This is a genomic window from Agromyces sp. Y575 (assembly GCF_059445445.1).
Genome location: NZ_JCAIUI010000003.1, coordinates 221247 through 450269, shown reverse-complemented (window position 1 = coordinate 450269; position 229023 = coordinate 221247). Strand labels below are relative to the sequence as shown.

Genomic DNA, 229023 nt, shown 5'->3' with positions numbered 1-229023 from the left:
CAGCCGCGATGATCGACGCGTTCCGCGATCGCGACTCCCGCGCAGTGGAGCGCGTGGCGGAGTGGACGCGCATCAATGCATCACAGTCCGCACGGGCCGCCGAGGCGGCCATGGTCGTGCGCGAGGCAGGTTCGCGGTGAGCGGTGCTCGCGAACGGCGTGCCTCACGGGTCCGGGCGCCCGGCGGTCGCTGATCGGCCCCGTCCACGATGGCGCAGCATCTTGCCGTTCGTCTCTGACCTCCGGGGACTCCAGTGTTCAGAGTTCTCGCGATCGTGCCGGATAGAATCGGTGGATGCCCACCACAGCGGTGCAATGTCCTATCGGTTGGAAGGTGAGGGGTGCGTGACCAGCCCTACTGAGGCGCGCGTCGCGCTGGTCCTCTCCTACTCCGACATCGAGTCCGACCCTCGGGTTCGGCGCCAGATCGACTGGCTCGCCGGCGACGGCTGGACCATCGACACGGTCGGGCTGGGGAGCCGTCCATCTCCACGCGTGCGAGACCACTTCTCCCTCTCTGCCGCATCGCGATGGGCCACCACCCGTGCGGGAGTACTTCTCGCCCACTTCTCTCTCACCCCGCGGCATCGGTTCCGATTGCAATTCACGAACCGCGTCGACGATGAAGCGCTCGCGCGACTTCGCACCGGCGAGTACGGCCTCGTCGTCTTCAACGAAACGGAGTTCCTGCCGTGGGTGTCCGATCGGCGAATCTTCACGCCCGAGGCCATGCGCGCCAAGATCCATCTCGACCTGCACGAGTACCACAACCCGCTGGTGCGACGACAGACTCTCGGCGCCCGCCTCACGGGCAGCCACTACCGATGGGTGCGACGGCACATCGGCCATTCGGCGTTCACAAGTCGTTCGGTGGTCAATGAGCCCATCGGGCAGTTGTATGTTGAGGAGTTCGGCATCCAAGCGCCCGTTCCGAGCCGCAACATACCGCCCTATGAGCAGCTGACACCCAGCCCCGTGGATTCGGGAGAGATCCGGCTGCTCTTCCACGGCCTCGCCGCGTGGCAGCGTGGGTTCACCGAGATCCTTGAGGCGATGCGCGCCCTGCCGGAACGATTCACCATGACGTTCATGCTCGTGCCGAATCTCCGTGTCGTCGAGGAACTGCAAGCGTTGATCGACGCGCATCCGGCTCGGGATCGCATACGAATTGTGCCCCCCGCGCCTATGCGCGAGATCGCCCGTTCGATCAATGATTTCGATCTGGAGATCATCTTCTATCGGCCGCTGGCCCCGAACCTCGAGTTCGCGCTTCCGAACAAGTTCTTCGAGGCTGTGCAAGGTCGACTCGGTGTTGTCGTGGGCGAGAGCCCCGCGATGGCCGCGGTCGTCCGCGAGTTCGGCAACGGAGTCGTCGTGTCCGGGTTCGAGGCATCGGACCTAGCCGAAACCCTGGTTGCGCTCACTAGCGACGACATCGCAGGCTTCAAGACAGAAGCGAATAACGCTGCGCGCGACCTCAACTCCGAATCAGAGGGCCGCGCGTTCCTCACTGCGGTCGGCATGGACGCTGTCGAGGAGCTGTCGTGAAGACGAACTTGCAGCTGTACCGCGAGGTCCTTTCGATCCTTCCGTCGAAGGCGCGGAAGTTTCTACTCGTCTACGCGATTCTCCAGGGCGCGCTCGCAATCATCGACGCCGCCGCACTCGGACTGCTCGCGCTGGTGCTCTCGCCCCTCATCAGCGGAAGTCCCGTCGAGCTCCCAGTATTCGGCAGCGTTTCGGGCAGCGGCGCGTTCGTTCCGATCATCGTCGTTTGCGCCCTCATCGTGCTCAAGGGAGTGCTCGCGCTCATCCTCTATTGGGTCGCCACTCGACGTTTCTCGGCATACGAACTGGAGCTCGGATCTCGAGTGTTCGCCGGATTCGTCAGCTCACCATGGATCGATCGGCTCAAGCGCAATTCTTCCGATCTCGTCCGGATAACCGACTCCAGCGTATCCACGACGATCTCCGGATTCACGCTTCCCGGAGCCTCGCTCATCGGCGAGGCGTTGAACTTCCTTACGCTTCTTGCAGTGTTGGCAATCGCGCAGCCCGCCATCGGTGTGATCACACTCGTCTATCTCGGTCTCATCGGTATCTTCCTCAACTTCCAGATCTCACGTCGCACCAGGCAAGCGGGGCTGGTTGCCCTCCGCTACTCGCTGCGCTCATCGCGGCTCATCACGGAGATGATCGGTGCGCTCAAAGAGGTGACGCTGCGTGGGAAGACGGAGGATGTCGCGAAGGTCGTGCGCGAGAACAGGCGGCACTCAACCCACGCGCGCGCCAACGCCCAGTTCCTCGGCCAGGTGCCCCGATACGTTCTCGAGACGGCGATCATCGGGGGAATCGTGTTGGTGGGAGTCGTCGGCTTTGCGACGGGTGGTATCGGCGGAGCCACCGCGGCAGTGGCACTGTTCGGTCTCGCTGGCTTTCGCATGGCGCCATCGATCGTTCGATTCCAGGGTGTCCTCTCACAACTGAACGTCAGCGCACCACACGCTCAGGCGGTCGTCGACGAGGTTCGGAGGTCGGACACCGTGAATGCGCTGCTCAGCGGCCGCGATTCGCGACCGTTGCCCGAGAATCCGTCTGTCATCCGCTTCGATCGAGTGAGCTTCGAGTACGACGCTGGTGCCGAACCCGCCGTGCATGAAATCAGCATCGAGATCCCCTTCGGCTCCAGCGTGGCGTTCGTGGGTGCTTCGGGTTCGGGCAAGTCGACCATGGTGGATCTGATCCTGGGACTGATCGAACCGACTTCGGGCGGCGTGTTCGTCGACGACATCTCGCTCACGTCGCTGACTTCGGCGTGGCGCTCCCGCGTTGCGTACGTGCCGCAGGAGGTGTCGCTGTTCGACGCCACGGTTGCACAGAACGTCGCATTGACCTGGTCGTCAGACTTCGACGAGCAGCGCGTGCGTCAAGCACTGAGCCGTGCACACATGCTCGAGACGATCAACGCACGGGTCGGCGGGATCAGCGGGTCGATCGGAGAGCGCGGCCTTGCGCTCTCCGGTGGGCAGCGTCAGCGGATCGGCATCGCACGGGCGCTGTACGTCGACCCCCTCGTGCTGGTATTGGATGAGGCCACCAGCGCCCTCGACACCGCGACCGAGGCCGCCGTTACTCGGTCGATCGCGGAATTGCGCGGTTCAACGACGACCATCACCGTCGCCCACCGCCTTGCAACGATCAAGGCAGCGGATCGGATCTTCTTCATGAGCGGTGGCCGGGTCGCGGCACAGGGCACGTTCGCGGAGTTGGTGGCGAACGTCCCGGAGTTCGCACTCCAGGCAACGCTGGCCGGCCTCGCCGTAGTTCGAGAGTGAATTCCGGTCAGCCGAGACCGCCGGCACGAGAAGTTATACCGATGCGATAAGCGACTCGATGTTGGCGATCACGCTGGTTCTGCCCCAGAAGTCCTGAAGCACGCGTCGATTGCCCTCCAGCTGTTCGCCCGCCACCCGGCTGCTGGGAAGCCCCTCGGCAACGAGCTCTTCCAGCGTCCCGACCGCTGCACCGCGGTTCCGGAGAAACGACATCAACGTGTTCCGTTCATCGAGGAACACGTGCGCACCGCTCCAGAGTGCGCTGGCGACGTTCCCGATGCCCTGCTGGCGCCGATGCCCCATGATGACGATGCTGCATCGCGCGACGATCTCTTGGTACTCCTCGAGCGGGAGGAACTCTCGCATCGGCACGAAGTCCGACCCCAACAGCTCAGTGCCTCGCGCTACGACCGCGTCCGCATATGCGGGGTCTCCGTAGCTCAATGGTGTGATCACTCGTCGTCCGGACACACCCAACCGCGCGAGCAGGTCGAGGACCTCGAAATGGTTGTTCGTCAGCGTCGCAGAATTGCCGATCAGAATGTCGTCGCCCGTCACCGGACGAGTTGCCGCGAAGGTATCTTCGACACTCGCGTAGTTCAACTGCGCGTACCGCCCCCGAAAGCCGGCGAAGCGACCCCTGAACACCAATAGATCGTCGGGAATCGGCGCGGAGAAGACATCTGCAGCACGCGCCGCCGCGCCGACGGGCAGACTGGAGCGAAGGTTTCGGTAGGTCCGCACGACTTTGCCCGGGAGCGAGAGCCGAGAGCGACTGTAGCGAGCCGTCATCGGCCCGAGCAACCCAGCCGTCGTGGAGAGGTTCGAACCGTAATAGTCGCCGCCCCACCCGCTCCATACTTTCAGCGTATCGCGAGGTGTCGCGGCCAGTGCGCGCGCCGCGAACGCGCCCACACTGTGGAAGATGGCGATGTCGCTCTCCTGCAGCAGGTGGGACGCGCGCGCGGCACCAGCGGCGTCCATATGCACGGCCTCGACAGTCGCGCTCTTGGGAAGTACGTGTCGCGCGATGTCCCCCTTGAGCGCGTATACGACGAACGCGTTCGCACCGGGGGCGACGTCCTCGAAGACGTCGGCGGTGAACGGTAGGAACGGTGAGTCGGGAAAGAGGTGAACAATCCGGCGGGTCATCGCAGCCCAGCCGCTCGGAGCGGGCGGGCAGGGACACCGCCGACGACGGCGCCGCTGTCGACGTCACGGACCACCGTGGCACCGGCGGCCACGAACGCGTTCGCACCGATGACGAGCGGCGTCATGGATGTCCCGTTGATGACGCTCGCGCCGATCCCGAGGAATGCCCCGTCTTCGATGATGACGTTCCCCGCGACGTGCACTCCCGGCGAAAGAATGGCGAAGTCAGCAACGCTGACGTCGTGCGAGAGTGTGCAGCCGACGTTCACAACCGCGTGCGCTCCGACGCGCACCTGGTCCGTGAGTACGCTCCCTGCACACACGACGGAGCCTTCGCCGATCCGGACGTTCGGGGCGAGCTCTGCCCTCGGATGGATCAGGGCGACCGGACGCAGGCCCATCGCCGTGAGCGCTGACGCCGCCCGTCGTCGCACTCGCGAGTCGCCGACGGCAACGACGAACCGGGCATCTGGAGGCGGACACATCTCGGTGATCACGATCACCGGGATCCCGTTGATCGGATCGCCCGCGAAACGCTCGTCATCGACGATGTGCTTCAGCTCGGCCCCCGGGAACACCTCGCGCGCGAGCCAAGCGATCTCCCGACCGTGTCCCCCGGCACCGAACAGGTATAGCCGGCTGATGTCCGTGCTCCCCGTCATGACTGCCCGATCGCAGCACGTACGATTCCCGCGACGATGCGAATCGCTTCTTCGTCGACACTGGTCCCGGTCGGAAGCACGATGACCCGCTCCGCCACGCGCTCGGTCTCGGGCAGGTTCAGGGCTGCCCCGGGATAAAGCGTGCGATACGGCTCCATGCGGTGGCATCCTGGCCAGAAATAGCGTCGCGCCAACACGTTGTTCTCGCGTAGACGTGCCAGCACGTCGCGGCGCGAGGTCGGGCACGTCTCATCGATGAGCATGACGACGTACTGGTAGTTGCTCTTGTTCTCGTTGTCGATCGCGAGCACCGAGACGCCAGGAACGCCCCGAAGCTCGCGCGTGTACGCCTCGTGGTTGCGTTTGTTCACGGCGATGACCTCGTCGATCGCGCCGAAGTTTGCGAGCCCCATCGCGGCACAGATCTCCGTCATCTTGCCGTTCGTCCCATCGGAGACGACGTCGTCCTCGCCCGCGAACCCGAAGTTCCGCATGAGCCGCGCTGTCTGCGCCACGTCGTCGTCGTCGGTGACGATCGCACCACCCTCGACGGAGTTGAAGAACTTGGTCGCGTGGAAGCTGAGCACCTCTGCGCGACCGAAGGTGCCCACCATCCGACCACCGAGAGAGACTCCGAAGGCGTGTGCGGCATCGAAGAGCAGCTCCAAGCCGAACTCATCGGCGATCGCCTCGAGCTCGACGATCGGTGCAGGGCGACCCCAGAGGTGAACGCCGATGATCCCCGTCGTCCTGGGCGTGATCAGCCGACGAACCGATTCGGGATCGAGGCAGTGAGTTTCCGGATCGACATCCGCGAACACTGGGGTGATGCCCTGCCAGTGGAGAGAGTGGGGCGTGGCGACGAACGTGAACGATGGCACGATCACCTCGCCCGACATCCCGAGTGCACGTATCGCGATCTCGAGAGCGATCGTGCCGTTGGTGATGGCGACGCAGTGCTTCACACCGAGATACGCCGCGATCCGCGACTCCAGTTCACGCACGAGAGGTCCGTCGTTCGACAGCCATTGACGTTCGAGAGCGCCCTCAACAAGCCGGAGGAAGGTCTGGGGGTCACCGATGTTCGGTCGGCCCACGTGCAAGGGCTGTGCGAAAGTGGGGTCAACGCGACTCATGCTCTCATTCAAGCACCCGCAAACCGGCAATCACGTAGCGCCCTGCCTTCGCCAGGCTGGGAACACCTCCTGCTGGGGCCGCCGCGCCGTCGTTGCTCGTGCCGATGGTCGGTGGAAGGGTGTGACCGGCTAGTATCGAACCGCGATGGACGAGACACCCGACGGCGCGGCCGCGACACATTCGTCACGAGGTCCTCGCGTCGAGGCCGTTGTCTGCGTCCACAATACGTCGCGTCCAGTCGAGCGGGCCGTGGCGTCAGCATTGAAGAACACCGTCGCGACGCGAGTGACAGTGGTCGTCCACAACACAGATGTCGGCGGCGTGCGTGCACGTCTTGACAGACTCGCGGATGACACCCGCCTGCGCGTCCTGGAGTTGCACGACGGGGTGCGTTCTCCTGCGAACGCGTTCAACTTCGCCCTCGATAACGCGACAGGTGAGTTCATGAGCCTCATCGGATCCGACGATGAACTCGCACCCCATGCCCTCGATGCCTGGGTCGAACTCGCAGATCGTGTCGAGGCCGACGTTGTCGTCGCTCCCATCCGCCGTATGGGCGGCGGTGCGGTGCCGTCGCCCCGAGTCAGACCGCACCGCACGTCTGGTCTCGACGGAGACCGCGACCGTCTCTTCGAGCGAGTCGCACCGCTCGGTCTCGTCCGCCTTGATCGATTCCCCGGTCTCCGGTTCGCAGAGGGACTACCTCGAGGGGTCGACCAGGTCTTCGGCCTCCACCTCTGGTTTTCGGGGGCGGAGATCGCATTTGATCCGACGACGCCTGCATATCTTGAATGGGACGATCAGTCAGACCGGGTGACGCAGCGCGGCGGGCCGTTGGCCGACGATGTGGCGTATCTGGAAGGCATGGAAGCCGACACGGTCTTCCAATCGATGTCGCCGGCTGCACGTCGAGCGGTCGCCGCCAAGATCGTTCGCGTCCACGTCATTTCCGCAATCGCTACACGCATCTCCGATGCGGGACTCCCACACGCCGACCGGGAGGCAGTCGCGGAAACGTTACAGATATTGCGGGGCTGGGCACCGGGAGTCGACGGTCTACTGGCGGTGCGCGATCGTCGCGCGCTCAATGCGGCTCTCGACCCGACTTCGTCGGCCGACCGCCTTCGGAAGGCTATCGGCGACCGCTCGCGCTATCTCAGCCCCGGGGCCCTGATCACCGTCGATCCGCTGCGCCTGTTTCACCGCCACGCACCGCTACGATCGCTCGCGGCCGGCCGTCGAGTCGCGACGGCCATCGAAGCGGCGGCGGCTCCTGAACTCCTGCAGAGCACACCTCACGAGAAGCCGGGCGATGGACGAGACGACTGAGCCGGCCCCACGGCCGCGGATTGAAGTGGTCGTCGGCGTCCACACCGACTCTCGTCCGATCGAGCGGGTCGCGGCATCCGCCCTTCGTACCGCAGCACCGGTCACCGTTACGGTGATCGCGCACAACACCGATCCGGCAGGAATTCGCAGGCGTCTCGGGATCCTCGCCGATGATCCGCGAGTTCGCGTGATCGCACTCGCCGACGGTGTGCCCTCACCGGCCAATGCCTTCAATGCCGGTCTCGACGTGGCCATCGGCGAGTTCGTGAGCATCGTAGGGTCGGACGACGAGTTCGCGCCAGGTGCTCTCGACGCCTGGCTCGAGCTCGCGGACGCCACTCGTGCCGACGTGGTGGTGGCCCCGATCTCACGGACGAGCGGCCGTCATGGCACCGCGCCCCGTCCTCGTCCCCGACGTGTGAGCAAGCTCGACGGCGACCGCGATCGGCTCTTCGAGCGCGCGGCGCCCCTTGGCCTTCTGCGTCGCGATCGCTTCATGGATCTTCGCTTGACGCCGGGCCTCCCGCGCGGCGAGGACCAAGCGTTCACCTTGCGCCTGTGGTTCTCCGGAGCAAATGTGGCGTTCGACCCGCGACTACCGCCGTACATCGAGCACGACGATCAGAACGACCGGGTGACAAGGGCCACCGGCTCGCTGAAGAACGACCTCCTCTTCTTCGACGCGATCGAGGCCGATCCCGTCTTCGCGACCATGAGCAGGGCGGCCCGACGCGCGTTTGCAGCGAAGACGATTCGGGTCTTCGTGATTGACGCCATCGCTGCCCGCCTCGGCGACGAGGGCGTTAATGCGATGACCGGCGAGTCGCTGCGGCTCGCCCTGTCGCGCGTCGAGGGATGGGCACCGAGACCTCAGGGATTGCTCTCGCGGCGGGATCGCGCCATCATCGCCGCCGCCCTGAGTGGGCCGGGAGCATCGCAGCTGCTTCGCGGCCTGTTGGCCGGCCGCGACCGGTTCCGATCATTCGACGCGATCGTGCCGGCGAATCCCACGCTCATCTTCCACCGTCATGCGCCGCTTCGATCGCTCTTCGCACAGAGGCGGATCTCGCGGGCGCAGGTGAGCATCAGCGACGGATCGTCGTCAGCGTCGCACTGGCGATAACGCCTCGACTGCGGCTGTCCAGACTGGGAGCTGACGCTCCGCCGACAGCGCCCGCGCTGCGTCGTCTGCGGCGGACTTCCAGCCCGAGACCAGCTCTCGCGTGAGGCCGTCGAGTACAACTCGGATGTCAGCCTCTTCGAAGCCTCCCGTCGTGGCACCGAACCTATGGGCCTCGACGAGCTCCCCCATACCGGGCGTCGGGCCTACGACGATGCCAACTCGGGCCTGGACGAAGTCGAAGAACTTGTTCGGCAGCGCGAGGGCGTTGTTGGTGACGGTGGGCGGAAGAACATGGATTCCGACGTCGTGCGTATTGATGAGGCCCAACAGTTCGGCGTGCGGCACAGCATCGTGCACCGTCACCCGATCCCCGAGCTGCGTTGCAAGCTCGCGCAGTTCGTCGACGTAGGCGGGATCGTTCTGGGCCAGAAATACCGACAGCGTCACATCGGCACTCGTCTCCGCCGCGGCGCGCATCATGTTCTCGATACGACGGCTGCGCAGCGCCGCGCCGGGGTGGATCAGGCGGATGGTCCGGCCGACGGGGACCGGGGCGAGCTCACGGTACGTCGGGGAGTTGGTCACGACCGCAGCACGGATGCCGTGACTGACATATGCCTCAGCGACCGCGCCACCGACTGTCGTCACGGACGCAACCCGCGTCGCGTAACGACGAATGAGCCATTCGTAGTACGGCTTGCGCAACCGCACCCATCGGGGGTTGTCGTCGTGCAGGCCGGGGTAGTACTCGTGGAGGTCTGCATGAATGCTCTCGGGGGGTGCCAATGAGAGCGCGAGCGGCACTGTCTCGATGTCGTTCGCGAGTACGCGCGACGGCTTTGTGCGCCGTAGTGCGCGGCGTGCGGAACGCACGGCCGGATCAGTCCAGTACAGGAGGCGGTACAGGTGGAGGCGCAAGAGTGCCGCCTCAATGTAGAACCGGACCCGGCGCCGACGACCGCTCGAGTCAGGCATCGGGAGCTGGATGTGGTCGACTCCCGGTACCGCGGGACCCCATCCTGCCGTCACGATGCGACCTCGAGGCGAGAAGAGCGAGATCTCACGCAACAGCCGAGCATCGGACTGGAGGTTGGAGAACGACAAGATGAGGAGCGTCTCGGTCATCTCGTCCTTCCTAGGTTGATCACCCATGCTGCCTCGATAGGTTATCGCGATCGAGCCGACCGGCGGCACTCGCTTGCGACCCGAACGATTCCGATCCAAGCGTCGCAAAGCACATTTGCGCTCAGAGTGCCGTCGTGCACGACCTCGACGACGATCGACCGTTATCAGCCAGGCGTCGTCTCGCCTGGGAGTTGATCACGAGAGCGACCACCGCAGGTTCGAGCGTGCCCGAGGTTGCCTCGGTGGGACGTGTCGGGGAGGTCGAGGGTGGAGACGAATATGGGCTGTTCGGAGCGCGCCAACCTGTCGAGGTGGCTGATGGCGAGTGGCTCGGCTCGACGCGTCATATGGTCGTCAGCGAACGGCGAGATCGACGCGCGGTCGGGCAATTTCGGCGCCTCACTACCCATATTGTGACCCTCGAGGCGGGGATGGCACGAATCGATTCAGCCGTAGGTCGATCAACGGACTCGAATCCGTGGAGATTCATCAGACCGTAGTTCGCCGCGACGCGCGCGCCAGCGCGTACGCTTCGTGGTACGCCTCCAAGACATGCGACTCCTGGAACCGGTCACCGATCGTCGCCGCGACGCGCTCCGGGGGGAGCTCGGCCCGGCGTTGCCACAAGCTCACGACGGCATCGGCATACGCCGCCGGAGTGCGTGGCTCGACGAGGACGCCATTGTCGGCGACGATGTAGTCACGTTGCCCGCCTCGAGCCCCGATCACGACCGGTCGTCCATGAGTGATGGCCTCCAGTGCGCTGAGGCACAGCGTCTCGCCCTTCGTCGGGAGTATGAAAATGTCGGCCGCATCGAGAGCGGCCGACACCCCGGCTCCATCCACAGCACCCAGAAGAGTGAGATTGTCGTTTGCACCGGCGGCTTGCTGAAGGGACTCGCGCAAAGCACCGTCGCCGACCCACGTGAGGCTCGCGGGAAAACCGCGACGATCGAGTTCTCGCAGCGTCTCGAGGGCGAGGAGCGGGTCCTTTCCGCTCACGAGCCCACCGACTGCCACAAGGCGGATGAGGGCCGCATCGTGCGGCGGCAGGACCATAGACGCCGCCGGGACGACAGACGGCACGACCGAGATCGGGCCTGGACGATGCCGTCGCACCTGGTCTGCCAGGTACGTGCTCACAGTCGTCACGACGTCTGGTCGCCGAAGCAAGGGCGCGGTGGCCCGCAACACCGCGCGACCCCGCGGTGTCAGGGACGATGGATCGGCTACACCGGACCAGTGCTCCGAGTGCACCCATGGCAATCTCACGCGCCGACCTGCGAAAGGAAACAGAGTGGTGAACGCCTGCGTGTGGAGCACATCGGCGCCCCGGATCCTCGCCTCGAGCGGCGCCCACGCCCGGCGCAGATCGAGCGGATTGGCGCGAGAAAGCGCAATCCGGGTGACTGGGAGTCCTCTTTCGCGATCCGCGGCGATGTCGTCCGGTGAGATCAGTTCAGGCGATGCGAGATGAACGATCTCGACATCGTTCGCAGTAGCGATCAGCTCGGCGTCCCTGTGCACGAACACCCCCGACACTGGGGAGGCGATGCTCGGGTACCACGCCGTCACCATGATCACTCGCACGCGGACACTCTAGCGAAGTGCATTGGACGCTACCCTCGCGACCATGTCGTCCACGGTGATCCGTAGACTGGACTCTCGTGAAGATCGTCAGCGTTGTGGGCGCGCGCCCGCAGTTCGTCAAGCTCGCCCCCATCGCGAAGGCTGCATCCGCTGCATCCGTGGATCATGTCATCGTGCACACGGGGCAGCACTACGACCCGATGCTCTCTGACGTCTTCTTCGATGACCTCGGCATTCCCGCGCCCGACGTGCATCTGGGTGTCGGTTCGGGTTCGCACGGCGTGCAGACGGGCGCCATGCTCGGCGCGCTCGATGCCGTCTTCGACGAGCACCGGCCCGACTGGGTGCTCGTCTACGGCGACACGAACTCCACGCTCGCTGCGGCCGTCTCTGCGGTGAAGCTGCACATCCCGGTCGCGCACCTCGAGGCCGGCCTTCGCTCGTTCAACCGCCGCATGCCTGAAGAGCACAACCGTGTTCTCACCGACCACGCGGCCGACCTGCTGCTCGCGCCGACGCAGGTCGCGGTCGATCATCTGGCCGCCGAGGGGCTCGCAGCGCGGACGATGCTCGTCGGCGATGTCATGACCGACGTGCTGTTCGAGGTGCGCGATGCGATCGCCCAGCGCCCGTCGCAGCTCGTGAACGAGCTCGACCTCGCGCCCGGAGGCTTCTACGTCTCGACGATCCACCGCGCGGAGAACACCGACAACCCTGTCAGGCTGGCCGAGATCGCCGAGGCACTCGCCGGGCTCGACAAGCCCGTCATCCTGCTGGCGCACCCGCGGGTCGTCGCCAAGGCCGCGGCACATGGCATCTCCCTCACGCAGGGGTCGCTGCTGGAACATCCGCCAGTGGCGTATCCCGACCTCATCGCGGCGGCGATTGCGAGCGCAGGTGTCGTGACCGACTCGGGCGGACTGCAGAAGGAGGCGTTCCTACTGCGCGTTCCCTGCACGACCGTGCGCACGGAGACCGAGTGGGTCGAGACGGTCGACCTCGGATGGAACGTCCTCGCGAACACGCCGACAGAGATCGCCGCCGGGGTGACTCGACCGGCGGCCGCGCCGACTGATGCCGCACCCTATGGTGACGGGCACGCTGCAGGGCGCGTCATCGCTGCGCTCGACGAGCATCGTGCAGCTGTCTCCTGACCGCACGGTGGTCGCATGGCAGTGACGCAATTCGCCCCTCCCCGCTTCCGGCCCGACATCCAGGGTCTCAGGGCAGTCGCCGTCGCCCTCGTGCTGCTGTACCACGCTGGGGTTCCCGGAGTGCCGGGCGGCTACGTGGGCGTGGATGTCTTCTTCGTCATCTCTGGATTTCTCATCTCGAGCCACCTGCTCGAAATGATCGAGCGCGACGGCCGCGTCTCCTTCGCCAAGTTCTACGCCCGGCGCGCCCGGCGAATCCTTCCAGCCTCGTTCGTCGTCGCGGGGTTGACTGCCGTCGCCGTCGTGGCACTCCTCCCTCCGTTGAGCATCGAACGGATCCTGCGCGATGCCCTCGCCACGGTGCTGTACGTGCCCAATATCTGGTTCGCCGCGCAGAACACGGACTATCTCGCAGATCACGCACCCTCGCCCTACCAGCACTACTGGTCGCTCGGCGTCGAAGAGCAGTTCTATCTGCTGTGGCCGGTGCTGCTACTGCTCCTGGCGCTGCTCGTCCGCCGGCGTCGTGCGCTCGTCGCCGCGGGGATAGCCGGGCTCGCCGCGGTGAGCCTCGTCGCATGCATCCTGATGACTCAGACTCAGCAGCCCCTGGCGTTCTTCACGCTGCCGACCCGAGCCTGGGAACTACTCGCCGGCGCGCTCGTGGGTGCCGCGGTGCTCGGACGCGTGCCGCGGATGAAACCCTGGATCACAGCGGTCGGGGGTTGGATCGGCGTGGCGATGATCCTGGCATCGGCCGTGCTCTTCGACGATGCGACGCCGTTCCCGGGCTTCGCTGCCGTGCTGCCCGTGGCGGGCACCGCAGCGGTCATCTACTTCGGCACAGCCAGACCCGTCGGCGGACCGGCGATGGCTCTGTCCGTTCGGCCGATGCAGTTCATCGGGCTCATCTCGTATTCGTTGTACCTGGTCCACTGGCCACTCCTCGTTGTGCCGCAGGCCGCGGTCGGTTACGACCGCCCCCTCGGGCTCTGGATCACCGTGCTCCTCGGAATCGTCGTAGCCCTTCCGCTCGCGTATCTGCTTTACCGATTCGTCGAAGCACCGCTTCGCTCGCCCTCCGTGCTCGCCGGGCGGCGTCCGCGAGTGACGCTGCTGGGGACCGCAGCTGTGACGGGTGTGCTCGCGCTCGCGCTCGGCACGGGAGCGGCCTGGGCAGCAACGAGGGAGCTGCCAGGAGGAGCAGCGGTCGCGGCTGCCCCGTCGTTCCCCACGTCGCCGCCCCCTGCGACATCCCATGTACCGTCGAATCTCACGCCGACGCTGGAGACTGCCGGCGACGATGTGGCCTCCGTGTATGCCGACGGCTGCCACAACGACGTCGCGACTGAGACCGTGCAGGATTGCGTGTACGGCGCTCCCGCCGGATCCTTCAGGGTCGCCCTCTTCGGTGACTCGCATTCCGCGCAGTGGCTGCCTGCACTCGAGCAGCTCGCAACCGCCGACACAGAGATGGCCATTCACGCGTACACCAAGGCGTCGTGCCCGGCTGTCGACGTCACGGTGCTCGACAAGAACGTCCCTTATCTCTCGTGCGATCGATGGCGAGCCGCCGTCATGGCCGAACTCACTGCGGACCCGCCGGACCTCGTCGTGTTCTCGAGCTATGCGGCCTACCCGTTGGAAGGCGCCCCAGATACGGAAGACCGACTCCGCGCGTGGGAGGACGGCGTCGAGCGATCGGTGGCTGCCTTGAACCAGGCGGGCAGCCGGGTCGTGGTCATCGCCGACACGCCACGCTTCACTGCGGCACCCGCGCTCTGCATCTCGACTCACCTCGAGGATGTGCTGCCCTGCGCAGGCGCACGATCGGACGTGCTCGACGCCGACCAAGCGGCGGCTGAGCACCGAGGTACTGACGCCGGCGGCGGCACGTTCGCCGATCTCACGGCGTACGTCTGCGACGAAGAGATCTGCCCGGTCGTCGTCGACAACCTGCTCGTCTATCGAGACGTGAACCACCTCACGGCGGCCTACGTGCGCTATCTGGCGCCCGCGCTTTCCGACTACCTCCGGCCGGCCGCTTCCTCTGAGAGCTCGTCCGGCTGACTCGACCTCAGCCTGCGACGTACCTGCCCCGCTGCTCGCCGAGGTCGACTTCGTTCGTCCCGCGCTGGAGCCGCGCCGTCGCGTGGATCACGAGCCCCACCATGACCACGTAGAAGACGAGACCGGGGATCGCGTAGCGGAACGCGGTCGGCGTACCGTTCGTGATGTTGTACAAGGCGATCGCGAGGATCGCCCCGACGAGCAGGTGAGCCTCCGAGCGGCGCCAGAACAGCACGATACCGAGCAACGAGATCACGATGAATACGAACAGGATCGGATCGTTGGCGAGGTAGTTGTAGACATCCGTCGACACGATCTTGACCACCATGCGAGGGATCGCGAGGATCGCTTCGCCGAGGCTGTCAGTGCCCGTGGCTCTGAGGAATTGGTCGGCCTGCGAGAACGAAGGGAAAATGAGCGCCTGGAGCAGCTGACTCCCGAGACTCGCACTGACGACGACGACGGCCGGCCACATCCATACGTTTCGCCGAGAACGGCTCACGAGCATGCCGAAGAGCCACGCGCCCAGGAACGCGCCGGCGACCACCAGCGTCGACTGACGAGTGAAGGCCGAGGTAACCGTGAGGGCCGCCATCACGATGAGCAGCCATCCACGTGCGTCGCGGACGTAACGCCACGCGGCTACGAGCGTGAACGCCGTCAGCAGCGCCGAGAGTGACTCCGTGAGCATCGCCCCGTTGTAGAACACGAGGTACGCACTCGTGTTGACCATCAGCATGACGGCGACAGTTGGGACATTGCCGAAACGTCGCATGAGGATGAGTGTCATCACGATCATCAGCGCAAGCGAGATCAGGAATGTCGTCACGGCGAGGCCGATCGGGCCGAACATGGCCACGAACGGTGTCGCCAGCGCCGAGAGCACAACCCTCGGCTGGACGAGGCCCCACCCGAACATGAGGTCGACACCGGGGATCTCGGTAATCCCGTACCCGGCGGCGAATTCGGCGACTCGGTCGTGGGCCTCTTGTGGACTCGCGCCGAGGAACCAGAACGCTTTCGCGAGGTAGTGGGCGGAGTCAGGAGCATACAGCGGTTGGGTTCGCACCATCGAGACGTAGCCGATGACGAAACTGAGGCCGACGATCGCCCAAGTGAGAATCGCGGCGAAGCTGGCGCGCCACCAGGCTGCGAATGCGGAGGTCATGGTCGGGAGTCACCTTTCGGCACCGCAGTGAACGGCATCATGTTGGGTGTCGATGGGCTCGCTTGGATGTCGAGCTGCAATGCGCTGAGGAGCATCTGCGTGCCGATCATCAGTGGCAGGGCCGCGAGCATGACCGTCGCCGCCGTGGCGACCACTGAGGCGGCGACTTGGAAGCACACCCAGATCGCCACACTGAGGCCGGACACGAACAGGACGAGTCCGAGCACGAGCAGGAGCGCGATCGGCGAGAACGACCACAGCACATATCGGTACCAGATGCGTCGCCAGAATCCTTTGGTCAGCAGGCCTAGGAGCTCGGGTACAACCGTGCTGAGCCGCATGCTCGACACCTCGGCGCCGTAGATGGCCGGGATCGGCACGTCGACGGCCGGCACCTGCAGGATGTTGAGGTGGATGAGCAGGTCGTTCTCGAAACTGTAGCGCCGTGCAACGCGATCGAGGTCGATGCGCTTGAGTACCTCCGTGCGGATGGCCGTGTAGCCGTTCTGTGGATCGAAAAGGTTCCAATATCCACTGGCGAGTTTCGTCATGAACGAGAGCACGATGTTGCCGAAGACTCGGTGCTTCGGCATCCCGTGGAACGACTCAGGTGAGAAGAACCGGTTCGCCTTCGCGAATCCGTAACCCTGGGTGGTCACTCGCTCGAGCAGCGCCGGCAGGTAAGACGGATCCATCTGCGCGTCGCCGGCCATGACGACATTGACATCCGAGCCCGCCGCCAGCGCCGCACGATGACCGGTGATGATAGCGCCGCCGACTCCGGTGTTCACGTCGTGGCGGATGAGCTCGACGCGGGGGTCCGTCGAAGCTCCGACGATCTCGCTCGTGGCGTCATTGCTGCAGTCGTCGACGATGACGATGTGATCCACGAAGGCCGGCATCGTCTCGATGACGGCGGCGATCATCTTCTCTTCATTGAATGCCGGGACGACCGCGGCGATGCGGGCACCTTCGAATACCATCAGGGCTCCTGGCTTGTTGCTTCATGCGATCGCGGACTCTCGGCGAACACCCACCAGCGGTAGGCGAAGTAGCCCCAGATAGTCGTCGCCGCGGTGGCGACCACCTTGCCGACCGCCCATCCTGCCGCCGTCTGGTCCAAGAGGGTCACAATGGCGGCGGTCGCGACCGTGTTGATCGCGACGAGGATCGTGTACCGGACGAGCGCGCGCCCGTGAGGTGCGCGTGACATGAAGCCGAGCGTGCGTTGAATCGTGTACGTGAACGCGAAGCTCATGAGAAACGCGACGGTCGCGGCAAGGGCGGTCGGCCAGCCGAACACCTCACGGAACAGGGCGAGCAGTCCGAAGTCCACGAGGAACGCCAAGAAGCCGGCGCCAAGGTATCGGAGGATGCCCGTGATCACGCGATCTCCTCGGATGGCTGCTTTCGAAGCCAGCGCAGCATGACGAAGATCGCACCTGCGAACGCGAGCGAACCGATCGCCCAGACCACCATCGGCGAGATGGGGATGTCCCACCACCACTCGACATGGTGATTGAGGTTCCAGTCAGTGACGTCGAGGCCGGAGATGTAGCGTCGGATGTTCGTGTGGAGCGCCACAGCATTGGCAACGACGAGCGCGCCCCCGACCAGCCATATCTGCGTCGTTGTGAAGTCGATCCTCCGACCGGCGACCTGCACGAGTGCCACGCCGCCGAGCATCACCATCAACGGCAGGATGTAGCGAGGCTGAACTTCCGAGCCGACGACGACGCGGCTTTGGACGAGGACCCAGACAGGGACAAGCACCAAAGCGGCGGTTACGACGCCGAGAGCGGCCGCCTTCCGCCACGACATCGAGCGAAGTCCGGCGAAGACCACGGCCGCGAACACTCCGAGCGCACCCACCCAGACGACCGCGGGCATCGGCGTATCCAGCCAGCCCAGGTTCCAGGTCCCGAACACACCCGCCCAGAGAGATGGGACGTTGACGAGATTCTGGAACACGAGCTCTGAGATCGGTAGCGACGAACGATCGGACTGTCCGGTCAAGCCTGCCGACAGCACGCCCGATTGCCCCGTGACGATGAAGAAGAGAGCGGCCATCAACAGGGCGGCGATGAACGGCGCGACGGCGACGAGGAAGCGCTTCGATCGCTCGGCAGACAGGATGGAGGCGACCACCACCCCGATGCCCGCGTACGCAGCAGCATCGGCCCGTGCTCCGGCACCCATGAGTGTCGCGACGACGGCAAGCGCGAACAGGGCCCACTTTCGCCAGCCGCTCGAGGAGAAGTACCCGAGCGTGGCGAGCCAGACGCTTCCGCCGCTGATCACCGCCCACGCACTCGGATTGTTGGAGGCGATGAGGAACAGGCCAAGTGGTACCAGCCCGATCATCCACATCCACATCGACGTCGAGCGCAGTCGTCTGGGAAGCAGGAGGTGGAGTGCGACGGCGACGACAAGGAAGATCGCGATGTTGAGCACGCGCAACAGGATCATGGTCAGGTCGCTGAAGGCCTGACCCGCGAAGACCCCCATGGCGGTGTAGTAGATCGGAGGGTAGCTTCCTGCGAAGTTGCCGCGGTTCGTCTCGACCAGAGGATCCGCCCCATCGGCGCGTTCAACGCAGCCTGCACTCACCGACGACTGGAACTTGAAGCACTCCCCCGCGTCGGCAAGATCGGTCGTCACCGCGCGCAGCTTCGGCTCACCCTCGACGTTCTCGCATGTGCCCGACTTCTCGCCGGTCGCGCACCAGATGCTCGTCAGATGGAATTCGTCATCCGGGCTCGAGCCGGCAGGCGACGACATTGCCCAACAGGCGAGAGCGATGAGGGCGAGAAGCGGTGCAAATGCGAGGAGGCGGAGTCGCCGGGACGTCGACGCTGCTTCGCTTCTCTCAGTCACCCGACGATCTTAGCCGTGGAGCGCGCGGCCCCAACGCGTCACGCGTTGGGGCCCGTCGGGATGAGCGCCGCGAACTGCGGTACGACATCGAGCCAACCGGTGCCCTTGTTGAGTTCGGTGAGACGGGCCATCGAGGTGATCGGCCGCTTGGTTCCCTCCACCAACTGGTACACGGTTCCATTCGGCACCCGGATGAAGTCGTTCGCATCGCGCCCCTTCTTCAGGAGTGCGCAGGTGAACGAGTCGAGCGGCATGTAGCTGAACGGATACAGAGCGGCGAACGCCGGATCGACGCGATGCACACTGCCGGCCGCGGCGACGTAGTTCACATCGCCACAGGAAAGACCGAACCCGAGCAAACCCGCGGAGCGCGGGTAGGCGTCCATGCGCACCTGGGTCGTGTAGGAGAATTTCGTGAAACCCGCCTCGACGGGGAACACGAAGTTCGAGAACGCGATCTTGTTCGTGACGCCGTTCACGAGGTACACGGTCGCATCTCCGGGTGATCGCACCATCGTGCCGGTGATCAGTGCCACCGGCCCCTTCGGGAGCGCCGCGATGAGCGAGTCGGGTACGACGTCGATACGGGGGGTCTTCCCGGCCGACAGCGCCATCAGGGCCTCCCACGACCCGATCGGCAGGATCTTGTCGGCCATCACCATGTAGACGGTCGCCGAGGCGGCGGTCTTGATCATCGCGCCCGCCGCAATGCTCCCCTTCGACGGGTAGCCGTCGAGGAACGCCTGCGAGACATCGGTGAACCCGAGTTTGGCACCGAGGTCGCCGGCGGCCCACTCATACCGGCCGCCACCCGCCAGCACGTGGTTCACCGCCGAGCCCGCGACCCTCACGACGCCCGTGAACGGGGGCTTGGCCGGCAGGAATCCGAAGCTCTCAGCGCGCAGGGAACCGGCCGCGCGAGCGGGCAGGCCGGACGAGGCGACCGCCGAGGCCTCGACGGGGTGTTTGCCACCCGCACTGAGGAAGAAATACGCCGACGCGCCACGCTGCCGAGCGAACGCCGACTCACGCACCACCGGCGTCGCGAACGACAACGCCGAGACTGCGCCTTCGGTGAGCACGTTGTACCCGGCAGGAATCCTCGCAGCGGTCTGCGACTGATTGTCGAGGATCTCGCGTTTCGTTCCGTCGTTGATGAAGTAGCGGGCGCCGTCGGTCGTACCGAGCACGGGTCGCAAGGCCGGCCCGTTCACGAATGCCGCGATCTGCGAGTCTGTCAATTGGACGTAGCCGTCAGCGCCGCACGACCCGCCGTAGTCGACCACCTGGTCGCACGAGCCGAACGGGAGTTTGATTCCGGCGTCGAAGAAGTAGATCGTGCCATCGCCCGAGCGGATCACCCGGCCGACGGTGTGGCTCGTCTCATACCGATCGAGTTGGCTCTGCGAGACGAATCCCACGTTGCCGAGCGGGAACAGGGCAGCGAGGATCGCGAGACTCGGAACCGGGTACTTGTACGCTCCGGAGATCAGGTAGACCGTCGCGTTCGCCGAGGTGCGCAACAGACTCGAACCTGCCGTCGTCGAACCGAACCAATCCGTGAAAATGCGCCAGAAGTTCCGATTGCCGTACGCGCTGCAACCGTCGCCGCTGCCGTAGAGGTTCGCCAGGGCGGCGGCGTTCGGCTGGTACGGCGTGTAGTTGTAGAGTCCTGCGGTCGCCTGGTTCTGGATGAACACGTTGCCGCTGCCACAGGCCGCGTTCGGATGGAAGCGGATCGCGTTGACCCTTCCCGCGATGTGGTTCCACCCCGTCGGGTTGGCGGCATATCGCTTGAATTGGAGTGCCGCCATGTACACCTGGTTGAAGAATCCGTAGTAGTTGGTGTCGCACGCCGCCGTGTCGGGGCATCCGTACCCCGTCGCCGACCGATACTGCCGATCAGTCGGCCAGGTGTCCGAGACGAGCCCCTGCTCCTTCTCGAGCAGCACGAGCAGCGCCTTCTGGCTGACACCGCAGATGACGCCGACGCGATAGATGATGGTCGCCGCGCTCTCGTTCGACGCGCCCGAATAGGCGCCGCAGCGCCCGGCTTCCGCGGCGCGGTTCGGAGTGTTCTGTCGGTAGTCCTTCACGCAGGTGTAGCCCGCCCGACATGTCGGGACGCGCGCGTTCAGAAAGGACTGAACCGCGGAGGCAGACATCGCAGCACCGTCGAAGAAGAGCGCGTCGCTGATGATATTGCCCGCGTTGAAGTCGCCGGCGACCGCCGCTTCGGCCGGTGGAACCTCGGACTCGACGACGGTCAGAAGACCGACCGCGAGAATACCGCCGATCGCCATCGCCAGCATGCGTCTGATGTTCATGGCACCTCCACGATCATTTCGTTCGAGACGACCTCGGCGCGGTCGGACTGGTAGTCGAGGGTGACCGACCACGTGCCCTTCGCCAACTGCTCGATGGGAATGCTCACGGCGCCGCACGACGTCGTCGCGCGGTCGGCGGCACCCGTCGACTCCGCCGAGACCTCCCCAGCGTCGCCCTTGAACACGAACGTGCACGCGCCACCGTCTTCGATCACCCCGCTGACGTATCCCGATGCAGTTGCGTGGGCACCATCGACATCGACGTTCGCAACGACGATGACAGCCTCGATCGAGGGCGGAGGCTCGCTCTCGATCGGCTTCGACGTGGCATCCGGAATCGCCGTGGAATCGGGGCTCGCCGTGGCGGGGGAACTCGGGCCGGTCGAATCGGCGTCATCAACCGTGCATGCGGTCAGCGCCAGGGCAGCGACACAGAGAAGCACCAACGTTCCCCAACGTTCGATCTTCATCGTCTCGATCCCACCCACGCCGCTCCCCGAATGCGGCGTACTCCGCCAAGGTTAGCCGTCACGCCGTGGATACGACAGGAGCAACACGTCGAGAATCATCGCCTAGACTCGATGCGGTTCCGATTACCCGACTATGGAACCGCCCGTCTGCACGCCCTCGAGGCGACGACGGACCACCAAGAGAAGAGAGCACGATGGAGGCAGACGCCCTCGCACGCGCCGAACGCATCGCTTCGGAGCCGTTCCACGAGGTGGGCGCGCACACCGACGGCTTCGGCGGTACCGCGCGCTCGATCCGCGAGATCTGGCAAAGCCGGGAGCTGCTCGTTCTCCTCGTCCGACGCGAGGTCAAGGCACGCTACAAGAACAGCTCCCTCGGCATTGTGTGGAGTCTCTTCCGCCCGCTCGTCCAATTGCTCATCTACTACTTCGCCATCGGGCAGATTCTCGGCGCGGCGCGCCTCATCCCCGACTTCGCGATCTTCGTCTTCATCGGGCTCACGGTGTGGGGCCTCTTCAGTGAAATCGTTTCGGGCTCGACGAGCGCATTGATCACCAACGCAGGCCTTGTGAAGAAGGTCTACCTGCCACGCGAGATCTTCCCGCTCAGCTCGGTCGGCGGCGCACTCTTCAATTTCGCGGTGCAGCTCGTGGTGCTGATCGCCGCAATCGCCATCCTGTCGACCTTCCCGCTCGATGCACGTCTGCTGCTCGCACCGCTCGCTCTCGTGTTGCTCATCGTGTTCTCGGTAGCAGTAGGGCTCGTGCTCTCAGCCGTGAACGTCTATCTGCGCGACACCGAGCATCTCGTCGAGATCGCGCTCGTGGTGCTCTTCTGGCTCTCGCCGATCGTGTATTCGTACAAGTTCGTGCACGACGCGCTGAATGGCAATTGGCTCGAACAGCTCTATCTCGCCAACCCCATCACGCTCGCGATCATTGCGATGCAGAAGGCCTTGTGGAACGCCGGTTCGACGGCTACCGGCGCTTTGCAGCAAGACTGGCCCGACTTTCTCGAACTCCGGCTCGTGATCGCACTGCTGGTCAGTATCGTCCTGCTGTGGATCGCACAGCGGGTCTTCTCACGTCTGCAGGGCAATTTCGCCCAGGAGCTCTGAATGACCAACCCGACCATCATCAGCGTCAAGGACGTCTCGAAGCGATTCGTCCTCCACAAAGACAAGTCGCTCAAAGAGCGGATCGTGAACTTTCGCACGTCGCGACGTCATCGCGACGACTTCTGGGCGCTCCGTGACATCAACCTCGACATCGAGCTCGGTTCGACTGTCGGGCTCGTCGGCCACAACGGATCCGGCAAGAGCACCCTTCTGAAAGTCATCGGCGGCATCTTGGACCCGTCGAGCGGCACGGTCACGCGTCGCGGGCGTCTGGCAGCCCTCCTCGAGCTCGGAGCCGGTTTCCACCAAGACCTCACCGGCCGTGAGAACGTCTACCTCAACGCCGCGATTCTCGGGATGAGCCGCAAGGAGACCGACGACCGGTTCGACGCGATCGTCGACTTCTCGGGCATCGAGGCGTTCATCGACACCCAGGTGAAGTTCTACAGCTCGGGAATGTACGTGCGGCTCGCATTCTCCGTCGCCGTGCACTCCGAACCCGACCTCCTGCTCGTCGACGAGGTGCTGGCGGTCGGCGACGAGCCGTTCCAACGCAAGTGCATGGAGAAGATCAGCCAGTTCCAGTCGGAGGGCCGCACGATCGTGCTCGTGAGCCACTCCGCCGATCAGGTCGGCAGTCTCTGCGATCGAGTCGTCGTGCTGAACTCCGGAGAGATGATCTACGACGGTGAGCCGGCGCAGGGCATCCGCATTCTCCGCGACGGCTACCAGGCCGACCGACTGATCGACCTCGACCGCCGCGGCCAGGAGCACTTCGCCCTGGAGGTGGCAGACTTCCGCGCGGTCACGCAGGTCGAAGGCGACGCTGTGGACCTCACTGCATACCTCGACGTCGACGTCAACGAGTCCACCCCCGACTGGGGCGTCGGGTTCTCGATCGAGAACACGCTCGGACTCCGTCTGTTCAACATGACGACGTTCGACGAGATCGAGCTCCCGACCACCGTCGGCCGACACCGGCTGAAGTTCGAGATCCCCGACGTGCACCTCGGCCCGGGAAAGTACCTCATCAACATCGGTCTCGGAGACGTGCACGGCCGGAACTACGACCTGGCCACGCCGGCCGGCACGTTCGACGTGCCGGGCCGCGACTACGGCAACGGCCTCCTCAGGCTTCGGCCGACGGTGTCGGTGGCACCTTAGACGTCGCCGCCCCCTCGTGGTGCCGCTTGCGCTTGTGCTCGAGCGACCCAGCCGCGACGGCCGCAGGGTCGCGCACGTCGACCAGCGTTGAGGCGCGGTAACTCGACCATTTGCGCACGTGGAATGCCGGGTTCACGACGAGCCAGTACGCCTTGCTAGGCAGACTGTAGGCCCTATCACGGGCGATGCGAACCGAATCCCCGACGACGCCACGGGCGGAGTGGGTCACCACCGCGACCCGTGAGATGGGCGGGATGTCGTACCCGATCTGGCGGAGCCCCACCGTCTCGTCGAAGATGCGGTGTCCGTATTCCGAAAGGGTCAGATCGTTGGAGTGCATGACAGCGGCCCGCGGTGCGTAGGCCTTGATGTAGCCGTTGTCGATCACGTCGCGCCCGAAGAGCTGGTCTTCGGCGTAACGAACGTCGCGATAGGGCAGCACGTCGACGAGGAACGAACGTCGCGCGGCCGAGTTGACGTCGGAGTAGAACGCCATCGCATCCCGAATAGCCACCTCGTCGGCGAATGGAGCGTCGTAGAACAGCGTGACGCCATAGTCGGGCCCGAGGTTGCGGAACATGTTGTGGATCTCGTACTTCTGCAGCGGGAACGCGCGGGATCGCGCGACCTGCTTGCCGAGCACTGCGACGACGTCGGGGAACCGCTCCATCGGGTCGATCAACTCGCTCAGCCAGTGCTTCGTACTCGGGACGGCGTCGTGCGTGAGGAAGGCGACGTACTCGCCCGAGGCCTCACGTGCCGCGAGATTCCGCGTGCGTCCGTGGCCGAACTCGTTGTTCGGGATCTCGATGAGACGCACCTCGGGGTGACGCGCGATGATCTCGAGCGTCGAGTCGGTGGATCCGGAGTCGATGACGAGCACCTCGAACTCGCCGTCGAACTTCTGCTTGCGGAGCATTCGGAGAATCTTCTCGAGGTAGTGCTCGCCGTTGTAGGTCAGGATGGTGACGGTCGCCCGTATGTTCTCAGCCACGGAACTCAGCCTTCATGTCGTCGTACGTGCGCCGGATGCCCTCGTCGAGCGAAGTCATCGGTGTGACGCCGAACTCATCACGGAATCGGCTCGTGTCGAGCACGACGCGGTCGACGAAGGTCGGCGGGATCTCGCGCGCGACGATGTCGAAATCGACACCGGTCACGCGGCGGAGCGCATCGAGCACGTCGTTCACACTGTGCCCCACCCCGCTGCCGAGGTTGTACACGTCGTGGGGGGCGGCACTGCCCACCACGGGAAGGATCATTTCGATGAGGTCCTCGACGTAGACGTAGTCGCGCACCATCGACCCTGACCCGAATCGCACGATCGGCTCCCCCTGGAGGATCTGGCGAAGGGCGATCGGGATGAAACCCTGCTTGCGGTTGGGGTGCTGTCGGGGGCCGTACGGGTTCGAGATCCGGAACGCTGTGGAGCGCAAACCGTGCGTCGCATGGAAATATCGCAGGTACCGCTCGATCGCCAGCTTGCCGATGGCATACGGGGATACAGGCAGCGCCGGATCGGATTCGGCGTACTCGCCCTTGCCCTGCTGGCCGTAGATCGCCCCACCTGTCGATGCGAAGTACACGTGCTGTACGCCGGCTGCGACGCAGGACTCCAGTAGTTCCACGGTCTGCGCGAGGTTGGTCCGGATGTCGAGCGTCGGATCCGCTTCGGCCGTCGCCGGCGTCGTCGTCGAGAGGAAATGGAAGACGTAGTCCTGCCCGGCGACCGCGGACTCGAGGTCCGACCGGCTGAGGAATTCCCCCGCCACGACCTCGACACCGTCGGCGGTGAACGTCGGCTCCCGCGCGCTGTACCGATCGAATCCCCGTACCTCGTGGCCCGCGCGGGCGAGGCCGTCGACGAGGTGGGAGCCGATGAAGCCGTTCGCGCCGATGACGAGCGCCCTAGCCACGGAGCGCCCCCTCGAGAGCTTTGAGGAAGACCTGGCCGGACGCAGCCCAGTCGACCCCCCTCACGGACTCCGACATCGCGCGCGACCGCTCGATCGCGTCGGGCCGCTCGACGACATCAACGAGCTTGCGAGCGATCGCGAGCGGTGAAGCGGGGACGTACTCGATAAAGGGGTTGTCCGAGACCATGCGATTGTTGGGCCCGTCGTTGACGACCGGTGTGACGCCGCTGGACATCAGCTCCAGCGGCAACAGCGACATATTCGACAGCGACATGACGAGGCCGGCTGCGCAACGGTTGTACACCTCGTTGAGCTCCGAGAGTTGGAGGCTGGCGAGGTTGCGGTGCTCGAACGGGATGCGCCAGTTCGCGACATCCCATCCGGCGAGGTTGATCGTGACGTCGGGTCGGAGCTTGGCGAAGTCGTTCAGCACGAGCAGGCCGAACTCGAACGCGCGCCGGGGTGTGACCGGCCTCGCGTAGAAGAAGATCTCGTTGCGAGGACCGTCATTCGTGATGCGATAGTGCCGCTTGTCGACGGCGAAGTCGAAGTGCTCGGCGGCCATGCCGTACTCAGTGCTGAGCTTGTGAGCGAGCCATCCGCCGGCCGTGATCGCGTGGAATCCGAAGTGGTAGGTGTTCTCGGCCAGGACCGCCTCGGTACCGAGCGGGTAGAAGCTCGGTTCGAAGTCCTGCACGAAGTAGAGCCGCTTCGCCTGCGAGCGGTCGAGGAACGACGGGTACGCGGTCTCCCAGCCGGTCGCGAAGATGGCCTGCGTATCGTCGGCCACCCCACGCTCGCGGTCCCACACCTCGATCGAGGCGTCGAGCGTCGGATACGCTTCGCTCTTCTCGAGCATGGCCCGAACACCGACAATGTCGACGGGCCGATCCTCGGCCTGGTACAGGTAGATGCGGCAGTCGTGGCCCCCGCGTTCGGCGAATTCGATGAATCGGAACAGGTTCTGGTGTCCGCCGCTCTCGCGGCCGGGAGGCGACATGATCCACGCGATGCGTGCGGGGCCCGACTCGACCGTGATCGACTCGCGGATCCGATCTGGGATGACGGTCCAGTCCACGGCGGCGGCGTCCTCCATGGAGACCAGCAGCGTCGGGACCTGAGGGGCGGCAACCTTCGCGAGTTTCGTCCGCGCATACCGGAACGTCGATCCGACACCCTGCGCGCGCGCGAGCGCTGTCGCAGTCCGGATCTTGCGAGCGATGAGCCGAGGGCCCCCCTGCACTGCCTTGGTCACAAGCCTGCCGATCGAACCCACCACATACCTTTGCTGTCGGAATGCCCCGCCGGTCGGCGGCAGAGCCACCCGAGTCTAGCAAGGCACCCCTGAACGCCCTGTGCGCGGACGACGCAGAGCGGATTCCCGGGTCGACGGCAATAGGATCGGATACCGTGCCAACCCCTGCCGAAGATCGAGTCGCCGTCGTCACGGTGTCCTACAACTCGAGCACGCAGCTGCCCGGATTCCTCGACTCGATCGCAGCGCTGAACTTTCGCCCCCGCCACGTCTTCATCGTCGACAACGCGTCGCTCGACACCGCAGCTTCGCAGGTGGTCGCGGCGACGTACGGCGCGACCGTGCTGCCGCTGGACCGCAACCTGGGTTACGGCGGCGCGGTCAACGAGGGCGTGCGCGCCCTCCCCGTCGATGTCGAGTACGTCCTCGTCTCCAACCCCGACGTCGCGCTCGCGCCGAACTCCGTCGGCACCCTGGTCGCTGCGCTGAGCGGCGCCGACGGCACCGGCGCTGTTGGGCCCCGCATCCTCAACCCGGATGGCAGCACGTACCCTTCCGCGCGGAACCTTCCCTCGCTGCGTACCGGAGTCGGCCACGCACTGTTCAGCCGACCGTGGCCGTCGAACCCGTGGACTCGTTCATATCGCGCCGAAACCCGTTCGCCGCTCAAGTCCCGCTCGGTCGGATGGCTCTCCGGTGCGTGCCTGCTCGTGCGCCGCGGCGCATTCGAGGAGATCGGCGGGTTCGATACGGGCTACTTCATGTACTTCGAGGATGTCGACCTCGGATTTCGGCTGGGCGGCGCAGGTTGGCAGAACTCGTACGTGCCCACAGCGGTCGTCACGCACATCGGTGGCCTCTCGACCAAGAGCGAGTCGAAGCGCATGCTCCGTGCCCATCATGAGAGCGCAGAGCGGTTCATCCGCCGGAAGTACGCCGCACCCGTGCTCGCGCCGATTCGCTGGGTCCTCACGGCTGGACTCAGGATCCGATCCTGGGTCGTCACGCGAGGCGTCGACTGACCCTCAGCGGCTCCCGAGGAGCCGGCGCAGATACGCGCCGTATCCGCTCTTCACCAGAGGTTCGGCGAGCGCAGCGAGGCGCCCGTCGTCGATCCAGCCGGCGCGCCAGGCGATCTCCTCGATGCATCCGATCTTGAAGCCCTGTCGGTCTTCGATGACACGCACGTATTCGGACGCCTGCATCATCGATTCGAAAGTTCCGGTGTCGAGCCAGGCCGTGCCACGGTCGAGCACTTGAACCTTGAGCCTGCCCTGGTCGAGGTACCGCTCATTGACGGTGGAGATCTCGAGCTCGCCGCGCGCGCTGGGCTGAATCGTCTTCGCGATCTCGACGACCGAGTTGTCGTAGAAGTAGAGTCCGGGCACAGCGAAGCTGCTCTTCGGCTCCGATGGTTTCTCCTCGATGGAGACGGCACGGAACGCGTCGTCGAATTCGACCACACCGTAGGCGGTCGGGTCGCTGACCTCGTACGCGAAGATGACCGCACCTTCGACCTGGGTGTGCGTGCGCAGTGCGGAACCAAGACCGGAGCCGTGGAAGATGTTGTCGCCGAGCACGAGCGCGACACTCTCGTCGCCGATGAAGTCCTCGCCGATGATGAAGGCCTGCGCGAGACCATCGGGCGATGGCTGCACTGCATATTCGAGACGGATGCCGAGTTGAGTCCCGTCGCCGAGGAGAGCGCGGAACTGGTCGTTGTACTCGGGGGTCGTGATGACGAGGATCTCATCGATGCCCGCCATCATCAGGGTCGACAACGGGTAGTAGATCATCGGCTTGTCGTAGATCGGCATCAGCTGCTTCGAGATGCCCTTGGTGATGGGCCACAGCCGACTGCCCGAGCCGCCGGCCAGGATGATTCCACGCATGCGCTCAGTTTCCTTTGTCGTTCAATGAGGCGTAGTAGTCGCGCGCTGCTTCCCAGGTCGGGAGGAGACCGGATGCCGCAGCTTCGGCGAGGCTCGGCGCATCCGTGTCTTTCGGTGACAGCAGGAGCTGACCGGCCGCCTCGGGGAAGGCCAGCGCGATCTCCGCGTCGAGCGGGTTGATGCCGTGCTCGCGTTCGGCGTTGAACGTCGAAGTGACGAGATAGCTCACCGTCGCGTCGTCGGTGAGTGCGACGAAGCAGTGACCGAGGCCCTCAGCGATGTAGATGCCCCGACGGTCGACGTCATCGAGGAGCACGCTGTCCCATCGCCCGAAGGTCGGCGACCCCACGCGGATGTCGACGACGAAGTCGAGAACGGCACCGTGAGTCGCCGTCACGTACTTCGCCTGGCTCGGCGGGACGTCGGCGAAATGGATGCCGCGGACGACGCCGCGCTTCGACACCGAGGTGTTCGCCTGAGCGAGTTCGAGTCGGTGGCCGATCGCCTCCTCGAGGCGGTCGAATCGGTACCATTCGAGGAATGTTCCCCGATCATCGCCGAATTGTTTCGGCGTCACCTCGAAGGCGTCGGGAATCGAGAGTTCGCGGATCTGCACCGCTGAAGTCTAGCAATCGCGACATCCGGCTCGGGTGTGGCCGGTCAGGCCGCGGCCGTAGGATCGGAACCATGCGCTACCTCATCACCGGAGCAGCCGGAATGCTCGGAATCGACCTTCAGGCCGCGCTGGCCGGACGCCCGGTCACCGCCCTCCGACGCGCCGAACTCGACGTGACTGACCTCGGATCGGTGCGCGAAGCGGTCGCCGGGCACGACGTCGTCGTGAATGCAGCTGCGTTCACCGGGGTCGACGACGCGGAGACCCATGAAGACGAGGCGTTCGCCGTGAACGCGACGGGCGCCCGGAATCTCGCGATCGCGGCGCGCGAGTCCGGCGCGAAGCTCGTCCAGGTGTCGACCGACTACGTCTTCGACGGCCGATCGACGACACCGTATCCCGAGGATGCGGCACGGAACCCGATCTCGGCGTACGGCCGCACGAAGGCCGCAGGCGAGGAGCTCGCACTCGCCGAGCACCCCGACGGCGTGTTCGTCGTGCGCACGGCTTGGCTCTACGGCCAGCACGGACCGAACTTCGCGGCCACGATGCTTCGACTCGCCGGCACCAATCCGACGGTGAGCGTCGTGACCGACCAACTCGGCCAGCCGACGTGGACGTCCGACCTGGCGCGACAGATCAAGCTCCTCGTCGAGTCGGACGCCCCGCCCGGCAACTACCACGGCACGAACTCCGGCGAGTGCTCGTGGTTCGACTTCGCACGGGCGATCTACTCCGAAGTCGGACTCGACCCCGAGCGGATCCTCCCGACGGATGCCGCGAGCTTCGTCCGGCCGGCACCCCGCCCCGCGTACTCGGTTCTCGGTCACGAGCGGTGGGGCGCCGTCGGCATTCCCGAGATGCGTGGATGGCGCGAGTCGCTCCACGCCGCAGTCGAGGCGGGCGCGGTCGCGCTCCCCCGAACCTGAACGACTGTCGACGGCTCACAGAAGCCGGCTCGGCCTCTTGGCTAGGATGAAGCGCGTGTCAAGACTCCTCGTGACCGGCGGTGCCGGCTTCATCGGCTCGAATTTCGTCCATTACGTGCTCGAGCACACCGATCACACGGTGACCGTGCTCGACAAGCTGACGTACGCGGGCAACCTCACCTCGCTCGAGGGCCTGCCCGCCGAGCGGTTCCGTTTCGTGCTCGGCGACATCGCAGATGCCGGACTCGTCGACGAGTTGTTCGCCGAGCACGATGCGGTCGTCCACTACGCGGCCGAGAGCCACAACGACAACTCGCTCGATGACCCGCACCCGTTCCTCGAGACGAACATCGTCGGCACGTACACGCTGCTCGAAGCCGCCCGCAAGCACGACATCCGCTTCCATCACATCTCGACCGACGAGGTCTACGGCGACCTCGAGCTCGACGACCCTGCGAAGTTCACCGAGCAGACGCCCTACAACCCGTCGAGCCCGTACTCCTCGACGAAGGCCGGCAGCGACCTGCTCGTTCGTGCTTGGGTGCGTTCGTTCGGTGTGAAGGCCACGATCTCGAACTGCTCGAACAACTACGGCCCCTACCAGCACGTCGAGAAGTTCATTCCCCGCCAGATCACCAACGTGCTGCGCGGCGAGCGCCCCAAGCTCTACGGCAAGGGCGAGAACGTCCGCGACTGGATCCATGCCGACGACCACTCGTCAGCGGTGCTCACCATCCTCGAGAAGGGCGAGATCGGAGAGACCTACCTGATCGGCGCCGACGGCGAGAAGAACAACAAGGAGGTCGTCGAGCTGATCCTGACGACCCTCGGCCAGCCGGCCGATGCCTACGACCACGTGGTCGACCGCCCCGGTCACGACCTCCGCTACGCGATCGATTCGACCCGCCTGCACACCGAGCTCGGCTGGCGACCGCAGTTCTCGGACTTCGAAGCCGGACTCGCCGATACCGTCGAGTGGTACCGCGACAACGAAGCATGGTGGGCGCCGCAGAAGGATGCGGCCGAGGCCCGCTACACAGCCCAGGGCCGATAGCCGCCCTCGCGTTCGTCGACACTCGCCCCCAGCACCCAGTAGGGTCACAGGATCCCCATCGAAGCTCGGCGAAGGAAGCCACGTGACGACCACCCTCCGCGTCATCGTCGACCAGATCATCGCACCGGTACCGGGCGCGCTCGGCAGGTACACCCTCGACCTCGCGCGCGCGATCGTCGCGGCGACTCCGCGCGACTGCGCCGTCGAGGGGATAATCTCCTCGTCGCCACCCGATGATTACGACCGTGTGCTCGCGGAGATTCCCGGCCTCGCCGGACTGTACAAGACGACCCTCGCACGGCGCGAACTCGCCGGCGCCTGGCAGCTCGGACTGACGACATCACCCGGGCCGGGCATGATCCACGCTCCGAGCCTGTTCGCACCGCTGCGCAAGCACGACCACCGCGACGGCGGCCAAGTGGTCGTCACCGTTCACGAGGTGCTCCCGTGGACGCACCCCGAAGCGCTCAGCGCGACCTCCGTGACCTGGCAGAAGGGCATGCTCAAGCGTGCCCGCCGCCACGCCGACGCGGTCGTCGTGCCCACGCACGCGCTTGCCGAGCGGCTCGGTGAGATCGCCGATTTCGGCGACCGCATCCGGGTCATCGGAACGGCACCACGAACCGGCCTGACGATCGGCGCCGATGCTCCCGTTCGCGCGGCACGGATGGGACTTCCGTCCGAGTACCTCGTGGTGCCCGGCACTCTCGAGCCGCGCAAGGGCCTCGTCGACGTGCTCGCCGCACTCGGGCGGCGAGGCGTACCCGAGATCCCGATCGTCGTGCTCGGGCCCGAGAGCTGGGGTGACCAGCACCTGATCGCCGTCGCCGAGGAGGAGGGCATCTCACCGGCACGCATCACGCACCTCGACGAACTCGATGCCGGCGACCTCGCCGTTGTGCTCGCCGGCGCAACCGCCTTCATTGCGCCGAGTCACGATGATGGCTCCGGCACAGCACTGATCGAGGCGTTCAGCCTCGCGACCCCGGTCATCCATTCGGATGCACCGGCGTACCTCGAAGTCTCGGCAGGCGCGGGACTCGCCGTGCCGGTCGGCGTCGGCGACGGGTACGGCGACCGGCTCGCAGCCGCCATCACCTCGGTCGTCACCGATCCGGCCCTCGCCGAACGCCTGGCCATCGCGGGGAGCGACCGCAGCCGAGCGTTCAGCTGGCACGATTCGGCCGAACGAGTCTGGCAGCTGCACGCCGACCTGTAGCCGAAGAGGCTACCCCTCGGTCGGCTCGGCCGTCGGCGGGTGCACCGCCTGTTGCACGAGCTGTCGGATGTACTCGTAGTCGGGCTCTTCGGGGTCCACGTCGTTCGCGGGCACCAGTTCGACATCGATGATCGGCAGTTGCTTCGCCTTGCCGGCGAGTTCGACGAAGTAGCCCAGGCTGCCCTGCGGGACATCCGTCTTCACGACCTGCGAGCCCGCCGCCGCGATCTCTTGGAACTTCGACAGCACGTTCGCGGGGTTGAACTGGGCGAGCACGGCCTCTTGGATCTGCCGCTGGCGTGCCATCCGGTCGTAGTCGCTCGTGCCGTGGCGAGAACGCGCGTACCAGAGCGCGTGGTATCCGTCGAGGTGCTGCTCCCCCGCCGGAATCCACTCGGCGACGGTCGTGAACGTCTCGTCGGCATGGATCGGCACGTCTTCAGGCACGTTCACCGTGACGCCGCCGAGGGCGTCGATCATCTGCTGGAACCCGGCCATGTCGATGAGCGCGTAGTACTGGATCTCGAGCCCGGTGATCGCCTCGGCGGCATCGCGCATCGCCTCGATGCCGGGCTCGCTGCCCTGGGCGACGGCGTCGGGGTACATCTCGGGGCTCACGAGCTCGACCTCGGTGTAGATCGAGTTGAGCATGCAGACGTCGACCTCGCAGCCGTCGATCGCCCCGTACCCCTCTGGGTAGAGCTCGACGAGCGGACTGTCATCGGGGAACGGCACGTCCACCATGTTGCGCGGCAGGCCGATCGTCACGGCCTGACCGGTCTCGGCGTCGACGCTGACGACGGTGATGCTGTCGGGCCGGAGCCCGTCACGGTCGGGCCCGGCGTCGCCGCCGAGGAGGAGGAAGTTGTACTTGCCGTCGACGGGTTCCTTCGAAGGACCGGCCACGAAGACCGAGGAGATGAATCCGCTCGCCGCCGTCGCGAAGTACGCACCATAGGCGGCTGTGCCCGAGACGCCTGCCATGAGGAGCACCGAGAACGCGGCCACCCAGGCGCGAGCCGACGGCGCGGTCTTCACGAGCCGTACGAGCCGCAGCGTGTCGAAGGTCAGGATTACCCAGAGCACCGCATAGAAGACGAGCAGGGCGGCGACGACCCACAGGGTGATCGTGGTGGAGAAGATCGTGTACAGCGTCGCGGGCCAGAACAGCCACACGACGAGCGCCAGAATCGCGAGCGTCCACAGCACGAGCGTCGCACCGAGCCCGAACCGGCCGAGACGCCGACTGCCGGCCAGCACCTGCGGCGCGCCCGGAATCAGGAAGTTGAGCGCGACGAGCCACCACGCACGGCGGGTCATGACCGTGCGCGAGGCGATGTCCGGGTAGCGGATCGGGCTGGCGGCGAGCGTCATCGGTTCTGCTTGAGCCGTTCGTTCTTCGCCTCGACGAGCGCTGCGAGGTCGGTGGCGTAGTCGGCGAGCGCGGTCGACAGAGCGGGGTCGGCCGTCGCGAGGATCTTCACCGCGATGAGGCCGGCGTTCTTCGCGCCGCCGATGGAGACGGTCGCGACCGGCACACCGGCGGGCATCTGCACGATGGAGAGCAGCGAGTCGAGACCGTCGAGGCGCGAGAGCGGCACGGGCACTCCGACGACGGGCAGCGTCGTGACCGAGGCGAGCATGCCCGGCAGGTGGGCCGCTCCCCCGGCACCCGCGATGATGACCTTGAGGCCGCGAGCAGCCGCCTGTTTGCCATAGGCGATCATCTTCTCGGGCGTACGGTGCGCGGAGACGACCTCGACTTCGTGCGCGACGCGGAATTCGTCGAGCAGGGCGGATGCCTCGCGCATCACGTTCCAGTCGGAGTCGGATCCCATCACGACGCCGACCAGCGGGGCGGGCGAGTTCGTCTCAGTCACTTGATCGAGTGTAGGGGCGGGTGCTGGGAGATGACCGCAGGGCACGCGGCTGTCGCTCCCTGAGCTCGTCGACGTTCCCTGAGCTCGTTTCGTTCCCTGAGCTCGCATTGTTCCCTGAGCCCGCTTCGCTCCCTGAGCTCGTCGAAGGGACGCCCCCGCTTCGACAAGCTCAGCGAGCGGAGCTGGCGTCAGTCCTGGAGGATCGCCGCGGCAGCCCGCGCCTCGTAGACGACCGCGTCGAGTTCATCGCCGATCGCCGTGACGTGACCGATCTTGCGACCCGGCCGCGGCGCCTTGCCGTAGTTGTGGATCTTCACGGTCGGATGCCCCGCGAGCGCCTCGGGGTACCGGTCGGCGAGCGACCCCTCAGCCGGGCCGCCGAGCACGTTCACCATGACCGACCACTCGTCGTGGCTGCCGGTGGCGCCGAGCGGCAGGTCGAGCACGGCACGCAGGTGTTGCTCGAACTGCCCGGTGGTCGAGCCGTCCATCGACCAGTGCCCGCTGTTGTGGGGGCGCATCGCCAGCTCGTTGATGAGAATACGGTCGTCGGTGGTCTCGAAGAGCTCGACGGCCAGCACGCCCGTGACCCCGAGCCCCTCGGCGATCGTGATCGCGACGTCTGCCGCGACATCCGCGAGCCTGCCCGCCGAGTGGGGCGCAGGCGCGATGACCTCGCTGCAGATACCGCCCACCTGCACGGTCTCGACGAGCGGCCACACCGCGACGTCACCGGAGGGCCGGCGGGCGACGAGCTGCGCGAGTTCGCGACGGAAGTCGACGAGTTCCTCGACGAGGAGCGCCCCATCGCGCCCGTCTTCGGCGATCGTGACGAACCACTCTGCGACCTCTGCTGCGCTGCGCACGAAACGCACGCCCTTGCCGTCGTACCCGCCACGAGGCGTCTTCACGACGGCGATGCCGTCATGGGCTGCGATGAAGTCGTCGAGCTCGGCGACGGTCTCGACACGGGCCCAGTCGGGCACCGGCAGGCCGAGTTCCGAGAGGCGCTCGCGCATGAGCAGCTTGTCTTGAGCGAAGCGCAGCGCATCGGGGCCGGGATGCACCGGCACACCCGCGTCGACGAGGGCGTGCAGCACGTCTTGCGGCACGTGTTCGTGGTCGAACGTCACGACGTCGACGTCGCGTGCGAACGCGAGCACCGCTGCGGCATCGGTGTAGTCGCCGATGCGATCGGCCGCGATCGCCGCGGACATGCCGTCGGCCTCGGCGAACACTCGAATATCGACGCCGAGCTCGATCGCCGCGGGAATCATCATCCGGGCCAACTGCCCCCCACCGATCACTCCGACTCGCACGCCATGCACTCCGTTCGCCGCCGTCATCGGCGCCCGCGCGGGCGCCCTCTTCAGTCTAGGCCGCGGCCGACGGCATAGGATGTGCCGGTGTCCACCCGCCTCGCGAGCGCCATCGCACGCCTCTGGAACGGCCTGCTCGCCTATGCGGTGAAGTTCGGCGTCGTCGGGCTGATCGGCCTCGTGATCGATGTCACGCTCTTCAACCTGCTGCGCCTCGGCGTCTTCGGTGACGACCACTGGGCGCAGTCGGCGATCGGCGCCAAGACCATCTCCACGAGCGTCGCCATCATCTTCAACTGGTTGGGCAACCGCTACTGGACGTTCCGCAACCACCGCCGCCGCAACTACGTTCGCGAGTTCGCCGAGTACGTCATCGTCTCGCTCGGTGGCATGGCCATCGCGCTCGGATGCCTCTGGGTCAGCCACCATTGGCTCGGCTACACGAGTCTCGTGGCCGACAACATCGCCACGAACGTCGTCGGCCTCGCGCTCGGCACCGCGTTCCGGTTCGTGCTCTACCGCTACTGGGTGTTCGGACACCACCGCTCCGACGGGCTCTCGACCCTCGCCCGCGTCGAGGAGGCGCAGCGCACGCTCTTCGAAGAGCCCGACGGCGCACCCGCTCCCTGAGCCCGTCGAAGGGAGCTAGCCCGCTTCGACAGGCTCAGCGAGCAGAGGAAGCCCGCTTCGACAGGCCCACGAGCAGAGGTTCTGCTATTCCACCGCGTCAGCAGTGGGCTGGAACCACGGCGGATACACCGCGACCCGCGCACGCACGCCTGCGCCGGCGAGCGCGGCACGCACCCGGTCGCGCACCGGATCGTTGGCCACCGCGATGAGCGCGACGCTGTCGAGCGGCAGGCACTCGCGCACGAGCAGTTCGGCGCCGTCGAGGCCGGCTCCCTCCTCGTCGCGATGCAGTCTCTGCAGGAGGCGCTGCGCGTCGGACCACTCGGATGCGACGGCCGCACCGGCGACCGCGGCATCCGCTTCGCTCACGACGATCGCACCGGGCACATCTGCGTTGTCCGCCTGCACGCTCGCCAGTGAGCTCACGAAGATGACGAAATCGGCGGGAGCACGCTTCACGGCCTCTGCACCGAGCCGCGGATCGGGGGTGGCGGTTCGCACCGCGTTCCACACATGGGCGTCGGTCGTGAGCAGGAACGGCACGTAGTCGGCGACCACCGTGTCGGTGTCGCCGATCGCGGCGCTGCGTCGGTACTCGCGGGCATCGGGCGCAGCGAGGTCGACGATCGGCACCGCGCCGGCGGTATCCGCCAGCAGTGCCCCTGCGTCGAGGATCGGCGGGAGGTTGTCGATGTGCGTCACGTGGTAGATGCGCATCGCCTTCAGGTCGAGGCGCGGTGCGTCGGAGGCGATCGCCGGGCGCGAGGCACCGGGTACCCGGGCCGGCGGGCGGCCGTTCCGGGTCGTCGTGGAGCGTGCGGATCGAGCCACCGGCGCGGGCGCGGGCTTGGGCTCCGGTTCCGGCGGCGGGAAGCAGATGGCGCAGAGGCCGTCATCGAAACCGTGTTTGCATTCGTCGGCCAAGAGGAACCCTTCATCGTGAGGCTCGCACTCGGGGGCGCACGAGACCACCTGTCAACGTTACGTCCTTTGGAGAGGTACCGTGGCATCGAGTTCCACTGCCCGGCAGAACGAGCGCCGTCAGCGGCCGCCCCAGGCGACCGTATCGCCGTCGATCATCGACTGTTCGGCACGACGACGATCGGCGATTCGGGAGTGTTCCTCACCCTGGAGTTCCTGCAGCGCACCGAGCACGAGCTCGGGCTTCGGCAGGTCTTTCAACACGAAGGGCTGCTCATGACCTGTGTTGATGCGCACATCACCGGACCCGAACGAGCTCTGCACCCAGTTGCGGCGCACCGTCACGTCGTACCCTCTGCTATGCAACAGCTCCTGTCGCACGCGCACGAAGATGCCGCTGCGCACGATGATGCGGCGGGTGGTGATGGTCGTCCGTCTCGTCAGCCATCCGAGGAACGGCAGGAACGAGCCGAGCAGCACGACGAGTACCGCCCCGCCCACGATCGCGAGATCCTGCCAGAGCTCGGGCGCGAGGCCGAGGCCGAAGGCGGTCGCGCCGGCGACCGCGGCGAGCAGTATCGCGGGAATGGTCAGCACCCGTGCGTGCCGCCGCACCCGCGCCACGACGCGCTCGGGTGGCTGCGCCGGCGCCGCAGCAGCCGTGTCGGGTATCCCGGCATGCCTCATACGCCATTAATACCGCAGGTGGGTCACGTCTCCGGCGGCGACAGACCAAGGCTCACCGTTCTCACGGTCGATCACGACGAGTCGACCGTCGCCATCGAGGCGCTCGGCGCACCCGAGCAACTCACGGTCGCCGGGCAGTTCGACCCGGACTTCGCTGCCGAGTGTGCCGCAGAGCGCACTGACCCGGTCGGCGATGCCGCTCGCCGAGGCATCCGCCCCCGAGGCGGCGAATGCGGCGAACATCTCAAGGAACGTCGCCAGGTAATCGGCCAGGACGGCGTCGGCATCGGGCTGCTCGCCGGTGACGAGCAACAAAGACGTCGAGGTGAGCGTCGGCAGGTCGTGCTCGTCGAGCGTCAGGTTGAGACCGGCGCCGACGATCACGGCTCCCGCGGTTTCTGAGCCCGTCGAAGGGGGCAGCAGTTCCGAGAGGATGCCGCAGATCTTGTAGCCCGAGACGAGCACGTCGTTGGGCCATTTGAGCTCGACTTCGACACCGCCCGTGCGGCCTTCGATCGCTTGCTCGCTGAGCTTGTCGAAGCGAGCGGGTGACGCGGGGGTGGTCCCTTCGACAAGCTCAGGGAGCGCGACGGGCTCAGGGAGCGCGACGGGCTCAGGGAGCGCGACGGGCTCAGGAAGCGAAACGGACACGGCGCGGCGCACCGCTTCGGTCATCGCCGCCCCGGCGATGAGCGGAATCCAGCCGTAGGCATCGGCCGGAAACGGCACGCCGCTCTCGAGCTCCGGCCGCAGCAGCACCGAGATCGCCAGCGTCTTTCCCGTCGGCGCGAGCCACACACGCCCGAGGCGGCCCCGCCCGCGCGTCTGGTTGTCGGTGACGAGCACGGCGCCGTGACCCCACTGCGCGGCATCCGCCCCGCTTGCAGCCTCGCGCAGCTCGTCGTTCGTCGACCCCGCCTCGGCGAGAAACTCGAACCGCGGCACGGCCGCGCGCGATCGCTCCCAATCCATGGCATCACCCTATCGACCAGCGAGTTGCCCGAATCTCGCCATATTCGGGCACTCGGCATGGACGGCGACGGGGCGCGGCCTGGAAGGTGGGCGGGGCGGGGCCCGGCGGCATGGCGATAGCCACCAGTGCCGACCCGGTATTTGTAGGATTCCGTCAACGAAGTCGGCCTGATGTTCGCCGGTAGAGTGAACGGCGTGACCGAAGCGACTGACGGCCCCGACCTCTCCACGACCGCCGGCAAGCTCGCCGACCTCAAGCTGCGTTACCACGAGGCCGTGACGGCTTCGGGTGAAGCGGCCATCGAGAAGCAGCACGCCAAGGGCAAGATGACGGCGCGCGAGCGCATCGCCGAGCTGCTCGATCCCGGCTCGTTCGTCGAGCTCGACGAGTTCGTGCGGCACCGCACGCACTCGTTCGGCATGGAGGCCAAGCGCCCGTACGGTGACGCCGTCGTCACTGGCACCGGCACCATCCACGGCCGGCAGATCGCGGTGTACTCGCAGGACTTCACCATCTTCGGCGGCTCGCTCGGCGAGGTCGCGGGCGAGAAGATCATCAAGGTCATGGAGCTCGCCCTGAAGACCGGCGTGCCCATCATCGGCATCCTCGATTCAGGCGGCGCGCGCATCCAGGAGGGCGTGGTCGCGCTCGGCAAGTACGGCGAGATCTTCCGACGCAACACGCAGGCCTCCGGCGTCATCCCGCAGATCTCGATCGTGTGCGGCCCGGCGGCAGGCGGCGCGGTCTACTCCCCCGCGCTCACCGACTTCGTCATCATGGTCGACAAGACGAGCCAGATGTTCGTCACCGGCCCCGACGTGATCAAGACCGTCACCGGCGAAGACGTCGGCATGGAGGAGCTCGGTGGCGCGCTCACGCACAACACGGTGTCAGGCGTCGCGCACTACCTCGCGAGCGACGAGTCCGACGCACTCGACTACGCGCGCACCCTCATCTCGTTCCTGCCGGACAACAACATGACGGATGCCCCCGTCTACGACGCCGAAGCCGAACTCGAGATCACCGACGATGACCGGCGGCTGAACGCCGTCATCCCCGACTCGCCGAACCAGCCCTACGACATGCACTCGGTCATCGAGGGCATCGTCGACCACGGCGACTTCCTCGAGGTGCAGCCGCTGTTCGCTCCCAACATCCTGATCGGCTTCGCCCGGGTCGAGGGGCGATCGGTCGGCATCATCGCCAACCAGCCGAGCCAGATGGCCGGCACCCTGAACATCGCCGCCGGAGAAAAGGCCTCGCGCTTCGTACGTTTCTGCGATGCGTTCTCGATTCCGATCCTCACGCTCGTCGACGTGCCGGGCTACCTGCCCGGCACCGAACAGGAGTGGACCGGAGTCATCCGCCGCGGGGCGAAGCTGCTCTACGCCTATGCCGAGGCGACCGTGCCGCTCATCACCGTCATCACCCGCAAGGCCTACGGCGGCGCCTACATCGTCATGGGCTCCAAGCAGCTCGGTGCCGACATCAACCTCGCCTGGCCGACCGCAGAGATCGCGGTCATGGGCGGGCAGGGTGCCGTCAACATCCTCTACCGCGCCGAGATCAAGGCGGCGGAGAGTGCCGGTGAAGACGTCGCGGCCGTGCGCACGAAGCTCGCGAACGAGTACACCTACAACGTGGCTTCGCCGTTCCTCGCCGCAGAACGCGGCGAGCTCGACGGCGTCATCGAGCCGGCGGCGACCCGCGTATCCGTCGTGAAGGCGCTTCGCGCGCTCCGCACGAAGCGGGCCAGCCTGCCATCGAAGAAGCACGGGAACATCCCCCTGTAGGGAGCGAAATGGACGACGACATCGACGACCGCACCTCCGCGCTGCGATTCACGAGCCATGACGTCACCCCCGACGATGCCGCGGCCGTCACCGCCGTGCTCCTCGCGGCATTCGACGAGGAGTCGTCAGCCGCGGCATCCGTCGCCGACGACGGGCGCAGCGCCTGGGTGCGCAGCGGCGGGGCGATGCGCCGGCCGCTCGAGGTCGGCGCCGGCCGCTGGGCGCGCGCGTCTCGCTGAAGGCCGTGTCCTCATCGTGTCCCCCGAAATGACGACTTTGCCCCTGTGCGCCCGTGCACCAGTATTGGATGTGCAGGCTCCATAGGAGTCGCCACCGTCATCGGTCGGGTAACCGATGACAGTTGGGGGCGAGTCAGGGCGATATTCGGGTTATCGCCGTGACTCGGACTTGATGGGGGGCCGATCTCAGATCGGTCCCCCACTTTCTTGTCCGGACGCTCTTGTTCGGACACTTCGCGCCGACCACGGATGCTGCGTGCGAATCCATCACGAATGCCGCGGGATCTCCAGCCACAGTTCGACCTCGGCCTCATCCGTGTCCGAATCCGAGGTCGAGCCGTCGCCTTCGGCTTCGCACAGGCCCACGACGGTGACTGCCACGGGCGATCCCTCCGCCGCGGTGCGGGCGATGATTCGGTCGGCCTTCGAACCGGCGACCGCCTCGGCCAAGCGGGACAGCACCCGGTCGCGCATCGCTTCGTCGAGGTCGTCGATGCCGCCCTCGTCGAGCAGCGTGACGGTGATGCCCCGAGCGCGAGCGCGCTGCACTTCGACGCGAACGGCATCGGTGAGCAGCATCCGGCCCCGGATCTCATCGCGGATCGCCGCCTCGAGCATGCGGCATTCGGCACGCTGAGCCTCGGTGAGCTGACCATTCCGATCGGCGATGCGCCGCAGCATCGGCGACGCGAGCCGGTTGGTGTGCGCGAGTCGCATGCGACCCTCGAACAGGTGCGCATCTTGGGCGGCCTGCCACGCCGCCGCCTCACGCTCGGCCTGCGCGTAGCGCCTCGTCTCCCGTGCCGCACCCGTGAGCGCCTTCGTCAGCATGTGTGCGATGCCGACCCACACGATGCTGCCGATCACGCCCAGGCTGCCGAGTGCCAGCGGCCCCGCCCACACCACGGTCTGCACGGCGAGCGCGATGACGCCCAGCCATGCTGCAGTCAGCTGGCGGCGGGCGGCGGTGATCGTCATGAGCGTGCCGACCGCGGCGACGTACCAGGTGGCGTAGCCGTTCTCGGCATCGGGATCGAGTTGACTCGTCACGAGCAGCGGCAGCACGATCGAGACCGCGAGGCAGAAGGCCGCGAGCCAGTCGGGCATCCTCACGCGCCTCGTCGGCCACAGGCTCAGGGCGGTGGCCGCCGAATACAGCAGCAGGGCCACGATCGCGGGCCACGGTGACGCGGGCACATCGAGCGAGTAGATGCCGAGCACGACGTGATAGGTCGAGAACAGCGCCCCGAGCACGAGGAGGAGCCAGCGGGGAATGGAGATCATGCGCTGCCTCCTGCACCGACGGGCCAGGCGATCGTCACTGTCGTGCCGTGTCCGAGCTGCGATTCGATCTCGGCGGCGCCACCGGCGTTCACCATGCGTTCCTCGATCGACACCCGCAACCCGAGTCGCTCCGAGGGCACTCGATCGACCTCGAACCCCCGCCCGTTGTCGGCGATCTCGATGNGCGTTCACCATGCGTTCCTCGAACGTCACCCGCAACCCGAGTCGCTCCGAGGGCACTCGATCGACCTCGAACCCCCGCCCGTTGTCGGCGATCTCGATGACGCACCCGCCCGCTCGCACCCCGCGGATGCGCAACTCACGTCTCGTCGAGAGTCCGGGCTCGTCCGCGTGCTGCAAGCTGTTGACCATCGCCTGTACCGCCGCCGTGTAGAGCGCCTCCATCGCCTCCACGGGCAGTTCGACCCCACCGGCGTTGATGACGCGCACCGTGAACGGCGTGTTGAACGTGGTGAGCGCGGCGCGCAGCCGACGCACCAGCACCGGCAGTCCGACGCGGTCGAGTGCACGCGGGCCCGTCGCACCCGCTTCATCGAGGCGGTGCACGGCGTCGCGGGCCATCCGGGCCGCGAGCAATTGCTGCTCGGGCGACGTCGCCGCGGCGGCGGAGAGCAGCGTCGTCAGCACGCTGTCGTGCACCAGGGCGTCGATCTTCACGCGCTCGATCTCGTTGGCGTGCTGCCGTGCGGCGACGTCGTACCGCTGCAACGCCGCCTCCTGTGCGGAGTCGACCGATTCGGCGGCCTGACGCAGCATCGTGATGATCACGAGCACGACGACGCCGAGCACGACCGCGTAGAGCGCATCGAGCACCGCCAGCAGCGGGCCGGCGTCACCACCGCCCGGCATCAGCCGGATGACGCCGTACACGGCCGGGATGACGAGCGTGTAGGCAGCAGCCCAGATCGGCAGCACCGCGATCACCGCCGCCGTCGTCGCGACCGTGCAGAGGTAGTAGAGCCAGGGCGTGCTGCCCTCCAGTGCCGCCGGATCGGCGACGAGGAACGGCCACGCCACGAGCGCCAACGCGTACAGGGCCGCGAAGCCGAGACAGGCGGCGCGCACCGCGACCTTGGTCACCGTCGCGACGGCGAGCGCGACGATCGCACCGTACATCACGGCCATGAGGGCAGCGCCCGCGCCATCGACGAGCGCGTCGGCCTGATCGAGGGCCACAGGTACCGTCTGCGCTCCGAACACGAGCCCGAAGAGTCCGAGGGCGCGACCGGCGACCGTCTCGACCTGGGCACGGGTCACCGTGGACCGGCGACGCGCGAGGCGCGTCACCCGCCAATCAACGGCGGCCATCTCCACCGTCGTCGAGTCCGGGAAGAATTCCGTCCTCCACGGCCCGGCGGAGCAGGTCGACCTTCGTCGGGGCCGGGCGGCCGACTTCGACGTACTTGGCGCGGATCCGGTCGAGGTACTCGCGCGCGGTCGAGTGCGCGATGCCGAGCTGCGCCGCAACGAGCTTCAGCGGCAGGCCCGAGGCGTAGAGGTGCAGCACGTCGTGCTCACGGCGCCCGAGCTGTGCCTTCGCGAAATCTCGGTCGGCCTCGATCGCGCTGGCCCACTCCACGTTGTTGAGCACCTCACCTCGGGCGACCGTGGCGATCGCACCGATCACCGCCGACATCGGAGACGCCTTCGGGATGACACCGGCAGCCCCGGCGGCGAGCGACTCCCGCACCGCCCCGACCCGATCGGCGATGCTGTGCACGAGCACCGCGCTGCCGGTCGCCAGAACGGCACGCACGTTCTCGGTCACGGATGATCCGTCGCCGAGCGAGAGGTCGAGCACCACCACGTCGCAGCCCCGACCCGAGAGCCCGGCGAGAAGTTCGGGCACACTCGCCGCATCGATGACGACGTCGTACCCGGCGTCGCCGCACGCGGCCCGAAGCCCCAGCCGAACGGCTTCATGGTCGTCGACGATCGCGACGGTCGCCGCAACCCCTGTTGTTCCGGCCGTTGCTGCGGTCACGACTTCCTCTGTTCCACGTTCACACGATAGCGCGGAGCCGTGCGACCGCTTCGACGTGGTGGGTATTCGGGAACAGGTCGTACGCGCGCAGCTCGTCGAGTTCGTAGCCGAGCCCGCGGAAGAGTCCGACGTCTCGGGCGAAAGCCACCGGGTCGCACGCCACGTAGACGAGTTGGCGCGGACGAAGCTCGGCGAGCCGTTCGACGACCGCGCGGCCCGCGCCGGAGCGCGGCGGATCGAGCACGATCGTGGCGTCGCGCAAGCGCCCGCGTTCGGCTGCCCCCGACTCCGCCGCGAGTTCGTCGAGGTAGCGGTCGACGCGCGCGGTCACCGCGCGGGCGCCGATCCACTCGGCGAGGTTCGCGCCGGCGTGCTCGGTCGCGCGCGCATCGGACTCGACGGTCGTGATGCGCACCGTCTCACCGAAACGGTCGCCGACGGCGGCCGCGAGCAGCCCGACACCGCCGTAGAGGTCGTGGTTGGCCGCACGCGGGTCGAACAGGTCACCGTCGATGAGCTCCTGCACCGCGCGAGTGAGGGTCGCCGCGGCACCTCGGTGCACCTGCCAGAAGCCGTCGCGATCGAGCTGGAAGGCGCGATCGCCCACGCGCTCCTCGATCGTGGTGCGCGGGCCACGAGACATCCGCTCCCCCTCGACCAGGACGATCGCCGGGTCGCCGGCGCTCGGCGCGACGAGGTCGATCGCGCTCGCACCCGGGAATCGGTCTTCGAGTGGCGCCAGCGCCTCGAGCTCGGGTACTGCGAGAGGCACGGATGCCACGGGCACGACCGAGTGGCTTCGGGCGGCGTACGGCCCCACACGACCGTCTGGCCCGACGTGGAGGCGCATCCTGGTGCGCCAGCCCGTTCCGGTCTCGACAGAGGCCCCTGGCGCGAGCAGCGGGTCGACGGGTCGAACCTCGACGTCGGTGTCGACGCCCGCCATTCGCGAGAGCGCCTCGCGCAGCACCTCGCCCTTCAGCGCACGCTGCCGCGGCATCAGGATGTGACCGAACTCGGCGCCCCCTGCCCGCAGCTCGGGCGCGCGGTCGACGGATGCCTCGGCCCAGACGTGCGCTCGCCGGTCGGGCGACGCGTCGAGCACCGACACGGTCTCGGCTCGCCAGAACCGCTCACGCCCCTGGTCGCTGACCAGTGCTGCGACGCGCTCACCGGGGATCGCATCGGCGACGAACACCACGCGCCCCTCGTGATGGGCGACGAACACTCCCCCGTGCGCGACCCGCTCGATGTCGACCTCGATCACGGGGCCGTCGGTGGCGGGCGGTTTCGGGGCGGGGCGGGGCGACCGCGTCTGCCTGCGCGCGCCTGGACGACGGGGACGTCGGTTCTCTGCCATGCAACGAGCATTCCACAGCGCCGGCGCCCCGGGGCAGGATGGACGCATGCGCCTCTACCTCGCCTCGACCTCGCCCGCCAGGTTGCAGACCCTCCGTGCCGCCGGCATCGAGCCGATCGCGGCGCCGCCCGGCGTCGACGAGGAGGCCGTCGTCGCCGCGCGCGAGGCCGAGTCGGGGCCGCTGGCCGCGCGCGAGATGGTGCAGCTCTTGGCTCAGGCGAAGGCTGAGGCACTCGTCGGTACCGAGCCGGGCGGTGAGCCGATCGACGGGCTCATCCTCGGCGGCGACTCGGCGTTCCTCACGGGCGGCGCGATCCACGGCAAGCCGCACCGGCCCGAGGTGGCGAGGCAGCGCTGGCTCGCCCAGAACGGCGGGCACGGCGAGCTGTGGTCCGGACACTGGCTGATCGATCACCGCGGCGGCCGGGTGCACGGCGCGGTCGGGCGGGCGGATGTCGCGACGGTGCGCTTCGCGGCGCTCGACGAGGCCGAGATCGATGCGTACATCGCCTCGGGCGAGCCGCTTCTCGTAGCGGGCGCGTTCACGATCGACAGTCTCGGCGGTCCGTTCATCCGGCGCGTCGAGGGCGACCCGTCGACGGTCGTCGGCCTCTCCCTGTCGACGCTGCGCGACCTCGTGCGGGAGCTCGGCGTGGCGTGGCCCTCGCTCTGGAACCGCACGGGCTGAGTGCGACAACGGATCCCTTCGACAGGCTCAGGGAACAACGACCGCTCGCTCAGGGAACAACGACCGCTCGCTCAGGGAACAACGGCCGCTCGCTGAGGAGCAACGACCGCTCGCTGAGTTTGTCGAAGCGACGCGATTGTCGACGTCCGCAAGAGACATCCGCTCTTTTTGTGGAAGGCACCCAAAGGACGACTCGCCCCGAGCCATAGGCTTGAGCATTATGCCGCGAATCACCAAGGTCCTCATCGCCAACCGTGGCGAGATCGCCGTCCGCGTCATCCGGGCCGCCCGTGACGCCGGCCTCGAAGCCGTCGCCGTCTACGCCGATCAAGACCGCGACGCGCGGCACGTCAAGCTCGCCGATGAGGCCTACGCCCTCGACGGCACCACGAGCGCCGAGACCTACCTCGTGATCGAGAAGATCCTCTCGGTCGCCCGCCGTTCGGGTGCCGACGCCGTGCACCCCGGCTACGGCTTCCTGGCCGAGAACCCCGATTTCGCCCGCGCCGTCATCGACGCCGGCATCGTCTGGATCGGCCCGTCGCCCGAGGCCATCGAACGCCTCGGCGACAAGGTCTCCGCACGGCACGTGGCCGAGAAGGTCGGCGCGCCGCTCGCACCCGGCACGCTCAACCCCGTGGCGGATGCCTCCGAAGTGCTCGATTTCGTCGACGTGCACGGCCTCCCTGTGGCCATCAAGGCCGCCTTCGGCGGCGGCGGGCGAGGCCTCAAGGTCGCCCGCACCCGCGAAGAGGTGCCCGAGCTCTTCGAGTCGGCCACCCGCGAGGCCGTCGCGGCGTTCGGCCGTGGCGAGTGCTTCGTCGAGAAGTACCTCGACAGGCCCCGCCACGTCGAGACGCAGTGCCTCGCCGACGCGCACGGCAACGTCGTCGTCGTCTCGACCCGCGACTGCTCGCTGCAGCGCCGCCACCAGAAGCTCGTCGAAGAGGCCCCGGCGCCCTTCCTCACCGAGGCCCAGACCACGCTGCTCTACGAGTCCTCGAAGGCGATCCTCCGCGAAGTCGGCTACGTGGGCGCCGGCACCTGCGAGTTCCTCATCGGCCAAGACGGCACCGTCTCGTTCCTCGAGGTGAACACGCGCCTCCAGGTCGAGCACCCGGTTTCCGAAGAGGTCACGGGCATCGACCTCGTGCGCGAGCAGTTCCGCCTCGCCGAGGGCGGCGTGCTCGACTACGCCGATCCCATCGCGACCGGTCATTCGATCGAATTCCGCATCAACGGCGAAGACCCGGGTCGCGGCTTCCTGCCCGCACCCGGTCCCGTGCACGTGCTGCGCTTCCCCGGCGGCCCCGGTGTGCGCGTCGACTCGGGGGTCACCACCGGCGACGAGATCTCCGGCGCCTTCGACTCGCTGCTCGCGAAGCTCATCGTCACAGGCTCGAGCCGCCGCGATGCGCTCGAGCGGGCCCGTCGTGCCCTCGACGAGTTCGAGGTCGCCGGGCTGCCGACCGTGCTGCCCTTCCACCGCGACATCGTGAACGACCCGGCGTTCGCGCCCGAGGGCGATGAGCCCTTCTCGATCTACACGCGCTGGATCGAGACCGAGTACGACAACCAGCTCGAGCCCTGGTCGGGCGAACTCGCCGAGACGAGCGGCCCCGCCGCGCGCACGAGCGTCGTCGTCGAGGTTGCAGGTCGCCGGGTCGAGGTCACTCTGCCGAAGCGACTCGCCGGCGGGGCATCCGCAGTGCACACCGCCGGCCCTGCCCCTCGCCGCCGCACCGCCGCGCACTCGGTCGCCACCTCGACCGGCGACGCCGTGAAGGCGCCGATGCAGGCGACCATCGTGAAAGTCGCGGTCGTCGAAGGCGACCATGTCGTGAAGGGCGATCTCGTGCTCGTACTCGAAGCCATGAAGATGGAGCAGCCGATCCTCGCCCACAAAGACGGTGTCGTCGGCCTCGTGAACGCCGAGGCCGGAGCCACCGTCTCGAGCGGGCACCTGTTGCTCGCGATCAACGACGCCTGACGCACCTCGTTCTCAGGAGTTTTTCGCTCCGGGGAGCGTCTTTCGTGCTGTTTCTCCTGAGAAGCGGACGAGTCCGGGGCGTCGTTCCTGAGAAGCGCGGTCCTCACGTGGGCGGACAGCCGCGGTTCAGGTTGTGTACGGCGAAGGGGCTGCGCGCGGTTCAGGTTGTACGGCGAAGGGGCTGCGGCTCAGGCGGCGAGCGCGGCGAGCGCGTCGGCGACGAGGCGCGCCGCGGCGAAGCGATCAGCGATGACCAGCTCAGCTGGGATCCGCAACGTCGGTATTCCTCGACCGAGCATCGCACCATCACGTCGACGATCACGTCGGAACGCTTCGCGACCCTCGTGGTACCGGTAGCCGTCGACTTCGACGATCAGCCGCCCATCGACGAGGAAGTCGACGAAGCCCACGCCGTCGAACGGCACCTGTTGGGCGAACGTCACGTCGAGCTCGCGAAACGTCTCGGCAAGATAGGTCTCAGCTCCGGAGCCGTCCAGCCCGCAGAGCACGGGAGCGCCGAGCCGGTCAGGTGCAGTCGCGTCGAGCAAGTGTTGGGCTGCTGCAAGCCCGAGCTGTCGGGTCTGCACCGCCGACTCGAATGCAGCGACGACATCGACGCGCGCGGCGCACCTCGCGATCTGTCCGAGCGCCGTTTCCAGCGGCACCCGCCATGACGACTCTTCAGGAGCGCGACGAGAGACCGCGACATCCGACCAGTGCAGTTCGACCTTGACTTCGCTTCGATCCGCGGTCAGCGGCTCGTCGCACGGAACGAGCACGCGGTTCGTGCGGAGTCGCGCAGCGTTCATCGGCAGCGAGACATGCACCACATCGTCATCGTTCACCCAGACGCCGTAGCTCCGTGCCGCGGCCATGCATCCGACTCGACCGCCGATTCGAACTGCTGCGGTCGCACCGGCCGGCGCCGTCGGCAGTGCGTAGTGCGCCCGGCGGATGCGCCGGACCTCCCCAGCGCGCACAGCGAATGATATCTCGGGTCCACGAACACCCGCCGCGATCAGCTGTCCCCGCGCCGCGATGCCGCCGAGCGATGCGAGAACCTGCGTGATCCGAGACATGCCACGAGCATGTTCGCGACTCGCACCACGGCCGGATCGCGGCATCCGAATTGTGGACTCCCGCCGTCGGCGCCGTCCTCGGGAGGACGACTCGGCCTTCGTCCGGCCAAGTTGCCTTTCTCAGGAGCACCCTGCCGAAACCGCTCGCTTCTCAGGAAGAATGCGTGCGAGATCCGGCGATCGTCCGAAGAACTCCTGAGAAAAGTGTCTCGAGTGCGGCGCTACGGCGCGCCCTGAGCCGTCGGCAGCTCGACCTCGCTGACACCCTCGAGGCCGACCCTCGACCGACGCCGTCCGTAGATCAGGTAGATCACGATGCCGATCGCGAGCCACACCAGGAAGCGCACCCAGGTGAGCGTGGTCAGGTTCAGCATGAGCCAAAGGCAGAGGACCGCCGACAGGATCGGGAGCACGGGCGACCACGGCACCCGGAACCCGCGTGGCAGGTCGGGGCGGGTGCGGCGCAGCACGACGATGCCGAGGCTCACGAGCACGAATGCCGAGAGCGTGCCGATGTTGATCATCTCCTCGAGGAGGCCGACGTCGGTGAACGCCGCGACGAGTGCGACGACGGTGCCGCTGATGATCTGGATACGCGCAGGCGTCTTGGTGTGCTCGGTGGTCTTCGACAGCCATCGCGGAAGCAGCCCGTCGCGACTGAGCGCGAAGACGATGCGCGACAGGCCGAGGAGCAACACCATGATCACGGTCGTGAGTCCCACGAGCGCACCGAGTGAGATCACCGCAGAAGCCCAGTCCTGGCCGACGAGGCGGAACGCAGTGGCGAGCGAAGGGGTCTCCTCTGCGGCGAGGTCCGTGTACGAGACCATTCCGGTCATGACGATCGAGACGAGCACGTAGAGCGCGGTGACGATGCCGAGGCCGAGGAAGATGCCCCGCGGCAGACGCCGCTGCGGGTCGCGCACCTCCTCCGCGCTCGTGGCGACGACGTCGAATCCGATGAATGCGAAGAACACGAGCGACGCGGCCGAGAGCAAGCCGAAGATGCCGTACTGCGCGGGCGCCGCGCCAGTCGCCCACGAGAAGAGCGACTGCGTCCAGACATCCTGGGCGCCCCCCTCGGTCGGGACGGCCTCGGGGATGAACGGCACGTAGTTCGCCGCGTTGATGAAGAAGAACCCCACCACGATCACGAACAGCACGATCGCGACCTTGATGATCGTGAACACCGACCCCACACGAGCGGTGAGCTTCGTGCCGGCCACGAGCAGCGCGGTGAACACGGCGACGATGAGGAACGCCGGCCAGCTCACCTCGAGCCCCGCGATCTCGAACGTGGCCGGGAACGGGAGGCCGAAGGCGATCAGCGCCTCGCCGAGGTAGACGCCCCAGTACTTCGCGATGACGGCCGCGCCGGTGAACATCTCGAGGATCAGGTCCCAGCCGATGATCCACGCGAGGAGCTCGCCCATGGTCGCGTACGTGAAGGTGTAGGCGCTGCCGGCCACGGGCACCGTCGAGGCGAACTCGGCGTAGCACATGATCGCGAGCCCGCACGTGACGGCGGCGAGGAGGAACGAGATGGTGACGCTCGGACCAGCGAAGTTCGCGGCCGCCTGCGCCCCGACCGAGAAGATGCCTGCACCGACGGCGACGGCGATGCCCATGAGCGCGAGGTCCCAAGTGCCGAGCGAACGTTTCAGACTCCGCTCGGCGTCGGCGGCGTCGGCCATCGACGCCTCGACGGATTTCACACGCAGATTCATGTGCACCCCCGGTTGTCGGCACCGACCCCCGCGGCGCTGCGACACCTCAGCGTACGATGTGCATCGCCCTCGCCGCATCCGTCAGCGAACCGCTCAGCGACGGGTAGACCGGGAACGCCTCGGCGAACTGGTCGACAGTGAGCCGGTGCTCGATCGCGAGCGTCATGGGGAAGACGAGCTCGGAGGCCTTCGGCGCGACGATGACGCCGCCGATGATCGCGCCGGACCCGTTCGAAGCGAAGAGCTTCACGAATCCGTCGCGGATGCCCATCATCTTCGCGCGCGGGTTCGACGAGAGCGGCAGCTTGTAGACGACTCCTGGCACGACGCCCTCTTCGATCTCCTTCTCGGTCCAGCCGACGGTGGCGATCTCGGGCTGCGTGAAGATGTTCGAGGTGATGTTGCGCAGCTCGGGCGGGTTCACGATGTCGCCCATGGCGTGGAACACCGCAGTGCGACCCTGCATCGAGGCGACCGAGGCGAGCGGCAGGAACGTCGTGCAGTCGCCGGCGGCGTAGATGTTCGGCATCGAGGTGCGCGCCACCCGATTGACACGGATGTGACCGCTCTCGGACATCTGCACACCGGCCTCTTCGAGCCCGATGTCGGTCGTGTTCGGCACCGAGCCGACCGCCATCAGGCAGTGGCTGCCACGCACCTCGCGCCCGTCGGTGAGCGTGGCCACGACGCTGTCGCCGTCGCGCACGACCGACTCGGCACGCGACTTGTTCATGACCTTCATGCCGTTGCGCTTGAAGACCTTCTCGATGACGGATGCCGCGTCGGCATCTTCGCCCGGAAGCACTTGGTCGCGGCTCGAGATGAGCGTGACCTTCGCTCCGAGCGCTCGATAGGCGGACGCGAACTCGGCACCCGTGACGCCCGAGCCCACGACGATGAGATGCTCGGGCACCTGCTGCAGGTGGTAGAGCTGGGTCCACGTGAGGATGCGCTCGCCGTCGGGCACCGCGGTCGGCAGTACGCGCGGCGAGGCGCCCACCGAGATGACGAGCGTGTCGGCCTCGATGCGGTCGAAGTCGGTGCCGCCCCTGGCTGTGGAGACGATGACCGCATTCGGTCCGTCGAGGCGCCCTTCGCCCTGAACGAGCTTCACGCCGGCCTCGATGAGGTTGCCGCGCATGTCTTCGGACTGCTGAGCGGCGAGCCCGAGCAGTCGCTTGTTGACGGCCGCGAGGTTGATCGCCACCTCGGGCTTCACCGCCTTGTCGGAGGACCCCTTCGCGAAGAACTGCACGCCGAGGTCGGCCGCCTCCTTCACGGCATTCGACGCTTCTGCGGTGGCGATGAGCGACTTCGACGGCACGACATCGGTGAGCACGGCGGAGCCGCCGACGCCCGTCCGCTCGATGAGCGTGACCTCCGCCCCGAGCTGTGCGCCCGCGAGGGCCGCCTCGAATCCCCCGGGTCCTCCTCCGAGGATGGCAATGCGTTGCGTGCGCTCGAACTCGTAGGCCATGCTCACATTCTGGCAGCTGCGGCCACTCGGTCAGTAAACGAGCAGCGGATGCCGCGGCATCCGTCGCTCATTTAGAGTGGGATGATGCACGCTGCCAACCCGCTCGACGACCCGACCGCCGACCCGTTCGCGATCGCCGCCCTCGCGGCCGAGCGCATCGCGGAGCTCACGGGCGTCGAACGCCACGACATCGCCCTCACCCTCGGCAGCGGCTGGGGGCGGGCCGCCGAATTCATCGGCGAGACGACGCACACCATCGCCGCGACCGACGTGCCCGGGTTCTCCAAGCCCGCGCTCGAAGGCCACGTCGGCACGCTGCGGTCGGTACTGCTGCCGAGCGGCAAGCGCGCCCTCGTCATCGGGGCACGCACGCACTACTACGAAGACCACGGGGTGCGCCGAGTCGTGCACTCGGTGCGCACGGCCGCTGCAACCGGCGTGACGACGATGATCCTCACGAACGGTGCCGGCGGCATCAAAGAGCATTGGACACCCGGCACCCCCGTGCTGATCAGCGATCACATCAACCTCACGGCCGATTCGCCGCTCGAGGGCGCCACATTCATCGACCTCACCGACCTCTACTCGAAGCGACTCCGCGACCTCGCTCGCACCATCTCGCCCGAACTCGACGAGGGCGTGTACTGCCAGTTCCGCGGGCCGCACTACGAGACGCCCGCCGAGGTCCAGATGGCGAAGATCATCGGTGGCCACATCGTCGGCATGTCGACGGCCCTCGAAGCCATCGCCGCCCGCCAGTCGGGCATGGAGGTGCTCGGCATGTCGCTCATCACCAACCTCGCCGCCGGCATCCAGCAATCGCCGCTGAGCCACGAAGAGGTCCTCGAAGCCGGGCGCTCGGCCGAACCGGTGATCTCGAGCCTGCTCGCCAAAATCGTCGCCGAACTCTAGGCAACTCGTTCCCCGAGCCGGTCGAGGGAGCACCCACAACTCGCTTCGACCGGCTCAGCGAGCGACTCAGTACACGACTCGCTTCGACAGGCTCGGCGAGCGACTCAGTAAAGGAGCAGCGGATGTTGCAGACCGACGCCGACCAGCAGCGCATCGCCCGTGCCGAGGCGTGGCTCCGTCAAGATCCAGACCCCGAGACGCGGGCTGAGCTCGCCGCGATCATCGACGCTGCGCGGGGCGGCGACCCTGCGGCATCCGCCGATCTCGCCGATCGCTTCGACGAGCGGCTCGCGTTCGGCACGGCCGGCCTGCGCGGCGAGATCGCGGCAGGCCCGAACCGCATGAACCGGGTGCTCGTCTCCCAAGCGGCCGCAGGGCTCGCGGCGTACGTCATCGATCGTGCCGAGCTCGGCCAGACGCCGTCGGTCATCGTGGGCTACGACGGTCGGAAGAACTCGGCCGTGTTCGCGCGCGACACGGCCGAGATCATGGCGGGCGCGGGCGTGCGCGCGATCCTCATGCCGCGACTGCTGCCGACCCCGGTGCTCGCCTTCGCGGTGCGTCACCTCGATGTTTCAACAGGCGTGATGGTGACGGCCTCGCACAACCCGCCGAACGACAACGGCTACAAGGTGTACCTCGGTGGCGACGATCGGGGCTCGCAGATCGTGCCGCCCGCCGACGCCGAGATCGCCGCGCGCATCCTCGAGGTCGCCGACACGGTCAACGTGCTCGAACTGCCTCGCGGCGTCATCGAGACGGCCGCAGAGTCGGTGATCGACGAGTACGTGCGACAGACGGCCGCGGTCGCACCCACGCCGACGGCGCAACCGCGAGTCGTCTACACGGCGATGCACGGCGTCGGGTGGCAGACCATGTCGAGCGTGCTGGATGCCTCCGGCTTCGAGACTCCCGCGCTCGTCGAAGAGCAGATCGCACCCGACCCGGCGTTCCCGACGGTGGCGTTCCCGAACCCTGAAGAGCCCGGCGCGATGGACCTCTCCTTCGCCCGCGCCCGCGAGGTCGGTGCCGAACTGATCGTCGCCAACGACCCCGACGCAGATCGGCTCGCCATCGCGATTCCCGACGACTCCGCCGAAGCGGGCTACCGGCGCCTCACCGGCAACGAGGTCGGGCTGATCCTCGGCTGGCAGGCCGCCGAGCGCGCCGCGGCCGCGCCGGGCGACTCCGGACCGAACGGTGCGCTCGCGTGCTCGATCGTCTCCTCCCCCGGCCTCGAGGCCATCGCCCGCGCGTACGACCTCGACTTCGAGGCGACGCTCACGGGCTTCAAGTGGATCTCCCGCGCGCCCAACCTCGTCTTCGGCTTCGAGGAGGCGCTCGGCTACCTCGTCAACCCCGGCACGGTGCGCGACAAAGACGGCATCTCGGCCGGCATCGCGTTCCTCTCCCTCGCGGCGGCACTCAAGGCCGAGGGTCGAACGGTCGCCGATCACCTCGACGCGTTCGTCGAGCGGTTCGGATGCCACGACTCGGCCCAGATCTCGATCCGGGTCACCGAACTCGACCGCATCGGCGAGATCATGGCGAGGCTCCGCGCAGAGCCCCCTGCGTCGGTCGGCGGCATCAGAGTCGAGCGCATCGAAGACCTGGCCGACGGATTCGGCGGGCTGCCTCCGTCCGACGTGCTGCGCATCGTGCTCGATGGTGGTGCTCGTGTGATGGTGCGCCCGAGCGGCACCGAACCGAAGCTCAAGGTCTACATCGACGCCGTCGCCGAGACCGGTTCGGTCGTCGAGCGTCGCGCTGCGGCATCCGCCACCGTCGCAGCCCTCGAAAGCGGCATGCGGCAACTGACCGCGTAGCGAGCGCTCGCCGGGGCTCCCTTCCCTGAGCTCCCTTCGACGAGCTCAGGGAGCGAGAGCTCAGAGAGCGAGAGCTCAGGGAGCGAGAGCTCAGAGAGCGAGAGCTCAGGGAGCGAGAGATCAGCCGAGGGATGTCTCGAGCTTCGCGCCGATCTCATCGACGTCGAAGTAGTTCGACACCTCGATGATCTCGGCGAAGCTGCGTCCGACCGCGGTGCGCACCGCCTCTGACAGCTCAGTGGAGGTCAGGATCACCTGCGCGTCCGCGGCCGCAGCCGCGATGCCCGCCAGATCGCTCGCGTCGACGTCGGCAGAGAGGCCCAAGCGGTCGAGCGCGCGCTCGGCGTTGACCTTCAGGATGGCGGACGTGCCGATGCCCAACCCGCACACAGCGATGATCTTCATGCGCCGGCCTCACTGTCGAAGCCGAGCAGCGCTCGCACCTCGTCGGCCGTGGTCGCCCGCGCGATGCGCCCGACGATGCCACTGTCGTTGAACGCGTTGGCGAGCTTGGCGACGGATGCCACGTGCTCTTCGGCGTTCGACACGGCGAGTCCGACGACCACTCGCACCGGGTCGTTGTGCGGATGCCCGAACGGCACCGGTTCGGCGAGCGTCACGACTGCGAGCCCTTCGCGGCGCACATCGGAGCCGGGTCGGGCGTGCGCGAGTGCAAGGCCCGGGGCGACGACCACGTAGGCACCGAACTCCTCGATCACCGCGATCATTCGCTCGGCGTACTCCGAACGGGTCGACCCGGAGCGCACGAGGGCGCGGCCCGCCTCGCGGACGGCGGCGCGCCAGTCGTCGACATGCGCGCCGAGCACGATCGCATCGTCTGGAAGCGGCGGAAGGGTCATGGGGGTCCGTTCAGGGTGATGCAGGTGGGCGCGCGGTGCGTCGCGGCAAACGCCGCGTCAGGCTTCGTCGAAGCCATCTTGAATCTGTTCGGCGAGCTGTTCGCGATCGTCGAGCGGCAGGAAGGCCGATGACGCGGCGTTCAACTGGAACGTCTCGAAGTCGTCGAGGTCGTAGCCGAAGGCGTCGCTGAGGAGCGCGAGCTCACGCGTGAGGCTCGTGCCCGACTGCAGGCGGTTGTCGGTGTTGACCGTCACACGGAAGCCCAGCTGGTACAGCAGGTCGAACGGGTGGTCGACGAGTTCGTCGCCCCACGCCGCGATTGCGCCGGTCTGCAGGTTCGACGACGGGCTCAGCTCGAGCGCGATCTCACGGTCTCGCACCCACTGGGCGATCGGACCGAGCGACACGTAGGTGTTCTCGTCGTCTTGACGATCGATGATGAGGTCTTCGGCGATGCGCACACCGTGGCCGAGGCGCAGGGCACGACCATCGAACAGCGCGCTGCGGATGGATTCGAGCCCATCGGCCTCGCCGGCGTGCACGGTGACGGGCAGGTACTGGCTCGCGAGGTAGTCGAACGCCGTACGATGGCGACTTGGCAGGAACCCGGCCTCTGCGCCCGCGATGTCGAAGCCCACCACGCCCCGGTCACGGTGACGCACGGCGAGCTCGGCGATCTCGAGGCCGCGCTCGGCGTGACGCATGGCGGTGACGAGCTGGCCGGCGAGAATGCCGTGGCCCTGGCTCCGGGCGTCGTCGATGCCCTGCTCGATGCCCGCCTGTACGGCTTCGACGGTCTCGTCGAGACTGAGGCCGCGCGTCAGGTGCTGCTCGGGCGCCCAGCGGATCTCGCCGTAGATCACGCCGTCGGCCGCGAGATCTTGCACGAACTCGCGCGCGACCCGGCTGAGACCCGCCCGGGTCTGCATCACGGCCGTCGTGAGGTCGAACGTCTTCAGGTATTCGACGAGCGAACCGGAGTTCGACTGCTCCGTGAACCACTGGCCGAGCGCCTCAGCGTCGGCCGCCGGTACGTCGAGCCCGATCTCATCGGCGAGCTCGATGAGCGTCTGCGGACGCAAGCCGCCATCGAGATGATCGTGCAGTGAGATCTTCGGCAGGGACTGGATGTTCGTGCCGTCGCCTTCGAGGCGGTACTCCGTCGGAATCGTGTTCACGAGTCAACGATACCGACAGGTCGCCCCTGAAGTCTCGGCAATCTCGAAGCAAGCCGATTCCCGCGTGAACCGCTGTCGTCAGCGACCGATGCGGTCGGCGATCAGCGGGCCGCCGTCGTCGATCGGGTCGCCGGCGTCGCCGATGCGCCACGCACCCTCGACCGCGTCGAGCGCGCGCGCGAAACGGGCGGGCTCGTCGGCGTGCAGCGTGAACAGCGGTTCACCCTTTCGCACCGCGTCGCCGGGCTTGGCGTGCAGCTCGATGCCGGCAGCGTGCTGCACCGGGTCCTGCTTGCGTGCCCGGCCGGCGCCGAGACGCCACGCGGCGATGCCGAACGGCAGCGCCTGCTGCGCGACGAGCACACCGTCACGCTCGGCGGTCACGACGTGCTGCTCTCGTGCGACCGGCAGTGCGGCGTCGGGGTCTCCGCCCTGAGCGCGGATGGCGCGGCGCCACGTGTCCATGGCACGGCCGTCGTCGAGGGCCGCCTCGACGTCGGCATCGGGCTGGCCCGCGAGCGCGAGCATCTCGCGTGCCAGTGCGACGGTGAGTGCACGCACATCGGAAGGTCCGCCGCCGGCGAGGACCTCGACCGATTCGCGCACCTCGTTGGCGTTGCCGATGGTGAGACCGAGCGGCACATTCATGTTCGTGATGAGTGCGGAAGTCGCTACCCCCGCGTCTTCGCCGAGTTCGACCATCGTGCGGGCGAGTTCTCGCGACCGCTCGATATCGGTGAGGAATGCACCGGAGCCGAACTTCACGTCGAGCACGAGTGCGCCCGTGCCCTCTGCGATCTTCTTCGACATGATCGAGGACGCGATGAGCGGGATCGCCTCGACGGTGCCCGTGATGTCGCGCAGGGCGTAGAGCTTCTTGTCGGCTGGGGCGAGTCCGGCACCGGCGGCGCAGATCACGCCGCCGACATCATGCAATTGGGCGAACATCTCGTCGTTCGTGAGGTCTGCGCGCCAGCCCGGAATCGACTCGAGCTTGTCGAGCGTGCCGCCGGTGTGGCCGAGACCGCGGCCCGAGAGTTGCGGCACCGCGACACCGAACGTCGCGACGAGCGGCATGAGCGGCAGCGTGATCTTGTCGCCGACACCGCCCGTGGAGTGCTTGTCGCTCGTGGGCTTGCCGAGGCCCGAGAAGTCCATGCGCTCGCCGCTCGCGATCATCGCCATCGTGAGGTCGCGGATCTCACGGCGGGTCATGCCGTTCAGGAAGATCGCCATGGTCATCGCCGACATCTGCTCGTCGGCGACGTAGCCGCGCGTGTACGCATCGACGAGCCAGTCGATCTCGGGCGTCTCGAGCTCGTGACCGTCGCGCTTCGCTCGGATCAGGTCGACGGCGTCGAACGGTTCGACCGTGCTCATGCATTCACTCCCTTGTATTCGGCGAGCTGCCGCGGCCCGAACGCGTCGGGCAGCACCTCGTCGATCGTCTTGATTCCCGAAACGGTGTCGAGCAGCATCCCCTCGGCTGAGTGCTCGTAGAGCAATTGCCGGCAGCGCCCGCACGGCATCAGTGCGGCGCCGTGACCGTCGACGCAGGCGAATGCGACGAGCTTGCCGCCGCCCGACATGACGAGCGCCGAGACGAGCGAGCACTCGGCGCAGAGGGTCACGCCGTACGAGGCGTTCTCGACGTTGCAGCCGCTCACGACCCGGCCGTCGTCGACGATCGCCGCGGCGCCGACCGGGTACTCCGAGTACGGCGCGTACGCCTTCGCCATCGCCTCGCGGGCGCGCCCGCGGAGCTCGTTCCAGTCGATCGCATCCGTTGCGGTCATGGTGCTCCCCCGTTCCAGGATTAGTGGTGACGGGCGCCCCCGCGGGGCGCCCGTCTCAAGATTTGATGTATGGCTTGCCGGATGCCGCTGGGCCTCGGGATTGTCCGACGAGACCTGCGACCGCGAAGATCGTCACCAGGTACGGCAGCATCAGCATGAACTCGCTCGGCACGGGCGACCCGATGATGCTCAGTACGTTCTGCAGGTTCGACGCGAACCCGAACAGCAGCGCTGCGAGCGTCGCGCGGATCGGGTCCCATCGGCCGAAGATCACCGCTGCGAGCGCAATGAAGCCCGCACCCGCCGTCATCTCTTTGCCGAAGGCGCCGACCGAACCGAGCGTGAAGTACGCGCCTCCGAGGCCCGCGATCGCGCCGGCCAGCGAGACATTCCAGAAGCGCGTGCCAGTCACGTTGATGCCGACCGTGTCGGCCGCCTGGGGGTGCTCGCCCACTGCGCGCAGGCGAAGACCCCACCGGGTGTGGAAGATGCCGAAGTACACCGCCGCGACGCCGATGTACATGAGGTACACGATGAGCGTCTGGCGGAACAGCACCGGCCCGAGGATCGGGATCTCGGAGAGGAACGGGATGTCGATGCGCTCGAATCGCGGCGGCGCATTCAGGGTCGCGGCGTTGGGCGCCAGCAACTGGGAGAAGAGGAACCCGGTCAGGCCCGTGACGAGCACGTTGAGCACGACACCCACGATGACCTGGTCGACGAAGTACTTGATCGAGAACGCCGCGAGCACGAAGGAGACGAGCATGCCGGCCACCATCGCCGCCAGCAGACCGAGCACCGCCTGCCCGGTGATCGAGGCGACCAGCGCCGACGTGAAGGCGCCCGCGAGCAGCTGTCCCTCGATCGCGACGTTCACGACGCCGACTCGCTCGGAGATGACGCCGCCGAGTGCGCCGAAGATGAGCGGCACGGCGAGGCTGAGCGAGCCGAACAGCAGGCCGGGCACGGGAATCGTCGCGCCGGCCGCTGCCCAGGCGAGGAAGCCGACGAGCGCGAGCACCGCGAAGATCGAGATGAGCCAGAGCGGCGTCTTGCGTCGTTGCACGACGAGCCAGATGCTGATGGCGGTGATCACGAAGAGCAGGATCGTGATGACGATGCCGGTCTCACGGGTGGGCAGGTGCACGTCTGGCAGTTGGATCAGGTCGCGGCCGGTCGAGAGCCGCATGGTGCTGATGCCATCTCGCCCGAAGACGACGAACAACAGCAGGGCGAGCACGCTGAAGATGCCGAGCGCGACGGGAGTCTTCCAGTTGCGGATGAGGGCCACGGCAGGGCCGGGCGCCGGCTGGTGCGGCTCAGTGGGCCGGCTCACAGGGGCGACGGTGCTCACTTGGCCTCCACCTCCTTCGTGACGGACGGGGTCGCTTGTCGAACCGTCTCTGGCGACGGAAGTCGGAAGATCGCCCGCACGAGCGGCGGTGCCGCGATGAACAGCACGATGAGGGACTGCACCACGAGCACGATGTCGATCGGCACGCCTTCGGCAGCCTGCATCGAGAATCCGCCGGCTTTGAAGGCTCCGAAGAGTATTCCGGCGACGAAGACGCCCCACGGGCGTGATCGACCGAGCAGCGCGACCGTGATCGCATCGAAGCCGATGCTCGAGTCGATGCCCGCGCCGAATCCGCTCGTCGTCTGGCCGAGCACCTGGTTGATTCCGGCGAGACCGACGAGCCCGCCCGAGAGGAGCATCGCGTAGACGTACATGCGCTTGACGCTGATGCCCGCGACACGAGCGGCGTTCGGATTGGCACCGACCGCCCGGAACTTGAATCCGAGGTTCGATTTCGAGAGCAGCCACCAGGTGAAGACGGTCGCCGCGATGACGAGGATGAATCCGAAGTGCAGGTTGTAGTTCGGCCCGAGCAGATCGGGGAACACCGCCGTCTCCCTCGTCGCGGGGCTCTTCGGGTTGTTCGATCCTGGCGTCTTGAGGAAGCCCTCGCGCAGCCAGAAACTCACGAGGTAGAACGCGACGTAGTTGAGCATGATCGTCGTGATGACCTCGTGGGCCCCGGTGCGTGCCTTCAACAACCCGACGATGCCGCCCCAGAGCGCACCACCGATGATGCCGACCACGAGCGCGGCGACCATGTGCAGCACGGGCGGCAGTTCGAGTGCGAACCCGACCCAACCGCCGAGCGCCGCGGCGATGAGCATCTGACCGCGTCCGCCGATGTTGAAGAGGCCGACGCGGAACCCGAGCGCCACGCCGAGACCTGCGGCGATGAGGGGCGTCGCGAACGTGAGGGTCTCGGTGAACGGCTTGATTCCGTCGGCGAAGCCCGGGCGCCGGAAGTTGTAGATCGAGCCCTGGAAGAGCGCCGAGTATGCGCCGGCGACGGAGTCCCAGATGGCGACGAGCAGGTCTCCGGGCCGCGCGAAGAAGTAGACGGATGCCGCCTGCACGTCTTTGTTCGTGAAGGCGATCATGACCGCACCCACGATGAGCGCGAGCACGACGGCGAGCACCGAGATGATCGCGTTGCCGGTGGTGATCTCGCGGAAGGCCATGTGCCAGCGCGACGGCTCCTGCGGCTCGGAAGGCTCCGGTGTCGTCGCTGCGTCGGGTGCTGCGGCCTCGTCGGGCGGCGACATGGGTCGATCGGCGCTCATGCGGCGGCTCCTTCTCCGGTAGGTGCGTTCGGGCCGCCGGTGCCTGCGGAGGCGCCGGCCATCATGAGTCCGAGCTCGGCTCGAGGGGTGTCTCCGGGCACGATGCCGACGACACGACCGCGGTACATGACCATGATGCGATCGGCGAGCGCGGCGACTTCGTCGAGCTCGGTCGAGACGACGATGACGGGTGTGCCCGCGTCGCGGGTGGCGACGATGCGCTTGTGGATGAACTCGATCGAACCGACGTCGACACCGCGCGTCGGCTGGGCAGCGACGAAGAGCCTGAGATCGCGGCTGAGTTCGCGCGCGAGCACGACCTTCTGCTGGTTGCCACCGGAGAGCCGGCGCACCGGTTCGTCGATGCCTTGCGTTCGCACGTCGAACTCCGTGACCTTCTCGCGGGCGAAAGCCTCGAGCTGCGCGGTCTGGATGTTGCCGAACCGCACGAACGGTACACCGTCGGATCGATCGAGCATGAGGTTCTCAGCGACGGTGAACTCGCCGACGAGTCCGTCTTCGTTGCGGTCTTCGGGTATGAAGCCGACCCCGGCGTCGAGGATCTTGCGCACTGAACGGCCTCGGAGCGGCTTGCCATCGAGGCTGATCTCGCCGAGCACTCGAGGCTGCAGGCCGAGGAGCGCTTCGGTGAGCTCGGTCTGACCGTTGCCCTGCACACCCGCGATGGCGAGGATCTCACCCTCGGCCACACTGAAGCTCACGTCGTCGACGACGATATGCCCGAGCGGGTCGAGCACCGTGAGATTCTGCACGACGAGAGCCGGCTTGCCTGGCTCGGCCGGCGCCTTGTCGACCGTCAGGTCGACGGCACGACCGACCATGAGCGTCGCGAGCTCTTCGTTGGAGGCGGTCGGCGAGGCCTCACCGACGACCTTGCCCAGCCGGATGACCGTGATGCGGTCGGCGACCTCGCGCACCTCGCGCAGCTTGTGCGTGATGAAGACGATGGAGGTGCCGCTCTCTTTGAGCTGTCGCATGATCGACATGAGCTCGTCGGTCTCTTGTGGTGTGAGCACCGCCGTCGGCTCGTCGAAGACGAGCACGCGCGCGTCGCGCGAGAGTGCCTTGATGATCTCGACGCGCTGCTGAACGCCGACGGGCAGCTCTTCGATGAGAGCGTCGGGATCGACGTCGAACCCGAAACGGTCGGAGATCTCGCGCACCTTCGCGCGTGCGGTCTGCAGGTCGAGCACGCCGCCGGCCTTGGTCGACTCGTGGCCGAGCATGACGTTCTCGGCGACGGTGAAGACGGGGATCAGCATGAAGTGCTGGTGCACCATTCCGATGCCGGCCTTCATCGCATCGCCTGGGCCGGCGAAATGCTGCACGACGTCGTCGAGCAGGATCTCTCCGCCATCGGCCTGGTAGAGGCCGTACAGCACGTTCATGAGTGTGGACTTGCCCGCGCCGTTCTCACCGAGCAGGGCGTGGATCTCGCCCGCCTCGACGACGAGGTCGATGTGGTCGTTGGCGACCAGGGCACCGAATCGCTTCGTGATGCCGCGAAGTTCGAGCTTCATGCTTCCAGATTCTATTGAGCGTTGTACAGTCGCGCGATGCCCTGCTCCGATGAGCAGTCGACCGATCGCTCGTCACGCGGGTTGCGTGCGGCCGCAGGAGCATGCGAGAGGGAGGCCGGCTCGTGCCGACCTCCCTCCGGTGCAGGTGCTGCAGGGTCGTGCGGGACCTTACTGCGGGGTCGAGGGCGACTCGACCGTGATGGTGCCGCTGATGATGTCGGCCTTGAGCTGCTCGATCTCGTCGAGCAGCGCCGGGTCGACCTTCGACTCCCAGTCGTGCAGCGGGGCCAGGCCCACACCCTCGTTCTCGAGGGTGCCGATGTAGGGGTCGGCCGAGAACTCGTCGTTGCCGGCGTCGACGATGATCTCACGCGTGGCATCCGTCATCTGCTTCATCACGGAGGTGAGGTACATCTCGCCGAACTCGGGAGCGGTCAGGAACAGGTCGCTGTCGACGCCGATGATGGCGACGTCTTTGCCCGAGTCCTGGATGGCCTGAGCCGAGCCCTGGAAGAGCGGGCCTGCGACCGGGAGGATGATGTCGGCACCCTGGTCGATGAAGCCCTGGGTCAGGGTCTTGCCCTGGTTGATGTCATCGAAGCTGCCGGCCATGGTGCCGTCTTGCGCGGCCTTGTCCCAGCCGAGCACCTTGACGTCGGTGCCCTTGACCTCGTTGTACTTCGCGACGCCGTCGACGAAGCCGTCCATGAAGATCGTCACCGACGGGAACGGCAGGCCGCCGAACGTCGCGACGGTGCCGGTCTTGGTCGTGCCGGCGGCGAGGTAGCCCGCGAGGTATGCGGCCTGCGCGGTGTCGTAGAGCACCGGCTTCACGTTGTCGAGCGTCAACGGCGAGAAGTCGTCGTTCGAGAGCGCCGAGTCGATGAGGGCGAACTCGGTGTCGGTGCTCTCCTGCGCCGCGTCGCGGGTGGCGTTCGCGAGAGCGAAGCCGACCGTCAGGATGAAGTCGCAGCCCTGGTCGACCATGCTCGAGACGTTGCTCTCGTACTGGTCTTCGGACTTCGACTCGGCCTGCTTGAATTCGACGCCGAGCTCTTCTGCCGCCTCGGTGATGCCATCGAAGCTCGACTCGTTGAACGAGTGGTCGTCGAAGCCACCAAAGTCCGAGACGATGCAGGGCAGGAAGTCGGGGGCGCCGGCGTCGCCGGAACCGCCTTCTTCGGGTGCGGCTGCACAGCCGGCGAGCAGCACAGCTGCGCCGAACAGTGCGAGGCCGCCCATGGCGGCCTTCTTGATCGTGACCTTCACTGTGTCCTCCAAAGACTGCGCCCCGACCGTTCCGAGGCTCGTGCAGTCACGTTACCGAATGTTGCGTCGCGCGCCGCGGCCTGAGGGGCACGCGGCATCCAATGGTTATCAAGACGCGATGTTCTGCTCATATGAGCAGGGTGGAGACCTCGTGAACGGGGGTGCTCAGCCACGTTCAGGGGCGCTCGGCGACTCGACGACGATCTCACCGGCGATGATCGCCTGCCGGAGTCCCTCGAGCTCACCGTCGAGCGCGGGCGGCACGAGCGACTCGAGGTCGTGATACGGCGCGATCTCCACCCCGCCGTTCTCGAGTGTGCCGATGAACGGCTCGTTGTCGAACGCCCCGTCGAGCACGTCGCCGACGATCTCGACCATCGCGTCCTGGGTGTTCTTCAGCACGCTCGTGAGCACGAGACCGTGGAACTCGGCGGGCAGCACGTCGTAGCCGTCGCTGTCGACCCAGATCACCGAGACGCCGGCATTCTCGCTCGCGGCCGCCGCCGCCCCCTCGCCCACCTGCCCGGCCACGGGCAGGATGACGTCGGCACCCTGGTCGATGAATGCTTGCGTGAGTGTCTTGCCCTTCGAGATGTCCTCGAAGTCGCCGGTGAAGGTGCCGTCTTGCGCGGCCTTGTCCCAGCCGAGGGCGCGCACCTGTGCGCCGTGCACCTCGTTGTACTTCGCGACGCCGTCGACGAAGCCGTCCATGAAGAGGGTGACCGGCGGCTGGTTGCCGCCGCCGAACGTCGCGACGACACCCGTCTTCGAGACGCCCGCCGCGAGATAGCCGGCGAGGTACGCCGCCTGCGCGGTGTCGAAGACGACCGGCTTCACGTTGTCGGCCTCGACCGTCTCGTCGACGATCGCGAAGGCGACGTCGGGGTTCTTGCCCGCCTGGTCGAGCGTCGACTCGGCGAGCTCCCATCCGACGGTGACGATGAGCTCGCAGCCCGAGTCGACCGCCTGCTGCACGTTCGGTGCCAGGTCGGTCTCCCCTGTGGAGACGATCGCCTCGGTGGTGACGTCGTACACGTCTTCAGCCGCCTGCAGCCCCTCCCAGCTCGACTGGTTGAAGGAGCGGTCTTCGAGGCCGCCCGAGTTCGTGACCATCCGCACGCACGATTCACTCGCCTCGCCGCCGTCACCGCCTTCTGGCGCAGGGGCGCACGAGACGAGGGCGACGGATGCCGCGACCAACGTCGCACCCGCGATGATGCTTCGACCCAGAGACATCCGGAACCCGCTCTCTCGCGCTCGCTAGAGCACGTCGCTCGAACCGCCGAGGCGAAGGGCGTCGACGACCGCTTTGACCCGCTGCGCATGCTCGCTCGTGGTGACGAGAAGCGCATCCGGCGTGTCAACGACGACGATATCGTGCACGCCGATCAAGCTGATGACCCGCTTCGAGCGGCTGATGACGATGCCGCTGGACGCGTCGGAGAGCACGCGGGCGTTCTCTCCCAGGATCGCGAGCTCGCCGGAGCGGCCCGCGGTGTTGAGCTTGGCGAGCGAGGCGAAGTCGCCCACGTCGTCCCACGCGAAGTGACCGCGGATGACCGCGAGGCGACCCTCGGCAGCGGCAGGCTCTGCGACCGAGTAGTCGATCGCGATCTTCTCGAGCCGCGGCCAGATGCGATCGACGGCGGGGCCGCGCTTGTCGGGGTCGTCCCACGCCGCTGCGAGTTCGACGAGCCCCGCGTGCAGTTCGGGCTTGTTGCGCGCGATCTCGGCGAGGAGCGCGTCGGCCCGGGCGATGAACATGCCCGCGTTCCAGAGGTGCTTGCCGCCCGCGAGGTAGCGCTTGGCCGTTGCGAGATCGGGCTTCTCGACGAAGCTCGCGACCGCCTCGACGTGCGCGGCTCCTTCGACGTCGACGGTTGCGCCGCACTCGATGTAGCCGAAGCCGACGGCGGGCTCGGTCGGCGTGATGCCGATCGTGGCGATGTAACCCGCCCGGGCGGCCGCGACGGCGTCGACGACGGCGGCCCGGAAGAGGGCCGTTCCCGAGATCACGTGGTCGGCTGCGAACGAGCCGACGATGACACCCGGCTCGCGTCGTTCGAGGATCGCGGCGGCGAGCCCGATCGCGGCCGTGGAGTCGCGGGGCTCGCTCTCGAGCACGATGTTGTGGTCGGCCAGACCCGGCAGCTGCGCTTCGACCGCGGCGCGATGCGCGCGACCAGTGACGACCATGATGCGGTCGGCGCCCGAGAGCGGCACGAGGCGATCCCAGGTGTCTTTGAGGAGCGTCTGGCCGGAGCCGGTGAGGTCATGCAGGAACTTCGGCGCGTCGGCGCGGGAGAGCGGCCAGAGCCGCGATCCGACACCGCCGGCGGGAATGACGCTGTAGAAGCCGTCGATGGGGGTTGCGTCCATCAGCACAGCGTAACCGGGGGCGGTCACGGGCGCTTCGTCAGGCTCAGCGAGCGGAGACAGACTCAGCGAGCGCAGACAGGCTCCGCGGCATCCGTTATCTCGATGTCGAGAGAGTAAGGCTGGCCTAAGCGGCGGCCCGACTGGGTGCGGGTCTACACTCGAATCGGGTCGTGTGCCCAAATCAGCCCGCGTTCGGGGCGATGCACACAGCCAAGGAGGGTTGTTCATGCCAGAGACTTCGGCGGGAACCCTGACCGCACCCGCGAAGCCCGCGAAACAGAGGCCCGGCGGCACCCTGTACCGCGGAAACGAGGGCATGTGGTCGTGGGTACTGCACCGCATCACCGGTGTCGCGATCTTCTTCTTCCTCCTCGTGCACATCCTCGACACGGCGCTCGTGCGAGTGAGCCCCGAGGCCTACAACGCGGTCATCGGCACGTACCAGACGCCCATCATGGGCCTCGGCGAGGTCGCCCTCGTCGGCGCGATCGTCTTCCACGCCTTCAACGGCTTGCGCATCATCCTCGTCGACTTCTGGTCGTGGGCGACCCGGCATCAGAAGCTGCTGTTCTACATCGTCGTCGGCCTCTGGGTCGTGACGATGCTGGCGTTCGTGCCGCGCCACCTCATCAACGTCTTCAGCCACTAGGGAGCCGCGGGACATGACTGCCATGGAATTCTCCGATAGGCCGCGCCGCCGCGGCGTCAACTGGGAGAAGTGGGGCTGGATCTACATGCGCGCGTCGGGCGTCGTGCTGATCGTGCTCATCTTCGGCCACCTCTTCGTGAACCTCATGGTCGGCGACGGCGTGAAGGCCATCGACTTCGGCTTCGTCGGCGGCAAGTGGGCCGACCCGTTCTGGCAGTGGTGGGACGTGCTGATGCTCTGGCTCGCGCTCATCCACGGCGCCAACGGCATGCGTACGCTCGTCAACGACTACACGAACCCGGGTGTCGTGCAAAAGGTGCTGAAGGGCGCCCTGTTCGCCGCCGCCGCTGTGCTCATCATCCTCGGCACGCTCGTCGTCTTCACCTTCGAGCCGTGCCCGGTGGGCGCGCCTGCCGACCTGCTTCCCTCGTTCTGCGCTGCATAGGAGATCCGTGAACACCCAGAACGCCGACGCCGAGACCCAGGTCATCGACGGCGTCCACTACCACCAGTTCGACATCGTCATCGTGGGCGCCGGCGGCGCCGGCATGCGTGCGGCGATCGAGGCCGGCCCGGGCGCCAAGACCGCGGTCATCTCCAAGCTCTATCCCACCCGTTCGCACACGGGCGCTGCGCAGGGCGGCATGGCCGCGGCGCTCGCGAACGTCGAAGAAGACAACTGGGAGTGGCACACCTTCGACACCGTCAAGGGCGGCGACTACCTCGTCGACCAAGACGCGGCCGAGATCCTCGCGAAAGAGGCGATCGACGCGGTCATCGACCTCGAGAACATGGGCTTGCCGTTCAACCGCACGCCCGAGGGCAAGATCGACCAGCGACGCTTCGGCGGCCACACTCGCGATCACGGCAAAGCGCCCGTGCGTCGCGCCTGTTACGCGGCAGACCGCACGGGTCACATGATCCTGCAGACGCTCTTCCAGAACTGCGTGCGGCTCGGCATCAACTTCTTCAACGAGTACTACGTGCTCGACCTCGTCATGACCGAGGTCGACGGGCCCGATGGATCGAAGACGAAGCAGCCGTCGGGCGTCGTCGCCTACGACCTCGCCTCGGGTGAGCTGCACGTCTTCCAGGCCAAGGCCGTGATCTTCGCGACCGGCGGGTTCGGCAAGATCTACAAGACCACTTCGAATGCCCACACCCTCACGGGCGACGGCGTCGGCATCATCTGGCGCAAGGGCCTGCCGCTCGAAGACATGGAGTTCTTCCAATTCCACCCGACCGGCCTCGCCGGTCTCGGAATCCTGCTCACCGAGGGTGCCCGCGGTGAGGGTGCAATCCTTCGAAACGCGTCGGGCGAGCGCTTCATGGAGCGCTACGCCCCCACGATCAAAGACCTCGCACCCCGTGACATCGTCGCGCGCTGCATGGTGCAGGAGGTCGCAGAGGGGCGCGGCGCCGGCCCCCACAAAGACTATGTACTGCTCGACTGCACCCACCTCGGTGCAGAGGTGCTCGAGACGAAGCTGCCCGACATCACCGAGTTCGCCCGTACGTACCTCGGCGTCGACCCCGTGTACGAGCCCGTGCCCGTGATGCCGACCGCGCACTACGCGATGGGCGGCATCCCCACGAACGTGGCCGCAGAGGTGCTCTCCGACAACGACACCGTCGTGCCGGGGCTCTACGCCGCAGGCGAGTGCGCGTGCGTCTCGGTGCACGGTTCGAACCGCCTCGGTACGAACTCGCTGCTCGACATCAACGTGTTCGGAAAGAGGGCAGGCAACAACGCCGTCGCCTACGTGCAGAACGTCGACTTCACCCCGCTCCCGGATGACCCGGCCGCCGCGGTACGCGGCATGCTCGAACAGCTCCGCGACTCGAACGGCACCGAGCGCATCGCCGCGATCCGCAAAGATCTGCAAGACGAGATGGACAAGAACGCCCAGGTGTTCCGCACCGACGAGTCACTCGAGCACGTGACGACGGTCATCGCCGCGCTCCGCGAGCGGTACAAGAACGTCGCGGTGCACGACAAGGGCCGGCGCTTCAACACCGACCTGCTCGAGGCCGTCGAACTCGGCTTCCTGCTCGACCTCGCTGAGGTCGTCGTCTACTCCGCCCGCAATCGCAAAGAGAGCCGCGGCGGGCACATGCGCGACGACTTCCCGAAGCGCGACGACGAGAACTACATGCAGCACACGATGGCGTACCTGTCGGGCGACGCGCATTCGTCCGACGCGGCCGACCACATCCGGCTCGACTGGAAACCGGTCACGATCACCCGCTACCAGCCCATGGAGAGGAAGTACTGACGTGAGCACTGCAACGCTCGAGAACCCGCCGACGGATGCGATCCAGTCATTCACGGTCACCTTCCTGATCCGCCGCTTCGACCCCGAAGTCGACACCGAGCCGCGCTGGCAGGACTTCGACGTCGAGATGTTCGCGACCGACCGCGTGCTCGACGCCCTCCACAAGATCAAGTGGGAGCAAGACGGCTCGCTCACGTTCCGCCGCTCCTGCGCCCACGGCATCTGCGGCTCCGACGCGATGCGCATCAACGGCCGCAATCGCCTCGCGTGCAAGACGCTCATCAAAGACCTCGACATCTCCAAGCCCATCTACGTGGAGGCCATCAAGGGCCTGCCGCTCGAGAAGGACCTGATCGTCGACATGGAGCCGTTCTTCGCGAGCTACCGCGAGGTGCAGCCGTTCCTGATCGCGGGCGCAGCACCCGTGGCAGGCAAAGAACGGGTGCAATCGGTCGCCGAGCGAGCCATCTTCGACGACACCACGAAGTGCATCCTCTGTGCGGCGTGCACCTCGTCGTGCCCCGTCTTCTGGACCGACGGCCAGTACTTCGGCCCGGCTGCGATCGTGAACGCGCACCGCTTCATCTTCGACTCTCGCGACGAAGGCGCCCAGACCCGACTCGACATCCTCAACGACAAAGAGGGTGTGTGGCGCTGCCGCACGACCTTCAACTGCACCGAGGCGTGCCCCCGCGGCATCGAGGTGACGAAGGCGATCGCCGAGGTCAAGCAGGCCATCATGCGCGGCAAGCCGTAATCCGACGTAGGCGCCACGCAGACACGACGAACGGGCTCGCCCACGGCGGGCGAGCGCTGAGACGCGGTCAGTGCTGGCACTGGAATTCAGATGCCCGTCGATAGGGTTGGAGCGTGACCGAGCGTGATGCCACCGACCGCCGGCGCGGCGGGCGGAGTGATGACGGCACGCGTGATGCGCCTCCTGCTGAGGATCCGCTCGACCTGAACGGCACCTCCCGGTCGGCGAAGAATCGGTTCGACGAGTTCAGCCAGCCGATCCGCGAGCGCCTCGAAGAGCCGATCAGCAAGGTCAGCACGATCACCCAGAAGACGATGGAGCTCTTCCCGGTTCGGGTCTGGCGCCACTTCCTGAGCCGAAACGGCTTCATCCTCTCGTCGGGCATGAGCTACCAGGCGCTCTTCGCGATCTTCGCGGCGACCTACGTCGTCTTCGCCGTCGCCGGCATCTGGCTGACGGGGAACGACGACACGCTCGACGCGTTCGTGAGCCTGTTGAACACGTATGCCCCCGGACTCATCGGTGACGAGGGCGTCATTCACCCCGACGAACTCACCAAGATCGCCTCCTCGAGCACGAGCCTCTTCGGCTGGACGGGCGCGGTCGCCCTCGCGGGCCTCATCTGGACGGCCATCGGGTGGATCACCTACGCGCGCATGGCCGTGCGCAGCATCTTCGGGCTGCCGAAGGACACACGCGCCTACGCGCTGCTGAAGGCCCGCGATTTTCTCGCGGGGTTCGCGTTCGGTGCGATCCTGATGCTCGCGGCCGTGCTCTCGGTGGCGGCGACATCGTTGCTCGGCTGGGTGTTCAGCCTCATGGGCCTGCCGAGCGAGACCGGTTGGTCGGGGTTCTTCGTGCAGCTCGGTGCGATCGTCGTCGTGTTCGTGATCGACACGCTCGCCCTCGCCGTGATGTTCCGCTTCCTCTCGGGTGCAGCGATGCCGTGGCGGCGCATGTGGGTCGGTTCACTGCTCGGCTCCGCGGCGCTGTCGGTGCTGCAGTTCCTCGGCGGCTGGCTCGTCTCGAGCGTGACGACCAACCCGCTCCTCGCCACCTTCACGGTGTTCATCGGACTTCTCCTCTGGTTCCGGCTGACGAGCATCGTGATTCTCGTCGCCGCGAGCTGGATCGCCGTCGAGGCATCCGACGCTCACGAATCCCTGCGCAAGGTGACACCCGAGCAGCTCGCGGCGGAACAGCTCGCACAGGAGCACCGGGCCCTCGTCACCGCCGCGCGAGTGCGGTTGCGCGAGGCGCAACGGGAACTCGACACCGCCAACTGGATCGAGCGCTTCCCTGCACGACGCCGTCTCGCGAAGGCCGAGCAGGAGCTCTCCGAGCTCGAGGCATCCGCTGCACCTCTCGGCCCGCGATCCGACGTCGGAGGCCTCCCGTAGGATCGATCCATGCCTTCTGCGAAGCCCCTCCGTCTCGCCAGCGTCAACGTCAACGGAGTGCGTGCCGCGTTCCGAAAGGGCATGGGCGAGTGGCTCGCCGCGCGCGACGTCGACATCCTCGCGATGCAGGAGGTTCGCGCCTCGACCGAAGATCTGCAGGGGCTCCTCGGCGAAGAGTGGGACATCCTGCACGACCCCGCCACAGCCAAGGGCCGCGCCGGTGTCGCGATCGCGAGCCGCAACCGGGCGAGTATCCATCGCGTCGAACTCGGCGCGACCGACTTCGACAGCGCCGGCCGCTGGCTCGAGGCCGACTACGAGGTCGGTGACCGCATCGTCACCGTGGTCTCGGCCTACGTGCACTCCGGTGTGGTCGACACCCCGAAGCAGGTCGAGAAGTACAAATTCCTCGACGCGATGGTCGAGCGGATGCCGCGGCTCGCCGAGCACTCGGCGCTCGCCGTGATCGTGGGCGACCTGAATGTCGGGCACCGCACACTCGACATCAAGAACTGGAAGGGCAACGTCAAGCACGCAGGCTTCCTGCCCGAAGAGCGCGCCTACTTCGACCGCTTCGTCGGCGCCGAGGGTGACGAGTCGTACAACGCGGGCGCCGGGTTCGGCTGGGTCGACCTCGGCCGCCGCTTCGCCGGGGAGGTCGACGGCCCGTACACCTGGTGGTCGCAGCGCGGCAAGGCGTTCGACACCGACACCGGTTGGCGTATCGACTACCAGCTCGCGACCCCGGCGCTCGCCGAGACCGCGGTCTCGTACGTGATCGATCGTGCCGACGCCTGGGACACGCGATGGTCCGACCACGCTCCCGTGGTCGTCGACTACGCCATCTGACCTGCCGCAACGCGGCCGCACTCTCGAAGGATCTCCCATGACACGTAAACCCCGCCTCTACTCGGGCATGCAACCCTCCGCCGACTCGCTGCACGCCGGCAACTACATCGGCGCCCTGTTGCAGTGGAAGGAGCTCCAGTCGACGCACGACGCCTTCTTCTCCGTCGTCGACATGCACGCCATCACCGTGGCCCAAGACCCCGCCGAACTCCGTGAGAAGACCCGGCGCACGGCCGCGCAGTACATCGCAGCGGGCATCGACCCCTCGAGCTCGACGCTCTACGTGCAGTCGCACGTTCCAGCGCATGCCCAGCTCGCCTGGGTGCTCAACACCATCACCGGCTTCGGCGAAGCCGGACGCATGACGCAGTTCAAAGACAAGTCGCAGCGGCAGGGCGCGGATGCCACGAGCGTCGGCCTCTTCGCCTACCCCGTGCTCATGGCCGCCGATATCCTGCTCTACCAGACGGAGATCGTGCCCGTCGGCGACGACCAGAAGCAGCATGTGGAACTCACGCGCGATCTCGCTGCGCGGTTCAACGCACGCTTCGGCGCCGACACCTTCGTCTTGCCCGAGCCCGCCATCCAGCGAGAGACGGCGCGCATCTACGACCTGCAGAATCCGACGTCGAAGATGTCGAAATCGGGCGAGACGCCGGCCGGTATCCTCTGGCTGCTCGACGAGCCTTCGGTCACTGCGAAGAAGATCATGCGCGCCGTGACCGATACCGATGGCGAAGTGCGCTTCGATCGTGAGAACAAGCCGGGCGTCTCGAACCTCCTCACGATCTTCTCCGTGCTCTCCGGCCGCACGATCGGCGACATCGAGCAGGAGTTCGCCGGTCGCGGGTACGGTGACTTCAAGAAGGCACTCGCCGAGGTCGTCGTGAGCGAGTTCGAGCCGATCCGCTCCCGCGTTCTCGAGCTGCTCGACGATACCGCCGAGCTCGACCGCCTGCTCGCCGTCAACGCCGGCCGAGCGAGCGAGGTCGCCGAGACCACTCTCGCGACGGTGTACGACCGCGTTGGGTTCCTCCGGCGCGTGCGCTGAACATGCTGCCCGTCGTGCTCAGTACCGAACGACTCGTGCTCGACCTCCCGGTCGAGGGCGACATCGAACTCGTGACGAAGTACTGCGCCGATCCGTTGTTCCTCCGGTATCTCACGACCCCGTGGCCGTACACGACCGAGCACGCCAGAGCATTTCTCGTGGAGTACATTCCTGAGGCATGGGCTTCGGGCGATGAGCTGACGTGGGCACTTCGGCGTGGCGTCTCCGAGCCTCTCCTCGGGGTCGTCGGGCTGCGTCGCGGCAACGAGATCGGCTTCTGGCTCGGCGCCGAGCACCGCGGCTCGGGACTCATGGCCGAAGCTGTGACTGCGGTCTGCGAGTGGGCACTCGCGGGTGCAGTGCCCGGTGCAGAATCGGTGCTCTGGCGCGCGAATGAGGGAAACCTGGCGTCGGCGCATGTCGCCCGCGCCGCTGGTTTCCGGCGCACGACCCCGAGAATCGCCACCGTGCCCGGGCGCGACGGCCGAACTCTGCCGGCGTGGCATGCCGAGCGCCGAGCCGGCGACGACCCCGCCGCTTTCACGAGCTGGGAACCGCTCTTGGGGAGCATGACGTGACCGACGCGTTCGAATCGCGCGCTGCGCCGCTCGTGCTTTTCGACCTCGATGACACCCTCATGGCTCACCGCGAGGCGGTCAGCACCGGCATCGCACTGCACATGCGGGAGCGGGCATACGACGGCGACCTGGCCGCGGCTTCGACCTTCTGGCATGAGCTCGAAGAGCAGCACTACCACTCCTACCTCGCGGGCCGGCTGACGTTCGAGGGACAACGTCGCGCTCGAGCCCGCGACTTCGCGATCGCGCACGGCGACGAACTCGACGAGCTCGCGGCGGGCGCCTGGTTCGACCGGTACTTCGAGCGTTATCGCGAGTCCTGGGCGCTGCACGACGACGCACTTCCGGCACTCGATGCGATCGCCGCGGTTGTTCCCCGGGTGCGATTCGGCGTGATCACGAACGGCGAGCTCGACTTCCAGCTCGCCAAGCTCGAACGACTCGGCATCCGCAACCGATTCGAGCACGTCATCGCGTCAGGCGACGTCGGCGTGACGAAGCCCGATGCCGAGATCTTCCGCATCGCGCTCGAGCGCTTCGCTGCCGAGGCACCCGTCGGTCGCGCGGCATACGTCGGCGACCGGCTCGTCACTGATGCCGTGGGCGCGAGCGAAGCGGGGCTCATCGGCGTGTGGCTGAATCGGCACGGCCTCGAGGCGGCAGGCGCGATTCCGACGACGGATGCCGCGGCATCCGCGGTGCTCGAGATCGCCTCGCTCGCCGAACTGCCGGCCCTGCTTGCTCCGCGCCTGCTCGGCTGAGGCGCACGCAGGCCCGTTTCGCGCGAGCGGCGATGCCGCTCTGCGAACGGGTGCCATCGACCCCTGAACGAACGGTGCCATCGCTCCCCGAACACGGGAATGGGTCGGGCACACCCCCATGCGCCCGACCCGTCCTCCCACCGTAGCCTGCAGCCCGCCGTACGACGCTGTATCGCGTCATCACCCGATTGACATCCTCCGGTCGTCAGTTCAACCGGTCAGACCGCTCGGAGCGCTTCGGTCGGCCCGCTCGAGCTCCGCCCGAGATCCGGAGGCGGCCTCATCACGAGACTCCCCGCTCCTGAGCCTGTCGAAGGGAACCGATGCGGCACCTCTTCGACAGGCTCAGCGCGCGTCAGACGACGTCGGCGTCGACCCAGTCGAGGGTCTTCGAGACGGCCTTCTTCCAGTTGCGGTCGAGGCGGGCACGCTCGGCCTCGTCCATCGACGGGGTCCAGCGCTTGTCTTCCTGCCAGTTGGCGCGCAGCTCGTCGAGGTTCGACCAGAAGCCGACCGCGAGGCCGGCCGCGTAGGCGGCGCCGAGCGCCGTCGTCTCGGCCACGACGGGTCGCACGACCGGCACGCCGAGGATGTCGGCCTGGAACTGGAGCAGCGTGTCGTTGACGGTGGCCCCTCCGTCGACCCGGAGCTCGGTGAGGTCGACGCCGGCATCGGCATTCACGGCCTCGATGACGTCTCGCGTCTGGAACGCGATCGCCTCGAGTGCAGCACGGGCGATGTGGCCCTTGTTCACGAAGCGGGTCAGGCCGACGAGTGCGCCGCGGGCGTCAGGTCGCCAGTACGGTGCGAACAGGCCCGAGAACGCCGGCACGAAGTACGCGCCGCCGTTGTCGTCGACAGACTTCGCGAGCTCCTCGACCTCGGCGGCCGAGGAGATCAAACCGAGATTGTCACGGAGCCACTGGATGAGTGAGCCCGTGACCGCGATCGAGCCCTCGAGCGCGTAGTGCACCGGCTGGTCGCCGAGCTTGTAGCCGACGGTCGTGAGCAGCCCGTTCTTGGAGTGGACGATCTCTTCGCCCGTGTTGAAGATCAGGAAGTTGCCGGTGCCGTACGTGTTCTTCGCCTCACCGGTCTCGAACGCGGCCTGGCCGAACGTCGCCGCCTGCTGGTCGCCCAAGATGCCGGCGATGGGCGTCTCGCGCAGCAGCGAGTGCTCGTTCGCGATGCCGTACACCTCGGACGAGCTCCTGATCTCGGGCAGCATCGAGCGCGGCACGCCGAAGGCCGCGAGGATCTCGTCGTCCCACGCGAGGGTCTCGAGGTCCATGAACATCGTGCGCGAGGCGTTCGTGACATCCGTCGCGTGCACACCGCCCTTGACGCCGCCGGTCAGGTTCCAGAGCACCCACGAGTCGGTCGTACCGAAAAGCAGGTCGCCTGCCTCGGCCTTCTCGCGCGCGCCCGGCACGTTCTCGAGGATCCACACGATCTTCGTGCCCGAGAAGTACGTCGCCAGCGGCAGGCCGACCTTCGCCTTGAAGCGCTCGACGCCGCCGTCGGCCGCGAGCCGGTCGACGATCGGCTGCGTGCGGGTGTCCTGCCACACGATCGCGTTGTAGACCGGCTCGCCGGTGTTCTTGTCCCACACCACCGCGGTCTCGCGCTGGTTCGTGATGCCCACCGCCGCGATATCGTGCCGGGTGAGGTTCGCCTTGCCGAGGGCCTTGCCGATCACCTCGCCCGTATTGCGCCAGATCTCGGCAGGGTCGTGCTCGACCCAGCCCGCCTTCGGGAAGATCTGCTCGTGCTCGAGCTGCCCGGTCGAGACGATCGATCCGGCCTTGTCGAAGATGATCGCGCGCGACGAGGTCGTGCCCTGGTCGATTGCGAGAATGTAGTCAGCCATCTGAGAACTCCGTTGCTGTCAGTGAACGATGAGATGAAGAGCGGATGCCGCGCGCTCAGCCGATGAGCGGCAGCAGCGGGATCGCGGCCCAACCAGCTGCGAGGCCGCCGAGCAGCGGACCGACGACGGGCACCCACGAGTACGACCAGTCGCTGCCGCCCTTGCCCTTGATCGGCAGCAGTGCGTGGGCGATGCGGGGGCCGAGGTCACGGGCCGGGTTGATGGCGTAGCCGGTCGGGCCGCCGAGCGAGGCGCCGATGGCGATCACGATGAGCGCGACCGGCAGTGCGCCGAGGGCCGCGAGGCCGCCGTCACCCTGGCGTCCGCCGCCGAAGCCGACCACGGCGAAGACCAGCACGAAGGTGCCGATGAATTCGGTCACGAGGTTCCAGCCATACGAACGGATCGCCGGGCCGGTCGAGAACACGCCGAGCTTGTTGCCCGCCTCGGGCTCGGCGTCGAAGTGCTGCTTGTAGGCGAGCCAGACGAACACGGCACCGAGGATGGCGCCGATCATCTGCGCGCCGATGTAGGTGAGCACCGAGACGACGCCGACCGGCACTTCGATGCCGGCTCCCGCGTTGCCGAACTCGGTCGCGCCGTTGGCGACGAGTCCGACCGTGACGGCCGGGTTCAGGTGAGCGCCCGAGGCGTACGCCGCGATGACGCCGGCGTAGACCGCGAGGCCCCAGCCGATGTTGATCATGAGCGTGCCGCCGCCGAAGCCCTTCGTCTTGGCGAGGATGACGTTCGCGACGACACCGCAGCCGAGGAGCACGAGCAGCGCCGTACCGACGAGTTCGGAGAGGAAGACGAGACCGAGATTGTCCACATTGACCTGCTTTCTTGGGGTGTGGTGCTGGCCGTCAGGGCGACCGGCGACCGGGAGGCTCCGTCGAAGCTATCGGGCGATTCGGCCCGGGACGTGCCGATTCCGGTGCACATCCGTGCAGAATGCGTCCGATTGCGGGTTGAGGAGGCGCGCCAGCGCCGTCTCGAAACCGGCTCACCCGAACGAAGGGTTTCGAGACGGCCGCAGCCGGCCTCCTCAACCCACGAGTTGCTCGAGCTCGACCCCGTGGTGCTCGGCGAGCAGCTCCTGTGTGCCGGCCGTCTCGACGGCGCGTCGCTCGAAGTCCCAGCCGATCTCACTGCCGACGATCTCGGCGAGTTCCTCGAGCAGCGGTGCCGTCAGCGCGCCGGTGAAGGCGATGCTCGTGCGGCGCAGCACGACGTCGGCGAGGTGCACGACCCGCTCGGTGCCGGCGAGCCAGGCGATCTCGCGCCGGCTGTAGCCCGCATGGTGGGCGAGGGGTTCGTCGTGCTCGCCCTCGATCGACTCGATGAACGCCTCGGCGCGGGTGCCGTAACGCTCGAGCAGCTCCTCGGCGCGGAGTCGCCCGACCTCGTCGCCGTGGGTGACCGTCCAGACGCGACGGGCGTCGTCGGTCGTCGGATACCCGGCGCCGCCGCCGATCGCGAGGCCGGCCGTCGAACGAGTGCGTTCATGGCCGAGCAGCTCAAGCACCTCGTTCGAGAGGTGTTCGGCGAGGGCGCGGAAGGTCGTCCACTTTCCGCCGACGAGGCTCAGCAGAATCGTGCCGGGGCGCTCCGGGACATCCGCTCGCTCGATGCGGTAGTCGCGGGAGACGAAGCCCGGTGCCTCGTCGTCGTGGCGCGGCAGCGGGCGCACGCCCGAGAAGCGGAAGACGATCTGCGAACGGTCGACGTGCACCGCTGGGAAAACGTGCGCGATGAGCTCGAAGAAGTAGTCGACCTCGGCTTCGGTGCACACCGCAGGCTCGCGCATGTCGTGCTCGAGGTCGGTCGTGCCGACCATGACTTTGCCCTTCAGGGGGTAGATCAGCACGATGCGACCGTCTTCGTGCTCGAAGAAGATCTCCCGGCCGCCGGTCGCCGCGAGCAGCTCGTCGTTGTCGAGCACGATGTGCGAGCCCTTGGTGCCGCCCATGAAGGCGGTCGGGCGGCCGAGCTCCTCATTGGTGAGGTCGGTCCAGGGGCCCGAGGTGTTCACGACGACGTCGGCGGCGACGTCGAACTCCGCGCCGGTGAGCGTGTCGCGGAGGCGCACGCCCCGCTCGCCCATACCGACTGCTTCGAGGTAGTTCGCGGCGCGGGCGTGCCCGCCTGCCGCGACGCCGTCGAAGAGCACGTCGAGCGCGAGCCGCTCTGGGTCGTGCATGCTCGCGTCGTAGTAGGTCGCGGTGTACTTGAGGTCGGGGTTCAGGGCGGGCAGCTCGGCGAGCGAGCGCTTGCGCCCGTGGAAGCGGTGCCGTGGCACCTGGCCGCCGCCCCGCGAGAAGGAGTCGTAGATCACGAGCCCCGTCTTGATGAGCGCGGCGCCGCGCTCGGTGGGCTTGCCGGCCTTATGCGTGAGGAAACGCAGCGGCGCCGAGAGGATTCCCGAGAAGGTCGAGAAAATGGGCACGGTCGTCTCGAGCGGCTTCACGTAGTGCGGCGCGATGCGAATGAGCGCGTTGCGCTCGGTCACCGACTCCTGCACGAGCCGGAACTCGCCGTTCTCGAGGTAGCGGATGCCTCCGTGGATCATGTGCGACGACGCGGCGGATGCCCCCGAGACGAAGTCGCCCCGTTCGACGAGCACGACGTCGACCCCCTGCAGGGCGAGGTCGCGGAACGTCGCGATGCCGTTGATGCCGGCGCCGATCACGAGCACGGAGGCCCGCGGCCGGGTGCGGATGGCCGCGACATCCGCTCGCTCGCCGCTCGAGTACGGGCGGGGCTGGGTCGGGGTCGTCTGCTGCGGAGACAAGTTGTCCTCCTCGGGTGTGGAACGGCGGCTTGCACGAGCATGCCTGGTGTGGATGAATACATCGTGAACACGGCAGAACGAACTTGCAAGCCGGGTGAACAAACGTGCAAGGATGGAGATGATGATCCAGCAACACTCCGGCCCACTGGCCGACGGCGCCGAATCGGTGCCGGGCAAGACCCGCGACGCACTTCGAGCGGCGCATCTCTACTACATGCAGGACCTCACGATGGATGCCATCGCGCACGAGCTGCACACCTCGCGATCCTCGGTGTCGCGCCTACTGAGCCATGCCAGGGCGAGCGGTCTCGTCGAGATCTCCATCCACTCACCGCTCGATCTGCCGAGCCACATCGAGCAGGAGATCCTCGAGCGATTCGAGGTCGGCGCGCATGTGATCCCCGTGCCCGACCATGCGAGCGACGTCGATCGGCTCGACCGCGTCGCGCTCTCGGCTGCACGAATTCTCGGCCGGTTCCTCGACTCGAACCAGACCATCGGCATCGCGTGGGGCTCGACGATGAGCGCCATGAGCCGCCACCTCGTGCCGAAGGCCACGCACAACTCCGAGGTCGTGCAGCTCAACGGCGCCGGCAACGGCCGCACGACCGGCATCGTCTACGCGAGCGAGCTGCTGCGCCGCTTCGGCGACGCGTTCGGTGCACGCGTGCAGCAGTTCCCGGTGCCCGCGTTCTTCGACGACCCCGAGACCCGCCGCGCATTCTGGCGTGAGCGCAGCACACGCCGCCTCCTCGAGCTGCAGGAACGCATGGACGTCGCGCTCTTCGGTGTCGGGTCCCCGTTCGCCGAGGTGCCGAGCCACGTCTACCAGGGCGGTTACCTCGAGCGCGCCGATTACCAGTCGCTCTCCCGCGACGGTGCGGTCGGTGATGTCGCGACCGTCTTCTACCGGGCCGACGGCTCGACCGACGGCATCGCTCTGAACGAACGTGCGACCGGGCCCGACTTCGCGGTGCTGCGGCGGGCGCCCCGTCGCATCTGCGTCGTCTCGGGCCGCGCGAAGCTCGCGAGCCTGCGCGGCGCACTCGCCGCGGGGCTCATCACCGACCTCATCGTCGATGAGGGCACCGCGCGTGCGCTCGTCGAGACCCCGAGTGACGGGGAATAGCCGGGCGCCGCAGGCGTTGATCTAGGATCGAAGAGAGAAACGTGCTCCGGGGTCGGTGTAAGTCCGAACCGGCGGTAACAGTCCGCGAACTGCGAGCGCGAGGTCGAGAGGCCCCGCACCCGTGGTCGAACCGGTGGAATTCCGGTACCGACGGTGAAAGTCCGGATGGGAGGCGCACGTGTCGGCAGCGCTGTGCGCCGTCGACATCAGAAGTTGTCGACAGCGTCGATAGCGCTGAGCACCCCCGGAGCCTTGAGACAGGATCACGGATGAGTGCGGGCGAACCTACGGCAGCGGATGTTGCGGCGATGCGCCGCGCGCTCGAACTCGCCACCTTCGGCCCGGCTCGCGGGGTGAACCCGCGTGTGGGCTGCGTCATCCTCTCACCTGGCGGGGACGTCATCTCCGAAGGATGGCATCGCGGAGTCGGCACGGCGCACGCCGAAGTCGACGCCCTGTCGAAGCTCGCACCCGACGCCGCCCGGGGAGCGACGGCCGTCGTCACCCTCGAGCCCTGCAACCACACGGGACACACGGGCCCGTGCGCCGTGGCGCTCATCCATGCGGGCATCGGCCGTGTCGTCTACGCCGTCGCGGACCCGGGCGATCACTCCTCCGGCGGCGCCGAACGTCTGCGATCGGCCGGGGTCGAGGTCAGCTCGGGCGTGCTCGCCGACGAGGTCGAGGCAATGCTCGACGACTGGCTCTTCGCCGCCCGTCACCACCGCCCGCACATCACCGTGAAGTGGGCGTCGAGCCTCGACGGCCGCGCCGCCGCCGCCGACGGCACCAGCCAGTGGATCACGGGTCCCGAGGCGCGAGCCGACGTGCACCGGCGGCGCTCGGCCGCCGACGCGATCGCGGTCGGCACGGGCACCGTCCTCGCCGACGACCCCTCGCTCACTGCGCGGGGTCCCAGTGGTCGGTTCTTCGAGTCGCAGCCGGTGCCCGTCGTCTTCGGCCGGCGCGAAGTGCCGTCGGATGCCGCAATCACCCGCCACCCTCAGGCGCCCCTGTTCTTCGAAGGCACCGACCTGCACGCCGATCTCGCGGAGCTCGCGCGCCGCGGCATCCGCTCGCTCTTCATCGAAGGCGGCCCGACGCTCGCGAGCGCATTCATCGCCGCCGGACTCGTCGACGAACTGCTCGTCTACCTCGCACCCGCACTCATCGGCGGGCCGCGCCTCGCCCTCGGCGAGCTCGGGGTCGCGTCGATCGACGCCGCGCTCCGCTTCGACTTCGCCGTCATCGAACGGCTTGGCGACGACCTCCTGCTCGTCGCCCACCCCAAGCCCACGGAAGGGAACTGACATGTTCACCGGAATCATCGAGGAACTCGGCACCGTCACGCGCGTCGAGCGCACGGCCGATGCCGCACGACTCACGGTGCGCGGCCCGCTCGCCGTCGAAGGCGCCAAGCACGGCGACTCGATTGCCGTGTCGGGCGTGTGCCTCACGGTGGTCGACTTCGACGCCGAGAGCTTCACGGCCGATGTGATGGCTCAGACGCTCGCGATGTCGACGCTCGCCGACGCCGTCGAGGGGCTCACGGTGAACCTCGAGCGCGCAGCCCGCGTCGGCGATCGCATCGGCGGCCACATCGTGCAGGGCCACATCGACGGCACCGCCGAGTTACTCGAGGTGCGACCGGGCGAGGCGTGGCGGGTGATCCGCTTCTCGCTCGATCTCGCGCACGCGCCGCTCGTTGTCGACAAGGGATCGATCGCGATCGACGGCGTCTCGCTCACCGTGAGCGCCGTCGGCGACGAGCCCGACGGGTCGTGGTTCGAGGTGTCGCTCATCCCCGAGACGCTCACGGCGACGACGCTCGGTGCACGCGAGGTCGGCGATCGGGTCAACATCGAGACCGACATCCTCGCCAGGCAGGTCGAGCGGATGCTGCGGTTCGATCGGAACTCGCTCACTGAGCCTGTCGAAGCGGGCGCGGCCCGGAACCCTTCGACAAGCTCAGGGAACAGGAAAAGCTCAGGGAACAGGAAAAGCTCAGGGAACAGGGACTCGCTCACTGAGCCTGTCGAAGCGGGCGCGGCCCGGAACCCTTCGACAAGCTCAGGGAACAGGCACGGGACCGGGCGTGCGAACACGGTCGGGGGTGCCGCATGAGCCTCTCCACGATTCCCGAGGTACTCGACGCGCTTCGCGCCGGCAAGCCCGTGATCGTCGCCGATGACGAAGCGCGTGAGAACGAGGGTGACGCGATCATGGCGGCCGAGTTCGCGACGCAGGAGTGGATCGCCTGGATGGTGCGCCACACGAGCGGCTACCTCTGCGCGCCGATGCCCAACGAACTCGCCGACCGGCTCGCGCTGCCGCTCATGACCGAGCGCAGCGAAGACGCGCGTGCGACCGCATACACGATCACCGTCGACGCCGCCGACCGCTCCTCGACCGGTATCTCCGCCTCCGACCGGGCGCACACGCTGCGCGTGCTCGCCGACCCCGCAGCCACGCCCGACCGGCTGATCCGGCCGGGGCATGTCATCCCGCTGCGCGCGGTCGACGGCGGTGTGCGCGAGCGCGCCGGTCACACCGAGGCGGCCGTCGACCTCATGCGTCTCGCCGGCCTCTCCCCCGTCGGGGTCATCGGCGAGGTCGTCGCCGATGACGGCGAGATGATGCGCCTCCCGGGGCTCATCGACCTCGGCGAGCGTGAAGGATTGCCGGTGACCACCGTCGCGGCGCTCGTCGGCTGGCTCGAGCAGCACCACCCCGGCTACGACCTCGCGGCGACGCCGCCCCCGGTATCCGTGCCCGAATCCTCCTCGGTCGACTTCGAGGTCGAGACCGCCCTGCCGACGGAGCATGGGGAGTTCCGCGTTCGCGCCTATCGCGACCGCGCCACCGGCGCAGACCACGTGGCGATCATCGCAGGCGACCCGGCAACCGTGCCGGGCGGTGCCATCGTTCGGGTGCACTCGGAGTGCCTCACGGGCGAGGCGTTCGGTTCGCTCAAATGCGAGTGCGGGCCGCAACTGGACGCGGCGCTCGAGACGATCCAACAGGACGGCGGCGTGGTCATCTACCTGCGCGGTCACGAAGGGCGCGGTATCGGCCTCATCAACAAGCTGCGCGCCTATCGGCTGCAGGAGGACGGACTCGACACGCTCGACGCCAACCTCGCCCTCGGCCTGCCGATCGACTCGCGCGACTACAGTGCCGCGACCGCGATCCTCACCGACCTCGGACTCAGCCGGGTGCGCCTGCTCACCAACAACCCCGAGAAGGTGCGACAGCTCGAGGCGCACGGCATCACCGTGACCGAGCGACTCCCGCTCGTCGTCGGCGTCGGCGTCGGCAACACCGGATACCTCGACACGAAGCGCCACCGCATGGGGCACACGATCGATGACCAACAGCTGGCGGACAGCGCAGCTGAGACCCTCCTGGAAGGACACCCGTCATGAGCGGAGCAGGATCCCCCACTGGCACCGATGCCTTGGCGAATGTCGATGGCCGTGGCCTCACCCTCGTCATCGTCGCCGGCAGCTGGCACGACGAGATCACGAACGGCCTGATCGCCGGGGCGACCCGCACTCTCGAGGCATCCGGAGCGGAATTCTCGCTCGTTCGCGTGCCCGGCAGCTTCGAGCTGCCCGTCGTCGCGAAGGCGGCGCTCGAAGCAGGCGCCGACGCGGTCGTCGCCCTCGGAGTGATCATCCGCGGCGGCACGCCGCACTTCGAGTACGTCTCGGCTGCGGCGACCGACGGGCTGACCCGGGTCGCCCTCGACACCGGCAAGCCCGTCGGGTTCGGCCTGCTGACCCTCGACGACGAGCGGCAGGGGCTCGACCGAGCAGGCCTGCCGCACTCGAAGGAGGACAAGGGGCGCGAGGCGGCCGAGGCCGCCATCGCGACGGTGCGCGCGCTGCGCTCCCTCGGCGACTCTGCCGGTTGAGCCTGTCGAAACCACGCCATACAGGGGTTTCGACAGGCTCAACCTGCAGAAGTGCGCGCTACGGCTTCCAGACCATGAGCACGACGACCGCGAGGAGCAGCAGCGACGCGATGCCGCTGCCCGCGGCGATCGCGGGGTAGCCGGCCTTCGGCGCGGCACCTTCGCCGGCCGCGCTCGCTCCGAGCGCCTCGGCGGCCTTCTTCATCGACGGCACGACGACGAAGAGCGTCAGGGCGAACGCGATGACGTAGAGAATGATCGACCAGAGGATCCAGGGCGTCGTGATCGAGAGGCCGAACTCCTCGGGTGCCATGCTCATCGCACCGAACCCGAACACGAAGACGAGGAGCGAGAGCCACGAGAAGATCGTCGTGGACTTCGCGAGCACCGCGACCTGCGCCCCGTTGCCGGCGCGCACCGCCCGCATCGCGGTCATGGGAAGGATCGCCATCGGGCCGACGATGAAGACGGCGCCGGCGACGTGCAGAATGTTGATCAGGGTATCCATGCGGCCAGCCTAACGAGCAGGGGATGCCGCGGCATCCGTCGTTCGATCCAATCGCTTCAGCATGTCAGCGCCGCTCGCCGCTCGCCGCTCGCCGCTCGCCGTTCGCCCCTCGGCGCACCGGGGGCATGCTGGGGGATCCTCAACGAACGAGGCGTAGGCTAGTGCGGTTGCCACAAGCGACGGTTCCACTCACCGACTCCGCCCGATGCCAGACCGACACGCCCGGAGACCGGCGCTACGCCCACCTCCTTGGAGTCCTCGCCAGCGATGCCTACATCCGCCGCGGCCACTGCCGCACCCGCAACACCTGAAACCACTGCAACCCCCGCGAATCCGCGCAGTCGAGTCGTGCTCGCGAGCCTCATCGGCACGACGATCGAGTTCTACGACTTCTACGTCTACGCGACAGCCGCGGTGCTCGTCTTTCCGCACCTCTTCTTCCCGACCGGCGATGCCACGACGGCGCTACTCGCGTCGTTCGCCGTCTTCGGCGCCGCGATGGTCGCCCGCCCGCTCGGTGCGGTCATCTTCGGCCACCTCGGCGACAAGCACGGCCGTAAGGCGACCCTCGTCGGCGCGCTCCTCACCATGGGCGTCGCGACCTTCCTCATCGGCCTGCTGCCGACGTACGCGATGGTGGGCTGGCTCGCGCCGCTCCTGCTCGTGATCCTCCGAATCGCCCAGGGCTTCGCGCTCGGCGGCGAATGGTCGGGCGCCGCGCTCGTGGCGACCGAGAACGCACCGAAGGGCAAGCGCGCCTGGTACGGCACCTTCCCGCAGCTCGGCGCGCCGATCGGCTTCATCATCGCGAACGGCCTGTTCCTCGTCATCGCGGCGGTGCTGCCGTCGGATGACCCGACGATGCCCTCGCAGGCCTTCCTCGACTGGGGTTGGCGCATCCCGTTCCTGTTCTCGGTCGTGATGGTCATCGTCGGCCTCTGGGTGCGGCTGCGGCTCGTCGAGTCCACGGCGTTCTCGAAGGCCTCGAAGGCAGGCAAGCTCAAGAAGCTCCCCCTTGCGACCGTCTTCAAGGACCACTGGCGCCAGCTCATTCTCGGAACGTTCTTCATGTTGGCGACGTACGTGCTCTTCTATCTGATGACCACGTTCTCACTGAGCTACGGCCGCGCAGCGGTCGAACCGGACGATGGCGCACTGCCCGGCCTCGGCTACTCGTACAACACCTTCGTACTGATGCTCATCGGCGGTGTGCTGTTCTTCGGTGTCTTCACGCTGCTCTCAGGGCCGTGGGCCGACAAGTGGGGCCGTCGCAAGACGCTCATCTGGGTCACGCTCGGCATCATCGTGTTCGGCCTCCTGTGGGTTCCGCTCCTCGGCGCGGGGTTCTGGGGCGTCATGGCCTGGCTCGTCGTGGGCTTCTCGCTCATGGGCATGACCTTCGGACCGATGGGGGCGCTCCTGCCCGAACTGTTCCCGACGAACGTGCGCTACACCGGTTCCGGTATCTCGTACAACGTGTCGTCCATCCTCGGCGCGGCGGTCGCCCCGTTCATCGCGGTCGCCCTGTGGCAGGCCGGCGGCGGCAGCCCGTTCTGGGTCGGCATCTACCTCTCGGTGATGGCCGTGCTCACGCTCATCGCCCTCATTGTCTCGAAAGAGACGAAAGACGTCGACATCGACGCCTGAGCACACGATGACGAGCGAGGGGCGGATGCTGCGGCATCCGCCCCTCGCTCGTTCGCGCCCTCGTTCCGCGCCTTTCCCTGGCTCCCGCCGCTCGACTCCTCCCCCGTCGGGCCGGCTCATCGAGAGGGCGCTTCGTGTCGTCATCGGGCGTCGAGAGCGACACGAAGCGCCCTCTCGATGGGCGACGCATCCGTTCACGAGATCGTCACACGCGACCCTTCTCGGCCCGCGACGCCCGGCGTAGCATGGCGTGCAACAGGGGCGCCGAGTCATCCGCCGGCACCGTCGACGCTCGACCGCCCAGGACGGCGGGTCGTGCAGATGAACATGACGATGGACATGATGAAAGGCGCCATGTCGTCGTCGGAGATGCCGATGGACGGCATGGATCCGGCGGTGATGCAGGAGTGTATCGAGGCCCTCTCCGCGTGCATGCAGGCGTGCGTGATGTGCGCCGACGCCGACGCGAGCGAGGGCATGGGCCGCTGCGCGAGCCTCTGCGCGAACTGCGCCGACATGTGCGACACGATGATGCGAATGTTGCTGCGCATGCACGGCTGGGAGATGCCGGTCATGATGTCGATGATGCAATCGACGATGATGATGGCCCGCGCCTGCTCGGCCGAGTGCATGATGCACGCCGAGATGAGCGAGCACTGCCGCATGTGCGCGGTGGCGTGCGATCAGGCTGTCATGGCGATGGACAAGATGATGGACTCGATGAGCGAGGCGATGCCGATGGCGTGAGGTTGTGCCGCACGAATCGCGTCGGTCGAGTCGCGAGCCGAGTCCGTCGGTCGAGTCGCGAGCCGAGTCCGTCGGTCGAGTCGCGAGCGGAGCGAACGTATCGAGACGCGCCCGCCGACACCCCGGCCGTCGCTACCCGTCAGGCGAACGCGACGCTGTACCGCTGCCCGCCGCTGGCCAGCACACCGTAGATGCTGTGCACGGCGACCGGGTCGCCGGTCACGAGCGCGCCCTCGAACGCTTCGTGGTGCCAGACACGGCGCAGCGATTCGTCAGCCACGTCGGCGACCGTCACGACCCCGTCGGCGCCGACCACGACCACGATCGCGTCGAGCCACTTGCTCGCCGTCGTCGTCGCGAGGCGCGCCTGCATCGCGTGCAGTCGGTGGCCCGGCCGGTCGCTCCGGCACCCCGCCGCGCTCTCGCACCCGCGCATGCCCATGACCGTGCCGACGTGCGGCTCGGTGGCGGTGTGCGGTTCGCGGTGCGACATGAAGGCTCCTCGGTGTTCGATGCCGCCACGATACGCGCGAGGTGAGCGGATGTCGCGGGCCGGTGTAACCCGCCGCAACACTCACCGCCGGCCACCAACCCTCACTGTCGACCCCAGGCGCGCACACCGTCAGTCGAGGAAGAGCACCCGCAGCCGCTTCGTGGTGAACACGAGGCCGATCGCGATCATCACGGCGTAGTAGAGCACGTGCCAGAGCAGGCCCCAGCTCACGTCGCCCGTCGTGAGCCCGCGCACGAGCTCGACGCCATGCCACAGCGGGAGCGCCTGGACGACGCCCTGCAGCCACTCGGGGTAGACGGTGAGCGGGTAGAACGTCGCGGAGAACAGGAACATCGGGAGCATGACGAAGTTGATCCAGTCCATCTGCTGGAAGGTCTTCATGTAGCTCGTGATGGCCATGCCGAGGCTCGCGAATCCGAAGGCGATGAGCAGCACGGCCGGCAGGGCGAGAAGCGCCCACCACGACAGGTTGAGGCCGAGCACCTGCATGACGAACTGGAACCCGACGGCATAGAGGGCACCTCGCAGGAGCGCGAGAAGAATCTCGCCGAGCGCGACGTCGAGCGGCCCGAGCGAGGTCGACAGCATGCCCTCGTAGAGCTTTGCGAACTGCATCTTGAAGAAGACGTTCCAGGTGGAATCGTAGATGGCGCCGTTCATCGCCGCGACCGCGAGGAGCGCCGGCGCGATGAACGCGGGATACGCGACCTCTTGGCCGCTCGCGGTCGTGACGGTGCCGACCAGGGCGCCCAGGCCGATGCCCATCGCAAGCAGGTAGAAGATCGGCTCGAAGAAGCCGCTCACGACGACGAGCCAGTTGGTGCTACGGGTCGCGCGCCAGCCGCGGAGCATGACCGCACGTGCGTTGCCGGCGTAGAGCGCGCGCAGCGGTCGCAACCGGATGCTCGCAGGGGCGAGGTCGCGCTCGGTCGTGTCGGTCATCGCCCGAGCCTCCGTACTGCGATGCGGCGGGCCCAGATCCAGCCGATGACGATAAGCACGACGAGGTAGACGACATGCACGACGGTGAGCCAGATCGGCTCGGCATACCCGTACGAGAACACGCGAGCGAGCTCCGCGCTGTGCCAGAGCGGGGAGATCCAGCCGATCCACTGCAGCCAGATCGGGAAGGTCGACAGGGGGAAGAACGTGCCGGAGAAGAGCGTCATCGGCAGTACGACGAAGCGCATGACCATGGCGAGCTGACCGGTGTCCTCCTCGAGCGTCGAGGTGTAGCCCATGAGCAATGCGCCGAACGCGAGCCCGCCGAGCAGACCCGCGAAGACCATGAGGAAGGCGATCGGTGCAGGCGCCGCCCCGAACACGAGGATGAGCGCGAAGAACAGCACGAGATTCACGAGCATCCGGATCGCGACGGAGATGACGACGCCGTCGACGATCTGAGGGGGTCGGAGCGGTGAAGCGCTCATGCCGGTGAACGTGGGATTCCACTTGTAGCCGAGCATGACCGGATACGTGAACTCCTCGCTCGCGACCGTGATGGCCGCACTCGCGAGCAGGGCCGGCGCGACGAAGACCAGATAGCTCACGCCGTCGACCGCCTGGGCGCCGAGGTTGGCGTCGACGATCGTCGCGAGCCCGACGCCGAGCGCGTAGAGGTAGACGAGGGGGCTGCCGATGCCGGCGACGACGACGGTGCCGGTGTAGCTCTTCATCACGCGGAACCGATGCAGGGCGACATACCACGCGCCCCAGCGGCGCGGCCTTCGCCCGGCGGCGATCGCACGGCGTGCGAGCTCGGTCGTGGCATCCGTCGCTCGGGTCTCGAGCCGGCTTTCGGGGCCCTCTCGACCCGCTGACGCGAGATCGGTCATTCGATGAGGCTCCGTCCGGTGAGTCGGAGGAAGACGTCTTCGAGACTCGATCGCCGCACGAGGCTCGTGATCGGGTGGAGCCCGGCATCGGTGATCTTCACGAGTTCGGCCTCGCCGTCGTTGCTGTACACGAGTATGCGGTCGGGCAGCACCTCGAGGCGGTCGCCGATGCCGGCGAGGCGATCGGCGACCTCGCTGTTGCGGTCGCTACCGAAGCGCACCTCGAGCACTTCGCGCGAGGAGTACTGGCGGATGAGCGCGGCCGGGGTGCCCTCGGCCATGATCGCACCCTCGTCGACGACCACGAGCCGGTCGCAGAGCTGCTCGGCCTCGTCCATGTAGTGGGTCGTCAGGAGCAGGGTCGTTCCCTGCTCTTTGAGGCGGAACAGGCGGTCCCACAGGATGTGCCGGGCCTGCGGGTCGAGGCCCGTCGTGGGTTCGTCGAGGAGCAGGAGTCGCGGGTCGTTGATGAGGGCTCGGGCGATCGTGAGCCGCCGCTTCATTCCGCCCGAGAGCGAGTCGACCTTCGCCTTGCCCTTCTCTTCGAGCTGCGCGAACGCCAGCAGCTCGTCTGCGCGTTTCGCGACGATCTTGGCGGGCAGCCCGAAATACCGGCCGTAAACGAGGAGGTTCTCGCGCACGCGGAGCTCGGTGTCGAGATTGTCGGACTGCGGCACGACGCCGAGTTGGGAACGGATCTCGGGCCCGAAGTCGTCTGGGTCGAGGCCGAGGATGGAGAGCTCGCCCTCGGTGCGCGTCGAGACTGCTCCGACCATGCGCATCGTCGTGGACTTTCCTGCGCCGTTGGGGCCGAGCAGCCCGAACGACTCACCGGCCGCGACCTCGAAGGAGATTCCGTCGACGGCGGCGAATTCCCCGTATCGCTTGACGAGGTCGGTAGCAACGATCACTGGTGCTGGCACAAGGCTTCACGATAGTGGTCGGCGCTGACATCGCGTCACCCCTGTAGATGCGTGTCGATGCACGAGATGCGTGTCGACGCACGAGATGCGTGTCATCGATGCGCGCACGGACGCTGAACCCCCGCTCGCGAGTCAACCCACGTTGACAGGCGTCAGGACGTCAACTAGCGTTGACGTCATGGACGATCACACCCTCCGCACCGCGATCGCGGCCGCCGACGGCGACGACCCGTACCGCGCACTCCGCGACCTCCACCACGCGCGAGTCGACCTCACCCGCGAGCTCGACCGCGCAGAGGCCATCGCCGTGCGGCGGGCGCGAGCCACCGGGTCGAGCTGGCAGCTCATCGCCCTCGCACTCGAGGTCTCCAAGCAAGCGGTGCACAAGAAGTACGGGCGCAGCTAGGCCACGTAAGCTGCAATGCGGCGACGACGCGGAACCCGAGCGGATGCGGCATCCACTCGCCGCGCCGGCCAGGAAGCGAACATGAGCGACACTGATACCCGACGTTCCCCCTTCGGCCGACGCGAAACCCCCACGGGGCCGCGGGCGACCTTCCGGCAGCTGCTGCCGTTCATCTTCGAACACCGGCCGGTGCTCGTCGCCGTCGCGATCCTCAGCGTCATCGGGGCGCTCACGAGCCTCGCACAGCCGCTCCTCGTGAGCCAGGTCATCTCGATCGTGCAGGAAGGCGAAGCGCTCGGCTGGCTCGTCTGGGCGCTCGTCGTGCTCGTGATCGTGAGCGGTGTCATCTCGGGCTACCAGCACTACCTGCTGCAGCGCACTGGCGAGGGCGTCGTGCTCTCCGCCCGCAAGCGACTCGTCGCCAAGATTCTGCGCCTGCCGATCGCCGAGTTCGACACCCGCCGCACGGGAGACCTCGTTTCGCGCGTCGGCAGCGACACGACGATGCTCCGCGCGGTGCTCACTCAGGGACTCGTCGAGGCGATCGGCGGCACCGTCACCTTCGTCGGTGCGCTCATCGCGATGCTCATCATCGACCCCGTGCTGCTCGGCCTCACCGTGCTCGTCGTCGCGATCGCGATCACGACGGTGACCCTCCTCTCCCGACGGGTGCGCGAAGCATCCCACCAGGCTCAGGAGAAGGTCGGCGACGTCGCAGCATCCGTCGAGCGCGCGATCAGCGCCGTGCGCACCATCCGCGCCGCGGGCGCCACCGACCGCGAGATCCGGGCCGTCGACGGCGATGCCGAGGGGGCATGGGAGATGGGCGTCAAGGTCGCGAAGATCTCCGCCCTCATCGTGCCGATCGCGGGCATCGCGATGCAGGTGTCGTTCCTCGTCGTTCTCGGCGTCGGCGGGTTCCGCGTCGCGACCGGCGCACTGACCGTCGCGAACCTCGTCGCATTCATCCTCTTCCTGTTCATGATGATCCTGCCGCTCGGCCAGGCGTTCGGCGCGATCACCTCGGTGAACCAGGCGCTCGGCGCCCTCGGCCGCATCCAGGAGATCCTCGACCTGCCCGATGAAGACACGCACGACCGCGAACTCGCACCCCTCGCGCTCATGGTCGGCGACGCCAACGAGGCCGTACTCCCGGATGCCGCCGCGATCGAGTTCGACGGCGTGCACTTCGCCTACGCCGCCACTCGCTCGGACCCCGCCGATCCGGCGAACGAAAGTGCCGACGAACACTTGCCCGAGCCCGATGTCACCGATCGTCAGCCCGTGCTCCGCGGCGTCTCGTTCCAGGTGCCGCGCGGCCGGCGCATCGCGCTCGTCGGCCCATCGGGTGCCGGCAAGTCGACCATCCTCGCCCTGATCGAGCGGTTCTACGACCCCTCGATCGGCGTCGTCCGCATGGGCGGCCTCGACCTGCGCTCGCTCGATCGCGCCGAGCTGCGCGCCCAGATCGGCTACGTCGAGCAGGACGCGCCGGTACTGGCCGGCAGCCTTCGCGACAACCTGAAGCTCGGCAGCCCCGATGCGACCGATGAGGAGTGCGAGCACGTGCTCCGCGCCGTGAACCTCGGCGGTGTGCTCGACCGCAACCCCGACGGGCTCGGCGCCGCCGTCGGCGAAGACGGCATCATGCTCTCGGGCGGCGAACGCCAGCGCCTCGCGATCGCGCGCGCGCTGCTCGCTGCTCCCCCGATCCTGTTGCTCGACGAGTCGACGTCGTCGCTCGACGGCGTGAACGAACGCATGATGCGCGAGGCGATCGACGCCGTGTCGGCCGGTCGCACGCTCATCGTCATCGCGCATCGGCTGTCGACGGTCATCGACTCCGATCGCATCGTCGTGCTCGACGAGGGCCGCGTCATCGGCGAGGGCACGCACTCCGAACTCGTGGCCGCCGTGCCCCTCTACCGGCAGCTCGCGCAGCACCAGCTGCTCGTCTGAGGCGCGGCGAACTCCATGACGGCCTCAGGGCCCACCCGAGTGCAGCTCAGTGCCCGCTCGGACGGCGCGGCAGCGGGCACTTCGTAGCGTGGACTCCCGCATCCGATCTTCGGATGCCTCGAGCCCCTGCCCCACGGAGGACCACGATGACCATCGCACCCGCGTCGAGCGCGCGCGACCTCAGCCGGCTTCGGTCGACGCGATCGCGGGTTCCCCATCGACGGGCGTCCCGCGCTTCTGCCACGGCCAACGCCCCGAGATCTCGAGCTCGAGCGACCAGCTGAGAAACGTGCGGATGAGCACGATGACCGCGAGCACCGCGACCGAGTCGAGCGTCGGTGTGACAGCGACGGTCTTGATGATGTCGGCCGCGACGAGCAGCTCGAGGCCGAGCAGGATGGCCCGGCCGAGCACGCGACGGAAGCGCGTGTAGACCGGGCTCATGCGCCGCAGGCCTCGGAGCGCGGCATCGACGATCGCGTAGAGCACGCCGATGACGATCGCCGCGACGCCGAGCACGTCGATGACCTCGCCGACCGCTTCGATGACACTGCCGAATTCCATTTACCCCCCTCGCGGCACACGCTAGCGCCGCACGGCCCGTGCGGGCACGCGACGTGCCGGGATTCCTGCGACGGAATCCGGCGAAGGAAGCGGACGACGGATGCCGCGGGCGACGACGCACCTCCCGAGCGCGAGCGTCCGCGGCATCCGTGACCCACATGGCGATGCGCCCCGCGGATCGCGAGGCGCACTGCCGACCGGGCTACGCGCCCTGGTGCTGCAAGTGGTATCGCAGGCTCGCGAGTTCTGCCTTGAGCGCCGCGGGCACGCGGTCGCCGAACTGCGCGAAGTACTCGTCGGTGAGGTCGCACTCGGCGAGCCACGAGTCGCGGTCGACGTCGAAGAGCTGTTCGAGCGCGGCATCCGTGATATCGAGTCCGTCGAGGTCGAGCGAACCGGAAGCCGGGAGCATGCCGATCGGCGTCTCGATCGCGTCGGCCGCACCCTCGATGCGCCCGACGATCCACTCGAGCACACGCGAGTTCTCGCCGAAGCCCGGCCAGAGGAACGAGCCGTCGCCGCCCTTCCTGAACCAGTTGACCTGGAAGATCTTCGGCGCGTTCGTGCCGAGCACACGGCCCATCTTGACCCAGTGGCCCCAATAGTCGGCCATGTTGTAGCCGCAGAACGGGAGCATGGCGAAGGGATCGCGGCGAAGCTCGCCGACCGTGCCCTCTGCGGCGGCCGTCTGCTCGGACGAGATCGTCGCGCCCATGAACACGCCGTGCTTCCAGCCGCGGGCCTCGGCGACGAGCGGCACGTTCGTGGCACGGCGCCCTCCGAAGAGGATCGCGTCGATCGGCACGCCGTCGTGCGCGTCCCAGTCGTCTGAGATCTGCGGGCACTGCGCGGCCGCGACCGTGAAGCGGGAGTTGGGGTGCGCTGCGGGGCGACCGGATGCCGGCGTCCACGGCTTGCCCTCCCAATCGGTGAGCTCCGCGGGCGGCGTGTCGGTGAGGCCCTCCCACCAGACGTCACCGTCGGGCCGGAGCGCGACGTTCGTGAAGATGGTGTTGCCCCAGAGGGTCTGCACGGCGGTGGGGTTCGTGGTCTCCCCTGTGCCGGGTGCGACACCGAAGAAGCCGGCCTCGGGATTGATCGCGTAGAGGCGCCCGTCGTCGCCGGGTCGCATCCACGCGATGTCGTCGCCGATCGTCTCGACCTTCCAGCCGGGGATCGTGGGGCGCAGCATCGCGAGGTTCGTCTTGCCGCACGCCGACGGGAACGCGGCCGCCACGTGGTACGACCTGCCTTCGGGCGAAGTGATCTTGATGAGCAGCATGTGCTCGGCGAGCCAGCCCTCGTCGCGCGCCATGACGCTCGCGATGCGCAGGGCGAAGCACTTCTTCGCGAGCAGGGCGTTGCCCCCGTAGCCCGAGCCGTACGACCACACCTCGCGCGAATCGGGGAACTGAACGATGTACTTCGTCTCGTTGCACGGCCAGTCGGCCTCGGCGCGGCGGTGCCCGATGCCGTCGACAAGCGGGTAGCCGACCGAGTGCACGGTGCGCACCCACGGCTCGCCCGCCTCGATCAAGCGGTAGACCGCGTCGCCCATGCGGGTCATGATGCCCATCGAGAGCACGACGTAGGGCGAGTCGGTGATCTCGACGCCGAGCTGCGAGATCGGCCCGCCGAGGGGGCCCATCGAGAACGGCACGACGTACATCGTGCGCCCCTTCATGGAGCCGTCGAAGACGTCGGCGAGTTCTTCGCGCATCTCGCGGGGGTCGCGCCAGTTGTTCGTGGGGCCCGCGTCTTCTTCGTAGGTCGAGCAGATGAACGTGCGGTCTTCAACCCTGGCGACGTCGCCAGGATCGGTACGCGCGAGGTAGCTGTTGGGGCGCCATTCGGGGTTCAGCTTGATGAGCTTGCCCTCGGCGACGAGCTGCTTCGTCAGCAGGTCGGCTTCGTGCTGGGAACCGTCGCACCAGACGATCTCGTCGGGCTTGGTGAGACCGGCGATCTCGTCGACCCAGGCGCGCAGCGCGGGGTCGGTGGTGCCGCGTCGGGCGCCGGCGACGGCGTCGGGGGCGGTTGCGGTGGCGGAGGCTGCGGACGCCTCGGATGCCTCGGTGCCGATCGAGGCCGTGCCCGATACGAACTCGGAGATGGTCATCGTCGTCCCTTCCAAAGTGTGTGCCGACCAGTGGCCGGAAACGGTTCGTACTTCAAGAATGCGCGCGGATGCGGCATCCGTTCGGCCAAATGACCCGTTAAGAACTGCGCTTCTTTCGCTATTCTTAAGGCATGAAGGCAGGCTCCCCCGACCTCGCGACCCTCGGCCAGCGCATCCGCCACTTCCGCGGCGAGCGCGGCCTCACCCTCGACCAACTCGGTGATGCGGTGGGGCTCGCGGGCAGCCAGCTCTCGCTCATCGAGAACGGAAAGCGGGAGCCGAAGCTGTCGACCCTCGACGCCCTCGCCGCAAGCCTCCGAGTCGAGCTCGCCGATCTCCTCGCCCGCGAGGCACCGAGCAGAAGGGCCGCACTCGAGCTCGAACTCGGCCGGGCGCAAGCGAGCTCGCTCTACGCGAGCCTCGGGCTGCCGGCCATCAGGCCGGGGCGCGGCATCACCGACGAATCGCTCGAAGCGATCGTGGGCCTCCACCATGAGCTGCAGCGCCGGGCGAGCGAAGCCATCGCCACCCCTGAAGAGGCGCGACGGGCGAACACCGAGCTGCGCGAACTCATGCGCGAACGCGACAACCATCTCGCCGAGATCGAGCAGCTCGCCGAAGACCAGGTGCGGTCATCCGGCCACCGCTCGGGCGCCGTCACCCACCGCGAAGTGGGCGTCATGGCCGAGCGCCTCGGCTTCCAGCTCATCTACGTCGACGACCTGCCCGACTCGACCCGGTCGATCACCGACATCGCGAACGGCCGCATCTACCTGCCGCCGGCATCGATCCCCGGCGGACACGGACTGCGGTCGATGGCGCTCCAGGCGATGGCGCACCGGCTGCTCGGCCATGAACGGCCGGCGAGCTACGCGGAGTTCTTGTGGCAGCGGCTCGAGATCAACTACTTCGCGGCTGCGTGCCTCATGCCGCGCGAGGCATCCGTCACCTTCTTGCAGGCCGCCAAGAAAGAGAAGCGGCTCGCCATCGAAGACTTCCGCGACGCATTCGGCGTGACGCACGAGGCGGCGGCGCTGCGGTTCACGAACCTCGCGACGACGCACCTCGACATGACCCTGCACTTCCTCCGCGTCGCCGGCGACGGGGCGCTCCTGAAGGGCTACGAGAACGACGGTCTGCCGCTGCCGACCGACGTCACCGGGTCGATCGAGGGGCAGTGGGTGTGCAAGAAGTGGAGTGCGCGCAGCGCGTTCGGGCACACGAACCGCACGACGGAGAACTACCAGTACACCGACACCCCCGCCGGCACGTTCTGGTGCGCGACGCAGACGGGGCGCACGGATGCCGCGGAGTTCTCGATCTCGGTCGGGGTGCCGTTCAACCAGGCGAAGTGGTTCCGCGGGCGCGAGACCACGCAGCGCGCGGTCTCGACCTGCCCCGACGACGCCTGCTGCCGTCGGGCGCCTTCGGAGCTCGCCGAGCGCTGGGCCGGGCGGGCGTGGCCGAGCGCCCGGTTGCACGCGCACGTGCTGTCGCCGCTGCCGTCGGGCACGTTCCCGGGCGTCGACGACTCCTCGGTGTACGAGTTCCTCGAGGCGCACGCCGAGCAGTAGCCGGCAACTGCACCTCACCCCTCATCCCTCACCCCTCACCCCCACCCCTCACCCTCACCCTCACCCTCACCCTCGCCCCTGCAGCAATTCAGGAAGGGAGTCGGCGTGTCCGGACGACACGCCGTCCAGACAGCCGCGACAGGCCTCCCTTCCTGAATTGCTGCGCGGGCGACGAGGCATCCGTCGCGCTATGAAGTGTGGGTTGCAATAGTGTGTGTCACACAGTAACGTGTGAGGCATGAGCACAGATGAGACCACCGCGGGGCACCTGCAGGAACTGAGACGCGGCACCGTCGTGCTCGCCTGTCTCATCCGCCTGCGCACACCCGACTACGGCTACGCACTGCTCGAGTCGCTGAACGGGCTCGGCATCCTCGTCGATGCGAACACCCTCTACCCGCTGCTGCGGCGGCTCGAGAAGCAGGCCCTCCTCACGAGCGAGTGGAACACCGACGAGGCGCGGCCCCGCAAGTTCTACCGAACAAGCCCGACCGGCGAGGTGCTCGCCGGCGCCCTCATGACCGAATGGCAGCGCATCGACGACGCGCTCGCCGGACTCACGACTGGAGACGAACGATGACCACCCTGACCGACCGCTACGTGTGGGCCGCCGCCCGCACCCTGCCCGAAACGCAGCGCCCCGAGTTCGATCGCGATCTGCGCGAGCGTATCGGCGACGCGAGCGACGCACTGGTCGAAGCCGGCCAGCGCCCCGACGACGCCGAGCGCGCCGCCCTCACCGAGCTCGGCGACCCGGCAGTACTCGCCGCGCACTACGTCGACCGGCCGCTGCAGCTCATCGGGCCGCGCTACTTCCTGACCTGGTGGCGCATGTTGAAGCTGCTGTTCGCCGTGGTGCTGCCGTTCGCCGTCCTCGGCGTAGCGATCGCGCAGGCCGTCGCCGGCACATCCGTCGGCGGCATCATCGGCGCCGTCATCGGCGTCACGATCTCGGCAGCGGTGCACATCGGATTCTGGACGACGCTCGTGTTCGCGATCCTGGAACGCTCATCGGCCCCGGCCGGCCGGCGCGGAATCGACCTGCCATGGACGCTCGACATGCTGCCGGCCCTGCCCGAGCCGGGCAGGGCGTCGCGCCTTGCCGAGCTCATCGCGTCGGTGGTGTTCCTCGTCGTCTTCGCTGCCGTACTCGTCGCGCAGCAGTTCGGAATCCCCTGGGTTCCCGAGCTCGCATCGGTGCCGATCCTCGACCCAGCGCTGTGGTCGTTCTGGCTGCCGTACTTCATCACGCTCATCGCGCTCGAGGTGTTGTTCGCCGTCGCCGTCTACGCGTGGGGCTGGAACTGGTGGCTCGCCGGGACCAACCTCGTGTTGAATGTCGCCTTCACGGTGCCGGCGTTGTGGTTGTTCCTCACCGGCCAGCTGATCAACGAGCCGGCACTCGACGCGATGCGGTGGCCGTGGGGCGAGTCTGGGCCGATCATCGTGGCGATCATCGTCGTGGTGACGATCGGCGCCTCCATGTGGGACGTCATCGACGGTGTCATCAAGGCTGTCCGTGCCCGCTCGGCGGTGCGCACCGCTCGAGCAGCCTGAGCCGCACGGATGCCGCGGGGCGGGCGCTCGAGCTGAGCGCCCGCCCCGCGGCATCCCACCTGCATCGAGTGCCGAGTTGCACAACGATGCGCGTGACACGCCGCGAACGCACGGCGCGCCGTGCGAATCGTCGTGCAACTCGGCAACGGTCGCTCGGCGTGCTCGGCGTGCTCGGTGCTCGGCACTCGGGCAGCTCGGCCCACGCCCTACTTCGGCTGCATGCGAATGGCGCCGTCGAGGCGAATCGTCTCACCGTTCAGCATCGGGTTCGCGATGATCGAGCGCACGAGCGCGGCATACTCGGTGGGATGCCCGAGGCGTGACGGATGCGGCACCTGAGCCTCGAGCGACGCGCGCACCTCGTCGTCCATGCCGGCCATCATCGGCGTCTCGAAGATACCCGGGGCGATCGTGACGACGCGGATGAGCAGCTTCGACAGGTCGCGGGCGATCGGCAGGGTCATGCCCGCGACGGCGGCCTTCGACGCTGCGTAGGCGGCTTGGCCGATCTGCCCGTCGAAGGCGGCGACCGATGCGGTGTTGATGATGACGCCGCGCTCGGCGGTGCTCGGGCCGCCCGGCACGCTGCCGGAAACCGGCTCGTTGGCGGCCATCGCCGCCGCGGCGAGGCGGGTCACGTTGAACGTGCCGATGAGGTTCACCCGGATCGTGCGTTCGAACGCATCGAGCGGCGCCGGGCCGTCACGGCCGACGGTGCGGTTCGCGGTCACGATGCCGGCGCAGTTGACCGCGATGCGCAGCGGCGCCAGGGCGGATGCCGCGTCGACGGCGGCCTGCACCTCGGCCTCGTGCGCGACATCCGCTGCGACGAAGCGCGCCCGCTCCCCGAGTTCGGCCGCGGCCTCTTCACCGCGGGGGCCCGGCAGGTCGACGAGCACGACGGATGCCCCACCGTCGACGAGTGCACGAGCCGTCGCGCGTCCGAGGCCCGAGGCCCCGCCGGTGACGATCGCCGATGCGCCGTCGAGTTCCATCTGGTGTCCTTTCACATGGTCGTCGCCGAGCCGGTCGAACCGAGTGTTGCCGGTCGAGGCGAGCGTTGCCGGTCGAACCGAGCGTTGCCGGTCGAAGCGAGCGTTGCCGGTCGGCTCGCTTCGACAGGCTCAGCGAGCTGTGGCGGGTCAGATGCGTTCGATGATGGTGGCGTTGGCCATGCCGCCGCCCTCGCACATCGTCTGCAGGCCGTAGCGGCCACCGGTCGCCTCGAGTTGATTGACGAGCGTCGTGAGCAAGCGCGTGCCCGAGGAGCCGAGAGCGTGCCCGAGGGCGATGGCGCCGCCCCGGGGGTTCAGCTTCGCGGCATCCGCCCCCGTGTCATGCAGCCACGCGAGCGGCACCGACGCGAACGCCTCGTTGACCTCGTAGGCGTCGATGTCGTCATGGCCGAGTCCGGCGCGCTCGAGCACCTTGGCTGTCGCCGGGATGACACCCGTGAGCATGTAGAGCGGGTCGCTGCCCACAACCGAGAACGAGCGGAACCGCGCACGCGGCGTGAGGCCGAGCTGCTCGGCGCGCTCGGCGCTCATGATGAGGGCAGCGGATGCGCCGTCGGTGAGTGGCGAGGAGTTGCCCGGAGTGATCCGCCAGTCGAGCTCGGGGAACCGCTCGGCGAGTTCGTCGGTGCGGAACGCGGCGTTCAGCCCTGCGAGCGATTCGACGGATGTCGCGGGGCGCACGGTCTCGTCGGTCAGCGAGTCGACACCGGGCACCGGCACGACCTCGCTCGCGAACGCGCCAGACTCCTGTGCGGCCGCGGCGAGCTCGTGGGATCGCGCGGCGAAGGCGTCGAGCTCGTCACGTGCGAAACCCCACTTCGCGGCGATCAGCTCAGCCGAGACGCCCTGGTTCACGAGCCCATCGGGGTACCGCGTTCTGATGCGCGAGCCGTAGGGATCGGCGCCCGCCGTGCTCGAGCCGAGCCGCACGCGGCTCATCGACTCGACGCCGCACGCGATGACGATGTCGGCCTGCCCGGCGAGCACGGCCTGGGCCGCGAACGTCGCCGCCTGCTGACTGGAGCCGCACTGCCGGTCGATTGTCGTGCCCGGCACACTCTCGGGGAAGCCTGCCGCGAGCACCGCGTTGCGGGTGATGTTGTAGCTCTGCTCGCCGATCTGGCTGACGCACCCGCCGATGACGTCGTCGATCAGACCGGGGTCGAGGTCGTTGCGGTTCACGATGGTGTCGAGCACGCCCGCGAGGAGGTCGACGGGGTGGATGCCCGACAGGATGCCTCCGGGCTTGCCGCGCCCGACGGGCGTGCGCACAACGTCGACGATGACGGCTTCTCTGCTCATGCAGACAGCCTAGATCGGCTGGGGTCCCGACGCGAAGCCCTTCAGCAGCCGAGCCGGTCGAGCACCGCGGACGCCACCGCGACGGGAGACGAGTTCGACCCATCGTCGCTGCCGGTCGCGCCGCTCGTGCTCTCGGGCGCCGGCGCACGTCCGAACGGTGCGCCGGCCGACCCGCGGCACATCGACGTGGCTCCGACGATCGCCGCGCTCCTCAGGTACGACGCACCTGCCGGCGCCGATGGCCGCGTGCTCACCGAGGCCATCCGCACTCGATGACAGCGACGAGGCGGGCCCGCGATGGACCCGCCTCGCCGAGCACGCGCCGTCGATCAGACCGCCGCGACGACCTCGTCCCCCAGCGCGACCGGCTGACGCTCGGGCAATACCACGGGGTGGGTGCCTGCCATCGCCTCGATGACCCGCACGACCTGGCACGAGTATCCGTACTCGTTGTCGTACCAGACGTAGACGATCGCGTCGGTGCCGTCGGCGATCGTCGCGAGCCCGTCGACGATGCCCGCCCGGTTCGAGCCGACGAAGTCGGTGGAGACCACCTCGGGCGACTCGATGTAGTCGATCTGCTGGCGCAGGGGTGAGGTGAGCGAGACCTGGCGGAGATAGCGGTTCAGCTGCATCTTCGACGCCCGCCGCTCGAGCTGCAGGTTCAGGATCGCGAGCGAGACGTCGGGCGTCGGCACGCGGATCGCACTGCCGGTGAGCTTACCGGCGAACGAGGGCAGCGCCTTCGCGACTGCCTTCGCGGCTCCGGTCTCGGTGATGACCATGTTGAGCGCCGCCGATCGACCTCGCCGGTCACCCGAGTGGAAGTTGTCGATCAGGTTCTGGTCGTTCGTGAACGAGTGCACGGTCTCGACGTGCCCGCGCACGACCCCGTACGCATCGTCAACGGCCTTCAGCACGGGCGTGATCGCGTTGGTCGTGCACGACGCGGCCGAGAGGATCGTGTCGGCCTCGGTGATGTCGTCGTGGTTGATGCCGTGCACGATGTTCTTGATCGCGCCTTTGCCGGGCGCGGTGAGCAGTACCCGGGCCGCCCCGGTCGACTGCAGGTGCTGCGAGAGCCCAGCCTCGTCGCGCCAACGGCCGGTGTTGTCGACCACGATCGCGTCGTGGATGCCGTAGGCGGTGTAGTCGATCGACGCGGGGTCGTTCGAGTAGATCACCTGGATCAGCGTGCCGTTCGCGAGGATCGTGTTCGCCTCTTCGTCGACCTCGATCGTGCCGGCGAAGGGGCCGTGCACCGAGTCTCGGCGCAAGAGGCTCGCGCGCTTGACGAGGTCGTTGTCGGAGCCCTTGCGCACGACGATCGCGCGCAGGCGCAGCCCCTTGCCGTTGCCGGCGTGCGCGATGAGGATGCGCGCGAGCAGGCGCCCGATGCGGCCGAAGCCGTAGAGCACGACATCGGTGCCGGTGCGCCCTGAGCCCGCCGAAGCGGCCTCCGGCTCTCCCTCGGCCGCGATCACGGACGTCAGCTCGTCGCGCACGAAGCCGGCGAGCTCGCGAGCATCGCCTTCGCCGACGGCGTCGGCGTAGCGATCGACGAGGCGGGCCACGTCGATCGACGCAGGGCCCGGGGCGATCTCGCGCAGTACTTCGAGCACGCGCATCGTGTCGGCGAGGTCGAGTTCGACCTCACCCGCCTGCCGGGCGAAACGATGCGCCTTCAGCAGGGCGATCGCTGAGCGATTGATGAGCCGCCGGCCGTGAATGGAAGTCACCACCCCGTGGTCTCGGTAGAGGCCGCCGATGAGCGGGATCATCCGCTCGGCGAGTTCCTCTTTGGCGATCCATTCGGTACGGCGGGCGTCGAACTCGTGGCTCACGGGCATCCTTCTCGGCCGAGCGTGCAGGTGGGCAGCGTCGACCACGTCAGTTTCCAGGGGGTGCTCTGAATTCTACGGGCGCCGTGCTTCACGACTCCTGTACACGACGGCGTGAGCGGATGCCCCGGTGCGCCGACGTGTCGTTCGGTGCATCCGTCGGCGGCTCGAGCGTCCGAAGTCCCGAAGAGGCTTCAGACTGCCAGGGGCTCGTCGTCGATGAACTTGATGTCGTAGCCGGCGACTCGCTGCGGCACTCCGTCGAAGACCGCGGTGCGTTCAGGCGAGGCCATGTACGTCTCTTCGAGCCGCGCGAAGTCGTCGCGATCGCCGGGCGCGCTCACGGCCCACACGAATTCGTTCGATTCGCGGAGGCCGTAGGCGAACTCGATCGCGAACCCGGCCCCCGGCCGCACAATCGGCATGGAGCCCTGCCACCACTCGACGAAAGCGTCGTATTCTCCGTCGACGAGCGTGTACCGGCGCAGCTGAATCGTCTTCACCCCACCATTCTGCCGCGTGCGCAGCGCGTGTGACACGAGATCGCCTTGACCCCCGCGGCGGCCGCGACGGAGAATCGGCCATGCGCCTGCCCCGCCCGGTCCGAATCTTCACCGCCGCCACGATCGTCTTCGCGGCATCGGTGCTCGCCGGTTGTTCGCCGCCGGCCGGCGCCCGCTCACCCGGCATCGACGTCGAGGAACTCGACGGCCCGTTCCAGCCGCTCGCACTGCACCTCACCGGGCTCGAGCCGGGAACCGAGGTCGAGCTCGTCGCCGAAACGCACATCGACTGGATCGCGCACCGCTCGGAGGCGACATTCCTCGCCGACGATGAGGGCGCCGTCGACCTCGCCCGCCAGGCGCCGGTCCGCGGCGACTGGTCTGCCGCAGACTCGATGGCGCCGTTCTGGTCGCTCGCGCAGACCGGCAGCCGATTCCCGAGCTTCGCCGCATACGCCGAGGAACACGAGGTGGATCTCACCCTCGTCGACGCATACGGCACCGAGCTCGCGAGCACGAGCGTGCTCCGAGGCACGATTCCCGAGTCCGTCGTGCTCGAATCGATCACGGACGACGGACTCGTGGCGGCATTCGCCCGGCCCGAGGCATCCGTCGAGCCCGGAGGCGAACCGCGCGCTGCGGCCCTCGTGTTCTCCGGCAGCGAGGGCGGGATTCAGAACGCGAGGGTCATGGCGAGCCATCTCGCCGCAGCCGGCTACCCCGCCCTCGCCGTGAGCTACTTCGGCTCGGCGGGCCAACCTTCCGAGCTCGCCGATGTGCCGCTCGAGACCTTCCTCGGCGCGCTCGACTGGTTGCGAGCACGCCCCGAGGTCGATCCCGATCGCATCACCCCCGTCGGCGTCTCACGCGGCGGCGAGGTCGCCCTCTGGCTCGCGGCCGAGTACCCCGAGCTCGTCCGTGGCGCAGTCGCGCCCGTCGGGGCGGGCGAATTCTGGTGCGGGTACCCGGACTGGTCTCGCCCGGCGTGGACGCTCGTCGGCGCGCCGGTGCCGTGCACGAGCGACCTCGGCTCGGCGCCTCCGGGTTCGGTCATCGACCTCTCCCGCATCGACGGGCCGCTCGTCCTCGCCTGCGGCTCGGCCGACATGGTCTGGGACTCCTGCGAGCTGATGGAACGGACTCGGCAACGTGCCGAGGAACTCGGCCTCGATGTGACGGCGCTCGAGGCCGACGGGGCGTCGCATTTCATCCCACTCGATCCCTATATGCCGGCCATGCCCGACACCGATGGCGCAGCGGATTCCGCGGCTCGCGCCGCGTTCTGGCGCGCGGCCTTCGATGCGCTCGGGCCGCCCGACCGGCTGCCGCCGCGAAGCCGGTAGGCAGTGCAGGCGAATGCGGATGCCGCGGCATCCGCATTCGCCGCAGTTCAGCTCCATCGTCGACCGGGCCGGAGGCGAGCGCCTCGCGTAGACTCGCCGTCGTCCGGCGATGATCGCCGGTGCTCGCAAAAGGGGCACGCAGCCAGCCGGCACGGTTCGCGAGACACATACGGAATCGTTCATCCGTCTGTCTCGTCAGGAGCCTCCATGCCCTCGGTCTCAGCACTCGTCGCACGCACCCTCGCCGCCCACATCGACCATGTCTTCGGGGTCATGGGCAACGGCAACGCACTCTTCCTCGACGCCCTCGATCGCACGAGCGCGAGCTATACCGCGCTGCGCCACGAAGCGGGTGCCGTGGTGGCCGCCGACGCACACTACCGGGCATCGGGGCGCCTCGCCGCCGCGACCGCGACTTACGGGGCCGGATTCACGAACACCCTCACCCCGCTCGCCGAGGCGGTTCAGGCGCGCATCCCCCTGGTGCTCGTCGTCGGCGATGAGCCGACGACCGGACCTCGGCCGTGGGACGTCGACCAGATCGCGCTTGCGGCCGGCGTGGGCGCCCGCACCTTCACGGTCGGTCGAACGGATGTCGCGGCCACCGCCGTGCTCGCGATCGAGCATGCCCTGGCCAACCGCACCGCTGCCGTGCTCGCCATCCCCTACGACGTCGGTGGTCTCGAGGTCGACGCCGACGCCGACGCCGACGATGCATCGGCCCCTGCGCTGCGCCTGCCTGCTCCGCTCGCGCCGAAGGGCGAGTTCGCGACGCGCGCGATCGCCGAACTCGCCGGGATGCTCGCCGCCGCACGTCGGCCGTTCCTGCTCGCCGGCCGCGGCGCCTGGCTCGCCGGTGCGGGCGAGGCCCTCGGCGCGATCGCCGAGGCGACCGGTGCGCTCACCGCGTCGAGCGCACTCGGTCGCGGTGTCTTCCCCGACGCCCGCTACGATCTCGGCGTCACCGGCGGATTCGGCGCGGCCGGTGCGATGGAACTCGTGCGCGAGGCCGACGTCGCGGTCGTCTTCGGCGCTTCGCTGGGCCAGTTCACGATGCGGTTCGGCGAGCTCTTCGCACCCGGCACCCGCGTTGTGCAGGTCGACGTCGCCGCCACGGCCACCCACCCGAACGTCTCGGGGTTCGTCCGCGCCGACGCCGCCGTAGTGGCGCGCGGCCTCGTGCACGAGCTCGAGGCCATCGGCGCCGCGTCGTCGGGATGGCGCGAGAGTGTCGACGTCGCCGCTGCGCGAGCCTACGAGGCCGGCGAGCCAGTGGCATCCGATGGCCGTCTCGACCCTCGCAGCGTCGCAGCTCGCATCGGCGAGCTGCTGCCCGAGAACCGCGTGGTCGTCTCCGACGGCGGGCACTTCATCGGCTGGGCGAACATGTACTGGCCGGTCGCCTCGCCCGACCGCATGGTGATGGTCGGCACGGCGTTCCAGTCGATCGGGTTCGGGCTGGCGAGCGTGCCCGGCGCGGCGGTCGCACGCCCCGATGCGACGATCGTGCTGACGACCGGCGACGGCGGTGGCCTGATGGCGATGGCCGACCTCGAGAGCGCGGTGCGCACCGCCGGGGGGCGCGGCATCGCAGTCGTCTGGAACGACGCCGCATACGGTGCCGAGGTGCACCTCTACGGTCTGAAGGGCCTCGCCGAAGCGCCCATGCTCATCCCCGAGACCGATTTCGCCGGCCTCGCCTCCGCCGTCGGTGCGGAGGGCATCATCGTTCGTGAACTCGCCGACCTCGATCGGCTCGCCGCCTGGACGGCCGAGCCCGTCGGCTCCCGCCGCTTCCTGCTGCTCGACTGCCGCGTCTCGAGCACCGTGGTCGCGCCGTATCAGGAGGAGATCATCCGCGTGAACTCCTGACCGCGGCTGCCTGACCGCGGCTGCGGGACCGCGGCATCGTATACGATTCGTGCAAGAGTCCTCGACAACGAAGTGGAGCTTCCGTGATTGACCCCTCGCAGATCGCAGCGATCGCCGACGAGCTCATCGCCGCCGATCGCGATCGCTCGATCGTGCCACTCCTCAGAACGCGGCACCCCGAGATGACCGTCGACGACGCATACGCGGTGCAGGCACTCTGGGCGAAGCGGCGCGTGGCCGAGGGCCACCGCATCGTGGGTCGCAAGATCGGCCTCACCTCGAAGGTCATGCAGGTCGCCACGGGCATCACGGAGCCCGACTACGGGGTCGTCTTCGACGACATGGTCATCGAGTCCGGGGCATCCGTCGAATTCGACCGATTCTCGAACGTGCGCATCGAGGTCGAACTCGCCTTCGTGCTCGCGAAGCCGCTGCGGGGCCCGGATGCCACGATCTTCGACGTGCTCGACGCCACAGCCTACGTCGTGCCCGCGCTCGAGATCCTGAACTCGCACATCGAGATGGCGGGCCGCACGATCGTGGACACGATCAGCGACAACGCCGCGATGGGCGCGATGGTCATCGGCGGCCGACCGGTGAAGGTCGACGAGGTCGACCTCCGCTGGGTCTCGGCGCTGCTCTACCGCAACCAGACCATCGAGGAGTCGGGCGTCGCCGCCGCGGTGCTCGGTCACCCCGCGATGGGCGTGGCCTGGCTCGCGAACAAGCTCGCCCAGCACGGTCAGTCGCTCGAGACGGGCGAGATCATCCTGGCGGGGTCGTTCACCCGGCCCATGTGGGTCGAACGCGGCGACACCGTGCACGCCGACTACGGGCAGCTTGGAGCCATCACGTGCCGATTCGAGTGACCCTTCCCGACACCCTCACGACCCGCATCGAGGCGTCCGATCGCCCGCTCGTCGGAATGTGGGTGTGCTCTGGCAGCCCGATCATGGCCGAGCTCGCTGCGGGCAGCGGCCTCGACTGGGTGCTCATCGACGCCGAGCACTCCCCCAACGGTCTCGAGTCGATCCTCGCGCAGCTCTACGCGGTCTCGGCCTACCCCGTCGCTCCCGTCGTGCGTCCGCCGATCGGCGACGCCGTCGTGATCAAGCAGTACCTCGACCTCGGCGTACAGAACCTGCTCGTGCCCATGGTCGACTCCGCCGCGCAGGCCGCCGAGCTCGCTCGGGCGGTTCGCTATCCGACCGACGGGGTGCGGGGCGTCGGCGCCTCCCTTGCGCGATCGTCGCGCTGGAACCGCGTCGAGCGGTACCTTCCGGATGCCTCGTCGACGATCAGCCTCACGGTGCAGATCGAATCCGGGGCCGCCGTGGCCGTGGTCGAGGAGATCGCGGCGGTCGACGGAGTCAACGCCCTCTTCGTCGGGCCGGCCGATCTCGCCGCCTCGATGGGGCTGCTCGGCCAGCAGTCGCACCCCGACGTCGTCGAAGGCGTGCTGCGCTCGATCCGGGCTGGCGCCGCGGCCGGCAAGCCCGTCGGCGTGAATGCGTTCGTGGCCGAGGACGCCGAGCGGTACCTCGCCGCCGGCGCCTCCTTCGTGGCCGTCGGCGCCGACGTCGCGATCGTCGCGCGCGCATCGGAGGCGCTCGCTGATCGGTTCATCCGGTCGGATGCCGCGGTGTCGGCGCCTCCCGCAGTGGCCGAGCCGCCCCGCGCGGGCTACTGACGCACGCGACGAGGGCGGTCACGCCCGCTCCGCAGCGCGCTCGACACCGCTCGACACCGCTCGACACCGCTCGACACCGCTCGACACCGCTCGACACCGCTCGACAGATCGTATATGATTTCAGATATTGAGAGACGAGGGCGTCAATGACCGACGAAATCACCACCCCGGGCAAGATCATCGCCGTGCACCTCAACTACCGCTCGAGAGCGGAGCAGCGCGGCCGCACCCCGGCGCAACCGAGCTACTTCCTGAAGCCGGCATCCTCGGTCGCGCCGACCGGCGGCACGATCGAACGCCCGGCCGGTACCGAGCTGCTCGCCTTCGAGGGTGAGATCGCGCTCGTCATCGGCCTGCCCGCTCGCCGCGTCTCCCCCGACGACGGCTGGCTGCACGTCGCATCCGTCACCGCGGCGAACGACTTCGGCCTCTACGACCTGCGCGCCGCCGACAAGGGTTCGAACGTGCGCTCGAAGGGCGGCGACGGCTTCACGCCGCTCGGCCCGGGGATGATCCCCGCGTCCGCCGTTTCACCCGACGGGCTGCGCGTGCGCACGTGGGTCAACGGCGAACTCGTGCAAAACGACACGAGCGGCGGGCTGCTCTTCCCGTTCGGCCGGCTCGTCGCCGACCTCTCGCAGCACATGACCCTCGAGACCGGCGACGTCATCCTCACCGGAACACCCGCGGGCTCTTCCGTCGTCGTGCCGGGCGATGTGGTCGAGGTCGAGGTCGACGCACCGGATGCCCCCGGCGCACCGAGCACCGGCCGACTCGTGACCACCGTGACCGCGGGCGACGCACCGTTCGGCGACTTCGGCGCGAAGCCCGGCGTCGACGATCTCCAGCGGGTCGAAGCCTGGGGCTCCGAGGCAGATCTCGCCGCGGCAGTCGCTGCTGGGCGAGCGCGTCCAAAGCTCGCTGACCCGGTCGAAACGGGCGTTCCCGAGCGGCTCCCTTCGACATCGACAAGCTCAGGGAGCGAACAGTTCGAGCTGACCGACGAGCTGAAGGCCGCGATCGCCGGCGTCGCCGTCGCGACCCTCTCGGTCGCCCTGCGCAAGCGCGGCTACCACGACATCTTCATCGAGGGCGTCTCCGCGAACCATCCCGGCGCCCGCATCGTCGGCCGCGCGAAGACGCTGCGATTCATCCCCTTCCGCCCCGACCTCTTCGCGAGCCACGGCGGCGGGTTCAACGCGCAGAAGCTCGCCTTCGACACCGTCGCCCCGGGCGAAGTGCTCGTCGTCGAGGCCCGCGGCGAGCGCGGCACCGGCACGGTCGGCGACGTGCTCGCACTCCGTGCGCAGGTGCGTGGTGCCGCGGGCATCGTCACCGACGGCGGCGTGCGCGACTTCGACGCCGTCGCCGGGTTCGAGATCCCCGTGTTCTCACAGGGCCCGCACCCGAGCGTGCTCGGCCGCAAGCACGTGCCGTGGGAGGTCGACGTCACGATCGCGTGCGGCGGCGCCGCCGTGCAGCCAGGCGACGTCATCGTCGGCGACGGCGACGGCGTCATCGTGATCCCACCGCAGCTCGTCGAGGAGGTCGTCGCCGAGGCGGTCGAACAGGAACGGCAGGAGGCGTGGGTCGCCGAGCAGGTCGCCGGCGGGGCATCCGTCGACGGACTCTTCCCCATGAACGCCGAATGGCGCGCCCAGTACGAAGCCGAGATCACCCTTCGACAGGCTCAGGGCGCAGAAGTCGCTCAGGACGCAGAAGTCACTCAGGGCGCAGAGGTGGCTCAGGGCGCAGAGGTCGCTCAGGGCGCAGAGGTCGCCGATCGATGAGCGCCGAGAGCAAATCTCAACTCGCCTATCGATTCCTGCGCGAGCGAATCGACGACGGGCGCTACGTGCCCGGCTTCCGGCTCGTACTCGGCCAGATCGCCGCTGAACTCGACGTGAGCGTCGTGCCGGTGCGCGAAGCGATCCGACGCCTCGAAGCTGAGGGGCTCGTCACCTTCGAGCGCAACGTCGGCGCGCAGGTCGCGCTCATCAAGGAGACCGAGTACCTGCACACCATGCAGACGCTCGCCCTCGTCGAGGGGGCAGCCACCTCGCTGTCGGCGCCTCACCTCACGGCCGAGCACCTGCGGCGAGCGCGCGAGATCAACGAACGGATGCGGCGCACGCTCGACGACTTCGACCCGCACCGCTTCACCGAACTCAACCTCGAATTCCACGCAGTGCTCTTCGAGGAGTGCACGAACCCGCACATCCTTGAACTCGTGCACCGTGGGTGGAACCGCATGAAGGTGCTGCGCGACTCCTCGTTCAGCTTCGTGCCGGGCCGGGCCCACGAGTCCGTCGAAGAACACGAACACATCATCGCGCTCATCGAGACGGGAGCCGACCCGCTCGAGATCGAGCTCACGGCCCGCCGCCATCGCACCGCGACGCTCGACGCCGTGCTCGCCCACCAGTCGAAGCACAAGGCTGCAGGCTCGACGGATGCCGCTGCATCCGTTGTCCCAACCGACTCCACCGCCTCCGAAGCCCGCGCGGTCGACGCGACCGTCTGAGGCTCGAACACGAAGGAATCACGATGACCCACCACATCCCCGAGGGCCTGCCCGACCGCATCCGCCACTACATCGACGGCGAGTTCGTCGACTCGGTCGGCGGCGAGACGTTCGACGTACTCGACCCGGTCTCGAACGAGACCTACGTGCAGGCGGCGGCCGGCCAGCAGGCCGACATCGACCTCGCCGTCGCCGCCGCGAGGCGCGCATTCACCGAGGGCCCGTGGCCGCGGATGCTGCCTCGCCAGCGCTCCCGTGTGCTGCACAAGGTCGCCGACCTCGTGGAGGCGAGCGACCGCCGCCTCGCCGAACTCGAGACCTTCGACACGGGCCTGCCGATCACGCAAGCGCTCGGCCAGGCGCAGCGCGCCGCCGAGAACTTCCGCTTCTTCGCCGACCTGATCGTCGCCCAGCGCGACGACACCTACAAGGTGCCCGGCCGCCAGGTGAACTACGTCAACCGCAAGCCGATCGGCGTCGCGGGCCTCATCACCCCGTGGAACACGCCCTTCATGCTCGAGTCGTGGAAGCTCGCCCCGGCCCTCGCGACCGGCAACACGGTCGTGCTGAAGCCGGCCGAGTTCACGCCGTTGTCGGCATCGCTCTGGGCCGAGATCTTCCGCGAGGCCGGCGTGCCCGACGGCGTCTTCAACCTCGTCAACGGGCTCGGCGAAGAGGCCGGCGACGCGCTCGTGAAGCATCCGGATGTGCCGCTCATCTCCTTCACCGGCGAGAGCCGCACCGGCCAGATCATCTTCGGCAACGCCGCGCCGTTCCTGAAGGGGCTCTCGATGGAGCTCGGCGGCAAGTCGCCCGCCGTCGTGTTCGCCGACGCCGATCTCGACGACGCGCTCGATGCCACCGTGTTCGGGGTGTTCTCCCTCAACGGCGAGCGCTGCACGGCGGGCTCGCGGGTGCTCGTCGAGCGACCGATCTACGACGACTTCGTCGCGCGCTACGCCGAACGCGCTCGCAACATCGTGGTCGGCGACCCGCACGACCCGAAGACCGAGGTGGGCGCGCTCGTGCACCCCGAGCACTACGAGAAGGTCATGTCGTACGTCGAGATCGGCAAGGGCGAGGGGCGGCTCGTCGCGGGCGGCGGCCGGCCGGAAGGGCTGCCGACCGGCAACTATGTCGCACCGACGGTGTTCGCGGATGTCGCACCTGACGCCCGCATCTTCCAGGAGGAGATCTTCGGGCCCGTCGTCGCGATCACCCCGTTCGACACCGATGAGGAGGCGCTCGCGCTCGCGAACGACACCCGCTACGGCCTTGCCGCCTACATCTGGACGAACAACCTGAAACGCGCCCACAACTTCGCCCAGTCGGTCGAGGCGGGCATGGTGTGGCTGAACTCGAACAACGTGCGGGACCTCCGCACCCCGTTCGGCGGGGTCAAGGCGTCGGGTCTCGGGCACGAGGGCGGCTACCGCTCGATCGACTTCTACACCGACCAGCAGGCCGTGCACATCACCCTGAACCAGGCGCACTCGCCGCGCTTCGGCCGCGGCTGACCCCTCTCCCGTTCCCTGACCCCTCTCCCGTTCCCTGACCCCTCTCCCGTTCCCTGAGCCTGTCGAAGGGAATACCACAGCACCCCCTTCGACAGGCTCAGGGGGCGCACTCGAGCAAGGACGCTGACATGCAACTCCCCGAACCCGTCGTGACGACCACCGACCCGATCCCCGCCCCGGCAGACCGCATCCCCACCCCGCACGCGACCCCGCCCGACATCGTGCGCTGCGCGTACATGGAACTCGTCGTCACCGACCTCGAGGCTTCGCGCCGCTTCTACGTCGACGTGCTCGACCTCGTCGTCACCGAGGAGGACGAGAACACCGTCTACCTGCGCTCGTACGAGGAGTTCATCCACCACAACCTCGTGCTGCGCAAGGGCCCGGTCGCCGCGGTCGCCGCTTTCAGCTACCGGGTGCGCACGCCTGAAGACCTCGACCGCGCGGTCGACTTCTACGAGGAGCTCGGCTGCCGCGTCGAGCGCCGCCCCGAGGGATACACCAAGGGCATCGGCGACTCGGTGCGCGTCGAAGACCCGCTCGGCTTCCCGTACGAGTTCTTCTACGACGTCGAGCACGTCGAGCGGCTCTCGTGGCGCTACGACCTCTACACGCCGGGCGCCCTCGTGCGGCTCGACCACTTCAACCAGGTCACTCCCGACGTGCCCAGGGCCGTGAAGTACATGGAAGACCTTGGCTTCCGAGTCACCGAAGACATCCAAGACGAACACGGCACGACGTACGCGGCCTGGCTGCGCCGGAAGCCCACGGTGCACGACACCGCCATGACCGGTGGCGACGGCCCCCGTATGCACCACGTCGCGTTCGCGACCCACGAGAAGCACAACATCATCGCGATCTGCGACAAGCTCGGCGCACTGCGCATGAGCGACGTCATCGAACGCGGCCCCGGCCGACACGGCGTCTCGAACGCGTTCTACCTGTACGTGCGCGACCCCGACGGCCACCGCGTCGAGATCTACACGCAGGACTACTACACAGGCGACCCCGACAACCCCGTCGTCACCTGGGATGTGCACGACAACCAGCGACGCGACTGGTGGGGCAACCCCGTCGTGCCGAGCTGGTACACGGATGCCTCGCTGGTGCTCGACCTCGACGGCAAACCGAAGCCCGTGGTCGCCCGCACCGACGAGTCCGAGATGGAGGTCACGATCGGCGCCGACGGCTTCTCGTACACCCGCAAAGACGACGAGGCGCAGGGCTTCAAGCTCGGTCACACCCTGTAGCGCCCTGCTGCTGTGCAGAACTCCGGATCGGCCGCAGGACACGCGGTTCCTCGCGCGCATCATGCGGCGTGTCACCCGCCGAATCCGGAGTTGCGCACAGCACCCGCCGCGAGATGCACTCCACGCACCATCAGCAGTCGGATCGCGGTCTCGACCGACTCCCACTCGCGGAGCACCTGCCGGTGGCTGAACGAGATGTGCGTATAGCCGATCGCCTTCAGCCATGCCCAACGACTTCGGTCGCGGTCGAACGCGCCGGGCTGAGAGTGCGGCCCCTCCCCGTCGACCTCGAAGATCAGCCGTTCGCCGATGAGGAAGTCCGCCCAGAATCCGCCGGGCAGTGCGACCTGCGGCGTCGCCGGGATCCCGGCGACGCGGAATCTCTCGCGCGCGACAGTCTCAGCGACTGCCTGGCTGCTCGGACTCGAGCGATGCGCGATCCGTTGCAGCGAGCCAGGCAGCCGCTCGAGGAGCCGAGCGAAACCGAGGTCGTCGAGGAGCTGCGGTCGCTCCGCCCTCCACTCGACCAGCTCCCGAGCGGAGTCGAGCGCGCACAGCGCATCCAGCTCGGGCACGCAGGCGAGCATCTCGGCAAGGCATTCCTCGAGAGACACGATGACGCCGTTCGCCGGCCGGTGCTGCTCCCAGTGCAACCGCACGCGCCCGCCCGCCTCGGCCACACGAACCGGCGTCGACCGATCATCGGGATCGCGCAGGCGTGTCGCATGAGGTCCGACGTGCACGTGCAGTTCGGAGGCATCGGTGAGCACCCGCAGCCCATGAAGACGTGCGGCAGAGATGCAGGCGAGTCGGCCGCCCACCCGCACTGCACGCTTGGCGGGTGGCGGCAGGGCCGGCTCCACGAACACGCCGCGACGGGCGCGCTCGATCTCACGGCGTTCGAGCGCTGCCGTGATCGCGCGACGACTCAGTCCGGCCGCGAGCAGATCGGCCGCCGTGCAGACTCCGCCGAACGCACGCACGACATCTCGAGCATCGACCATGGCCCGAGCATGACGGCGTCCGCCGATGCATCCGCCGCCAGCCGCGCCCCGGTGCCGGCCCCTGACAGATCCGCCCCTGTGGAGGCCGAGTGGTGGGACGGCCCCGTGCACAACTCCGGAGCAGAACCGTGACACGCCGGATCAACATCCCGAGACTCGGCGAGTCGTAGCTCCGATCCGGAGTTCGGGTCGGCTTCACCGTCTTCTCGTTCATCTGCTCGTCTCCCCCGAGACATCCGCGATGCCTAGCGTCGTTCGCGGCACGCGCCCTCAGCGCCCGCCGCCGACGACGACAGGAGATTCGACAGATGCCAGAGAAGTTGCCCATCAGCCGCCGAACGATCCTCACCGCGGGGGGTCTCGGCATGCTCGGCGCCGCCCTGCCGACCGTGGCCCACGCCGAGACCATCGACGAGCTGCAGACGACCTCGGGTCGACCGCGACCGAAGGCGCCGAAGCTGCGGTTCGACGACGACGGCACCTTCAAGATCGTGCAGTTCAACGACACTCAAGACGACGAGCTGACCGACCGGCGCACGGTCGAACTCATCGAGAAGACCCTCGACGCGGAGCAGCCCGACTTCGTGCTCATCAACGGCGATGTCATCACCGGCGGGTGCGAGACCCGGCTCGCGGTGAAGCAGGCGATCAACAATGTCGTGTGGCCGATGGAGAGCCGCGGCATCCCGTGGGCGGTCACCTATGGCAACCACGACGAGGACTCGCTGCCGCAGTCAGGTGTGAACGAGGCGATGATGCTCGACTTCTACCGCAGCTACGACTTCAACATGAACGCCGAGAACATCGCCGGTGTCACGGGCACCGGCAACACGATCGTGCCGATCCGCACGGCCGGCCGCGGCAACGACACGGCCTTCAGCCTGTGGCTCCTCGACTCGGGGCGCTACGCGCCGGGCGACATCGACGGCCAGAACTTCGACGGCTACCCCACTTGGGACTGGCTGCGCATGGACCAGGTGTCGTGGTACCGCTCGGAGTCGCAGCGGCTCGAGAAGAAGCTCAAGCGCAAGGTTCCGGGCCTGATGTTCATCCACATCGCACTCTGGGAACACCGCTTCATGTGGTGGGGCGGCGTCGACACCCGTACCGAAGCGGATGCCGCGCGCGGCCTCGCCCGGCACGGCATCGTGGGCGAACGCAACGAAGACGAGTGCCCCGGACCCTTCAACTCGGGCATGTACAACGCGATCCTCGAGCGTGGCGACGTCAAGGGCGTGTTCGTCGGCCACGACCACGTCAACGACTACGTCGGCAACTACTACGGCGTGCTGCTCGGCTATGCGCCGGGCACCGGCTTCGGCGCCTACGGGCTGTCGGGGACGGAGCGCAACCGCATGCGCGGCGGGCGCGTCTTCGAGCTCACGCAAGCAGGCGCCGACGTCGCCGACGTCACCATCGACACCCGGGTCGTCTACGCGCGCGACCTCGGCATCGACCTGACCGCGAACGACCAGCCGATGGAGCCGACGCCTCTCGCGCCGAAGCAAGCCGCGATCTGACGTTCCACCCGGTCACCGATGCGGGGCGGGGTCGGCGGTTCCGCCCCGCATCAGGCTTCGGCGAGGAAGCCGATCGCGGCCTTCTTGAAGGCCCGCGCAGTGAGCGTTGAAACGTGGTCGCGGCCGGGGATCGACACGAAGTCGGCACCCCAGTCGAGAGCGAGCTCCCGCGCACCCACGGGCACAGGGTCGTTTTCACCGGCGATGAAGAGTACAGGGATGCCTCCCGGAATCGAAAGCGGCGCACCCGACACGCCCTCGATGACGGCGAGGAGCGCCTCACGGTCGGCGCCGGCCGTGATCGCAGGCCGGAGCACCTGCTCGATGAGCGGGTTCCCCGGCGGCTCGTCGCGCAGCAGCACGGCTCGCACCTCGTCGAGGTCCCATGAGGCGAAGAGTTCGCTCGGCCCTGCGCCACCGATCACGACTCGGCGTACGCGCTCGGGCGCACTCGCGGCGAATGCCGAGACGACCCGGTTGCCCATGGAGTACCCGATGACGTCGACCTCGTCGACACCGGCGGAGTCGAGCACGGCGATCAGGTCCGCTCCGAGCCGCTCAGGCGCATACGAATCTGCGTCGACCGGCTTGTCGCTCTCGCCGTGTCCGCGGAGGTCGAGGGTGATCGTCGCTCGTCCGGCATCTTCGAGCGCCCGGATCCAGCCCGTGCCCTCCCATGTGACTGCGGCGTCGGAGGCGAAGCCGTGCACGAGCAGCACCGGCGGCAACCCGGCGCCCGCGCCCGCGCCGCGATCGCCGCCGTCGCCGCCGCCGCCGTCGCGTACGCGGTAGCCGATGAGCACCCCATCGGGGGACTCGGCGTAGAGTGTCGGCGCTTGGGCAGGTTCGACCTGCCTCACGAGGCGTCCTCGCCGAGCACCGACGACTCGGCGATGACGGCGCCGGCGTGGCCGAGCTCGGCGAGTGCGGCCTCCGACGACTCGGGTGCGACACCAGCCACGAGATCGGTGAAGATCCGCACGCGCTGGCCGTGCTCGACAGCATCGAGTGCACTGGCCCGCACGCAGTAGTCTGTGGCGATGCCGACGATGTCGATCTCGGTGATGCCACGGGCGACGAGCACTTCACTCACGGTCGCCCCCGCATCATCCGTGCCCTCGAAGATCGAGTATGCGGGCGCACCCTGGCCCTTGCGGATGTGCACGTGGACGCCCGAGGTGTCGAAGTCGGGGTGATACTCGGCCCCGGGTGTGTCGGCGACGCAGTGCGTCGGCCAGGTGTCGACGAAGTCGGGTTCGTCGTCGCCTGCGAAGTGGCCTCCGTTGTCGGAATCCCCCGAATGCCAGTCTCGGGATGCCGCGACGAGGTCGTACTCGCCCTGATGCTGTGTGAGCAGGCGGGTGATGCCGGCGGCGACGGCAGCCCCGCCGTCGACACCGAGCGCTCCGCCCTCTGTGAAATCGTTCTGCACGTCGATGATGAACAGGGCCCTGGTCATGGCTCGCTCCTTCGCACGTCGGTCACGGCTCGATTCGGCCGCCGAGACCATTCTTCCAGTGTCGCGCCCGTGCTGCCCGATGTTCAGCGTTGAGCGAAGCCGGCGATCACTGATTGGAGAGGTTGTCGCCGCAGAGGAAGAACCCGGTCGTGAGCGTGTCGATCGCCTGCTTCGCGTCGTCGGAGACGTCGCCGAGGGCGTAGATCGCGAAGGTCAGCGTGGAGCCGTCTTGCGCCCGTACGACCCCTGCGAGCGTGTAGCCGGTGTCGATCCATCCAGTCTTGGCCGACACCGCGCCGTCGGCGACCGAGTTGTCGCCCGAGAACCGGTCGTCGTAACTCAGGGACCCGCGCTCGCCGGAGACGGGCAAACCGTCCATGAGCACGCCGAGGTTGCCCTCGCGCGCGTTGATCTTCACGAACAGCTGGGTGAGATACGACGGGGGCACTGCGTTGTTGTCGGAGAGGCCCGAGCCGTCGACCACGACTATGCCGGTCGTGTCGATCCCATACGTCGCAAGGCCCTGGAGCACACCCGCGTTGATGGCGCCGAAGGTATTGCCCGAGCCGGTCTCGATCGCGACGAGCCGGGCGAGCATCTCGGCCGCGGTGTTGTCGGAGACGACGAGTGCCTTGTCGACGATCTGCGCGACGGTCGGCGACTGCACCTGCCCGAGCTGCTGTGCGCCTGCGGGAGCGGTGCCCCGTTCGATCGCGCCGATGCCGCCGAGCGCGCTCGCGAAGGCGTCACCGGCACGGCTCACGGGGTCGGCGCTGCGCCATGAGGTGTTCGCACCGGGGTCATCGCGGTCGCCGTCGACCATGAGTGCGGCGACGTTCGCCATGTAGCCGTCCTCGCGCTCCTTGATCGCCCAGCTCGGCTCCCACTCGTCGCCGCTGAAGTAGCTCGCGTCGAGGATGAGCTTCGTGAGCGGCGGGTTGGCGGGCTCGGCCGCCCACGCGGCCTTCACCTGTGCCGCGAGCTCGTCGAGGTGCGCCGCGCCCGGGTACACGGTCTCGGTGCCGCTCGAAGTGCGGGAGAGGGTGGCGTCGCCGCCACCGACGAGTACGACCGAGCCGGGCTCGCTCCCCTTCATGACGGTCGTCGCCGTGCGGTAGTCGGGCCCCAGCACCGACAGCGCCGCGGCCGAGGTCAGCACCTTCATGACGCTCGCGGTGCGGGATGCGGTCGTGCCGCCGCGGTCGTAGAGCACCTCACCGGTCGACGCGTTCATCACTTGCGCCTGGAAGTTCGCGAGCCGCCCGTCGGCCGCGCGATCGGCGACCGAACAGGTGCGGAGCCGGGTCGCCGCGGCCGGTGCGGCGGGTACCGGCCGCGCCGGATCGACCGTCGGCGTCGGGGTGGGCGTCTCGATGAGCGCAACGGATGCCTCGCCGCCGCCGTTGCTCGCCGCTCCGACCGCAACCGCGCCGGCCCCGATCAGACCGAACGCGAGCACGCCGCCCGTGATCATCAACGGCAGGCGGTGCTTGCGGGCGAACGTCGCGATGGTGGTCAGTACGCCGTTCGTCGACGGAGCGTCGGCAGACTGGGTTTCAGCGGCGGGAGTCGTGGCGACGGGAGTTGCGGGATCCGGATGCTCGGCGGCCAGGAGCTCGGTCGCCGCGAGCTCGGTATCGAGGATCTCGGTCGGGAGGATCTCGCTCGCCGCGAGATCGACGTCGAATATCTCGGTACCCGCAGTTTCGATCGCCGAAGACTCGGTCGCCGAAGACTCGGTCGCCGAAGACTCGGGTACCGAAGACTCGGTCGCCGACGTCTCGGTTACCGAAGAGTCGGGTACCGAAGGCTCGGTCGCCGAAGGCTCGGTCGCCGACGTCTCGGTCGCCGCCGTCTCGGTCGCCGAAGACTCGCCGGGAGACGCGGCGCCGCCGTTCGACGGGTCGCCTGCGTCAGGGGTCTCCCCTGCGGCATCCGTCTCGTCGATCACCCGGGAATCCTACGCGAGCCTTCCTCAAGAGAACCTGATCATGCGCCGGAATCACGTGCCGACGGTGTCATTCTCCCGGGTAGACGAGCCCGATCTGCCGGCGGATCTCGTCGAGCGACGCCATGATCGCGACGGTCTCATCGATCGGCAGGAGGTCTCCTGAGAGTGTGCCCGCGGCGACGAGACGCTCGACCGCTTCAGCCTGATACTGCATGCCGCGCCCGGTGACCTCGGAGCGGTACTCCTCGATCACGGTGCCGTCGGCGGCGACGACGCGGAACGTCGTCGGGGTGTACCAGACGTGGTCGATCTCGATGCGGGCGGCGGTGCCGAGCACGACAGCCGTGTTCGGGCCCTTCGTGTCACTCGCCGAGAACGTGACCGCCGTGCGCCCGCCTTCGTAGCCGAAGACTGCAGCGATGTGTGCGTCGGCGCCCGTCGTCTTGAAGGTGGCCGAAGCCTGGATGGTGCTGGGCTCACCGAAGATGTCCCACGCGAACGAGATCGGGTAGATGCCGAGGTCGAGCAGGGCTCCGCCGCCGAGCTCGAGCGCGTTGATGCGGTGTGCGGGATCGTCGGAGAGCAGCTGGGTGTGGTCGGCGATGAGCGAGCGCACCTCGCCGAGCGTGCCCTCGGCGATGATCTCGCGGATGCGCGCCATGTGCGGCAGGTACCGCGTCCACATCGCCTCGAGCGCGAGCAGGCCCTTCGCGGCGGCGAGTTCGGCGACCGCGCGCGCCTCATCGGCGTTGACGGTGAACGCCTTCTCGACGAGCACGTGCTTGCCTGCCTCGAGGGCGAGGGTCGCGTTCGCGGCGTGCATCGGATGCGGCGTGGAGACGTAGATCACGTCGACCTCTGGGTCGGCCACGAGCGCCTCGTAGCTGCCGTGCGCATTCGGGATGCCGAACTCCGCGGCGAACGCGTCGGCGCCCTCCTGCGAGCGCGAGCCCACCGCTTGCACGGTGAATCCGTTGAGCTTCAGGTCATTGGTGAAGGCATGGGCGATGCCGCCGGTCGCAAGGATTCCCCATCGCAGTCGTTCCGTCATACGCGACAGCCTATTCGGCTCGCGCACACGCGACTCACGTGTGCGCCCGCTCCGGTTGCCGTCAGCCGCAGTACTCGGTGGGAACGCCGGGCTCCGGCGACGACGTGATCGCCATCACCAGACCGTCTTGGACGGTGAAGACGATCCATCCGCCCGAATCGGGCACGCTGTAGAAGTTGGTGCCTCCGTACTCACGGGTGAGTTCGAGGTCGGAGTACGTCGATTCCAGCTCGGCGAAGGCCGCACCGAGCACGATGCCTGCTGCCGTGGACGGCGAGTTCTCCAGCGTGGCATCGGCATTCCAGCCGTCGACGCCGACCCACTTCACCGTCTCATTGCCGTCATCGTCGACGACGAGGAACGGCGGGAACAGGTCAGCGGTGAAGTGCCTCACACCCGGATTCGGGCAACCGTCGTCGGCGGTCGCATACGGCCCCAGGCTGCTTCCCTGGGCAGGAAGCGACGAACCTCGCTCGATCGGCCCGACGCCCGCACCGCTGATGATCCACGATGACGGATCGTCGACATCGACGGCAGTCTGCGTCGGCTCGGCCGTCGCGGAGGCCGTCGGAGATGCGCTCGCAGAGGGTGTCGACGTCGACTGTGGCGAGCCTTCTGCCGACATGGCGCACCCGGCGAGCAGGAGGATCGCCGCGATCGGCGCGAGGGAGATCAGTCTCTGCATGAGTGGACAGTAGCGGAGATCGACGATCCGGCGCGACTGTCGGCGTGAAGATCAGTGCCAGTCCTGAGTCCACCCCGGTACTGGGAACTGCGGCAGTCACGAGGTCGACGTACCGTGATCGTGACGCGCGCATGTTTCTCCAGCGCGACACACGAACGGCCCGGAGAACCCGGGCCGTTCGTGCGCCGGGAAGGAGAAGTCGAGTGAATCACAGTTGCGCCGATGACTCTTGATTCCGGGTCTGTCAGGATCAAGCCATGAATGACGATGATCTTCGCGTCTGGGCCCAGCAGGTCTGGGCTGCATACGAGGTGCACCGAACCTGTCGATTCGGACGATGCGTCTGTTCATCGAGGACTACGAGCGGGTTCGCGTCGAACAACGAGATCGCCGCAGCGACGGCGAGTGACCCAGAGGTCGAACGCCCGGATCGACCCTGCTCTGACCTGCACCCTCGACGGCACGGAGCGGAAGCGAAGAAGGGCCCGAATCTCTTCGGGCCCTTCAATAATGGAGCCGCCTGTGGGAATCGAACCCACGACCTTCTCATTACGAGTGAGACGCTCTGCCGACTGAGCTAAGGCGGCGTGGCATCCGGGCGCTCAAAGCGCACCGGGTGGCACGAGAATCAATGTTAGCGGGTTTCGCAACCGTCGATGACCACCATCAGCACTTCGGATCGCTCGCCGGCACGGTGCCGTCGAGCAAGTACGACTCGACCACGTCGTTGATGCACGAGTTCGATTTGTTGTACGCCGTGTGGCCCTCACCCTCGTAGGTGACGAGCACTCCGCTGTCGAGTTGCTCGGCGAGGGCGACGGCCCACTCGTACGGCGTGGCCGGGTCACCCGTCGTGCCGATGACGAGGATCGGCGCGGCACCCTCAGCGTGGACCTCGGCCCGCTCGCGGTCGCCCTGATAGGGCCAATTGATGCATCCGAGGTCGCCGAACCCGAAGTACGGCCCGATGATCGGGGCGACCTCCGCAACGGCGGCGGCCTTCTCGCGCATCACCGCGACGTCGGACTGGTAGGTGTAATCGAGGCAGTTCACCGCACTGAATGCTTCGGCCGAATTGTCGAGATAGGTGCCGTCTTCGCTCCGACCGTTGTAGCCGTCGGCGAACGAGAGCGCCATATCGGCGTCGCCGAACATCACGGCCTCGAACATGTCGTTCAGGTACGGCCACGAGTCGACGCTGTACAGCGGGTAGATGATCGCCGTGACGAGGGTGTCGGCGCCCACGAGGCGTCCGTCGGTGCCGCGCAGCGGGCTCTGGTCGACGGATGCCAGGAGCCGGCTGATCTCGTCGGCAGCTTCGTCGACCGTGCCGTCGAACGGACATTCAGTGCCCGAGAGACAGAACTCGAGGTAGGCCTTCAGGGCGTTCTCGAACCCGACGGCCTGGGCCTGGGAGACTTCGGACTCGCTCGCGGCGGGGTCGATCGCCCCGTCGAGCACGAGCCGGCCGACATTGTCGGGGTAGAGCTCGGCGTACGTGGCACCGAGGAAGGTGCCATAGGAGTAGCCGAGGTAGTTGAGCTTCTCGTCGCCGAGGATCGCGCGAAGCAGGTCGAGGTCACGCGCGGCGCTCTCGGTGTCGACGTTGCCGAGCAGCTCGCCGGTCTGCTCGCTGCACGCCTGACCGAAGTCGGCCTCGATGGCCTCGGCCGCGGCGATCCACTCGTCGCTGCCCCGCTCGCCGGGCGTGATGCCGTAGAGGTACTCATCCATCTCGGGTGCGTCGTAGCAGGCCACCCCTGCCGAGCGCCCGACGCCCCGGGGATCGAACCCGACGACGTCGTACCGCTCCTGCAGAGGCTTGCCGACGGCAAAGTCGAGGGAGTCCATCACGAAGTCGTAGCCTGAGCCGCCGGGCCCGCCCGGGTTCACGAGCAGCGAGCCGATCTTGTCACCGGTCGCGACGTGCCGCACGAGGGCGAGCTCGGTCTCGCCTGCCGCAGGGTCGCTCCAGTCGAGCGGCGCCTTCGCCGTGGCGCAGCCCATGTCGTCGCCGCATCGCTCCCACTTCAGCACCTGCGAGTAGAAGGGTTCGAGTTCGGCGTCGACCTCTTCGCCCGTCGGCGTCGAGACCGGCTGCTCGACGTTCAGCATCGAGGGCACGCAGCCGCTCAGCGCGAGCAGCGCCGCCAGGGCACCGACGACCGCGATCGCACGGATGCCACGAGGCATTCCTTCGCCTGGCTCGGGGCGGCGTCGTCTGGCGGTGTTGTGACGCGTGTCGGTCATGCGGCCCCTCGTTCGGTGGTCGGTCGTCGGATGGCGGAGACGAGCATCGCCTCGAGTGCGAGGGCAGGCTGCACGTTGCCGTCGATGCGGGTGCGCGCCAGCTGGATGGCGTCGAGCGTCGCGAGCGTGCGCGCAGGCGTCGCGGATGCCGCTGCCCGCTGCATGCCCGCCTCGAGCTCACGGTTGACGAGCGGCACGTCAGCGGCGAGCTGGATGAGCAGGATGTCGCGGTAGAGCGACGCGAGGTCGACGAGAATGCGGTCGATGCCGTCGCGGAGGCTGCGGGTCGCTCTGCGCTTCTGATCGTCTTCGAGGGCCTTCAGTTGGGGGCGCAGCGCGTTGGGCACCGCCTGCCCCGGAGCGACGCCGAGTGAGTGCAGGGCGTGTGCCCGCTCTTCGGCATCGCGCAGCTCGCTGATCGCCTTGGCGTCTTCGCCGGCGATCTCGATGAACCGTGCCGCCGTCGCCACGGCTCCGGAGGTCGAACGCACCGCGAGCGCGAGCTCGAGGGTCTCGGACCTGCGACGCCTCGCCTCATCGTTGGTCGCGAGCCGATGCGCCATGCCGATATGGCTCTGCGCCTCGCGTGCTGCACGTTCGGCGAGCACGGGATCGACGCCGTCGCGGCGCTCGAGGAGGGCCGCGACATCCGCGACGCTCGGCACTTGGAGTCGAACCGAGCGCACGCGCGACCGGATCGTGGGAATGAGGTCGGCTTCGCTCGGTGCGCAGAGGATCCACACGGTGCGGTCGGGCGGCTCTTCGAGTTCTTTGAGCAGGAAGTTCGAGGTCTGCTCGGTCATGCGGTCGGCGTCTTCGACGATGATGACCCGATGCCGCCCGATCGATGGTGCGTAGTGCGAGCGGCGCACGATATCGCGCACGTCATCGCGCTTGATGATGACGCCCTCGGTCGCGAGCACGTGCAGATCGGGGTGACTGCGCGCATCGACCTGCGCCTGAGTGCGCTCGTCGCCGTCGGGGTCGCCAGAGATGAGCGCCGTCGCGAACGCATACGCGAGGTTCGAGCGACCGGAGCCGGGCGGGCCCGTCACCAGCCAGGAGTGCGTCATCTGCTGTGCGCCCGCGCCCGTCGCGCGCGCGCCTGGCGTCGGCCCGTCGTTGCCGGCTGCAGCGTTGCCGGCTGCAGCGGCGTCACCGTCGAGCGGCGGCGCACCGCGAGTGGGTGCACCGGCGGACTCTGCGGCCGCTCGGAACAGCGCGATCGCGGCATCCTGCCCGGTCAGCTCACTCCACACACTCACGCGTCAACGCTACCGTCAGCCGCTGTCACGCGGGCCCGTCCGACGACGCTTTGCGGCGGGGAGGACACGCGGCGAACCACCGCACAGGCGCAAACCGTCGCACGAACGGTGAGCACGCTCAGAGGAGACCAGCCACGCGTACGCGGATCGCTTCGGCGATCTCGTCGATCGGCGACGAGGCGTCGACGACGAGGAAGCGCTCGGGCTCGGCGGCGGCGAGCTCGAGGTACGCCCCGCGAACCCGGTCGTGAAACTCGGATGCCTCGGCCTCGAGCCGGTCGTACCGCGTGCGTGCCCCGTCGAGACGGGTACGAGCCGAGGCTGCGTCGAGGTCGAGCAGGATCGTGAGGTCGGGCAGGAGCCCTTCGGTCGCCCACTCGGACAGCCCGCGCACGGCTGCGGGGTCGAGCACGCGGCCCGCTCCCTGATACGCGACCGACGAGTCGATGTACCGATCCTGGATGACGACGTCGCCTCGCGCGAGCGCCGGCCGCACGACGGTCGCGATGTGATGTGCTCGATCCGCGGCGTAGAGCAGCGCCTCGGCGCGGGGCGCGATGTCGCCGCGGTGGTGCAACACGATCTCGCGCACCTCCACACCGACGTCGGTGCCGCCTGGCTCGCGCGTGCGCACGACGGTGCGGCCCTCTCCGGCAAGCCACGCCCCGAGGCGTTCAGCCTGCGTGGTCTTGCCAGACCCGTCGCCGCCCTCGAGGGTGATGAAGAGCCCGGTGCTCACTTCTTGGCCGCCGCCTTCTTCGGGGCACGCTTGGCCGGAGCCTTCTTCGCGCGCGGCGCGGCCGGACCCTTGTCTCGCTTGATCTGGAGCAACTCCACGGCGCGTTCGAAGGTGATCTCTTCCACCGACTCCGCACGCGGGATGGTCGCGTTCGTGGTGCCGTCGGTGACGTACGGGCCGAACCGGCCGTCTTTCACCTTGATGGGCTTGCCGCTCACCGGATCTGCCTCGAACTCCTTGAGGGCACTCGACGCCGTGCGGGCGCCGTACTTCGGCTGAGCGAACAGCTCGAGCGCTCCGTCGAGGCCGATCTCGAGGATCGCGTCTTCGCTCGGCAACGTGCGGGTGTCGGTGCCCTTCTTGAGGTACGGACCGTAGCGACCGTTCTGGGCGGTGATCTCGACACCGGACTCGGGGTCGATGCCCACGACGCGCGGCAGGCTCAGGAGCTGCAGCGCGGTGTCGAGGTCGATCTCTCCGACCTGCATGTCCTTGAACAGTGACGCGGTGCGCGGCTTCTCGGCGACGGGCTTCTTCGCGGCGCGCTTCGCCTTCGGCTTCGGCGCGTCGGCCACCTCGCCTGTGACGGGGTCGACGGATGCCGCGGCATCCGCCTCGGGTGCTGCTGCGGGCTCCGGTGTTGGCTCGAGCTCGGTGACGTACGGGCCGAATCGGCCGTCTTTCACGACGATCTCTTTGCCGTTCTCGGGGTTCACGCCGAGCACTCGGGCCTCTTGAACGGGCGCAGCGATGAGCTCACGGGCCTTCGCCTCGGTGAGCTCGTCGGGTGCGAGACCTTCGGGCAGGTTCACTCGGCGGGGTGGCGCGTCGGGCGCCGCCGTCTCGTCGACCGTCTCGAGGTAGGGGCCGTACTTGCCGATTCGCAGCGTGATGTCGGGCGCGATGACGACGGAGTTGATCTCGCGCGCGTCGATCTCACCGAGGTTGTCGACGACTTGGCGCAGGCCCCGGTGCTTGTCGGAGCCGAAGTAGAAGCTCGACAGCCAGTCGACGCGGTCGGCCTCGCCTGCGGCGATGTGGTCGAGGTCGTCTTCCATCTCTGCGGTGAAGTCGTACTCGACGAGGTCGCCGAAGTGCTCTTCGAGCAGTCGCACGACAGAGAACGCGATCCAGCTCGGCACGAGCGCCTGGCCGCGTTGCGTGACGTAGCCGCGGTCGAGGATCGTCGAGATGATCGACGCGAACGTCGACGGGCGGCCGATGCCGAGCTCTTCGAGCCGCTTGACCAGGCTCGCCTCGGTGTAGCGCGGGGGCGGTGAGGTTTCGTGGCCCTTGGCCTCGAGGTCGGCCATGTTCAGCGACTGACCCTCTTTCAACGGCGGGAGCTTGGCCTCACCCGGCGTCTCCTCGGCGTTGCGCTCTTCGTCGCGGCTCTCCTCATAGGCGGCGAGGAAGCCGCGGAAGGTGATGACGGTACCGCTCGCGGTGAACTCGGCGATCGTTCCGGCGACCGGCACCGATGCCTCGGCGGGAGCCGCAGCATCCGCTGCCGTAGGCCCGACCTCGATGGTGACGGTGGCCGTCTGGCCCTTCGCGTCGGCCATCTGGGATGCGACGGTTCGCTTCCAGATGAGGTCGTAGAGCTTGAACTCGCTGCCGCGGAGCACGCTCTGCAGCTCGGAGGGTGTGCGGAACACCTCGCCCGACGGACGGATCGCCTCGTGAGCTTCTTGCGCATTCTTCGATTTGCTGGCGTAGGCGCGGGGCTTGTCGGGAATCGAGTCGGCGCCGTAGAGCTTCGTCGCTTGCGTGCGGGCCGCGGTGATCGCCTGCTGCGAGAGCGACGACGAGTCGGTACGCATATAGGTGATGTAGCCGTTCTCGTAGAGCGACTGCGCCACGCGCATAGTGTCACGCGCCGAGAGGCGGAGCTTGCGCGCCGATTCCTGCTGCAGGGTCGACGTCGTGAACGGCGCCGCCGGGCGGCGGGAGTAGGGCTTGGACTCGACCTTGGAGACGGTACGCGAGACCGTGTCGGCGGAGAGCGCGGCGACGAGCGCACCGGCCGTCGCCTCGTCGAGCACGACGGCCTTGCCCTTCAGCTTGCCGGTGTCGTCGAAGTCGCGGCCGGTCGCGACGCGGTCGCCGCCGAGCCGCACGAGCTTCGCCTCGAACGAGGGTGAACCGTCGGTTGCCTCGGCCGAGAAGCGCCCGGCGAGGTCCCAGTAGCCTGCCGCGACGAACGCGAGTCGCTCTCGCTCACGGTCGACCACGAGTCTCGTCGCCGCCGACTGGACGCGACCGGCCGACAGGCCGGGCCCGACCTTGCGCCAGAGCACGGGCGAGATCTCGTAGCCGTAGATGCGGTCGAGGATTCGCCGGGTCTCCTGTGCATCGACGAGGGCGGTGTCGAGTTCGCGGGTGTTGTCTTTCGCCTTCTCGATCGCCTCTTTCGTGATCTCGTGGAACACCATGCGGCGCACCGGAACCTTGGGCTTCAGCTCCTGCAGCAGGTGCCACGCGATTGCCTCGCCCTCGCGGTCCTCATCAGTGGCGAGCAGGAGTTCGTCGGCGTCTTTCAGCGCGCGCTTCAGTTCGGCGACGGTCTTCTTCTTCGAGTCCGACACGACGTAGTACGGCTCGAAGCCGTTGTCGACGTCGACCGAGAACTTGCCGAGCGGGCCCTTCTTCAGTTCGGGCGGCAGGTTCTTGGGCTCGATGAGGTCGCGGATGTGCCCGACCGAAGAGAGCACCTGATAGCCGTCACCCAGGTATTGGGCGATCGATTTCATCTTGGTCGGTGACTCGACGATGACCAGCTTTTTCGCGCCTGACACCAGACTCCTAATTGTTGACGATTGAGACGAGAACGCACATTGAATGCCGCGCCCCCGAGCGGTGTGCCATCAGCCGGCGAATGCTGCGCCGACAGCCACACCATACACATATCAGCCGGGAGGACGCGTACTCGGGGCGCCCCGAGCCGTCGCGACGAGGGCGCGTCCACCCCTTGCGGTTCGCCCGCGGTTGAGGAGAATTGGCCTCATGGAAACCTCAACGACGGGCTCCTACACGGCAAAGCTGATCGACGGACCGCTCGAAGGCAAGACGGTGGCCACCGCCTTCCTCGATTCGGGCGATCCGCGCCCGCGGCTCGAGCTGAATGCCGACCGGGGCAAGCGCTACGTGTACTCGCGTGCGGCCGGCCTCGAGTTCGCGGCATCCGACGACGATCGTCCGAGCGCCGTCGAGTACCGCTTCACCGAGACCGTCTTCGACTGACCCGGTTCAGCAGTCGGTGCCGACTCAGTCCGGCGAAGCAGGCGGCCCCGGCCACCCCGGTGGGCCGGCGCGGGCCGAGGCGACGAGTTCGAATCCCGGCATGGTGCCGACGGTGACGGTGACGGATGCCACCGCGCCATCGCTCTCGCACGCCCCGAGCTCGCCGCCGTTTCGGGCCGCGACGGCGGCTGCGAGCTGACAGGGCACCCCCGCCACGGCACCAGAGATCGCGTCGGCTGCAGCGAGCGCCGCAGCATCCGCGGCATTCTCCGCCCGCTGCGACATGACGAAGATGCCGAGCAGTCCGACGAGCGCCACGGTGAGCGCAGTCACCGCCCCGATGATTCCGAGGGCGAGCACGGATGCCGCACCAGACTCCTCGCGCGCGCCGGCATTCCGGCGCGCAGGTCGCATCCCTGCGCGAGCAGCCGCCGCGCCCATCATCGTCCGCCCATCACGGCACAGGACTCTGCGCGGAGTTCGATGGCGGCGAGGAGCCCGGCGCCCGAGGTGTGGAGCGTCGCGCAGACGAACTGGCCGTCGGTTGCGACCGAGAGCTCTGCGCCGCCCGAGATCCGGTCGGCAATGGCGCCCGCCGCTCCATCGGACTCGCCGCGCCCGAGCGCACGGGCGGCGTCGGCAGCGGCATCCGTCAATCGCACCTGCAAGGCGACGAGCTGCACTGAAGCGAGGCACGCGGCGAGCACCAGCGCGATGGCGGGCAGCGCAACCGCGAACTCCGCGGTCACGCCGCCTCGCTCGCCGTCAGCCGACCGTGAGCGCATTCCGCACGAGGTCGGTGAGGATGCCGCGCACCTCGTCACCACGCAGGATGATGACGAGGAGCCCCGCGAATCCGACGGCTGCCATGGTGGCCACGGCGTACTCGGCCGTCGCCGCACCGCGTTCACCGGCAAGGCGACGGGCGACGAGACGGGCGACCCGGCGAGCGTGGTTGCGGCTCTCCTGCCCTCGAGCGCGGTCGGCGGTGGAGTGTTCGGGCATGATGTTCCTTCCAGTGATGCCGGCGGGCCGGCGGTCGAGTGGCACGAGTCGGGTCGGGTCATACGGCACCGCCGAGGGTGCCCGTGATGACCGAGATCATGAGCGGCGCAACGCCGAGCAGCACGAAGGCCGGCAGCACGCAGAGCCCGAGCGGAAGCATGAGGCGCACCCCGAGCGCGGCCGCCCGTTCTGCCCCCGCCGAGCGGGCGGCTCGACGCACTCGGAACGCCTCGGCCCGCAGGAGTTCGGCGACCGGCGCCCCGGCTCTGGCCGCGAGACCGAGCACCGCCTCGACCTCGGCGCCGTCACCAGCGTGCGGCACGTGCTGCTCGATCGAACGGCGCGCGAGTTCTCTGGCGAGGTCGATCGAGACCCCGCTCGACATCGCGATGGCGAGCAGCTCGAGTTCGAGACCTGCGTCAGCCCGCGATCGACCGGCTCGCGTGGCGAGCGCGGCGTTCCAGCGGTGGCCGCCCCACAGGCACAACAGCCCGAGCCCGAGACAGGCAAGGCCGATCGGGTTGCCGAAGAGCACACCCAGTGTGTCGAACCCGAGCGTCGCACCGAACACGACCGCGATCACCGGCAGGGCCATGACGAGCCGGGCGCTCGCCTCGGGTCCGGCGAGCGCCGCACGCACCTCGCGACGCAGCTGCGCCTCGTCACGCAACACGGCTGCGAATTCCCGCAGGCTGCCGGCCAGTGGCGCGCCCGACTCAGCGGCGACCGCCCAAGCGGCAGCCAGTACGGGCCATGCGGCGGATGCTTCGGGTTGCGCGTTGCGCGCCGCGGTGATGGCCGGCGCAACGGGCTCGCCGTTCAGCGCCGCAGCGGCAGCCCCGGCGAGCACCAGAGCATCGGAATCAGCGGCGGAATCGGGTTCGGCATCGGCACCGATATGGCTCCACGCACTGGACGCCGGCACCCCGGCTGCGAGCAGCACCGCGAGTCGTTCGGTGACGGCGGCGATCGCATCGACCTCTGCCGCGGGATCGGGGCGCCGCCTGAGACGGGCGATGCGTTCGGGCAGACGCGTCGCACGCGGCATCCGCTCGCTCACATCGCCTCGACGACGAGTCGGTCGCCGCGCAACTCGAACCGCCCCATCTGCGCGAGACGCCGCTTGCCGTCGATGCGTTCGAGATGCAGCACCAGGTCGAACGCGCTCACCGTCTGCCGGGCGAGCGCGTCGGGCGAGAGGCCCGCGATCGACCCGAGCGCCTCGAGCCGGGCGGGAACATCGGCGAGCGAGTTCGCGTGCAGCGTACCGGCACCGCCGTCATGGCCGGTGTTCAGCGCGGCGAGGAGCTCTCGCAGCTCAGCGCCACGGCACTCGCCGACGACGAGCCGGTCGGGGCGCATGCGTAGCGCCTCGCGGAGCAGCGCGTCGAGGCCGACGCTGCCGGCTCCCTCGAGGTTCGCCTGCCGTGCCTCGAGCGAGACGACGTGCGGGTGCTCGACCTGCAGCTCGGCGACGTCTTCGATGATGACGAGCCGCTCTCGTTCGGGAGCCTCGGCGAGAAGTGCCGCCAGCAGGGTGGTCTTGCCCGTGCCACCGGCCCCCGTCACCAGCAGGTTCTTGCGGGCGGCGACGGCAGCTCGCAGCACCGGCTCGTGCGAGGCGTCGACCATGCCGGCTCGTGCGAGCGCGGCGAGCGAGAAGCCCCCGGCTCGCGGAACACGCACCGAGATCGCCGTGCCGGTCGCCGACACCGGCGGGAGCACAGCATGAACTCGGATGCCGCGCCCCAGCCGCACATCGACGGCCGGCGTCGCCTCGTCGATGTGCCGACCGCCGCGGGCGATGAGCCGCACTGCGAGCGCACGCACCTCGGCTTCGCCTGCGACCCACTCGGGCTCGCGCTCGGCGCCCGCGCCACGGTCGATCCAGAGGCCGCGCTCGCCATTGACGAAGAGATCGGTGACCGGCCCGTCTGAGGCGAAGGTCTCGAGCGGGCCGAGCATCGAGAGGTCGGCGGCGCTGCGGGAGGGCCCGCCGGAGGCAGGCCCGTGGGGGGAACCTCCGACCGACCGCGATGCACGCCCCGAACTCGACGATGACGAACCGACTCCGAGCGCGCGCGGCGGCGCGTCGCTGTCGTGTGGCGCGAACGCCTCTTCCGCGGCGAACGACACGCGCGGCTCGCTCTGCCATGACGGCGTCGCTACGAAGGGAGTACTCATGTCGCGAGCGTACGAAGCTGCAGTGGCTCAGCGGCATCCGATGCGCCGCAGGTATGGAAAGAGCCTCCCCCACGCCGTTGTGGAGGAGGACTCGACCTGCATGCACCGCCGATTTCGCGATGCCCCTTAACGAGAAGGGGGCGGCACCCATTGGGGGGAACAGGTGCCGCCTCGGCAGCGCAAGGATTGGGGGGAATCACGAGCGCTGCAGGCCACGAAACGAGTGTCCGGGCGGTAATCAGCATACGGCCTGCGGAAGGATGCGCAAGCATTTTCTGTCCTCATTTGTGCCGACACACAGAATTCTCTGCGCTTGACCACAGGAAGGCGCGCAGATCGGCCCGTGGAAGTCCACTGCGACGCTACGCGACAGTGCGATTCTTCACCCGCTCCGGGCGGCCGGTAGTGTGCTGCGTGGGGCAGGCGACCCATCCGAAGAAGCACTCGCGAAGGAGCGACTGAAGAAACATGACCATTCAGATCGATCACGCGCTCGAGGAGATCAGGCGATTCCGCCCGAGCCCCGAGTTCGCCGCCCAAGCCGTCGCCGACGAGCGTCTCTACGAGGAGGCAGCGGCCGACCGGCTCGGCTTCTGGGCCGAACAGGCTCGCGATCTCCTCACCTGGAGCACGCCCTTCACGCAGACCCTCGACTGGTCGAACCCGCCATTCGCCAAGTGGTTCCACGACGGCGAGTTGAACGTCGCCTACAACTGTCTCGACCGCCACGTGGAAGCTGGGCTCGGTGACCGCGTCGCCCTCTACTTCGAGGGTGAGCCCGGCGACAGCCGCGCCATCACCTACGCCGAGCTGACCGCAGAGGTCAAGCGCGCAGCGAACGCGTTGCTCGAGCTCGGCGTGAAAGATGGCGACCGCGTTGCGATCTACCTGCCGATGATTCCCGAAGCCGTCGTCGCGATGCTCGCCTGTGCGCGCATCGGCGCCGTGCACTCCGTGGTCTTCGGTGGATTCTCGTCGAAGAGCCTCCAGTCCCGCATCGACGACGCCCAGGCCGAGGTCGTCATCACGGCCGACGGCGGCTACCGCAAGGGCAAGGCGTTCCCGCTGAAGCCGACGGTCGACGAGGCCATCGAGGCGGCCGAGACCACGGTGCGCTCGGTGCTCGTCGTCAATCGCACGGGCGGCGACGTCGCGTGGACCGAGGGCCGCGACGTGTGGTGGAGCGAGCAGCTCGCGGCGGTCGACGCCGAGCACGTGGCCCAGCCCTTCAATGCGGAGCACCCGCTGTTCATCCTCTACACCTCGGGCACCACCGGCAACCCGAAGGGCATCCTCCACACCTCGGGCGGCTACCTCACGCAGACCGCGTTCACGCACAAGAACGTGTTCGACCTGCACCCCGAGCGCGACGTGTTCTGGTGCACCGCCGACGTCGGCTGGATCACCGGCCACTCCTACGTCGTCTACGGCCCGCTCGCGAACGGCGCAACCCAGGTGCTCTACGAGGGCACCCCTGATACTCCCCACCCCGGTCGCTGGTGGGAGATCATCGAGAAGTACAAGGTCTCGATCCTCTACACGGCACCCACCGCCATCCGCTCCTTCATGAAGCAGGGCCGCGACGTCGTGCGCGATTTCAACGTGCGCTCCCTCCGCCTCCTCGGCTCGGTCGGCGAACCGATCAACCCCGAGGCCTGGATCTGGTACCGCCACGTCATCGGCGGTGGCTCGATCCCCGTGGTCGACACGTGGTGGCAGACCGAGACCGGCGCGATCATGATCTCGGCACTGCCGGGCATCACCGATCTGAAGCCCGGCTCGGCGCAAGTGGCGATCCCCGGCATCTCGATCGACATCGTCAACGACGATGGCACGCCGATCGAGGGCGAGGGCGGCGGCCTGCTCACCGTCACCGAGCCGTGGCCGTCGATGCTGCGCGGCATCTGGGGCGACCCCGAACGCTTCAAAGAGACGTATTGGGAGAAATTCGGCGACAAGTACTTCGCCGGCGACGGCGCCCGCCGCGACGAAGACCGCGACATCTGGCTGCTCGGCAGGGTCGACGACGTCATGAACGTGTCAGGACATCGTCTCTCGACCGCCGAGATCGAGTCGTCGCTCGTCGCTCACCCCTGGACGGCAGAGGCAGCCGTCGTCGGCGCCTCCGACGAGGCCACGGGCCAGGCAGTCGTCGCCTTCGTCATCCTGAAGACGAGTCAGGCCGACCAGGTGACCGACATCGTTGCGGCGAGCGACGAACTTCGCAAGCACGTCGCCCTGCAGATCGGCGCGATCGCCCGCCCCCGTCAGGTGTTCATCGTCAACGAACTGCCGAAGACGCGCTCGGGCAAGATCATGCGGCGACTGCTGCGCGACCTCGCAGAGGGCCGCGAGATCGGCGACACGACGACCCTCGCCGACACCTCGATCATGCAGGTCATCAGCGAGCAGGTGCGCTGAGGGACGTCAGCACAGGTGACGGATGCCGCGGCCGGGAGCATTCCCGCCGCGGCATCCGTCGTTCTCGATCTCGCGCGCCCTCTCGCTCTCCCTGCGCCCGTCGTTCGCCTTCGCTCTCGCCTCGCCTTTTCTCGCCTCTCCCTCGCCGCCCCCTCGCCGCGCCCGACGTGTTTGTAGGTCGAACGCCTGAATGTAGGACGGACTCGCGCGGGAGCGTCCTACAAACAGGCGTTCGACCTACATACCTCGGCGTACCGCTTCGGTGGCGGCAGCGGCGAGCAGCAGCAGCAGGGCAGACAAGCTGCAAGGCAGGGGCAGGCAGGTTGCAAGGCCGTCGCAGACAAGCTGCAAGGCAGCGGCAAGCAAGCTGCAAGGCAGCGGCAAGCAAGCTGCAAGGCAGCGGCAAGCAAGCTGCAAGGCAGTGGCAGGCAGGCTGCAGCGAAACCGCAGTCAGGATGCCTGCAGGCGCGTTCCCGTCAGGTGCTTGCCCGCACGCACGAGGCCGAGGATCGTCGTCTCGATCATCGACCACTCGCGCAGCACGAGGTCGCGGCTGTAGCGCAACACGATGTAGCCCTTCTTGCGCAGCCGATCGTCTTGACGAAGGTCGCGATTGTGCTGACGGCGAGTCGTGTGCGGCCCATACCCGTCGAGCTGGAGCACGAGTGCGGTGCCGATGAGCCCATCGACCGGGTGACCGTCGATGACGACCTGTGGAACCATCACAATGCCGCGCCGAGCGAGACGGGTCCGCGCAACCGTCTCCGAGTCGGAGTCCGACGTCGAGCCGGAGTGGGCGAGCACCCTCGCGAGTGCGGCATCGACCGTCGCGAGTTCACCGAGCTCGCCGAGCCCGATGTGTCCGCGCCGCAGCGCGGAGTCGACCACGATCACCGCTTGCTCGAACGGTTGGCAGTGCGCGATCGTCACCAGCAGACTCGCCGCAGACTGGATCGGTGGGCGAACACGCGGCGCGACGTCTGGTTCAAGATGCCGTGTCCAGTGCGTGCGCACGGGCAGGTCGCACTCGAGATTCGGCGGCGTGCTGACGTCGAGACGCGGAGTGTTCCGCGCGACGCTGAGGTGGAGCTCATCGGGCCTGACATCCCACATGCCGTGCACGGCTGCCGCTGACACGCACCCGAGAGTCGCTCCGGCATGGGTCGCACGAATCAACCGAGCGTCGCATCGTTCGCCGACGAACCAATCACGTCGAATCTGCCGCAGCTCGCCTCCGGTGAGCGCCGCACGCAGCAGGTGCGCCGATACGCCGTGCGCTCGCAGTTGTGCACGGTGAGCGATCTGCAGCGGGCCGAGCGCACGGAAGACCGGCCGGAGATCATGTGCCCGGCGCAGCGCGGGTGCAGGTGCGGGAGCGGGTGCGGGTGCGGGTGGACTCATCCACGAATCATCCGCTCGCGAATGCGAACCTGCTCGCCCGCGCGTGAAGACTGTGGATGCGTCGCGTCGTTCGTCACCTGTTGAGGCGTGCACATGGAGCGGTTCACGTGGTCGCCTGCTGAAGCCCCGCACATGAATGTAGGACGTAGGCCGCTTCGTAGGACACACTTCATCGGAGGTGACCTACAAAGCGGCCTACGTCCTACATCACAATGTTCAGAAGCGGCAGCGCAGCGCGGGCTACGCGAACTCGACCACGAGCTCGAGCTCGACCGGCGAGTCGAGCGGCAGCACCGCGACACCGACCGCCGAGCGGGCGTGACGGCCGGCGTCGCCGAAGATCTCGCCGAGCACCTCCGACGCGCCGTTGATGACACCCGGCTGGCCGGAGAACGAGGGGTCGGATGCCACGAAGCCGACGAGCTTCACGATGCGGGTGACCCGGTCGAGTGAGCCGAGCTCGGCGCGCACGGCCGCGAGCGCGTTGAGCGCCGCCGTGCGGGCGTACTCCTTCGCGTCGTCGGCGGGCACCAGCCCGTGGCCGTCGCCGACCTTGCCGGTGGCGGGCAGGGCGCCGGCTGTGAAGGGCAGCTGGCCCGAGGTGTACACGTGAGAGCCCGTGATGACGGCGGGCACGTACGCGGCGACGGGTGGGGCGACCTCGGGCAGTTCGATGCCGAGCTCGGCCAGGCGAGCCTCGACGGCGGCCATCAGGCTTCGCCCTCGAACTGCTTGGCGGCCTGCGCAGAAGCGGCAGCGCCGGCGGATGCCGCGGAAGACGACTCTCCGCCGACCGGGCGCTTCAGGTAGGCGACGAGCCCGCCCTCGGGACCCTGCACGATCTGCACGAGCTCCCAGCCCTCCGACCCCCAGTTGTTCAGGATCGCCGCGGTGTTGTGGATCAACAGCGGAGTGGTGATGTACTCCCAGGTCGTCATGGGTTCCTGTCTCTCTGTCGCGTGGATGACGCGCATTCTCGGAAATGTCGAACGAAGTACGGGATTCGCTGGCATCGGCGCGCCTGCGCCGCGAAACGGCACAGTGCCTGCATAGCGGGATTTGCCAGCATTCTCCGTTAAGCTCCACTATATGTCTGCCCAAAAACGTACGATGAGCGACGTCGGTGCCGGAATCCTCGGCTTCGTCGGCATGAGCGTTCTCGCCGGCGTGCTCGTCACCGTGGCCGTGACTCCGGCCCTCGCCGTCACCGGCATGGCCGCGAACAACAGCATCTCGATGTTCGAGAACCTGCCCGGGTACCTCAAGATCGACAAGCTCGCAGAGAAGTCGACGATCTACACGACCAATCCCGACGGCACCAACAACGAGCTCGCGTCGTTCTACACGCAGAACCGTGAAGAGGTCGCGTGGGAGGCCATCTCCCAGTACGTGAAAGACGCCGCGGTCGCCGGTGAAGACCCCCGGTTCTACGATCACGGCGGCATCGACGTGAAAGGCACCGTTCGCGGGGCGCTGAACACGGTGCTGAACGGCGACACGCAGGGTGGTTCGTCGATCACGCAGCAGTACGTGAAGAACGTGCTCATCCAGAAGGGCATCGCCGAGGCGACCACTCCCGAAGAAGAGGAAGCGGCTTACGAGGACGCGACCGAGACGACGATCGACCGCAAGCTCAAAGAGATGCGCTACGCGATCACGATCGAGAAGGAGTACCCGAAGGACGAAATCCTCAAGGGGTACCTGAACATCGCCCACTTCGGCGGTCGCGTCTACGGCATCGAGGCCGCTGCGCAGTACTACTTCGGCGGCACCACGGCCGCCAACCTCACACTCGCGCAGGCCGCGAGCCTCATCGCGATCGTGAACCACCCCGAGAAGTTCCGCCTCGACTACCCCGAGAGCGAGGCGAACGGCGCTGCCACAGTCAACGACAAGGGCGAACCGGTGCCCTACGCCGACAACAAAGAGCGGCGCGACTACATCCTCGGCGAGATGTTGAAGCTCAAGAAGATCACGCAGGAGGAGCACGACGCCGCGGTCGCGGAGGTCGTCACGCCTTCGCTGCGCGAATCGAGCACCGGGTGCCAGACAGCAGGCGGGTCCGCGTACTTCTGCGACTACGTCACGTGGGTCGTCAAGGACAAGTTCGACAAGCCCGAGACCCCCGACGTCAACGAGGGCGTGCAGATGCTCGAGAAGGGCGGGCTGCAGATCTTCACGACGCTCGACCCCGAGATGCAGGGCCAGGCCGAGGCCGCGATCAACGAGAACGTTCCGTACACCGACGCGCGTTTCGACGTCGGCTCGGTCGCGGTGAGCGTCGAGGTCGGCACCGGCAAGATCCTCGCGATGGCGCAGAACAAGAACTACTCGCAAGACGCCTCGGTGACCGACGTCGACCCCTCGTACACGGGGCTCAACTACAGCACCGACTACGCGCACGGCGGCTCGCTCGGCTTCCAGCCCGGGTCGACCTTCAAGGTGTTCACGCTCGCCGAGTGGCTGAATGAGGGGCACTCACTGCGTGAGTCGTTCAACGGCAAGCGACGAAACTTCACGTCGTTCCCTGCCGCATGCTACGGCGGATGGAAAGGCAACTACGACCCCAAGAACGATGACGGCACCGGTGCCAACAACGCGGTCGACGCGACGAAGTACTCAGTGAACACCGCGTTCATCGCCATGGCGCAGCAGCTCGACCTCTGCAAGATCAAAGACACGGCGCAGGCGTTCGGTGTGAGGCGCGCCGACGGCCTCGACCTCGGTCAGAGGTTCGACTACGACAGCGAGACCGGTGAGGCGATCTACAACGCCGACGGGTCGCGCGCCATCGACGACAGCGCCGTCTTCGGACCGGGTGCGATCCTCGGCACCGAGGAGGTCGCGCCGCTCAGCATGGTGAGTGCCTTCGCCGGCATCGCGAACAACGGCCTCACCTGCTCACCCATCGCGATCGCACGCATCGTGGAGAGCAGCGGCGAAGAAGTTGCACCACCCGCCACAGAGTGCACACAGTCGGTCGCACCGAACGTCGCCGCTGCGATGGGCTACGCCATGGCGCAGACCTTCAGCGGCACCGCGAGCGCCGCGAACACCTGGAGCGGTGTGCCGCACATCGGCAAGACGGGCACCACCGACGGCAACAAAGACACCTGGATGAACGGCGCGTCGACTCGCGTTGCCACGGCGATCTGGGTCGGCAACGTCACCGGCGAGGCCAATCAGCGTCAACTCGACAATTGGGACAGCGGCCCCGTTGCTACGGCACGACACCGCATGTGGAAGAAGATCATGACCTTCGCCGACGAGAAATACGGCGGCGGCGAGTTCGCCCAGCCCGACGAGAGCGCGTTCAAGCAGGTGCTCGTCGACATCCCGCAGGTTGCGGGCCTCTCCCTCGACGCCGCGAAGCAAGCACTCGAGGCGGGTGGCTTCGTCTTCGAAGACGGCGGTCAGCAGGACTCGAACCTGCCCGCCGGCACCGTGACCGGCACCGACCCCTCGGGTCAGGCCGGAAAGGGCACGACCATTCGGGTGTTCACGAGCAACGGTTCGATGACCGGCGTACCGAATGTCGTCGGAATGACCGGCGATCAGGCCGAGGCGGCCCTCAAACAGGCCGGGCTCAAGGTGAAGCGACAGAACGAGGACACCACCGACCCCACGAAGGTCGGCGTGGTGATCTCGCAGAACCCGGCGGGAGGCGGTTCAGCGAAGCCAGGCGACCAGATCACGATCGGTATCGGAAAGCTCACAGCGGGCGGCGGGGACGACAACCCTCCCGGCGACGGATAGTCGGCGACCCACCCGTGACGAAGGCTCGAACCTCCCCCGTCGCGGCGATCGCGATCGCCGCCGCCGCGACGGGAGCCGCCGCGCTCGCGTGGGGCACCCTCGTCGAGCGCACCCGCTGGACCCTCAGGCGAGTGGATGTCCCGGTGCTGCCGCCGGGCGCCGCGCCCATCCGCGTACTGCACCTCTCCGACCTGCACATGGCGCCCTGGCAGCGCGACAAGCAGGAGTGGGTGCGACACCTCGCCGACCTCGAGCCCGACCTCATCGTCGACACCGGCGACAACCTCGGCCATGAACGCGGCATCGAGGGAATCCGCCGGGCATTCGAGCCGTTCCGCGGCATCCCGGGTGTCTTCGTCAACGGTTCGAACGACTACTTCGGACCGCAGCTGAAAAATCCGTTCGCGTACTTCACCGGCCCGTCGCGGTTCAGCACCAAAGCCGAGCGGCTCGATATCGCCGAACTGCACGCGTACTTCGCCGAACTCGGATGGAACGACCTCGACAACACCGCCGCCGCCCTCGACCTGCGCGGCACGCACTTCGAGTTCTTCGGCGTCGACGACCCGCACAAGGGATACGACCGGCTCGACCTCATCACGGCGGCGATCGACGAGTTGCGAGCCGACGACCCGCTCGGCGACGAGACCTGGCCAGACGAGGCATCCGTTCGACAAGCTCAGGGCGGCGCCGACGGACTTCGTCCCACCGTCACGGTCGGCGTGACTCACGCGCCGTACCAGCGGGTGCTGAACTCGTTCGTGAACCATGGCGCACAGCTCATGCTCGCCGGGCACACACACGGCGGCCAGGTGTGCGTGCCGGGGTTCGGAGCACTCGTCACGAACTGCGACATCCCCCGCGACCAGGTCAAGGGACTCAGCGTCTGGCGACACGGCTTCCGTGCGGCGTTCCTCAACGTGTCGGCCGGTCTCGGCACCTCGATCTACGCACCGGTGCGGTTCGCATGCCCACCCGAGGCGACGCTGCTCACCCTCGTACCGACGGAGTGACACGGAGTTGGACCGGGTGCGAACCTTCGGCCCATTCGACACCGTGACCGGTCAGAACTTGGTCGGGCGAGCGCCGATTATCGGCTATTCTTGTTGAGGCCCGTAAGGGCCACCCCGGGGTGTGGCGCAGCTTGGTAGCGCGCGTCGTTCGGGACGACGAGGTCGCAGGTTCAAATCCTGTCACCCCGACCGGGTGAAACCCCCTCCTCCGGGAGGGGGTTTTCGCATGCACGGGCGAGCCCGCCTTTTCAGGGCCGCCCGAGTCCGCGATAGTGCCACCCGGCCGCCCGCCATGCGGCTGGATCGAGCACGTTGCGCCCGTCGATGATACGGCGCTCCCCCACCATCTGCCCGGTCTTCTCCGGATCCAGCGTGCGGTACTCGCTCCATTCAGTGGCGAGGATGACCAGTTCAGCACCGAACAGCGCTTCGCGTGTCGTCGCGGCGTATGTGAGCTCCGGCAGCTTGATGCGTGCGTTCGCGATGCCTTCAGGATCGGTCACCACCACGATGGCACCGCGCTCGCGCAAATGCGCTGCGATGTCGAGCGCAGGCGAGTCGCGGACGTCATCGGAATCGGGCTTGAACGTGACCCCGAGCACCGAGATGCGTCTGCCGACGACCGAACCTCCGAGGTCGGCCGAAGCGAGGTCGACGACGCGCCGGCGTTGCCGCATGTTGATCGCATCGACCTCTGTGAGGAACGCGAGGGTGTCGCCGAGTCCGAGCTCGGCTGCGCGAGCGGTGAATCCGCGAATGTCCTTCGGCAGGCAGCCCCCGCCGAATCCGACGCCGGCGTTCAGGAAGCGCCGGCCGATACGGGCATCGTGGCCGATCGCGTCGGCGAGTGCCGTGACATCCGCTCCCGTCGCATCGGCGATCTCCGACATCGCATTGATGAAGCTGATCTTCGTGGCGAGGAACGCGTTGGCGGCGACCTTCACGAGCTCGGCGGTCGCATAGTCGGTGACGATGCGGGGCGTGCCGGCTTCGATCGCGGCACGGTAGACATGATCGAGCACGGATGCCGCGTGGTCATCGCCCTCGCCGACGCCGTAGACCAGACGGTCGGGCGAGAGCGTGTCTTTCACCGCGAAGCCTTCGCGCAGGAACTCGGGGTTCCAGGCGAGGCTCGCGTGGGGGGCGTCGGCAGCGAGCCACGTGGCGAGCCGGGTCGCGGTGCCGACCGGCACCGTGCTCTTGCCGACGACGAGCGAACCCTCGGCGAGGTGCGGCAGGAGACCGCGGAACGCCGCATCGACGAACGAGACGTCTGCGGCGCCGGTGTCAGCTGCTTGCGGAGTGCCGACGGCGAGGAAATGCACCTCAGCCTCCGCGGCATCCGCGATGTCGGTGCTGAACCGAAGCCGCCCGCTCGCGATCGCCGAGGTGAGGATCTCCGGCAGGCCCGGCTCGTAGAACGGCGGGCGCCCCGCCGCGAGCGCTTCGATCTTCCGCTGGTCGACGTCGATGCCGACCACGTCGTGGCCGAGTTCGGCCATGGCGGAGGCGTGTACCGCGCCCAGGTAGCCGCAGCCGATGACCGAGATGCGCATGCCAGTCCTTCGTTTCGAGCGAACGCGTTCCATTCTGCCGCACGCGATGCACGAGACGCTGAACCGGTGGTGCGATCAGCCCGTCATCAGCGGCGTCGTGAAGACCAGCGGCATCCGTTGGCGGGGCTCGGCCGAGACGAACCGGTAGACGACCGTGGCGACCTGTCCGGGCGCGAGGTCGACTCCGACGTTGTTGGCGATGCGCCCGTCGGCCGTGACCGACTGGTAGCCCACCGCGACGCCATCGAGGACGACGCCGGCATCGAACGCGCCCGGCGGCGAGTACACGGCGACGTTCGTCGCGATGACGCCCGGGGGTACGCCGAACGCGCCACCGTTGGTCGTTCGGCGGGGCAGTGAAACGGCGGCGTCGGCCGGCGCGGTGCTGGTCATCCGCACCGTCACCTCGATCTCCGAGCGCCCGTCGCTCCGGGTGTCGGAGACCTCGACGTTCGTCGCGACGTCGAGGTACGCGCCCATCTTGCCGCCGGACCGGTCGTTCAGGTACACCGCGTAGGCCTGATCTCCGAGCGAGAGTTGCGTGGCCTGCATGCCTGCGAGCGTCGTGTCGGCGAGCACAGCCTGTTCGGCGTCGTGAGCACTCCAGATCGCGATCCGGTGCTCCTCGGCGACGCGGGTGACCGCCGAGATGAGGGCGACCGGGTCGGCACTACCCGAAGAGACGGCCTGGAAGACCGCCGCTGCGGCTGAAGCGAAGTACTCGTCTTGCGCGTCCTCATCGTCGAGACGTTCGTAGGTGTCGACGAGGAGTGACCGCACGGCGTCGCCTTCGCTCAGCAGGCTGCCACCGGCGAGCGTGACAGGGCCGGTGGCGCCGAGCACATAGCTGAGCCCCACGGGGTCGACGGCGATGACTCCGTCGACGACGGTGCCGTGGTCCCTCGCCCACATCGCCGCCGCGAGCCGGCCACTGAGTGCGAAGTCGGGGGTCGCCGTCACATTCTGGATGTAGGTGCCGAGTTGATTGCCGAACAGCGCGACATCGGCTTCTGGAAGCGGGAGCACCGGCTCGCTCAGGTGCTGCAGATCTCCCGACGCCGCCTGCGAGGCGAGCGAGATCACGCCGTCTGCGGTGTGCACGAGTGCGAGGGCTCCGATGATGCCTCCGCCAGTGCGCAGCTCGGCACTGTTCTGAAACAGGATGAGGTAGTTGCGTGGCCCCTCGGCGCCGAGCATCTCGGGCAGGATGCGAACCGCCCGATCGAGTGTGGCCATGGCATCGGAAGCCGACTCGAGCGCGCCGGCGAACTCGTCCGTCGCTTCAGCGACCGGCCCGATGAGTGCGTCGGCATCGATTGCATTCACGCGTGCGGATGCCTCGTCGAGCGCTTCGACCGCGTCGCCGACGACGGGCCGGGCCTCGACCAGTGGAGCCAGGTCGATGCGGCCGTCGGCGGAACGCAGCTGCGTGGTGTCGATGGATCCCGCGATCTCGGCGAGCGGCACGATGACGTGCGAAGAGACGCGATCGAGCTCGCTCGACAGTTCACGCACCACCGACAGGTTGATGCCCGCCCACGGCACCGACTCGGCCGCGCGCCAGATCGGATCGCTCGTGAGCTCGGTCGCCGTCGACGCGTGTGCGGCGAGCGCCGCCGCATGACTCGAAGCGGCCTCCGTGTCTCCGCCACCGACGTCCTGCTGGATCTGCGTTGCGAGCGGCACCGCGGCTGCGAGCTCGTTGCTCGCGAGCCAGCCCCGGACGCCGATCCAGACGAGAACGCCGACGAGCAAGCCCAGCGTCACCGCTGCGATCCAGATCGCGATGCGTCGGCCCTGCCCGGCCGTTGAAGCGGCCGCTGCCACGAGCTACCGCTTCACGAGCCGACGAGTCAGCAACACGACGCCACCGATGACCATGAGCCCGAGAGCGCCGAAGGCGATCGTGAACGTGGCGTCGGAGACACCGGTCTCGCTCAGCATCGCGGTGTTCTCGACCACGGGTGCGGAGCCGGAGCCTCCGCCCGACGGGCCAGTCGCGCAACTCGGAGTGGACGGCGGGTACGACAACGGCACCGAGATCGACGGGTTCACCGTGATCGTGGCACTCGTGATGCTTCGCGTCCAGGCGAAGTTGCCGGAGGTCTCCACCCATGAACCGTCGACGAAGGCCCAGCCTGGCCAACCGCCGGGCGTGCCATCGCTGTTGACGGAGGCTCCAGGCCAGAGGACACGCCCTGAGAGCGTGCCGTTGACGATGGTGCCGAGCGGGATCGAGTACGAGTTCGAACCGGCACTCAAGACGAGCGTCGCGGTGTTGCCTGTGGAGAGGTTGTTGGGGTCGACCAGGTCGACGGTGTAACCGATGTAGGGAACGTCGCCATCGCAAATGCCGGTGACGGCGGACCCCGCGAGCGTGGGGTTCGCAGGCGGAGTGGTGGGCGGGTACTGTTCTGCGAAAGCCGCGGTGGGGACAGTGAGGAATGCCGCCACCACGACAACGGCTGCAATTTTGCGGAGCACGATTGCCTCTATGGGTTCGGGTAGAAATCGGGTAATGGTCGGGTAACGCTCGGAGTCTACGCGCGGACCACCCGCCCCGTCTGCGCCCAGTTGAGGGGTCAACACGACCACCGCTTTCGGTTCACTAACCTGAACGGATGCAGGATGTCCCCTCGCCGCAGAACGACCGAGACGAGCCGCCAATCGACGCGCGGCACGGCCCGCGTGCCGTTCGGCTGTCGCGGTGGATCCTCGCGCCCTACCTCATCGCGCTCGGGCTCATCGTCTTCCTCCCATCCCGCGACGCCGGCCGCATCACCGGCATCGTGGGTTGGGCCGCCGATATTCTCGCCTCGTTCGGTGCGCCACGGGAGGCGAGCGCCGTCGTGCTCGAGTTCCTCGCGAACGTCGCGCTGTTCGTGCCGTTCGGCGTTCTGGTTGCGATCGCCTTCCCCGCCCTCTCGTGGTGGGTCGTGCTCGCCGTTGGTTGTCTCGCGAGCGTCGGAATCGAGCTCATCCAGATAGCGATCCCATCACGCTTTCCCACCGTCTCCGATGTGATCGCGAACACGGCCGGCACTGCACTCGGTCTCGTGCTCATCCTGTGGTGGGCGCGCGCGCGGCATCCGCTCGGCTCCGACCGCTCGCCAACCTGAGCAGGCGCTCGAGTGGGCCCCGGCCGAGATAACGTCGCCAAAGCCAGGCGAACAGCATCGAGCCGACGATCAGGCCGATGAGCAGCTCGGTGGAGTCGTCGGTGTAGAAGCCGTTCTCGACGCGCACGGATGCCGCGATCACCACGAGGTGCAGCGTGTATACGCTGAGCGGCATCGAACCCATCGCCGTGATCGGCGAGAGCACGGCAGCGGCGACGCGCCGTACGGGCGCACGCGCGAACGAGGTGAGCAGCAGCATGCCGGCGACGACGAGCACGGCGACGCCGACGTTGCCGACGGCCTCGAGTGAAGTGCGCCATGCCGAGATCCACGGGTCTGACTCGCCCGCTGCGCCGTCGCCGAGTGGTGCGGAAGCCCCGACGTCACCACCCGGCATCAGTGCGACGATCGGCAGGAGCACGGCCGCCGTCGCGGTGCCCGCGAGTGCGGCGATCGTCACGACGCGCGCTGAGGTGAGATCGAGGCGGGCGAGCGCGAGCCCGATCAGCATCACGGGGATCCAGACCACGACGGGGTAGGCGCCGCTCACGACCCAGTCGACGACGATCGCGAGCGGTCCGGATTGCAGCTCGAGAACCGGGTCGGAGGCACTCGCGACCTCGGCGAGTGCCGGCATGACCGCGAGCAGGGCGATGCCCACGACCAACGCCACGCGCGGCGGCAGGAAGAGGAGCGGCAGCATCAACAGGAACGCGACGCCGTACACGTCGAGGATGATGAAGACGAGCGGATGCAATGTGATGGCGATGAGCAGCCCGAGGGCGATGAGTATCACCGCCCTGATCGCGATCTGGCGGCGGAGCCGCGCCCGGCCGGTCGTGACCGGTCGGGTCCCGCCCGAGATGAACGCCAGACCCATTCCCGCTGTCAGCGCGAAGAGCAGCCGAGGGCGTTCGTCGGCGATTTCGATGAGCGAACTGAGATCAGCGGATGCCGCGATCGGCGCGACATGCGCGACGAACATGCCGATGAGGGCGAGCCCCCTGGCCGCATCGACCGCGTCGATGCGGCGCCCGGCCTGCTCGACGGGTGCTGGAACGACGAGGCGGGCGGCAGGGCGACTCACCTGATGACGACCGTCGGCGCCTCGAGGTTGGCGAGCACGCCTTGGCTGACGGATCCGAGCAGGAACCTGGCCAACGGGCCGCGACCGTGGCTGCCGACCACGAGCATGGTCGCGTCGGCCGCCGCTTCGGTGAGGTCGTGCACCGGATCGCCGGCGACGACCGATCGCTGGATCTCGAGTCGAGGGTGTTCGGCGATCACCGGTGCGAGTGCCGCCTCGAGGATCTCGAATTCGGCTCGTGCGAGATCGTCGGTCGCGATGAGCGGGGCACCATAGCCGTACTCGCCGCCGACCATCGCCACGACGTCCCATGAGTGCACCGCGACGAGCGGCTCTTCGAGGCGCGTGGCTTCGCCGGCCGCGAAGGCGAGTGCATGGTCGGAGGTGTGGGACCCGTCGACCCCGACAACGACACCTCGGCGGCCGATCAGGTCACGATCGGGAATGACCGCGACAGGAGCGTGGCTCGCCGCAGCGATGCGCAGACTGTGCACGCGACGACGACTGGCTCGCTGCCCGCCGTGCCAGTCGCTGCCGACGACCAGCATCGCGGCATCGCCCGAGATGCGCTCGAAGACTTCGACAGGCGATCCGCGTTCGAACGTCGTCGCCACCGCGAGGGAACCGTCGACGGCGGCAGCGACCGCTGCCGCCTCGTCGAGGCATTCGCGTGCTCGGTCATCTGAAGCGCGACGCATCTCGCCGTCGTCTGCAACCCCTGCCTCACCATCGACGCGCACGGATGAGATCGAGGCGGCGTCGATGACATGCACCAGCCGGAGCGGCGCGCCGAGCGCTGATGCTCGCTCCGCCGCCCATCGCACGGCTCGCAGCGTGGCGGAACCTCCGGTGCTGACACCGACCGCGATCTCGTTCATGGCGCACCTCCGCGGGCTCTCAGTCCATCTTCACGCGCGATCCGGCGAATGCACCAGCCCTTGGCACCAAGAACCGGGCCGCACGACGACGTCGATGCGGCCCGACCTCGTGACCGGCCTATTCAGTCGTGCGATTTCGTCGAACGGTGCGGAGCACCACGACGAGAGCACCGCCGAGGATCAGTGCGCCGATGCCGATCCACGCGAGCAGCATCGGGAATTCGTAGCCGGTGCCCGGCAAGCCGGTGTCTGAATCAGCGGCAGTGTCGGCCGGAACGACGGTCAACGTTCCGGTCGCGACCGACTGGCCGGCGGTCACCGTGACCGTGTAAGTGCCGGGAGTGTTCGACGACGCCGAGTATGCGACGGTTCCCGTCGAACTCGTCGGCTTGGACGCAGTGGCGGTCTTCAATACTGCGAGCGTCACCGCATCGTCGGCCGTTGCGGTCGACGGCGTGTTGGGCGGCAGGCCCGAGAAGTTCAGTGTGCCGGTCTCACCGACCGTCACGGTGACCGAACTGCCTTGGCCGGTGTATCCCGCCGCGATTGCGGCTGTCGGAACAACGAACACAGCAGCGGCTGCGAGCAGCACCGCTGCGATTGCTTTGCGTGCCATGATGGTCCCCTCAGTAACCGATACGACGCGCAAGTCGAGTTACCAGAGCTGCGCGGCCCCCCGAACGCGTCACTGCCTACTGTAAGGCAATATCACAGGAAAGCGCGAGGGTAGATGTTTCGAATGCATGAATTCCGGGCGTGATCGCAAGTGCCGGTTGCCGAAGTCCGGGCACTCCCCCGAGGAACGAGAACTCGTACGTTGCACTCTCGCCGGGTGCGAGCGTCAGCTGGACCTTGCTGAGCGTGTACCCCGATTCGGACGTCGGGTGGTACTCCGCAGTCGCCCCTTCACGGCGCACACCGAGGTTGTAACTGCCGGGTGTGGCGTAGACGTGCACCGATGTGGCGATGTGCCCCGGGGGCGTGCCGTACACGCCTCCGCCCGTCACATACTCGGGCAGGCTCGTCGCGGCATCGGCAGGTGCCATGTTCGTCAAGGTGACGCCGATGACGTAGTTCGCCAGGCCGTCATTGCGGCATACGACTCCGCCCGCCGCAACCGCCACATCGAGATAGGTGTCCATCTTCGACCCGGTCATGTCGTTCAGATAGACGCCGAACGCCTGCCGGTCATCGGTCGTGACGGGAAGCCCGCCTGCGAGCTCGGTGCCCTCGAGGATCGCCTGCTCAGCGGCATCCGCGCTCCAGACCAGGATGCGCCGCTCGTTGCCGGCGCGTACGAGCGCATCGATGAATGCTCGTGGCTCCAGGTTGCCGCCCGCGACGGCGCCGATGACACTCGCCGCCGCGCTCGCGAAGAACGCGTCCTGCTCCGCGGGATCTTCATAACGCTCGTAGACGTCACGCAGCAGCAGTTGCACTGCGTTCTCACTCGTGAGCACGTCGCCCGTCGGCAGCGTCACCGGGCCGGTCGCAGCGAGCAGGTAGGAGAGCACCACGGGGTCGAGTGCGACGACGGCCTCCACCTCATCCCCGAACTGCAGCCGCCACATCTCGCGAGCGAGCGAGGCTGCGAGGGGGAACTGGGGGGTGAAGTTCACGTCTTGGAGGTAGCTGGCCAGATTGTCGCCCCAGAGCGCGCGAGTGTCGACCGGCAGCGTCGCCACGGGAGGCTCGAACTTCGGGAAATCTCCCGAGTTCGCCTGCTTCACGAGAGTGAACGACCCGGCGTCGGTTGCGACGAGCGCGAGTGCGCCCGTGATGCCGCCCGTCGATCGCAGTTCGGCGTTGTTCTGGAAGAGCAGCAGCGTCTGCCGCGGCCCGTTCGCTCCGAGCATGAGGGGCACGAGGCGAACGGCGCGGTCGAGGCCGTCGATCGTGCGCCCGGCGTCGACGAGCATCGCGCTCAGCTCATCACGGGCGTCGGCGAGCGGCCCGATGAGGTCGGCGGATGCCACGGCTTCGGCATCGACCAGGGCGATGGCATCGGCGAGCGCGACGGATGCCTCGTGCACCGGTTCCTGCGCATCGAGCAGTGGCTGCAATTCGACGTGCCCATCGACGGGCTTGAACGCTGCGAGGTCGATCGAGCCCGCGGCATCCGCCAGCGGAAGCACCGCACCCGACGCGACGCGATCGACAGCAGCGGCGATCGTTCGCATGCCCGCGAGGTTCTGTCCTGCCCAGGGGAGCACCTCGGCGGCACGCCACACCGGGTCGCTCGTGAGCGCGACGGCCTCGCCAGCGTGCGAGACGAGTTCATCGGCCGTCTTCAGGGCCTCGACGGTCTCACCGCTGACCAGCTGAGTCTGCACAAGCCGGGCGAGCGGCACCGCCTGCTCGAGCTCGTCTTTCGCGAGCAGGCCTCGGATGCCGACCCAGACCGCGGCCGCGACGAGCACCAAGGCGACCGCACCGATGACCACCCAGATCCATCGGCGCCGTGGTGGGGGCCCGACATCGATCGCGCCGGCATCGCTACTCTCGGAGCGCGCCATGATGTGCCCGGTACCACTCGTGGATCCGGGCCGCACGGTCGAGCGGTCCGGGCGTGTACGCAGAATCGGCAAGCGTCAATGTGTCCTCCTACTCAACCGGGGAGCTCTGGGAGGGCGGAGAGATGTCCAAGAGTTCTCGATCGATACGGTCGAGGAGGAGCGCGCTACGACCGGTCTCGACCTTTCGAAGAAAATACATGTCTGACGCGACGACTTCCGACCAATCCTCCTCGGTGTACACCTTGACGAGCGACGGATGGATGTGGTGCAAATTCGCGTAACGCCAGTTGCCTGGGCCCGCATACGGCACGCGTCCGCCGGGAAGGGCACCGCCGGTCTCCTCACCGCGGGGGCTGCTCGCCGCGAGGCTCTGGTAGAACTTCTCCTCAGGCACGAACACCGCCCTGAAGTAGCGTTCGGCCTCGGGTGTGACGCGGCGCTCGAGGTGAGCGGCGAAGCTCGCAGTGACGGCGAAGTGTGTGGGCCCATGAGCGATCGTGAGATCGTTCGGTGGGCGGGGGGTGTCTCTCCGTGCCCGAGCCAGCAATTCGAGGGCTCGAATGACGCCGTTGCGAGTCTTCCGAAGAAGCCTCGACGAAGTGTGCCGCTGCAATAGGCGGAGGTCACGGAAATGGCGAGCGTCGACTTGCGACTCGTACTTCCTCTCGGTGCCCGCGATCGTGAAGTAGTTCATGAGTTGTCGCCCGTCGAGGCCGTGAAGGTATGCATCAAGCGCCTCCACGGGCCTGATCGGGTAGTCCTGGCCCGACAGCAGGACAATGTACTCGTTCGGCGCTGCAATCTCTATCGCCCGCCGAACCAGTCGGCGAATCGCTTCGACTTGACTCCACCCACCCCAATTGACCAAGACTCGCTTCGGCACGAATTCCACACGCTCCGCATCTGCAGGCCTGATGGACTTCCGGAAGGCTTGCTCGTCGACCTTGGCATCGACATGGACGATGACGCGCTGAGGGCTGAGACGCGCAATGACTCGACCCAGCAGATCTGGCTCTCGGAAGGTGTAGATGACGAATACGGTCACAGCACCAGTCCCGCGATCGAACCCATGTCTCTGTCATGGTCCACGGCGAGATACGACCCGTCCTGTCCCGTGATGCCCGTGGTGAGTGCCCGCTTACCCACGTAGTTCCCCCAAAGAACGTGTTGCCCCCGCGCTCAGACTAACCCGGGCCGGACGAAGGCGCACGCACGACGGGCGCTCCGAGTACAGGCTTGCCGTCGCGGCCCGGAATCCCGCAGACAAGTGGGCGCCCTCCCATAGAGTGGCGCATGTGGGGACATCTCAGCGGATCGTTCACGGAGTGCGCACTCGACTGCGGAACCTGCGCCTGCGCGCAGCGGTTCGAGTGCACGACCCGCACGGCTTGGTGCGCCTCGGCAGCGAGTACGGAGGCTGGTGGGTGCCGATCGGCATGATCGATCAGGCATCGATCTGCTACCTGGCGGGCGTCGGCGAAGACGCGACGTTCGATCTCGCGCTCATCGAACGAACCGGGTGCGAAGTGTGGGCGTTCGATCCGACGCCCCGATCGGTGCAGTTCGCTTCGACGATCCGGGAGCCGCGGTTCCACTTCCTCCCGTACGGGGTGTGGAGCGAGGACACGGAGATGAAGTTCTACGCCCCCGCCGACGAGCGGCATGTCTCTCATTCGATCGTCAACATGCAGGAGACCGAGCAGTACTTCTCGGCACGGTGCCTCTCGCTTCTGACGATCATGCACGATCTGGGTCACGAACGGATCGACCTGCTGAAACTGGATATCGAGGGCGCCGAAGTCGCCGTGCTCGATGCGCTGCTCGCCTCCGACATCCGGCCGAGGGTGTTGTGCGTCGAATTCGACGCGCCCGAGCCTGTTGCCGATTCGATCCGCCGCGTCCGTCGGCTCGAAGCCGCGGGCTACGTGTGCCGGAAGATCGAACAGCGCAACCTCACGTTCACTCGTTGACGCGAGGCGCTCGTCGGCCAGCTGGGCGGCGACGATCGTGGTCGCCGGTTGCGCCGACGACCACGGCGCGGAAGCGATCGAGTGCGGTACGCGCATCCAGGGTCTCCTCGCGGAACGCTCGGCCCGCGTTCCCGAGCGCTCGAGAACGTTCAGGGTCCGCTGCAAGCTCTTGCACAGTGCGAAGGAGCTCTGCGGGGGCGTCCGGGTCGACCCGGACGCCCCCGCCCGAGACCGCGATCTCACCCGCCGTCGTACTGCCTCGAGTGGTCGCAGCGATGACCGGCACTCCGCTCGAGAAGTAGGACGTGAGCTTGCTCGGCACCGCGGCATCCGACAGTCCGGGAAGCTCATTCACGAGGAGGACGTCTGCTGCGGACAAGGCAGCGGCGAAATCGGCATCGGGAAGCGGATCGAGGAACTGCACCCGATCGATACCCGCGGCCGCGAGTTCGAGGGCACCGCGCCGGTTGCCGTCGCCGAGGAGTACGAAACGTACCGGGGCTCCGGCCTCGTCGGCGAGTCGAGCCGCCTGCACCAGGTTCTCGAGCCCTTGCTTGGCACCCTGGTTTCCGGCGTGGAGTGCCACAACCTCATCGAGCTGCCAGCCGAGTCGCTGCCGAACGGCCGCTGCGCTCTCTCCGGTGCTGTCTGCGACATGCGTCCAGTTTCGAATCACGGAGATCCGGTCGGGCATCACGCCGAAGTGGTCCGAGAGAGAGGAGCGGAATCGGTCGTGGATGACGACGACCCGGTCCGCGGCACGGAGCATCCTGGACTCGACGCTGCGTACGATCCACGCCCCGCCTGCACCACCCGTGTTCGTCTCGACGATTCCGCGGGTGTAGATGTCCTGAACCCAGATGACGGTGGGCAACCGGCGGACCCGCGCCCGCGCGTGGGCGACCGCAGTGGCGAACAGCGCCGGCGATACCAGGATGACGACGTCTGGGTCTCCCCACCGTGCGGTGAGCAGTCGGATGCCGAACGTGACCTCGGACCAGAGCCGACGGATGCCGCTCGGCCGACGCGGCACGTAGTGGCGCTTCCGAACGAGGTCGACGCCGTTCACGGATTCCCTGCGATTCCACTGGCCGAATCCGGTGCGGATGCGCCACTCTGGGTAGTGGGGATGAGCCGCTATGACGCGCACAGTGAATCCAGTCGACGCGAGGGATTCTGCGAGCATCGTCGTGTACGGCGCGTTTCCCGAATGCTCTGGCGCATAGTGCAACGTGAGGATGGTGATTCGTTTGGCCTCGGCACTCACACCTGCAGACTATCGATGGCACGTTCGTCGGGTCGCGTCGCGATGAGCGATCAGGTTCACGCCGACGACGTGCCGGTGATCCCGCTCGCCGCCGCACCCGGCCAGCGCGTCGCCTGGGACCGCCCTCGAGCGGTCGTGTACCTCTGGGGCATCTTCGAGCAGTTGTTCGTCGTCAACGCCTGGCAGATCAGTTCGGCATTGCGCGTCGGCGTGCTGCGGATGTTCGGTGCCGAGATCGGCACCGGCGTCGTCTTCAGACCCCGCACGCGGGTGAAGTTCCCATGGAAGCTCCACATCGGCGATGACTGCTGGATCGGCGAAGGCGTCTGGTTCCACAACCAGGACCACATCCGCATCGGACGAGATGTCGTCATCTCACAGGAGACCTTGCTCACGACAGGAAGCCACGCCCACCGGGTGGACATGGCCCTCATCACGAGCCCCATCACGATCAAGGACGGCGTGTGGATCACGTCGCGCTGCATCGTGCTCGGCGGCAGCCGGCTCGGCCGGTCATCGATGGCGAAGCCGATGACCGTCGTGCGCGGTGACGTTCCGGCGAACGCCATCGTCTCCGGACCGGATTGCTCCATCGTGGGCGAACGGCACGCACGTCGACGGGCGTTGTGAATGCGCATCGCCCAGTTCGTCACCCTCGTGTCGGCCGGCGGTGAGTACGGAGGACCGGTCTCGGTGGCCATTGGGCAATCGGAGGAATTGGTCCGGCGCGGACACCATGTCACCCTGTACGCGGCATCCGACCTGCGAACGACTCCCTCGATCGCCGGTGTCGACCTGCAATTGTTCCCCGGCAGCTTCATCGCGGGCCGGCGGTTCGCGGGGCTCATCTCACCGCAGGCCCAACGTGCGTTTTGTGCCGAGCTCCCCCGCTTCGACGTCGTGCACGTGCATCTGGGCCGTGATCTGGTGACGCTCCCGGCAGCACGGGCGGTATCGCGGTCGACGACGCCGCTCATCGTGCAGACCCACGGAATGGTCATCCGCGATCGACGGATGAGCGTACGTCTCGTCGACGCAGTGCTGACTCGTCGTGTGTTGCGCAGTGCGCACGCCGTGCTCGCACTCACCACTGATGAACGAAGCGAACTGGATGCGATCTCGCGCGGCGCCGCGCGGATACGAATGACCACGAATGGACTCCCCCCGCGCGAGGCAAGATCGCCCCGGCGGAAGAGTGGCCCTCCAGAGGTGCTCTTCCTCGCGCGCCTGCACCCACGAAAGCGGGTACTCGCGTTCGCCGAGATGGCGAGCGTGCTCCTCGCGCGCGGTGTGGATGCGAGGTTCACGGTGGTCGGACCCGATGGCGGAGATCTGGCTGCGCTGCACGCGTTCATCCGCGACCGCGGGCTCGGCTCGCGACTGACCTACGAGGGTGCGCTTGCCCCCGATGTCGCCTCCCGGCGAGCGTCCCAAGCTGACGTATACGTACTGCCGAGCGTCGATGAGGTCTTCCCCATGACCGTGCTCGAGTCGATGTCGGTGGGTACGCCTGTGGTGTTGACTGACCGGTGCGCCATCGCCCCGGAACTCCGCGACCACGACGCGGCACTCGTGACCGACCCTTCCGTCGAAGCGCTCGCCGACGGCGTGGAACGGCTCGTCACGGATTCGAACCTTGCCGCCTCGATGGCTGCCAACGCCAGCGCGATGGTGGAGCGCCGGTACTCCATCGGCAGCGTGGTGGACGGGCTCGAAACCGTCTACGCCGAGGCGCGGGCATCCGCTGGGGAACAGGCCGGTAGAACCGCGCGCTCACGACCTACCCAGTCCCCCACCCGACGCAGTCGCGAGTGAGTGGGGGCTCGTCGTGCGCATCCTCGTCACCCAGCCCTACGTCCCCGAGTACCGGGTGGCGTTGTTCGACGAGATCGAACGAATCCTGTCGGAGCACGGCGATTCGCTCCTGGTCGCGAGCGAAGGCGTAAGCGGTTCGCAGCTCCGACGCGGCGACCGTGTCAACGGTCGTCCATGGATGACGGAGCTTCCGACCCGGCGATCAGGCGCCCTCCGGCGCGAGATGGCGCGGCGCGACCCGTCGGTTCCGATTCCCTTCGATGTGCTCGTCTCGGAACTCGCCGGGTCGAACACGCTCGCTTGGGCCACAGCGTTGCGGAGGTCGGTGCCGCTCGTGCTGTGGGGCCACGGGAAGAACTACGTCGGCACCGGCGGCGTCGTCGCGGATCGGCTCAGAAGCGAGCTCGCGAAGCGAGCCGACATGGTCATGACGTACACGGACGGCGGCAGAGCGCACCTGATCGAGCGCCGAGTGCGTGCCGATCGCGTCGTCGCCATCGGCAACAGCACCGACACGCTGGCCCTTCGGGCGGCGCGGGGACGTTGGGAACGCACGGCGACCGAGGCGCCAGTCGCACTGTTCGTCGGCGGACTGGATGAGAGCAAGCGCATCCCCTTCCTCTTGGCCGCGGCCGAGCACGCGCACGCGAGGGACTCGAGCTTCCGGCTCGTCGTGATCGGTCGAGGCGACGAGGAGGAATCGGTGATCCGCGCTGCAGCCGCGACGAAACACATCGACTGGATTCCATCGGCCCGAGGTGATGACCTGGCGCGAATCGCGAGTCGGGCGCGAGCGATCTGGATGCCGGGCCGCGTCGGTCTGGTCGCGGTCGATGCGCTCGCCCTCGGCGTCCCGGTGCACACCACGCCGCACGCATCCCACGCCCCCGAGATCGAACTGCTCCGGCCTCGAGAACTCGAGTACCTCCCCGACGATCCCTCAGCGTTCGCCGAGCGCTCACTTGCGCTGATGCGATCCGATCCTCCGCTTCGGCCGACGTCCGAGCTTCCGACCGTCGAACGGGTTGCCAAACGCTTCGTCGAGGCGGTGCGGCAGGCACGCGCGCGTCACCCGAGAAACGCGGCGCAGTGAGCTGAATCGCCCGTTCCTCACGCGACCGATACGGCTCACACCTGTTTCGACGCGCCCAGCCTCGCCAACGCCGTCTCGAACGGGCGCCGGAACGGCGCGAGCAGTGACCGGCCGCGCCCTTCGTACCTGGTCCCGTCGGTGCCCGACACCCCGATGAAGCTCGGTCGAACCGGGAACCTCGACACGCGCAACCGGTGGAGCGCCGACGCGCGGGCGACGGCCGCCGCAACCGCCTGCTCTGCGTACAGACCCGCGGCGTCGTCGATCACCGGAACGACCTCATCGAACAGGATGCTCCAAGCCGCACTCCGCCCGCCGACGAGGCGAGTGTCGGCGAACGTCCGATCCAGGGTCATCCGTACTCGAACTTCGTCGCGCTCGAGGCTCGAGACGCATCTCGAGCCATTCGACACGACCAGGCGCCCGGTGCATTTGAACAGCGTGCCGCCGCCATCGAGGAGCGAGCGATCGATCGAGTACTCGCGAATCGCGTGGAATTCGCAGGCTCCCTTGCCTCGAACCTCGATCTCGGGAGGGGGAACGACCACGCCGTACCCCACCGACGCGCGCTGCTTCGGCGTGAGTGCGCCGAGCATCTCGTCTCGGTCGGCTCCGCTCGTCTCGACGACGTGAAGGGCGAGATCGTGGGCGGTCGTGATCGCGAACCACGCCGCGATCGCCGACCGGTACTGCTCGAGACGCGCGACCGGATCGACCAGGCGCACAACGCTCGACGACGACGGAGTGACCGTCGCCGTGAGAAGGATCGCGACGCTCATCCGGGTCTGCTCCGGCTGAGACGTGGCGGGTCGCCGTCACTTCCGCGACGGTCTGCAGATGGGGCGGCGAGGATCGGCCCGCTGCCGCGAAGCGACTCGGCGGCCGGTACCCCTCGTTCCATCGCCTCGCGCGCCGCCGCCCCGACCAGCACCGTGAGCAAAGCGACCGAGATCGCGAAACCCTTGTCTTCAGTAACCGACCCGAACGGCAGCAATGCGATCCAGGTGATCACCGCGCCTCGAGCCACGGTGAGCTCGACGAGCCATGGGCCGCCGGCCCTGGCGAGGAGCGACCGGACGATCAACCCGAAGGCGAAGAGCAGCACTGCCGCACCCACCAGGCCGAACTTCGCGAGGAACGTGATCGGGGTGTCCAGAGTGAAGAGCGAGCCATCCCGTCCCGTGAACACGTTCGGGAACGTTGCACCGACCCCCTGTCCCATGGCGGGGTTCGCCGTGAACGCCTCCCACGCGAGGGCGTACGCGTTCTGTCGAGCACGTCCCGATGCGTCGGAGCCGACGCCCCCGAGTACGGTCGCGCCGATCGACGAGAGCCGAGCCTCGACGAAGTCCCGCGACGAGAGGATGATCCCTGCGAGCGGTAGCGCCAGCACCAGCACCGCCGCGCTCGCAGCCCCGGCGAGCGCGGCCCGCGAGAAGGGAACTCTCGACTTCTTCGGCGACCCGACGATTGCGAGAAGCGAGACGACGAGCACGATACCGGTACGCGTTCCGGTGACGAGCACTGCGACCAGGATCCCCAGGGCACCGATGAGCCAGGCCGCATTGATGACCTTCGGCGCCAGCGCGAGGGTCAGACAGAGCGCCAGCGGCACGGTCAGCGCGAGCAGCGAGGCGAGGAGGGGCTGATCCGCGATGTCGTCCGTGAGGCCTCGTCGGGAGATCCAGGCGATCGCGAATCCGATCGCCGACAGTGCGCCCGCACCGACGGTGACGATGCGAGCGTATCTGGACGAGACCTCCGATGCCGCGTCGATTCCCAGCACGACCGCCGCTGCAGGGAGGAGCTGCGTGAGCCCATCACGAGCCCAAGCCTCGAGCGACAGGCCGCTGAAGGCGGCCTGCAAGAGTGAGACCCCGAGGATCCATGCTGCAAGGATGATCGCCCCGTATACCGCCCCTCGGAACCGATGCGCCCACGGCGAAGCGAGCACCTTGCCGAGCCGCACCCCCGAGATCAGCACCGAGACTGCGACGTACGCCACATACACGAGCTTCGGCGTCGTCAACCCTTCGCTCGTCTGGAAGACCGCCAACGCACCCACGATGAAGAACCCGAACCGGAACCACGCCCGCCCGAGACCCAGGATCGCGATCGCGGCAGGAAGGACGAGGAGCGACTCCGGCAGCAGGATCGCCGCGGAGACCACCGCAGCGACGACGAGCGCGCCGAGAGCGAGCACCGTCCAATGTCGATCGGGCCAGCGGAGGCGCACACCGTCCAGGCGCCCGGTCACGCGCTACCCCCAGACGCATCGACGCCGGCACGGTCGGAGGAGCGCGTGATCACGAGCGTCGCGATCAACAGGCCGAGGAGGATCACCTGCATGACATTCAACGCGATGGCGGCGCTCAGCGCCCCGAGCGTCGCAGCGAGTGCGACGATGATCGCGAGTTGCACGACGACCGCTGACACCATGATGGCGCCGACTGCGCGATCGTGGCCACGCGATTGGAGGAGCACCGCCAATGGCTGGTTCGCCGTCGCCACGACGGCGGCGACGCACATGAGCTGCAGAACCGGGGTCGCCGCCGCGTACGCCGGTCCGAGCACCAACGGCACCAGCCACGGTGCGGCGACCGCGATCAGCACGCCGAGCGCGACGCCGACGACCGGCATCCAGATCGCCGTGCGCAGATGCGCCCACGACTCCGCTCGACTCTCGGCGCGAGCAACGAACGGCACCGACGCCGAAGTGAAAGACGAGGTCAGGAGGCCCAGCGGTTGGGTGATCTTGCTCACCGAACCGTAGACGCCCGCGGGGTGCGCTCCGCCGAAGGCGGCCAGCAACGGGAGATCCAGGCTCTGCCCGGCCAGCGCGAGATTGGTCATACCGAAGTAGGCGGTGCCGCGCCACGGATTCGAGAACCGGAAGGGCAGGCGAATCGCTCGCAGCGCCTTCGGCGTCATCGCGATGAGCGCAGCGATACCGACGATCGGGCCGAGTGACAATCCCGCCAGCAGGGCGAGGATCGGGTCGACTCCCAGCGGAATCAGTGCGAACGTCACCGCGACGCTCGCCGATCGATCGCAGATGGTGGCGATCGCGACCCGATCAGCACGAGCTATGGCACGAAGCGGCACACCGAGCGACTGCGCTGCGCTCACGGCGACGAAGAAGTACGGAGCGACCCACCAGTTCGCGCCGCCGACCGTCAGCTGGGCGACGACGACCCACACCACCGCCGCCGCGGACACGAAGACGAGTTTCGTCATGAGGCGATCGGCGAGCGCCGGGTGGCCGAGCGCACTTCGAGCGACGTCCCTGATCCAGAGGGAATTCGCTCCGAAGTCGGCAAGGATCGAAGCGGACATCCCGAAGGCCACGGCGGCGACGACGGCACCGAAATCCGCGGGCGAACTCATCCTTGCGACAACGAGATAGGCGAGGGCGATGATCGCCTGGCCCGTCGCTCCGGCGACCGCAAGCGAGACCGCCTGCACCCCGAGACTGCGAGACCGCGGAACCCGGGCCCGGCTCACGTCGCCCCCAGCAGGGCATCGACGAACTCGGCTCTGCCGACTTCGGTGGCGGAGTCGGTACCGGCCAACGGCGGCCACCGGCCCTCCCTCACGCCGGGAGCGAGCGAGCGCATCGCGTCGGCCAACTGCGAGCCCGCGAGCGGCACCCACACCACGTGCTCGGGATCCGCCGCGGCGGCGGCCCTCAGCGATTCCGCACCCGAACTCAGCACGGGAGTGCCGAGTACCATGGCCTTGCCCATGATCCCGCTGGCCCCCTCATTGGAGTGGGCGACGACCACCGCATCGGCAGCGAGCACGGCGGCGTCCAGTTCGACGTCGGTGAGCACGCGATCGACCTCGACGACGCGGATCCGTGCCATCGCAGCGGCAGAGGAGATCGCGTCCGACGCGTCGGTCGTCTGCTTCCCGGCGACCAGCACGACCGAATGCGGAAGCCCTGCATGCGCGACGGCATCGAGGACGAGCGGCACATTCTTCCGAGCGCTGACCGCCCCCACCACGGCGAACACGAGCTCGTGCGACTCGAGGCCGTAGGCCTCCCGTGCGCGCTGACGTTCTTGCCTGGTTCGTCCGACCGTGACCGTGATCGGGTCGACGACCGAGCGATGAGGCGTGACCGGTCCGCCGCTCGACGACCTGAGCACGAGTACCTCGACACCCGGCCGCCGGCTCGCACGACGTAACAGCGTGCGCTTCACGAACCACTTCAGCTCCGCGGCGCCCGGCACGGCCGACGGTTGGGGTGCGTAACGCATCACCAGACCTCGCATGACCGGCACGGTTCGCGATCGCCCGACTCCGGCCCGGACCAGCCATCGATCTCCGTTCGGCACGATGATGCGGTCTGCGCCGATCGAGGCCGCGAGCGCACGTGCCGACCGGGGAGTGACCGATGACCGCAGCGCGAGGGTGACATCCACCCCCCGCAAGTGAATGTCGAACTCCGCTGAGTCTGGCACGTCCGGCCTTGTCATCAACCATGGACGCAAGCCACGACGCCCCGCTTCCAGCACCAGGAGGCGCACATACGCGAGGCGGTGACCGCCCGCGAGCGGTTCCACGATGAGCACGACGCCGCGCCCAGCGGCACTGCCGGGCTCGCGGTCGATATGCCGAGGCGGTTCCATGGTCACCGCGCTTCGGTCCCAGGCCACAGCACCACTCGCGCCGTGCGCCACAGCAGCACGATGTCGCCAGTGAGCGACCAGTTCTCGACGTAGTAGAGATCGAGTCTGATCGCGTCGTCCCACGCGAGATTCGAACGGCCGCTCACCTGCCAGAGTCCCGTCATGCCCGGTTGCACGAGAAGGCGGCGGCGCGCGGTCCGTTGGTACAACGCCACCTCGGACGGGCGTTGCGGACGCGGGCCGACCAGGCTCATGTCGCCGACGAGGACGTTGACCAGCTGCGGCAGTTCATCGAGCGAGTACTTGCGCAGGACCCGCCCGACTCGCGTGATCCTCGGGTCTTCATCGACCTTGAACAACGGAATGGAGTCCGTGCCCTGATCCGCAAGCAGATCCGTGAGACGACTGTCGGCACCTTCGACCATCGAGCGGAATTTGAAGAGCGTGAAGGAGTCCCCGTTCAGGCCGGCGCGCTCCTGTCGGTACATCACCGGGCCTGGGCCGGAACGCTTGACCAGGATGGCGACGACCGCGAACAACGGCGCCAGCAGCACGAGCAGTGCAAAAGCGCCGACGAGATCGAGCGCACGTTTCGTCACGCGATTGCGCCCCTCCAGTCGCGGTGTCTCCACATGGATGAGCGGCAACCCTGCGACCGGCCTGGTATGGATGCGGGGGCCACCGATGTCGATCAGGCTCGGTGCCATCACGAGATGCTCATGGCCGGGCACGAGTCCCCAGCTGAACTCGCGGGTGCGCTCGGGTGAGAGTTCGTCGGAGCTCGTGATGACGAGGGTATCGGCATCGAGTTGCCGCATGATGTCGAGGGTGAGGTCGAGGTCGCGCTCGACGAACACGCCCGTACCGGCGAGCGTGTCCGCGTCGGCATCCGGCACCACAGCGGCGACGACCCGATACCCGGCCTCCGGAGTCCGTTGGAGCTCGCGCGCGATCGTCGCCGCCGACTCCGCCGAGCCCACGAGCAGCACCCTCGACGTGTAGGCCCCTCGGCGGCGTTGCACTCCCAACCACTGCCGCCACATCCAGCGCGAGAACAGCAGCACGAGCACGCCGAGCGGGAAGGCGATGAGGATGTACCCGCGCGCGAGATCGATCTTGAACAGGAAGGCAACGATGGCGACGAGGCCGAACAGCCGAACTGAGGCATCCGTAACCGCACGGTACTCCTGCGAGCCGACGCCGAGCACACGGAATGATCGGGTGTCGAAGAGCTGCAACGCCACCATCCACGAAACCACGAGCAACACCGAGACGACGGTGTAGCTGATCGCGATGTCCTCGCGCGAACCGCTGAACCCCGTCGCCGACTGGTCGAGCCCGAGCCAGCCGATCTGCGTGCCGAACGCCACCCACAACAGCACGAGCAGGTCGGTGAGCGCCACCCGTCCGGCGTAACGCCCCGACCAGGTGCTCGTGTCCTCTCGGTCGACTCGCGCGAACGGTCGAGTCACCACCACGAGACACCACCCGGGCGGCAGTCGACGGATGCCGCGATCTCACGCGCTCGCACGTCGCCCTCCCCGCACCCCGGCTGCGAGCGCCGCGACGATCGCGTCGACTGCGATGTCGATGATGCGGCCGGTCTCCGCATACGCCTGCTCCGACAGACCGAACGGGTCGGGCACGTCGTCATCGCCAGGCTCCGCCGGCGGCGCCGCCAGACCGCGGCTGAGCGCAGCGAGTTCGATGATCGAAAGCACCTCGGTTCCGTCCGGCACCGTTCCGGCGGCATCCTCCGCCGTCAGGAGACCGGCGATCCGTTCGAGCTCCCGAAGCGTGAACGTGCGACGCGCCGCCCTCGGAATGATGGAGACCACGGCCGCGCGATGCTCCCTCGTCGCCGTGAGCACGAGATCGGCGGCCACGATCGACTCCGGCTCCAATTGCGCGGCGACATGGCCCGACGGGTCGGCGCCGAGCGATCGAGCGGATTCCGCAGCGTCGGCTGTCATCGGACGACCGACGAGCGCAGCAGTCCCGGCGCTCGAGACGAGCGCGTCGATGCCCGCCCGCTCCAGGCGCGTCGCGATGAGCCGTTCGGCAAGCGGAGATCGGCACACGTTGCCCGTGCACACGACGAGGATCGACAGCGTCATGTGGCCACCCGCTCCGGGGAATAGCCGTAGCCGTACCCAGCCCCATAGCGGCCGTAGCCGTACGCGTCGGGCCCTTTCGTGGGCAGCATCGTGAGCACGATGCCCGAAACGGGCGCGCCGACCGTCTCGAGCGCTGCGATCGCGCCCTTCAGGTGGCCCTTGTGGGCGCGGCCTGCGGCGACCACGACGAGCGTGCCGCCCACACTGCGGGCCAGCACCGCGGCATCCGTCACCGGCAGGAGCGGCGGCGAATCGAAGAGCACTATGTCGAACGCTCGGGTGAGCTCCTGGACGACGTCGGCCATCGCGGACGAACCGAGGAGTTCACTCGGGTTCGGCGGGATCCGACCCGCCGGCAGCACGTGCAGCGAATTCCGGCCCCAGGGCTGGATGACATCGACGAGTGAGGCCCGTCCGATGAGGACGTCGGTCAATCCGACCGCGCCTTCGATGCCGAGGTAGCTTGCGATCTTGGGCCGGCGAAGGTCGGCATCGACGAGCAGCACTCGCGAACCGGCATCGGCCAGGGCGATCGCGAGATTCGACGCCGTCGTCGACTTGCCCTCGGACTCCACCGACGAGGTGACCACGAACCCTCGCTTGGTTCGACCCGCCTCGAGGAATTGGAGGTTCGTGCGCAGGGTGCGGAACGACTCGGCGCGCGCCGAGTGCGGGTCGGCGTGCACGATGAGCGGCCGGTCCTTCGCTCTCGGATCCGCCGCGATGCCGCCGATCACTGGCGCATCGGTGATCTGCTCGACGTCGTGCTCGTTGCGGATTCGCGTGTCGAGGGTCTCTCGCAAGACGGCGATCGCGATTCCGAGGGCGAGGCCGACGAAGCCGCCGAGCAGGAGGTTGAGGGCGAGGTTCGGGCTCACCGGACTCTGCGGCACCGCCGCGTGCTGCACGAGAGTGAGCCGGACCTGCGACGGCACCGGCTCCGCCTCGTCGACCCCGGGCGTCGATTCGATGGACTCGACCACCTTCGAGAGGCTCTCCGAGACGCCGGTTGCGATCTCTGCGGCGAGTGCGGGGTCTTCGTCGACGACCGTGATCTCGATGAGGGTCGTGTCGAGTGGCGCCGTCGCGGACACTTTCCGTGCAAGTTGGTCGCCCGTCGCGTCGAGCCTGAGTTCCGCGATGACCGGCAACAGCACGATCGGCGTCGTCGCGAGGTCGGCGTAGGTCTTCACCCGCTGTTGTGTGAAGCTGTTGCCCTGTTGCAGGTCGGACACCGTCGTCGTCCCTGAGGTCGACACGAACACCTTCGCAGTCGAGCTGTATTTCGGTGTCTGCAGCATCGACACGAGCAGGGCGACGAGCACCCCGGCCACCGTCAGGATGACGATGAGCAGCCAACTCTGTCGCAGAATGCGGAGATAGTCGCGAAGTTCCAACCCTGCCTCCCCCCGAGGGCTACGCTGTGCAGCGTGGTCGATCCCCAAACTACCGTGCGGGAAGGCCGGAATGCCACGCATCCGGCCACCGAGTCTCGCTGGGGCGTCACGGATGTCGCGATCGGCGTGCTGCTCGCCCTCGCGCTCGGTTCCGGGTGGACGTGGTTGACCCGCACAGTCGTGATCGCCGAGGGCATGCAGGTCCTCGGCGCGTATCTCGCGATCTGGCTCCCCCTGTTCGGCACGTTGCTCGTTGCGAGCTATGTTCGCGGCAGCCGCTCGCTGGTGCGCGACTTCGGGCTGCGGTTCACCTGGCTCGACCTGGTGTGGGGCATCGGACTCGGTCTGCTCGTCCGCGGAGTGACGAGTCTCATCGAGCTCGCCGCGGTGGGGCGGACGTCATTCGCCGGGTCGGTGCTCGAGCCGCCGACCGGGTTCGCGTTCGTCTTCGGCGTACTGGTCGCGCCGATCCTCATCGGCCCGATCGTCGAGGAGCTCTTCTTCCGCGGGCTCGCGCTGCGAGCACTCGAGCGGTCTGCGAGCACCGCCGGAGGCGCCGGAGGCACTGCAGCACCGCGACGGATCGCGGTATCCGTCGCCGTCGTCGTATCGGCCGCCGTCTTCGCACTGCTCCACCTGTTCGACGGAGCCGCCATGACCGCGGGTACGGCGGTCGTCACGTTCAGCGGCCCGTTCGTGCTCGGCCTCGGCGCGGGTCTTCTCACCGTGCTGACCGGTCGCCTCGGTGGAGCAGTCATCGGGCACGTGGTCTACAACAGCGTGCTGATCGTCACACTCGTGAGCAATATAGGCTGAGGCGCGCTCACGTCTCAAGCGAGCATCAGTGGTGGCGCCCGTTCAGCACCCCGCCGCTCTCTTCGAGATAGCAGACTCCGCAGAGCGACTCGTAGGTGACCGCTTGAACGCCACTTGCGCTGAGGCCCGTCGAAGCGTCGATCGCGACCTGGTCGCCGTCGAAGACGAACCGGCCGTCGATGAGCCGGGCGTTGAAGATCGCCTTGCGACCGCATCGGCAGATGGTCTTCAGCTCTTCGAGACTGTGCGCCACCTCGAGCAGCCGGCGGCTGCCGGGAAACGCAACCGTCTGGAAGTCGGTGCGGATGCCGTAGGCCAGCACCGGCACGCCGCCGATGAGGGCGATGCGCAACAGATCGTCGACCTGTTCGGAGTTCAGGAACTGCGCCTCGTCGACGAGGAGGCAGCTCACGTCGCGCCCGTGCTCCTCGACGACCCGGTTGCGATGCAACTGGAACAGGTCGAGCACGTTCGTGCCGGGCGCGATCGTGAAATCGACCTCGCGCACCACACCGAGGCGCGACACGATGTCGCGGTCGCCCTTCGTGTCGATCGCCGGCTTCGTGAGCAGCACCTGATGGCCGCGCTCTTCATAGTTGAACGCGGCCTGGAGCAGCGCCGTCGACTTGCCGGAGTTCATCGCGCCGTAGCGGAAGTACAGTTTCGCCATCTACTCGAACGACCTGTCTGCCGCCGCGCAGCGGATCGGCATCAGTCGCGGCTCACTCGATGTCATAGCTCAACTCCACCGTCACATTCTCTCGCGTCAGGCTCGATTCCGCTCGCAATGCGACGGCACGTGCCACCGCGACGAACCGGTCGAGCTCGCGCCGTGTCGGCGGCGACGTCCCGACCTCGGTGACGAGGCGGATGCGTCCGCGCTCACCATGCTCGCCGTCATTCGAGAACGAGGCCCTGATGTGCCGGGAGCGACCCGCGTCGCCGATCCACGAGATGAGGGCCGTGAGCGCCGAACGCTGGTCGGCCCGGAGGTCGCCGGCGACACCGGTGGGGTCGTCGATGATCGTGTCGACCCCGCGGTTCAACCGCACATCGGCGGCGAGATCGTCGAGCCAGGTCGACTCGATGCCTGCTCGGAGCGCCCGGCGCAGTGCCTCCGCGAGCTCGCGCGCCCGGTCGGCATCGGCCACCGAGATGCGTTCGGCCGTCATGACCCCGGCGAGGAAGGGCAGCACTTCTCGGCCCAGCACCGAGACGGGGCTCTGCCGCACCGACCTGGCGATGCCCGCGCGCAACTCCGCATCGCGTTGCAGCGCCGCCCGGTTCGCCTCGCGCTGCCAGGCCAGGGTCTCCGCGATGATGCCGTAGGAGTACCCGGCAGCCGCGGCCGACATCGCCAGCACCGGGGCCGAGCTCACCGCGATGAGCGCCGCCAACGGGGCATCCGATGCCGTGTACGCCGACGCGCCCACGACGAGGATCGAGAGCACGACCGCTGACAGCACCCCGGCGAGCGCCGATGACACCCATGTGCAGAACGGGGCGAGCGCGAGGATCAGCATGCCGATCACCGCCGGCCCGAAGTCGTCGTAGAGATACCGGTTGTTGCCGATGGTGCTCACATATTCGGCGATTGCCGCGCCGACCGACAGGGTCACGACGAGCCACAGCCGCTCGGCGGTGAACGGCGCTCGTGCCGGTGATGCGGAAACTGCAGCCGCCGTGCCGGCGCCGGCCACGAGCACGAGCGCGACGATCGCGGCGACCGGCGAACCGACCTCGTCCCAGTGCCACCACGTCAACGAGCCCGCCAGTGCGAACGCGAGCAGCGCACCGATCGTCACGATCGGTGACGCGGCGATCGCCCCGATCGGATCGGCCTCTTGTTGCGTGAGTCGCATGCGCCCGCTCATTCGCCGCCCTCGGGCACGGTCAACACGATGGTCGTGCCGATGCCTTTCGTCGACCACAGGCGCACCGTGCCATGCTCCTGCTCGATTCGAGCGCGAATCGAGGTGCGCAATCCGATGCGGTCGGGTGGCACCTCGGCCTCGTCGAAGCCGACGCCGCTGTCCATCACCGCGACCGTCACCTCGCCACCGCCGAGGCCCAGGGCGAGCTCGGCCTGCGAGACGCCGGCGTGGCGGGCGACGTTGATGAGGCATTGCGCCACCGCTGCGTCGAGGGCCGCCACGCGCCGCGGTCCGAGGGTGCCGAGCACCGCGAAGTCACCGGTGACCCGCACCTCGAGGCCTGCGTTCGCGGCGGAAGAGAATGCGTGGCCGAGCGAAGGTGCGGTCTCTTCGGTCGGCGCGCGGGGGTCGATGGATGCCGCGTTGCGGCCGCTGCGCTGTCTCGAACGCCGTGCGCTGGGCCGTCCGCCTGCTTCCGGACTGCCGCCGCTCCAACCTTGCGCGCCGCCGGCCCCGGCCGCGCCGACCGCTGCGGCCGGCGAGTCGTCCGAGGGCTGCTGACGACCGAGCCCGACCCCCGCGAGCTCTGCCGGCGCGGTACCGGCAAGGGCCATCGCATGGTCGATCGCCCAATCACGGCCGACGATGAGACCGAGGTCTTGACGGATGCCCACGCGCAGGCGTTCGTCGACCGGGCCCGATCCGTCCGCCGCAATCGCCACGAGATGGCTGAGCGCGGTGTCATGCAGACGGGCGGTGGCACGGAGCTCGTAGTCGTGCCGGATCGAGAGCTCCCGAGTCTGCTGACTCGCCCGGTGCAGCCCGGTCTCCCGACGCATGTCGAGCCGGCGGGTGACACCGTCGAACACTCGCACGACGACGACCAAGCCGAACGCGAGCCCGGCCGAGGCACTCGGAGCGTACGTGCCGCCGATGAGAGCGACCCCGAGGAACGCGGCCGCCTCACCGAGTCCGTAGCCGAGGGTCGCCCACGTGAGCGCGATCACCGAGCCGCTGCCCGCGCCGCCGACGAGGAGCAGCGCGACCCGGGGCAGGGCGAGCACCGCGTTGTTCGTCGTCGTGAATTCACCACCCGGCTCCATGACGATCACGGTCAGCGCGAAGACGACACCGGTACCGATGACGAGATAGATGACGGTGAAGATGACCGTGGGATACCGCACGACGAGGGCGAGCAGCACGATCATGACGAACACGAGCGCAGCGGCCGTCCATCCCTCGGATTCACGGCCGATGGTCGCCATGACGACGCCGAGGATCGTGGCGATGCCGAGGCACGTGAATGCGGCGCAATGACCGGCATTCGCGAGCGCCCGACTCAGCGAATCTCGCGCAAGGTGTCCTGGCAACCCCAGGGTCATCCTGATCCTCCGCTCTACCCGCCCGGCGAACAGCGATGTTCGGGCTTCTGCGGATTATCCCAGTTTCGAGGCCATCCGCGCGGACGACGCGATCAGAACAATGCCGATGGATCGGGCGGCGACCCGAGCATGTCGGGCAGTTCACCCCGCGAGATGGCTCCGCGACGCACATCACCGGCCCGTTGAACGCCGCCCACGACACGCCCGAGCGCCGACGACCGCACGCCCCCGGTCACGGGGTCTTCACGCCCGTGCTCGAGCCCATGCGCCCTGATCAGCGGTCGAATGCGCTCGCCGAGCCACTGCCGATACGCCTTCGGCGCGTAGGCGTTGTTGCCGTAGTACATCGAGCGGTACTTCGGCACGAGTTCGGGGTGGGCTCGCTCAAGCCACTGCATGAACCAGGGCTTGACCGTGCCGCGAAGATGCAACGCCGTGTAGAGCACACTCGTGCCCCCCGCAGCCTTCACCTGGCGTAGTGCCTCGTCGAGGTGGGTCTTGGTGTCGGTGAGGTACGGCAGGATCGGCATGAGGAAGACGGAACAGTCGAGACCTGCCTCGCGCACGGCGGTGACCGTCGCAAGTCTCGCCTTCGCGCTCGGCGTACCCGGCTCCACCGATTGCTGCAACTCGTGATCGTAGATCGCGATCGACATCGCGAGATCGACGGGCACGTGCTCGGCCGCTTCGACGAGGAGCGGCAGATCGCGGCGTAGCAGCGTGCCTTTCGTGAGGATGCTGAAGGGCGTGCCGCTCGAGGCGAGCGCGTCGATGATGCCGGGCATGAGCGAGTAGCGCCCTTCGGCCCGCTGGTAGGGGTCGGTGTTGGTGCCGAGTGCCACGGGCTCGTGCCGCCACGACGGCTTCGCGAGGTCGGCGCGAAGCACCTCGTCGACGTTGACCTTCACGATGATCTGCCGGTCGAAGTCGTCGCCCGCATCGAGGTCGAGGTACTCGTGCGTCGGCCGAGCGAAACAGTTGTGACTGACAACTCCGTTCGCGACGAAGTCGCCGGTCGACGTCGTGATGTCGAGCATGTCGATGATCTCGCCGAGCGGCTCGATTGACACCACGCGGAGGTCGGCGATCGTTTTCACCGTCGCCCCAGTGAGCGCGAGCTTACGGGTAATGGCCGGCTGTGAGACCGCGAAGAACGCGTTTCGTGCTGAGAGTCCTCCGCGAACGCGGATGTTCGCGCCGCCGTTCGATCTCGCCGACTCGCGGACGAACGGAATCTCGAACACCGACAGGGCTCGTTCGATGGCCACGAGGATCGAATCATCCGAGTTGCTGATACGCAGGATGCCCCGCGCGCACGAGCCCTCGGCATCGAAGATGCCCCCGAGGAATCCCGCCGACCATTCGAGATCGGGTTCAGTCGGCCAGTCGACCAGCGACGAGATCGCATCGAAGTCCGCCGCCCGGCTGGTGCGGATGGCTGCTATCGCACGTCTCGTCGCGGTCGCCGGAGCGAACGCGAACGTCGAGGTCACCACGCCCATTCTGCTCAGGTACTCACGCGATCGGTCGAGCGCTTCAGTATCGGCGAGCGCCAGACGGAAGCGACTCGCGAGATAGGTTCCGCCCTTGGCTCTCGGGTAGCGCCGGCGAAGCATCATCGCATCACCCCGCACCATTCCGGTCAGGTATCCCCGCATGTATTCCAGGGAGGAGACCGATGAGGAACTGCGCAAGCCCCGGTCGCCGAACCCGATGAGCGAATTCGATGTCGTGAGATACGGACGCTGCCCCGGCCCTGACATCGCTCCGGTGACGTGCTTCCACCCACGATCAGTCAGGAACCGGTGATCTCCGCTCGCGACGAGGGTCGTGCCGTCGGCAAGGCGCACACGGTAGGCGAGCTTGCGCGTCGACCACTTCGCCAACACCTTCGACGGTGCATACCTTCGGTACGCGCCGACGATCTTCGTACCCATCACCTCATCACCGATCTCGACCGTCGAAAGCGACTTCTGGCGACCATCGGCGAGCGTGATCACCGTGTCGGGGTGCAGGCAATAGGCGCATGCATGTGTGCAGCCCCGATAGGGGTTGATGGTCCAGCCGAACGGCATCGACGATTGGCCGGGCACGCGATTGAGGGCCGACTTCGCGAGTATCTCGTGAAAGGTGACCCCGGCGAAGTCGGGGGTCTGCACCGAGCGCACGAGATTGTTGAGCTTGGCGAGGCCCGGCAACGCGCCGACCTGCTCGACGCCCAATTCCTGTCCACTCCACCGCATACGGACATTCGAACACATGTTCGAATGAGAAGCAAGCGGATGCCTCGGCGCGGCGTGCACACCGCGGCATCCGCTCGCACCGCGGCATCCGCTCGCTCTGCGGCATCCGCTCCCCCAGCGCGAGCAGTTTGTAGGACGATGGCGCCTTTGTAGGTCATTCACGAACCGACCTGTCCTACATTGCGACGTTCGTCCTACGAACAGTGCGACGTTCGCGGCGCGACCCTGCGGCGTTCGTCCTACGAACTCGCGAGGGCTGGGGCGATGAGCTCGGCCGCGCGGCCCGCGGCGAGCTGCAGCGTCTCTCCAGACCAACGGCGTCGCAGCCACCGATCGTGGCTCGCGATGACGACCGCACCGGGGTAGGCGCCGAGCGCCTCCTCGAGATCGGTGGCCAGAGCGAGCGAGAGGTGGTTCGTCGGCTCGTCGAGCAGGAACACGTGCGGCGGCCGGGCGATCACGAGCGCGAGCGCGAGCCGGCGCTGCTGCCCCACCGAGAGCGACCCGATCGGGCGCGACTCGTCTCGCGGCGCGATGAGGCCGAGCCCTCCGAGCGGCACCTGCTCGGCGCGGCGCTCGCCGAGCACGCGTTCGTAGAGACCACGGGGCGAGGCCTCCGGGTCGGCGAATCGCACATCCTGTTCGAGCAACTGCACGCGAAGCCCTTTGCGCCGGTGCACGACGCCCCGGTCGACACGCTGGGTACCCGCGAGCACGTTCAGGAGCGTCGACTTGCCCGCGCCGTTCGCACCGGTCACGAGCAGCCTCGTGAGCGGCGCCACCTGCAGCGCGTCGAGCGCGAGCCGGCCGTCGACGGCGACATCCGTGACCTGCACCAGCAGGCCGGCCGCCGCTTCGAGTGCGTGCGAACCCGACGGGATGCCGGCGAACGCGAGCGGCGCCGGCGGCTTCCGCACCTGCTCACGCTCGAGCGTTGCGAGCCGGAGCTCGGTATTGCGCACCCTGCGAGACACGGCCTGATCGACGTTCTCGCCCTTGAAATGGCGGATGAACTTGTCGTTGTCGGTCGCCGCTCGACCATGGGCGACGCGACGCGATGCGCCCGCGACGTCGCCGCGGAGCCGCCGCAGCTCCGCCTGCTCGTCGTCGTACTGACGCAGCCAGCGCACCCGCTCCTCCCCCTTGACGGTGAGGAACTCCGAGAAGCTCCCGCCGAAGACCGTGCCGCCAGATGCCGCGAGCGACTCCTCGCGCGAGGCGCCCGCAGCCGTGCCGCCTCGACTCGCGTCGGCACCCGAGCCGGCGAGCGCGAGCGCCCCTGCCCGCCCAGGGTCGAGGTCGAGCAGGCCGGTGGCCGCACGATCAAGGAACTCCCGATCGTGACTGGCGAACACGACCGGCCCGCGCCAGGCGCGCAGCCGATCCTCGAGGAACGTCGCGGCGTCGTCGTCGAGGTGGTTCGTCGGCTCATCGAGCAGCAGTGCGTCGGGCGCGCTGAGGAGCAGCGCGGCGAGCGCGAAGCGCGACCGCTGACCGCCCGAGAGCTCGTCGATGCGACGGTCGAGACCGAGCGTGCCGACGCCGAGCCCGTCGAGGAGTTCGTCGCGGCGAGCGTCAGCACTCCAGACGTCGGCGCGTTCGGCCGCGTCGAGCGCCGCCGAGTACCGCGCCGAGGCGCCGGAGCCATCGACGGCGAGCGCCGCCGCTGCGTCGTCGAGCTCGCGCTCGATGGCACGCACCTCGGCGAGGGCCGCTTCGAGCACCCCGCCGACGCGATCCTGCGGGTCGAACGCCAGCTCCTGCGAGAGCAGACCGGTGCGGTGCGGACGCGTGATGCGACCCGAGGTCGCGACGTTCGATGAAGCGGATGCCGCGGCATCCGCTCGCTCGAAATCGCCGGCCAGCAGCCGGAGCAGCGTGGACTTGCCGGCGCCGTTCTCGCCGATCAGGCCGAGTCGTTGAGCCGGCGCGACGGCGAAGCCGAGGTCGGTGAACACACGTCGATCGGGGTACGAGACCGAGAGCCCGTCGACGCGGAGATAGTGGGAATGGGTGACGAATACAGCCATGGGTACGCCCTTTGCGGGAATGCCCCCGAGCGGTCGACGGATGCCGCGGCGCACGTCCGTTCGAACGATGCACCGAACTGGCGGAGCGCGCGCGCGGCGCCGACGACCGCCCGGGAGCGGAGAGAAGCCCCGCCGGGCATTGCCGTCGATGGGTGCTCGCAGATGCTGTCGCGATCAGCACGGTGTGATCAGAACCGTGGGCACACCCATGTCAACGGCGCCTCAGGCGCGGGACGATGGTGTGTACTCACTTCATAGCGGATATGACGGTACCAGACGTCACCGCAAAAGCAAAGGGGACAGTCTCAGGCCGCGAGGCCCAGCACCTTCGCGGTCTCTGCGAGCGTGGCCGACGCGACCGCCGGATCGGTCGAGAGCTTGGTGCCGTAGCTCGGGATCATCTCTCGCAGCTTCGGCTCCCATGCCGCCATGCGGTCGGGGAAGCAGCGAGCGAGCACGTCGAGCATGATCGGAGCCGCAGTCGACGCACCCGGAGAGGCACCGAGCAGACCGGCGATCGTGCCATCTGCGCCCGTGATGATCTCGGTGCCGAACTGCAGGATGCCGCCCTTCTCAGGGTCTTTCTTCATGACCTGCACGCGTTGGCCGGCGGTGATGAGCTCCCAGTCCTCGCTCTTGGCCGTCGGCATGAACTCCCGCAGCGCTGCGAGCTTCTTGTCGCGCGAGGCGAGCAGCTCGGAGACGAGGTACGTCACGAGGTCGAAGTTCTTGAACGCCACTTGGAGCATCGGGCCGATGTTGTGCAGACGGATCGAGAACGGCAGGTCGAACCAGGTCGAGGTCTTCAGGAACTTCGGCGTGAACCCGGCGTAGGGCCCGAAGAGCAGTGCGGTCTCGCCGTCGACGACGCGGGTGTCGAGGTGCGGCACCGACATCGGCGGCGCACCCTTCGCGGCCTTGCCGTAGACCTTCGCCTGATGCTGTGCGACGAGCTTGGGGTTCGTCGTGCGGAAGAACTGGCCCGAGATCGGGAACCCGCCGAAACCCTTGATCTCAGGGATGCCCGAGTGCTGCAGCAGTGCGAGCGCACCTCCGCCGGCACCGACGAAGACGAACCGCGCGTTCACCGTCTTCGGCGTGTTGCCGACGAGGTGGCGCAGCCGGATCTTCCACGTGCCGTCGCTCTTGCGCTTGAGCGAGGTGACCTGGTGGTTCGTCGCCACCTCTGCACCGCGCTGCTCGATGTCTCGCAGCAGCGACGTCGTGAGTGCGCCGAAGTCGACGTCGGTGCCCGCCACGATGCGAGTCGCTGCGACGCGGGCCTTGGGGTTGCGCTTCTTGGCGAGGAGCGGGGTCCACTCGGCGATGCGCTCGAGGTCTTCGGTGTACTCGACGTCGGGGAAGAGCGGCTGGTCTTGCAGGGCGGCGACGCGCTTCTTGAGGTACTCGATGTTGGCTTTGCCCTTGACGAACGTCATGTGCGGCGCCGAGTTGATGAAATTGTGCGGCTCGGGCAGCGCGCCGTGCTGCACGAGGTACGACCAGTACTGGCGGCTCACCTGGAACTGCTCGTTGATCGAGACGGCCTTGTCGGCACTGACCGTGCCGTCGGGGTTCTCGGGCATGTAGTTGAGCTCGCAGAGGGCCGCGTGGCCGGTACCCGCGTTGTTCCACGCGTTCGACGACTCCTGCGCGACCTCGCCGAGGCGCTCGTACACGCGGATCGACCAGTCGGGTTGGAGTTGCGAGAGCAGGGAGCCGAGCGTGGCGCTCATGATGCCGCCACCGATCAGCACGACATCGACGGTTTCCTCTGAATTCACGGATTCCAGTCTAGTTGGCGCCCGAGGTGCCCCCGACCGGCCGTCGGCTGCTCGCCCTACGCCCGGTCCAGCACCGGGAGACCGCGCTCGTCGAGCGGCCAGGACGGGTTGTGCGCGAGCTCCCAGAGATTGCCGTCGGGGTCGGCGACGTATCCGCTGTAGCCACCCCACTCGGTCACGACCGGCGCTTTCGCGATCGATCCGCCCGCCAGCACCCAGTCGCCGAGCGCGTCGTCGACCTCTTCGCGGGAGGCGAGGTTGATGGCGAGCGCTACCGCGCGGAACCCGGGTGCGTGCGCGTGCATCGTCGGCAGCGCGGCATCCTTCGCGAGCTCGACGGTCTCCCAGAGCGCGAGCACTCCGCCCGGCGTCGCGAAGAACGCGACCTCGCCGGCGACCGATGACGGGGCTTCGCGCCAGCCGATCCTCTGGTAGAACGCCGCGGCGGTCTCGACGTCGGCGACGCCAAGCGTGACGAGGGAGAAGCGCTGCGGAATGGCCATGCACCGACGCTACGCCTGTCGCGCCGAACCCGCATCGTGCGCGCGAGCGGATGCCGCGGCGCAACGCCTGCAGCGACATCCGCTCGCCGAGTCGCCCGACTTTGTACAGAGTTGGGCAACTCGAAAGGTTCAGAGTGCAGCGATGCCACCGGCGATCAGGCCGATGCCCGCGGTGATCAGCGCCGCGGTGAGCGAGAGGACGCCGATCCAGAGCAGGACGATGAGTCGGTTCGGCTTCTCGGGGTCGCGGCCGAGCACCGAGAGGAAGAACCCGGCCGGCATGAGGATCGCGGCGACCGGCACGCCGACGCGGGCGAGCCACATCCAGAAGCCGTCGAGCGCGGCGTACGAGATGACCGCGAGGATCGCGACCGAGAGCACGAGCAGCACGGCCGCGTGCGCATGGCCGGCCCGGAAGAAGCTCAGCTGCAGTCGATTGGCGGGCACGTTTCCGCGCAGCACTTTGGTGAGGAAGTAGCCGCCGCTCTCGACGGTGACGAGGGCGAGCAGGAGAATGCCGATGAGGATGAGGTTGTCTGCGGACGGCATGGCCGGTCCTTCCTTCGGGGTTGGTTCATGATTGGATAGTTGTACTCGCCAATATTAGAGAGTTGCACTATCCAATGCAAGGAGCTCATCTGATGCGCATCTCAGCACTCGCGGCCGAAGCCGGTCTGCCCGTCGCGACCGTCAAGTACTACCTGCGCGAAGGCCTCCTGCACGCCGGCGCCGCGAGCTCGGCTACCCAGGCGAGCTACGACGAGAGCCACGTGCGCCGACTGCGGCTCGTGCGGGCCCTCACCGGGCCCGTCGGGCTCAGCGTGCAGCAGGCGCGCACGGTGCTCCAACTCGTCGACCACCCCGGCGACGACCTCTACACGACACTCGGCCAAGCCGTCGGCGCACTCCCCCCACCGGGCGCCGAACCGGCCGAGGCGTCCGACCCGTACCCGCGCGCCCGCGCCGCGCTCGAAACCCTCGGGCAGGTCTATGATCCCGACTTCGCCGCCGTCGCCCAACTCGAAGGCGCACTCGCCGCGGCAGAAGACGCCGGTATGCCGATCACGCCCGAACGACTCGCCCGATACGGGCGAACCGCCGCCGAACTCGCCGAGTACGATCTCGAGCGGATGCCTCCGGAGCCCCACGCAGCCGTCGAGTACACCGTGCTCGGCACCGCACTCTACGAACCGGTGCTGCTCGCCCTCCGGCGCCTCGCCCATCAGGACGCGGCGGTTCGCCGCCTCGGCGGTGCCGACTGAGTCTCCGGTCCTGCTTCGTGTGCACAAATCAGGTCGGGAGGTGTGTCGCCCCGGCCCGGCGCCGATTCGCGCGCGACGGGGCCTCAGCGCGCGGGGCGGTCTCAGCGCGCGACGGGCTGCCCCTCGGGCTCCGCACCCGATCGCGTCGCCGCGGCCACCGCGGTGCGGGCGCGGTCGAGCGCTTCATCGGTCGCGCCGGCGTGACTGAGCGCCAGCAGTGCCGCGCCCACGATCGGCGCCGTCTCGAGGATCTCGATGCGGGCCAAGGGCGCGACCTGCGCAAGCCCCGTGGCGATGCCGGCGATCAGCCGCTCGTCGCCGGAACGGATGATGCCGCCGCCGAGCACGATCGGGATCGGATCCGCCTCGAGGCCGAGACGCACGACGCAAGCCCGGGCGAATGCGACGAGCTCTTCGGCCTGCCGGTCGACGAGCGAACCGGCCACGGCGTCGCCAGAACTCGCGGCCGCGAAGATCGCCGGTGCAAGCGCAGTGAGTTCGGTCGAGTCGCGACGCCCGAAATGCAGGTCCTCGATGAGCGCGGCGATCGAGGTGACGCCCAGGTGATCGACGATCGCCGCACTGAGCGACGTCGCCGGACCCCTGCCATCCGCATCGCGCGCCGCATGCCAGAGGGCCTGCTCACCGAGGCCGCCCCCGCCGCCCCAGTCACCTGAGATGCCGCCGAGCGCCGGGAAGCGCGCGTCGGCGCCATCGGCGCGCACACCGATCGCATTCACGCCCGTGCCGCACACGATGGCGACCGCGTCGGGCTCATCGGTACCGGCACGGAGCAGTGCATAGAGGTCGTTGTCGACCACGGTCGACGCATGGGCCCACTCGAGCCCGGCGATGGCGGCGGCATACTGCTCGATCTCGATCGGCAGGTCGAGTCCGGAGAGGTAGAGACTCGCGTGCACGACGCGCCGCTCGCCCGCGACAGCACGAACCAGCTCGTCGACGACTGCGACGGCCTCTGCGAGACCCTCGAAGTGTGGACTCGAACCCGGGCCGCGTCGGTGCCCGACCAGAACGCCGTCGATCGTGAGGGCGACCGCGTCGGTCTTCGAGCCCCCACCGTCGACCGCCACGATCACACCGCCCGCCCCACCGTCGACGACTCCGCTCGCGTCGATCATCGGGCCCACTCCAGGAACGGTGCATTCTCGGCCATGAGCAGGTCGGTGAGCTGCTCGGCCCGGTCGTGCTGCAGCACGAGGGGGTGGGCCCGCATCGCGCGCAGCACACGGTCTCGTCCGCCGTGTACCGCGGCGTCGAGCGCGAGCCGCTCATACCCGGCGACACCGGCGATCAAGCCGCGGATGTCGTCGGGCAACGGCGCGACCGGTTCCGCGACGAATCCCCCGTCGCGGAACACGGCCGGCACCTCGATGACGTGATCGTCGGGCAGGAACGGCAGCACGCCGTCGTTGCGCAGGTTGACCACGCGGGCACGGCTCGCACCGTCGCGCATGGCGGCGAGCAACTCGATCGCCGCCTCGGAGTAGAAGGCGCCGCCGCGCCCCTCGAGCGCTGCGGGCTTCTCGTGCTGCGACGGGTCGGCGTACAGCTCGAGCAGCTCGCGCTCGATGGCGCGCACCGCCTCGGCGCGGGTCGGCTCGTGCAACTGCTCGCGCAGCACCTCGTCGTGCGCGTAGTAGTAGCGCAGGTAGTACGAGGGCACAACGCCGAGCTGCGCGATGAGCGCCGGTGCGAGGTGCACTTCGTCGGCCAGCTCGCCGAGGCGGTGCGCCAGCAGGCCGGGCAACCGGTCGTCGCCGTCGATGACGACGCTGCGCTCCCACGTGAGGTGATTGAGGCCGACGTGGCCGAGGCTCACCCGGTCGTGTTCGACATCGAAGAGCGACGCGAATCGACGCTGGAACCCGATCGCCACGTTGCAGAGCCCGACCGCACGGTGACCGGCTTCGAGCAGCGCCCGGGTCACGATGCCGACAGGGTTCGTGAAGTCGACGATCCAGGCGTCGGGCTTCGCATGCGCCCGTACGACCTCGGCGATGTTCAGCACGACCGGAACGGTGCGCAACGCCTTCGCCAGCCCGCCCGGGCCGGTCGTCTCCTGACCGATGCATCCGGCCTGATGCGGCCACGTCTCGTCGGCGTGACGGGCGTCCTGCCCCCCGACCCGCAGCTGGATCAGCACGGCATCGGCATCGGCGACGCCCGCGACGAGATCGGTCGTGCCGATCACCCGTGCGGGGTGCCCGGCGTGGGAGAGCATCCGCCGCGACATCCCGGCGACGAGCGCGAGTCGGCCTTCATCCGGGTCGACGAGACGGATCTCCTCGAGCGGCAGCGTGTCGCGGAGTCGGGCGAACCCGTCGATGAGTTCTGGCGTGTACGTCGATCCACCGCCGACGATCGCGAGCTTCATTGGTCCTCATTCCAGTGCGTGGTGCGCCCCGCACTCTCGAGTGCGAAGACGGGGTTTCAGGGTCGGGCGAACGGATGCCTCAGGGACATCCGGATGCCGAAGGGGCAGGTCAGATGGCGAGTGAGATGTCTGCCTCGAGATGGTCGCGGATCTGATCGACGAGCTGCTGGCGCGCACCGAGCAGAACAGGCTGCGTACCCGTGCCGCTCGTGCGCACCGCGAGCTTCGGGTGCGCCGCCGAGTCGACGCGGGCCGTGACGAGTTCGGCCAGGAGATCGCCGCCCGCGTTGCCGGTCGGGCCGCCGAGCACGATCACCGACGGGTCGAGGATCGCGAGCAACGGGTTCACGGCGAGGATCACGCGGTCGGCGAGCGCCGAGAGCGCGGCGCCGTCACCCGCGAGTCGAGGCAGCATCTCGGCGAGCGTCTCGCTGTCGGTGCCGCCGAGCAGCTTCGCGACGGCCGGACCGCCCAACAGGTCGGTGAAGTCGTTCGCGGCCGGTGCGAGCATCGCCGCTGTGCAGGGCACCGCGAGGTAGCCGATCTCACCGGCGCCGCCGGATGCACCGCGGTGGACCGCGCCACCGAGATCGACGCCGACGCCCAGGCCGTCGCCGATCCAGAACAGCGCGAAGCTCGTGGCGTCGAGGGCAGCACCGGCCGACCGCTCGGCCATGGTCGCGAGGTTCACGTCGTTGTCGATCGTCACCTGCAGTCCGAGCGCCTGCTCGATGCGGCGACGCGCGCCCACCGCCGGCCACCCCGGCAGCGTGTCGGTGAACGAGAGCTCATCGCCGTCGACGAAAAAGGCCGCCTGCACGCCGATCACGACGCGACTGACCGAGGAATCATCGATGCCGGCCGCCGCGCACGCGGCACGGACGGCGGCGCGCACGTCGCCCTCGGGGGTGCGGTCCGCCGCCTCCGTCGCGATCTGCACGATCGGGTGTTCGTGGTCGACGGCGTCGACGACGACGGCCTGGATCGATCGCTCGAGGATGGAGATCGCGACGCCCGTGATGCGGTCGGTGCGAACGCCGTAGGTGACGGCGTTCGGCCCCCTGCCGCCCGAGAGCTCGCCGACCGGACGGATCAGGCCGACCCGCTCGAGCCGCGCGAGCATCTGCGACGCGGTCGGCTTTGAGAGGCCGGTGAGTTCGCCGAGGCGTGACCGGGTGAGCGGACCGTGTTCGAGCAGGAGGCGGAAGGCGGTGCGGTCGTTGCGCGCTGCGAGCCACGTCGGGGTGCCCGGGTCGATCTGGTTCATATCGTCCGCCTCTCTGTGTCGATCATTGTCGCTGGTCGTCACTCTATCTGAAAACATTCTTTACTGATTTTCGCCTCACCCGCCGCTCCGCACCTCGTCTCGCAATTGCCCGAGCCGGTCAGGATCGGCCGCCGCCTCCAGCAGGGTCTTCGTGTACTCGTGCTGTGGATCGAGGATCACGCGCTCGGCCGCGCCGCGCTCGACGATCTCACCGCGGTACATCACGAGGATCTCGTCGGAGAAGTGCCGCGCGGTGGCGAGGTCATGCGTGATGTAGAGCACCCCGAGATGCTCTTGGCGCTGCAGCTCGGCGAGCAGGTTCAGCACCTCGAGTCGGATCGAGACGTCGAGCATCGAGACGGGCTCGTCGGCGACGATGAATCTCGCGCCGGGTGCCAGGGCACGCGCGATCGCCACCCGCTGGCGCTGCCCGCCCGAGAGTTCATGCGGCCGCCGCTCGGCGAAGCGAGACGCGGGCGTCAGCGCCACCCGTTCGAGCAGCTCGTACGCCCGCTCGCGCACCTGCCGACTCGACAGCCGTGGATTGTGGATGCGCACCGGCCGCTCGACGTGATGCAGGATCGTGTGGAACGGGTTCAGCGAGCCGAACGGATCCTGGAAGACCATCTGCACGTCGCCGCGATAGCGGGCGAGACCCGCCCCGTGGTTCGCACTGCGCCGGCCGTCGAGCAGCACCTCGCCCGAGCTCGGCGTCTCGAGTTTGGCCATCATGCGCGCGATCGTCGACTTGCCCGAGCCGCTCTCGCCCACGAGCGCGACCGTGCGACCGGGCTCGAGGGTGAACGACACATCCCTGACCGCGTGGAGGGTGCGCACCTGGAACCCGCTCCGGAGCCGGAAGTTCTTGACGAGGTGGCGCGCTTCGAGGCTCGGCGACCGATCATCGACGGCGCTCATGCCGCACCCCCTGCAGTCTCGATGCCGATGCCACCGATGCCGCCACCGATACCGGCGCCCGTGCGCACGAAGTCGCCCCGCTCGCCGCGCAGGCTCGGGAAGCTCGCGAGCAGCCGTTTCGTATAGGCATGGCCAGGTTTGCGATAGATCTCCTCTGCACTGCCCTGCTCGACGATCTCGCCGTCGAGCATGATCGCGATGTGATCGCTGATCTCGATGAGCAGCGGCAGGTCGTGCGTGATGAAGATCACCGCGAAGCCGAGCCGCTCGCGCAACCGCATGATCTCGCGGATGATGCCGCGCTGCACGACGACGTCGAGAGCCGTGGTCGGCTCGTCCATGATCATCACCTGCGGATCGAGGGCGAGTGCCATCGCGATCATCACGCGCTGGCGCATGCCGCCCGACAGCTCGTGCGGAAAGCTCGAGAGCCGCGCAGGGTCCACGCCGACGAGGGAGAGCAGATCTGCGCTGCGCGACTCGCGCTCGGCCCGCCGCATGCCCGGGCGATGCGTCGTGAACACGTCGTGCAATTGCTTACGCACGTTCATCACGGGGTTCAACGAGTTCATCGAGCCCTGGAAGACCATCGAGACCTTGTTCCAGCGGAACGCCCGCAGCGCCTCACCGTCGAGCGAGACCACGTCGATGTCATGACCGGATGCGTCATGGAACACCACCTCGCCGCCTGTCATGAGCGCGGGCGCCTTCAACAGTCGATTCAGCCCGTAGGCGAGGGTCGTCTTGCCGCAGCCCGACTCGCCCGCCAACCCGAGGATCTCCCCGCGGTGCAGGGTCAGCGACGCCCCGCGCACGGCCTTCACCGGCGGGTCGACCTCGTATTCGATCGAGACCTCACGTGCGGTCAGCACGGGTTCTGCGGTCATGGTCATGCGAACGCTCCTGTGTCGGCGATGCCCTTGCCGGCCTTCGCGGCCTTTCGCTGGCGCTTCGCGTTCTCAGGCGCGAGCCTGAGCTTCGGGTTCACGACCTCGTCGATCGCGAAGTTGATGAGTGAAAGGCCCGCGCCGAGGGCAGCGATGATCAGGCCCGGCGGCACGAACCACCACCAGGCTCCGGTACCGACGGCCTGACCGGTCTGCGCATCGTTCAGCATCGTGCCGAGGGTGATCGAGCCGGTCGGGCCGAGGCCGAGGTACGACAGGCCTGCCTCGCCGAGCACGGCCAAGATGATTCCGAAGATGAACTGCGCGGCGAGCAGCGGCACGAGGTTCGGCAGGATCTCGACGAAGATCACGCGCATGGGCTTCTCACCGGCCACGCGCGCCGCTGCGACGTACTCGCGGCTACGCAGCGACTTCGCCTGTGCTCGCAGCACCACGGCCGAACCCGCCCAGCCCGTGATGCCGAGCACGAGTGCGACGAGCAATGAACTTCGTGCGAGCGGCCCGAGGCCCTCGCTGTTCTGCACGTAGGCGGCGATGACCATGACGAGCGGCAGCCCGGGAATCACGAGCATGATGTTCGTGAACAGCGTGAAGACCTCGTCGAGCACGCCGCCGAAGTAGCCGGCGAGCACGCCGAAGACGATAGCGAGCACAAGGGCGACCACGCCGGCGACGACGCCGATGAAGAGCGAGCCCTGCGTGCCCCACGCCAATTGCGAGAACACGTCGTAGCCGAGCTTCGTCGTGCCGAGCCAGTGCTCAAGGCTGGGCGGCAGCAGCGCGGGATTGTCGGAATCGCGCGGGGGCTGGGCGATGAGCGGGCCGAAGACGCCGAAGACGACGACCAGCCCGACGATGACGAGGCCGGTGATGAGCTTGGCCGAGCGGCTGGGCAACAGGTGCCGGAACCGCCCGGCGCGACTGGCGGCGGCGACGGCCATGGCCGAGGTCGCCGTCGCTTCGCGTGCGGCCTCCCTGGCCGCCTCGGCCGAGACCGGTGCCCGGAACGGCGTGAGGTCGGCGTTCTCGTCGAGACCGTCGAGGGCCTGATCGAGCGTGCGCTGCTGGTCATCCATTGTGTCGCACCCTCGGGTCGATGAAGCCGTAGACGAGGTCCATGATGAAGTTGGCGGCGAGCACCGTGAGCGTGATCACGAGGAACACGCCCTGCATGAGCGCGTAGTCGAGCCCTTGCACCGCCTGGATCATGAGCTTGCCGATGCCCGGGTAGCTGAACACCTGCTCCATGACGATCGATCCGGCCACGACGAAGCCGAGCGCGATGCCGAAGCCGGCCAGGCTCGGGATGGCGGCATTGCGTGCCGCGTAGTTCGTACGCACCCGACGCGGGGTGAGGCCCTTCGCCTCGGCGGTCACGACGTAGTCCTCCGACATCGTCGAGACCATCATGTTGCGCATGCCGAGGAGCCACCCGCCCACCGATGAGAGCACGATCGTGATCGCCGGCAGGATCGCATGGTAGATCGCGCTGCCGATGAATGCCCAGCTCAGTTCTGGTCCGGCTGGGAACGCGAAGACGTCGTAACCGCCGACGATCGGGAACACGCCGAGCTGCACCGCGAAGACGGCGACGAGCACGAGCGCGAGCCAGAAGTACGGGATCGACTGGAAGACCGTCGTGACCGGCACGAGGTGGTCGAGCCAGGTGCCGCGCCGCCACCCCACCCACGCGCCGACGATGATGCCGAGCAGGAATGAGATGACGGTCGCGACACCGACCAGGACGATCGTCCACGGCAGCGCGCTCGCGATCAGATCGGCGACTTGGGCCGGATACCTCGTGGAGGAGACGCCGAGGTCTCCTTGAAGCAGCCGGCCCCAGTATGCGATGTACTGGTCCCAGAGGCTCATGTCCTTGCCCACGCCGAGGATCGAGGTGATCGCCTCGATCGTCTCTTCGGAGAGCGGGCGCCCGCCGCTGGCGCGCCGGAGCTTGCCGAGCATGATCGCGGCGGGGTCGCCCGGCAACAGCCGCGGCAGCATGAAGTTGAGCGAGATCGCCGCCCAGAGGGTCACCAGATAGAAGGCGACTCGCCGAAGGTAAAAGCTCATGTCGCTGCCGTCCTCAGGGTTGGGAAGGTACGTTCCATGGGACCGGTGGGGCTACTTCGCCGGTGTGAGGTGGGCCAGCACGATCGCGTTCGCCACCGCGAGGTACGGCAGCGGAGCGGCGTACAGGTCGTCCTCCGACGGCCAGCCCGAGAACTTCTCCGTGTTGAAGAACGACTGCGAGGCGTTCAGCACCACGGGGATGTACGGGAGGTCGCGTGCGATCTCGGTCTGGATCGTCGCGTAAGCGGCGTTCTTCGTCGCCTCGTCCTGCGTCGCGCCAGCGGCGAGCACCGCGGCATCAACCGCCGGGTTCACGTAGCGCGAGTAGTTCTGGCCATGAAGCGGGCTCTCGCCGACCTTCGCGGTCGAGTTCCCGGCGAAGTACTCGTGGTAGTTCGAGTACGGGTCGGCCACGAGGCTCTGGGCGAGCCCGTAGAGCGCCAACTGGAAGTCGCCCGCCTGAACAGGGGTCCAGTACTCGGCGTCGGAGACCGTCCGGGCATTGATGCGGATGCCGGCGTCCGCCGCCTGCTCCGAGATGAGCTTCGCCGCGTCGTTGTAATCGGTCCAGCCGTCGGGCGAGAACAGATCGATCTCGAAGGCCGTGCCGTTCTTGCCGTAGAACCCGTCGGAGTCCTTCGAGTAGCCGGCGGCTTCGAGGATGGCGCCCGCTTCGGCGGCATCCGAATCCTGCGGGCTCGTCGTGAACTCGGGGTCGCTCAGCCACTGCTCGTCGCGCGGCAGCAGCATGAACGACGGGGAAGACTCGCCGGCGAGACCGGCGAACGCCTTCTCGCGGATCGTGGTGCGGTCGATCGCCGCGTTGATCGCCTGGCGCACGGCCGGGTCGGTCTGCGGACCTTCGCAGCCGAGGTCGGCGTTCGCGCACGTCATGATCGCCGTCGGGTCCTGCTGCAGGTTCAGGGTGGAGATGTTGCCCTTGCCGGTGACGGCATCGGGGTTGGCGATGAACTGGCCGACCCAGTCGATCTTGCCGGTCGTCAGCAGGTCTTGCGCTGACTGGTTCGAATCGAGTCCGAGGTACTGCACCTCCTCGACCGCGGGTGCGCCGTCGCGGAAGTTCTCGTTGGCCTCGAGCGTGTACGCAGCCTCGGAGAAACTCTTCAGCATGTACGGGCCCGACCCGACGGGCTCGGGGTTCGTCTCGGACATGAAGTCGTCGATTCCCTCCCAGATGTGCTTCGGGAGGATGTACGTTCCGCCGAGCGTGAGCGATGCGCTCGTGAACTGCGGCTCGGTGTAGGTGAGCACGACGGTCGTGTCGTCAGTCGCCTCGGCCGAGATGAACTGCTCGCCCTTGTTCGAGCCGTAACCGAAGGTGAACGCGACGTCTTCGGCGGTGAGGTCTTCGCCGTCACTCCACTGCTGGTCGGGCTTGATCGTGACGGTCAGGGTCTTGCCGTCTTCGCTGTACTCGTAGGTGTCGCCGACGAGGCCGACGGGCGCGTCGGCCGAGACCTGGTTGAAGAAGAAGAGCGGCTCGTAGATCGCGCCGAACGTGGCGTGCACGGCCGTGTCGGCGGCGAACGGATTGAAGTTGTTGTTGATGGGGGTGGTGCTGCCTGCCCAGACGCGGAGCACGGGGGCGTCGCCGCCGTCGCCTCCCGTCGAGGGCGAACACCCGGACATTCCCAGGGCGAGTGCGGCCGCTCCGGCGGCGAGTGCCACCGCGAGGGAGCGTTTGGTTCGAGTCATCTCCGACATTCCTCTCGTGCTTCGTTGCGTGGAAGGTGGTGCGGTGACGCCGCTTGCAGGATCTCGGTGCGCGGCGTTACTGGAAGTGACCCTAACAGAAAAGATAGTAACTAGAAACAAGTCATTCAGTTTCTGTTTCCCGCGCGTTTCCGGGCTGATTCGGGGAGATGGGCGGCGTCGAGCGCACGCAGATCGCCCCGTCTCGGAATCCGAGACGGGGATCGAGAAACGCTGGTCGGGTGCTAGTTCGCGATGATCTCGGCGAGCGCGGTCAGCTGCGCCGAGTCCTCCAGGGCGGAACCGACGGCGATCGTGCGCACGCCGCGCGCGAGGAACTCGCGCGCATTCGAGGCATCCATGCCGCCGGTCGCCACGAACCGGGCGCCGGGGAACGGCCCCGCCATCGCGGGGAACCACGCGGATCCGAGCAGGGACGCCGGGAACGCCTTCAACCACGTCAGCCCCGATGCCATCGCCGCCTGCACCTCGGTCGCGGTCGCCACGCCCGGCAGCGGCGGCAGGCCGGCCTCGGCCGAGGCGCGTGCGACGAGGGGATCGAACCCGGGGCTCACGGTGAACGCGGCGCCGGCGGATGCCGCGAGCTCGACGTGCCGAGTGGAGACCACGGTGCCCGCTCCGACGAGACGGCCCGCCGCGCGCCCGGCTGCTGCCACGACGGTGAGCGCTTCGACATCGGCGACGGACTGGATCGGCAGCTCGACGACATCGATGCCGAGGCTCCACGCCCGTTCGGCGAGTTCGAGGCTGCGTTCGGCGCCCATGCCTCGGAAGATCGCCATGAGCGACTGACCCTCGAAGATCTCGTCGAATCGGGCGTTGTCGATGCTCATCACGGGGTGCTCCTCGAAGTGGCTGCAGTGCGGGGGAAGTCTGCAGTGTCGCCCAGTACCGTCACGGCTCGGGCATGCCCCGCGGCGAGCCGCTCTTCAGGGCCGCCCCCGGCGAGCAGCGCGGCGAGGTACCCGGCCGCGAAGGCGTCACCGGCGCCCACGGCCTCGACGACTTCGACTGACCTGGCCGGCACATGTGTCTCGCCCGGCGCACCGGGGGCTCCGGCCAGTGCGTCGACGGCGTGCCCCCTGAACTCGGTGGCTCCGACATCGCCGTCTTTCACGACGAGGAGCGCGGGCTCGGGAAGGAGCGCCCGCACGTCGTCGGGCGTCGCCGTGCCCCAGAGCGTCTCGGCCTCGTCGAGGCCGACGAAGACCAGGTCGGCACGCGCGGCGAGTTCGCGAAGACGGCTCGCCGCGACATCCGCAGGCCAGAGTGCCGGCCGGTGATTGACGTCGAAGCTCAGCAACGCCGGCGACGTGGCTACCTGTGCGAACAGCTCGTCGACGAGGGCGTCGCACGACGCGGAGAGAGCCGGCGTGATGCCGCTCGCGTGCACGACGCGCGCCGAGGCGAGCGGCAACCCGTCGAGGAACGCCGGCGTCATGCGCGCGGCCGCCGAACCTGCACGGTAGTACAGCACCCCACGGCCGGGGTCCTTGAAGTACACGCCCGTCGGGGCCTCGGAATCGACCTCGACCCAGCGAGTGTCGACGCCGCGCGCACCCAAGTGCCGCACGACCCGACGACCGAGCGCATCGTCGCCGACTCGGCCGACCCATGCTGCTCGACGGCCGAGCGCTGCGAGGTGCGCGGCGACGTTGGCTTCGGCGCCCGCGGTATCGACGTGGAAGTCTTCGGCCGACTCGAGCGGCTCGGCGAGCGCGGGCGCCACGAGCGCCATGGTCTCGCCGAGGGCGACGACCTCGGGCAGCGGTGCAGTGGTCACGACCCTTATGCTGTCGGGTGTGCAGGATCGACGCAAACGCGTTGCAACATGCGCAACAAAGTCGACGTTGGAGGTATGCGCATGCCGCGGAGCACGAGGCTCGCCGGACTCGCCGGACTCGCCGGACTCGCCGGGCTCGCCGGGCTCGCCGGACTCGCCGCCGAACGACTCAGCGGAACCGACAAGGGCTTGCCCGCGCGCGCTGCCGGCCTCACGGTGCGCGAGTTCCTCGCGACCGAACCGCGACTCGCCGAGTTCTGGACCCCGCTGCTCGCGCTCGACGACCGAGCCCTCGCCCGCAACGCAGCCGTGATCCAGAACTGGTGCGACGACCACGGGCTCGAGCTCATGCCGCACGGCAAGACCACGATGTCGCCTGCGCTCTGGCAACGCCAGCTCGACGCGGGCGCCACCGGCATCACGCTCGCGACCCCGGGCCAGGTGCGCACGGCGCGCGCGTTCGGCGTGACGTCGATCATGCTCGCGAACGCACTCGTCGCGCCGGCAGCCCTCGCGTTCATCGCCGCCGAGCTCGCCGACCCCCGCTTCACGTTCCATGCCTGGGTCGACTCGCTCGAGACCGTGGAGGCGATGGAGCGGGGCCTCGCGGATGTCGCACTCCCCCGCCCCATCGACGTGCTCGTCGAGCTCGGCGCGGCGGGCGGCCGCACGGGTGCGCGCAGCGTCGACGAGGCCGCTCGCATCGCCGAACGCATCGTCGCCTCTCCGGTGCTGCGGCTCGCCGGCACGGCGGGATACGAGGGCAGCCTCGGCCACGACCGTTCCCCCACCGCGCTCGACGCCGTGCGCAGCTACCTCGCCGAGATGCTCGAGCTGCACGAGCGAGTGGGCGTCCTCGCCGAGGGCCCGCTCGTGGTCACCGCCGGGGGCAGTGCGTACCTCGACCTCGTCGCCGAGGTGTTCGCGCCGCACATCCGTTCCCTGAGCCCGTCGAAGGGAGCACGCGGGCCCACAACCTCCCTTCGACAGGCTCAGGGAGCGCCGGCTGCTCAGGGAACGCCGGCTACTCAGGGAGCGCCGGCTACTCAGGGGGCGGACGCCCCGACCCGCTGGATCCTCCGCTCGGGCGCGTCGCTCCTGCACGACGACGGCTTCTACCGCGGCATCTCGCCGCTCGACGGGCAGCTCGCCCCCGCGATGCGAGGCTACGCGCGCGTCGTCTCCCGCCCCGAACCGGGTCTCGCCCTGCTCGACGGCGGCAAGCGCGACTTCCCGTACGACGAGGGGCTGCCCGTGCCGTTCGGCGTCGGCGCGTCGCCGGGTGCCGCGGAACGGCAGCTCGCCGGGGCATCCGTCACCGCCCTCAACGACCAGCACGCCTACCTGCGTGCTGATGCCGCGTTGCCGGTCGCGATCGGCGACGTCGTGTCGCTCGGCCTCTCGCACCCGTGCACGGCGTTCGACAAGTGGCGCTTCATCCCGGTCGTCGAGGGCGGCGGCTCCGACCGGGTCGTCGAGCTCGTGCGCACGTTCTTCTAGGAGTCAGCCGTGTCCGTACTCATTCGCCCTGTGCTCATTCGCCCTGTGCTCATTCGAGACGTGATCGTCGTCGACGGCGACGGCGTGGGCGCAGATGCATCCGACGTGCTCATCGACGGTGAGCGCATCGCACGCATCGCGCCGACCGGCAGCCTCGATCGCACCGCTATTCGAGGCGCCCTCGTGATCGACGGCCACGGCCGTCTGCTCATGCCCGGATTCATCGACGCCCACTCGCACGCCGACGGCCGATTGTTCGACCCGGAGGTACAACTCGCGCTGCTGCGTCAGGGCGTCACGACGGTCATCGGCGGGCAGGACGGCGTGTCGTACGCACCCGGCTCCGGCGACTACGCGACCGAGTACTTCGCGGCGATCAACGGCGCGCATCCCACGTACCGAGACGGCGGGGTCGAGGCGCTGCTCGACGCCTACGACGGCACCACCGCGCTGAACGCCGGGTATCTCGTGCCCGCCGGCACCGTGCGCTACGAGGTCATGGGCCGGTCGACGGATGCCGCTTCACCCGCCGAACTCGATCGCATGCGCGCGATCGTGGCCGATGGCCTCGCGGCCGGCGCCCTCGGACTCTCGACCGGACTCGACTACACGCCAGGCATCTTCGCGTCCACCGACGAGCTCGCCGCCCTCGCGGCACCGGTGGCCGACGCCGGCGCAGTGTACGTGTCGCACATGCGCGGCTACGAGCACAACTCGGCGGCGGGCATCGCCGAGGTGGCGGCGATCGCGCTCGCGTCCGGCGCTCGGGTGCACGTGTCGCACTTCCACGCCGAACCGCAGCTCGTGCACGGCTTGCTCTCGGGACTCGCCGACGCCGGCATCGACGCGAGCTTCGACGCGTACCCCTACAATCGCGGGTGCTCGATCCTCGTGATGCCGATCCTGCCCGCGGCGCTCACCGTGCGCCCGGTGGACGAGGTGGTCGCGGTTCTCACCGACCCCGCAGGGCGCGCACGGCTTCGCGAGGAGTGGTTTCCCACCATCAGCTGGCACGCGAGCCTCGGACCCGACTGGCCCTCGATGCTCACGCTCGCGCACATCGCCGCGCCGGCCTACGAGTGGGCGCACGGCCTCACGATCGCGGAGGGCGCGGCCGAGGCATCCGCTCGCGCTGGTGCCGATGTCGGTTCTGGCACTCTGGCCGAGGTCGATGCGATCGCGTTCGCGCTCGACGTGCTCGTCGCGTCGCGGCTCGAGGTCAACGTCGTCATGGCGGTGCAGCACGAACGCGGCGACGCTGGACTCGCCGAGATCCTCGCCCATCCGGCCGCGATCGGAGGCTCCGACGGCATCTTCCTCGGGCGGCATCCGCACCCGAGAGCGCGCGGCTCGTTCTCCCGCTACCTCTCGCTCCTGGTGCGCGAGCAGACGGCGCTCGGCTGGGCGGATGCCTCGGCGCTCGTGTCGGCACGCGCCACCGCGCGATTCGCGCTCGGCGACCGCGGGTTCGTGCGCGAGGGCTTCCTCGCCGACCTCGTGCTCGTCGACCCCGATGCGGTGCGCGCGACCGCGAGCTACGACGAACCGCTCGGTCTCGGAGTCGGCATCGACGACGTGCTCGTCGCGGGCGTGCCGGTGCTGGCGGGCGGCGAACTCACCGGGGCGACGCCGGGCCGGGGCATCCGCCGCTCCACCGCCGGTCGAGTAGCGACGAAGGAGCGTATCGAAACCCAGCCTTCCGAGAGCGTCTCGCCGGGGCTCGATGAACGACTTCCTTCGCCGGCCGCGACCCGACCGACGGATTTCGGCGAGGACGACTGACATGTCGCAGAGCGTGAAACGCGCGGCCCGCATCATCGATGCGATCGCCGCCGACCCGCGCACCGTCGCCGAGCTCGCCGCGGCCTTCGAACTGCACCGGTCGACGATGTTCCGCGAACTGCAGGCACTTCAAGAGGTGGGCTGGGTTCGCAAGCTCGGCTCGGGCCGCTACACGCTCGGCACGCGGCTCGCCGCGCTCTCGAGGGAGTCGCTCGAATCGCTCGACCTGCGCGAAGTGGGATCCGAGCACGTGCGCCGGCTGCAGCGCCGAACCGGGAACACCGTACACCTCGCGGCACTCATGGACCGGTCGATCGTCTACGTCGACAAGGCCGAGAACGAGTCGGGGGTGCGCATGTACTCCCGCATCGGCCGCGCTGTCATCCCGTACTGCTCGGCGGTCGGCAAGGCCATCCTCGCCGATCTCGACACCGCAGGCCGTGACGCCGTACTCGCCGGCGTCACCTGGGAGCGCCACACCGACCACACGATCACCACCCGGGAGCACCTCGACCGCGAGCTCGCGCTCGTGAGCGCGCGCGGCTGGGCCACCGACGATCGCGAATTCGAGACGTTCGTCAACTGCATCGCCGTGCCGATTCGCTCGTCGATGGGTATCGTCGGCGCGCTCTCGGTCACCTCGATCCGCATGGTCGCCGACCTCGAGCGATTGAAAACCGACCTGCCCGCGATGCGCGAGACTGCCGAGCTCATCGCGCGCGAACTCGGTTGAGCGAGCGGATGCCGCGGCATCCGCTCGCCTGAAGCCCACCACCCCACCAACATCACCACCCCACCAACCAAAACCACCACCGCGTTGCCCGAATACGTACAGAGTCGGGCAACTCGAGAACATCGCCACACAGGAGGAAACATGTCCAAGATCGCCGTCACCCTCTCGAACGCCCCGAAGCCCGCCGGCCCGTACAGCCACGGGGTCGTCGCGAACGGCTTCCTCTACACCGCGGGCTTCGGCCCGCAGGATCCGGCGACCGGCGAGGTCGTGCCCGGCGGCGCCGCCGAGCAGACCCGGCAGGTGCTGCGCAACATCGGCGCGGTGCTCGCCGAATACGACCTGACCTTCGACGACGTCGTGAAGGTCACCGCCCACCTCGAGGATCTCGCGGACTTCGCCGAATACAACGTGGCCTATGCGGAGTTCTTCACCGAGCCCTACCCCGTACGCACCACGGTGGGCTCGCGCCTCGCGAACATCCTCGTCGAGATCGATGTGGTCGCGGCGATCCCGCAGGGCTGAGCGACGCCGTTGAACGACGGATGCCGCGTGGTCGATCGACCACGCGGCATCCGTCGTTCGTGAGTCACAGACCGAGCCGCGAGAGCTCCTCGTCCATGCGGCGCGCGATCTCGGCGTACCCCTCGTCATTCGGGTGGATGACGTCTGCGGCCATCCACTCCGGATGCCCCTCGAGCCACCGCGAGGCGCCCGTGATGAAGTCGGCGCCCACGTCGGCGGCCGCATCCTCCACCCACCCGGTGATCTGTTCGACGGAGTCCGGCCGGTCGTCCTGGTACCAGAACGGCTCGACCACGATGAGCCGGGCATCCGGCAATTCACCGGCGAACCGGCCGAGGTCGGCAGCGATGGCCGCCTCGATCTCGGCGGCGTAGGTCGGCATCGAGAAGTTGTCGTTCAGCCCCATCGTCACGATCACGATGTCGGGCTGCGGTTCGTGCTCGACGATCTGGTCGACGAGGTCGACACCGGGGCCGACCATGCCCGAACCGCGGTTGTTCACGAAACCGAGACCGTCGACGCTCGGATTGAACTCGTACCAGCCGCGCTCACCGCAGACGACGGTCGACCAGCGCCGGTCGGGCGAACTCGCGCCCGTGCCTCGCGTGTACGAATCGCCGTAGAACGCGACCACGGGCGCATCTTCGCTGAGCGGCGACGCAGGCGTGAACTCGGACGCTGCCGGCGTGCAGGCGGTGAGGAACAGGCACGCCGCGCCGAGCACCACGCCGACGGCACGGCCCGTGAGCCTCGCCTTCGGCCGGTGTCGCGATCGCTCCGACATCACGTCATCTCGCCTCGACTCGCCTCGCGAACCTCTGCTCGGCCGCCGTCGCTCAGACGCGCGCGGGCACCTTCGCCGCCACGAGCTCCGCGATCTGTACGGCGTTCAGCGCCGCACCCTTGCGCAGGTTGTCGTTCGAGATGAAGAGCACGAGGCCCTTGCCGTCGGGCGCCGACTGGTCTTGCCGAATGCGGCCGACGTAGCTCGGGTCGGTGCCGGCGGCCTGCAGCGGCGTGGGCACGTCGGAAAGCTCGACGCCCGGGGCATCCGCTAGCAGCTCGGTGGCCCGCTCGGGCGTGATCGGGTTCGCGAACTCGGCGTTGATCGAGAGCGAGTGACCCGTGAAGACGGGCACGCGCACGCACGTGCCTGCGACCCGCAGGCCGGGCAGTTCGAGGATCTTGCGGCTCTCGTTGCGGAGCTTCTTCTCTTCGTCGGACTCGTAGTCGCCGTCGTCGACGATCGACCCGGCGAGCGGGATCACGTCGAACGCGATCGTGCGCGGGAACTTGTCGGCAGCCGGGAACTCGACGGATGCCCCGTCGTGCACGAGCCCGATCGTGTCTTGCGCGACGGCGGCACGTGCCTGCTCGAGCAGCTCTTCGCCACCGGCGAGCCCGGCGCCGGAGACGGCCTGGTACGTGCTCACGATGAGTCGCTCGAGGCCCGCCTCCTCATGCAGCACCTTCAGCACGGGCATCGCGGCCATCGTCGTGCAGTTCGGGTTCGCGATGATGCCCTTCACGGCCTCGTCGATCGCGTGGGGGTTCACTTCGCTCACGACGAGCGGCACGTCGGGGTCCATGCGCCAGCCGCTCGAGTTGTCGATCACCGTGACGCCGGCAGCGGCGAACCGCGGCGCCTGAGCTTTGGAGAGCGTGGCTCCGGCGGAGAAAATCGCAATGTCGAGGTCACTCGGGTCGGCCGTCGAGGCGTCTTCGATGACGATGTCTTCGCCCTTCCACGGCAGGGTCGAGCCCGCCGAGCGAGCCGAAGCGAAGTAGCGGATCGACGCGACCGGGAAGTCCCGCTCCTCGAGCAGCTTGCGCACGACCGCGCCGACCTGGCCTGTCGCGCCGACGACGCCGATGTTCACTCCGTTGGTCATTTGCTCTTCCTCATTCCCGGCCGGATACCTCAGACGCCGCCCGTACATCAGTTCCAGTTTGTATGACATTTGCCGCTTTGGAGGACGAACAGGTCCCCAGGTGTCCTACAAAGGCAGGATTGTCCTACAAAGCGGCAGAGAATCGGTGAGCGGATGCCGCGGCTTCCGCGTGATCACGCGAACGCGATGACGCGCTCACGCGAACGCCGGTCGCGGTCAGCGACCGGTGCCGCCGTGCACGATCGCGTCGTCGTCGCCGTCGAGCTCGAACGCCGAGTGCACGACCCGTGCCGCGGCGTGCACGCTGTCGGCACGCGTGACGACCGAGATGCGGATCTCGCTCGTCGAGATCATCTCGATGTTGATGCCCGCCGTGGAGAGCGCCTCGAACAGTCGAGCCGAAACACCCGCGGCCGAGCGCATCGCGGCACCGACGAGCGAGAGCTTGCCGATCTGGTCGTCGTACTGCAGCGAGAGGAAACCGACGGCCTCCTGCGCGCTCGCGAGTGCGGTGAGGGCCTTCTCGCCGTCGGATTTCGGAAGCGTGAACGAGATGTCGGTGCGCCCCGTCGAGGCGGCCGAGACGTTCTGCACGATCATGTCGACGTTCGCGTTCGTTCCAGCCACGATCTTGAAGATCTTCGCTGCGACACCCGGCTTGTCGGGCACTCCGACGACCGTGATCTTCGCCTCGGTCAGGTCGACCGCGACACCGGCGATGACGGACTCTTCCACAGCTTCTCCTTCAGGCAGGCGCGCGGGATCGTAGACGATCGTCCCCTCGCTGTTGTTGAACGACGAGCGCACATGCAGCGTCACACCGTGGCGGCGCGCGTATTCCACCGCGCGGATGTGCAAGATCTTGGCTCCGGATGCCGCGAGCTCGAGCATCTCTTCGCTCGTGATGCGGTCGAGCTTGCGCGCCCGCTTCACGATGCGCGGGTCGGAGGTGAACACGCCGTCGACGTCGGTGTAGATCTCGCACATGTCGGCGCTGAGCGCGGCCGCGAGGGCGACAGCTGTCGTGTCACTGCCACCGCGGCCGAGCGTCGTGATGTCGCGGGTGTCGCGGTTGAAGCCCTGGAACCCGGCGACGATCACGATCGCGCCGTCGTCGAGCGCTTCGCGCAGGCGCACAGGGGTGACATCGACGATGCGGGCGGCGCCGTGCGTGGCATCCGTGATCATGCCGGCCTGGCTGCCCGTGAATGAACGCGCCTCGTGCCCCATGCTCTTGATCGCCATCGCGAGCAGCGCCATGGAGATGCGCTCGCCCGCGGAGAGGAGCATGTCGAGCTCGCGCGGCGCGGGAATCGGCGTCACTTCATTGGCCAGATCGAGCAGCTCGTCGGTCGTGTCGCCCATGGCCGAGACGGCCACGACGACGTCGTTGCCGGCCTTGCGGGTCTCGACGATGCGCTTCGCGACTCGCTTGATGCTCTCGGCGTCGGCGACGGATGACCCGCCGAACTTCTGCACGATCAAGCTCACGTGGTCTCCTGGGGGTGGTCTCGCTGGCAGCCGCTCGAGTGGCCGGCGCCGGAAGAACCATCATACGGCGGGCCGCATACGCGCCCGGCTATGTGACGTTCGCACGGCGACGGTAGCGTGGGCACATGTCGGAGGCGCTCGATGGGTGGTCGGAGTTCAACGTCGCGATGGTCGGGGCGACTGCCGCCCTGGCCGGCCTGCTCATCGTCGCGATGTCGGTGAACATCGCGACGATCATGAAGTCGGTGACGCTGCCGCCGCGCGCAGCCTCCTCGATCGCGGCACTCGTGCTGGCAATCACCGCCGGCGCATTCGGATTGGTCCCCGGCCAGCCGATCGTCGCGTACGGCATCGAAGTGCTCGTCGCGGCTCTGCTGGCCGGTGCTTTCCAGGTGCATGCGATCCGAGTGGTCATGCGTGAAGACCACGTCTCTGCGATGGAGCGGGTGCTGAAGAGCATCGCGGGCGTGCTGCCGATCGCCGCCTTCCTCCTCGGTGCCGTGCTCGTCATCGTCGGCACGGCGGAGGCCGGGCTCATCGCCATGGCCGTCGGTTCGGTGCTCAGCATCATCGCCGCGCTCCTGATGGCGTGGGTCGTGCTCGTCGAGGTGCTGCGCTGAGTGCACTGCCGCATTTCGACGACGGATGCCTCGATCACCCCTTGTGGGGCCTCGGCATGTACCACTCTGTGAACTCGGTGGCTCGGCCGTCGGCCGCGAGCCGGATGATCCAGAGGTTCAGGTAGTCCTTCTCAGCCGGATACTCGGTGCGGCCCTGCACGACGACGAAGCCGTCGTCTTCGTGCTCGATGTGCCAGTCGAAGGCCCACGTGCCCGGCTCATCGAGATCTTCGACCCACCCGGCGACGATCGCCTCACGACCGACACGGGGCTCGGAGTCGGGGCTCGTGAGGTACCGTGCATCGTCGGTGAAGAGCGCCCCGATCTGCGCCGGGTCGTTCGATTCCCACGCCGCGACGTATCCCGCGACCCACTCCGCGCCTTTGCTCGCCATGCCCCCGTTCTATCCCGGGTGGGTTGGAGCGTCAAGAGGTCACGTGACGACGCGACGGCCTTCGAACGCTCGGCCGAGGGTGACCTCGTCGGCGTACTCGAGGTCGCCGCCGACCGGCAGACCCGACGCGAGTCGTGTCACGCGGATCTCGAGGGTGGTCAGCAGGCGACTGAGGTACGTCGCGGTCGCCTCGCCCTCGAGGTTCGGGTCGGTCGCGATGATGACCTCGGTGACGGTGGCATCGGCGAGGCGTTGCATCAACTGCCGGATGCGGAGCTCGTCGGGGCCGATGCCGTCGATCGGGCTGATCGCACCGCCGAGCACGTGGTAGAGCCCGCGGAACTCGCGGGTGCGCTCGATGGCGACGACGTCTTTCGCCTCTTCGACGACGCAGATGAGCGCCGGGTCACGTCGCGGATCACGGCAGATCAGGCAGGTCGCCTCTTCGGAGACGTTGCCGCAGATCTCGCAGAACCGCACTTTGTCGCGGATCTGCAGCAGGATCTCGGCGAGTCGGGTGACGTCGAAGTGCTCGGTCTGCACGATGTGGAACGCGATGCGCTGCGCCGACTTCGGGCCGATGCCGGGAAGACGCCCGAGCTCGTCGATCAGTTCTTGAACGATGCCTTCGTACACGGACTACCCACGCTCCCCGAAGCCGGGGCGTGGCGACGCCTCGACCTCTTCGAGGAAGGTCGCACCGAGCACCTCGCGCACGACCGCCTCGCCGTAGCGCTGGATGCCGCCATTGACGGAGCCCTGCGAAGTGGTTGGCAATGGTCGTGCGCTGCGCGCCTTGGCCGGGGCCGGCGTGCGCACAGGCACTGATGACTGAGCCACGGATGCCTCGGCGACGACTTCGGCCTCGGGCCCGGGGTCGAACCACCCCTCGTCGTCTTCGGGTGGAGCGTCGGCGTCGTCGGGCAGATCGTCTGCCGCGGGCTCGGAGCGACCGGATGCGGGCGACGTCGAGCCCTCGAGCGCGACGGACGGCGTCTCGGCAGAAGTCCGCGGCCGCTCAGCGAGCGCGGTCGCGGTCGCGGTCGCCGTCGCTGCGCGGGCGTCGGCGGACGAAGCCCCTGTTTCTGCGTCGGCGGCCGGGTCGCTCGGGATGGCGACCGTCGCCCACGAATCGACGGGGCCGGCGTTCGGCGGTGCCATCGGCTGGGCGGGAGCGACTGGAGCGGAAGGAGCGGCGGGCGTGTTTCGTGCGCCGGGCGACGCGGCCACCTCTTCGATCGGCGCGGCCGGCCCTTGCGGCACTGACTGACCTGGAGGCACCGCCGGCGACGGAGGCGCTGCTGGGGCAGGCCCGCCCCCGGAGCCGTCGACCCTGGCGATGAACTTCACGCGAACGCCGAGTACCTCGGTGATCGCACCGCGGAGGAGTTCGCTGACGCTCTGGCCGGGTGCGCCGCCGCGGAAACCGGCGACGTCTTGCTCGCTGGGGAAGGTGAGCACGAGCACATCGCCATCGCGCAGGTCGCGCACTTGCGCCGTGAATGCCACCATCCACGCGCTGCGCTTCGTGCGCTGCAGGGAAGCGAGCACTTCGGGCCATGCATCGCGGAACTGCTGGAGCGTGACCGGACCAACGGGTTTCGCGGATGGGGATGCCGCTGCGGAAGCAGCTGCCGCCGGCTTCTCCGCCGGCGCGGACTCCACGGCGGGTGAAGTGGTGGACGGGGCACCTTGTGCGGATGCTGTACCTGACGCGGCGGGGCGTGCGCTCTGCGAGCTCGAGTCCGCCGTGCCAGGAACGTCACGAGCGGCAGGAGCGTCACGAGCAGCAGGAACGTCACGAGCAGCAGGAGTGGGCTCCCCTGCAGCCTGGCGTGCGGCAACAGGCGCCGCCGCGGCTCGAGCGTCAGAGGCCGACGCAGGCTCGACCCGCGCGCCGCCACGCGGCTCGGACGCCGTCGGCCCCGACACGGCATCGGCGACCCCGACTCGGCGTTCGAGCCGCTCGACGCGGGCCAGCGCACCGCGCTCGGTGTCGTCGGCGGCAGGCACGAGCACGCGCGCGAGCATGAGCTCGAGGTGCAGCCGCGGCGACGTCGCCCCGGTCATCTCGGTGAGTGTCTGGTTGACGAGATCGGCGACCCGCGAGAGTTCGGCCTGGCCGAAGACGGCGGCTTGGGCCGCCATGCGCGCGAGTTCGTCTTCGGGCACCCCTCGAAGTACAGCGGCCGCCGTCTCGGGCGAGGATGCAGCGACGACGATGAGGTCGCGCAGGCGCTCGAGGAGGTCTTCGACGAAGCGCCGCGGATCTTGCCCGGTCTGCACGACCCGGTCGGCCGCGGCGAACGCACCCGCTGCGTCGCCCGCCCCGATGGCGTCGACGACCTCGTCGAGCAATGCGCCGTGCGTGTAGCCGAGCAGCGCCACCGCCCGCTCGTAGTCGATCGTCGGGCCCTCGGAGCCGGCAATGAGCTGGTCGAGCAGCGACAGCGTGTCGCGCGGAGAACCGCCGCCGGCGCGCACGACGAGGGGCAGCACGCCGGGCGCGACCTCGACGCCTTCTTCGGTGCAGAGCTGCTGCACGTACTCGAGCATCGGCCCGGGCGGCACGAGCCGGAACGGATAGTGGTGGGTGCGCGAGCGGATCGTGCCGAGCACCTTGTCGGGCTCGGTCGTCGCGAAGATGAACTTGATGTGCTCCGGCGGCTCTTCGACGAGCTTCAGCAGCGCGTTGAAGCCCTGCGGCGTGACCATGTGGGCCTCGTCGAGGATGAAGATCTTGAACCGGTCACGGGCAGGGGCGAACACCGCGCGCTCACGCAGGTCGCGCGCGTCGTCGACACCGTTGTGCGAGGCGGCGTCGATCTCGACGACATCGAGCGAACCACCGCCGCCCCGGGAGAGCTCGACGCAACTGGGACAGACGCCGCACGGGACATCCGTCGGGCCCTCTGCGCAGTTGAGGCAGCGCGCCAGAATGCGCGCCGATGTCGTCTTGCCGCAGCCACGGGGGCCGCTGAAGAGGTAGGCGTGATTGACACGATCGGTGCGGAGCGCCGTCATGAGCGGCTCCGTCACCTGGGACTGGCCGATCATCTCGGCGAATGTCTCGGGCCGGTAGCGGCGATAGAGGGCGGTGACCACGCATCAATCGTAGTTGCCGCGTCCGACACCACGGCCGGATGTCTCTGGCGTACCATTCGGGAATCGGAAGGGGGCGTGATTTGTCTACGATGACTCAGGCACAACTCGAGCGGTTCCAGGTGAAGCTGCTGCAGGAACGAGCGGATGCGGAGGGGCGCTTCGCCGAGTTCGGCGACGTCATGAGCGAGGTGCGCGCCGCGAGGTCGGGCGCCTCCGCCGATGACGAACACGACCCCGACGGCCCGACGATGACCCAGGAGTGGTCGCAGCGCACCGCTGTGCTCGCCGACGCGCGCGCCGAGCTCGCCGACGTCGATCACGCACTCGCGCGAATCGCCGACGGCACGTACGGCATCTGCCGGAACTGCGGCAAGCGCATCACCGTAGGGCGCCTCGACGCACGGCCGACAGCCGAGCTCTGCATCGATTGCGCCCGGCTCGAGCGCTGAGCGGGCGAGCAGCGCTGCAGCGGTGCTCGCCCGCTCGCGCGCGAGTCGCGCGTCAGCAGCGCCTCAGCTGTGCGTCAGTCGCGGCGGCGGTACGAGTTGATCATGGGGCAGTCGAACGGGTCGCGCGCGGCGAGTCCGACACGGTTCAGATAGGCGATGACGATCGCGTACGACTCGATGAGCCCGGTCTCGGTGTACCGCACGTCGTTCTCGAGGCAGAACTCGCGCACGATCACTTGCGTGCGTGCCAACGCGGGGCGGGCCATGCTCGGGAACAGGTGGTGCTCGATCTGGTAGTTGAGCCCGCCCATGAATGCGTCGATGAACCGTCCGCCGCTGATGTTGCGACTGGTCAGCACCTGACGTTCGAGGAAGTCCACTCGCACCCCACGCGGGATGAGCGGCATGCCCTTGTGGTTGGGGGCGAACGAAGCGCCCATGTAGACGCCGAACACCCCGAACTGCACGAGCAGGAAGACGACGGCCAGCAGCGGCGGGAACGCCCAGAAGACGAGCGCGATGACCCCGGCGAGGCGAACGGCGATGAGCGTGAACTCGAGCCAGCGGCGCTTGACCGTGCCCTTTCCCAGCACGTGACGGATGCCGTGCACGTGCAGGTTGATGCCCTCGAGGAGCAGCAGCGGGAAGAACAGGTAACCCTGCTTCCGCGTGATCAGCCGAATGAGTCCGCGGCTCTCCGCGGCATCCTCTTCGAGGAAGGAGATCGTATCCTTCTCGATATCGGGGTCCCGGCCGATGACGTTCGGGTTGCCGTGGTGGCGGGTGTGCTTGTTCATCCACCAGCTGTAGCTGATGCCGACGACGAAGTTGGCGAGAAACAGCCCCGCCCAATCGTTCTTCGGCCCGGAATGGAAGATCTGGCGGTGCGACGCCTCGTGCGCCATGAACGCGAACTGCGTGAAGACGACGCCGAGCACGCCCGCGATGACGAGCTGCCACCACGAGTCGCCGATCATGACGGATGCCGCCACCGTCGCGCCGAGCACGACGGCCCAGAAGAGCGCCTTGCGCACGTAGAAGCCGACGAATCGATCGAGCAGGCCCTCGGACTTGATCTGGCGTGAGAGCTGTGCGAACCCGCTCTGCGCCGGGTCGACGCCCTCTCGACGGCGACCGGCCGTGCGGATGACGGGCGACATGGTGCCTTCGGTACCGTCGGGGCGTTCTACGAGTTGGATGCTCACGAGCGGCTCATCTCATTGTCCGAACGCACGAATGAACTCCAGTCGAACGCGTCGGGTGTGTGTGCTTCACGGGCCGGTGTCGACCTTGATGAAAGCGTATGGAGATGCAGCTGTGAATCGCATCACACCGGTGAGCCATTTCTCACCCCCTACCCCGGTACGGGGTGTGAGGCCAGCCCGGTGAAGGAGCGGAGGTAGAGCGGGCTCGACCCGAGCACGAGATAGACGATCGAGCACACGAGCACGGTCGGCGCGAGACCGAATTGCTGGGCCGCGAAGCCGCCGAGGAACGCGCCGAGCGGCATCGAGGCGACGACCCCTGCGGTCAACGCACCGAACACGCGGGCGCGCATGCCGTCGGGCACGAGCCCGTACATCGCCGTCGACATCATCGGGTTGAGCGCACCGGCGGCGAGGCCCGACGCCGCGAGCACGGGCAACAGCACGGGCACCGGCGCGCCGAGCGCCATCGCGAGGTACGGCGGCGTGCCGGCGAGCACGAAGCACAGGGCGAAGACCACTCGCCCCGAGTAGCGGTGCCCGACGGCCGCGAAGATCGCCGAGCCGGTGAGGGCGCCGGCGGCGAAGCATCCGACCATGAAGCCCAGGATCGCCGGGTCGCCGAGCACGTCAGTGGCGTAGACGGGCTTCAGCACGGTCATGCCCGCGGCATCGATCGCATTCGTGAGCGTCACGAGGAGCACGATCGAGCGCAGCAACGGAGAGCGGGCGATGAAGCGGATGCCGGCGACGAATCCGCCGCGCATGGGTGCATCGCCATCGGCGAGGGCGCCGTCCTGAGACTCCCGAAAGGATGCCTCGGCACGGCGCGGCACGAAGAGCAAGACGAGCACGGCCGACACCGCGAACCCGGCGGCATCGACGAGGAGCGCGGGCATCGGACCGGCGATCGCGACGAGCGCGCCCGCGATGCCGGCACCGATCATCGTCGCCGTGCGCTGCACCGTGGATTGCGTTCCCGCCGCCCGAGAGAGTGGCACCCGGGCGAGGGCGGCGAGGTCGGGCATGAGCACGGTCTTCGCGGTGTCGCCGGGCGCGTCGAGCAGCCCGCCGAGGAAGACGAGAGCGAGCAGCACGCCGAAGTGCAGGCCGACGGTCGCGGCGAGCACCGGGATCGCGAGCACGGTGACGCCGCTCGCGACGTCGGCGACGATCGACGAGGTGCGGTAGCCGAACCGGTCGACGAGCACTCCGCCGAGTGCACCGCCGATGATGAGCGGCACGGTCGCGAACACTCCCGCGACGCCGGCGGCGAGCGGGGAGCCCGTTTCGGTGAGGGCGATGATCGGGATCGCGATGAGGGCGATCGCATTGCCCGAGAGCGAGAAGAGTTGAGAGGCGAACAGGGCGAACAGCGGGATGCGGCGGCGCGGGGCATCCGTCGCCGCTGTCGTCGTCGTCTCGAGCGCCGAGTCGCTCGTCATCGTTCGGGCCTCGGGTACGTGTGAGTCATCCAGCGCACGGCTCTGGTGCCCGGGCGCGGCTCCCGGCCGACGCCCCACCACTTCTCTCGCACAGCGTCGAGTTCGGCGTTCAGCTCACGGAACTCGTCGAGCGTGAGGCGTGCCGCGCCGTCGCTGGAGTCGGACGCGGCGACCCACTCGGGCTCGAGCTCGGCTTCGGCGTCGATGGCGTCGAGCAACTCCTGATGGTAGGACTCGAGCACCGCGCGACGCATCGCATCGGATGCCGCATGGCGCTCGGGGTCGCCGAGGAACTCCTCGGGGCGCCAGCTCGTGATCAGGTGCGCGGCTCGCCACCAGCGTTCGCGCTTGTCGCGGGCGAGCTCTGGGGCTTCAACGACGAAGCCGTGCTTGGCGAGGGTCGCGACGTGGTAGCTCGCCGAGCCCGAGGCCTCACCGGTGCGTTCGGCGAGCGCGCCGACCGTGCTAGGCCCTTCGACGCGCAGCAGGCCGAGGATGCGCAGCCGCATCGGATGCGCGAGCGCCCGCATGGCGCCCGCGTCGTGCAGGTCGATGGTCTCCCGGGGGTCGTTCATGGGGCCAGCCTATACTCACAAGACTTCTTGCACAACACTCCTTGTGCGACTCGCGCAGCGCTCGCGAACCTCGATGCCGCTCTCGAGAGTGCAGTCGGCGCCCGCCGCAGGGCGGCGACTGCACCCTCGATCGCGGGAAGACCTCGACAAACCATCGAGAGTGGAGGAAGCCGCAGGAGGCCGTCGTCGAAGCAGGTAACGGCACGGCGCGCACTGGAAACAGCACCTGGGGAGGGCTTTTCATGAGTGAGCGAATCCTGACCGTGATGGTCGTATCGGGCAACGGCGTGCTGCGTGCCGCCCTGATCAGCCTCGTTTCCGCGCAGGCCGGGTTCCTGTTGATTGCGGCGTGCGACAACGGTTCAGATCTTCGAGCGAAGGTCTCCGACCGAAGACCCGATCTCCTTGTCGTTGAGGCTGAGTTCATCGACGCTGCCGAGGTCGTTCTGCTGCTGCAACTGCACCGCGGGATCCGCCTGCTTCTGATCAGCAGCGACGCCGAGTGCGTTCGGGCGCTGGACCGAACACGCAGCGGTGTCGCTTTACCGGTGTCGGCAAGTCCGGCGGATGTCACAACCGCACTCAGGTCATTCGTTGCGTTGCCACAGGTCGCCGACCGCACGCGCACGGTACAGAACGAATCGCCGAAGCTGACCGACCGGCAGCTCGAGATCTTGTCATTCGCTGCATCAGGGCGCTCGAACCGCGAGATCGCAATGATCCTCGGCATCCATGAGGGAACCGTGAAGCGGCATCTTTTCGAGGCGTTCCGTATGCTGAGCGCGCGGTCACGGATAGATGCGGTGAATCGTGCCCGGGCGCTCGGCCACCAGGTCTGACCCCGGAGCGTCAGTGTTGCTGGAAGTAGCGCACGAGGTGGGTTTCACGGATGGCTGCGGTGGCGAGCCCGGTGGCGAGAAGCCAGGCTGCGGATGCCGCGACGACGACACGAGTTCCGGCGAGCCAGGCAGCCAGAGGCGGATCCGAGTTATGCCAGGTCGCGGTGAACGCGAGCACGGTGAGCGCGAGCACGCAGGCTGGGACCCACCAAACCGTGACTTCGGCTAGGGCGATGCCGACGAGACTGGGGCGGGTGACGCCGACGTGTCGCGCCGATGCGAGTTCGAGGCCCCGGAGCCGCACACCGACGATCGCGAGCGCCGCGGCGATGATGCTCGCCGCCACCGTGAGTGCAGTGTTGGGCAGGGCGCGGAAGGCGGCTTCGGGGTCGAGGGTGCGCCCGAGTGTCGGGTTCCACTGGGTTGCTTCGCCAGTTCCACCGGAGCTGGCGATGATCGGTCCCATGATCTCGAGGGGGTTTTCTGTGGGCGGCCAGAATCGCACCCAGCAAGAGTCGAACGCCTCGTTGTCTGTGCTGAGCCCGAGCGCGGCACCACTCAGTGTGGAGTCCCGGCCATCGTCGGGGTGGTCGTAGGTCGCGGCGATGTCGGTCGGCGTGCCGTCTCGCACGAGGTAGAAGTCGTTCGGCACGTCGTCGAGTCCGACGGATTCGGCGAGGTCTGCGTCGACGATCAGTCCCGCCTCTGGGATCGTGGGGCGGATGTCGAGCAGCGCCGTCATGCCGGGGGTGGCATCGAAATACGGCGTGGGGAGGTCGGGCAGTAGGGCAAACCTGACGGCCTCGCCAGCGCGAGTGGCGCCGGATGCATCGACACCGTCGACCCGTGCGAGAGCGTCGCAGGCATCGCCGTCGATATCGTCGGGCGCGTCGAGGCGGAATACCGAGGCTCCGGCGTCACGGAATGCGACGGCGTCAGCCGTGACGTCGACGACGCCGCGGCTGGCGACACTGCCCAGGCTGACGGCGATCGCGAGGAACGCGAGCAGAGCCACCACGCCGTGGCTGGCCCCGGAGCCGAAGTTGCGGACCGCCTCGCGCCACAACTCGCGCAGTCTCACGAACGATCCTCGTCATCCTGGCCGGGGGCGACTCCGGTCCCTCGGGGCGGCACCGTGAGGAGGTCCACGACGGTTGAGCATGCGGCCACGACGCGGGGGTCATGGGTGGCGACGAAGATGAGCACGCCGTCCCGTTGCAGCGACGCCAGCGCATCGCACACCTCGGCTGCGGCGGTCGAGTCCAGCTGTGCCGTTGGTTCATCCACAAGGAGCAGGTCGGGCTCGGATGCCAGAGCCCGCGCCAGCAGCATCCGCTGTCGCTCTCCTCCCGACAGCATCCGGTACGGCCGCTCCCCGGCGCGCTCCAGCTTCAGCAGTGCAAGGTACTCACTAGCGATGCGGGTCGCTTCGTGCCTCGTCAGCCCGCGGGCGACAAGCGGGAGGCTGACGTGATCCAGCGCGGTACGACCCGGCACACCGTGCGGATTCTGCGGCACCAGTGCGAGCCGACCCACATCGTTCGTCTCAAGCAGGCCGCGCGTCGGAGTGAGCCAGCCGCCGAGGATGGACAACAGGGTCGACTTGCCAGACCCGGACGGCCCCGTCAGTGCGACGAGGTCGCCGCCTTGCGCGTCGAAGCTGAGCCCTTCGTAGAGCGTCGCGGCACCGGGGTGGGCGAAGGAGAGATCGACGGCCCTCACCCGCACGAGGAGACCACCTCGGCAGCGGGAACCATGACTTCCTGCACCGGGCGCTCCGCGACGGCGAAGACCGTGCCCAGTTCGCTCGAGAGAATCTCCACCGACACGGTCTCGTTGCCGCTCGTGACGATGCAGCCGCTCGTTGCATCGCTGACGATCACCGCCGACGGCGAGATGCCGATGGCCGCGATCGGCTCTTGCAGGCGAACACCAACCGCCACGCCACGGCCCGGGTCCTTCACCCAATCGCTGAACGCACTCGTCGCGGCGACCGCGTTCATCAGCCCCGGGTCGGTGAGACGGCGATCCTCCCCGATCGGCACGACGACGTCACCGGCGACGGCTGCATACGAGCGCCCGGGAAGTTCCGCCGCAGACTCGGGGAACGACAGCCCCACGAGCGTTCCGCCCGCGGTCAGCAGCGAGCCGCCTGCAGCGATCGCCGTGCCCACACCCGCCCCGCAGGACGTGACGACACCGAGGCCGGCCGGAACCCACTGCACACGATCCAAGGCGACGTCGCCGGTCTGTTCAACCGACGCCGACTCCTGCATGGCTTCGACGGCGGAAACCGTTTCCCAGTCGTAGTCCCCCGACGCCGTCAACTCGTGCCCTTGCGCGATCAGCGAACGCTGCAGCGCCTCGACGTCGGTGCCTTCGCTCCCAGACCCCAGCTCGCGCCAGAGCGGCACGTCGGTGACGACTGCGATCCGAACCACCCCATCGACGCTGAGCAGATGATCACCGGTCGTCACCGCCGCACCCGGCACGCACGACGAAGCGGTGACCATCCCGCCGGCTCCGCTGAGCCCGACCGTCACTTCAGCCGATAACTCCGGCACCGCTGCCACCGTGTGGGCATCGTCGAACGCCCGCTCCGTCACCGGCACCGCACGCGGCCCCTCGACCGAGGCAGCCGACGGCGGCAGCAGTGGCGGCAACAGCAACGTTCCGACGAGCCCGCCGACCGCGAGAGCGAGAATGGCGACCAGCACGCCCCACCTGAGACGACCGCTCATAAGTCCAGCGGGTTGCTCGAGCACTGCTGCACGCGAGGATCGTCCATCGCGATACCGCCCGGGAGCGTCGGCAGATCGGCCGGCGGCACCGTCGCTTCGCCAGTCCCAGCTCCGGGTACGGAGTTGAATGCAGCGGAGAACGCGTTCACGTACTGATCCCAGTCTTCCTTGGCGAAAGCATCATCGACAACGCCCTGCTTCTGTAGACACTCCGCGATCAGAGCGCTGAAGTCTTCGTTCTCGGGGTTGACCTTCAAGAGATAGTAGAGAGGTTCGATGATCTGTGTGGTGCTTTTTGAACAATTCAGTTCCGCGACTTTCTGATCGCCCTCTGGCGCGGGTGAGACTGTATAAGAGCCGTCAGGAAGAGCAGCCGCTTTCATTCCCGCATCAGCAAGGCAATCGATGTACCTCTGCCGAACCTCACGGAACTCCGCCTCCGTGATCCGATCGTCATTGAGCACCTCGCGCTGAAAGTCGGTCTCCGCCTGCTGGCGCGCCTGCTCGAAGTCCGCATCATACGGCCCGCTCGCGCTCGGCTCTGACGTGCACGCTGCCAACCCGCCGATCAGCAGGAGCGCGCCGACCGTGGCAGTGACACGTCCGGCGCGCTTACCTACCGATGCCACGTTCAGCTCGATTCGATGAGGTTCGACTTGTGGAAGCGGCCGCTCGGAAGGTACGTGGTCGAAGTCAACGTGCTCGAACCGATCCACGGGCCGTAGGACGAGTCGACCGCCGAGTTCGTGCTGTCGGTGTAGTACCAGTCCTTGCGCGCACGCACCGTCGAGCCGTTATTGCAGGAGGCCACCTTCACCGATGCCTGGGCCGCGGTGTTCACAGAGAGATACGCCCCCGAGCACACCGCCTGCGCGGGCGCAGCCACTACGACGCTCCCCATCATCGCGAGCGCCACTGCCGCGACGGTTCCGAACGTTGCACGCTTTCTACTGGTCATCGACGTCATCGCATACTCCTGCCGGTATAGATTCAAGATAACGTGCTCCACGCCGAAAGCGCAGAATCGTCGCGTTGCATCTGGTGTGGTTGATCATGACCCCAACGGTGAGATCACGGGTGGAGCGTTGCACAGTTCGATATACCAACGCGAGCAGTCCACAACGAAAGACACACCCCGAGTACAATCTGCGACGACTACCTGGGCACGTGCTCACCGTCTGAAGAAAACGCCTGTAACGCGCAGTCACTTCGTGGAAACACCCAGAATGTGATGGTGCCCCCAGATTCGAACTCCGCAAGCCCGATGGGTGCGCGTGATTTCGAGGCACTGTTCCGCACCTACCATGCCGTGATCGTTGCGGCCGCGAACAACCGGCTGAGCAATGTCGGCGATGCCGAGGATGCCGCTGCCGAGGTCTTCGCACAGGCGTGGCGCCGCCGCGACGATGCGGCGCGCGTGTTCACCATCGCGTGGCTCTATTCAACCCTGCGCAACGTGGTCGGCAACCAGTACCGGGGTCGCATTCGGCATGCACGCCGCGTCGAACGAGCCGAGGGTCATCTTCGAGACCTGAACGCGGATGTCTCAGACGAGGTACTCGATGTCCGAGCGGCCGTGAATACCCTCGATCTGCTGGATCGGGAGCTCATCTGGATGGCGTTCTGGGAAGACCTGACCCGCGAGGAGATGGCCGAGATCCTCGGCTGCTCGGCTGCGAACCTGCGGGTGCGTCTGCACCGAGCGAAGAAGCGCCTGGAGGTTGCATTGGCCGAAGCACCGGTGACCGCCGTGACCGTGAACGCGGAGGCGACGTGAACGACTTCGAGCTGAGCAGGCGCCTCGAGGGCGCTCGCCCCGAACTTCCACGACGTGGCGACCCCTTGTCGCCCGCCGCAGACGCGACCCTGCACAGGGTCATGAACGGTGACCGGGTTCCCCGCCCGCAGCGCCGGTCATCGATCTATGTGTCGGTCGCGGCTGCCGTCGCGATCCTCCTGGCCGTGACGATCGGTGCGATCGTCGTTGCACGGCCGGCGGCGGTCTACGCGACTGCCACTCCTCCGCTGCTGCACCCCAGCCCAATCGAGGGAACGTCGGAACAACTGCTGATGCAGATGAGTACACAATTGAAGCCCAGCGTGCCCACGACGACGGTCAAGGTGCAGTCATGGGGACTCTCAATGACGATCGGTGAGGAGGGCACGATCGAGAAGGTCTCCATCGAACCAGAGGTGCGCACGGTGGAACATGGACCCGCCGGGTCACGCATCGAGGTCCGCCGCGGCGAGCCGTACGATTCTGACGGCGTACCGATGCGCGTCGACGGGTACCAGGTGGGCGAGTTGATCTGGGAGCAGGAGTACGCGCCGGGCGAGTTCCCCTTCGTCTATGGCGAGCCGCCGGTCTCGACTCCTGAGTTCGGGGCGTTCCTTCGTCAGCCGACCGGTGCCGCCGAGTTCACGACCGGGGAGTACATCAACGAGCTGAACTCGATGCTCAGCGAACGTCATCTCACGAGCCAACAATCCAAAGCAGCACTCGAGTTCCTCGCGGGCCTTCCCGACCTTGAGGTAGAGGGGAAGGTGGTCGACCGGCTCGGTCGCTCCGGCATCTCCTTCGCGACCGAGACCCGGACTCCGGGCGAGTTCATCGACCGCATCATCGTCTCCGACGAAGGCCTCGGCATCCTCTCCATCGAGGTCACCTACGTGGGACACGACCGCACGGACATCCAGGCCCCTGCAGTCTTCAGATACTTCGCCTGGGAATGAAAGGTCGACCCGTTGTTTTTCACCCGAATCGCCGCCGTACTCACGTTCACCGGACTGCAACTTGCTGTCTCTGTCGGCCCCGCAACCGCGGTGATGCCTGCCTCTGACTTGCAGTCCCGCATCGAACAGGCGCTTGAGGACTTTCCGGGTGGTCTGCAGACCGCCGCGAACGAGGTCACGTGGGACGATGGCGACGTCGTTCTCACCATTGTCGATCCGGCCGCACCCGCCGTCTATGCGGTCGGCAACTGCGCCACCGGGGCGCACTGCGTGTACGACGCGCCCGGCCTTCAGGGCAGCAAGCTGACCTTCTCCTCCTGCACCACGCAATCGGTCGCTCCGCTCGGTGCCACGGTGCGCTCGATCGCGAACGCGCGCAGTGTTGTCGTCCGGGCGTACAACGACCTCGGTTCAGTCGGTTCCGTCGCAGCCAACAGCTCGCTGGACAACAGCTGGACGCTGACGAAGATCGGATGCTGATCGCCGTGTAACGCATTGTCGGATCCGCGCGCACCCACCCCCGGCGCGCGCACCAACGGAGCAGCGCCGGTCGGCCGCATCCGGAGCAAATTCACACCATCGCCTGGCCGCCTAAGGAGGACCGCATGAGCAACCGCGCCATCGACCCTGCATCGATCCAACTGCCCCCGACCGAGCAGATCGACATCACGGCGTATCTGCCCGACCCGCACGACGAACCAACCGCTTAGCAATACACCTAACCGACGAACTCCAGCGTTTGGCGGGCGATCTCGAGCTCCTCGTTCGTCGGCACCACGAGCACGGCGGTCTTCGAGGCGTCGGTCGAGATGCGTCGCGCAACACTCGCGCGGGCCTGGTTGCGCTCGACATCGAGCTCGACGCCGAAGCCCTCGAGGCCGGCGAGCGTGAGTTCGCGCACCTCGGGCGAGTTCTCGCCCACACCGGCAGTGAAGACGATCGCATCGACCCGGCCGAGCTGCGCGGCATAGGCCCCGATGTAGGAACGCACGCGGTGCGCGTAGACGTCGAGGGCGAGCGCGGCCGCCGCATCGCCCGCCGCCTGCGCGGCGACGAGGTCGCGCATGTCGGCATGCCCGCTCAGGCCGAGGATGCCGCTCTGCGAGTTCAGCAGGCGATCGAGGCCGTCGGCGTCGAGGCCGGCCCGCCGCTGCAGGTGCAGCAGCACCGCCGGGTCGATGTCGCCCGAGCGCGTACCCATCACGAGCCCCTCGAGCGGGGTCATGCCCATGCTCGTCTCGACCGAGCGGCCTTCGGCGATCGCGCAGGCGGATGCCCCGTTGCCGAGGTGCAGCACGATCATGCGCAGCTCTTCCACCGGGCGGCCCAGGAACTCCGCCGCCGCCCGCGAGACGAACCGGTGCGAGGTGCCGTGGAACCCGTAGCGACGGATGCGGTGCTTCGCCGCGAGCTCCCGGTCGATCGCATACGTGTACGCGGCAGGCGGCATGGTCTGGTGGAACGCCGTGTCGAACACCGCGACGTGCGGCACGTCGGGAAACGCGCGCTGCGCCGCCTCGATGCCCTCGAGGTTCGCGGTGTTGTGCAGCGGCGCGAGTGCCGACAGCTCATCGATGTTGATCTTCACGAGCGGCGTGATGACTGTCGGCTCGTAGAATCGCGCACCGCCCTGCACCACTCGATGCCCCACCGCGATCGGCGCGTTCGACTCGAGCGACGGCCCGTGGGTCGCGAACGCCTCGAGCATCACGGCGAAGGCGGCCTCGTGATCGGGCACCTCGACGGCCCCATCCCAATCGACGTCGAGGCCGTCGTGCTCACGTCCCTCGTTGTGGTGCCGGGCGTGGCCGACACCCCGCCCGATGCGCTCGATGAGCCCGCTCGCGAGGGTCTGCGACGTCTCGACGTCGATGAGCTGGTACTTCAGCGACGAAGAACCCGAGTTGACGACGAGCACGATGCTCATGAGGCATCCGCCGCCTGGATCGCCGTGATCGCCACAGTGTTGACGATGTCTTGCACGAGCGCGCCGCGCGAGAGGTCGTTGATCGGCTTGCGCAGGCCCTGCAGCACGGGCCCGATCGCGACAGCGCCCGACGAGCGCTGCACCGCCTTGTACGTGTTGTTGCCCGTGTTGAGGTCGGGGAAGATGAAGACCGTCGCCCGGCCCGCGACATCCGACTCGGGCAGCTTCGTACGCGCGACCGCTGCGTCGGCGGCCGCGTCGTACTGGATCGGACCCTCGACTGCGAGCTGCGGCGCGCGCTCGCGCACGAGCTCGGTCGCCCGTCGCACCTTGTCGACGTCGGCGCCCGAGCCCGACTCGCCGGTCGAATACGAGAGCATCGCGATGCGCGGCTCGATGCCGAACTGCGCCGCGGTCTCGGCCGAGGAGATCGCGATGTCGGCGAGCTGCTCGGCGGTAGGGTCGGGCACGATCGCGCAGTCGCCGTAGACGAGCACCCGATCGGCGAGCGCCATGAGGAACACGCTCGAGACGACCTCGACGCCCGGCTTCGTCTTGATCACCTCGAACGACGGCCGGATCGTGTGCGCCGTCGTGTGGGCGGCGCCCGACACCATGCCGTCGGCGAGGCCGAGCTCGACCATCATCGTGCCGAAGTACGAGACGTCTTGCACGGTCTCGCGCGCCTGCTCGAGCGTCACGCCCTTGTGCGCCCGGCGCCGCTGGTACTCCTCCGCGAAGCGGGCGACGTGCACGAAGTCGTGGTTCGAGAGCACCTCGGCCTTCGAGATGTCGAGGCCCAGGCTGATCGCGCGCGAACGCACCTCGATCTCTTCGCCGAGGATCGTGAGCTCGGCAACGTCGCGTGCCAACAGGGTCGCTGCCGCGCGCAGCACCCGATCGTCGTAGCCCTCTGGCAGCACGATGCGCTTGCGCGTCTGCCTGGCGCGCTCGAGCAGGTCGTACTCGAACATGAGCGGCGTGACGACCTCGGGCCGGGCGACGTCGAGCAGGTCGAGCAGCGCCTGACCGTCGACGTGCTTCTCGAAGAGGGCGAGCGCCGTGTCGCGCTTGCGCTGGGAGTCGGCGGCGAGCCGCCCGCGGGTGTGCGTGATCGCAAGCGCCGTGTCGTAGCTCGAGAGCTCGGTACGAATGATCGGCAGCCCGGCCTTCAACCCGTCGACGAGCCGGTCGACCTGCTCGGCGATCGGGAACCCGCCGTTCAGCACGATGCCAGACAACGACGGGAAGGTCGCGCTCGCGTGCGCCGTGAGCACTCCGAGCAGCACCTCACTGCGGTCGCCCGGCACCACGACGACCGCGCCCTCGGTGAGACGGGTCAGCACGTTCTCCATCGACATGGCCCCGATGATGACGCCGAGCGCCTCGCGATTCAACAGTTCGGGGTCGCCGGCGTGCAGCGTGCCGTCGACCGCGGTCATGACGGCGAGCATCGAGGGTGCGACGAGGTACGGGTCTTCGGGAATGGCCCAGACGGCGACGGCGCCGCCCTGAGCCTGCCGATGGGATGCCACGGGGCTGACGGCACCGCCGCTCGCGGCCACCCCGTTCGGTCCGGCCGCGGCGGTCACGGCCTCGACGATCTCTTGCAGCCGCTCGGGGTCGGCACGGTTGGCGACGATGCCGAGCAAGGTCGCGTGTTCGCGCTCGAGCTCTTCGACGGCGAGTTCGGTCAGCTGGGCGAGCTCTTGCGGACTGCGGGCGTCGGAGTAGCCGAGCCGCTCGGTGCGGCTGCGCCCCTGGCCCTGCCCGACCCGACCGCCGAGCACGAGCAGCACGGGCGCACCGAGGTTCGCCGCGATGCGCGCGTTGTAGGCGAGTTCGGTGGGGCTGCCGACATCCGTGAAGTCCGAGCCGATGATGACGACGGCATCGCAGCGGTCTTCGACGGCCTTGAAGCGGGAGACGATCGTCGCGAGCGCCCCTTCGGGGTCGGCGTGCACATCGTCGTAGCGCACCCCCACGGCGTCGTCATAGGGAATCGGCACGACGCCCTCGTGAGCGAGCAGCAGCTCGAGCACGTAATCGCGTTCGGCGGTCGATCGCGCGATCGGCCGGAAGACGCCGACACGGGTCGCCCGCCGGGTCAGGGTGTCGAGTGCGCCGAGCGCAACGGTGGACTTGCCCGTGTTGCCTTCAGCCGAGCAGATGTAGATGCGGTGCGCCACCACTCCAGCCTACGTGGCCCCCGCGGGACTCTGCGGGTTGAGCTCGTCGAGCGTCTGCGGGTTGAGGTCGTCGAGCGTCTGCGGGTTGAGGTCGTCGAGCGTCTGCGGGTTGAGGTCGTCGAGCGTCTGCGGGTTGAGCTTGTCGAAACCCGTCAACGCACAGAAGGGTTTCGACAAGCTCAACCCGCGCAGAAGGGTTTCGACAAGCTCAACCCGCAGAACACGGTTTCGACAAGCTCGACCGACAGGGCCGGGCAGAAAGCGAACGACATTCGCTTATGCTGATCGGGCACATCGCCGTGCCGTGCCGACTCCCAATCGGCGCGTACTCCCCACCCAGGAGCATCCGTGAACCCCATCGCCCTCATCGGAGCGGGCCCGTCCGGCCTCGCCGGCGCCCGAGCGCTCGCCATCGCCGGCATCCCCTTCGTCGGTTTCGAGGCCGGTCCCGATGTCGGGGGCCTCTGGAACATCGACAATCCGCGCAGCACCATGTACGAGTCGGCGCACCTGATCTCGAGCCGCACGACGACCGAGTTCGCCGAGTTCCCGATGGCCTCGACCGCCGACTACCCGAGCCACCGTGCACTGCTCGAGTACTTCCGCGCCTACGCCGACACCTACGGGCTGCGAGAGCATTTCCGGTTCGAGACCAGGGTGACGGATGTCTCGCCGGTGCCCGGCAGCGGCCCCCTTCGACACGCTCAGGGAGCAGAGCCGCGGTGGCGCGTCACTGCCGTCACGGCTGACGGCGAGACGATCACGGGCGACTACTCGGGCGTCATCCTCGCGAACGGCACGCTCGCCGAACCCAACGTGCCGGCCTTCGCCGGCGAGTTCGCGGGCGAGATCATGCACACGAGTTCCTACAAGTCGGCGAAGGTCTTCGAGGGCAAGCGCGTGCTCGTCATCGGCGCCGGCAACTCCGGGTGCGACATCGCGGTCGATGCGGTGCACCACGCGGCATCCGTCGACCTCAGTGTGCGCCGCGGGTACTACTTCGTGCCCCGGTACCTCTTCGGCCGGCCGTCGGACACCCTGAACCAGGGCCGGCCGCTGCCGGCCCGCATCAAGCAGTTCATCGACGCCCGCGTGCTGAAGGCGTTCACGGGCGACCCCGTGCGGTTCGGATTCCCGAAGCCCGACTACAAGATCTACGAGTCGCACCCGATCGTCAACACGATGGTGCTGAACCACCTCGGGCAGGGCGACCTGCGAGTGGTGCCCGACATCGACCGGTTCGACGGGCACACCGTTCGCTTCGCGGACGGCACCTCGGGCGAGTACGACCTCATCATGCTCGCCACCGGCTACACGCTCGACTACCCCTTCGTCGATCGAGCTCACCTCAATTGGACGACCGCGTCGCCGTCGCTCTTCCTCAACATCTTCCCGCCGTCGTTCAACGGCCTCTTCGTGCTCGGCATGATCGAGGCGTCGGGCATCGGCTGGCAGGGCCGCTACGAGCAGGCCGAACTCATCGCCGCCTACCTCGCAGCAGCCGCCGATGCGCCCGACGACGCTGCGCGGTTCCGCGCGCGAGCGGATGCCCCGTGGCCCGACCTCACCGGCGGCTACCGCTACCTCGGTCTCGACCGCATGTCGTACTACGTCAACAAAGACGCGTACCGGCGCACCGTGCAGCGCATGCTCGGCTCATTGCCGCCGGCGTTCGCGCGCGGGATCATCTCGCGAGGGCTCGCGTCGACCCGACCGAGCGGTTCGACGAGCTCACCGAACACCGACGAAGGCGGCCGCGCATGAACATCGACGAGGTCGTCCTCAACTTCGCCCCGGGCTCGCTCATCGCCCTGAACGTGGTGCTCGGACTCATCATGTTCGGCATCGCGCTCGACACCGCACCATCCGACTTCAAGGCCGTCGCGAAAGCGCCGAAGGCGATGCTCATCGCGCTCGCGGCGCAGATCATACTGCTGCCCGCGGTCACGTTCGGGCTCACGCTGCTGCTGAACGTGCAAGGGTCGATCGCGCTCGGCATGATCCTCGTGGCGTGCTGCCCACCCGGCAACATCTCGCAAGTGCTCACCTACCGCTCTGGTGGCAACGTGGCACTCTCGGTGTCGATGACCGCGGTGTCGAACGTCGTCTACATCTTCCTGCTGCCGGTGAGCCTGTCGTTCTGGGGCGGCCTCCACCCGACCGCGGGCGAACTCGTGCGGGCCGTGAGCCTCGACGGCTGGCAGATGCTCGCCGAGATCTTCCTCATCATCGGACTGCCCTTCTTCGCCGGGCTCCTGATCAGGGCCCGCTGGCCGAAGTTCGCGGCGAAGGTGCAGCCGTACGCTCGCTGGGTGAGCCTCCTCGGGCTCGTGGGATTCATCGCGGCCGCACTCATCGGCAACTGGGCGATCTTCATGGCGTTCATCGGCGTCGTGCTGCTCGCCGTCTTCCTGCACGATGCCGTGGCACTGGGTCTCGGCTACGCGAGCGCCCGCATCGGCGGCCTCGGAGTGCGCGATCGCAAGGCGATCACGTTCGAAGTCGGCATCCGCAACGCGGGCCTCGGACTCGGCCTCGTCTTCGCGTTCTTCGGCGGGCTCGGCGGCATGGCGATCGTCGCCGGCTGGTGGGGCATCTGGGACATCATCGCCGGCCTCACGGTCGCGACACTCTGGGGCAGGCATTCGAAGCGAGCGGATGCCGCGGCAGCATCTCGCTCGTCGGTCGACGCGCAGGCCGAATCCGACGGCGCCGGGGCGACCACGGCGGAGCCCAGCGCATGAGGCGCGTGCTGGTCACCGGCGGCGCCGGGTTCCTCGGATCCAACGCGGTGCGGGCGCTCGCGGAGCATCCGGAGGTCGAATTCATCGTCGCAGGCGACGTGCGCACACCGGCGTCGGTGCCCGACGGGGTGATCGTCGAGCGGTGCGACGTGACGGATGCCGCGAACGTGGCCGTGGTCGTCGGCCGCCACCGCATCGACACGATCGTGCACCTCGCGGCGATCGTGAACCCCGGCCACCAGAGCGAAGAGCTCGAGCACCGTGTCGACGTGGAAGGCACCCGCAACGTGCTCGACGCCGCCGTCGCATTCGGGGTGACGCGAATCGTCGTGTCGTCGTCGGGCGCCGCGTACGGGTATCACGCCGACAACCCCGAGTGGCTCGTCGAGACCGACGTGATCCGCGGCAACGAGGAGTTCAGCTACTCGCGACACAAGCGTCTCGTTGAAGAGATGCTCGCCGGGTATCGCGTCGCGCATCCCGCGCTCGGGCAGGTCGTGCTGCGCATCGGAACGATCCTCGGGCCGACCGTGGCGAACCAGATCACCGCACTCTGGGAGGGACCCCGCATCCTCGCGATCCGCGGCTCGGAGAGCCCGTTCGTCTTCATCTGGGTCGACGATGTCGTCGGCGCGATCGTGCACGGCGCCACCGGCGACGTGACCGGCGCGTTCAACGTGGCCGGCGACGGCCGCGTCACCGTCTCGGAGATCGCGCGTGCCATCGGCAAACGCACGCTGACGCTGCCCCCGTCCGTGCTCACGTTCGCGCTGCGCATCGGGCATGCCCTGAAGCTCACGGTGCACGGGCCCGAGCGCGTCGGGTTCCTGCAGCACCGCCCCGTGCTCGACAACTCGCGCCTGAAGTCGGAGCTCGGCTACACGCCGACGAAGACGAGTCGGGAGGCGTTCGACGCCTATCTCGCCGCACGCGGGGCACGTGCCGCGACCGAGTAGGCGCGGCGGTGCCCAGTCGATGCGCACAACTCCGGATGCATCGCTCGACACGCCGCCCGTGGCAGCCACTCCCTCCGCGTGGCGCGTCGAATCTCCGGAGTTCTGCACACGCGGATGCCTCGGCAGGCACGTGCCGCCGAGGCATCCGCTCGCTGAACGCGCCGCGGTCAGAGGCGCCACTCGCGCTCGGGTAGACTATCTCCGGCTCCTCACGTGGCGCCATCCAGGCCAACTCCCCCAGGGCGGAAACGCAGCAAGGGTAACCAGGCTCTGGCGGGTGCGTGAGGAGTCCCCGGGAGGATTCGCCTAGTGGCCTATGGCGCACGCTTGGAAAGCGTGTTGGGTGCAAGCCCTCGGGGGTTCGAATCCCCCATCCTCCGCAGACAGGAATAACCCTCACCTCGACTTTCACGGTCAAGGTGGGGGTTTTCTTGTCAGCGCGCGGGATCCGGTGCGGAACACCTCGACAGCCCACTCGCGGGAAGATCATTCGGCGTTGCACGGCTCAGAATGAAGAGTCTTCCCGCGCCCTGCGCCCGCATGCAGGCGCGTTGTGCCCACCGAAGATGCCGTCGAGCGCGCCACAGACGGGGCGACTCCGAGGGCGTCGCCTTCGACCTCGCACCGCTGAACATCAGCGCCAGAGCGTCAGCTTCTCCGGGTTCATCATGATCCAGACGTTGGAGACGAGAAGAGCGCCGGACGCGTGAGGATGGCCGGAAGGGGGAGCAGGAAATGCGGCGACCCCGAGGGTCACGACGCCCGCAACCACTCCGCCGTAGCCGAAGGTGAGTGTGATGCCGTCGGCCGTGACGCGCTGCTGCACCTCGGCCTCGGGTTGCTTCTCGAGGATGCCGAGGAGGAAGCGGGCCACGTTGAGCGCACCGAGCACAGGTCTGCGCGCCGCCGAAACGAATCCCCCGCCGTCGGAACGCAGCTCGACTGCGGGGTCGAGTACCGCCGTGAGCGCCGCGAGATCGCCGCCCGCGCATGCCGCCACGAAAGCGCGCACCACCTCGTCATGCAAAGCGGTCGATACCTGACCTGCCCGACACTCACGCACGTGCCGCCGGGCCGCCGTCGCTAGCTGCCGGCACGCGTCCACCGACCGGCCGGCGATTACGGCGATTTCGGCGAACGGCACCGCGAACACGTCATGGAGCACGAACGCCACCCGTTCGGCCGGGCTCAGCGACTCGAGGACGACGAGCAGGGCGATGCTCACCGATTCGTCGAGCGCAACCCTCTCGAGCGGGTCGGCGGCGGATGCGACGAGCGCGCCGAACTGGCCACCGGCGACCCCCGCGGGTACTGGCTCGGGCAACCACTCGCCGATGTACTGCTCGCGGCGCGCGCGGGCGCTGCCGAGCTGATCGAGGCAGATGCGGCTCGCCACCCGGGTGAGCCAGGCCGCGGGCGTCTGGATCAGCGCCCGTTCGGAGCTGCTCAACCCGTGCCAGCGCAGGTACGTCTCCTGCACCGCGTCTTCGGCGTCGGCGACCGTGCCGAGGATGCGGAAGGCGATGCCAGTGAGCCGCGACCGTTCGCGCTGGAACTCGTCGGTGATGGTGAGTGTCACGCGTCTATTCTGTCGCCACCTCACATCCGCACCGGCTGTTTCGTCAATCTTGTATGACCTTGATTGCACGCCGCACCATCCTCGCCGTTTCCGCTGCAGTTGGGGTGTTCGTGGGGGTGTGGGCTGCGCTCTGGCCCGCCTCGTTCTACGACTCCTTCCCTGGATTCGGCCGCATCTGGATCGCGATCGACGGCCCCTTCAACGAACACCTGATCCGCGATGTCGGCACGCTCTACCTCGCCCTGGCCGGCGCGAGCGTGGCGGCGATCTTCTCCCGCACGCCCGACGCCAGCCGAGTCGTGGGCATCGCCTGGACTGTATTCGGCATCCCGCACCTGGCGTATCACCTCGCGCATCTCGAGTCGCTCGCACCGCTCGACGTGGCCGCCAATGTGGTGTCGCTCGGCGGCAGCCTCGCGCTCGGCATTGTGCTTCTGCTGCCGGGGCCACGGCAAACGCGAGGTACCGGCCGGGCCCCCTCGGCTTCACTCGAGCCCACCCCCGCCGGAAGGAACACCACCTCATGAGAATCGCCATCGCTGGAGCTACGGGAGCGGTCGGCCGACATGTCGTCGACATCGTCCGCGAGCACGGCCACGTGCCCGTCCTTCTCAGCCGCTCCGCCGGCGTCGACCTACTGGACCCGGCCGCCGTGGCCGGCGCCCTCGCAGGTGCCGACAGTGTGATCGACGTGGCGAGCATCTCGACAACCTCAGGCACCGCTTCCGAGCAGTTCTTCCGCGCCACCACGACGAACCTGCTTTCCGCCGGTGCCGCAGCCGGCATCGGGCACCATGTTGCCCTCTCGATCGTGAATGTCGACCGGGCACCCTCGGGCTACTACGCCGGCAAGGTGGTGCAGGAGCGCCTCGTCGAGAGCGGCCCGCTGCCTTGGAGCATCCTCCGCGCCACCCAATTCCACGAGTTCGCCGCGCAGATGCTTGAGCGCGCGACGCTCGGCCCCGTACACGCCATCCCGATGATGCGCACGCAGCCTGTGGCCGCCCGCGAGGTGGCCGTGCGTCTGGTCGAACTCGCCGAGACGGACGCGCGGGGCCGCGCCACCGACCTCGCTGGCCCCCGCAAAGAGCGACTCCTCGAGCTCGCCCGCGCGTATGCAGCGGCCATGGGGATTCGGGGACCGATCGTGTCGGTTCCCCTCCCCGGCGGCATGGGAGCGGCGATGCGCAGCGGGGCGCTGCTCCCCGGACCGGGAGCGCAGCTTGGCATGCTCACCTTCGCCGAGTGGTTGGGCACCATCGCATCGCCCACTCCAGGTCCTGCCGGTACTCGAGGCCGGGGCGGCTCCACTCGATGACATCCATGCCCGCCGTGTCGCGGCAGCATGGCCCACCTCATCCGTCTCCTCAGCACCGACCGGTATTCGACTACACCCGGACGGACTTCACCGAGGAACAGAACTCCGAGGTGGCGCCCACCGCCCGCGAAGCTGGCTCTTCCCGGGTCGAAGTCTCAGGTACACAGCGCCATCGAAAGTCGTCCGTGTCCTCATTAATGCGGAATAGCGCAGATCGGCGCGGTCCCCCATGATGTGAGAGATGTCAGCAGCGGCGATGGAAACGAGGAGTGGGGACGCAGGGGGCTCCTCCATCGGAGCGGCGACAGTAGGGGGCGACGGCCTCAGGGTTCAAACCCTGAGGCCCCGTCGCACGCTCGTGTGGAGCATCGGTCTCCCCGTTGCGGCTCTCGCCATTCCATTGCTCGCCGCCGAACTCTGGCTCATGGATACCCGCGAAGCGTGGCCGATCGTCGGCGCCACCGCCGCGGTCGTCGTGCTGCTGATCCTCGGTGCCTGGATCGGCTACCGGCGCGCTCGTGCCTCGATCAGCAAGTACGGCATCGTCGAACGCGGCTTCTTCGGTGGTGTCTCGACGGTCGCCTCACGCGACGTGGCCGGCGTGCTGCGCGTACAGCTCTACCGCGCGAACAGCCTCGACACGACACAGGAGCTCTTCGTCGTCGAACGCACCGGACGTGGCGCATTCCGCATGCGCGGCCGTTTCTGGGACGAGCCCGCCATGGACCAGGTGGCGGAAGTGCTCGGCGTGGAGGAGACCGTCGGCAGCGAGCCGATGACGCTCTCAGAGCTGCGCGAGGCCAACCCGCGCTTGCTCTACTGGTTCGAGCGGCGTTTGCTCAGTCGCTGACGGCAGCGCCTGTGCCACCGGTCGCACCCGGGCCGTCGGTCACGCCGAGGCCGTCGGTCACGCCGAGGCCGTCGGTCACGCCGGGGCCGTCGGTCACGCCGGTTGCGATGCCGAGCAGCGGCGAACTCGGGCGGCTCGAGGGCAGCTCGTGAAACCCGAGTCGGCCGTAGAACGCCCGCGCACCGATGTTCGAGGCGGCGACGCCGAGGTGCACGGCGGGCACACCGCGCGCCGCGAGCGCCGCCCGGAGCATGTCGATGAGGCGTCGGCCGAAACCCTGGCCCTGCACTTCGGGCAACAGATCGATGTGGAGGTGCGCGGGATACTCGTCGAGCTCGTCGATGAGCATGCGCTCGGGTGTCGAGCCGGCTTCGACGAGTTGCGCCTCGGTGAACCGTGGGTTGCGGCCCGTTGGCGCACCGGGCGACGGATGCCGCGCAGCGAAGCCTGGGGCCCACTCACGTTTCCACCACTCCACGAACACCGCAGTGTCGGGCACGCCGATGACGTAGCCGAGCACGCGCTCACCACGCTGCCCTGAGCCCGTCGAAGTGTCGGCCACGACGAACGCGAACTCGGGCGCGAAATCGACGTACGGCAGGGCGAACACCTCGGGCATGAGCGTGTCGTCGGAGTAGTCCCCCGTCGCGTCGCCGCCGCCGGCTGCGGTGAGCAGGCAGATACGGGCGACCTGGTCGCGGTCGTCGGGGTGGTACGGACGGATCACAGGCACCCGACCATCCTCCCCCAGATCGCGCCGGCGAGGAGCGAGACCCGCGTGGAGGGTTCGAGACGACGCTGGCGTGCCGTCTCAACCGACGAAACGGGCTCAGCGGCGCTTGGCCATGCCGAAGATGCCCGTGATCACCGTGGTCAGCACGTTCTGCGTGGCCCTCGAGCCCAGCACCTGCTCGAGCGCGGACCGCTCCTTCGATTGCGACGAGCGTGACCCCGACCTCGACCTCGACCGCGAGCTCCCCGAGGTCTGCTTCATGAGCCGGTCGTACTCGGCCTGTGCCTTCTTGTCTGCCTTCGCGGCATCCGCAGCGATCTTCGCCTGCATCTTCTCGTACTCCGCATCGGCCCTGGTCTTCGCGGCGGCGGCCTCTTCGGCATCGACCTTCGCCGCGGCATCCGCGAGCTTCTTCGTGAGAATCTCGTGCGCCGACTCGCGATCGATGCCGGTGCCGTACTTCGCGAGCAGCGGCGATGCGGCCACGGCGGCGTCGATCGAAGCATCCGGCGACGGCGACATCGAGGCCTGTGGTGCCCGCAGTCGCGTCCACGCGACGGGCGACGGCGCGCCCTTCTCGTTCATGACCGTGATGATCGCCTCGCCCGTGCCGAGCCGGGTGAGCGCCTCCTCGAGGTCGTAGCCCGACTTCGGATACGTCGAGACGGTCGCCCGCAGCGCCTTCGCATCGTCGGGCGTGAACGCGCGCAACTGGTGCTGCACGCGAGAGCCGAGCTGGGCGAGCACGTCGGCGGGTACGTCTTTCGGGGTCTGCGTGACGAAGAAGACGCCGACGCCTTTCGAGCGGATGAGACGCACGGTCTGCGTGATCTGGGCGAGGAAGTCCTTCGACGCGTCCGTGAAGAGCAGGTGCGCCTCGTCGAAGAAGAACACGAGCTTCGGCTGGTCGAGGTCGCCGACCTCTGGCAGGTCGGTGAAGAGATCGGCGAGCAGCCACATGAGGAAGGTCGAGTAGAGCGCCGGCTTGTCGGCGACACCCGGAACCTCGAGCAGGCTGATGATGCCGCGCCCATCGGATGCCACGCGCAGGAACTCGGCCGTGTCGATCTCGGGTTCGCCGAAGAACACGTCGGCGCCTTGATCGGCGAACGTGATGAGCTCGCGGAGGATCACCCCGACGGTCGCCTTCGACAGCCCGCCGAGGCCCTCGAGTTCGGGTTTGCCTTCGTCGCTGACGAGGTAGGCGAGCACGGCCCGCAGATCTTCGAGGTCGAGCAGTGCGAGGTTGCTCTTGTTCGCGTAGTGGAAGACGAGTCCGAGGCTCGACTCCTGCGTCTCGTTCAGGCCGAGCGCCTTCGAGAGCAGCAGCGGCCCGAAGCCCGAGATCGTCGCCCGGATCGGCACGCCTCGGCCGACACCACCGAGCGAGTAGAACTCGGTCGGGAAGCTCGCGGCGGTCCATTGCTGCCCGATACCGGCGGTGCGCTTCAGCAGCTTCTCATTGCCGTCGCCCGGCGTCGCGACGCCCGAGAGGTCACCCTTGATGTCGGCCGCGAACACGGCGACGCCATTGGACGAGAGCTGTTCGGCGAGCACCTGCAGGGTGCGGGTCTTGCCCGTGCCCGTCGCACCGGCGACGAGCCCGTGTCGGTTCGTCATCGCGAGCGGGATGCGCACCGGCACGTCGGGCAGCGCCTCGCCGTTGACGAGCGCACCCATCTCGAGCGCGGCGCCCTCGAAGGTGTATCCCACGCGGATCGCGTCGATCTGCGACTGGTCGAGGGGGCCCGCGGATGCCGCGGCGGTGTTCCCGCTCCCCGCGCCTGCCGAAGAGGCGGGCGCGAGAGTCGCGGGTGCACTCGTCGCTTCGACAGGCTCAGCGAGCGATGGTGCCGCAGCCGCGGCATCCGTCGCCGCGGCCGCAGCGGCCGCCGTCGCGAGCGCTGCGGCCTCCTCGGCCTTCTTGATCGCTTCGGCCGCCTGCGCCTGCAGGGCCTTCGCTGCTTCCGCCGCCGCGACGGCAGCCTCCTGAGCTTGCTTCACCGCGTCATCGGCCATGCGGCGATCTTATCGAGGGGTCGGCCTGACGACCCCTCTGCACCGCAACGACACTTCGCATGGAACGTGACCCGGCGAAGTGCCGTCACGGGGATCGGCGACGACAGCGTGTTCACGCAGAAGGCGTCACGACGGGAACGGCAGGGCGCGTCCCGTCTCGATCCACGATTTGACGCTCGAGAGCAGGAGCGGCCATGTGTCGGAGGCCTCCGCCTCGGACGGGTGGCCGTCACTCCACTCGTCGTTCGTGAAGGTGACCTTGGTGAGGTCCTCCCCGGCCGGCTCGAGTCGCCAGGTCATGCGGCTGCGGAGCTCGGCGTGGTTCTCACGGTAGGTGGGTCCGGGGTGCTCCGAGAGCTGCAGCACGCGGCCAGGCTCGGCCGCGAGCACTTCGCCGTAGACGTGAACGGTCTCGTCGCCGTCCTGACCGGGCCCGACGTACTCGTATCGGGCGCCCGGCGTGAGTTCGCCGCGAAGCACCGACCCCCACATGACGGCCCGGCTGCCCTCTTCGCCCGTGATCGCGTCCCAGACGCGCTGCGGGTCGGCGGCGATATAGGTGGTCATCTCGAAGTCGGGCATGCGAGTCTCCTCATGTTGATCAGCAGTGGGTACGAGATCGACGGTACGGATGCCCCGGTGCCCGCGTCTTGCACAAACGCGACCCATCGCTCCCCAGCGGCACAGCCGTCGCGCCGCTTCCCGGCGCGCCGGAACCGGCCGCCGTGGGCCCAGGTTCAGGCGGCCGCGTCGGTGGCGCTGGCCATACTGGGGGCATGCCCCGCACCGACGACTACTGGCGCTCACGCGCCGGAGCTGCCACGAAGGGCGTGCTCGCGCCGCGCGGCGGCGAGCCGGGCATCGCGCCGCTCGCGGGCGATACCGCCGAGCAGGCACGGTCAACCGAGGCGCCGGTGCGCCTCACGCGGTACCCGGTGAGCCCCGAGCTCGCCGGGCTCGTACGCCACATCTGGATCCCGCGCTGGCGACTTCCATCGGGCGTCGTCGTCGAGCAGGGCGTGCTCGAATACCCGTCGGCAAACCTCGTGATCGAACGCGACACCGCCGCACTGTACGGCCCAGAACTCGGCCGCGGCCATCAACGCCTCGAAGGCGAGGGGTGGGCGTTCGGCGTGCTGCTGCAGCCTGGCGTCGCGCATCGGCTCGTGCCTGACCCCGTGCGTTCCCTCGTCGGCTCATCGGTGGCGCTCGAAGAACTGCGCATGACGGATGTCTCGGGGCTCGTGACATCCGTTCGCCGCGCGGTCGCCGCAGATGACGACAGCGGCGCGATCGCGGCGTTCGAGCGGTGGCTGCCGAGCCAGCGCATCGAGGTCGATGCCGACGCGGCGCTCGTGCGTCGGGTCGTCGAGCTCGCCGAAACCGATCGGGCGATCCTGCGCGCAGATGACCTCGCCCGCGCCGCGGGGCTGAGCCTGCGCGCGCTCGAGCGGCTCGCACGCGACCGGGTCGGCCTGACGCCGAAATGGCTCATCGGCCGATACCGCATGCAAGAGGCGGCACAGCTGCTCGCGGCATCCGATTCGCCTGCGCTCGCCGAACTCGCCGCGACGCTCGGGTTCGCCGACCAGGCGCATTTCACCCGGCAGTTCCGTGCGGTGATCGGCGAGACCCCGCGTCGCTACGCGCTCGCTGCACGATCGGCCGCCACGGGCTGACTGGGCGACCCGGTCTCCCGTTCTCGGCGACCTCGCCAGAGTGCCCGGGCTCGCCATAGTGTGGAGGTGTGAGCCCGAAGGCGAGTGCGGCCGAGATGCTCGAGATCGGCGACCGAGAGGTGCGCATCTCGAGCCCTGACAAGCTCGTCTTCCCCGCGGTCGGTCTGACCAAGCTCGACCTCGTGCGGTACTACCTCGCCGTGGCCGATGGCGCGCTGCGTGGTGCCGGAGGCCGGCCGATGGTGCTGAAGCGCTTCGTCAAGGGCATCGACCAGGAGGCCTTCTTCCAGAAGCGCGCCCCCGAGAACCGGCCGGAGTGGATCGAGACGGCGACACTGCACTATGCTTCCGGCAATTCGGCCGAAGAGGTCGTGGTTCGGGATGCCGCGGCGCTCGCGTGGGTCGTGAACCTCGGCTGCATCGACCTCAACCCGCACCCAGTGCGCGCCGAAGACCTCGACCACCCCGACGAACTGCGAGTGGACCTCGACCCGATGCCGGGCGTCGATTGGGCGCAGATCGTCGACGTGGCGATGATCTCGCGCGAGGTGCTCGCCGACCACGGCCTCGTCGGCTGGCCGAAGACGTCGGGCTCGCGCGGCATCCACATCTCGGTGCGCATCGAACCACTGTGGAGCTATCACGACGTGCGGCTTGCTGCAGAGACGATCGCCCGCGAGGTCGAACTGCGGGCGCCCGGTCTCGCGAGCGCGAGATGGTGGAAGGAGGAGCGCGGCGAGAGCGTGTTCGTCGACTTCAACCAGAACGCGAAGGATCGCACCGTGGCATCCGCTTACTCGGTGCGCGCCCTGCCCGATGCTCGCGTTTCGACCCCGCTCGACTGGGACGAAGTGCGAGGCAGTCATCCCGAACGGTTCACCGTGCCGACCGTGCTCGAGCGATTCGCCGAGCGCGGCGACGTCGCGGCCGGCATCGACGAGGCCGCCGGAAGCCTCGACGCGCTGCTCCGGCGAGCAGAGGAGCTCGGTCCGGCCGAAAAGCCTCCCGCGCGCGGAGACGGCTCGGGCCGTCGCGCATCGACCATGCCGCTCATCGAGATCGCACGCACGAAGACCAAGCCCGAGGCGCTCGACGCCCTCGAGCGGTGGAAGGCGAAGCACGCCGACGCCGCGGCGCTGCTCGAACCCGCCGACGTGCTCGTCGACGGCATGCGTGGAAGCTCGTCGCTCTGGTACCGCATCCGGGTGAACCTGCAACACGTGCCCGAGGCGTCGCGACCGGCGCAAGAGGCACTCGAAGCGGACTACGACCCGTGGGCGGGCCGCGGCGACGATCGACCGCAGTCGTGAGCGATCTTGGCCCCGTCGATCCCGGACGCGGAGCGGATGTCGCGTGGCTGCGCCGATGGCGACTGCGCCCCGACGGCGACGCACGCACCACCGCGTCGAGCACGCTCATGCCTGTACGCACGGAGGACGGCGCATCCGCGATGTTGAAGGTCGCGCACATCGACGAAGACGTGCGAGGCGGCGAGCTGCTCGAGCGGTTGAAGGGCGAGGGCGTCGCGCGCGTGTTGCGGCGGCTCGGGCCCGCGGTGCTGCTGGAGCGAGCGACGGGCCCCCGGGATCTCGTGCGAATGGTCGAGCTCGGGCACGACGACGATGCCACGCGTGTGCTCTGCGAGGCGGCCGATCGCATTCACCACGCGCCCGTCGAGCCGCTCCTCGCCGCCCCGACCCCGCTCGTAGACCTGCCGACCTGGTTCGGCGAGCTCTTCGCCCGCGCCGACGACCTCGGCCCGCTGCATCGTCGAGGTGCCGAATTCGCCGCGGCGCTGCTCGCCGATCCGGTTGACAAGGCGGTGCTGCACGGTGATATGCACCACGGCAACGTGCTCGACTTCGGCGACCGAGGTTGGCTCGCGATCGACCCGAAGGGCCTCGTCGGTGAGACCGCGTTCGACTACTGCAACCTGCTCTGCAATCCGTCGTACGAACGCGCGCTCGTGCCCGGGCGGCTCGAACGGCAGTTCGGCGTGGCCATCGCAGCCACCGCGCTCGATCCGGCCCGATTCGCACGCTGGCTCGTCGCGTGGTGCGCGCTCTCATCGACATGGTTCGCGATCGACGACGACCCGATGCACGCCGACTCGGCGGCGGCGATCGGTGAGCGCGCGCTCACGCTCGTCTGAACCACCCTCACATCGCCCCTCAACTCCATCGAGAGTGCGCGTCACGTCGTTCTCAGGCGGATGAAGCAACCCGACGCGCACTCTCGATGCCCCGTGACTGTGCCCCGCCACGCCTCATGCCCAGCCGCGGGTGACCAGCGCGTGACGAAGGAGCCCGAAGACCTCGCTCCGACGTGTGTCCTTGTTCACCCGGATGACGATCCATCCGTTCGCGGCGAGCTCGTTCAGCCGATCGACGTCCTTCGCCCATTGAGCCGCATCCGCTCGGTGGTGCTGGCCGTCGTACTCGAGAATCACGCGGTACGCGCGGAACACGAGATCGGCGCGCGTCCTGCGTCCGGACGCAAGATCGATGACGCCGTTCGGCTCGGGTTCGGGGAATCCACCGTCGATCACATCGAGGCGCAAGAGGGTCTCCCGAGGTGACTCGGATCGCGGCCTGAGGCGCTCGCGTGCCCGGCGCAGTGCGCGAGCACCGCGCTTGCCCCCGTACCGCGAGATCGCCGCATCGATCTCGGATTCGCTCGCAAGCGCTCGCGGCAGGCCGATCAGCCGATCGCCCGCGACGATGAGGTCGCGCTCACCGAGGTCGGCGGCGAGCTGGCACCACGCATCCGCTGCGGCGACGACCCGCAAGCCTCGTCGCCGCGCGATCCGCGGTTCAACGTGCGCCCGGTGGCCGACGACGGCACCGGCACGCGTCGGATGTGCGCCGTTCCACACCACGGTGTGCAGACGCGGATCGGCCTGCACCCTCCACGGGAGCGGAAGTCCCCAGAGCTCGGCAGCGGTCGCGTGACTGAACGCCTCGGTCGGTCCGAGTCGAAGGGAATACGCCTCGCACAGCGCGAAGCGCCCGTGCATCGTCGACGATGAGCGGATGCCCCGGAACGGAACGACGAGATCCCTCGAGCGGAGACGCGCTGAAGTCACACCCGCTGCACGCGCCGTGGCAAGGGTGAACGGTCCTGAACCGATGCTCGCGGGGAGCGGTGAGGGTGCACGCATGCACCCACCCTCGACGATCCTGCGAGTTGTCGGTGTCGTTCTCGGGCCGCCTGTGGAACCGAATCCGCGTTGTCCACAGGCCCGAGCGGGTCGGTC

The 229023-nt window shown here is 68.0% G+C and carries 205 protein-coding genes, 3 tRNA genes, 1 other RNA gene, 5 pseudogenes and 1 riboswitch (1 of these 215 cut by a window edge); of the genes and pseudogenes, 84 read left to right on the top strand and 130 right to left on the bottom strand.

Features of this window, described 5'->3' with window-relative positions; genetic code table 11:
- The 3 genes from AC1C2U_RS14215 to AC1C2U_RS14205 form a co-directional block, all read left to right on the top strand.
- On the top strand, nt 1-140 hold the end of the coding sequence (locus AC1C2U_RS14215) for a glycosyltransferase family 4 protein (protein WP_495362409.1). 1012 nt of this gene lie to the left of the window's left edge; only the last 140 of its 1152 coding nucleotides appear in the window; its start codon lies off the left edge, out of view; its stop codon occupies nt 138-140.
- Nucleotides 141-344: 204 nt separating this feature from the next.
- Nucleotides 345-1547: a glycosyltransferase family protein gene (locus AC1C2U_RS14210; RefSeq protein ID WP_495362408.1), complete on the top strand. Its 1203-nt coding sequence runs from the start codon at nt 345-347 to the stop codon at nt 1545-1547.
- Nucleotides 1544-3334, top strand: coding sequence for an ABC transporter ATP-binding protein (locus tag AC1C2U_RS14205; protein WP_495362407.1), 1791 nt, complete (start codon nt 1544-1546; stop codon nt 3332-3334). Before AC1C2U_RS14210 ends, AC1C2U_RS14205 begins: the two co-directional genes overlap by 4 nt.
- 33 nt (nt 3335-3367) lie before the next feature.
- Here the strand turns inward: AC1C2U_RS14205 and AC1C2U_RS14200 are convergent, their stop codons facing one another.
- The 3 genes from AC1C2U_RS14200 to AC1C2U_RS14190 form a co-directional block, all read right to left on the bottom strand.
- Complete coding sequence (locus tag AC1C2U_RS14200) at nt 3368-4249, bottom strand: TDP-N-acetylfucosamine:lipid II N-acetylfucosaminyltransferase family protein (protein ID WP_495362406.1); 882 nt, start codon at nt 4247-4249, stop codon at nt 3368-3370.
- Nucleotides 4250-4482: 233 nt separating this feature from the next.
- On the bottom strand, nt 4483-5148 hold the full coding sequence (locus AC1C2U_RS14195) for an acetyltransferase (protein WP_495362405.1): 666 nt from the start codon (nt 5146-5148) through the stop codon (nt 4483-4485).
- Nucleotides 5145-6284 carry a DegT/DnrJ/EryC1/StrS family aminotransferase gene (locus AC1C2U_RS14190; RefSeq protein ID WP_495362404.1) on the bottom strand — a complete coding sequence of 380 codons (1140 nt, stop codon included), beginning with the start codon at nt 6282-6284 and terminating at the stop codon, nt 5145-5147. The genes AC1C2U_RS14195 and AC1C2U_RS14190 overlap by 4 nt, the downstream gene beginning before the upstream one ends.
- Before the next feature lie 145 nt (nt 6285-6429).
- Between AC1C2U_RS14190 and AC1C2U_RS14185 the strand changes: the two are divergent.
- From AC1C2U_RS14185 to AC1C2U_RS14175, 3 genes and pseudogenes are all read left to right on the top strand, one after another.
- Nucleotides 6430-6864: pseudogene (locus tag AC1C2U_RS14185) on the top strand (glycosyltransferase); the annotation flags it as partial.
- Nucleotides 6865-7098: 234 nt separating this feature from the next.
- Nucleotides 7099-7614 carry a hypothetical protein gene (locus AC1C2U_RS14180; protein WP_495362764.1) on the top strand — a complete coding sequence of 172 codons (516 nt, stop codon included), beginning with the start codon at nt 7099-7101 and terminating at the stop codon, nt 7612-7614.
- The gene (locus AC1C2U_RS14175) at nt 7598-8737 is read left to right on the top strand and encodes a glycosyltransferase family 2 protein (protein WP_495362403.1); all 1140 of its coding nucleotides are present in this window, start codon (nt 7598-7600) and stop codon (nt 8735-8737) included. The genes AC1C2U_RS14180 and AC1C2U_RS14175 overlap by 17 nt, the downstream gene beginning before the upstream one ends.
- Here AC1C2U_RS14175 and AC1C2U_RS14170 read toward each other — a convergent pair.
- The 3 genes and pseudogenes from AC1C2U_RS14170 to AC1C2U_RS14160 form a co-directional block, all read right to left on the bottom strand.
- Nucleotides 8717-9862 carry a glycosyltransferase family protein gene (locus AC1C2U_RS14170; protein ID WP_495362402.1) on the bottom strand — a complete coding sequence of 382 codons (1146 nt, stop codon included), beginning with the start codon at nt 9860-9862 and terminating at the stop codon, nt 8717-8719. The two genes, AC1C2U_RS14175 and AC1C2U_RS14170, sit on opposite strands and share 21 nt — an antisense overlap.
- A 489-nt stretch (nt 9863-10351) precedes the next feature.
- Nucleotides 10352-10921, bottom strand: a complete 570-nt coding sequence (locus AC1C2U_RS14165) for a glycosyltransferase family 4 protein (RefSeq protein ID WP_495362753.1) — start codon at nt 10919-10921, stop codon at nt 10352-10354.
- Nucleotides 10922-10945: 24 nt separating this feature from the next.
- Nucleotides 10946-11440 (bottom strand): annotated as a pseudogene (locus AC1C2U_RS14160) (glycosyltransferase); the annotation flags it as partial.
- Between the two features lie 89 nt (nt 11441-11529).
- On the opposite strand from AC1C2U_RS14160, the gene wecB reads away from it, so the two are divergent.
- The gene (wecB, locus tag AC1C2U_RS14155; RefSeq protein WP_495362401.1) at nt 11530-12606 is read left to right on the top strand and encodes a non-hydrolyzing UDP-N-acetylglucosamine 2-epimerase; all 1077 of its coding nucleotides are present in this window, start codon (nt 11530-11532) and stop codon (nt 12604-12606) included.
- Nucleotides 12607-12621: 15 nt separating this feature from the next.
- A complete protein-coding gene (locus AC1C2U_RS14150) occupies nt 12622-14676 on the top strand; it encodes an acyltransferase family protein (protein ID WP_495362400.1) in 2055 nt (684 codons plus the stop codon).
- A 7-nt stretch (nt 14677-14683) separates the two neighbouring features.
- Here the strand turns inward: AC1C2U_RS14150 and AC1C2U_RS14145 are convergent, their stop codons facing one another.
- Genes AC1C2U_RS14145 through AC1C2U_RS14120 form a run of 6 tightly spaced genes read right to left on the bottom strand, consistent with a single transcriptional unit; the run spans nt 14684 to nt 21518 of the window.
- Nucleotides 14684-15844: a hypothetical protein gene (locus AC1C2U_RS14145; protein ID WP_495362399.1), complete on the bottom strand. Its 1161-nt coding sequence runs from the start codon at nt 15842-15844 to the stop codon at nt 14684-14686.
- Nucleotides 15841-16827, bottom strand: a complete 987-nt coding sequence (locus AC1C2U_RS14140) for a glycosyltransferase family 2 protein (RefSeq protein WP_495362398.1) — start codon at nt 16825-16827, stop codon at nt 15841-15843. Before AC1C2U_RS14140 ends, AC1C2U_RS14145 begins: the two co-directional genes overlap by 4 nt.
- The gene (locus AC1C2U_RS14135) at nt 16827-17231 is read right to left on the bottom strand and encodes a GtrA family protein (RefSeq protein WP_495362397.1); all 405 of its coding nucleotides are present in this window, start codon (nt 17229-17231) and stop codon (nt 16827-16829) included. Before AC1C2U_RS14135 ends, AC1C2U_RS14140 begins: the two co-directional genes overlap by 1 nt.
- A complete protein-coding gene (locus tag AC1C2U_RS14130; protein WP_495362396.1) occupies nt 17228-18721 on the bottom strand; it encodes a DUF2142 domain-containing protein in 1494 nt (497 codons plus the stop codon). Before AC1C2U_RS14130 ends, AC1C2U_RS14135 begins: the two co-directional genes overlap by 4 nt.
- Before the next feature lie 38 nt (nt 18722-18759).
- Nucleotides 18760-21048, bottom strand: coding sequence for a hypothetical protein (locus AC1C2U_RS14125; protein ID WP_495362395.1), 2289 nt, complete (start codon nt 21046-21048; stop codon nt 18760-18762).
- Complete coding sequence (locus AC1C2U_RS14120) at nt 21045-21518, bottom strand: hypothetical protein (protein WP_495362394.1); 474 nt, start codon at nt 21516-21518, stop codon at nt 21045-21047. The genes AC1C2U_RS14125 and AC1C2U_RS14120 overlap by 4 nt, the downstream gene beginning before the upstream one ends.
- 194 nt (nt 21519-21712) lie before the next feature.
- Between AC1C2U_RS14120 and AC1C2U_RS14115 the strand changes: the two genes are divergently transcribed.
- Both AC1C2U_RS14115 and AC1C2U_RS14110 read left to right on the top strand, forming a co-directional pair.
- Complete coding sequence (locus AC1C2U_RS14115) at nt 21713-22636, top strand: ABC transporter permease (RefSeq protein WP_495362393.1); 924 nt, start codon at nt 21713-21715, stop codon at nt 22634-22636.
- The gene (locus AC1C2U_RS14110) at nt 22637-23800 is read left to right on the top strand and encodes an ABC transporter ATP-binding protein (RefSeq protein WP_495362392.1); all 1164 of its coding nucleotides are present in this window, start codon (nt 22637-22639) and stop codon (nt 23798-23800) included. It abuts the gene before it with no gap.
- Here AC1C2U_RS14110 and AC1C2U_RS14105 read toward each other — a convergent pair.
- From AC1C2U_RS14105 to AC1C2U_RS14095, 3 genes are read right to left on the bottom strand one after another with little or no spacing between them, the layout of a single operon-like run.
- Nucleotides 23766-24794 (bottom strand): glycosyltransferase family 2 protein, encoded by a 1029-nt coding sequence (locus AC1C2U_RS14105; protein WP_495362391.1) that lies wholly within the window; start codon nt 24792-24794, stop codon nt 23766-23768. The genes AC1C2U_RS14110 and AC1C2U_RS14105 overlap by 35 nt on opposite strands.
- Nucleotides 24787-25716 carry an NAD-dependent epimerase/dehydratase family protein gene (locus AC1C2U_RS14100; RefSeq protein ID WP_495362390.1) on the bottom strand — a complete coding sequence of 310 codons (930 nt, stop codon included), beginning with the start codon at nt 25714-25716 and terminating at the stop codon, nt 24787-24789. Before AC1C2U_RS14100 ends, AC1C2U_RS14105 begins: the two co-directional genes overlap by 8 nt.
- Complete coding sequence (locus AC1C2U_RS14095) at nt 25709-26812, bottom strand: rhamnosyltransferase WsaF family glycosyltransferase (protein WP_495362389.1); 1104 nt, start codon at nt 26810-26812, stop codon at nt 25709-25711. Before AC1C2U_RS14095 ends, AC1C2U_RS14100 begins: the two co-directional genes overlap by 8 nt.
- 314 nt (nt 26813-27126) lie before the next feature.
- Here AC1C2U_RS14095 and AC1C2U_RS14090 point away from each other — a divergent pair, with 314 nt between their 5' ends.
- A complete protein-coding gene (locus AC1C2U_RS14090) occupies nt 27127-27993 on the top strand; it encodes a glycosyltransferase family 2 protein (RefSeq protein WP_495362388.1) in 867 nt (288 codons plus the stop codon).
- Between the two features lie 3 nt (nt 27994-27996).
- Here AC1C2U_RS14090 and rfbA read toward each other — a convergent pair whose 3' ends face one another.
- A complete protein-coding gene (rfbA, locus tag AC1C2U_RS14085; protein WP_495362387.1) occupies nt 27997-28863 on the bottom strand; it encodes a glucose-1-phosphate thymidylyltransferase RfbA in 867 nt (288 codons plus the stop codon).
- 4 nt (nt 28864-28867) lie between these two features.
- Entirely contained in the window at nt 28868-29479 is a 612-nt protein-coding gene (locus AC1C2U_RS14080) for a dTDP-4-dehydrorhamnose 3,5-epimerase family protein (RefSeq protein ID WP_495362386.1), read from the bottom strand.
- Nucleotides 29480-29550: 71 nt separating this feature from the next.
- On the opposite strand from AC1C2U_RS14080, the gene rfbD reads away from it, so the two are divergent.
- From rfbD to AC1C2U_RS14065, 3 genes are all read left to right on the top strand, one after another.
- Nucleotides 29551-30408, top strand: coding sequence for a dTDP-4-dehydrorhamnose reductase (rfbD, locus tag AC1C2U_RS14075; protein WP_495362385.1), 858 nt, complete (start codon nt 29551-29553; stop codon nt 30406-30408).
- Between the two features lie 55 nt (nt 30409-30463).
- Nucleotides 30464-31462, top strand: coding sequence for a dTDP-glucose 4,6-dehydratase (rfbB, locus tag AC1C2U_RS14070; RefSeq protein WP_495362384.1), 999 nt, complete (start codon nt 30464-30466; stop codon nt 31460-31462).
- A gap of 82 nt (nt 31463-31544) precedes the next feature.
- A complete protein-coding gene (locus AC1C2U_RS14065; RefSeq protein ID WP_495362383.1) occupies nt 31545-32681 on the top strand; it encodes a glycosyltransferase family 4 protein in 1137 nt (378 codons plus the stop codon).
- Nucleotides 32682-32690: 9 nt separating this feature from the next.
- Here AC1C2U_RS14065 and AC1C2U_RS14060 read toward each other — a convergent pair whose 3' ends face one another.
- From AC1C2U_RS14060 to AC1C2U_RS14050, 3 genes are all read right to left on the bottom strand, one after another.
- Entirely contained in the window at nt 32691-34055 is a 1365-nt protein-coding gene (locus AC1C2U_RS14060; RefSeq protein ID WP_495362382.1) for an LCP family protein, read from the bottom strand.
- Nucleotides 34052-34519 carry a 5-(carboxyamino)imidazole ribonucleotide mutase gene (gene purE / locus AC1C2U_RS14055; RefSeq protein WP_495362752.1) on the bottom strand — a complete coding sequence of 156 codons (468 nt, stop codon included), beginning with the start codon at nt 34517-34519 and terminating at the stop codon, nt 34052-34054. Before purE ends, AC1C2U_RS14060 begins: the two co-directional genes overlap by 4 nt.
- Nucleotides 34520-34749: 230 nt before the next feature.
- Nucleotides 34750-35907, bottom strand: a complete 1158-nt coding sequence (locus AC1C2U_RS14050; protein WP_495362381.1) for a 5-(carboxyamino)imidazole ribonucleotide synthase — start codon at nt 35905-35907, stop codon at nt 34750-34752.
- A 60-nt stretch (nt 35908-35967) separates the two neighbouring features.
- Between AC1C2U_RS14050 and AC1C2U_RS14045 the strand changes: the two genes are divergently transcribed.
- Nucleotides 35968-36510, top strand: a complete 543-nt coding sequence (locus AC1C2U_RS14045) for a GtrA family protein (RefSeq protein WP_495362380.1) — start codon at nt 35968-35970, stop codon at nt 36508-36510.
- An 84-nt stretch (nt 36511-36594) separates the two neighbouring features.
- On the opposite strand, the gene AC1C2U_RS14040 is transcribed toward AC1C2U_RS14045, so the two are convergent.
- From AC1C2U_RS14040 to AC1C2U_RS14030, 3 genes are all read right to left on the bottom strand, one after another.
- A complete protein-coding gene (locus AC1C2U_RS14040) occupies nt 36595-37434 on the bottom strand; it encodes a DarT ssDNA thymidine ADP-ribosyltransferase family protein (protein WP_495362379.1) in 840 nt (279 codons plus the stop codon).
- Between the two features lie 117 nt (nt 37435-37551).
- Entirely contained in the window at nt 37552-38118 is a 567-nt protein-coding gene (locus tag AC1C2U_RS14035) for a PH domain-containing protein (RefSeq protein ID WP_495362378.1), read from the bottom strand.
- A 6-nt stretch (nt 38119-38124) separates the two neighbouring features.
- Nucleotides 38125-39090, bottom strand: a complete 966-nt coding sequence (locus tag AC1C2U_RS14030; RefSeq protein WP_495362377.1) for a biotin--[acetyl-CoA-carboxylase] ligase — start codon at nt 39088-39090, stop codon at nt 38125-38127.
- 195 nt (nt 39091-39285) lie between these two features.
- On the opposite strand from AC1C2U_RS14030, the gene AC1C2U_RS14025 reads away from it, so the two are divergent.
- Together AC1C2U_RS14025 and AC1C2U_RS14020 are read left to right on the top strand one after the other, a co-directional pair.
- Nucleotides 39286-40884, top strand: coding sequence for an acyl-CoA carboxylase subunit beta (locus tag AC1C2U_RS14025; RefSeq protein WP_495362376.1), 1599 nt, complete (start codon nt 39286-39288; stop codon nt 40882-40884).
- Nucleotides 40885-40892: 8 nt separating this feature from the next.
- A complete protein-coding gene (locus AC1C2U_RS14020) occupies nt 40893-41123 on the top strand; it encodes an acyl-CoA carboxylase epsilon subunit (RefSeq protein ID WP_495362375.1) in 231 nt (76 codons plus the stop codon).
- A gap of 267 nt (nt 41124-41390) precedes the next feature.
- Here AC1C2U_RS14020 and AC1C2U_RS14015 read toward each other — a convergent pair whose 3' ends face one another.
- From AC1C2U_RS14015 to AC1C2U_RS14005, 3 genes are all read right to left on the bottom strand, one after another.
- On the bottom strand, nt 41391-42407 hold the full coding sequence (locus AC1C2U_RS14015; RefSeq protein ID WP_495362751.1) for a DUF8320 family protein: 1017 nt from the start codon (nt 42405-42407) through the stop codon (nt 41391-41393).
- A 1315-nt stretch (nt 42408-43722) separates the two neighbouring features.
- A complete protein-coding gene (locus AC1C2U_RS14010; protein WP_495362374.1) occupies nt 43723-44412 on the bottom strand; it encodes a response regulator in 690 nt (229 codons plus the stop codon).
- A 19-nt stretch (nt 44413-44431) separates the two neighbouring features.
- Nucleotides 44432-45772, bottom strand: a complete 1341-nt coding sequence (locus tag AC1C2U_RS14005) for a class I SAM-dependent RNA methyltransferase (protein WP_495362373.1) — start codon at nt 45770-45772, stop codon at nt 44432-44434.
- A gap of 46 nt (nt 45773-45818) precedes the next feature.
- Between AC1C2U_RS14005 and AC1C2U_RS14000 the strand changes: the two genes are divergently transcribed.
- The gene (locus AC1C2U_RS14000; protein WP_495362372.1) at nt 45819-46460 is read left to right on the top strand and encodes a Maf family protein; all 642 of its coding nucleotides are present in this window, start codon (nt 45819-45821) and stop codon (nt 46458-46460) included.
- A gap of 220 nt (nt 46461-46680) precedes the next feature.
- Nucleotides 46681-48450 (top strand): acetyl/propionyl/methylcrotonyl-CoA carboxylase subunit alpha, encoded by a 1770-nt coding sequence (locus AC1C2U_RS13995; protein WP_495362371.1) that lies wholly within the window; start codon nt 46681-46683, stop codon nt 48448-48450.
- A gap of 188 nt (nt 48451-48638) precedes the next feature.
- Here AC1C2U_RS13995 and AC1C2U_RS13990 read toward each other — a convergent pair whose 3' ends face one another.
- The 3 genes from AC1C2U_RS13990 to AC1C2U_RS13980 form a co-directional block, all read right to left on the bottom strand.
- The gene (locus tag AC1C2U_RS13990; RefSeq protein WP_495362370.1) at nt 48639-49529 is read right to left on the bottom strand and encodes a hypothetical protein; all 891 of its coding nucleotides are present in this window, start codon (nt 49527-49529) and stop codon (nt 48639-48641) included.
- Between the two features lie 221 nt (nt 49530-49750).
- The gene (locus AC1C2U_RS13985) at nt 49751-51256 is read right to left on the bottom strand and encodes an APC family permease (protein ID WP_495362369.1); all 1506 of its coding nucleotides are present in this window, start codon (nt 51254-51256) and stop codon (nt 49751-49753) included.
- A gap of 46 nt (nt 51257-51302) precedes the next feature.
- Nucleotides 51303-52733 (bottom strand): NAD(P)H-quinone dehydrogenase, encoded by a 1431-nt coding sequence (locus AC1C2U_RS13980; RefSeq protein WP_495362368.1) that lies wholly within the window; start codon nt 52731-52733, stop codon nt 51303-51305.
- Nucleotides 52734-52817: 84 nt separating this feature from the next.
- Between AC1C2U_RS13980 and AC1C2U_RS13975 the strand changes: the two genes are divergently transcribed.
- Both AC1C2U_RS13975 and AC1C2U_RS13970 read left to right on the top strand, forming a co-directional pair.
- The gene (locus AC1C2U_RS13975) at nt 52818-53645 is read left to right on the top strand and encodes a purine-nucleoside phosphorylase (protein ID WP_495362367.1); all 828 of its coding nucleotides are present in this window, start codon (nt 52818-52820) and stop codon (nt 53643-53645) included.
- 122 nt (nt 53646-53767) lie between these two features.
- Nucleotides 53768-55471, top strand: coding sequence for a phospho-sugar mutase (locus AC1C2U_RS13970; protein ID WP_495362366.1), 1704 nt, complete (start codon nt 53768-53770; stop codon nt 55469-55471).
- A 120-nt stretch (nt 55472-55591) separates the two neighbouring features.
- Here AC1C2U_RS13970 and AC1C2U_RS13965 read toward each other — a convergent pair whose 3' ends face one another.
- The 11 genes from AC1C2U_RS13965 to AC1C2U_RS13915 form a co-directional block, all read right to left on the bottom strand.
- Nucleotides 55592-55876: a PTS sugar transporter subunit IIB gene (locus AC1C2U_RS13965; RefSeq protein WP_495362365.1), complete on the bottom strand. Its 285-nt coding sequence runs from the start codon at nt 55874-55876 to the stop codon at nt 55592-55594.
- Nucleotides 55873-56331, bottom strand: a complete 459-nt coding sequence (locus AC1C2U_RS13960) for a PTS sugar transporter subunit IIA (protein ID WP_495362364.1) — start codon at nt 56329-56331, stop codon at nt 55873-55875. Before AC1C2U_RS13960 ends, AC1C2U_RS13965 begins: the two co-directional genes overlap by 4 nt.
- A gap of 57 nt (nt 56332-56388) precedes the next feature.
- On the bottom strand, nt 56389-57510 hold the full coding sequence (locus AC1C2U_RS13955) for an adenosine deaminase (RefSeq protein ID WP_495362363.1): 1122 nt from the start codon (nt 57508-57510) through the stop codon (nt 56389-56391).
- A gap of 78 nt (nt 57511-57588) precedes the next feature.
- Nucleotides 57589-58890: a thymidine phosphorylase gene (locus AC1C2U_RS13950; protein ID WP_495362362.1), complete on the bottom strand. Its 1302-nt coding sequence runs from the start codon at nt 58888-58890 to the stop codon at nt 57589-57591.
- Nucleotides 58887-59306 (bottom strand): cytidine deaminase, encoded by a 420-nt coding sequence (locus AC1C2U_RS13945; protein WP_495362361.1) that lies wholly within the window; start codon nt 59304-59306, stop codon nt 58887-58889. The genes AC1C2U_RS13950 and AC1C2U_RS13945 overlap by 4 nt, the downstream gene beginning before the upstream one ends.
- Nucleotides 59307-59361: 55 nt before the next feature.
- Nucleotides 59362-60660: an ABC transporter permease gene (locus AC1C2U_RS13940; RefSeq protein WP_495362360.1), complete on the bottom strand. Its 1299-nt coding sequence runs from the start codon at nt 60658-60660 to the stop codon at nt 59362-59364.
- The gene (locus AC1C2U_RS13935; protein WP_495362359.1) at nt 60657-61946 is read right to left on the bottom strand and encodes an ABC transporter permease; all 1290 of its coding nucleotides are present in this window, start codon (nt 61944-61946) and stop codon (nt 60657-60659) included. The genes AC1C2U_RS13940 and AC1C2U_RS13935 overlap by 4 nt, the downstream gene beginning before the upstream one ends.
- Entirely contained in the window at nt 61943-63487 is a 1545-nt protein-coding gene (locus AC1C2U_RS13930; RefSeq protein ID WP_495362358.1) for an ABC transporter ATP-binding protein, read from the bottom strand. The genes AC1C2U_RS13935 and AC1C2U_RS13930 overlap by 4 nt, the downstream gene beginning before the upstream one ends.
- Nucleotides 63488-63655: 168 nt before the next feature.
- Nucleotides 63656-64756, bottom strand: coding sequence for a BMP family lipoprotein (locus tag AC1C2U_RS13925; protein ID WP_495362357.1), 1101 nt, complete (start codon nt 64754-64756; stop codon nt 63656-63658).
- A 165-nt stretch (nt 64757-64921) separates the two neighbouring features.
- A complete protein-coding gene (locus tag AC1C2U_RS13920) occupies nt 64922-65992 on the bottom strand; it encodes a BMP family lipoprotein (RefSeq protein WP_495362356.1) in 1071 nt (356 codons plus the stop codon).
- Nucleotides 65993-66016: 24 nt separating this feature from the next.
- The gene (locus AC1C2U_RS13915; RefSeq protein WP_495362355.1) at nt 66017-67135 is read right to left on the bottom strand and encodes a mannose-1-phosphate guanylyltransferase; all 1119 of its coding nucleotides are present in this window, start codon (nt 67133-67135) and stop codon (nt 66017-66019) included.
- Nucleotides 67136-67361: 226 nt separating this feature from the next.
- On the opposite strand from AC1C2U_RS13915, the gene sdhC reads away from it, so the two are divergent.
- The 9 genes from sdhC to AC1C2U_RS13870 all read left to right on the top strand — a co-directional run bounded on the left by sdhC (nt 67362) and on the right by AC1C2U_RS13870 (nt 75456).
- Nucleotides 67362-67784: a succinate dehydrogenase, cytochrome b556 subunit gene (sdhC, locus tag AC1C2U_RS13910; protein ID WP_495362354.1), complete on the top strand. Its 423-nt coding sequence runs from the start codon at nt 67362-67364 to the stop codon at nt 67782-67784.
- A gap of 13 nt (nt 67785-67797) precedes the next feature.
- Nucleotides 67798-68229, top strand: coding sequence for a succinate dehydrogenase hydrophobic membrane anchor subunit (locus AC1C2U_RS13905; RefSeq protein WP_495362353.1), 432 nt, complete (start codon nt 67798-67800; stop codon nt 68227-68229).
- A gap of 7 nt (nt 68230-68236) precedes the next feature.
- Nucleotides 68237-70060, top strand: coding sequence for a succinate dehydrogenase flavoprotein subunit (sdhA, locus tag AC1C2U_RS13900; protein WP_495362352.1), 1824 nt, complete (start codon nt 68237-68239; stop codon nt 70058-70060).
- Nucleotide 70061: 1 nt separating this feature from the next.
- Complete coding sequence (locus AC1C2U_RS13895; protein WP_495362351.1) at nt 70062-70817, top strand: succinate dehydrogenase iron-sulfur subunit; 756 nt, start codon at nt 70062-70064, stop codon at nt 70815-70817.
- A 113-nt stretch (nt 70818-70930) separates the two neighbouring features.
- A complete protein-coding gene (locus AC1C2U_RS13890; RefSeq protein WP_495362350.1) occupies nt 70931-72217 on the top strand; it encodes a YihY/virulence factor BrkB family protein in 1287 nt (428 codons plus the stop codon).
- 9 nt (nt 72218-72226) lie between these two features.
- Entirely contained in the window at nt 72227-73066 is an 840-nt protein-coding gene (locus AC1C2U_RS13885; RefSeq protein ID WP_495362349.1) for an exodeoxyribonuclease III, read from the top strand.
- A gap of 37 nt (nt 73067-73103) precedes the next feature.
- The gene (gene trpS, locus AC1C2U_RS13880) at nt 73104-74117 is read left to right on the top strand and encodes a tryptophan--tRNA ligase (protein WP_495362348.1); all 1014 of its coding nucleotides are present in this window, start codon (nt 73104-73106) and stop codon (nt 74115-74117) included.
- Between the two features lie 14 nt (nt 74118-74131).
- A complete protein-coding gene (locus tag AC1C2U_RS13875) occupies nt 74132-74695 on the top strand; it encodes a GNAT family N-acetyltransferase (RefSeq protein ID WP_495362347.1) in 564 nt (187 codons plus the stop codon).
- Nucleotides 74692-75456 (top strand): HAD family hydrolase, encoded by a 765-nt coding sequence (locus AC1C2U_RS13870; protein WP_495362346.1) that lies wholly within the window; start codon nt 74692-74694, stop codon nt 75454-75456. Before AC1C2U_RS13875 ends, AC1C2U_RS13870 begins: the two co-directional genes overlap by 4 nt.
- Nucleotides 75457-75811: 355 nt before the next feature.
- On the opposite strand, the gene glpK is transcribed toward AC1C2U_RS13870, so the two are convergent.
- From glpK to AC1C2U_RS13855, 3 genes are all read right to left on the bottom strand, one after another.
- Nucleotides 75812-77326, bottom strand: coding sequence for a glycerol kinase GlpK (gene glpK, locus AC1C2U_RS13865; RefSeq protein WP_495362345.1), 1515 nt, complete (start codon nt 77324-77326; stop codon nt 75812-75814).
- A 55-nt stretch (nt 77327-77381) separates the two neighbouring features.
- A complete protein-coding gene (locus AC1C2U_RS13860; RefSeq protein WP_495362344.1) occupies nt 77382-78158 on the bottom strand; it encodes an MIP/aquaporin family protein in 777 nt (258 codons plus the stop codon).
- 216 nt (nt 78159-78374) lie between these two features.
- A complete protein-coding gene (locus AC1C2U_RS13855) occupies nt 78375-80120 on the bottom strand; it encodes a glycerol-3-phosphate dehydrogenase/oxidase (protein ID WP_495362343.1) in 1746 nt (581 codons plus the stop codon).
- A 121-nt stretch (nt 80121-80241) separates the two neighbouring features.
- Between AC1C2U_RS13855 and AC1C2U_RS13850 the strand changes: the two genes are divergently transcribed.
- From AC1C2U_RS13850 to ribH, 5 genes and pseudogenes are all read left to right on the top strand, one after another.
- Nucleotides 80242-81249, top strand: a complete 1008-nt coding sequence (locus tag AC1C2U_RS13850; RefSeq protein ID WP_495362342.1) for a sugar-binding transcriptional regulator — start codon at nt 80242-80244, stop codon at nt 81247-81249.
- A 38-nt stretch (nt 81250-81287) separates the two neighbouring features.
- A riboswitch (FMN riboswitch) is annotated at nt 81288-81430 on the top strand.
- 88 nt (nt 81431-81518) lie between these two features.
- A complete protein-coding gene (gene ribD / locus AC1C2U_RS13845; RefSeq protein WP_495362341.1) occupies nt 81519-82559 on the top strand; it encodes a bifunctional diaminohydroxyphosphoribosylaminopyrimidine deaminase/5-amino-6-(5-phosphoribosylamino)uracil reductase RibD in 1041 nt (346 codons plus the stop codon).
- A 1-nt stretch (nt 82560) separates the two neighbouring features.
- Nucleotides 82561-83160 (top strand): annotated as a pseudogene (locus tag AC1C2U_RS13840) (riboflavin synthase); the annotation flags it as partial.
- A gap of 209 nt (nt 83161-83369) precedes the next feature.
- Nucleotides 83370-84674: a GTP cyclohydrolase II gene (gene ribA / locus AC1C2U_RS13835; RefSeq protein WP_495362340.1), complete on the top strand. Its 1305-nt coding sequence runs from the start codon at nt 83370-83372 to the stop codon at nt 84672-84674.
- Entirely contained in the window at nt 84671-85165 is a 495-nt protein-coding gene (gene ribH / locus AC1C2U_RS13830) for a 6,7-dimethyl-8-ribityllumazine synthase (protein ID WP_495362339.1), read from the top strand. Before ribA ends, ribH begins: the two co-directional genes overlap by 4 nt.
- Nucleotides 85166-85223: 58 nt before the next feature.
- Here the strand turns inward: ribH and AC1C2U_RS13825 are convergent, their stop codons facing one another.
- Nucleotides 85224-85673: a DUF2269 family protein gene (locus AC1C2U_RS13825; RefSeq protein WP_495362338.1), complete on the bottom strand. Its 450-nt coding sequence runs from the start codon at nt 85671-85673 to the stop codon at nt 85224-85226.
- Nucleotides 85674-85940: 267 nt separating this feature from the next.
- On the opposite strand from AC1C2U_RS13825, the gene AC1C2U_RS13820 reads away from it, so the two are divergent.
- Together AC1C2U_RS13820 and AC1C2U_RS13815 are read left to right on the top strand one after the other, a co-directional pair.
- Nucleotides 85941-87320, top strand: a complete 1380-nt coding sequence (locus tag AC1C2U_RS13820) for an MFS transporter (protein ID WP_495362337.1) — start codon at nt 85941-85943, stop codon at nt 87318-87320.
- 177 nt (nt 87321-87497) lie between these two features.
- Nucleotides 87498-88067 carry a four-helix bundle copper-binding protein gene (locus tag AC1C2U_RS13815; protein WP_495362336.1) on the top strand — a complete coding sequence of 190 codons (570 nt, stop codon included), beginning with the start codon at nt 87498-87500 and terminating at the stop codon, nt 88065-88067.
- Between the two features lie 139 nt (nt 88068-88206).
- Here the strand turns inward: AC1C2U_RS13815 and AC1C2U_RS13810 are convergent, their stop codons facing one another.
- From AC1C2U_RS13810 to AC1C2U_RS13795, 4 genes are all read right to left on the bottom strand, one after another.
- Nucleotides 88207-88560, bottom strand: coding sequence for a hypothetical protein (locus tag AC1C2U_RS13810; RefSeq protein WP_495362335.1), 354 nt, complete (start codon nt 88558-88560; stop codon nt 88207-88209).
- Nucleotides 88561-88689: 129 nt separating this feature from the next.
- The gene (locus AC1C2U_RS13805) at nt 88690-89523 is read right to left on the bottom strand and encodes an ABC transporter permease (RefSeq protein WP_495362334.1); all 834 of its coding nucleotides are present in this window, start codon (nt 89521-89523) and stop codon (nt 88690-88692) included.
- Complete coding sequence (locus AC1C2U_RS13800) at nt 89520-90416, bottom strand: ABC transporter permease (protein ID WP_495362333.1); 897 nt, start codon at nt 90414-90416, stop codon at nt 89520-89522. The genes AC1C2U_RS13805 and AC1C2U_RS13800 overlap by 4 nt, the downstream gene beginning before the upstream one ends.
- Nucleotides 90413-91339, bottom strand: coding sequence for an ABC transporter ATP-binding protein (locus AC1C2U_RS13795; RefSeq protein WP_495362332.1), 927 nt, complete (start codon nt 91337-91339; stop codon nt 90413-90415). The genes AC1C2U_RS13800 and AC1C2U_RS13795 overlap by 4 nt, the downstream gene beginning before the upstream one ends.
- 178 nt (nt 91340-91517) lie before the next feature.
- Here AC1C2U_RS13795 and AC1C2U_RS13790 point away from each other — a divergent pair, with 178 nt between their 5' ends.
- Nucleotides 91518-91745, top strand: a complete 228-nt coding sequence (locus AC1C2U_RS13790) for a hypothetical protein (RefSeq protein WP_495362331.1) — start codon at nt 91518-91520, stop codon at nt 91743-91745.
- A gap of 81 nt (nt 91746-91826) precedes the next feature.
- The gene (locus AC1C2U_RS13785; protein WP_495362330.1) at nt 91827-93704 is read left to right on the top strand and encodes an ABC transporter ATP-binding protein; all 1878 of its coding nucleotides are present in this window, start codon (nt 91827-91829) and stop codon (nt 93702-93704) included.
- Between the two features lie 180 nt (nt 93705-93884).
- Here AC1C2U_RS13785 and AC1C2U_RS13780 read toward each other — a convergent pair whose 3' ends face one another.
- Together AC1C2U_RS13780 and AC1C2U_RS13775 are read right to left on the bottom strand one after the other, a co-directional pair.
- Nucleotides 93885-94268 (bottom strand): DUF1622 domain-containing protein, encoded by a 384-nt coding sequence (locus tag AC1C2U_RS13780; RefSeq protein ID WP_495362329.1) that lies wholly within the window; start codon nt 94266-94268, stop codon nt 93885-93887.
- A 202-nt stretch (nt 94269-94470) separates the two neighbouring features.
- Nucleotides 94471-96387, bottom strand: coding sequence for a phosphoenolpyruvate carboxykinase (GTP) (locus AC1C2U_RS13775; protein WP_495362328.1), 1917 nt, complete (start codon nt 96385-96387; stop codon nt 94471-94473).
- 131 nt (nt 96388-96518) lie between these two features.
- On the opposite strand from AC1C2U_RS13775, the gene AC1C2U_RS13770 reads away from it, so the two are divergent.
- The 3 genes from AC1C2U_RS13770 to AC1C2U_RS13760 all read left to right on the top strand — a co-directional run bounded on the left by AC1C2U_RS13770 (nt 96519) and on the right by AC1C2U_RS13760 (nt 99518).
- Nucleotides 96519-97961, top strand: a complete 1443-nt coding sequence (locus AC1C2U_RS13770) for a helix-turn-helix domain-containing protein (RefSeq protein ID WP_495362327.1) — start codon at nt 96519-96521, stop codon at nt 97959-97961.
- Nucleotides 97962-98199: 238 nt separating this feature from the next.
- The gene (locus AC1C2U_RS13765) at nt 98200-98541 is read left to right on the top strand and encodes a PadR family transcriptional regulator (RefSeq protein ID WP_495350896.1); all 342 of its coding nucleotides are present in this window, start codon (nt 98200-98202) and stop codon (nt 98539-98541) included.
- Nucleotides 98538-99518: a permease prefix domain 1-containing protein gene (locus AC1C2U_RS13760; protein WP_495362326.1), complete on the top strand. Its 981-nt coding sequence runs from the start codon at nt 98538-98540 to the stop codon at nt 99516-99518. Before AC1C2U_RS13765 ends, AC1C2U_RS13760 begins: the two co-directional genes overlap by 4 nt.
- 206 nt (nt 99519-99724) lie before the next feature.
- Here AC1C2U_RS13760 and AC1C2U_RS13755 read toward each other — a convergent pair whose 3' ends face one another.
- The 4 genes from AC1C2U_RS13755 to AC1C2U_RS13740 form a co-directional block, all read right to left on the bottom strand.
- On the bottom strand, nt 99725-100513 hold the full coding sequence (locus AC1C2U_RS13755) for an SDR family NAD(P)-dependent oxidoreductase (RefSeq protein ID WP_495362325.1): 789 nt from the start codon (nt 100511-100513) through the stop codon (nt 99725-99727).
- Nucleotides 100514-100660: 147 nt separating this feature from the next.
- Complete coding sequence (locus AC1C2U_RS13750; RefSeq protein ID WP_495362324.1) at nt 100661-101836, bottom strand: thiolase family protein; 1176 nt, start codon at nt 101834-101836, stop codon at nt 100661-100663.
- Nucleotides 101837-102165: 329 nt separating this feature from the next.
- Nucleotides 102166-103680, bottom strand: coding sequence for a glyceraldehyde-3-phosphate dehydrogenase (locus tag AC1C2U_RS13745; RefSeq protein ID WP_495362323.1), 1515 nt, complete (start codon nt 103678-103680; stop codon nt 102166-102168).
- 191 nt (nt 103681-103871) lie between these two features.
- Entirely contained in the window at nt 103872-104180 is a 309-nt protein-coding gene (locus AC1C2U_RS13740; RefSeq protein WP_495362322.1) for a hypothetical protein, read from the bottom strand.
- An 80-nt stretch (nt 104181-104260) separates the two neighbouring features.
- On the opposite strand from AC1C2U_RS13740, the gene AC1C2U_RS13735 reads away from it, so the two are divergent.
- The 8 genes from AC1C2U_RS13735 (at nt 104261) to hpaD (ending at nt 114376) form a co-directional block, all read left to right on the top strand.
- Nucleotides 104261-105523, top strand: coding sequence for an alpha/beta fold hydrolase (locus AC1C2U_RS13735; protein ID WP_495362321.1), 1263 nt, complete (start codon nt 104261-104263; stop codon nt 105521-105523).
- Nucleotides 105524-105730: 207 nt separating this feature from the next.
- Nucleotides 105731-107395 carry a thiamine pyrophosphate-binding protein gene (locus AC1C2U_RS13730; RefSeq protein WP_495362320.1) on the top strand — a complete coding sequence of 555 codons (1665 nt, stop codon included), beginning with the start codon at nt 105731-105733 and terminating at the stop codon, nt 107393-107395.
- Between the two features lie 83 nt (nt 107396-107478).
- The gene (hpaH, locus tag AC1C2U_RS13725; RefSeq protein WP_495362319.1) at nt 107479-108264 is read left to right on the top strand and encodes a 2-oxo-hept-4-ene-1,7-dioate hydratase; all 786 of its coding nucleotides are present in this window, start codon (nt 107479-107481) and stop codon (nt 108262-108264) included.
- Entirely contained in the window at nt 108249-109085 is an 837-nt protein-coding gene (locus AC1C2U_RS13720; protein ID WP_495362318.1) for an HpcH/HpaI aldolase family protein, read from the top strand. The genes hpaH and AC1C2U_RS13720 overlap by 16 nt, the downstream gene beginning before the upstream one ends.
- 146 nt (nt 109086-109231) lie before the next feature.
- Entirely contained in the window at nt 109232-110875 is a 1644-nt protein-coding gene (locus AC1C2U_RS13715; RefSeq protein ID WP_495362317.1) for a fumarylacetoacetate hydrolase family protein, read from the top strand.
- A complete protein-coding gene (locus AC1C2U_RS13710) occupies nt 110872-111609 on the top strand; it encodes a GntR family transcriptional regulator (RefSeq protein ID WP_495362316.1) in 738 nt (245 codons plus the stop codon). Before AC1C2U_RS13715 ends, AC1C2U_RS13710 begins: the two co-directional genes overlap by 4 nt.
- 23 nt (nt 111610-111632) lie before the next feature.
- Nucleotides 111633-113126 (top strand): 5-carboxymethyl-2-hydroxymuconate semialdehyde dehydrogenase, encoded by a 1494-nt coding sequence (gene hpaE, locus AC1C2U_RS13705; protein WP_495362315.1) that lies wholly within the window; start codon nt 111633-111635, stop codon nt 113124-113126.
- 128 nt (nt 113127-113254) lie between these two features.
- Entirely contained in the window at nt 113255-114376 is a 1122-nt protein-coding gene (hpaD, locus tag AC1C2U_RS13700) for a 3,4-dihydroxyphenylacetate 2,3-dioxygenase (protein ID WP_495362314.1), read from the top strand.
- A 71-nt stretch (nt 114377-114447) separates the two neighbouring features.
- On the opposite strand, the gene AC1C2U_RS13695 is transcribed toward hpaD, so the two are convergent.
- Nucleotides 114448-115380: an endonuclease domain-containing protein gene (locus AC1C2U_RS13695; protein WP_495362313.1), complete on the bottom strand. Its 933-nt coding sequence runs from the start codon at nt 115378-115380 to the stop codon at nt 114448-114450.
- Between the two features lie 308 nt (nt 115381-115688).
- Between AC1C2U_RS13695 and AC1C2U_RS13690 the strand changes: the two genes are divergently transcribed.
- The gene (locus AC1C2U_RS13690) at nt 115689-116900 is read left to right on the top strand and encodes a metallophosphoesterase family protein (RefSeq protein WP_495362312.1); all 1212 of its coding nucleotides are present in this window, start codon (nt 115689-115691) and stop codon (nt 116898-116900) included.
- 50 nt (nt 116901-116950) lie between these two features.
- On the opposite strand, the gene AC1C2U_RS13685 is transcribed toward AC1C2U_RS13690, so the two are convergent.
- From AC1C2U_RS13685 to topA, 10 genes and pseudogenes are all read right to left on the bottom strand, one after another.
- Complete coding sequence (locus AC1C2U_RS13685; RefSeq protein ID WP_495362311.1) at nt 116951-117760, bottom strand: alpha/beta fold hydrolase; 810 nt, start codon at nt 117758-117760, stop codon at nt 116951-116953.
- The gene (locus AC1C2U_RS13680) at nt 117757-118359 is read right to left on the bottom strand and encodes an isochorismatase family protein (protein ID WP_495362310.1); all 603 of its coding nucleotides are present in this window, start codon (nt 118357-118359) and stop codon (nt 117757-117759) included. Before AC1C2U_RS13680 ends, AC1C2U_RS13685 begins: the two co-directional genes overlap by 4 nt.
- 106 nt (nt 118360-118465) lie before the next feature.
- Entirely contained in the window at nt 118466-120310 is a 1845-nt protein-coding gene (locus AC1C2U_RS13675; protein ID WP_495362309.1) for a D-alanyl-D-alanine carboxypeptidase/D-alanyl-D-alanine-endopeptidase, read from the bottom strand.
- A 67-nt stretch (nt 120311-120377) separates the two neighbouring features.
- Nucleotides 120378-121361, bottom strand: a complete 984-nt coding sequence (locus tag AC1C2U_RS13670; protein ID WP_495362308.1) for a Gfo/Idh/MocA family protein — start codon at nt 121359-121361, stop codon at nt 120378-120380.
- Nucleotides 121362-121422: 61 nt separating this feature from the next.
- Entirely contained in the window at nt 121423-122046 is a 624-nt protein-coding gene (locus AC1C2U_RS13665; RefSeq protein ID WP_495362307.1) for a hypothetical protein, read from the bottom strand.
- 511 nt (nt 122047-122557) lie between these two features.
- Nucleotides 122558-122633, bottom strand: a tRNA-Thr gene (locus tag AC1C2U_RS13660).
- Between the two features lie 79 nt (nt 122634-122712).
- Nucleotides 122713-124239, bottom strand: coding sequence for an alpha/beta hydrolase (locus tag AC1C2U_RS13655; protein ID WP_495362750.1), 1527 nt, complete (start codon nt 124237-124239; stop codon nt 122713-122715).
- A 53-nt stretch (nt 124240-124292) separates the two neighbouring features.
- A complete protein-coding gene (locus tag AC1C2U_RS13650; protein WP_495362306.1) occupies nt 124293-125561 on the bottom strand; it encodes a DNA polymerase III subunit delta' in 1269 nt (422 codons plus the stop codon).
- A gap of 118 nt (nt 125562-125679) precedes the next feature.
- On the bottom strand, nt 125680-126300 hold the full coding sequence (tmk, locus tag AC1C2U_RS13645) for a dTMP kinase (RefSeq protein ID WP_495362305.1): 621 nt from the start codon (nt 126298-126300) through the stop codon (nt 125680-125682).
- Nucleotides 126300-129098: pseudogene (gene topA / locus AC1C2U_RS13640) on the bottom strand (type I DNA topoisomerase); the annotation flags it as partial. The pseudogene topA and the gene tmk, both read right to left, overlap by 1 nt.
- A 208-nt stretch (nt 129099-129306) precedes the next feature.
- On the opposite strand from topA, the gene AC1C2U_RS13635 reads away from it, so the two are divergent.
- A complete protein-coding gene (locus tag AC1C2U_RS13635) occupies nt 129307-129543 on the top strand; it encodes a hypothetical protein (RefSeq protein WP_495362304.1) in 237 nt (78 codons plus the stop codon).
- Nucleotides 129544-129567: 24 nt separating this feature from the next.
- Here AC1C2U_RS13635 and AC1C2U_RS13630 read toward each other — a convergent pair whose 3' ends face one another.
- The 5 genes from AC1C2U_RS13630 to AC1C2U_RS13610 are packed head-to-tail and all read right to left on the bottom strand — an operon-like array spanning nt 129568 to nt 132732.
- Entirely contained in the window at nt 129568-129987 is a 420-nt protein-coding gene (locus AC1C2U_RS13630; RefSeq protein ID WP_495362303.1) for an Rv3654c family TadE-like protein, read from the bottom strand.
- Entirely contained in the window at nt 129984-130292 is a 309-nt protein-coding gene (locus AC1C2U_RS13625; protein WP_495362302.1) for a TadE family type IV pilus minor pilin, read from the bottom strand. Before AC1C2U_RS13625 ends, AC1C2U_RS13630 begins: the two co-directional genes overlap by 4 nt.
- 16 nt (nt 130293-130308) lie before the next feature.
- Nucleotides 130309-130548: a DUF4244 domain-containing protein gene (locus tag AC1C2U_RS13620; RefSeq protein WP_495362301.1), complete on the bottom strand. Its 240-nt coding sequence runs from the start codon at nt 130546-130548 to the stop codon at nt 130309-130311.
- A gap of 58 nt (nt 130549-130606) precedes the next feature.
- Nucleotides 130607-131596: a type II secretion system F family protein gene (locus AC1C2U_RS13615; RefSeq protein ID WP_495362300.1), complete on the bottom strand. Its 990-nt coding sequence runs from the start codon at nt 131594-131596 to the stop codon at nt 130607-130609.
- Nucleotides 131597-131604: 8 nt separating this feature from the next.
- Nucleotides 131605-132732 (bottom strand): TadA family conjugal transfer-associated ATPase, encoded by a 1128-nt coding sequence (locus AC1C2U_RS13610; RefSeq protein ID WP_495362299.1) that lies wholly within the window; start codon nt 132730-132732, stop codon nt 131605-131607.
- A 468-nt stretch (nt 132733-133200) separates the two neighbouring features.
- On the opposite strand from AC1C2U_RS13610, the gene acs reads away from it, so the two are divergent.
- A complete protein-coding gene (gene acs, locus AC1C2U_RS13605) occupies nt 133201-135153 on the top strand; it encodes an acetate--CoA ligase (protein WP_495362298.1) in 1953 nt (650 codons plus the stop codon).
- 450 nt (nt 135154-135603) lie between these two features.
- Here acs and AC1C2U_RS13600 read toward each other — a convergent pair whose 3' ends face one another.
- The 3 genes from AC1C2U_RS13600 to sp36 form a co-directional block, all read right to left on the bottom strand.
- Nucleotides 135604-136290 (bottom strand): DUF559 domain-containing protein, encoded by a 687-nt coding sequence (locus AC1C2U_RS13600; protein ID WP_495362297.1) that lies wholly within the window; start codon nt 136288-136290, stop codon nt 135604-135606.
- Nucleotides 136291-136794: 504 nt separating this feature from the next.
- Nucleotides 136795-137265: a RidA family protein gene (locus AC1C2U_RS13595; protein WP_495362296.1), complete on the bottom strand. Its 471-nt coding sequence runs from the start codon at nt 137263-137265 to the stop codon at nt 136795-136797.
- Complete coding sequence (sp36, locus tag AC1C2U_RS13590) at nt 137265-137492, bottom strand: Sp36 family protein (protein ID WP_495362295.1); 228 nt, start codon at nt 137490-137492, stop codon at nt 137265-137267. Before sp36 ends, AC1C2U_RS13595 begins: the two co-directional genes overlap by 1 nt.
- A gap of 172 nt (nt 137493-137664) precedes the next feature.
- Between sp36 and AC1C2U_RS13585 the strand changes: the two genes are divergently transcribed.
- The 3 genes from AC1C2U_RS13585 to AC1C2U_RS13575 all read left to right on the top strand — a co-directional run bounded on the left by AC1C2U_RS13585 (nt 137665) and on the right by AC1C2U_RS13575 (nt 141512).
- Nucleotides 137665-140310, top strand: a complete 2646-nt coding sequence (locus tag AC1C2U_RS13585; RefSeq protein WP_495362294.1) for a transglycosylase domain-containing protein — start codon at nt 137665-137667, stop codon at nt 140308-140310.
- 14 nt (nt 140311-140324) lie between these two features.
- Nucleotides 140325-141323: a metallophosphoesterase gene (locus AC1C2U_RS13580; RefSeq protein WP_495362293.1), complete on the top strand. Its 999-nt coding sequence runs from the start codon at nt 140325-140327 to the stop codon at nt 141321-141323.
- A 115-nt stretch (nt 141324-141438) separates the two neighbouring features.
- Nucleotides 141439-141512 (top strand) — tRNA-Pro (locus AC1C2U_RS13575).
- A gap of 59 nt (nt 141513-141571) precedes the next feature.
- On the opposite strand, the gene AC1C2U_RS13570 is transcribed toward AC1C2U_RS13575, so the two are convergent.
- From AC1C2U_RS13570 to AC1C2U_RS13560, 3 genes are all read right to left on the bottom strand, one after another.
- Nucleotides 141572-142879 (bottom strand): UDP-glucose dehydrogenase family protein, encoded by a 1308-nt coding sequence (locus tag AC1C2U_RS13570; protein ID WP_495362292.1) that lies wholly within the window; start codon nt 142877-142879, stop codon nt 141572-141574.
- A 75-nt stretch (nt 142880-142954) separates the two neighbouring features.
- Entirely contained in the window at nt 142955-144706 is a 1752-nt protein-coding gene (locus AC1C2U_RS13565; protein ID WP_495362291.1) for a DUF4012 domain-containing protein, read from the bottom strand.
- 3 nt (nt 144707-144709) lie between these two features.
- Nucleotides 144710-145363, bottom strand: a complete 654-nt coding sequence (locus tag AC1C2U_RS13560; protein ID WP_495362290.1) for an LPXTG cell wall anchor domain-containing protein — start codon at nt 145361-145363, stop codon at nt 144710-144712.
- 137 nt (nt 145364-145500) lie between these two features.
- On the opposite strand from AC1C2U_RS13560, the gene AC1C2U_RS13555 reads away from it, so the two are divergent.
- Nucleotides 145501-145998: a VanZ family protein gene (locus AC1C2U_RS13555; RefSeq protein WP_495362289.1), complete on the top strand. Its 498-nt coding sequence runs from the start codon at nt 145501-145503 to the stop codon at nt 145996-145998.
- On the opposite strand, the gene AC1C2U_RS13550 is transcribed toward AC1C2U_RS13555, so the two are convergent.
- The 6 genes and pseudogenes from AC1C2U_RS13550 to AC1C2U_RS13525 all read right to left on the bottom strand — a co-directional run.
- Complete coding sequence (locus tag AC1C2U_RS13550; RefSeq protein ID WP_495362288.1) at nt 145940-147085, bottom strand: heparan-alpha-glucosaminide N-acetyltransferase domain-containing protein; 1146 nt, start codon at nt 147083-147085, stop codon at nt 145940-145942. The two genes, AC1C2U_RS13555 and AC1C2U_RS13550, sit on opposite strands and share 59 nt — an antisense overlap.
- The gene (locus AC1C2U_RS13545; RefSeq protein ID WP_495362287.1) at nt 147082-147963 is read right to left on the bottom strand and encodes a universal stress protein; all 882 of its coding nucleotides are present in this window, start codon (nt 147961-147963) and stop codon (nt 147082-147084) included. The genes AC1C2U_RS13550 and AC1C2U_RS13545 overlap by 4 nt, the downstream gene beginning before the upstream one ends.
- A gap of 118 nt (nt 147964-148081) precedes the next feature.
- Complete coding sequence (locus tag AC1C2U_RS13540) at nt 148082-148579, bottom strand: hypothetical protein (protein ID WP_495362286.1); 498 nt, start codon at nt 148577-148579, stop codon at nt 148082-148084.
- A 76-nt stretch (nt 148580-148655) separates the two neighbouring features.
- Entirely contained in the window at nt 148656-150479 is a 1824-nt protein-coding gene (locus tag AC1C2U_RS13535; RefSeq protein WP_495362285.1) for a DUF4012 domain-containing protein, read from the bottom strand.
- Nucleotides 150480-150567: 88 nt separating this feature from the next.
- Nucleotides 150568-150873 (bottom strand): hypothetical protein, encoded by a 306-nt coding sequence (locus AC1C2U_RS13530; RefSeq protein WP_495362763.1) that lies wholly within the window; start codon nt 150871-150873, stop codon nt 150568-150570.
- A gap of 60 nt (nt 150874-150933) precedes the next feature.
- Nucleotides 150934-151524 (bottom strand): annotated as a pseudogene (locus AC1C2U_RS13525) (beta-1,6-N-acetylglucosaminyltransferase); the annotation flags it as partial.
- A gap of 280 nt (nt 151525-151804) precedes the next feature.
- Between AC1C2U_RS13525 and AC1C2U_RS13520 the strand changes: the two are divergent.
- Nucleotides 151805-152449, top strand: coding sequence for an FkbM family methyltransferase (locus tag AC1C2U_RS13520; protein WP_495362284.1), 645 nt, complete (start codon nt 151805-151807; stop codon nt 152447-152449).
- Here the strand turns inward: AC1C2U_RS13520 and AC1C2U_RS13515 are convergent.
- Nucleotides 152439-153716 carry a glycosyltransferase gene (locus AC1C2U_RS13515; RefSeq protein WP_495362283.1) on the bottom strand — a complete coding sequence of 426 codons (1278 nt, stop codon included), beginning with the start codon at nt 153714-153716 and terminating at the stop codon, nt 152439-152441. The genes AC1C2U_RS13520 and AC1C2U_RS13515 overlap by 11 nt on opposite strands.
- A 42-nt stretch (nt 153717-153758) precedes the next feature.
- Between AC1C2U_RS13515 and AC1C2U_RS13510 the strand changes: the two genes are divergently transcribed.
- Genes AC1C2U_RS13510 through AC1C2U_RS13500 form a run of 3 tightly spaced genes read left to right on the top strand, consistent with a single transcriptional unit; the run spans nt 153759 to nt 156624 of the window.
- Nucleotides 153759-154346 (top strand): LbetaH domain-containing protein, encoded by a 588-nt coding sequence (locus AC1C2U_RS13510; protein ID WP_495362282.1) that lies wholly within the window; start codon nt 153759-153761, stop codon nt 154344-154346.
- Nucleotides 154347-155531, top strand: coding sequence for a glycosyltransferase (locus tag AC1C2U_RS13505; protein ID WP_495362281.1), 1185 nt, complete (start codon nt 154347-154349; stop codon nt 155529-155531).
- A 13-nt stretch (nt 155532-155544) separates the two neighbouring features.
- A complete protein-coding gene (locus tag AC1C2U_RS13500) occupies nt 155545-156624 on the top strand; it encodes a glycosyltransferase (RefSeq protein WP_495362280.1) in 1080 nt (359 codons plus the stop codon).
- A 35-nt stretch (nt 156625-156659) separates the two neighbouring features.
- Here AC1C2U_RS13500 and AC1C2U_RS13495 read toward each other — a convergent pair whose 3' ends face one another.
- The 7 genes from AC1C2U_RS13495 to AC1C2U_RS13465 form a co-directional block, all read right to left on the bottom strand.
- On the bottom strand, nt 156660-157403 hold the full coding sequence (locus tag AC1C2U_RS13495; RefSeq protein WP_495362279.1) for a hypothetical protein: 744 nt from the start codon (nt 157401-157403) through the stop codon (nt 156660-156662).
- Entirely contained in the window at nt 157400-158881 is a 1482-nt protein-coding gene (locus AC1C2U_RS13490) for an O-antigen ligase family protein (RefSeq protein ID WP_495362278.1), read from the bottom strand. Before AC1C2U_RS13490 ends, AC1C2U_RS13495 begins: the two co-directional genes overlap by 4 nt.
- Nucleotides 158878-160089: a lipopolysaccharide biosynthesis protein gene (locus tag AC1C2U_RS13485; RefSeq protein WP_495362277.1), complete on the bottom strand. Its 1212-nt coding sequence runs from the start codon at nt 160087-160089 to the stop codon at nt 158878-158880. Before AC1C2U_RS13485 ends, AC1C2U_RS13490 begins: the two co-directional genes overlap by 4 nt.
- 35 nt (nt 160090-160124) lie before the next feature.
- Complete coding sequence (locus tag AC1C2U_RS13480) at nt 160125-161264, bottom strand: glycosyltransferase (protein WP_495362276.1); 1140 nt, start codon at nt 161262-161264, stop codon at nt 160125-160127.
- The gene (locus AC1C2U_RS13475; protein ID WP_495362275.1) at nt 161261-162661 is read right to left on the bottom strand and encodes a sugar transferase; all 1401 of its coding nucleotides are present in this window, start codon (nt 162659-162661) and stop codon (nt 161261-161263) included. Before AC1C2U_RS13475 ends, AC1C2U_RS13480 begins: the two co-directional genes overlap by 4 nt.
- 114 nt (nt 162662-162775) lie before the next feature.
- Complete coding sequence (locus tag AC1C2U_RS13470; protein WP_495362274.1) at nt 162776-163375, bottom strand: arsenate reductase/protein-tyrosine-phosphatase family protein; 600 nt, start codon at nt 163373-163375, stop codon at nt 162776-162778.
- Nucleotides 163372-164772: a tyrosine-protein kinase domain-containing protein gene (locus AC1C2U_RS13465; protein ID WP_495362273.1), complete on the bottom strand. Its 1401-nt coding sequence runs from the start codon at nt 164770-164772 to the stop codon at nt 163372-163374. The genes AC1C2U_RS13470 and AC1C2U_RS13465 overlap by 4 nt, the downstream gene beginning before the upstream one ends.
- A gap of 33 nt (nt 164773-164805) precedes the next feature.
- On the opposite strand from AC1C2U_RS13465, the gene AC1C2U_RS13460 reads away from it, so the two are divergent.
- Nucleotides 164806-165588 (top strand): CPBP family glutamic-type intramembrane protease, encoded by a 783-nt coding sequence (locus AC1C2U_RS13460; RefSeq protein ID WP_495362272.1) that lies wholly within the window; start codon nt 164806-164808, stop codon nt 165586-165588.
- Nucleotides 165589-165613: 25 nt separating this feature from the next.
- Here the strand turns inward: AC1C2U_RS13460 and AC1C2U_RS13455 are convergent, their stop codons facing one another.
- The 8 genes from AC1C2U_RS13455 to AC1C2U_RS13420 form a co-directional block, all read right to left on the bottom strand.
- Nucleotides 165614-166258: a thymidine kinase gene (locus AC1C2U_RS13455; RefSeq protein WP_495362271.1), complete on the bottom strand. Its 645-nt coding sequence runs from the start codon at nt 166256-166258 to the stop codon at nt 165614-165616.
- A gap of 52 nt (nt 166259-166310) precedes the next feature.
- Complete coding sequence (locus AC1C2U_RS13450; RefSeq protein WP_495362270.1) at nt 166311-167450, bottom strand: hypothetical protein; 1140 nt, start codon at nt 167448-167450, stop codon at nt 166311-166313.
- Between the two features lie 8 nt (nt 167451-167458).
- The gene (locus tag AC1C2U_RS13445; protein ID WP_495362269.1) at nt 167459-168844 is read right to left on the bottom strand and encodes a sensor histidine kinase; all 1386 of its coding nucleotides are present in this window, start codon (nt 168842-168844) and stop codon (nt 167459-167461) included.
- A 92-nt stretch (nt 168845-168936) separates the two neighbouring features.
- On the bottom strand, nt 168937-171087 hold the full coding sequence (locus AC1C2U_RS13440) for an intein-containing Rv2578c family radical SAM protein (protein ID WP_495362268.1): 2151 nt from the start codon (nt 171085-171087) through the stop codon (nt 168937-168939).
- A 239-nt stretch (nt 171088-171326) separates the two neighbouring features.
- Entirely contained in the window at nt 171327-173117 is a 1791-nt protein-coding gene (locus tag AC1C2U_RS13435; protein WP_495362267.1) for an ATP-binding cassette domain-containing protein, read from the bottom strand.
- A gap of 305 nt (nt 173118-173422) precedes the next feature.
- Nucleotides 173423-174901, bottom strand: coding sequence for a malate:quinone oxidoreductase (locus AC1C2U_RS13430; RefSeq protein WP_495362266.1), 1479 nt, complete (start codon nt 174899-174901; stop codon nt 173423-173425).
- A 56-nt stretch (nt 174902-174957) separates the two neighbouring features.
- Nucleotides 174958-175404 (bottom strand): VOC family protein, encoded by a 447-nt coding sequence (locus AC1C2U_RS13425; RefSeq protein WP_495362265.1) that lies wholly within the window; start codon nt 175402-175404, stop codon nt 174958-174960.
- 129 nt (nt 175405-175533) lie between these two features.
- The gene (locus tag AC1C2U_RS13420) at nt 175534-175953 is read right to left on the bottom strand and encodes a hypothetical protein (RefSeq protein WP_495362264.1); all 420 of its coding nucleotides are present in this window, start codon (nt 175951-175953) and stop codon (nt 175534-175536) included.
- Between the two features lie 92 nt (nt 175954-176045).
- On the opposite strand from AC1C2U_RS13420, the gene AC1C2U_RS13415 reads away from it, so the two are divergent.
- Nucleotides 176046-176666 carry a MerR family transcriptional regulator gene (locus AC1C2U_RS13415; protein ID WP_495362263.1) on the top strand — a complete coding sequence of 207 codons (621 nt, stop codon included), beginning with the start codon at nt 176046-176048 and terminating at the stop codon, nt 176664-176666.
- A 101-nt stretch (nt 176667-176767) separates the two neighbouring features.
- On the opposite strand, the gene AC1C2U_RS13410 is transcribed toward AC1C2U_RS13415, so the two are convergent.
- From AC1C2U_RS13410 to AC1C2U_RS13365, 10 genes are all read right to left on the bottom strand, one after another.
- Entirely contained in the window at nt 176768-177805 is a 1038-nt protein-coding gene (locus AC1C2U_RS13410; protein WP_495362262.1) for an N-acetylglucosamine kinase, read from the bottom strand.
- Complete coding sequence (locus AC1C2U_RS13405; protein WP_495362261.1) at nt 177802-179061, bottom strand: 6-phospho-beta-glucosidase; 1260 nt, start codon at nt 179059-179061, stop codon at nt 177802-177804. Before AC1C2U_RS13405 ends, AC1C2U_RS13410 begins: the two co-directional genes overlap by 4 nt.
- Before the next feature lie 109 nt (nt 179062-179170).
- Complete coding sequence (locus tag AC1C2U_RS13400; RefSeq protein ID WP_495362260.1) at nt 179171-180328, bottom strand: ROK family transcriptional regulator; 1158 nt, start codon at nt 180326-180328, stop codon at nt 179171-179173.
- 75 nt (nt 180329-180403) lie between these two features.
- Nucleotides 180404-181246, bottom strand: coding sequence for an ABC transporter ATP-binding protein (locus tag AC1C2U_RS13395; protein WP_495362259.1), 843 nt, complete (start codon nt 181244-181246; stop codon nt 180404-180406).
- Entirely contained in the window at nt 181243-182133 is an 891-nt protein-coding gene (locus AC1C2U_RS13390) for an ABC transporter ATP-binding protein (protein ID WP_495362749.1), read from the bottom strand. Before AC1C2U_RS13390 ends, AC1C2U_RS13395 begins: the two co-directional genes overlap by 4 nt.
- Before the next feature lie 2 nt (nt 182134-182135).
- Nucleotides 182136-183230, bottom strand: a complete 1095-nt coding sequence (locus tag AC1C2U_RS13385) for an ABC transporter permease (protein ID WP_495362258.1) — start codon at nt 183228-183230, stop codon at nt 182136-182138.
- A complete protein-coding gene (locus AC1C2U_RS13380) occupies nt 183223-184227 on the bottom strand; it encodes an ABC transporter permease (protein WP_495362257.1) in 1005 nt (334 codons plus the stop codon). The genes AC1C2U_RS13385 and AC1C2U_RS13380 overlap by 8 nt, the downstream gene beginning before the upstream one ends.
- Before the next feature lie 51 nt (nt 184228-184278).
- Nucleotides 184279-185943: an ABC transporter substrate-binding protein gene (locus AC1C2U_RS13375; protein ID WP_495362256.1), complete on the bottom strand. Its 1665-nt coding sequence runs from the start codon at nt 185941-185943 to the stop codon at nt 184279-184281.
- 242 nt (nt 185944-186185) lie between these two features.
- A complete protein-coding gene (locus AC1C2U_RS13370) occupies nt 186186-186794 on the bottom strand; it encodes a bifunctional 4-hydroxy-2-oxoglutarate aldolase/2-dehydro-3-deoxy-phosphogluconate aldolase (RefSeq protein WP_495362255.1) in 609 nt (202 codons plus the stop codon).
- Nucleotides 186794-187744: a sugar kinase gene (locus AC1C2U_RS13365; RefSeq protein WP_495362254.1), complete on the bottom strand. Its 951-nt coding sequence runs from the start codon at nt 187742-187744 to the stop codon at nt 186794-186796. The genes AC1C2U_RS13370 and AC1C2U_RS13365 overlap by 1 nt, the downstream gene beginning before the upstream one ends.
- 48 nt (nt 187745-187792) lie before the next feature.
- Here AC1C2U_RS13365 and AC1C2U_RS13360 point away from each other — a divergent pair, with 48 nt between their 5' ends.
- The 4 genes from AC1C2U_RS13360 (at nt 187793) to AC1C2U_RS13345 (ending at nt 192284) form a co-directional block, all read left to right on the top strand.
- Nucleotides 187793-189244 (top strand): alanine racemase, encoded by a 1452-nt coding sequence (locus AC1C2U_RS13360; protein ID WP_495362253.1) that lies wholly within the window; start codon nt 187793-187795, stop codon nt 189242-189244.
- Nucleotides 189245-189253: 9 nt separating this feature from the next.
- Complete coding sequence (locus AC1C2U_RS13355; RefSeq protein WP_495362252.1) at nt 189254-191026, top strand: N-acyl-D-amino-acid deacylase family protein; 1773 nt, start codon at nt 189254-189256, stop codon at nt 191024-191026.
- 1 nt (nt 191027) lies between these two features.
- The gene (locus AC1C2U_RS13350; protein ID WP_495362251.1) at nt 191028-191759 is read left to right on the top strand and encodes an IclR family transcriptional regulator; all 732 of its coding nucleotides are present in this window, start codon (nt 191028-191030) and stop codon (nt 191757-191759) included.
- Nucleotides 191760-191900: 141 nt separating this feature from the next.
- Complete coding sequence (locus AC1C2U_RS13345) at nt 191901-192284, top strand: RidA family protein (RefSeq protein WP_495362250.1); 384 nt, start codon at nt 191901-191903, stop codon at nt 192282-192284.
- 64 nt (nt 192285-192348) lie between these two features.
- Here AC1C2U_RS13345 and AC1C2U_RS13340 read toward each other — a convergent pair whose 3' ends face one another.
- The 3 genes from AC1C2U_RS13340 to AC1C2U_RS13330 form a co-directional block, all read right to left on the bottom strand.
- Nucleotides 192349-193068 (bottom strand): SGNH/GDSL hydrolase family protein, encoded by a 720-nt coding sequence (locus AC1C2U_RS13340; RefSeq protein WP_495362249.1) that lies wholly within the window; start codon nt 193066-193068, stop codon nt 192349-192351.
- A gap of 52 nt (nt 193069-193120) precedes the next feature.
- Nucleotides 193121-194176: an aspartate-semialdehyde dehydrogenase gene (locus AC1C2U_RS13335; protein ID WP_495362248.1), complete on the bottom strand. Its 1056-nt coding sequence runs from the start codon at nt 194174-194176 to the stop codon at nt 193121-193123.
- A gap of 216 nt (nt 194177-194392) precedes the next feature.
- Nucleotides 194393-195667 (bottom strand): aspartate kinase, encoded by a 1275-nt coding sequence (locus AC1C2U_RS13330; protein WP_495362247.1) that lies wholly within the window; start codon nt 195665-195667, stop codon nt 194393-194395.
- 125 nt (nt 195668-195792) lie between these two features.
- Here AC1C2U_RS13330 and AC1C2U_RS13325 point away from each other — a divergent pair, with 125 nt between their 5' ends.
- The gene (locus tag AC1C2U_RS13325) at nt 195793-196287 is read left to right on the top strand and encodes a hypothetical protein (protein ID WP_495362246.1); all 495 of its coding nucleotides are present in this window, start codon (nt 195793-195795) and stop codon (nt 196285-196287) included.
- A gap of 34 nt (nt 196288-196321) precedes the next feature.
- Here the strand turns inward: AC1C2U_RS13325 and AC1C2U_RS13320 are convergent, their stop codons facing one another.
- Genes AC1C2U_RS13320 through AC1C2U_RS13310 form a run of 3 tightly spaced genes read right to left on the bottom strand, consistent with a single transcriptional unit; the run spans nt 196322 to nt 199786 of the window.
- A complete protein-coding gene (locus AC1C2U_RS13320) occupies nt 196322-196681 on the bottom strand; it encodes a nuclear transport factor 2 family protein (protein ID WP_495362245.1) in 360 nt (119 codons plus the stop codon).
- Nucleotides 196682-196720: 39 nt separating this feature from the next.
- Nucleotides 196721-197317, bottom strand: a complete 597-nt coding sequence (gene recR / locus AC1C2U_RS13315) for a recombination mediator RecR (protein WP_495350984.1) — start codon at nt 197315-197317, stop codon at nt 196721-196723.
- A 3-nt stretch (nt 197318-197320) separates the two neighbouring features.
- The gene (locus tag AC1C2U_RS13310) at nt 197321-199786 is read right to left on the bottom strand and encodes a DNA polymerase III subunit gamma and tau (protein WP_495362244.1); all 2466 of its coding nucleotides are present in this window, start codon (nt 199784-199786) and stop codon (nt 197321-197323) included.
- Nucleotides 199787-199875: 89 nt separating this feature from the next.
- Here AC1C2U_RS13310 and AC1C2U_RS13305 point away from each other — a divergent pair, with 89 nt between their 5' ends.
- On the top strand, nt 199876-200235 hold the full coding sequence (locus tag AC1C2U_RS13305; RefSeq protein ID WP_495362748.1) for a TraR/DksA family transcriptional regulator: 360 nt from the start codon (nt 199876-199878) through the stop codon (nt 200233-200235).
- 74 nt (nt 200236-200309) lie between these two features.
- Here AC1C2U_RS13305 and AC1C2U_RS13300 read toward each other — a convergent pair whose 3' ends face one another.
- The 3 genes from AC1C2U_RS13300 to AC1C2U_RS13290 form a co-directional block, all read right to left on the bottom strand.
- Nucleotides 200310-201395, bottom strand: coding sequence for a fatty acid desaturase family protein (locus AC1C2U_RS13300; protein ID WP_495362747.1), 1086 nt, complete (start codon nt 201393-201395; stop codon nt 200310-200312).
- Between the two features lie 194 nt (nt 201396-201589).
- Nucleotides 201590-202885: an MFS transporter gene (locus AC1C2U_RS13295; protein WP_495362243.1), complete on the bottom strand. Its 1296-nt coding sequence runs from the start codon at nt 202883-202885 to the stop codon at nt 201590-201592.
- Complete coding sequence (locus AC1C2U_RS13290) at nt 202882-203460, bottom strand: ArsR/SmtB family transcription factor (protein ID WP_495362242.1); 579 nt, start codon at nt 203458-203460, stop codon at nt 202882-202884. The genes AC1C2U_RS13295 and AC1C2U_RS13290 overlap by 4 nt, the downstream gene beginning before the upstream one ends.
- Nucleotides 203461-203702: 242 nt before the next feature.
- On the opposite strand from AC1C2U_RS13290, the gene AC1C2U_RS13285 reads away from it, so the two are divergent.
- Nucleotides 203703-204299, top strand: a complete 597-nt coding sequence (locus tag AC1C2U_RS13285) for a response regulator transcription factor (RefSeq protein WP_495362241.1) — start codon at nt 203703-203705, stop codon at nt 204297-204299.
- A gap of 10 nt (nt 204300-204309) precedes the next feature.
- Here the strand turns inward: AC1C2U_RS13285 and AC1C2U_RS13280 are convergent, their stop codons facing one another.
- The 5 genes from AC1C2U_RS13280 to AC1C2U_RS13260 are packed head-to-tail and all read right to left on the bottom strand — an operon-like array spanning nt 204310 to nt 208007.
- Nucleotides 204310-205380: a hypothetical protein gene (locus AC1C2U_RS13280; protein ID WP_495362240.1), complete on the bottom strand. Its 1071-nt coding sequence runs from the start codon at nt 205378-205380 to the stop codon at nt 204310-204312.
- The gene (locus AC1C2U_RS13275) at nt 205377-206021 is read right to left on the bottom strand and encodes an ABC transporter ATP-binding protein (RefSeq protein ID WP_495362239.1); all 645 of its coding nucleotides are present in this window, start codon (nt 206019-206021) and stop codon (nt 205377-205379) included. The genes AC1C2U_RS13280 and AC1C2U_RS13275 overlap by 4 nt, the downstream gene beginning before the upstream one ends.
- On the bottom strand, nt 206018-207040 hold the full coding sequence (locus AC1C2U_RS13270; RefSeq protein ID WP_495362238.1) for a peptidoglycan-binding domain-containing protein: 1023 nt from the start codon (nt 207038-207040) through the stop codon (nt 206018-206020). The genes AC1C2U_RS13275 and AC1C2U_RS13270 overlap by 4 nt, the downstream gene beginning before the upstream one ends.
- Nucleotides 207037-207669, bottom strand: coding sequence for a hypothetical protein (locus AC1C2U_RS13265; RefSeq protein WP_495362237.1), 633 nt, complete (start codon nt 207667-207669; stop codon nt 207037-207039). Before AC1C2U_RS13265 ends, AC1C2U_RS13270 begins: the two co-directional genes overlap by 4 nt.
- Before the next feature lie 2 nt (nt 207670-207671).
- The gene (locus AC1C2U_RS13260; RefSeq protein WP_495362236.1) at nt 207672-208007 is read right to left on the bottom strand and encodes a hypothetical protein; all 336 of its coding nucleotides are present in this window, start codon (nt 208005-208007) and stop codon (nt 207672-207674) included.
- Between the two features lie 297 nt (nt 208008-208304).
- Here AC1C2U_RS13260 and AC1C2U_RS13255 point away from each other — a divergent pair, with 297 nt between their 5' ends.
- The 3 genes from AC1C2U_RS13255 to AC1C2U_RS13245 all read left to right on the top strand — a co-directional run bounded on the left by AC1C2U_RS13255 (nt 208305) and on the right by AC1C2U_RS13245 (nt 210253).
- Entirely contained in the window at nt 208305-208817 is a 513-nt protein-coding gene (locus AC1C2U_RS13255) for an RNA polymerase sigma factor (protein ID WP_495362235.1), read from the top strand.
- Complete coding sequence (locus AC1C2U_RS13250; protein ID WP_495362234.1) at nt 208814-209773, top strand: hypothetical protein; 960 nt, start codon at nt 208814-208816, stop codon at nt 209771-209773. The genes AC1C2U_RS13255 and AC1C2U_RS13250 overlap by 4 nt, the downstream gene beginning before the upstream one ends.
- 108 nt (nt 209774-209881) lie before the next feature.
- Nucleotides 209882-210253: a peptidase inhibitor family I36 protein gene (locus tag AC1C2U_RS13245; protein ID WP_495362233.1), complete on the top strand. Its 372-nt coding sequence runs from the start codon at nt 209882-209884 to the stop codon at nt 210251-210253.
- Between the two features lie 238 nt (nt 210254-210491).
- Here the strand turns inward: AC1C2U_RS13245 and AC1C2U_RS13240 are convergent, their stop codons facing one another.
- Genes AC1C2U_RS13240 through AC1C2U_RS13230 form a run of 3 tightly spaced genes read right to left on the bottom strand, consistent with a single transcriptional unit; the run spans nt 210492 to nt 214045 of the window.
- Complete coding sequence (locus tag AC1C2U_RS13240) at nt 210492-211700, bottom strand: acetate/propionate family kinase (RefSeq protein ID WP_495362232.1); 1209 nt, start codon at nt 211698-211700, stop codon at nt 210492-210494.
- Nucleotides 211697-213889: a phosphate acetyltransferase gene (gene pta / locus AC1C2U_RS13235; RefSeq protein ID WP_495362231.1), complete on the bottom strand. Its 2193-nt coding sequence runs from the start codon at nt 213887-213889 to the stop codon at nt 211697-211699. The genes AC1C2U_RS13240 and pta overlap by 4 nt, the downstream gene beginning before the upstream one ends.
- 9 nt (nt 213890-213898) lie before the next feature.
- Complete coding sequence (locus AC1C2U_RS13230; protein ID WP_495362230.1) at nt 213899-214045, bottom strand: hypothetical protein; 147 nt, start codon at nt 214043-214045, stop codon at nt 213899-213901.
- A 192-nt stretch (nt 214046-214237) separates the two neighbouring features.
- Here AC1C2U_RS13230 and AC1C2U_RS13225 point away from each other — a divergent pair, with 192 nt between their 5' ends.
- The 5 genes from AC1C2U_RS13225 to AC1C2U_RS13205 all read left to right on the top strand — a co-directional run bounded on the left by AC1C2U_RS13225 (nt 214238) and on the right by AC1C2U_RS13205 (nt 217969).
- Nucleotides 214238-215653, top strand: a complete 1416-nt coding sequence (locus tag AC1C2U_RS13225; RefSeq protein WP_495362229.1) for a flavin-containing monooxygenase — start codon at nt 214238-214240, stop codon at nt 215651-215653.
- Nucleotides 215650-216633: a bile acid:sodium symporter family protein gene (locus AC1C2U_RS13220; RefSeq protein ID WP_495362228.1), complete on the top strand. Its 984-nt coding sequence runs from the start codon at nt 215650-215652 to the stop codon at nt 216631-216633. The genes AC1C2U_RS13225 and AC1C2U_RS13220 overlap by 4 nt, the downstream gene beginning before the upstream one ends.
- Nucleotides 216630-217589: an SDR family oxidoreductase gene (locus AC1C2U_RS13215; RefSeq protein WP_495362227.1), complete on the top strand. Its 960-nt coding sequence runs from the start codon at nt 216630-216632 to the stop codon at nt 217587-217589. The genes AC1C2U_RS13220 and AC1C2U_RS13215 overlap by 4 nt, the downstream gene beginning before the upstream one ends.
- Before the next feature lie 200 nt (nt 217590-217789).
- Nucleotides 217790-217886, top strand: an RNA gene (gene ffs / locus AC1C2U_RS13210) — signal recognition particle sRNA small type.
- Nucleotides 217885-217969, top strand: a tRNA-Ser gene (locus AC1C2U_RS13205). Before ffs ends, AC1C2U_RS13205 begins: the two co-directional genes overlap by 2 nt.
- A 254-nt stretch (nt 217970-218223) precedes the next feature.
- Here the strand turns inward: AC1C2U_RS13205 and sigJ are convergent.
- The gene (gene sigJ, locus AC1C2U_RS13200; protein ID WP_495362226.1) at nt 218224-219168 is read right to left on the bottom strand and encodes an RNA polymerase sigma factor SigJ; all 945 of its coding nucleotides are present in this window, start codon (nt 219166-219168) and stop codon (nt 218224-218226) included.
- A gap of 53 nt (nt 219169-219221) precedes the next feature.
- On the opposite strand from sigJ, the gene AC1C2U_RS13195 reads away from it, so the two are divergent.
- From AC1C2U_RS13195 to AC1C2U_RS13185, 3 genes are all read left to right on the top strand, one after another.
- Nucleotides 219222-219695 carry a hypothetical protein gene (locus AC1C2U_RS13195; RefSeq protein WP_495362225.1) on the top strand — a complete coding sequence of 158 codons (474 nt, stop codon included), beginning with the start codon at nt 219222-219224 and terminating at the stop codon, nt 219693-219695.
- Complete coding sequence (locus tag AC1C2U_RS13190) at nt 219692-220486, top strand: SDR family oxidoreductase (protein ID WP_495362224.1); 795 nt, start codon at nt 219692-219694, stop codon at nt 220484-220486. Before AC1C2U_RS13195 ends, AC1C2U_RS13190 begins: the two co-directional genes overlap by 4 nt.
- A gap of 424 nt (nt 220487-220910) precedes the next feature.
- On the top strand, nt 220911-221336 hold the full coding sequence (locus AC1C2U_RS13185; protein ID WP_495362223.1) for a hypothetical protein: 426 nt from the start codon (nt 220911-220913) through the stop codon (nt 221334-221336).
- Here AC1C2U_RS13185 and AC1C2U_RS13180 read toward each other — a convergent pair.
- The 3 genes from AC1C2U_RS13180 to AC1C2U_RS13170 all read right to left on the bottom strand — a co-directional run bounded on the left by AC1C2U_RS13180 (nt 221326) and on the right by AC1C2U_RS13170 (nt 224670).
- Entirely contained in the window at nt 221326-222069 is a 744-nt protein-coding gene (locus tag AC1C2U_RS13180) for a GNAT family N-acetyltransferase (RefSeq protein WP_495362222.1), read from the bottom strand. The two genes, AC1C2U_RS13185 and AC1C2U_RS13180, sit on opposite strands and share 11 nt — an antisense overlap.
- A 96-nt stretch (nt 222070-222165) precedes the next feature.
- A complete protein-coding gene (locus AC1C2U_RS13175) occupies nt 222166-224088 on the bottom strand; it encodes a helicase HerA-like domain-containing protein (RefSeq protein WP_495362221.1) in 1923 nt (640 codons plus the stop codon).
- 126 nt (nt 224089-224214) lie between these two features.
- On the bottom strand, nt 224215-224670 hold the full coding sequence (locus AC1C2U_RS13170; RefSeq protein WP_495362220.1) for an SRPBCC domain-containing protein: 456 nt from the start codon (nt 224668-224670) through the stop codon (nt 224215-224217).
- Between the two features lie 194 nt (nt 224671-224864).
- On the opposite strand from AC1C2U_RS13170, the gene AC1C2U_RS13165 reads away from it, so the two are divergent.
- From AC1C2U_RS13165 to AC1C2U_RS13155, 3 genes are all read left to right on the top strand, one after another.
- Entirely contained in the window at nt 224865-225767 is a 903-nt protein-coding gene (locus AC1C2U_RS13165) for a helix-turn-helix domain-containing protein (protein ID WP_495362219.1), read from the top strand.
- Nucleotides 225768-225835: 68 nt separating this feature from the next.
- Nucleotides 225836-227077, top strand: coding sequence for a non-homologous end-joining DNA ligase (gene ligD / locus AC1C2U_RS13160; protein ID WP_495362218.1), 1242 nt, complete (start codon nt 225836-225838; stop codon nt 227075-227077).
- Nucleotides 227074-227919: an aminoglycoside phosphotransferase family protein gene (locus AC1C2U_RS13155; protein WP_495362217.1), complete on the top strand. Its 846-nt coding sequence runs from the start codon at nt 227074-227076 to the stop codon at nt 227917-227919. The genes ligD and AC1C2U_RS13155 overlap by 4 nt, the downstream gene beginning before the upstream one ends.
- A 114-nt stretch (nt 227920-228033) precedes the next feature.
- On the opposite strand, the gene AC1C2U_RS13150 is transcribed toward AC1C2U_RS13155, so the two are convergent.
- Nucleotides 228034-228927, bottom strand: a complete 894-nt coding sequence (locus AC1C2U_RS13150) for a DUF559 domain-containing protein (RefSeq protein ID WP_495362216.1) — start codon at nt 228925-228927, stop codon at nt 228034-228036.
- Nucleotides 228928-229023 lie beyond the last annotated feature (96 nt).

What these genes read in the sequence shown, in the direction of transcription:
- AC1C2U_RS13190 (WP_495362224.1), top strand. Translation starts at nt 219,692, where the DNA reads ATGAGAATCGCCATCGCTGGAGCTACGGGAGCGGTCGGCCGACATGTC.
- AC1C2U_RS13615 (WP_495362300.1), bottom strand. Translation starts at nt 131,596, where the DNA reads ATGCCGCGTGCGACGCGTCTGCCCGAACGCATCGCCCGTCTCAGGCGG.
- AC1C2U_RS13715 (WP_495362317.1), top strand. Translation starts at nt 109,232, where the DNA reads ATGACCGACGAAATCACCACCCCGGGCAAGATCATCGCCGTGCACCTC.
- AC1C2U_RS13755 (WP_495362325.1), bottom strand. Translation starts at nt 100,513, where the DNA reads ATGGAACTCGACGGCGCATCGGCGATCGTCACCGGCGGGGCCTCGGGC.
- AC1C2U_RS13305 (WP_495362748.1), top strand. Translation starts at nt 199,876, where the DNA reads ATGACTCAGGCACAACTCGAGCGGTTCCAGGTGAAGCTGCTGCAGGAA.
- AC1C2U_RS14035 (WP_495362378.1), bottom strand. Translation starts at nt 38,118, where the DNA reads ATGAGGCATGCCGGGATACCCGACACGGCTGCTGCGGCGCCGGCGCAG.
- AC1C2U_RS13505 (WP_495362281.1), top strand. Translation starts at nt 154,347, where the DNA reads ATGCGCATCGCCCAGTTCGTCACCCTCGTGTCGGCCGGCGGTGAGTAC.
- AC1C2U_RS13325 (WP_495362246.1), top strand. Translation starts at nt 195,793, where the DNA reads ATGTCGGAGGCGCTCGATGGGTGGTCGGAGTTCAACGTCGCGATGGTC.
- AC1C2U_RS13455 (WP_495362271.1), bottom strand. Translation starts at nt 166,258, where the DNA reads ATGGCGAAACTGTACTTCCGCTACGGCGCGATGAACTCCGGCAAGTCG.
- AC1C2U_RS13540 (WP_495362286.1), bottom strand. Translation starts at nt 148,579, where the DNA reads ATGGCACGCAAAGCAATCGCAGCGGTGCTGCTCGCAGCCGCTGCTGTG.
- AC1C2U_RS13785 (WP_495362330.1), top strand. Translation starts at nt 91,827, where the DNA reads ATGAGCGACACTGATACCCGACGTTCCCCCTTCGGCCGACGCGAAACC.
- AC1C2U_RS13425 (WP_495362265.1), bottom strand. Translation starts at nt 175,404, where the DNA reads ATGGCCATTCCGCAGCGCTTCTCCCTCGTCACGCTTGGCGTCGCCGAC.
- AC1C2U_RS14195 (WP_495362405.1), bottom strand. Translation starts at nt 5,148, where the DNA reads ATGACGGGGAGCACGGACATCAGCCGGCTATACCTGTTCGGTGCCGGG.
- AC1C2U_RS13970 (WP_495362366.1), top strand. Translation starts at nt 53,768, where the DNA reads ATGTTGCAGACCGACGCCGACCAGCAGCGCATCGCCCGTGCCGAGGCG.
- AC1C2U_RS13400 (WP_495362260.1), bottom strand. Translation starts at nt 180,328, where the DNA reads ATGAACCAGATCGACCCGGGCACCCCGACGTGGCTCGCAGCGCGCAAC.
- AC1C2U_RS13935 (WP_495362359.1), bottom strand. Translation starts at nt 61,946, where the DNA reads ATGAGCGCCGATCGACCCATGTCGCCGCCCGACGAGGCCGCAGCACCC.
- AC1C2U_RS13405 (WP_495362261.1), bottom strand. Translation starts at nt 179,061, where the DNA reads ATGAAGCTCGCGATCGTCGGCGGTGGATCGACGTACACGCCAGAACTC.
- AC1C2U_RS13295 (WP_495362243.1), bottom strand. Translation starts at nt 202,885, where the DNA reads ATGACGAGCGACTCGGCGCTCGAGACGACGACGACAGCGGCGACGGAT.
- AC1C2U_RS13960 (WP_495362364.1), bottom strand. Translation starts at nt 56,331, where the DNA reads ATGACCCTTCCGCCGCTTCCAGACGATGCGATCGTGCTCGGCGCGCAT.
- acs (WP_495362298.1), top strand. Translation starts at nt 133,201, where the DNA reads ATGACCATTCAGATCGATCACGCGCTCGAGGAGATCAGGCGATTCCGC.
- AC1C2U_RS13945 (WP_495362361.1), bottom strand. Translation starts at nt 59,306, where the DNA reads ATGACCGCAACGGATGCGATCGACTGGAACGAGCTCCGCGGGCGCGCC.
- AC1C2U_RS14175 (WP_495362403.1), top strand. Translation starts at nt 7,598, where the DNA reads ATGGACGAGACGACTGAGCCGGCCCCACGGCCGCGGATTGAAGTGGTC.
- AC1C2U_RS13260 (WP_495362236.1), bottom strand. Translation starts at nt 208,007, where the DNA reads ATGACGTCGATGACCAGTAGAAAGCGTGCAACGTTCGGAACCGTCGCG.
- AC1C2U_RS13630 (WP_495362303.1), bottom strand. Translation starts at nt 129,987, where the DNA reads ATGATGGGCGCGGCGGCTGCTCGCGCAGGGATGCGACCTGCGCGCCGG.
- AC1C2U_RS13170 (WP_495362220.1), bottom strand. Translation starts at nt 224,670, where the DNA reads ATGCCCGACTTCGAGATGACCACCTATATCGCCGCCGACCCGCAGCGC.
- AC1C2U_RS13815 (WP_495362336.1), top strand. Translation starts at nt 87,498, where the DNA reads ATGGGCGACGCATCCGTTCACGAGATCGTCACACGCGACCCTTCTCGG.
- AC1C2U_RS13290 (WP_495362242.1), bottom strand. Translation starts at nt 203,460, where the DNA reads ATGAACGACCCCCGGGAGACCATCGACCTGCACGACGCGGGCGCCATG.
- AC1C2U_RS13820 (WP_495362337.1), top strand. Translation starts at nt 85,941, where the DNA reads ATGCCTACATCCGCCGCGGCCACTGCCGCACCCGCAACACCTGAAACC.
- AC1C2U_RS13420 (WP_495362264.1), bottom strand. Translation starts at nt 175,953, where the DNA reads ATGCCGTCCGCAGACAACCTCATCCTCATCGGCATTCTCCTGCTCGCC.
- AC1C2U_RS13510 (WP_495362282.1), top strand. Translation starts at nt 153,759, where the DNA reads ATGAGCGATCAGGTTCACGCCGACGACGTGCCGGTGATCCCGCTCGCC.
- AC1C2U_RS13990 (WP_495362370.1), bottom strand. Translation starts at nt 49,529, where the DNA reads ATGTCTCGGATCACGCAGGTTCTCGCATCGCTCGGCGGCATCGCGGCG.
- AC1C2U_RS13320 (WP_495362245.1), bottom strand. Translation starts at nt 196,681, where the DNA reads ATGGCGAGCAAAGGCGCGGAGTGGGTCGCGGGATACGTCGCGGCGTGG.
- AC1C2U_RS14145 (WP_495362399.1), bottom strand. Translation starts at nt 15,844, where the DNA reads ATGACCTCCGCATTCGCAGCCTGGTGGCGCGCCAGCTTCGCCGCGATT.
- AC1C2U_RS14020 (WP_495362375.1), top strand. Translation starts at nt 40,893, where the DNA reads ATGGACGACGACATCGACGACCGCACCTCCGCGCTGCGATTCACGAGC.
- AC1C2U_RS13985 (WP_495362369.1), bottom strand. Translation starts at nt 51,256, where the DNA reads ATGAATCTGCGTGTGAAATCCGTCGAGGCGTCGATGGCCGACGCCGCC.
- AC1C2U_RS14170 (WP_495362402.1), bottom strand. Translation starts at nt 9,862, where the DNA reads ATGACCGAGACGCTCCTCATCTTGTCGTTCTCCAACCTCCAGTCCGAT.
- AC1C2U_RS13415 (WP_495362263.1), top strand. Translation starts at nt 176,046, where the DNA reads ATGCGCATCTCAGCACTCGCGGCCGAAGCCGGTCTGCCCGTCGCGACC.
- AC1C2U_RS13670 (WP_495362308.1), bottom strand. Translation starts at nt 121,361, where the DNA reads ATGACGGAACGACTGCGATGGGGAATCCTTGCGACCGGCGGCATCGCC.
- AC1C2U_RS13345 (WP_495362250.1), top strand. Translation starts at nt 191,901, where the DNA reads ATGTCCAAGATCGCCGTCACCCTCTCGAACGCCCCGAAGCCCGCCGGC.
- AC1C2U_RS13495 (WP_495362279.1), bottom strand. Translation starts at nt 157,403, where the DNA reads ATGAGCGTCGCGATCCTTCTCACGGCGACGGTCACTCCGTCGTCGTCG.
- AC1C2U_RS13545 (WP_495362287.1), bottom strand. Translation starts at nt 147,963, where the DNA reads ATGAACGAGATCGCGGTCGGTGTCAGCACCGGAGGTTCCGCCACGCTG.
- AC1C2U_RS13810 (WP_495362335.1), bottom strand. Translation starts at nt 88,560, where the DNA reads ATGTCGCACCGCGAACCGCACACCGCCACCGAGCCGCACGTCGGCACG.
- AC1C2U_RS13775 (WP_495362328.1), bottom strand. Translation starts at nt 96,387, where the DNA reads ATGACCATCTCCGAGTTCGTATCGGGCACGGCCTCGATCGGCACCGAG.
- AC1C2U_RS13375 (WP_495362256.1), bottom strand. Translation starts at nt 185,943, where the DNA reads ATGACTCGAACCAAACGCTCCCTCGCGGTGGCACTCGCCGCCGGAGCG.
- purE (WP_495362752.1), bottom strand. Translation starts at nt 34,519, where the DNA reads ATGGGATCCGACTCCGACTGGAACGTGATGCGCGAGGCATCCGCCCTG.
- sdhC (WP_495362354.1), top strand. Translation starts at nt 67,362, where the DNA reads ATGCCAGAGACTTCGGCGGGAACCCTGACCGCACCCGCGAAGCCCGCG.
- AC1C2U_RS13215 (WP_495362227.1), top strand. Translation starts at nt 216,630, where the DNA reads ATGAGGCGCGTGCTGGTCACCGGCGGCGCCGGGTTCCTCGGATCCAAC.
- AC1C2U_RS13695 (WP_495362313.1), bottom strand. Translation starts at nt 115,380, where the DNA reads ATGGTCGATGCTCGAGATGTCGTGCGTGCGTTCGGCGGAGTCTGCACG.
- AC1C2U_RS13790 (WP_495362331.1), top strand. Translation starts at nt 91,518, where the DNA reads ATGGACGATCACACCCTCCGCACCGCGATCGCGGCCGCCGACGGCGAC.
- trpS (WP_495362348.1), top strand. Translation starts at nt 73,104, where the DNA reads ATGACACGTAAACCCCGCCTCTACTCGGGCATGCAACCCTCCGCCGAC.
- AC1C2U_RS13710 (WP_495362316.1), top strand. Translation starts at nt 110,872, where the DNA reads ATGAGCGCCGAGAGCAAATCTCAACTCGCCTATCGATTCCTGCGCGAG.
- AC1C2U_RS14060 (WP_495362382.1), bottom strand. Translation starts at nt 34,055, where the DNA reads ATGACGCTCGCCGCCAGCCCGATCCGCTACCCGGACATCGCCTCGCGC.
- AC1C2U_RS13220 (WP_495362228.1), top strand. Translation starts at nt 215,650, where the DNA reads ATGAACATCGACGAGGTCGTCCTCAACTTCGCCCCGGGCTCGCTCATC.
- AC1C2U_RS14000 (WP_495362372.1), top strand. Translation starts at nt 45,819, where the DNA reads ATGCGCCTCTACCTCGCCTCGACCTCGCCCGCCAGGTTGCAGACCCTC.
- sp36 (WP_495362295.1), bottom strand. Translation starts at nt 137,492, where the DNA reads ATGACGACCTGGGAGTACATCACCACTCCGCTGTTGATCCACAACACC.
- hpaE (WP_495362315.1), top strand. Translation starts at nt 111,633, where the DNA reads ATGACCCACCACATCCCCGAGGGCCTGCCCGACCGCATCCGCCACTAC.
- AC1C2U_RS13570 (WP_495362292.1), bottom strand. Translation starts at nt 142,879, where the DNA reads ATGCGCATCTCGGTCATCGGCTGCGGCTACCTGGGCGCGGTACACGCC.
- AC1C2U_RS14140 (WP_495362398.1), bottom strand. Translation starts at nt 16,827, where the DNA reads ATGGTATTCGAAGGTGCCCGCATCGCCGCGGTCGTCCCGGCATTCAAT.
- AC1C2U_RS13690 (WP_495362312.1), top strand. Translation starts at nt 115,689, where the DNA reads ATGCCAGAGAAGTTGCCCATCAGCCGCCGAACGATCCTCACCGCGGGG.
- AC1C2U_RS13255 (WP_495362235.1), top strand. Translation starts at nt 208,305, where the DNA reads ATGGGTGCGCGTGATTTCGAGGCACTGTTCCGCACCTACCATGCCGTG.
- AC1C2U_RS13335 (WP_495362248.1), bottom strand. Translation starts at nt 194,176, where the DNA reads ATGACCAACGGAGTGAACATCGGCGTCGTCGGCGCGACAGGCCAGGTC.
- AC1C2U_RS13780 (WP_495362329.1), bottom strand. Translation starts at nt 94,268, where the DNA reads ATGGAATTCGGCAGTGTCATCGAAGCGGTCGGCGAGGTCATCGACGTG.
- AC1C2U_RS13240 (WP_495362232.1), bottom strand. Translation starts at nt 211,700, where the DNA reads ATGAGCATCGTGCTCGTCGTCAACTCGGGTTCTTCGTCGCTGAAGTAC.
- AC1C2U_RS14110 (WP_495362392.1), top strand. Translation starts at nt 22,637, where the DNA reads ATGACCAACCCGACCATCATCAGCGTCAAGGACGTCTCGAAGCGATTC.
- AC1C2U_RS13450 (WP_495362270.1), bottom strand. Translation starts at nt 167,450, where the DNA reads ATGCGACTCACGCAACAAGAGGCCGATCCGATCGGGGCGATCGCCGCG.
- AC1C2U_RS13825 (WP_495362338.1), bottom strand. Translation starts at nt 85,673, where the DNA reads ATGGATACCCTGATCAACATTCTGCACGTCGCCGGCGCCGTCTTCATC.
- rfbD (WP_495362385.1), top strand. Translation starts at nt 29,551, where the DNA reads ATGCGCTACCTCATCACCGGAGCAGCCGGAATGCTCGGAATCGACCTT.
- AC1C2U_RS13805 (WP_495362334.1), bottom strand. Translation starts at nt 89,523, where the DNA reads ATGACCGACACGACCGAGCGCGACCTCGCCCCTGCGAGCATCCGGTTG.
- AC1C2U_RS13585 (WP_495362294.1), top strand. Translation starts at nt 137,665, where the DNA reads ATGAGCGACGTCGGTGCCGGAATCCTCGGCTTCGTCGGCATGAGCGTT.
- AC1C2U_RS14125 (WP_495362395.1), bottom strand. Translation starts at nt 21,048, where the DNA reads ATGAACATCAGACGCATGCTGGCGATGGCGATCGGCGGTATTCTCGCG.
- AC1C2U_RS13635 (WP_495362304.1), top strand. Translation starts at nt 129,307, where the DNA reads ATGGAAACCTCAACGACGGGCTCCTACACGGCAAAGCTGATCGACGGA.
- AC1C2U_RS13555 (WP_495362289.1), top strand. Translation starts at nt 145,501, where the DNA reads ATGCAGGATGTCCCCTCGCCGCAGAACGACCGAGACGAGCCGCCAATC.
- AC1C2U_RS14150 (WP_495362400.1), top strand. Translation starts at nt 12,622, where the DNA reads ATGGCAGTGACGCAATTCGCCCCTCCCCGCTTCCGGCCCGACATCCAG.
- AC1C2U_RS13350 (WP_495362251.1), top strand. Translation starts at nt 191,028, where the DNA reads ATGTCGCAGAGCGTGAAACGCGCGGCCCGCATCATCGATGCGATCGCC.
- AC1C2U_RS13930 (WP_495362358.1), bottom strand. Translation starts at nt 63,487, where the DNA reads ATGAAGCTCGAACTTCGCGGCATCACGAAGCGATTCGGTGCCCTGGTC.
- AC1C2U_RS13195 (WP_495362225.1), top strand. Translation starts at nt 219,222, where the DNA reads ATGACCTTGATTGCACGCCGCACCATCCTCGCCGTTTCCGCTGCAGTT.
- AC1C2U_RS13185 (WP_495362223.1), top strand. Translation starts at nt 220,911, where the DNA reads ATGGATACCCGCGAAGCGTGGCCGATCGTCGGCGCCACCGCCGCGGTC.
- AC1C2U_RS14095 (WP_495362389.1), bottom strand. Translation starts at nt 26,812, where the DNA reads ATGGAGGACGCCGCCGCCGTGGACTGGACCGTCATCCCAGATCGGATC.
- glpK (WP_495362345.1), bottom strand. Translation starts at nt 77,326, where the DNA reads ATGGCTGACTACATTCTCGCAATCGACCAGGGCACGACCTCGTCGCGC.
- AC1C2U_RS13730 (WP_495362320.1), top strand. Translation starts at nt 105,731, where the DNA reads ATGCCCTCGGTCTCAGCACTCGTCGCACGCACCCTCGCCGCCCACATC.
- AC1C2U_RS13850 (WP_495362342.1), top strand. Translation starts at nt 80,242, where the DNA reads ATGATCCAGCAACACTCCGGCCCACTGGCCGACGGCGCCGAATCGGTG.
- AC1C2U_RS14030 (WP_495362377.1), bottom strand. Translation starts at nt 39,090, where the DNA reads ATGGATTGGGAGCGATCGCGCGCGGCCGTGCCGCGGTTCGAGTTTCTC.
- AC1C2U_RS13680 (WP_495362310.1), bottom strand. Translation starts at nt 118,359, where the DNA reads ATGACCAGGGCCCTGTTCATCATCGACGTGCAGAACGATTTCACAGAG.
- AC1C2U_RS13765 (WP_495350896.1), top strand. Translation starts at nt 98,200, where the DNA reads ATGAGCACAGATGAGACCACCGCGGGGCACCTGCAGGAACTGAGACGC.
- ribA (WP_495362340.1), top strand. Translation starts at nt 83,370, where the DNA reads ATGAGCCTCTCCACGATTCCCGAGGTACTCGACGCGCTTCGCGCCGGC.
- AC1C2U_RS13390 (WP_495362749.1), bottom strand. Translation starts at nt 182,133, where the DNA reads ATGACCGCAGAACCCGTGCTGACCGCACGTGAGGTCTCGATCGAATAC.
- AC1C2U_RS13915 (WP_495362355.1), bottom strand. Translation starts at nt 67,135, where the DNA reads ATGGACGCAACCCCCATCGACGGCTTCTACAGCGTCATTCCCGCCGGC.
- AC1C2U_RS13620 (WP_495362301.1), bottom strand. Translation starts at nt 130,548, where the DNA reads ATGCCCGAACACTCCACCGCCGACCGCGCTCGAGGGCAGGAGAGCCGC.
- AC1C2U_RS13395 (WP_495362259.1), bottom strand. Translation starts at nt 181,246, where the DNA reads ATGAGCGCCGTCGATGATCGGTCGCCGAGCCTCGAAGCGCGCCACCTC.
- AC1C2U_RS13610 (WP_495362299.1), bottom strand. Translation starts at nt 132,732, where the DNA reads ATGAGTACTCCCTTCGTAGCGACGCCGTCATGGCAGAGCGAGCCGCGC.
- AC1C2U_RS14050 (WP_495362381.1), bottom strand. Translation starts at nt 35,907, where the DNA reads ATGACGGCGGCGAACGGAGTGCATGGCGTGCGAGTCGGAGTGATCGGT.
- AC1C2U_RS13370 (WP_495362255.1), bottom strand. Translation starts at nt 186,794, where the DNA reads ATGAGCATCGACAACGCCCGATTCGACGAGATCTTCGAGGGTCAGTCG.
- AC1C2U_RS13595 (WP_495362296.1), bottom strand. Translation starts at nt 137,265, where the DNA reads ATGGCCGCCGTCGAGGCTCGCCTGGCCGAGCTCGGCATCGAACTGCCC.
- AC1C2U_RS14115 (WP_495362393.1), top strand. Translation starts at nt 21,713, where the DNA reads ATGGAGGCAGACGCCCTCGCACGCGCCGAACGCATCGCTTCGGAGCCG.
- AC1C2U_RS13285 (WP_495362241.1), top strand. Translation starts at nt 203,703, where the DNA reads ATGAGTGAGCGAATCCTGACCGTGATGGTCGTATCGGGCAACGGCGTG.
- ribH (WP_495362339.1), top strand. Translation starts at nt 84,671, where the DNA reads ATGAGCGGAGCAGGATCCCCCACTGGCACCGATGCCTTGGCGAATGTC.
- AC1C2U_RS13760 (WP_495362326.1), top strand. Translation starts at nt 98,538, where the DNA reads ATGACCACCCTGACCGACCGCTACGTGTGGGCCGCCGCCCGCACCCTG.
- AC1C2U_RS13380 (WP_495362257.1), bottom strand. Translation starts at nt 184,227, where the DNA reads ATGAGCTTTTACCTTCGGCGAGTCGCCTTCTATCTGGTGACCCTCTGG.
- AC1C2U_RS14165 (WP_495362753.1), bottom strand. Translation starts at nt 10,921, where the DNA reads ATGGTCCTGCCGCCGCACGATGCGGCCCTCATCCGCCTTGTGGCAGTC.
- AC1C2U_RS13410 (WP_495362262.1), bottom strand. Translation starts at nt 177,805, where the DNA reads ATGATCGACGCGAGCGGAGTCGTCGACGGTGGGGCGGGCGGTGTGATC.
- AC1C2U_RS13750 (WP_495362324.1), bottom strand. Translation starts at nt 101,836, where the DNA reads ATGAGCAGAGAAGCCGTCATCGTCGACGTTGTGCGCACGCCCGTCGGG.
- AC1C2U_RS13150 (WP_495362216.1), bottom strand. Translation starts at nt 228,927, where the DNA reads ATGCGTGCACCCTCACCGCTCCCCGCGAGCATCGGTTCAGGACCGTTC.
- AC1C2U_RS13995 (WP_495362371.1), top strand. Translation starts at nt 46,681, where the DNA reads ATGCCGCGAATCACCAAGGTCCTCATCGCCAACCGTGGCGAGATCGCC.
- AC1C2U_RS13270 (WP_495362238.1), bottom strand. Translation starts at nt 207,040, where the DNA reads ATGAGCGGTCGTCTCAGGTGGGGCGTGCTGGTCGCCATTCTCGCTCTC.
- AC1C2U_RS13535 (WP_495362285.1), bottom strand. Translation starts at nt 150,479, where the DNA reads ATGGCGCGCTCCGAGAGTAGCGATGCCGGCGCGATCGATGTCGGGCCC.
- AC1C2U_RS13920 (WP_495362356.1), bottom strand. Translation starts at nt 65,992, where the DNA reads ATGTCTCTGGGTCGAAGCATCATCGCGGGTGCGACGTTGGTCGCGGCA.
- AC1C2U_RS13470 (WP_495362274.1), bottom strand. Translation starts at nt 163,375, where the DNA reads ATGACGCTGTCGATCCTCGTCGTGTGCACGGGCAACGTGTGCCGATCT.
- AC1C2U_RS13655 (WP_495362750.1), bottom strand. Translation starts at nt 124,239, where the DNA reads ATGCCTCGTGGCATCCGTGCGATCGCGGTCGTCGGTGCCCTGGCGGCG.
- AC1C2U_RS14015 (WP_495362751.1), bottom strand. Translation starts at nt 42,407, where the DNA reads ATGATCTCCATTCCCCGCTGGCTCCTCCTCGTGCTCGGGGCGCTGTTC.
- hpaD (WP_495362314.1), top strand. Translation starts at nt 113,255, where the DNA reads ATGCAACTCCCCGAACCCGTCGTGACGACCACCGACCCGATCCCCGCC.
- AC1C2U_RS13975 (WP_495362367.1), top strand. Translation starts at nt 52,818, where the DNA reads ATGCACGCTGCCAACCCGCTCGACGACCCGACCGCCGACCCGTTCGCG.
- AC1C2U_RS13980 (WP_495362368.1), bottom strand. Translation starts at nt 52,733, where the DNA reads ATGGCCTACGAGTTCGAGCGCACGCAACGCATTGCCATCCTCGGAGGA.
- AC1C2U_RS13300 (WP_495362747.1), bottom strand. Translation starts at nt 201,395, where the DNA reads ATGTCGCCCGTCATCCGCACGGCCGGTCGCCGTCGAGAGGGCGTCGAC.
- AC1C2U_RS13665 (WP_495362307.1), bottom strand. Translation starts at nt 122,046, where the DNA reads ATGCAGAGACTGATCTCCCTCGCGCCGATCGCGGCGATCCTCCTGCTC.
- AC1C2U_RS13175 (WP_495362221.1), bottom strand. Translation starts at nt 224,088, where the DNA reads ATGGCCGATGACGCGGTGAAGCAAGCTCAGGAGGCTGCCGTCGCGGCG.
- ribD (WP_495362341.1), top strand. Translation starts at nt 81,519, where the DNA reads ATGAGTGCGGGCGAACCTACGGCAGCGGATGTTGCGGCGATGCGCCGC.
- AC1C2U_RS13440 (WP_495362268.1), bottom strand. Translation starts at nt 171,087, where the DNA reads ATGCGGTGGAGTGGACAGGAATTGGGCGTCGAGCAGGTCGGCGCGTTG.
- rfbA (WP_495362387.1), bottom strand. Translation starts at nt 28,863, where the DNA reads ATGCGTGGAATCATCCTGGCCGGCGGCTCGGGCAGTCGGCTGTGGCCC.
- AC1C2U_RS13885 (WP_495362349.1), top strand. Translation starts at nt 72,227, where the DNA reads ATGCCTTCTGCGAAGCCCCTCCGTCTCGCCAGCGTCAACGTCAACGGA.
- AC1C2U_RS13435 (WP_495362267.1), bottom strand. Translation starts at nt 173,117, where the DNA reads ATGGCTGTATTCGTCACCCATTCCCACTATCTCCGCGTCGACGGGCTC.
- AC1C2U_RS13965 (WP_495362365.1), bottom strand. Translation starts at nt 55,876, where the DNA reads ATGAAGATCATCGCTGTGTGCGGGTTGGGCATCGGCACGTCCGCCATC.
- AC1C2U_RS13905 (WP_495362353.1), top strand. Translation starts at nt 67,798, where the DNA reads ATGACTGCCATGGAATTCTCCGATAGGCCGCGCCGCCGCGGCGTCAAC.
- AC1C2U_RS13735 (WP_495362321.1), top strand. Translation starts at nt 104,261, where the DNA reads ATGCGCCTGCCCCGCCCGGTCCGAATCTTCACCGCCGCCACGATCGTC.
- AC1C2U_RS14120 (WP_495362394.1), bottom strand. Translation starts at nt 21,518, where the DNA reads ATGAAGATCGAACGTTGGGGAACGTTGGTGCTTCTCTGTGTCGCTGCC.
- AC1C2U_RS13340 (WP_495362249.1), bottom strand. Translation starts at nt 193,068, where the DNA reads ATGTCGGAGCGATCGCGACACCGGCCGAAGGCGAGGCTCACGGGCCGT.
- AC1C2U_RS13770 (WP_495362327.1), top strand. Translation starts at nt 96,519, where the DNA reads ATGAAGGCAGGCTCCCCCGACCTCGCGACCCTCGGCCAGCGCATCCGC.
- AC1C2U_RS13445 (WP_495362269.1), bottom strand. Translation starts at nt 168,844, where the DNA reads ATGACCCTGGGGTTGCCAGGACACCTTGCGCGAGATTCGCTGAGTCGG.
- AC1C2U_RS13950 (WP_495362362.1), bottom strand. Translation starts at nt 58,890, where the DNA reads ATGAGCACGGTCGAACCGTTCGACGCCGTCGACCTGATCCGAGCGAAG.
- AC1C2U_RS14190 (WP_495362404.1), bottom strand. Translation starts at nt 6,284, where the DNA reads ATGAGTCGCGTTGACCCCACTTTCGCACAGCCCTTGCACGTGGGCCGA.
- AC1C2U_RS13385 (WP_495362258.1), bottom strand. Translation starts at nt 183,230, where the DNA reads ATGGATGACCAGCAGCGCACGCTCGATCAGGCCCTCGACGGTCTCGAC.
- AC1C2U_RS13360 (WP_495362253.1), top strand. Translation starts at nt 187,793, where the DNA reads ATGCGCAACAAAGTCGACGTTGGAGGTATGCGCATGCCGCGGAGCACG.
- AC1C2U_RS13165 (WP_495362219.1), top strand. Translation starts at nt 224,865, where the DNA reads ATGCCCCGCACCGACGACTACTGGCGCTCACGCGCCGGAGCTGCCACG.
- AC1C2U_RS14005 (WP_495362373.1), bottom strand. Translation starts at nt 45,772, where the DNA reads ATGGCAGAGAACCGACGTCCCCGTCGTCCAGGCGCGCGCAGGCAGACG.
- AC1C2U_RS13800 (WP_495362333.1), bottom strand. Translation starts at nt 90,416, where the DNA reads ATGACCGATCTCGCGTCAGCGGGTCGAGAGGGCCCCGAAAGCCGGCTC.